Source organism: Rhodococcus sp. NCIMB 12038 (assembly GCF_002165735.1).
GTDB lineage: Bacteria > Actinomycetota > Actinomycetes > Mycobacteriales > Mycobacteriaceae > Rhodococcus_F.
Map to the genome: position 1 here is coordinate 1 of NZ_NHML01000008.1, position 230,686 is coordinate 230,686.

General features: G+C 67.3%; 172 protein-coding genes and 15 pseudogenes (1 of these 187 cut by a window edge). 99 read left to right on the forward strand and 88 right to left on the reverse strand.

From position 1 onward, the window contains the following. Positions 1 to 233: 233 nt before the first annotated feature. Both CA951_RS13375 and CA951_RS13380 read right to left on the reverse strand, forming a co-directional pair. Complete coding sequence (locus CA951_RS13375) at positions 234 to 809, reverse strand: DUF932 domain-containing protein (RefSeq protein ID WP_087557308.1); 576 nt, start codon at positions 807 to 809, stop codon at positions 234 to 236. Next, a complete protein-coding gene (locus CA951_RS13380) occupies positions 757 to 1,152 on the reverse strand; it encodes a DUF932 domain-containing protein (RefSeq protein WP_179220189.1) in 396 nt (131 codons plus the stop codon). Before CA951_RS13380 ends, CA951_RS13375 begins: the two co-directional genes overlap by 53 nt. Positions 1,153 to 1,515: 363 nt before the next feature. On the opposite strand from CA951_RS13380, the gene CA951_RS13385 reads away from it, so the two are divergent. The 5 genes from CA951_RS13385 (at position 1,516) to CA951_RS13405 (ending at position 7,552) form a co-directional block, all read left to right on the forward strand. Further along, positions 1,516 to 2,895, forward strand: coding sequence for an NAD(P)/FAD-dependent oxidoreductase (locus CA951_RS13385; protein WP_256973548.1), 1,380 nt, complete (start codon positions 1,516 to 1,518; stop codon positions 2,893 to 2,895). Positions 2,896 to 3,110: 215 nt separating this feature from the next. Continuing rightward, the gene (locus tag CA951_RS42760; RefSeq protein ID WP_143543044.1) at positions 3,111 to 3,443 is read left to right on the forward strand and encodes a hypothetical protein; all 333 of its coding nucleotides are present in this window, start codon (positions 3,111 to 3,113) and stop codon (positions 3,441 to 3,443) included. Positions 3,444 to 3,449: 6 nt separating this feature from the next. Further along, complete coding sequence (locus CA951_RS13395; protein ID WP_087557312.1) at positions 3,450 to 6,137, forward strand: LuxR C-terminal-related transcriptional regulator; 2,688 nt, start codon at positions 3,450 to 3,452, stop codon at positions 6,135 to 6,137. 45 nt (positions 6,138 to 6,182) lie between these two features. Then, positions 6,183 to 6,407, forward strand: a complete 225-nt coding sequence (locus CA951_RS13400; protein WP_087557313.1) for a hypothetical protein — start codon at positions 6,183 to 6,185, stop codon at positions 6,405 to 6,407. Continuing rightward, entirely contained in the window at positions 6,404 to 7,552 is a 1,149-nt protein-coding gene (locus CA951_RS13405; RefSeq protein ID WP_087557314.1) for an LLM class flavin-dependent oxidoreductase, read from the forward strand. The genes CA951_RS13400 and CA951_RS13405 overlap by 4 nt, the downstream gene beginning before the upstream one ends. An 817-nt stretch (positions 7,553 to 8,369) precedes the next feature. On the opposite strand, the gene CA951_RS44905 is transcribed toward CA951_RS13405, so the two are convergent. The 4 genes from CA951_RS44905 to CA951_RS13425 all read right to left on the reverse strand — a co-directional run bounded on the left by CA951_RS44905 (position 8,370) and on the right by CA951_RS13425 (position 13,103). Beyond that, positions 8,370 to 8,762, reverse strand: coding sequence for an N-acetyltransferase (locus CA951_RS44905; RefSeq protein ID WP_087557315.1), 393 nt, complete (start codon positions 8,760 to 8,762; stop codon positions 8,370 to 8,372). A gap of 641 nt (positions 8,763 to 9,403) precedes the next feature. Then, positions 9,404 to 9,640: a hypothetical protein gene (locus tag CA951_RS13415; protein ID WP_087557316.1), complete on the reverse strand. Its 237-nt coding sequence runs from the start codon at positions 9,638 to 9,640 to the stop codon at positions 9,404 to 9,406. A 938-nt stretch (positions 9,641 to 10,578) separates the two neighbouring features. Beyond that, positions 10,579 to 10,725, reverse strand: a complete 147-nt coding sequence (locus CA951_RS13420) for a hypothetical protein (RefSeq protein ID WP_306300846.1) — start codon at positions 10,723 to 10,725, stop codon at positions 10,579 to 10,581. A gap of 902 nt (positions 10,726 to 11,627) precedes the next feature. Beyond that, positions 11,628 to 13,103 (reverse strand): APC family permease, encoded by a 1,476-nt coding sequence (locus CA951_RS13425; RefSeq protein WP_087557317.1) that lies wholly within the window; start codon positions 13,101 to 13,103, stop codon positions 11,628 to 11,630. Positions 13,104 to 14,006: 903 nt separating this feature from the next. Between CA951_RS13425 and CA951_RS13430 the strand changes: the two genes are divergently transcribed. From CA951_RS13430 to CA951_RS13440, 3 genes are all read left to right on the forward strand, one after another. Beyond that, positions 14,007 to 14,513, forward strand: a complete 507-nt coding sequence (locus tag CA951_RS13430; RefSeq protein WP_087557318.1) for a hypothetical protein — start codon at positions 14,007 to 14,009, stop codon at positions 14,511 to 14,513. A gap of 80 nt (positions 14,514 to 14,593) precedes the next feature. Continuing rightward, complete coding sequence (locus CA951_RS13435) at positions 14,594 to 15,424, forward strand: SDR family NAD(P)-dependent oxidoreductase (protein ID WP_087557319.1); 831 nt, start codon at positions 14,594 to 14,596, stop codon at positions 15,422 to 15,424. Positions 15,425 to 15,502: 78 nt separating this feature from the next. Then, entirely contained in the window at positions 15,503 to 16,723 is a 1,221-nt protein-coding gene (locus CA951_RS13440; RefSeq protein ID WP_179220190.1) for a cytochrome P450, read from the forward strand. 1,074 nt (positions 16,724 to 17,797) lie between these two features. On the opposite strand, the gene CA951_RS13445 is transcribed toward CA951_RS13440, so the two are convergent. The 3 genes and pseudogenes from CA951_RS13445 to CA951_RS13455 form a co-directional block, all read right to left on the reverse strand. Next, a complete protein-coding gene (locus tag CA951_RS13445) occupies positions 17,798 to 18,145 on the reverse strand; it encodes a cupin domain-containing protein (protein WP_087557321.1) in 348 nt (115 codons plus the stop codon). A gap of 57 nt (positions 18,146 to 18,202) precedes the next feature. Continuing rightward, positions 18,203 to 18,528, reverse strand: a pseudogene (locus CA951_RS13450) (NAD(P)(+) transhydrogenase (Re/Si-specific) subunit beta); the annotation flags it as partial. A gap of 92 nt (positions 18,529 to 18,620) precedes the next feature. Continuing rightward, positions 18,621 to 19,367: a TetR/AcrR family transcriptional regulator gene (locus tag CA951_RS13455; protein WP_179220191.1), complete on the reverse strand. Its 747-nt coding sequence runs from the start codon at positions 19,365 to 19,367 to the stop codon at positions 18,621 to 18,623. Positions 19,368 to 19,662: 295 nt separating this feature from the next. On the opposite strand from CA951_RS13455, the gene CA951_RS13460 reads away from it, so the two are divergent. Beyond that, positions 19,663 to 20,358 carry a TetR/AcrR family transcriptional regulator gene (locus CA951_RS13460; RefSeq protein WP_179220192.1) on the forward strand — a complete coding sequence of 232 codons (696 nt, stop codon included), beginning with the start codon at positions 19,663 to 19,665 and terminating at the stop codon, positions 20,356 to 20,358. A 62-nt stretch (positions 20,359 to 20,420) separates the two neighbouring features. Here CA951_RS13460 and CA951_RS13465 read toward each other — a convergent pair whose 3' ends face one another. The 7 genes from CA951_RS13465 to CA951_RS13495 all read right to left on the reverse strand — a co-directional run bounded on the left by CA951_RS13465 (position 20,421) and on the right by CA951_RS13495 (position 30,426). After that, a complete protein-coding gene (locus tag CA951_RS13465; protein WP_179220193.1) occupies positions 20,421 to 21,959 on the reverse strand; it encodes a class I adenylate-forming enzyme family protein in 1,539 nt (512 codons plus the stop codon). Positions 21,960 to 22,057: 98 nt separating this feature from the next. Further along, entirely contained in the window at positions 22,058 to 22,846 is a 789-nt protein-coding gene (locus CA951_RS13470) for an enoyl-CoA hydratase-related protein (protein ID WP_087557325.1), read from the reverse strand. A gap of 291 nt (positions 22,847 to 23,137) precedes the next feature. Further along, positions 23,138 to 24,076: an NADPH:quinone oxidoreductase family protein gene (locus CA951_RS13475; protein WP_087557326.1), complete on the reverse strand. Its 939-nt coding sequence runs from the start codon at positions 24,074 to 24,076 to the stop codon at positions 23,138 to 23,140. Positions 24,077 to 24,190: 114 nt separating this feature from the next. Further along, on the reverse strand, positions 24,191 to 25,234 hold the full coding sequence (locus CA951_RS13480; RefSeq protein WP_087557327.1) for a 3-keto-5-aminohexanoate cleavage protein: 1,044 nt from the start codon (positions 25,232 to 25,234) through the stop codon (positions 24,191 to 24,193). A 64-nt stretch (positions 25,235 to 25,298) separates the two neighbouring features. Next, complete coding sequence (locus CA951_RS13485) at positions 25,299 to 26,447, reverse strand: saccharopine dehydrogenase family protein (RefSeq protein WP_087557328.1); 1,149 nt, start codon at positions 26,445 to 26,447, stop codon at positions 25,299 to 25,301. 140 nt (positions 26,448 to 26,587) lie between these two features. After that, positions 26,588 to 28,345, reverse strand: a complete 1,758-nt coding sequence (locus CA951_RS13490; protein WP_087557329.1) for a hydantoinase B/oxoprolinase family protein — start codon at positions 28,343 to 28,345, stop codon at positions 26,588 to 26,590. 2 nt (positions 28,346 to 28,347) lie between these two features. Beyond that, entirely contained in the window at positions 28,348 to 30,426 is a 2,079-nt protein-coding gene (locus CA951_RS13495; protein ID WP_087557330.1) for a hydantoinase/oxoprolinase family protein, read from the reverse strand. A gap of 551 nt (positions 30,427 to 30,977) precedes the next feature. On the opposite strand from CA951_RS13495, the gene CA951_RS13500 reads away from it, so the two are divergent. From CA951_RS13500 to CA951_RS43425, 9 genes are all read left to right on the forward strand, one after another. Next, positions 30,978 to 32,261: an FAD-dependent oxidoreductase gene (locus CA951_RS13500; RefSeq protein ID WP_179220194.1), complete on the forward strand. Its 1,284-nt coding sequence runs from the start codon at positions 30,978 to 30,980 to the stop codon at positions 32,259 to 32,261. A 55-nt stretch (positions 32,262 to 32,316) separates the two neighbouring features. Beyond that, positions 32,317 to 32,763, forward strand: a complete 447-nt coding sequence (locus CA951_RS13505) for a flavodoxin domain-containing protein (RefSeq protein ID WP_087557332.1) — start codon at positions 32,317 to 32,319, stop codon at positions 32,761 to 32,763. Positions 32,764 to 32,819: 56 nt separating this feature from the next. Further along, positions 32,820 to 34,031: a cytochrome P450 gene (locus CA951_RS13510; RefSeq protein ID WP_179220195.1), complete on the forward strand. Its 1,212-nt coding sequence runs from the start codon at positions 32,820 to 32,822 to the stop codon at positions 34,029 to 34,031. Positions 34,032 to 34,092: 61 nt separating this feature from the next. Further along, positions 34,093 to 35,559 carry an APC family permease gene (locus CA951_RS13515; protein ID WP_087557334.1) on the forward strand — a complete coding sequence of 489 codons (1,467 nt, stop codon included), beginning with the start codon at positions 34,093 to 34,095 and terminating at the stop codon, positions 35,557 to 35,559. A 152-nt stretch (positions 35,560 to 35,711) separates the two neighbouring features. Further along, positions 35,712 to 36,119, forward strand: coding sequence for a nuclear transport factor 2 family protein (locus CA951_RS13520; protein WP_087557335.1), 408 nt, complete (start codon positions 35,712 to 35,714; stop codon positions 36,117 to 36,119). Positions 36,120 to 36,139: 20 nt separating this feature from the next. Beyond that, positions 36,140 to 37,786, forward strand: coding sequence for a cytosine permease (locus CA951_RS13525; protein WP_179220196.1), 1,647 nt, complete (start codon positions 36,140 to 36,142; stop codon positions 37,784 to 37,786). 34 nt (positions 37,787 to 37,820) lie between these two features. Beyond that, on the forward strand, positions 37,821 to 38,618 hold the full coding sequence (locus CA951_RS13530) for an SDR family NAD(P)-dependent oxidoreductase (RefSeq protein ID WP_256973552.1): 798 nt from the start codon (positions 37,821 to 37,823) through the stop codon (positions 38,616 to 38,618). A gap of 122 nt (positions 38,619 to 38,740) precedes the next feature. Next, positions 38,741 to 39,481: a glucose 1-dehydrogenase gene (locus tag CA951_RS13535; protein ID WP_087557337.1), complete on the forward strand. Its 741-nt coding sequence runs from the start codon at positions 38,741 to 38,743 to the stop codon at positions 39,479 to 39,481. 572 nt (positions 39,482 to 40,053) lie between these two features. Further along, positions 40,054 to 40,296: a hypothetical protein gene (locus tag CA951_RS43425; protein ID WP_179220197.1), complete on the forward strand. Its 243-nt coding sequence runs from the start codon at positions 40,054 to 40,056 to the stop codon at positions 40,294 to 40,296. Between the two features lie 226 nt (positions 40,297 to 40,522). Here CA951_RS43425 and CA951_RS13545 read toward each other — a convergent pair whose 3' ends face one another. The 3 genes from CA951_RS13545 to CA951_RS13555 all read right to left on the reverse strand — a co-directional run bounded on the left by CA951_RS13545 (position 40,523) and on the right by CA951_RS13555 (position 42,326). Continuing rightward, the gene (locus CA951_RS13545; RefSeq protein ID WP_087557338.1) at positions 40,523 to 40,768 is read right to left on the reverse strand and encodes an AlpA family transcriptional regulator; all 246 of its coding nucleotides are present in this window, start codon (positions 40,766 to 40,768) and stop codon (positions 40,523 to 40,525) included. Positions 40,769 to 41,335: 567 nt separating this feature from the next. Then, on the reverse strand, positions 41,336 to 41,887 hold the full coding sequence (locus CA951_RS13550; RefSeq protein WP_087557339.1) for a PIN domain-containing protein: 552 nt from the start codon (positions 41,885 to 41,887) through the stop codon (positions 41,336 to 41,338). A gap of 1 nt (position 41,888) precedes the next feature. Further along, complete coding sequence (locus CA951_RS13555; protein WP_087557340.1) at positions 41,889 to 42,326, reverse strand: helix-turn-helix domain-containing protein; 438 nt, start codon at positions 42,324 to 42,326, stop codon at positions 41,889 to 41,891. A gap of 252 nt (positions 42,327 to 42,578) precedes the next feature. Here CA951_RS13555 and CA951_RS13560 point away from each other — a divergent pair, with 252 nt between their 5' ends. Together CA951_RS13560 and CA951_RS13565 are read left to right on the forward strand one after the other, a co-directional pair. Beyond that, a complete protein-coding gene (locus CA951_RS13560; protein ID WP_143543046.1) occupies positions 42,579 to 43,046 on the forward strand; it encodes a DUF6292 family protein in 468 nt (155 codons plus the stop codon). Positions 43,047 to 43,378: 332 nt separating this feature from the next. Next, positions 43,379 to 43,615: pseudogene (locus tag CA951_RS13565) on the forward strand (DUF808 family protein); the annotation flags it as partial. A gap of 58 nt (positions 43,616 to 43,673) precedes the next feature. On the opposite strand, the gene CA951_RS43430 reads toward CA951_RS13565, so the two are convergent. Next, the gene (locus CA951_RS43430) at positions 43,674 to 43,913 is read right to left on the reverse strand and encodes a hypothetical protein (protein ID WP_179220187.1); all 240 of its coding nucleotides are present in this window, start codon (positions 43,911 to 43,913) and stop codon (positions 43,674 to 43,676) included. A 593-nt stretch (positions 43,914 to 44,506) separates the two neighbouring features. After that, positions 44,507 to 46,018, reverse strand: a pseudogene (locus tag CA951_RS13570) (MFS transporter); the annotation flags it as partial. An 89-nt stretch (positions 46,019 to 46,107) separates the two neighbouring features. Between CA951_RS13570 and CA951_RS13575 the strand changes: the two are divergent. Next, complete coding sequence (locus CA951_RS13575; RefSeq protein ID WP_218780488.1) at positions 46,108 to 46,578, forward strand: MarR family winged helix-turn-helix transcriptional regulator; 471 nt, start codon at positions 46,108 to 46,110, stop codon at positions 46,576 to 46,578. 679 nt (positions 46,579 to 47,257) lie between these two features. On the opposite strand, the gene CA951_RS44155 is transcribed toward CA951_RS13575, so the two are convergent. From CA951_RS44155 to CA951_RS13595, 4 genes are all read right to left on the reverse strand, one after another. Further along, the gene (locus CA951_RS44155; RefSeq protein ID WP_256973708.1) at positions 47,258 to 47,764 is read right to left on the reverse strand and encodes a hypothetical protein; all 507 of its coding nucleotides are present in this window, start codon (positions 47,762 to 47,764) and stop codon (positions 47,258 to 47,260) included. Continuing rightward, positions 47,650 to 48,210, reverse strand: coding sequence for a barstar family protein (locus CA951_RS44910; protein WP_306300847.1), 561 nt, complete (start codon positions 48,208 to 48,210; stop codon positions 47,650 to 47,652). The genes CA951_RS44155 and CA951_RS44910 overlap by 115 nt, the downstream gene beginning before the upstream one ends. 264 nt (positions 48,211 to 48,474) lie before the next feature. Further along, positions 48,475 to 48,783, reverse strand: coding sequence for a hypothetical protein (locus CA951_RS13590; protein ID WP_087557343.1), 309 nt, complete (start codon positions 48,781 to 48,783; stop codon positions 48,475 to 48,477). A gap of 939 nt (positions 48,784 to 49,722) precedes the next feature. Continuing rightward, positions 49,723 to 50,355 (reverse strand): hypothetical protein, encoded by a 633-nt coding sequence (locus CA951_RS13595; RefSeq protein WP_256973555.1) that lies wholly within the window; start codon positions 50,353 to 50,355, stop codon positions 49,723 to 49,725. A gap of 1,065 nt (positions 50,356 to 51,420) precedes the next feature. Between CA951_RS13595 and CA951_RS13605 the strand changes: the two are divergent. Then, positions 51,421 to 52,478: pseudogene (locus tag CA951_RS13605) on the forward strand (hypothetical protein). A gap of 125 nt (positions 52,479 to 52,603) precedes the next feature. Beyond that, positions 52,604 to 53,329, forward strand: a complete 726-nt coding sequence (locus tag CA951_RS13610; protein ID WP_256973557.1) for a hypothetical protein — start codon at positions 52,604 to 52,606, stop codon at positions 53,327 to 53,329. Between the two features lie 102 nt (positions 53,330 to 53,431). On the opposite strand, the gene CA951_RS13615 is transcribed toward CA951_RS13610, so the two are convergent. Both CA951_RS13615 and CA951_RS13620 read right to left on the reverse strand, forming a co-directional pair. Further along, complete coding sequence (locus CA951_RS13615; protein ID WP_143543048.1) at positions 53,432 to 53,839, reverse strand: hypothetical protein; 408 nt, start codon at positions 53,837 to 53,839, stop codon at positions 53,432 to 53,434. A gap of 477 nt (positions 53,840 to 54,316) precedes the next feature. Further along, positions 54,317 to 54,808 carry a hypothetical protein gene (locus tag CA951_RS13620; protein ID WP_087557346.1) on the reverse strand — a complete coding sequence of 164 codons (492 nt, stop codon included), beginning with the start codon at positions 54,806 to 54,808 and terminating at the stop codon, positions 54,317 to 54,319. A gap of 299 nt (positions 54,809 to 55,107) precedes the next feature. Between CA951_RS13620 and CA951_RS13625 the strand changes: the two genes are divergently transcribed. From CA951_RS13625 to CA951_RS13640, 4 genes are all read left to right on the forward strand, one after another. After that, positions 55,108 to 55,422, forward strand: a complete 315-nt coding sequence (locus tag CA951_RS13625; RefSeq protein ID WP_087557347.1) for a hypothetical protein — start codon at positions 55,108 to 55,110, stop codon at positions 55,420 to 55,422. A gap of 117 nt (positions 55,423 to 55,539) precedes the next feature. Then, complete coding sequence (locus CA951_RS13630; RefSeq protein ID WP_087557348.1) at positions 55,540 to 55,749, forward strand: glyoxalase; 210 nt, start codon at positions 55,540 to 55,542, stop codon at positions 55,747 to 55,749. Between the two features lie 61 nt (positions 55,750 to 55,810). Next, positions 55,811 to 56,278, forward strand: a complete 468-nt coding sequence (locus CA951_RS13635; protein ID WP_087557349.1) for a hypothetical protein — start codon at positions 55,811 to 55,813, stop codon at positions 56,276 to 56,278. 205 nt (positions 56,279 to 56,483) lie between these two features. Next, positions 56,484 to 57,500, forward strand: a complete 1,017-nt coding sequence (locus CA951_RS13640) for a zinc-dependent alcohol dehydrogenase family protein (RefSeq protein WP_087557350.1) — start codon at positions 56,484 to 56,486, stop codon at positions 57,498 to 57,500. Positions 57,501 to 57,544: 44 nt separating this feature from the next. Here the strand turns inward: CA951_RS13640 and CA951_RS13645 are convergent, their stop codons facing one another. Then, on the reverse strand, positions 57,545 to 58,081 hold the full coding sequence (locus CA951_RS13645; RefSeq protein WP_179220198.1) for a YceI family protein: 537 nt from the start codon (positions 58,079 to 58,081) through the stop codon (positions 57,545 to 57,547). Positions 58,082 to 58,946: 865 nt separating this feature from the next. On the opposite strand from CA951_RS13645, the pseudogene CA951_RS13650 reads away from it, so the two are divergent. The 5 genes and pseudogenes from CA951_RS13650 to CA951_RS13670 form a co-directional block, all read left to right on the forward strand. Then, positions 58,947 to 59,066: pseudogene (locus CA951_RS13650) on the forward strand (transcription antitermination regulator); the annotation flags it as partial. Positions 59,067 to 59,235: 169 nt separating this feature from the next. After that, the gene (locus CA951_RS13655) at positions 59,236 to 59,760 is read left to right on the forward strand and encodes an ester cyclase (protein ID WP_087557352.1); all 525 of its coding nucleotides are present in this window, start codon (positions 59,236 to 59,238) and stop codon (positions 59,758 to 59,760) included. Positions 59,761 to 59,900: 140 nt separating this feature from the next. Further along, positions 59,901 to 60,215 carry a hypothetical protein gene (locus CA951_RS13660; RefSeq protein ID WP_087557353.1) on the forward strand — a complete coding sequence of 105 codons (315 nt, stop codon included), beginning with the start codon at positions 59,901 to 59,903 and terminating at the stop codon, positions 60,213 to 60,215. A gap of 117 nt (positions 60,216 to 60,332) precedes the next feature. Continuing rightward, positions 60,333 to 60,707: a ParD-like family protein gene (locus tag CA951_RS13665; RefSeq protein ID WP_256973558.1), complete on the forward strand. Its 375-nt coding sequence runs from the start codon at positions 60,333 to 60,335 to the stop codon at positions 60,705 to 60,707. Beyond that, positions 60,704 to 61,285, forward strand: a complete 582-nt coding sequence (locus tag CA951_RS13670) for an AAA family ATPase (protein WP_087557354.1) — start codon at positions 60,704 to 60,706, stop codon at positions 61,283 to 61,285. Before CA951_RS13665 ends, CA951_RS13670 begins: the two co-directional genes overlap by 4 nt. A gap of 478 nt (positions 61,286 to 61,763) precedes the next feature. On the opposite strand, the gene CA951_RS13675 is transcribed toward CA951_RS13670, so the two are convergent. The 4 genes from CA951_RS13675 to CA951_RS44165 form a co-directional block, all read right to left on the reverse strand. Further along, a complete protein-coding gene (locus CA951_RS13675; RefSeq protein WP_143543049.1) occupies positions 61,764 to 62,207 on the reverse strand; it encodes a hypothetical protein in 444 nt (147 codons plus the stop codon). Positions 62,208 to 62,272: 65 nt separating this feature from the next. Next, positions 62,273 to 62,539, reverse strand: coding sequence for a hypothetical protein (locus CA951_RS13680; RefSeq protein WP_143543050.1), 267 nt, complete (start codon positions 62,537 to 62,539; stop codon positions 62,273 to 62,275). Positions 62,540 to 62,559: 20 nt separating this feature from the next. After that, a complete protein-coding gene (locus CA951_RS13685; RefSeq protein WP_087557357.1) occupies positions 62,560 to 62,796 on the reverse strand; it encodes a hypothetical protein in 237 nt (78 codons plus the stop codon). 38 nt (positions 62,797 to 62,834) lie between these two features. Beyond that, positions 62,835 to 63,308: a hypothetical protein gene (locus CA951_RS44165; RefSeq protein ID WP_256973709.1), complete on the reverse strand. Its 474-nt coding sequence runs from the start codon at positions 63,306 to 63,308 to the stop codon at positions 62,835 to 62,837. On the opposite strand from CA951_RS44165, the pseudogene CA951_RS44170 reads away from it, so the two are divergent. The 3 genes and pseudogenes from CA951_RS44170 to CA951_RS13710 all read left to right on the forward strand — a co-directional run bounded on the left by CA951_RS44170 (position 63,258) and on the right by CA951_RS13710 (position 66,516). Then, positions 63,258 to 63,499 (forward strand): annotated as a pseudogene (locus CA951_RS44170) (MFS transporter). The gene CA951_RS44165 and the pseudogene CA951_RS44170 overlap by 51 nt on opposite strands. A 666-nt stretch (positions 63,500 to 64,165) precedes the next feature. After that, positions 64,166 to 65,569, forward strand: a complete 1,404-nt coding sequence (locus tag CA951_RS13705) for a sugar porter family MFS transporter (RefSeq protein WP_087557359.1) — start codon at positions 64,166 to 64,168, stop codon at positions 65,567 to 65,569. After that, positions 65,569 to 66,516 (forward strand): carbohydrate kinase, encoded by a 948-nt coding sequence (locus CA951_RS13710; RefSeq protein ID WP_087557360.1) that lies wholly within the window; start codon positions 65,569 to 65,571, stop codon positions 66,514 to 66,516. Before CA951_RS13705 ends, CA951_RS13710 begins: the two co-directional genes overlap by 1 nt. 1,000 nt (positions 66,517 to 67,516) lie before the next feature. Here CA951_RS13710 and CA951_RS13715 read toward each other — a convergent pair. Further along, a complete protein-coding gene (locus CA951_RS13715; RefSeq protein WP_256973559.1) occupies positions 67,517 to 68,518 on the reverse strand; it encodes a triacylglycerol lipase in 1,002 nt (333 codons plus the stop codon). Positions 68,519 to 68,894: 376 nt separating this feature from the next. On the opposite strand from CA951_RS13715, the gene CA951_RS13720 reads away from it, so the two are divergent. Both CA951_RS13720 and CA951_RS13725 read left to right on the forward strand, forming a co-directional pair. Beyond that, a complete protein-coding gene (locus CA951_RS13720) occupies positions 68,895 to 69,254 on the forward strand; it encodes a hypothetical protein (RefSeq protein ID WP_087557362.1) in 360 nt (119 codons plus the stop codon). 96 nt (positions 69,255 to 69,350) lie between these two features. Further along, on the forward strand, positions 69,351 to 69,572 hold the full coding sequence (locus tag CA951_RS13725; RefSeq protein WP_256973560.1) for a hypothetical protein: 222 nt from the start codon (positions 69,351 to 69,353) through the stop codon (positions 69,570 to 69,572). A gap of 1,046 nt (positions 69,573 to 70,618) precedes the next feature. Here the strand turns inward: CA951_RS13725 and CA951_RS45090 are convergent. Beyond that, positions 70,619 to 70,798 carry a histone-like nucleoid-structuring protein Lsr2 gene (locus tag CA951_RS45090; RefSeq protein ID WP_373413805.1) on the reverse strand — a complete coding sequence of 60 codons (180 nt, stop codon included), beginning with the start codon at positions 70,796 to 70,798 and terminating at the stop codon, positions 70,619 to 70,621. Here CA951_RS45090 and CA951_RS44915 point away from each other — a divergent pair. Then, positions 70,764 to 71,111: a hypothetical protein gene (locus CA951_RS44915; RefSeq protein ID WP_306300848.1), complete on the forward strand. Its 348-nt coding sequence runs from the start codon at positions 70,764 to 70,766 to the stop codon at positions 71,109 to 71,111. The two genes, CA951_RS45090 and CA951_RS44915, sit on opposite strands and share 35 nt — an antisense overlap. Before the next feature lie 74 nt (positions 71,112 to 71,185). On the opposite strand, the pseudogene CA951_RS44920 reads toward CA951_RS44915, so the two are convergent. Beyond that, positions 71,186 to 71,671: pseudogene (locus tag CA951_RS44920) on the reverse strand (histone-like nucleoid-structuring protein Lsr2); the annotation flags it as partial. 80 nt (positions 71,672 to 71,751) lie between these two features. Continuing rightward, a pseudogene (locus CA951_RS13740) lies at positions 71,752 to 71,889 on the reverse strand (TetR/AcrR family transcriptional regulator); the annotation flags it as partial. Positions 71,890 to 72,153: 264 nt separating this feature from the next. On the opposite strand from CA951_RS13740, the gene CA951_RS13745 reads away from it, so the two are divergent. The 5 genes from CA951_RS13745 to CA951_RS13765 all read left to right on the forward strand — a co-directional run bounded on the left by CA951_RS13745 (position 72,154) and on the right by CA951_RS13765 (position 75,760). Then, positions 72,154 to 72,480, forward strand: a complete 327-nt coding sequence (locus tag CA951_RS13745) for a hypothetical protein (RefSeq protein WP_087557558.1) — start codon at positions 72,154 to 72,156, stop codon at positions 72,478 to 72,480. Between the two features lie 708 nt (positions 72,481 to 73,188). Then, positions 73,189 to 73,950, forward strand: coding sequence for a hypothetical protein (locus CA951_RS13750; protein ID WP_087557366.1), 762 nt, complete (start codon positions 73,189 to 73,191; stop codon positions 73,948 to 73,950). A 51-nt stretch (positions 73,951 to 74,001) separates the two neighbouring features. Continuing rightward, positions 74,002 to 74,559, forward strand: coding sequence for a CsbD family protein (locus CA951_RS13755; protein ID WP_087557367.1), 558 nt, complete (start codon positions 74,002 to 74,004; stop codon positions 74,557 to 74,559). 30 nt (positions 74,560 to 74,589) lie between these two features. After that, the gene (locus tag CA951_RS13760; RefSeq protein WP_087557368.1) at positions 74,590 to 75,273 is read left to right on the forward strand and encodes an IF2 family translation initiation factor; all 684 of its coding nucleotides are present in this window, start codon (positions 74,590 to 74,592) and stop codon (positions 75,271 to 75,273) included. A gap of 217 nt (positions 75,274 to 75,490) precedes the next feature. Further along, positions 75,491 to 75,760 (forward strand): WGxxGxxG family protein, encoded by a 270-nt coding sequence (locus CA951_RS13765; protein WP_087557369.1) that lies wholly within the window; start codon positions 75,491 to 75,493, stop codon positions 75,758 to 75,760. Between the two features lie 390 nt (positions 75,761 to 76,150). On the opposite strand, the pseudogene CA951_RS13770 reads toward CA951_RS13765, so the two are convergent. Continuing rightward, positions 76,151 to 77,043, reverse strand: a pseudogene (locus tag CA951_RS13770) (manganese catalase family protein). Positions 77,044 to 77,989: 946 nt separating this feature from the next. Here CA951_RS13770 and CA951_RS42785 point away from each other — a divergent pair. The 3 genes and pseudogenes from CA951_RS42785 (at position 77,990) to CA951_RS44180 (ending at position 79,870) form a co-directional block, all read left to right on the forward strand. Continuing rightward, positions 77,990 to 78,412, forward strand: a complete 423-nt coding sequence (locus CA951_RS42785) for a DUF6292 family protein (protein ID WP_143543051.1) — start codon at positions 77,990 to 77,992, stop codon at positions 78,410 to 78,412. Positions 78,413 to 78,462: 50 nt separating this feature from the next. Then, positions 78,463 to 78,730: pseudogene (locus CA951_RS44175) on the forward strand (hypothetical protein); the annotation flags it as partial. Positions 78,731 to 79,702: 972 nt separating this feature from the next. Then, positions 79,703 to 79,870, forward strand: a complete 168-nt coding sequence (locus tag CA951_RS44180; RefSeq protein ID WP_256973561.1) for a hypothetical protein — start codon at positions 79,703 to 79,705, stop codon at positions 79,868 to 79,870. Between the two features lie 404 nt (positions 79,871 to 80,274). On the opposite strand, the gene CA951_RS13790 is transcribed toward CA951_RS44180, so the two are convergent. The 3 genes and pseudogenes from CA951_RS13790 to CA951_RS13800 form a co-directional block, all read right to left on the reverse strand. Beyond that, positions 80,275 to 81,081: an MBL fold metallo-hydrolase gene (locus tag CA951_RS13790; protein WP_087557371.1), complete on the reverse strand. Its 807-nt coding sequence runs from the start codon at positions 81,079 to 81,081 to the stop codon at positions 80,275 to 80,277. A 556-nt stretch (positions 81,082 to 81,637) separates the two neighbouring features. Continuing rightward, positions 81,638 to 82,290 (reverse strand): annotated as a pseudogene (locus CA951_RS13795) (HemK2/MTQ2 family protein methyltransferase). 48 nt (positions 82,291 to 82,338) lie between these two features. Beyond that, a pseudogene (locus CA951_RS13800) lies at positions 82,339 to 82,804 on the reverse strand (CinA family protein). A 681-nt stretch (positions 82,805 to 83,485) separates the two neighbouring features. Between CA951_RS13800 and CA951_RS13805 the strand changes: the two are divergent. After that, complete coding sequence (locus tag CA951_RS13805; RefSeq protein ID WP_087557372.1) at positions 83,486 to 85,045, forward strand: FAD-dependent oxidoreductase; 1,560 nt, start codon at positions 83,486 to 83,488, stop codon at positions 85,043 to 85,045. A 115-nt stretch (positions 85,046 to 85,160) separates the two neighbouring features. Beyond that, positions 85,161 to 86,480 carry a UDP-glucose/GDP-mannose dehydrogenase family protein gene (locus tag CA951_RS13810; protein WP_087557373.1) on the forward strand — a complete coding sequence of 440 codons (1,320 nt, stop codon included), beginning with the start codon at positions 85,161 to 85,163 and terminating at the stop codon, positions 86,478 to 86,480. Positions 86,481 to 86,745: 265 nt separating this feature from the next. Here CA951_RS13810 and CA951_RS13815 read toward each other — a convergent pair whose 3' ends face one another. Continuing rightward, positions 86,746 to 87,036, reverse strand: a complete 291-nt coding sequence (locus CA951_RS13815) for a MerR family transcriptional regulator (protein WP_143543052.1) — start codon at positions 87,034 to 87,036, stop codon at positions 86,746 to 86,748. A 1,047-nt stretch (positions 87,037 to 88,083) separates the two neighbouring features. Between CA951_RS13815 and CA951_RS13820 the strand changes: the two genes are divergently transcribed. Next, the gene (locus tag CA951_RS13820) at positions 88,084 to 88,548 is read left to right on the forward strand and encodes an MOSC domain-containing protein (protein ID WP_256973562.1); all 465 of its coding nucleotides are present in this window, start codon (positions 88,084 to 88,086) and stop codon (positions 88,546 to 88,548) included. Here CA951_RS13820 and CA951_RS13825 read toward each other — a convergent pair. Together CA951_RS13825 and CA951_RS13830 are read right to left on the reverse strand one after the other, a co-directional pair. After that, entirely contained in the window at positions 88,510 to 89,127 is a 618-nt protein-coding gene (locus tag CA951_RS13825) for a hypothetical protein (RefSeq protein WP_087557375.1), read from the reverse strand. The two genes, CA951_RS13820 and CA951_RS13825, sit on opposite strands and share 39 nt — an antisense overlap. A 20-nt stretch (positions 89,128 to 89,147) precedes the next feature. Continuing rightward, positions 89,148 to 90,296, reverse strand: coding sequence for a zinc-dependent alcohol dehydrogenase (locus tag CA951_RS13830; RefSeq protein WP_087557376.1), 1,149 nt, complete (start codon positions 90,294 to 90,296; stop codon positions 89,148 to 89,150). A 422-nt stretch (positions 90,297 to 90,718) separates the two neighbouring features. Between CA951_RS13830 and CA951_RS13835 the strand changes: the two genes are divergently transcribed. Together CA951_RS13835 and CA951_RS13840 are read left to right on the forward strand one after the other, a co-directional pair. Continuing rightward, positions 90,719 to 90,931, forward strand: a complete 213-nt coding sequence (locus tag CA951_RS13835; RefSeq protein ID WP_218780489.1) for a hypothetical protein — start codon at positions 90,719 to 90,721, stop codon at positions 90,929 to 90,931. A gap of 66 nt (positions 90,932 to 90,997) precedes the next feature. Then, the gene (locus CA951_RS13840) at positions 90,998 to 91,579 is read left to right on the forward strand and encodes a dihydrofolate reductase family protein (RefSeq protein WP_087557377.1); all 582 of its coding nucleotides are present in this window, start codon (positions 90,998 to 91,000) and stop codon (positions 91,577 to 91,579) included. A 487-nt stretch (positions 91,580 to 92,066) separates the two neighbouring features. Here the strand turns inward: CA951_RS13840 and CA951_RS13845 are convergent, their stop codons facing one another. Next, positions 92,067 to 92,780: an HNH endonuclease family protein gene (locus CA951_RS13845; RefSeq protein WP_087557378.1), complete on the reverse strand. Its 714-nt coding sequence runs from the start codon at positions 92,778 to 92,780 to the stop codon at positions 92,067 to 92,069. 434 nt (positions 92,781 to 93,214) lie between these two features. Here CA951_RS13845 and CA951_RS13850 point away from each other — a divergent pair, with 434 nt between their 5' ends. Next, the gene (locus CA951_RS13850) at positions 93,215 to 94,441 is read left to right on the forward strand and encodes an Ig-like domain-containing protein (protein WP_087557560.1); all 1,227 of its coding nucleotides are present in this window, start codon (positions 93,215 to 93,217) and stop codon (positions 94,439 to 94,441) included. 605 nt (positions 94,442 to 95,046) lie between these two features. Continuing rightward, entirely contained in the window at positions 95,047 to 96,036 is a 990-nt protein-coding gene (locus CA951_RS13860) for a hypothetical protein (RefSeq protein WP_087557379.1), read from the forward strand. A gap of 22 nt (positions 96,037 to 96,058) precedes the next feature. Here the strand turns inward: CA951_RS13860 and CA951_RS13865 are convergent, their stop codons facing one another. Further along, the gene (locus CA951_RS13865) at positions 96,059 to 96,340 is read right to left on the reverse strand and encodes a DUF1876 domain-containing protein (protein ID WP_087557380.1); all 282 of its coding nucleotides are present in this window, start codon (positions 96,338 to 96,340) and stop codon (positions 96,059 to 96,061) included. A 274-nt stretch (positions 96,341 to 96,614) separates the two neighbouring features. Between CA951_RS13865 and rox the strand changes: the two genes are divergently transcribed. From rox to CA951_RS13885, 4 genes are all read left to right on the forward strand, one after another. Further along, a complete protein-coding gene (rox, locus tag CA951_RS13870; protein ID WP_087557381.1) occupies positions 96,615 to 98,048 on the forward strand; it encodes a rifampin monooxygenase in 1,434 nt (477 codons plus the stop codon). A gap of 104 nt (positions 98,049 to 98,152) precedes the next feature. Continuing rightward, complete coding sequence (locus CA951_RS13875; RefSeq protein WP_043823996.1) at positions 98,153 to 98,437, forward strand: hypothetical protein; 285 nt, start codon at positions 98,153 to 98,155, stop codon at positions 98,435 to 98,437. Positions 98,438 to 98,511: 74 nt separating this feature from the next. Further along, the gene (locus tag CA951_RS13880) at positions 98,512 to 99,159 is read left to right on the forward strand and encodes a response regulator transcription factor (RefSeq protein ID WP_087557383.1); all 648 of its coding nucleotides are present in this window, start codon (positions 98,512 to 98,514) and stop codon (positions 99,157 to 99,159) included. A gap of 48 nt (positions 99,160 to 99,207) precedes the next feature. After that, a complete protein-coding gene (locus tag CA951_RS13885) occupies positions 99,208 to 100,938 on the forward strand; it encodes a GAF domain-containing sensor histidine kinase (protein ID WP_087557384.1) in 1,731 nt (576 codons plus the stop codon). 13 nt (positions 100,939 to 100,951) lie between these two features. Here the strand turns inward: CA951_RS13885 and CA951_RS13890 are convergent, their stop codons facing one another. Next, positions 100,952 to 101,491, reverse strand: a complete 540-nt coding sequence (locus CA951_RS13890) for a TetR/AcrR family transcriptional regulator (protein ID WP_087557385.1) — start codon at positions 101,489 to 101,491, stop codon at positions 100,952 to 100,954. A 53-nt stretch (positions 101,492 to 101,544) separates the two neighbouring features. Here CA951_RS13890 and CA951_RS13895 point away from each other — a divergent pair, with 53 nt between their 5' ends. Then, positions 101,545 to 102,480 carry an alpha/beta fold hydrolase gene (locus CA951_RS13895; RefSeq protein WP_087557386.1) on the forward strand — a complete coding sequence of 312 codons (936 nt, stop codon included), beginning with the start codon at positions 101,545 to 101,547 and terminating at the stop codon, positions 102,478 to 102,480. A gap of 591 nt (positions 102,481 to 103,071) precedes the next feature. Here CA951_RS13895 and CA951_RS13910 read toward each other — a convergent pair. After that, entirely contained in the window at positions 103,072 to 103,818 is a 747-nt protein-coding gene (locus tag CA951_RS13910) for a response regulator transcription factor (protein WP_087557387.1), read from the reverse strand. Between the two features lie 157 nt (positions 103,819 to 103,975). On the opposite strand from CA951_RS13910, the gene CA951_RS13915 reads away from it, so the two are divergent. Together CA951_RS13915 and CA951_RS13920 are read left to right on the forward strand one after the other, a co-directional pair. Beyond that, the gene (locus CA951_RS13915; protein ID WP_087557388.1) at positions 103,976 to 104,824 is read left to right on the forward strand and encodes an alpha/beta fold hydrolase; all 849 of its coding nucleotides are present in this window, start codon (positions 103,976 to 103,978) and stop codon (positions 104,822 to 104,824) included. 31 nt (positions 104,825 to 104,855) lie between these two features. Further along, positions 104,856 to 105,182 (forward strand): antibiotic biosynthesis monooxygenase, encoded by a 327-nt coding sequence (locus tag CA951_RS13920; protein ID WP_087557389.1) that lies wholly within the window; start codon positions 104,856 to 104,858, stop codon positions 105,180 to 105,182. Here CA951_RS13920 and CA951_RS13925 read toward each other — a convergent pair. Beyond that, positions 105,173 to 105,856, reverse strand: coding sequence for a hypothetical protein (locus CA951_RS13925; protein ID WP_087557390.1), 684 nt, complete (start codon positions 105,854 to 105,856; stop codon positions 105,173 to 105,175). The genes CA951_RS13920 and CA951_RS13925 overlap by 10 nt on opposite strands. 331 nt (positions 105,857 to 106,187) lie before the next feature. Here CA951_RS13925 and CA951_RS13930 point away from each other — a divergent pair, with 331 nt between their 5' ends. Together CA951_RS13930 and CA951_RS13935 are read left to right on the forward strand one after the other, a co-directional pair. Then, on the forward strand, positions 106,188 to 107,696 hold the full coding sequence (locus tag CA951_RS13930) for an MFS transporter (RefSeq protein WP_373413787.1): 1,509 nt from the start codon (positions 106,188 to 106,190) through the stop codon (positions 107,694 to 107,696). 154 nt (positions 107,697 to 107,850) lie between these two features. Further along, a complete protein-coding gene (locus CA951_RS13935) occupies positions 107,851 to 108,276 on the forward strand; it encodes a DoxX family membrane protein (protein WP_087557391.1) in 426 nt (141 codons plus the stop codon). Positions 108,277 to 108,304: 28 nt separating this feature from the next. Here the strand turns inward: CA951_RS13935 and CA951_RS13940 are convergent, their stop codons facing one another. Beyond that, complete coding sequence (locus CA951_RS13940; RefSeq protein ID WP_087557392.1) at positions 108,305 to 108,841, reverse strand: carboxymuconolactone decarboxylase family protein; 537 nt, start codon at positions 108,839 to 108,841, stop codon at positions 108,305 to 108,307. Between the two features lie 128 nt (positions 108,842 to 108,969). Here CA951_RS13940 and CA951_RS13945 point away from each other — a divergent pair, with 128 nt between their 5' ends. Together CA951_RS13945 and CA951_RS13950 are read left to right on the forward strand one after the other, a co-directional pair. Then, a complete protein-coding gene (locus CA951_RS13945) occupies positions 108,970 to 110,130 on the forward strand; it encodes a zinc-binding dehydrogenase (RefSeq protein WP_087557393.1) in 1,161 nt (386 codons plus the stop codon). Positions 110,131 to 110,140: 10 nt separating this feature from the next. Then, a complete protein-coding gene (locus CA951_RS13950) occupies positions 110,141 to 111,046 on the forward strand; it encodes a DUF4436 family protein (protein ID WP_087557394.1) in 906 nt (301 codons plus the stop codon). 291 nt (positions 111,047 to 111,337) lie between these two features. On the opposite strand, the gene CA951_RS13960 is transcribed toward CA951_RS13950, so the two are convergent. Further along, positions 111,338 to 111,754: a cupredoxin domain-containing protein gene (locus CA951_RS13960; RefSeq protein WP_087557395.1), complete on the reverse strand. Its 417-nt coding sequence runs from the start codon at positions 111,752 to 111,754 to the stop codon at positions 111,338 to 111,340. Between the two features lie 107 nt (positions 111,755 to 111,861). Further along, positions 111,862 to 112,572 (reverse strand): enoyl-CoA hydratase/isomerase family protein, encoded by a 711-nt coding sequence (locus tag CA951_RS13965; RefSeq protein ID WP_087557396.1) that lies wholly within the window; start codon positions 112,570 to 112,572, stop codon positions 111,862 to 111,864. Positions 112,573 to 112,687: 115 nt separating this feature from the next. On the opposite strand from CA951_RS13965, the gene CA951_RS13970 reads away from it, so the two are divergent. From CA951_RS13970 to CA951_RS13980, 3 genes and pseudogenes are all read left to right on the forward strand, one after another. Further along, positions 112,688 to 113,137, forward strand: a complete 450-nt coding sequence (locus CA951_RS13970; RefSeq protein WP_087557397.1) for a DUF6292 family protein — start codon at positions 112,688 to 112,690, stop codon at positions 113,135 to 113,137. Next, positions 113,134 to 114,296: pseudogene (locus tag CA951_RS13975) on the forward strand (AI-2E family transporter). The gene CA951_RS13970 and the pseudogene CA951_RS13975 overlap by 4 nt, the downstream one beginning before the upstream one ends. A 119-nt stretch (positions 114,297 to 114,415) precedes the next feature. Then, entirely contained in the window at positions 114,416 to 115,801 is a 1,386-nt protein-coding gene (locus CA951_RS13980; protein WP_087557398.1) for a wax ester/triacylglycerol synthase family O-acyltransferase, read from the forward strand. A 3-nt stretch (positions 115,802 to 115,804) separates the two neighbouring features. Here the strand turns inward: CA951_RS13980 and CA951_RS13985 are convergent, their stop codons facing one another. Then, on the reverse strand, positions 115,805 to 116,875 hold the full coding sequence (locus CA951_RS13985; RefSeq protein WP_143543054.1) for an iron-containing redox enzyme family protein: 1,071 nt from the start codon (positions 116,873 to 116,875) through the stop codon (positions 115,805 to 115,807). On the opposite strand from CA951_RS13985, the gene CA951_RS13990 reads away from it, so the two are divergent. The 3 genes from CA951_RS13990 (at position 116,876) to CA951_RS14000 (ending at position 119,207) form a co-directional block, all read left to right on the forward strand. Continuing rightward, positions 116,876 to 117,094 carry a CDGSH iron-sulfur domain-containing protein gene (locus tag CA951_RS13990; RefSeq protein ID WP_087557399.1) on the forward strand — a complete coding sequence of 73 codons (219 nt, stop codon included), beginning with the start codon at positions 116,876 to 116,878 and terminating at the stop codon, positions 117,092 to 117,094. 218 nt (positions 117,095 to 117,312) lie between these two features. Continuing rightward, positions 117,313 to 117,768 (forward strand): STAS domain-containing protein, encoded by a 456-nt coding sequence (locus CA951_RS13995; protein ID WP_087557400.1) that lies wholly within the window; start codon positions 117,313 to 117,315, stop codon positions 117,766 to 117,768. Next, positions 117,765 to 119,207: a trehalose-6-phosphate synthase gene (locus tag CA951_RS14000; protein WP_087557401.1), complete on the forward strand. Its 1,443-nt coding sequence runs from the start codon at positions 117,765 to 117,767 to the stop codon at positions 119,205 to 119,207. Before CA951_RS13995 ends, CA951_RS14000 begins: the two co-directional genes overlap by 4 nt. Positions 119,208 to 119,226: 19 nt before the next feature. Here CA951_RS14000 and CA951_RS14005 read toward each other — a convergent pair whose 3' ends face one another. The 4 genes from CA951_RS14005 to CA951_RS14020 form a co-directional block, all read right to left on the reverse strand. Beyond that, positions 119,227 to 119,997, reverse strand: coding sequence for a GAF and ANTAR domain-containing protein (locus CA951_RS14005; protein WP_087557402.1), 771 nt, complete (start codon positions 119,995 to 119,997; stop codon positions 119,227 to 119,229). 178 nt (positions 119,998 to 120,175) lie between these two features. Next, a complete protein-coding gene (locus tag CA951_RS14010) occupies positions 120,176 to 120,973 on the reverse strand; it encodes a SigB/SigF/SigG family RNA polymerase sigma factor (RefSeq protein WP_087557403.1) in 798 nt (265 codons plus the stop codon). Further along, the gene (locus CA951_RS14015; protein ID WP_087557404.1) at positions 120,973 to 121,404 is read right to left on the reverse strand and encodes an ATP-binding protein; all 432 of its coding nucleotides are present in this window, start codon (positions 121,402 to 121,404) and stop codon (positions 120,973 to 120,975) included. Before CA951_RS14015 ends, CA951_RS14010 begins: the two co-directional genes overlap by 1 nt. A gap of 147 nt (positions 121,405 to 121,551) precedes the next feature. Beyond that, positions 121,552 to 121,797 (reverse strand): cold shock domain-containing protein, encoded by a 246-nt coding sequence (locus CA951_RS14020; protein ID WP_087557405.1) that lies wholly within the window; start codon positions 121,795 to 121,797, stop codon positions 121,552 to 121,554. Between the two features lie 493 nt (positions 121,798 to 122,290). Here CA951_RS14020 and CA951_RS14025 point away from each other — a divergent pair, with 493 nt between their 5' ends. From CA951_RS14025 to CA951_RS14035, 3 genes are all read left to right on the forward strand, one after another. After that, on the forward strand, positions 122,291 to 122,830 hold the full coding sequence (locus CA951_RS14025; RefSeq protein ID WP_087557406.1) for a Dps family protein: 540 nt from the start codon (positions 122,291 to 122,293) through the stop codon (positions 122,828 to 122,830). Between the two features lie 41 nt (positions 122,831 to 122,871). Next, entirely contained in the window at positions 122,872 to 123,108 is a 237-nt protein-coding gene (locus CA951_RS14030) for a hypothetical protein (RefSeq protein WP_005570747.1), read from the forward strand. 94 nt (positions 123,109 to 123,202) lie between these two features. Continuing rightward, a complete protein-coding gene (locus tag CA951_RS14035) occupies positions 123,203 to 123,475 on the forward strand; it encodes a GlsB/YeaQ/YmgE family stress response membrane protein (RefSeq protein WP_087557407.1) in 273 nt (90 codons plus the stop codon). Between the two features lie 64 nt (positions 123,476 to 123,539). Here CA951_RS14035 and CA951_RS14040 read toward each other — a convergent pair whose 3' ends face one another. Further along, complete coding sequence (locus CA951_RS14040) at positions 123,540 to 124,547, reverse strand: DNA topoisomerase IB (protein ID WP_087557408.1); 1,008 nt, start codon at positions 124,545 to 124,547, stop codon at positions 123,540 to 123,542. Between the two features lie 135 nt (positions 124,548 to 124,682). Here CA951_RS14040 and CA951_RS14045 point away from each other — a divergent pair, with 135 nt between their 5' ends. The 4 genes from CA951_RS14045 to CA951_RS14055 all read left to right on the forward strand — a co-directional run bounded on the left by CA951_RS14045 (position 124,683) and on the right by CA951_RS14055 (position 126,331). Further along, positions 124,683 to 125,183: a DUF6328 family protein gene (locus CA951_RS14045; protein ID WP_087557409.1), complete on the forward strand. Its 501-nt coding sequence runs from the start codon at positions 124,683 to 124,685 to the stop codon at positions 125,181 to 125,183. Between the two features lie 65 nt (positions 125,184 to 125,248). Further along, positions 125,249 to 125,392: a hypothetical protein gene (locus CA951_RS43435; protein ID WP_179220188.1), complete on the forward strand. Its 144-nt coding sequence runs from the start codon at positions 125,249 to 125,251 to the stop codon at positions 125,390 to 125,392. 37 nt (positions 125,393 to 125,429) lie between these two features. Further along, positions 125,430 to 125,753 carry a hypothetical protein gene (locus CA951_RS14050; RefSeq protein ID WP_087557410.1) on the forward strand — a complete coding sequence of 108 codons (324 nt, stop codon included), beginning with the start codon at positions 125,430 to 125,432 and terminating at the stop codon, positions 125,751 to 125,753. Beyond that, positions 125,750 to 126,331 (forward strand): DinB family protein, encoded by a 582-nt coding sequence (locus CA951_RS14055; protein WP_087557411.1) that lies wholly within the window; start codon positions 125,750 to 125,752, stop codon positions 126,329 to 126,331. The genes CA951_RS14050 and CA951_RS14055 overlap by 4 nt, the downstream gene beginning before the upstream one ends. 6 nt (positions 126,332 to 126,337) lie before the next feature. Here CA951_RS14055 and CA951_RS14060 read toward each other — a convergent pair whose 3' ends face one another. Together CA951_RS14060 and CA951_RS44185 are read right to left on the reverse strand one after the other, a co-directional pair. Further along, positions 126,338 to 128,074, reverse strand: a complete 1,737-nt coding sequence (locus CA951_RS14060; RefSeq protein WP_087557412.1) for a cutinase family protein — start codon at positions 128,072 to 128,074, stop codon at positions 126,338 to 126,340. Between the two features lie 114 nt (positions 128,075 to 128,188). Further along, positions 128,189 to 128,391, reverse strand: a pseudogene (locus tag CA951_RS44185) (HNH endonuclease); the annotation flags it as partial. A 188-nt stretch (positions 128,392 to 128,579) separates the two neighbouring features. On the opposite strand from CA951_RS44185, the gene CA951_RS14070 reads away from it, so the two are divergent. The 3 genes from CA951_RS14070 (at position 128,580) to CA951_RS14080 (ending at position 130,662) form a co-directional block, all read left to right on the forward strand. Continuing rightward, positions 128,580 to 129,305: a GAF and ANTAR domain-containing protein gene (locus CA951_RS14070; protein ID WP_087557413.1), complete on the forward strand. Its 726-nt coding sequence runs from the start codon at positions 128,580 to 128,582 to the stop codon at positions 129,303 to 129,305. 314 nt (positions 129,306 to 129,619) lie between these two features. Then, a complete protein-coding gene (locus tag CA951_RS14075) occupies positions 129,620 to 129,970 on the forward strand; it encodes an STAS domain-containing protein (RefSeq protein WP_087557563.1) in 351 nt (116 codons plus the stop codon). An 11-nt stretch (positions 129,971 to 129,981) separates the two neighbouring features. Continuing rightward, the gene (locus CA951_RS14080) at positions 129,982 to 130,662 is read left to right on the forward strand and encodes an endonuclease (RefSeq protein WP_087557414.1); all 681 of its coding nucleotides are present in this window, start codon (positions 129,982 to 129,984) and stop codon (positions 130,660 to 130,662) included. A 75-nt stretch (positions 130,663 to 130,737) separates the two neighbouring features. Here the strand turns inward: CA951_RS14080 and CA951_RS43440 are convergent, their stop codons facing one another. From CA951_RS43440 to CA951_RS14095, 4 genes are all read right to left on the reverse strand, one after another. Next, positions 130,738 to 130,884 carry a hypothetical protein gene (locus CA951_RS43440; protein ID WP_179220199.1) on the reverse strand — a complete coding sequence of 49 codons (147 nt, stop codon included), beginning with the start codon at positions 130,882 to 130,884 and terminating at the stop codon, positions 130,738 to 130,740. Between the two features lie 76 nt (positions 130,885 to 130,960). Continuing rightward, a complete protein-coding gene (locus CA951_RS14085; RefSeq protein WP_087557415.1) occupies positions 130,961 to 131,185 on the reverse strand; it encodes a hypothetical protein in 225 nt (74 codons plus the stop codon). Between the two features lie 275 nt (positions 131,186 to 131,460). Beyond that, on the reverse strand, positions 131,461 to 132,912 hold the full coding sequence (locus tag CA951_RS14090; protein ID WP_087557416.1) for a carboxylesterase/lipase family protein: 1,452 nt from the start codon (positions 132,910 to 132,912) through the stop codon (positions 131,461 to 131,463). A 165-nt stretch (positions 132,913 to 133,077) separates the two neighbouring features. Continuing rightward, complete coding sequence (locus CA951_RS14095) at positions 133,078 to 134,061, reverse strand: magnesium transporter CorA family protein (protein ID WP_087557417.1); 984 nt, start codon at positions 134,059 to 134,061, stop codon at positions 133,078 to 133,080. A 76-nt stretch (positions 134,062 to 134,137) separates the two neighbouring features. On the opposite strand from CA951_RS14095, the gene CA951_RS14100 reads away from it, so the two are divergent. Continuing rightward, positions 134,138 to 134,554, forward strand: a complete 417-nt coding sequence (locus tag CA951_RS14100; RefSeq protein ID WP_087557564.1) for an NYN domain-containing protein — start codon at positions 134,138 to 134,140, stop codon at positions 134,552 to 134,554. Positions 134,555 to 134,557: 3 nt separating this feature from the next. Here the strand turns inward: CA951_RS14100 and CA951_RS14105 are convergent, their stop codons facing one another. Both CA951_RS14105 and CA951_RS14110 read right to left on the reverse strand, forming a co-directional pair. After that, positions 134,558 to 136,180: an NAD(P)/FAD-dependent oxidoreductase gene (locus tag CA951_RS14105; RefSeq protein ID WP_087557418.1), complete on the reverse strand. Its 1,623-nt coding sequence runs from the start codon at positions 136,178 to 136,180 to the stop codon at positions 134,558 to 134,560. A 4-nt stretch (positions 136,181 to 136,184) separates the two neighbouring features. Further along, positions 136,185 to 136,628 (reverse strand): SRPBCC family protein, encoded by a 444-nt coding sequence (locus CA951_RS14110; protein ID WP_087557419.1) that lies wholly within the window; start codon positions 136,626 to 136,628, stop codon positions 136,185 to 136,187. Between the two features lie 111 nt (positions 136,629 to 136,739). Here CA951_RS14110 and CA951_RS14115 point away from each other — a divergent pair, with 111 nt between their 5' ends. After that, positions 136,740 to 137,429 (forward strand): HAD family hydrolase, encoded by a 690-nt coding sequence (locus CA951_RS14115; RefSeq protein ID WP_087557420.1) that lies wholly within the window; start codon positions 136,740 to 136,742, stop codon positions 137,427 to 137,429. Here CA951_RS14115 and CA951_RS14120 read toward each other — a convergent pair. Both CA951_RS14120 and CA951_RS14125 read right to left on the reverse strand, forming a co-directional pair. After that, positions 137,426 to 137,644, reverse strand: coding sequence for a hypothetical protein (locus CA951_RS14120; RefSeq protein ID WP_087557565.1), 219 nt, complete (start codon positions 137,642 to 137,644; stop codon positions 137,426 to 137,428). The genes CA951_RS14115 and CA951_RS14120 overlap by 4 nt on opposite strands. A gap of 21 nt (positions 137,645 to 137,665) precedes the next feature. Then, entirely contained in the window at positions 137,666 to 138,988 is a 1,323-nt protein-coding gene (locus CA951_RS14125) for an NAD(P)/FAD-dependent oxidoreductase (protein WP_087557566.1), read from the reverse strand. A gap of 133 nt (positions 138,989 to 139,121) precedes the next feature. On the opposite strand from CA951_RS14125, the gene CA951_RS14130 reads away from it, so the two are divergent. Both CA951_RS14130 and phoU read left to right on the forward strand, forming a co-directional pair. Beyond that, the gene (locus tag CA951_RS14130) at positions 139,122 to 139,391 is read left to right on the forward strand and encodes a DUF4235 domain-containing protein (RefSeq protein ID WP_087557421.1); all 270 of its coding nucleotides are present in this window, start codon (positions 139,122 to 139,124) and stop codon (positions 139,389 to 139,391) included. A gap of 39 nt (positions 139,392 to 139,430) precedes the next feature. Continuing rightward, the gene (phoU, locus tag CA951_RS14135; RefSeq protein WP_087557422.1) at positions 139,431 to 140,078 is read left to right on the forward strand and encodes a phosphate signaling complex protein PhoU; all 648 of its coding nucleotides are present in this window, start codon (positions 139,431 to 139,433) and stop codon (positions 140,076 to 140,078) included. 13 nt (positions 140,079 to 140,091) lie between these two features. Here the strand turns inward: phoU and CA951_RS14140 are convergent, their stop codons facing one another. Genes CA951_RS14140 through CA951_RS14155 form a run of 4 tightly spaced genes read right to left on the reverse strand, consistent with a single transcriptional unit; the run spans position 140,092 to position 143,106 of the window. After that, entirely contained in the window at positions 140,092 to 140,709 is a 618-nt protein-coding gene (locus tag CA951_RS14140; RefSeq protein ID WP_087557423.1) for a class I SAM-dependent methyltransferase, read from the reverse strand. Next, positions 140,703 to 141,476, reverse strand: coding sequence for a PIG-L deacetylase family protein (locus tag CA951_RS14145; RefSeq protein WP_087557424.1), 774 nt, complete (start codon positions 141,474 to 141,476; stop codon positions 140,703 to 140,705). The genes CA951_RS14140 and CA951_RS14145 overlap by 7 nt, the downstream gene beginning before the upstream one ends. A 2-nt stretch (positions 141,477 to 141,478) precedes the next feature. Beyond that, entirely contained in the window at positions 141,479 to 142,444 is a 966-nt protein-coding gene (locus CA951_RS14150; protein ID WP_087557425.1) for an acyl-CoA dehydrogenase family protein, read from the reverse strand. Further along, a complete protein-coding gene (locus CA951_RS14155; RefSeq protein WP_087557426.1) occupies positions 142,441 to 143,106 on the reverse strand; it encodes a glycosyltransferase family 2 protein in 666 nt (221 codons plus the stop codon). The genes CA951_RS14150 and CA951_RS14155 overlap by 4 nt, the downstream gene beginning before the upstream one ends. A gap of 112 nt (positions 143,107 to 143,218) precedes the next feature. Between CA951_RS14155 and CA951_RS14160 the strand changes: the two genes are divergently transcribed. The 3 genes from CA951_RS14160 to CA951_RS14170 are packed head-to-tail and all read left to right on the forward strand — an operon-like array spanning position 143,219 to position 146,828. Beyond that, on the forward strand, positions 143,219 to 143,746 hold the full coding sequence (locus CA951_RS14160; protein WP_087557427.1) for a 2Fe-2S iron-sulfur cluster-binding protein: 528 nt from the start codon (positions 143,219 to 143,221) through the stop codon (positions 143,744 to 143,746). Next, a complete protein-coding gene (locus CA951_RS14165) occupies positions 143,743 to 144,735 on the forward strand; it encodes a xanthine dehydrogenase family protein subunit M (RefSeq protein WP_087557428.1) in 993 nt (330 codons plus the stop codon). The genes CA951_RS14160 and CA951_RS14165 overlap by 4 nt, the downstream gene beginning before the upstream one ends. Continuing rightward, positions 144,732 to 146,828, forward strand: a complete 2,097-nt coding sequence (locus tag CA951_RS14170; RefSeq protein WP_087557429.1) for a xanthine dehydrogenase family protein molybdopterin-binding subunit — start codon at positions 144,732 to 144,734, stop codon at positions 146,826 to 146,828. The genes CA951_RS14165 and CA951_RS14170 overlap by 4 nt, the downstream gene beginning before the upstream one ends. A gap of 9 nt (positions 146,829 to 146,837) precedes the next feature. Here the strand turns inward: CA951_RS14170 and CA951_RS14175 are convergent, their stop codons facing one another. The 7 genes from CA951_RS14175 to CA951_RS14205 form a co-directional block, all read right to left on the reverse strand. Then, the gene (locus CA951_RS14175; protein ID WP_087557430.1) at positions 146,838 to 147,167 is read right to left on the reverse strand and encodes a hypothetical protein; all 330 of its coding nucleotides are present in this window, start codon (positions 147,165 to 147,167) and stop codon (positions 146,838 to 146,840) included. After that, positions 147,164 to 147,553, reverse strand: a complete 390-nt coding sequence (locus CA951_RS14180; RefSeq protein WP_087557431.1) for a Zn-ribbon domain-containing OB-fold protein — start codon at positions 147,551 to 147,553, stop codon at positions 147,164 to 147,166. The genes CA951_RS14175 and CA951_RS14180 overlap by 4 nt, the downstream gene beginning before the upstream one ends. A 277-nt stretch (positions 147,554 to 147,830) precedes the next feature. After that, positions 147,831 to 150,188 carry a LuxR C-terminal-related transcriptional regulator gene (locus CA951_RS14185; RefSeq protein ID WP_087557432.1) on the reverse strand — a complete coding sequence of 786 codons (2,358 nt, stop codon included), beginning with the start codon at positions 150,186 to 150,188 and terminating at the stop codon, positions 147,831 to 147,833. A 70-nt stretch (positions 150,189 to 150,258) separates the two neighbouring features. Then, positions 150,259 to 150,945, reverse strand: coding sequence for an SDR family NAD(P)-dependent oxidoreductase (locus CA951_RS14190; RefSeq protein WP_087557433.1), 687 nt, complete (start codon positions 150,943 to 150,945; stop codon positions 150,259 to 150,261). 121 nt (positions 150,946 to 151,066) lie between these two features. Beyond that, positions 151,067 to 152,287, reverse strand: coding sequence for a lipase family protein (locus CA951_RS14195; RefSeq protein WP_087557434.1), 1,221 nt, complete (start codon positions 152,285 to 152,287; stop codon positions 151,067 to 151,069). Positions 152,288 to 152,405: 118 nt separating this feature from the next. Continuing rightward, complete coding sequence (locus tag CA951_RS14200; RefSeq protein WP_087557435.1) at positions 152,406 to 179,195, reverse strand: non-ribosomal peptide synthase/polyketide synthase; 26,790 nt, start codon at positions 179,193 to 179,195, stop codon at positions 152,406 to 152,408. A 215-nt stretch (positions 179,196 to 179,410) separates the two neighbouring features. Continuing rightward, the gene (locus tag CA951_RS14205) at positions 179,411 to 179,743 is read right to left on the reverse strand and encodes a hypothetical protein (protein ID WP_087557436.1); all 333 of its coding nucleotides are present in this window, start codon (positions 179,741 to 179,743) and stop codon (positions 179,411 to 179,413) included. A gap of 172 nt (positions 179,744 to 179,915) precedes the next feature. Between CA951_RS14205 and CA951_RS14210 the strand changes: the two genes are divergently transcribed. Further along, positions 179,916 to 180,254, forward strand: coding sequence for an RNA polymerase-binding protein RbpA (locus CA951_RS14210; RefSeq protein ID WP_005255751.1), 339 nt, complete (start codon positions 179,916 to 179,918; stop codon positions 180,252 to 180,254). A gap of 536 nt (positions 180,255 to 180,790) precedes the next feature. Here CA951_RS14210 and CA951_RS14215 read toward each other — a convergent pair. From CA951_RS14215 to CA951_RS14235, 5 genes are all read right to left on the reverse strand, one after another. Beyond that, complete coding sequence (locus CA951_RS14215) at positions 180,791 to 211,861, reverse strand: non-ribosomal peptide synthetase (protein ID WP_087557437.1); 31,071 nt, start codon at positions 211,859 to 211,861, stop codon at positions 180,791 to 180,793. 269 nt (positions 211,862 to 212,130) lie between these two features. Then, the gene (locus CA951_RS14220; protein ID WP_087557438.1) at positions 212,131 to 212,913 is read right to left on the reverse strand and encodes a polyprenol monophosphomannose synthase; all 783 of its coding nucleotides are present in this window, start codon (positions 212,911 to 212,913) and stop codon (positions 212,131 to 212,133) included. Then, entirely contained in the window at positions 212,840 to 214,549 is a 1,710-nt protein-coding gene (gene lnt / locus CA951_RS14225; protein WP_087557439.1) for an apolipoprotein N-acyltransferase, read from the reverse strand. Before lnt ends, CA951_RS14220 begins: the two co-directional genes overlap by 74 nt. Further along, positions 214,539 to 216,143, reverse strand: coding sequence for an amidohydrolase (locus CA951_RS14230; RefSeq protein WP_087557440.1), 1,605 nt, complete (start codon positions 216,141 to 216,143; stop codon positions 214,539 to 214,541). Before CA951_RS14230 ends, lnt begins: the two co-directional genes overlap by 11 nt. A 12-nt stretch (positions 216,144 to 216,155) precedes the next feature. Then, positions 216,156 to 216,662 (reverse strand): FxsA family protein, encoded by a 507-nt coding sequence (locus CA951_RS14235; protein WP_087557441.1) that lies wholly within the window; start codon positions 216,660 to 216,662, stop codon positions 216,156 to 216,158. 202 nt (positions 216,663 to 216,864) lie between these two features. Here CA951_RS14235 and CA951_RS14240 point away from each other — a divergent pair, with 202 nt between their 5' ends. Further along, positions 216,865 to 217,482, forward strand: coding sequence for a hypothetical protein (locus CA951_RS14240; RefSeq protein ID WP_087557442.1), 618 nt, complete (start codon positions 216,865 to 216,867; stop codon positions 217,480 to 217,482). Positions 217,483 to 217,509: 27 nt separating this feature from the next. Here the strand turns inward: CA951_RS14240 and CA951_RS14245 are convergent, their stop codons facing one another. After that, entirely contained in the window at positions 217,510 to 218,169 is a 660-nt protein-coding gene (locus CA951_RS14245) for a response regulator transcription factor (protein WP_087557443.1), read from the reverse strand. Between the two features lie 166 nt (positions 218,170 to 218,335). On the opposite strand from CA951_RS14245, the gene CA951_RS14250 reads away from it, so the two are divergent. The 3 genes from CA951_RS14250 to CA951_RS14260 all read left to right on the forward strand — a co-directional run bounded on the left by CA951_RS14250 (position 218,336) and on the right by CA951_RS14260 (position 220,830). Then, positions 218,336 to 218,764 (forward strand): CBS domain-containing protein, encoded by a 429-nt coding sequence (locus tag CA951_RS14250; RefSeq protein WP_087557444.1) that lies wholly within the window; start codon positions 218,336 to 218,338, stop codon positions 218,762 to 218,764. A gap of 11 nt (positions 218,765 to 218,775) precedes the next feature. Continuing rightward, positions 218,776 to 219,060: a YciI family protein gene (locus CA951_RS14255; RefSeq protein WP_087557445.1), complete on the forward strand. Its 285-nt coding sequence runs from the start codon at positions 218,776 to 218,778 to the stop codon at positions 219,058 to 219,060. 210 nt (positions 219,061 to 219,270) lie between these two features. Then, complete coding sequence (locus CA951_RS14260) at positions 219,271 to 220,830, forward strand: hypothetical protein (protein WP_087557446.1); 1,560 nt, start codon at positions 219,271 to 219,273, stop codon at positions 220,828 to 220,830. On the opposite strand, the gene CA951_RS14265 is transcribed toward CA951_RS14260, so the two are convergent. After that, positions 220,817 to 222,304, reverse strand: coding sequence for an FAD-binding protein (locus tag CA951_RS14265; RefSeq protein WP_256973620.1), 1,488 nt, complete (start codon positions 222,302 to 222,304; stop codon positions 220,817 to 220,819). The genes CA951_RS14260 and CA951_RS14265 overlap by 14 nt on opposite strands. 52 nt (positions 222,305 to 222,356) lie before the next feature. Next, positions 222,357 to 223,085 carry a TetR/AcrR family transcriptional regulator gene (locus tag CA951_RS14270; protein WP_087557448.1) on the reverse strand — a complete coding sequence of 243 codons (729 nt, stop codon included), beginning with the start codon at positions 223,083 to 223,085 and terminating at the stop codon, positions 222,357 to 222,359. A 171-nt stretch (positions 223,086 to 223,256) separates the two neighbouring features. Here CA951_RS14270 and CA951_RS14275 point away from each other — a divergent pair, with 171 nt between their 5' ends. The 3 genes from CA951_RS14275 to CA951_RS14285 all read left to right on the forward strand — a co-directional run bounded on the left by CA951_RS14275 (position 223,257) and on the right by CA951_RS14285 (position 227,023). Next, on the forward strand, positions 223,257 to 224,792 hold the full coding sequence (locus tag CA951_RS14275; RefSeq protein ID WP_087557449.1) for an APC family permease: 1,536 nt from the start codon (positions 223,257 to 223,259) through the stop codon (positions 224,790 to 224,792). A 61-nt stretch (positions 224,793 to 224,853) separates the two neighbouring features. After that, complete coding sequence (locus tag CA951_RS14280) at positions 224,854 to 226,509, forward strand: amidohydrolase (protein ID WP_087557450.1); 1,656 nt, start codon at positions 224,854 to 224,856, stop codon at positions 226,507 to 226,509. A 109-nt stretch (positions 226,510 to 226,618) separates the two neighbouring features. Next, complete coding sequence (locus tag CA951_RS14285) at positions 226,619 to 227,023, forward strand: hypothetical protein (RefSeq protein ID WP_087557451.1); 405 nt, start codon at positions 226,619 to 226,621, stop codon at positions 227,021 to 227,023. 207 nt (positions 227,024 to 227,230) lie between these two features. Here the strand turns inward: CA951_RS14285 and CA951_RS14290 are convergent, their stop codons facing one another. Both CA951_RS14290 and CA951_RS44190 read right to left on the reverse strand, forming a co-directional pair. Next, the gene (locus CA951_RS14290; protein ID WP_087557452.1) at positions 227,231 to 228,091 is read right to left on the reverse strand and encodes a GNAT family N-acetyltransferase; all 861 of its coding nucleotides are present in this window, start codon (positions 228,089 to 228,091) and stop codon (positions 227,231 to 227,233) included. Between the two features lie 279 nt (positions 228,092 to 228,370). Next, complete coding sequence (locus CA951_RS44190) at positions 228,371 to 228,562, reverse strand: hypothetical protein (protein ID WP_256973711.1); 192 nt, start codon at positions 228,560 to 228,562, stop codon at positions 228,371 to 228,373. Here CA951_RS44190 and CA951_RS44195 point away from each other — a divergent pair. From CA951_RS44195 to CA951_RS14305, 4 genes and pseudogenes are all read left to right on the forward strand, one after another. Then, the gene (locus tag CA951_RS44195) at positions 228,476 to 228,775 is read left to right on the forward strand and encodes a DUF1016 N-terminal domain-containing protein (RefSeq protein ID WP_256973698.1); all 300 of its coding nucleotides are present in this window, start codon (positions 228,476 to 228,478) and stop codon (positions 228,773 to 228,775) included. The genes CA951_RS44190 and CA951_RS44195 overlap by 87 nt on opposite strands. Then, a pseudogene (locus CA951_RS44200) lies at positions 228,718 to 229,151 on the forward strand (PDDEXK nuclease domain-containing protein). The gene CA951_RS44195 and the pseudogene CA951_RS44200 overlap by 58 nt, the downstream one beginning before the upstream one ends. A gap of 65 nt (positions 229,152 to 229,216) precedes the next feature. Continuing rightward, complete coding sequence (locus CA951_RS14300; RefSeq protein ID WP_087557453.1) at positions 229,217 to 229,840, forward strand: GntR family transcriptional regulator; 624 nt, start codon at positions 229,217 to 229,219, stop codon at positions 229,838 to 229,840. 195 nt (positions 229,841 to 230,035) lie between these two features. Continuing rightward, positions 230,036 to 230,686, forward strand: partial view of an MFS transporter gene (locus CA951_RS14305; protein WP_218780490.1) — the start only. It continues 825 nt past the right edge of the window; only the first 651 of its 1,476 coding nucleotides appear in the window; its start codon is at positions 230,036 to 230,038; its stop codon lies off the right edge, out of view.

Here is a 230,686-nt window from a genome sequence, read left to right on the forward strand (position 1 = left end):
CGCCAGCTCTCTGCACCACACTCTCGCCGTCATACCCCACATCATACCATCCACCCCGCAACTCCCCTCACAACTATCTCTTAACTAGAAAGACTCTAAATCTGTTGCTTTGCAATAATTTACAGAAATCAATCTGATCTAGATGTGCATTAACTTTGAAAAAAGTATCACTGCAACTGATTACCGAAACATGTTGTCACTCAACACTATTCAAAACATGATTGGAAACGGGCTCACGCAGCCCCGTGAACCTCGCGCCGGCCCCACCCGCACAGGTCGTCGGCACCCACTGCCGGCGGATCACAGCCCCACAACATGACAGAACACCACGTCACAGCCCCATCACAGCCGAACGGCCCGCACCCCGGGGATCGGGTGCGGGCCGTGATCTGGCGGGTGGGATCAGGCCGTGAGGACCTTCCGAGGGTGCTCACCACGGCGGCGTCGAGCTTGTCAAAACGCCCCGAGATCGCCCCCCCCTCCTGATTCCGCTCAGCGCGCGGGGCACCCTTCACCGACTGCATGTGATGCGCCCACGTATTCACCGCCTGCACCACCCCGAACACCGTCCCCCGCCACAGGCCGGCGCGGGCATCGCTGCGGTACATCTCCACCAGCTCCTCCCGCACCCTGGTAGCGATGGTCCGCGCCCGCCCAGCCTGCTCGGGCATCGGGTGCCAGGCGTCCAGGAACTCACACCACTGCCGATCCCTCACCATCACCGAAAACAGGTGCCGCAGCGTCTCCGTGAACTCGTCAGCGGTCTCCTCCACCAAGCTCAGCGCCTGCCGCGCCTGCTCGATCCGCAAACCCGAATACCTGCTGTACCGACTTCACCTGTTGCCCCCGCGCCTGCCCCAGTGCGATCGCCATCGTGTTATCGCACACCGTCGCCGTCACCGTCCGCCCATACGTGGTCGCCAAACTCCCGTCCAACGACGTCGCCGCCAATAAATTCGGGCGATAGCAGAACCCCGTACGCCCGTCGTGCAGGGTCTCCGGAACCGACACCTCCACCCACGCCTGCCCACCCTGCCGCAACAACCCGGCCGAGGCGATCACCAGAGTGTCACCGAGAAGGTTCGACACCGCACCCAACAACCACTCCCGGTACTGATGCGGCTCATACCCCTCGGAAAACACCTTGAACACCCGCCGGGTGTCTCTACACGACACCGGACCCCCCGCGCCACCCGAAACGAATTGGAATACAACAAGATCGAGCTACTTCCTTCCAGCGAACGGGCAGCCGTTCGCTGTGATGTCTGCAATCAAATACCGGTCGCAGCCATGCCTCCATCTCTAGCTCCGCTGTACCGCGCTCTGGTCGACTCGAGTGGAGTGTGCAAAGTTGCCGACAACTGGGGTAGTCAACTACTCCTTCCCAGTCGCCCGCACAGCCCGATGCTTGTCCTGTTCACCCTTCCACCCAACGATCGTCGCCATGGCGGGCGGGCGCGACGCAGGGCCACACAGGGCGACACCAGCACTTCAATTCGAAAGCAGATGGTTGATATGAACACAACACCGAACTCCCACGCGGTGGTGATCGGCGCCGGCATCGGCGGACTCCTCGCCGCGCGGGTGCTCAGCGAAGGCTTCGGCCGGGTGACCGTTGTGGAACGCGACGGGTTGCCCGAGATCCCCGTCACGAGGCGCTGTGCGCCGCAGGCCCGTCACGCCCACGCGTTGACCGCACGAGGCCGAGTGGCCATGGAGGAGCTGTTCCCCGGATTCACCGCCAGCCTCCTAGAACTCGGGGCCCCGACTGGCGACGGCCAATCAGAGTTCCGGTGGGTCTTCGACGGACACCGCTGGGCCAAAAGCAAATCGGGAGTCCACCTGCTGCTCGCCAGCCGACCCCTGATCGAATGGCACCTCCGCAACCTCGTGCGCGCGCTACCCAACGTGAAATTCATCGACCACTGCGCCGCCACCGGCATCATCACCGACCCCCGACGTCATGCCGTCACCGGACTCGCCCTGAACGGCAAATCACACCAAACCGAAGACGCCACGATCGACGCCGATCTGATCGTCGACGCATCGGGTCGAAGCTCCAGCGGTCAGGGCTGGCTCGAACCCCTCGGTTATCCCCGGCCGGAGGAAGAGAAACTATCCATCCACCTCGCCTACGCCACCCGCCACTACCGGCGCGAACCAACCCACATCGACGGCGACCTCGGCATCGGTATCGGCGCCACCCCCACCCTCCCTCGCGGAGGACTCGCACTCGCGCAGGAAAACGGCACCTGGATCATCACCCTCGCCGGATACGGTGACGACGAACCGCCCTTGGATGCAGCGGGATTCGCCGCTTTTGCCGCATCCCTTCACACGCCCGACCTCGGTGACCTGATCTCGACAGCTGAACCGATTGACGACGGTGTCCGCTACCGCGTGCCCAGCACGGTACGCCGACATTTCAACCCCACCCAACTACCCACCGGATACATCCCCTTCGGCGACACCATCTGCAGCTTCAACCCCATCTACGGACAAGGAATGAGCGTCGCAGCCCTCGAAGCACTCACCCTGCGGCAATGCCTGCTTCCAGACCGCAACCGCGTGACCGACCGGTTCCTACGCGCCACCAGACCAACCCTCGACCACGCCTGGGACATGACCTGTAACAGCGACCTCCGCATGCCCTTCATCGAAGGCAAACGCACCGCACGAGCCAGGGCCGCCAATGCCTATGTCGCCCGCATCCACCGTGCCGCTATGACCGACCCCCGAGTCGGAACCGCATTCCTGCGTGTCATCAGCCTTCTCGACACCCCAACCTCGCTCATGACCCCGGCAATACTCAGCCGGGTGCTGTGGGCCAACCGGAAGTCCGACACCGGGCCGAACAAACCCATGCCTCGACCTACCGACGTCCGTCTGGACTGATGCCGAACCGGGAACCTATCACTGAGCGCTCCGATCGACGGAACGTTGCGCTGACCGCGTCGACGGGATTGGTCGCGGTCAGCGATCGGCGAATATCGCAGAGGGGCCGGCTGACCACACACGCGCCCAGCCGGCACGTCGCCGACGGGAACCTCGGTGATCATTATCAGACCAAGTGGTCGATTTTCCCGCCGGTTGGTGCATACGATGAGGTCATGGCGAGAGTCTGGCCATTGGTCAGGTGCGAGGAGGTACTGCGCCTGATCAATACCGCCGTGACCGGAGCCGGCGGTGACGGCGGAGTCGTGATCGCCGGACCTCCAGGGGTGGGCAAGAGCCGACTCGCCGACGACGCAATTGCCAACATCCGTCCCGGACGGTGGGTGCCACGATGGGCACGCGCCACCGCATCCGCACGAGCGCTCCCACAGATCGCCGAGAAACTGACCGTATCGGTCCGCGCCGTCGAGGGGCACCTCTACCGAGCCTCCCGCAAAACCGGTCTCACCGGTCGCGACGACCTCGGCGGCACCCTCACCGGAGACTGAACCGGCATGGGCGCGGGACATCCATCAACACCGGCTGACCGGTCCGTCACAGGGATCTGGCCACTGATTGGACGTACAGAGGAATTACGCCTGATCAACGCCGCTGTGACCGGAGCCAACGGTTACGGCGGAATCGTGATCGCGGGGAGTGCGGGCGTGGGTAAGAGTCGGCTCGCCCAAGAATCGATCCACCTGATCCGCTCGGGGCGATGGGTGTCGCGATGGGTAAGAGCGACGGCATCCGCACGGGCTCTGCCCCTTGGGGCCTTCGCCGAATGGACCGGCGACATCGCCGGCGCCCCGATGCTCGTCGTCCGCAACGTCATCAGTCACCTCACTGCGGCTGCACCTGGAACGAAGGTCGTGATTGGGGTCGACGACGCACATCTACTCGACGACCTGTCCGCATTTGTGGTCCTCCAGTTGGTCCAGCGACGGCTCGCCAAGGTCGTGGTGACAATCCGTACCGGCGAGCCTTGCCCGGATGCGGTCAATGCCCTGTGGAAAGAGAGGTACCTGCAGCGTCTGGAATTACAGCCGCTGTCACTGGTCGAAACCGAGACGCTACTACGCGAAGTCCTCGGCGGGTCTGTCGAATCCGAACTGGCAGCGCGTATGTGGAAGCTGACACGAGGCAATGTCTTGTACTTACGGCACGTGCTAGAACGGGAACTGACGGACGGGCGGATACGCGAGCGTTCCGGGCTGTGGAGATGGGCCGGTCACCCAGTGGTATCGGAAACCCTGGCCGAACTGATCGAACAACAGATCGGCCGCCTCCCGGCTCCCATCGGCGATGTGGTCGACGTCGTCTCACTCTCCGAGCCTCTTGAAACAACCACGCTGTGCCGGGTCACCGATCGAGAGGCAGCAGAGGAGGCTGAAAAGCGGGGGCTCATTGTCATTAGCGACAGCGAGGGAACCCTGAGCGCTCGCCTCGCCCACCCGTTATACGGAGAGGTTCGCCGTGCCCGGTGGGGACCGCTCCGATTGCAGCGACTGAGCGGCGAGATCGCGGTCGCGTTGACCGCTACCCCGGAAGTTGATTCCAGGGACACCGTCCGACGAGCGGCTCTCTGGCTGAATTCCGATCTAGTCGCGAATCCTGATCTGTACAGCCGGGCGGCGGCCGCCGCGATGACACTGTCCGACTTTCCGCTGGCCGAACGATTGGCGAACGAGAGCATCGCCGCCGGTGCTGGCATTGAACTGATCATGATCCGAGCGCATGCGTTGGCCGTGCTCAACCGCGCAGAGGAAGCAGAAGAAGTTCTGGCAGCCGCACCATCCACGCCGGCACTACCGAACGCAGACCTATCCCGCTTGGTGACGCTTCGGGCGATCATTCTGCTCTTTCCGCTGGGACGCCCCCAGGAATCGGCCAACGTTGTTACGACAGCACTGCACGACCTCGAGCCGTCAAAGCTGCAAAACCTTGCCCCGATCCGGTGTCTTCACCTTGCCATGTCGGCACAGCCAGGGCCCGCGATCACCACGATGGCGTCTGTCGACCGCACGATCCTGCCCGGTCTCCCCGCCATGATGGCCACGTGGGGTTTGATCATCGCGCTCGGAGACTGCGGCAGGGTGGCGGAGGCGGTACGTATTGCTGAAGCCGGATACAAACTCGCCGCACACGCTCCGGAAGTCACCTACCAGACAATCGCTCTCGCCGAATTTCACGTCGTCACGCTTCTCTTGGCCGGATACGTACATGAAGCGATGGGCGCGGCCGAGCGGACATTTCGAGAATGCAGCGACCTGCATGGTCGAATGCATTCGATGAGTACCGCGATCATGGGGATGGCGGTTTTGGGGACGGGTCGCGCAGCGCGCGCCACCAAATACCTCCGTGAAGGACTAGCTGATGAATACGAGGAGAGCGATTCGACCGGCTACTGGTACCGCTATTCGCTCGTCCTCATCCACGCACTCGCGCTGAGCGGCAACGGTCCGGCAGCCACGGAAGTACTCCAGGCCGCGACCTCCCGACGCCATCCGTCCTTCACGTTTGTCGAGTCCGAGCGCCTCCTCGCGGCGGCGTGGGTAGCTGCCGCCGAGGGCGCAATATCAACTGCAATCGATACGGCACGACAAGCCGCTGACTTTGCCGCACAACATGATCAGTTTCAGCGGGAGGTGGTCTGCCTGGATACCGCCACCCGCTTCGGAGACCCGACAACGGCCGAGCGGCTCCAAGTCCTCGCCGACTGGGTCGAAGGGCCACGAGCCACAGCCGCAGCCCGGCACGCCTCAGCGTTGGCCACTCGCGACCCGGTCGGTCTCAGTGACGCCTCTGACCGATTTGAGGAAATGGGCGACCTGCTGGCCGCCATGGACGCCGCCGCGCACGCCGCCACCGTTTACCGCCGCAGAGGCTGCAACGGATCCGCCCTGACCGCCACAGCCCGCGCCCAACGTCTCGCCGAAGCTTGCGGCGGCGCCGATACACCTGCCCTCCGCGAGGCCCAACAGCCATCGCCGCTGACCGGCCGGCAACGTGAGGTCATCACCCTCGCCGCCCAGGGACTGTCGAACAAGCAGATCGCCGAGAAAATGACCCTCTCCGTCCGCACCGTGGAAGGACACCTCCACCGTGCCGCCCAGAGAACCGGTGTCTCCGGCCGCGGAGACCTCGGCGCGATCATCACCGGCGATCAGCCCCCTCCCGATCGTGGTCACGAACTGGAGTAGCCAACTACGCCACCCCACCCTGCCCGGCGAACACATCCTGAATCCATGACTCCTCCACTCACGCCCCGCGAGCAGGCGCTACGGCGCCTGCCCCAGCCCTACTCCCTCGCGCTACGGCTACGCGACGCGGGCGTCGACGACGACCAGATGTGCACCTACCTCGACATCGACACCCACGCGCTCCCACCGCTCCTCGAGCTCGCCGACGCCAAACTCACCGCCGCACTCCGCACCACCCACCCCGTAACCGAACCGGAGGCACAACCATGAACAGCATCAAGACCGGACTGATGGAACCCGGCGTCCACCCCCGCTTCACCCCGGACCTGTTGTTGCGCAACACCCGCGCACACGCGATCGCCGGCGGCGCCGATTCGATGTGGATACCCGACCACCTCAACAGCCTCATACCCGCCTCGATCTGGAAACCCACATACACCGGCGTAGCCAAAATCATCCCGAGAGCAGACGCGTTCTACGAGCCCTGGACCACTCTCGGCTACCTCGCCGCCCACAACCGCCTCGCCCGCCTCCGGCTCGGTATCGGCGTCACCGACGCCGGCCGGCGCAACCCCGCCGTCACCGCCCAAGCCGCCGCCACCCTCCACCTACTCAGCCGCGGCCGCGCCATCCTCGGATTCGGGCCCGGCGAGCGCGAAGGCAACGAGCCCTACGGCGTCGACTGGTCCCAGCCGGTCGGACGGTTCGCCGAAGCCCTCGCCACCATCCGCGCCCTGTGGAACTCCGGCGGCACACCCGTCACCCGGGACTCGGAATTCTTCCCGCTCCGCGACGCCGTCTTCGACATCCCACCCCACAAAGGGACCCGGCCCCCGATCTGGGTCGCCGCACACGGACCGCGGATGCTCCGCATCACCGGCCGCCACGCCGACGCCTGGCTCCCCAGCTACGCCCAAACACCGAAGGAGTACGCCGAGAAACTCGACACCATCCGGGCCGCCGCGGACAACGCCGACCGCGACCCGAATGCCGTCCTCCCGGCCGCGTTCTTCTTCATCCTCACCGCCCGCACCAACGCCCAGGTCGACGAGATGATCAACTCCGTCCCCGCCCGGGTCTTCGCCCTGTGCGCTCCCGCCCACGTCTGGGCCCGCCACGGCGTCGAACACCCCCTCGGTCCCGACTTCACCGGCGCCCAGGACCTGCTCCCCCACACCATCGACGAGAGAACCGCCCTCGACTACGCACGGCGCGTCCCGCCGTCCCTCGTCAGCGAAGCCCTCCTCACCGGCACCCCCACCGACATCCTCGACAAACTCGCCCAATGGCGGGACAACGGCGCCCGCTACATCGTCCTCGGCAACATCAGCGTCTTCCACCCCCGCCTCAGCGTCGGCCTGACAGGATCATCGCTACCACTCGTCCAAATACTCCGCGGTACGAAACGGCTCTGACGGATCCGCGATGCCAGACGTACCACCGGACGAGCACCCTGGATGCGGTATTGGCGGGAAGACTACGAACCCATGGTGGCTCGAGCGTGCGACGGAGGTCAGCGCCGCCACCGCCGTCGATCCGCTGATTCAGGAGTACTGCGCCTGAGCCGGTCAGCAATTGACCGGGATGCTCGGTCGCCCCATCAGAGCTCATTCCGCGGATCTGATGTACCGGACACGCGAAAAACGAATTCCCCTCGGAACGACAACCCCCGACATCATCACCGTCGCCGAAACACTCGACGTCAACCTTGCGCAGATCACCGCAGCCGTTCGTCAATGGAGCTGACCGTTCCCGCGAAGGGTGCCAAGCCGATCTTCTTGTAGCGCACGCAATACTGCCGGATTCGCCCAGGGTCAGTTTCATCTTCCGGAGGGCCTCCGCCAGCTCAGGCGCCACCACGCCGTTATTATATTGGATGCCGTCTAATGCCGAATGGCTCAGTGCCGGTTAAGTGCACGGGCTCGGCTAGCTTCGGATTGAATGTGTGCAAGACCGGGAGAATCCCGAATCTCCGCGACGCGCAGATCTTGCGACTCAAGGTCGACAACCTCGCACTCAGCAGCGACTCACCCAGATCACCGGCACGATCGACGAACTCACCGACAACCGCGCACAAGCCATCGCCTGACTGACCGCCCAGCATAAGGAAATCACGCACCTACGTCAGTCGGCTGACGACGACACCAGAACGTCGGCCGCACACCCCCGCGGTGCGGGTCCTTTCACCGCCGCGAGACAAGGGAGTCGGAACCGAAACCATTTCTACGACCGTCAGATCCACACCACACAGTAGCCCGAAGAACTCGACCGGTGTCGCCGCCGCACGACAGCGCCGGGAATCGCGGACCCGCGTGGCGTTCCCTGGAAGACGGTCGACAACTCACGCACAACGAAGCCGAGCTCGGCGTACAGGGAGAAAGACCGGTAGTTGTACGCCGTCTGCACCAACCGAATGCCAGCGACGTCACGCCCCTCCGATCGCTGAAGCAGTGCATTCATCAATGCACGACCCGCCCCCACGTCCGGCACCGCCGGATCAACGGCGACGGGACCTATGCCGACGATCTTGTCACTATCGCGAAGCCACCATGAGCAGAACGGTTTCCCGCTCGACTGTTCCTCTTCGCCGCCGTGACCAGGTGCTCCGTTTCCAGCTCCTGCCACCCGTCAATCCGTGCATGCGGCTTTTCCCGCACACGGCGTACCGACGTCGTTCACCGCCGGCATGCGGCCTCTCTCCCGCCAAGCCTTGAAAGGCCTGGGAACGAAGACAGTTCACGTACCCTGCGACATCCGAAGCAGGCCCACAACCTGGCCCGAGCCACGGCCCCACCTCTGGATGCGGACAGACCTCCCATCCTTGTGGTCGGTGGCCTGCTCGACACCCGCTGGCGGCTCGAGCCCCTCTCGGACTGGTTCGACCTACTCCACTCTCGCCCCACCGTTGCAGTCGTTGATACCGATTCACCGTCGATGACTTGCGCACGGGGTACGACCTCGAGAGGGACGGCCCTCGACGAGAATCCCAAGCTCGCCCCACGGAACGCCTCGAACACACGGAACCCTCTGTCGCCCGCCGAAACAAGTTTCGCAGGAGACGAACCAACGGTCTAACCCATCAGCGCCTTCATCACTGAAAAGCGCTCGTACGCAACAATATGCGGTTTCCATGAGCACAACACCCACCCCTACGAGCAACGACCGGGCCACCCTTGCATATCCGTGTGTTCGTATATGCGGATACACGAATCTACGGATCGCAACACGCGGCCCTGCTCACGCGCGGCTTCGCAGATGGGGGGCCGCTACCACCACGTGCCGTCACTGCCACAGATGTAGCCGCTGTCGACGTCACCCGGAGCCGTGTATTCCTCGCCGATGACGTAGCCGTCCTCGTCGACGTATGTGGTGGTGCATGCCGAGGCGGCCTGGTCGGTGTGGGCGACGGGAGCAGCCTGGGCGCCCTGAGCAGCGCCGAACGCACCCAGAATCGGCACCGTGAGGACGGCGACACACATGAGGGACTTGCGAATGGCGATCATGAGGGCGGACTCTCCAGAGCGGGAAGCGGGAAGTTGCGATGACACGTACTACCCTGCCCACCTGCACCCCGGCTTTGAAGCAACCCCAGGGGTGACATTCGATCACCCCGTCCGCCGCCCTGTATGGCGTGGGGCAGCATAGCCAGTATTCGGGGGCATCCGCGCAGTTCGGCTCCTCGATCACTGGACCGGGTCGGAAGATCCGCGGCTACCCGGCTGGAGTAGAGCTGCGTTGCCGATCACCGATCCGCCGGTCACCGTGGAGATTCGTGCTTACTCCACGGCGCCTCTGCCCGGTGGAGACCATCGAGCAGATCCGCTCGTGGGCGACATCGCAGGCACATCGCACCTCCGGCGACAGCACAATGACGGGCGAACCCCACCAAGACGTCTGAGGCCTAGCTCGCCAGCCGATTTGGCTGTCAACGCTCCAGCTCACTCAACGGGCATCACTGCCCGGCGAAGAAAAGGTGTCGATACAGCGCGGCTCGGTCGACCCCAGCGGAATAAAGGCAAGAACGTGGGCACCTCAGACCCCCACTCGGATAGATCTGCACCACAACAGAATCACTCCGAATCACGTCACAAGAAGCAGCCCGAAGTCACGAGTTGAGCACAACGCCGCCGACCGATCCTGCGCCGAGGCACGGGATGGATCGGTCACTCGTGTCGTTACTCCTGTCTGGGTGAGGAACCGGAAATTCGTGCGCGAACAGCCGAAGGTCATGGGCAGCATGACCAGCCGTCTCCGACGGAGCGGGCAGCTCAAGCTGGGACAGCAACCGCCCCCGGGGCGGACATGAAGATGTCAGGGATATCGACCTCCCCGGCGGTGCCGTCGGCGAACTCCACAGGATGAGCCGGAGGCGTTCATCCCTTCTCGGGGTTGGTGCCTTCGGTTTTCTGTTTCGCGTGCCGCTCGTCGGTCATTCGCTTCTTCAGCTCCGGCGGGCGCGTTGCTTCGGTGCCTCTTCGACTTCACTCACGGATTGCTCATCAGCGGGGCGGTAATGGGCTCCTTGCACCAGAATCGCGGGATTCGCGACCAGCTCCGGCCGGCCCTTGCCGTCGGTGAAAAGCCCCATTACGCCCTCATTCCTTGGTGACATCTCGCCGCTGCACGATCATCCGCCGGGCGATGCTTCCGTCCGGGCGACGGTAGCGCCCCTCATCGGCCGAGACCACCTCAAAGCGCATCCCTCGCGGTAGCAGGTGGGGGTGTTCTGACGCAGGTAGGCACACGACGTGTCGACGATCGTCTCGCATTCGGCACTGGGATTCGATGCCGAATTGTCGGCGTCTGTGCGCCGACGATGGTGACGGGGCCAGTCGTCGGCCAGTCCGACGAAGGAAGAGACACCGGCAACCCGAATCGCGAAGTGCGTCTTGTCTGCGAGTGCCTTGCTGCGGTGCCGAATCTGTTCCAGAGTTCCTTCTCTGTATCCTCGAGACGAGCTTTTTCTCGGTCGTTGACTCTGGGCGATGGCCAATCGGGCAGCTCCAGCGGAGGCGATCGCGGCCGCGACGACAACTCCCAGCGGAGCCATGACACCGCTGAAACGTTGCGCTACCCACTCCTTGGCCATGCCGGTGCCCACAAGCACGAACAGCGCAATGCCCGCGGCAACTACCGCAACGAAGCGTGTCGCGACCTCAAGGCCGACAAGCCTGCGAGGGTTGTCCACAGGGGTGGGAGACTGCTCCGCGTGCATGCATTCATCGTCGAATCCAAACGCGGCGAGTACGCCCTATGCGCCGTGACCGTCGCCCCCGCGACCTCACGAGCCGCCGCAAGGAGATGAACGCACCCCGGCCGCCCGGGCATACGCGGATCCACATGTCGTCAGACGTCTCCGGAAGCTTGGGTGAGTCCTTGTCGGACTTTGAACCAATGAAGAACCTGTGATCGAATCATGCCGAATCCCGCGCCCTTCTCAGTTGGAAGATGCGCGGGATTCGACCTGTTCAGGACAACGGCGTGGAACAACTACCCTACTTTTTGTCTTCCTATCCGGGCATACGTCTCCGGACGACGCACTCGGTACACCGCGGCCAGAACTATTCCGGCCGCAAGAGTTGCCCACAGCGCGAACTGCAGCGCGATCGCTTCGGATATCGAACCGCCTGTCATCGACGTGAAGTGCGTGATCGCGAGATACAACACTATTCCCATGCTGATGGCGCTCAGACATGGTGCGATGAACATGCGGAACACGTGGCGTTCGGCAATGTCGGATCGGCCGAAGAATACGAAGGCACTGACGCCGGTGAGAAACATCAGTACGAGCACGGCGAAGCCGCCTGTGCCAGCAAGGCTTCCGTACACGTGTCCAGGCGGGGATCCTGCGAGCGCGAAACTGCCGAGTACCAGTAACAGAACCACCGTGACCGTGACCGAGCTGATGTACGGGGAGCCGTGCTTCGGGTGAATACTCCCGAGCCGAGAGGGCAAGACGTGGTCGACCCCCAACGAGTACGTGTAGCGCGAAAGGATGTTCTGCACCGACAGCAAGCAGGCGAAGATCGAGGTGCACAGCAGTACGCGGACAACATCTGTCGCTGTGTCACCCAAGTACGAGGTCACTGCGTTGGGGAACATCCCCGCGTAGTCCGCGATGGCGACGTCTCGAGCCTTGCTGGGTCCGTATGCCACGATCAGCAACCAGATACTGGCGAGGTAGAAGACACCGATGAACAACACGGCCCCGTAGGTCGCGCGGGGTACCGTTTTGTCGGGATTCTTGGTTTCTTCGCGGAAGATCGCGGTTGCTTCGAACCCGAGGAAGCACGTGGCTGCGAACAGGACTGCGATACCGATGTCGCCTGCAGCGAACCCGCTCAGCGAGAATGGCTCCAGTGAGATACCCTCCGGACCGCCATCTTTCAGCACTGCAGCATTGAAGACGAGAACAATCAGGATCTCCAGACCCATAACCACCGACAGAACCTTGGCGGACAGATCGATCCGAAAGTATCCGAGCACTCCGACCACCGCGACACACAGCAGCGAGTAGACATACCACGGAACCGTTGGACCGTGGAAGGTGTCGCCGACAAGGCTGGAGGCGACGGTGCCGAAGAACGCGACGGTACCCACCCCCATCGCGACGTACCCGAACATTGCCAGGAAGCTGGACCCGAGTCCGAGGTGTCGACCCAAGCCCGCGGTGATGTAGGCGTAGAAGGCACCGGGATTGGGCAGGTACTTTGTCATCGTTGTGTAGCCGACCGCAAAAAGCATCAACAAAACGACTGCGACCGCGAATGCGATCGGTGCGCTGCTGTTGTAGCTCAGTACGAACACCGCGAACGCAGCGACCACAGTGAGCGGCGCCGAGAATGCAAGCACCGTGAGCATCAACTCTACGACGCCAATCCGGCCTTGCAGCGTACGCGGAGGGTCGGTCGGTGCCGGTGCGGCGGCGGGCGGAATCAAGGGCGGAATGCTCGCCTGATCGGTCATTCGAGGTCCTTCATCTCGGCGCGACGGTAGCGCGCGAATGGGACAGAGGGAAGTTGCTTCGACTCTGACTGACAGCCCGCCGGCGTTTCAGCCGCCGAAGAGGCTTCTGATTAACTCCTGCTTAATCCAGCTGTCGGATGGATAGCTCGCATCCAAGCAGGCAAGAGGTCGAATCTCGCTAAGAAGACTTCTCACCTGCAGTAAACGACGCATAAGTGATGCGAGTCACCCAGTTCTGTACTGTAGATCACAATTAATCAACCTTCAATAGCCAACCGGGTTAATTTACGACAAGTTAATTTGCCTACTCTTTACGTTGTCGGTTCATCCAGGAACGCCCCTAGCGAGCCCGGGTCGGGCCCATCCGCCGATGAACACCCTCGCTCACAGCCCCCTCGTTGCGATCTCCAGTCGACGGGCTGCCGCCGGCACGGCGAGGGGTGAGTATTGCCCGCCGGAGCCGGCTGCTCCTACTTAACGTGTGTGAAATAAGTGAGTGTCAGGTTGGACATGCACGATTCGACGTTGCTCGACGTCGCCACCTAACGCCACCTGGGTCCTGTTTCCGGATAGCTGTTGCCTTGCCGTGTGAGCTGGGTTAAATTAATGATCATTAGAGACGAGGCCCGTGTGGCATCGGGAGGCCAACCAGATCGGCACTGCTATCGGAGATACATGCGGGCGACCGCCGGGTTGCCAACACGTCCGGTTCCCCCGTTTGGAGTCGACGCGGCACTGACTGCGCACCCCGGTCCCCCGCTTCGCGATGCCTCGATGGCAGCCGCCCCTGATACGGGTCGTCATGTCGTCAGCTCGCAGTCGGAACGAGGTTTTCAGATGTCGGTTACACAACGTGATCAGCAGCAGGACGCCAGCCTTTACCGCGATTCGGAAGGAATGAGGATGACCGAACTGGATCGGGCAGGCGAGACCACGCCCGCCGAAAAGCACGAGCGTGACGCGATGATTCGCAAAGCACTCGAGGGTGAGATCGTCGGGTGCGCCATGTATCGCGAGATGATCGTCCACACCCAGGGGGTGAACAAGGCCCCGCTCGAGCTGCTCTTCGAACTCGAGCGGGTCACCGCCGCGGCCCTCGAGCCGGTAGCGGCCCGATACGGGGTCGCTGTCGATCGTGATGCCGCCACCGCCGAAGGACTTCAACTCGCGTCGGAGCTCCTCGAGCAACCGTGGGAGACGATGTGGTCCAACATAACCGGACTCGCAGAGGACTATCTCGGCTATTTTCAGCGCCTGGCCACAGCGCTCGAAGGAACCGACAGCGCCGCGGCGGGGCGCCAAGCAGTCGAGCACGAGGAAGCGTTGATCGAGTTCGCCCGACGTGAGGTCGGCAAGGCGTCGGATCCGCACGGGCCGCTGCTCGATTACCTCTCGCGATACGCCGGCTAGTTTGCACCCACCGAGACAGACCGTTCCTAATCGGTTCGCGGGGAACTCGCAGCAGCACTACGACAAGGAAGAAGCAGTCAATGTCGGACAATAACTCACTGAACAGGCTTTCCGGCAAGACCGCGATCGTCACGGGAGCCGGACGTGGTATCGGCGCAGCGATCGCTCAGCGCCTCGCCAACGATGGCGCTCAGGTTCTCCTGACGGGACGTCAACGCGGACCACTGGAGGAGATCGAGAAGAAGATCAGCCACGCCGGCGGGAAAGCGAGAGTTGTCACCGGGGACATCTCCGTTCCGGCGGACGTCGACGCCATCGTCAGCGACGCGGTGCGGGCATGGGGGCGCGTCGATATTCTCGTCAACAACGCTGCGGTCTTCGATGAACCTCCCTTCATGGAGGTGTCGCCGGAGGCATTCCGGACGACATTCGACATCAACGTCCTTGGCACATTCCTGATGTCACAACGCGTCGCGAAGGAGATGATCGGCGCTCACAGCGGGTCGATCGTGCACATATCGTCGATCGACATCTTCGGCGCCGACGGGCCGGTAACGGCGTACACAGCAACGAAGGCGGCGGTCTCGAGCATGGCACGCACCATGACGATGGAACTTGCCCCACTCGGGATCCGGGTCAACACGGTAGCTCCCGGGTTCATCAACGCCGACATGCTCGTCAAGACTTCTACGCCCGCGGTGCTCGATCACATGATGAATGACTTCCAACGCGTCCCGCTCCGACGCCTGGTAGAACCCGAGGAGGTTGCCGCAGCCGTTGCGTTTCTGGCATCCGGTGATGCCTCGGCCATCACCGGTATCGATCTGGTCGTCGATGGCGGACTCACGGCCAATCTCTACGCGGTCGAGACACTACCGGAGCCGATGATTCCTCTCGGCGCGGGGGAATAGTTGCCCGAAACGATGCAGGCCAGACCGGAGACCGGGCCTGACCTGCAACTTGGACATCTTGAAAGGTCCCAGACGACGATGAACACCATCCACACCGTTGTCCCAGAGTCGATTTCCCCAACCGACTCGTCCGGGCGGCATTATTTTCCGTGGGACGAACCCGGCTTCGCACTCGACCCCTATCCCTGGTACGCGCGTGCACTCGCCCACGCCCCATTGATCTATGACGACTTGGGCTTCTACGTACTGTCTCGTTACCACGACGTCATGGCGTACGGGAAACACCCGGCGATGTCAGTCGAACCGGGCTGGGAACAAGCAGGGCCCTGGTCGGTCGCCAGAGACACCGTCATCGGGCGCGATCTGCCCGATCACACCCGGCTGCGCCGCCAGACCAACAAGTGGTTCGGACCCAAGATCGTCGATCGATGGACCGAGACGACCGCAACGGTGGTCTCCAGCATTCTCGACTCCTCCCCCGATGGGATCCTCGACGGCTGGCACGACTTGTCGGTCATCCCCACCCACCGAACCATGTGCCGTGTGCTGGGGGTACCCGACGACGATCACGCCGACGTCCAGGAGGCTATGTCCGAAACAATGCCCATGATGGCGGCAAAGCCGGCGACTGGAGCAGTCGACCGCGCTGCTGCCGGTTTCGACGAACTGGGCATTCGGGTCAACGCGCTCATCGCTGACAAGCAGGCGAATCCAGGAGACGGGCTTCTGGATTCATTGCTCACTGCGGTCGACCGCGACGAAATCACGATCGACGAGGCACGGGCTACGGCATTGATGCTCTACGGTCTCGGGCACATGGACGTGGGCTATCTGATCGCAGCAGGATTGAACATCTTCGCGGCCAGGCCCGACGTCTACGATCGTTACCGAGAATCCGTCGATCTGCGGGACTCGATCATCAACGAGATCGTTCGGTTCGATCCACCCGAACTGTGCTTCTATCGGGTTACTACATCACCTGTCACCATTCGATCCGTCGATATACCTACCGGCTCGAAGGTCAGGTTCATGATCGCTGCCGCGAATCGCGATCCCGAAGTGTTCGACAATCCCGATACCTTCGAAGTGAGTCGCCCTCCACGAGAAAGCCGTAACCTCTCGTTCGGTATGGGCCCCCACACGTGCGCCGGCCAGTACATCTCACGGGCTCAAGCGCGCGCGGTCTTCGATCAGCTGGCGCACCGATTCCGGCGCATCGAACACGTCGACGAACCGCAGATGGACAACACCGACTTCTCGCGGCACTTCACGTCTTTGACGCTACGCCTCGTCGAGTAGGCCCCGCGGTTCTCTCCGAGACAACCGACGTCGTCGATAGCGGTGTCACACAACGCGACGAAGCCGGTTGTGCACCGGCATCCGGTCGAGGCCGAGACAGCCTTGGACCGGATGCCGTCGACCCGAGGATCATCGACGTTCCTTCGCCCTGCCGGCGTGGTCGAGCGGGATAGCGGGGCCAACGATCTCCATCACCTGCCAGGCGTGTGATGTGGCACTTGACCGTGTTGAAAGCATCAGGTGGAGCACCCCGATCCATCGGTGGCGTGCATCGCCACCTTCGTGTAGATCAGGAACGTCAATGCTCCGAGCGACCGTGCCTTCTCTGCGCAACCGCCCCCTGCCGCGGATATCCCCGGCCAATGACGTGCGCTGGGGGGGACCTCGATCAAACGCAGAGATGGCCGGCAGCCCGGATGGATTGTTCGTTCGAAGAGATGAGGCCTCGCCGAAGTCGGGCCCACTGGAACCCCGCACACCTCGGAACCGGTGCCCGTACTTCCTGCTATCGATCGAGACGACCCCGACAACGTTCCGACGCCGGCTCTCCACGCCGCTCCCCGGAAGTCCACATTCGAGAGCGTCTTCCTCGTGGTGGTTGTTCCACTCCGATCCCGTCCACAAGGTGTCGGGGTCTGTCGGACCGCCTGGGCCGTCGGTTCAGCGGTGGCGCGGGTATGCGCTCGCCAAGATACGAATCTCGTCTGGGACACAGTTCGATTCGGGGATGACCTGACCCAATCGCTCGATGAACCGGCGCGTTGTCGTTCCGAAGTGCACAAGCATGTCCTCCTCGGTCGCACCCCCAGATGGCACCCACCTGACGCATCGGGACTGCGGAAAACGCAGAAATTCGAGAGACGTCGCCGCAGCGAGAGCAATACCCTGTGCGATCACACATTCAAGAGATCCGGGTCGAGGGCCACCACGACCGAGGCCCAGGGGCCGATCTCGTAGGAGCGACAAGGATCCCGGTCTGTCCAGGTCTACTCCACGAATGCGTGTGCGGTGCCGCGCCCAGTCCTGGGAAGCTGGGCGCGGCACCGCTTTTGCTCAGAATTCCTCGTGATGTTTTCAGAACACGGCGAATACTTTACGAACGGTCTCGTGAAGCTCCCAGGTTCCGGACCATCCGCGTGGGAAGAGTGCCACATCGCCGGTCTTCAGGGTGAATTGCGTTCCGTCGTCTGGAGTGATGGTCAAGTGCCCGGCAATGATGTGGACGAGCTCATGTGTATCGAGCTTCCAATAGGACGGCCCTGCCGCACATTCCCAGATCCCCACCGAGGCATCACCCTCTTCCCACAGCGTGCTGCCGGCAGTAGCCATGACCGGTCCCGTTGCCTCCGGCAGCGGCCCCCACTCCTCCAACTCGGCATCGAGTGCGGAGGAAAGGTACGGGGCGAGAGTGGGAACTGACATGTGGTACTTCCTTTCTGTTGTGTGTCCAGCGTTTTCCGCGTGGCACCTTTTACGCGGTCACACTCGGGCGACGTGGGCCGGCGCGCCGACGATGTCGTCGATTCGAGCCTTGGCGTCGCCGACAAGCATCTGAGTGTTGTCGCGGAAGAAGAGGGGGTTCTGTACAGCGGCGTAGCCCGATGCCATGGACCGTTTGAAGACGACGACGCCGGCGGCTTCCCCTACCTTCAGAACCGGCATACCCGAGATGGGCTACCGGGGTCCTCGGCGGCCAGCACGACCGTGGTGGCGGCGAAGTCATCGTTGATCTCGTCCATCTCGAGGACGATGTCGTATGGGACCTTCGCCTCGGCGACCAGCACGGTCATATGGCCGGGGAGGCGACGGTGTCGACGTTCATCTCCTTGCACATGATGTAGGACAGGTAACGTCTCGCGTCATGCCGGCGACGGCAACGATTGTCCTCGATTGTTGCTCACGCGGGGTCGAGGTCGACGCCGAGCAGGGCTCGGCTGATGGCGGTGGCCTGGTCGACGCAGTGGTTCAACCCCCGCGCGGTGCCATCCCATCGGCACCATTCGGATGCGGTGTCGAGTACCTTCACCACGACCTTGACGAACTTCGCTACGTCGTCGAATTTGTAGCCCAGCTCGATCGCGGCTGCCTCATACATGCGCTCGTAGAGCCCCAACCACTGGTAGTACTCGGCTCGCGTCTCGGACGGCAGGAATCCGGCTATCCGGTCGCTTGCCATGAGGATGTCCCACAAGTTGTTTTCCGGGCTCTCCAACTGGCGCCGCAAGTGGACCCGGATCATGGCGTTCCAGAAGTCGTCCACATTATCGGTCGCATCGACTTCGTCGAGGACGGCGGAGGCGAATCGATAGAAGTGCCAACGAAAGGCCTCCGTGACGATTTCGTCGCGGCCGTGCTCGAAATGCCGATAGATACTCGGCGCTTTCACGCCGACCTTCTCCCCGATGTTTCTCATCGAAACCGAGGCGTAACCGTACGCGCACGCCAGCTCGACGAACGCCTCGAGAATTTGCCGGCGCCGATAGCCCATGTCGGTCCAGTCGGCCTTCGCGAGGTACTCGCGCAATTCGTCGGCAGATTGCAAACGCGGCGAGGAGTGTGCCGGGTCCGCACCGGCCGTGGCCGGTACGGCGTCTGCCGCGTCAATTCTCAGCATCGTCGACTCCCTCGCGCAATCTGTGGCCACAGGGCTCCTCTGGTGGAGCCTACGCGGAGCTTCGCGTCGGTGAAGGCCCCCGGCGAGGAACCGATCACCCCTCCAGCTCCGGGACAGCCTGGGTCTTTCCATCGATAAATTCGGACACCGTCCATACTGTCACTCCTTCGGGGATCGGAATCAAAACCGCTGGTAGCCATGGTGTGGTATGAATCTTACGAACATTAATTACAAGCTCTGGTGCAGATGCTCATCTCGCGGCCCTCGGGCGCTGCTGTGAGTGATGGACTGCCTGGGCGGGGAAACCACTGAGGCGAGGACCGGTATGACGTCGACGAACAGTACGGATGACCGTGGCACCCAGCGGGCCCGGCGAGGTTCCCGCGGGCACCGTGCCGACGTCGGCCGGGACCGGGTCATGGATGTTGCCCTGCAACTGTTCCTCACCCATGGATATGCAGGAACCAGCCTGAAGGCTGTCGCCGATGAGCTCGGCATTTCGCCGCCGGCCCTGTACTGGTATTTCCCGTCGAAGGAAGATCTGTATCTGTCGGTACTGCAACGGTCGATGGAGGATTTCACCACGTATGTGGGGGGTTCCGTCGTTGTCAACGACGACCCCGTCTTCAAGCTGAGCCAGTTGGTTCGTGCGCACGTCACCTGGCAGCTGAATCAGGCGAACGTTGCTCAGGCGTTCGATCTGACCATGACGTTGAAGGGTCAGTCGATCGACATCCCGGAAGAGAAGCTGGCGCCGGTGGTCAAGATGCAGATGGACTACGTGGCGCTGGTGCGTTCGATCCTTCGTGAGGGTGTGGACGACGGGGTGTTCGTGGTGGACGACATCAAGACCACCGCCTTCGGCATCATCACCCTGTGCGAGTACGTCACCACCTGGTACAAGCCGGGGGGTGAACTGTCGGTCCCGGCGGTGGCCAACCGGTACGAGGGAATGGTCAGGCGCATGGTCGGGGTCGCCTCCCGCCGCACGCCTCAACCGGATCCGGTGGCCGGCGACTGAGTCCGTCGTCGCCACGAGCCGGGGGGGCGTATGCGCCGCCGGCTTCGTGACGACGACCGGTGTCAGCGCCGAGCGGTGAGCACACCGTTGTCGATCAGCTTGGTGAAGTGTGCTGCGACGGCGCGGCGGTCCACCTTGCCGCTCGCCGTCCTCGGCAGCGGGTTGAGAACCGTAATACGCTCGGGGACCGCATAATCGGGAAGCTTCTCCAGCAACACGCGCCGAGCATGCTCCTCGTCGAGGAGCTGGCCGGGCCGTTCCTCGACAGCAGCCCAGATCCGGTTCTGCAGGACCGGATCGGCCATTCCGAACACACAGCTCACACCGACGGAACCGAGCTCCGACAGCAGCCCCTCCACATGCGCTGGGAGGACCTTCTCGCCGCCACGGTTGATCACGTCGTCCACGCGACCCTCGATGTAGTAGAACTCGTCCTCGAGCCTGGCGAGGTCGCCGGTACGCAGCCATCCGTCGCTGATCTTGGCGGCGGTGAGCGCGGGCTGGCGCCAGTATCCCTGCATCAGGGTGGGACCCTGCACCCACATCTCGCCGACCGTGCCGGGTTCGACGTCCTGGCCGTTGTCTCCGACGATCCGGATCCGTGTTTCCGGAACCGCGAAACCAACGGATTCACCGCGGCTCTCCGCGTGCTCGGGAGGAAGAAAGGACACCGCAGAGCCGTACTCGGTCATCCCGTAGCCGTGGAACAACTGCATCCGGGGCCATTTCGCCAGAAGCTCGTCGATCCAGGCGACCGGCATGGGCGAGCCGCCGTAGAGCAGCACTCGCACCGACTCCAGCGCCCGGTCGGCGCCGTCGGCCAACATGATGAGGCGATGGAGGCTCGGGACCGCCGCCAGGTACGTCACCGGCCGGGCCGTGAGGGCGGCGACGGCGTCCTGGGTGCGGAACCTGTGCAGCAGATCCGTGCGTCCACCCAGCATCAGCATGTGCCCGAACTGATCGACGAATCCGGTGTTGTGGAACATCGGTACGACCACGAGGGTCGAATCGTGCTGTCCGGTCCGTAGCACCCGGGCGAACGCCCAGGAGGCCTCGGCGAGCGCCCGCTGGGCCAGCATCGCGCCCTTCGGCTTTCCGGTCGTCCCCGAGGTGAAGCTGATCAGGGCGAGTGCGTTCGGATCCACCGGCGGCACTGGCGCGGGAGTCGCGGTCAGGTAGTCCTCTGCCAGGAGTCGGACCTTGCCGGCGGGAACGTCACCGATGATCTCGGTGTGGGCATCGTCGGCCAGGACGAGGGCGGCATCGAGCAGGGCGACCTGGTCGGCGAACTGGCTCGGGTTCAGTCGGTTGTTGGCCGGAGCGATCACCGCACCGAGGGAGAGAACGGCCATGTAGTGCACGACCCACGACGCGGTGTTGTGACCGACGACGACCACTCGGTCGCCGGGCGTGATTCCCTGGTCCGCGAGCCAGCGGCCACACCGTGCCACGTGCTCGGCGAACGCCGCGTACGTCAACTCGACGGTGGACGTCGTCAACGCGAGTGCATCGGGGGTGGCCGCGGCCCAGTGGGTGAGCGCAGAAGACAGGGTGGGGAAAGGGATGGGGCGATCGTCAAAGTACGGGTGCTTCGTCACCGTGGACTCCTCGAATTTTCGCGCACTGCGCATGGTGCGCGGGCGCCGGATCGTGCCGGCGTCGGTTGATGTGGGTAGCGGGTGTGGTGTGGGTATCATCAGCATCCCTGCCACTGGGGGGCACGCTTTTCGATGAAGGCGCGTGCGCCCTCCCGCGCATCCTCCGATGCCGAGACTTGGGCGACGGTGGGAAGCGCGTATCGCATCACCTCGAACGCGTCCTGATCACGCAGCCCCTGGGTGGCCTCGATGATCTCGAGAGTTGCCGCCACCGACAGCGGTGCCGCTTCGCACACCTGCCGGGCGAGCTCTTTCGCCGTCTCCAGTACCCGGTCCGCCGGGACCACCCGATTGACCAGCCCCCACCGGTGCGCCTCGGCTGCGGTGAAGGTGCGGCCGGTCAGGAGCAACTCCGTCGCGAGCGGCCGGGGCAACAGCGACGACAGCCGAACCACGCCACCGGCATCCGGGAGGACCCCGATGCGGGCCTCGGGGAGTGAGAATTTCGCAGCGTCCGATGCCACAACCAGGTCCGCGGCGAGCATCATCTCGACGCCGCCGCCGTACGCCGATCCGTTCACGGCCGCGATGATCGGTTTGGTGAGTCCGAACAGCTCGGTGATGCCGGCGAATCCGCCGGGGCCGTGGTCGGCGTCGGGGGGCTCTCCGGCGTGCGCGGCCGTCAGGTCCCAGCCGGCGCTGAAGAATCGGTCTCCGGCAGCGGTCAGTACCGCCGCTCGCAGCGAATCGTCCGTACGCAGCAGTTCGAATGCGTTGTAGAGCGCCCTGCTGGTCCGCGAGTCGATGGCGTTCGCTTTCGGACGATCAAGAGTAACGATCAGGACAGGTCCGTCGATCTCGGTGCGGACCTCGTCTGGTGCAGGCATGTTTCGCCCTCCGGGTGTGGTGGCCGGTCGGTGAGGTGGTCGGGCAGCCTGACAGATGGCTGCCTCGACGGTCCTGTGTCCTGAACAGTGTTCGTGTACAACGCTCTTCGTCACCTTCTGCGAGTTGCCCAGGGCAGCGACCTGTCTTGACATGCAGGGGCGGAGAGGTCGTCGGCTCGATCGGGACCGGGCCGCCCACCGGTTGAATGCTGCGGCGACGGCCCGGCGGTGCACGTCGCCGGGCCAGGCCGCGGATTCAACCCGCCGCACAATCGTGCTCATCGATGCCTGCTACACCGTCAGGACCACTCGTCCGACGACGCTGTGCGCGGCCAGGTCTGCGAGTGCGCTGCCGTAGTCGTCGAGGTCGCCGCCGACCTTGACGACCGGTTTGAGGTAGCCGTCACCGCTGAGGGTCATCAGGTCGTCCCAGGCGGCGCGACTGATCCCCGCCTCCCACAGGTAGGCCGACTCCACTCCGCGCACGTCGGTGTTGGTGAGCAGCAGCCTGTTCACCTTCACGGTCGGGATCTCGCCCGAGGCGAATCCCACGGCCATGACCCGGCCACCGGGAGCGAGAGACCCGAGTGCGTTGCGGATGTCGCCGCCGACCACGTCGACCACCAGGTCGACGCCGCGCCCCCCGGTGATCTCGCGGGCCTTGTCGGGAACTTCGTCGCGCAGCACCACATGGTGTGCACCTGCTTCCAGTGCGGCCTTGGCGCGTTCGTCGTCGGACACGACGGCGATGACCTGTGCGCCGAATCCGGCGGCGACCTGAATGCTGGCCAGCCCGACGCCACCGGAGGCGCCGAGCACCATCACCGAGTCCCCCTTGCTCAGGTTCCCGCGAGTCACCAGCGCGAAGTGCGAGGTCAGATAGTTCATCGGAATCGCCGCGGCATCGACGAAGCTCATCTCGCCGGGGATCGGGTAGAGACGATCCTCGGTGACCGACAGCTGTTCAGCGGCGGCGCCGTAGCTCAGGCACCCTGCCACTCGGGTGCCGGGTACGAACTCCGACCCTGCCGGGCCTTCCAGGACAACTCCGGCGAAATCCGAGCCGGGGGTGAACGGAAGCTGTGGCTTGACTTGGTACTTCCCCTGCGACATCAACAGATCGGGGAAGGCGGGAGCGACCGCCCTGACCTCGACGAGGACCTCGTCGGCGGCGCGCATCGGAGTGCCCCGGTCCAGGACCTCGAGGGCGGACGGGCCCTCCAACTTCACTACACACACTGCTCGCAACTCGGTTCTCCGATCTTGTCCGTAGGGGCCGGGTGGGGATCACGCCGGTTGGCGGCGTGATCCCCACCCGCGGATGACCTACACGGCGGTGTACGCCTAGGTGGTCTGCCCGGCCGGGATCTTGCCGGCGTGGGCGTTCTGGGCGGGAAGTCCGAGCATCGCCCGGTATTCCTCCGGGGTCGCCACGGGGCGGCCGACGGCCTGCGAGATCGTCTGGCCGATCTGCAGGGCCTGCAGGTTGCTTTCGACCTTGTCCGGGCGGTGCGGCCAGAGCCAGTAGGTGTCTTCCATACCGACCCGGATGTGCAGACCCATCAGAGCGGCAAGGTTGGCAACATGGGAGGAGGCGCGGCCGGCGGCGCAGACCATGATGAAGGCATCGGGGTCGATGTCCTTGATCGATGCCACTGTGCGGGTGAGGCTTTCGATCATCTGACGGGGGTTTTCCATCGGGCTGCAGCCGGGCAGCGCGGGCAGGATCAGCCAGACGGCAGGGGTGTCGATGAGACCCGATTTGATGAGGAATCGGTCGGCGTTGGAGACGTCGGCGTCGGTGTAGACGGCGATCTCGGGTTTCGAACCGGCCTCGTTGATCAGGCGAACCTTCTCGATCATGATCGGGGCGGGCTTGACGAACAGCGAGTCACCGATGTAGGTGGCGGTGGTGTTGATCGGGGCTGCGTCCAGTACGCCCTCGTTGAGGACCTGCTTCATCAACTCCCACTCACCGTCGAGTGCCGGCACCAGGCACCCGTCGACGACAAGTGACGGGAATTCTTCCCGCAGGGGGCTGATGACCTGACGGAACCGATCCGGCGACAGGACGTTGTAGCCGGCGTCGTCGCGGACGTGGATGTGCACCGTGCTCGCACCGGCCTTGGTGACCTCACGGGCCGACTCGTGGATCTCGCCGGGAGTAATCGGCTGGTTCGGGTTCTGGTCCTTCTTGAAGAACGCGCCGGTGATCGCGACGGACACCACGAGCTTCTCCGGGACGTCCCACGGTGCGGAGATCGGGGCGTCGTGGAAGGCCGAGTTCTCGAGATCGAGGACCGTGGGGATCCCGTAGGGGCGCCAGATCATCTTCTCCTGATCGCGGGCAACACCACGAGAGACTCGGTCCCAGTCAATTTTCGCCATTGTTCTTCCTTTCTGATCGACGCCGTACGCCAAGGCGGCGTCAGCGTCTGAGATTGTTGTCAGGTCAGCGTGCTACTGCGTCGAGGGTGAGCAGGTCGCGGATTCGTACGTGTTCGACGATCTCGCCGTCGCGGGTGCGGTAGGCGGTCATGCCGCCGCCGCCGGCGGAGACTTCGCGCAGGGCGGTGAAGAAGTCCGCCGGTTCGAGCACCTCCGGCGAGACCACGCCGGGGCCGGGGACCTTTCCTTGCAGTGCCACGAGTGAGCCGGCCGCGGCGGGAGTGCCGGTGGCGTCGTCCTGGCTCATCTGGCCCCCCGACAGGAATGAGATGCCGTCGCTGCCGACCCGGACATCGACGATCAGACCCGATCCGACGGGCTCCCGTTCGCTGTGCCCGGCGAGGGCGGCCTCGAAGATGGTGTGCATGGCCGCAGTTCGGTTGGGGCCGTGGGGAAGGCGGGACACCGACCAGCCCAGGTGGGTGAAGTCCTCCGGGATGAGTCCGCCCTTGTTGTGGGCCGTGGTCACCCGGGTGAAGCGCGGAAGTGTGAGGACCTCGGGATGACTCAGCGTCACGACCAGCTGTTCACCGACCGGCTCGGGGAAGCTCACCCGCTCGGGAGCCAGTAGTTCCCAGCCGGGGGTGCCTCCGAATTCGGGGACGGCGGTGCTGAACGAGTGCGCGAAGTGCGGGACGACCGCCCCGACCATGTCCTTGGCATCGACGCACCAGGTGATCGATGCGCTGGCGTCGCCGGCGGGCAGCGCATCGAGTGCGAGCCGGACGAGGACATTCGTGGTGCCCGGTGCCGAGCCCATTCCGATGAGTGCGGTCACCCCGGCTGCTTTGGCGGCCTGGTCACGCTGGAGCAGCAGTTCGGTGGCATCGGCGTCGTCGCAGATGTCGAGGTAGTTGGTTCCCGCCTCGATGGCCGCATCCAAGATGATCGGGCCGAGAGTGTAGTAGGGACCGGTGAGGTTGACCACCAAGTCTGCGCCGGTGAGGATTTCACGCAGCTTGTCCGGCTCGGAGAGGAGGTCGAACAGTACTCGGTGTACCTGCTGGGTGCCCACCTCGAGCGGGGCGTCGTCGCGCCACGCACGGTCGCACAGCACCAGTTCGAGGTCTGTCTCGGTTCGGCCGAATCCGCGGAGCAGGCCCGATGCCTGCGCACCGGCCGCGCCGAGGACGACCACTGTCGGCTTAGTCATCTACTTGTTCTTCTTTCGTTGAGGCTTCGCTGCCTATCGACAGTCCGTTCGTGCCGGGGGTCCTGAACACCACCTGAGCCCACGCCGGTACCCGACCGGGCCGGCTTGTACTGGGAGAGCTGAAAAATTCTTCCGGTTACTCATGCACGGCGGCGCGCCGTGCCCTGTTCGTCGACGGTCAGACCGCCGGTGGTCTCGGTGAATTCGACACCGTAGGTTGCGGTGGCGTGTTCGGGTGTTTCCCAGCCTTCGAGGACGTCCTCGAGGACGAGCCGGGGATCGCGTTCGAACGGTGCACCGTATCCGCCACCGGAGGCGTCGAATCCGTGGATCGTCTCGCCTGGGTGAAGCACGATGTCGACAGCGTTCGGAAGTGTGCGACGACTGCCGTCTGCTGCTTCGAGCCATGCCGACGCGGTTCTCCCGTCCTCGCCGCCGCTCACGCCCTTCGAGGGGGTGATCTGCCCGTCACACGGGTAGATGAGGGAGATCGGCGCATCCTTGGGCGTGTAGGCATACTCGAACGATGGTCCGCCCCGGTATTTTCCGGCTCCGCCGGTGTCGGGGACCATCCGCAGGTGCTTGTACATGATCGGCATCTTGATCTCGTCGATTTCCACCGAGTCGCGATACATCAGGCCGCTGGTGCACGGGACACCGTAGGTGACCCAGCCGTCCGCGTGGGCGCTACCGGGGCCGCCGTTGGCGGTGATGCACAGCTGGTTGACGAACTCGTCGTTCGAGCGCTGGTCGTGCCCGGACAGGACCGCATAGCCGGCGCCGACGCCGACGGCGCCCTCGGCCACACCGTAGGGCTCCCCCAGCTGGGCGAAGGCGGAGCCGACACAGTTGATGAGCCGGTCGGTGACGTTGGTCGTGGCCACCGAGCAGCTGTGCGGGAACCGCGGCTTTCCGACCGCGGATCCCTCGTTCATGTCGATCTGGACGCGCCGGAACGCGCCGCTGTTCTTGGGGACCGACGCCGGGATGGCGTTGAAGATGCCGGCGAAGACCGCGGCCCGGGTGGTGGCCTCGGTCAGGTTCAGGCCGCAGTCGACGTTGGGGCCGTTTTCGGTCAGGTCGACGAGGATCAGACCGTCCTGCGGTTTGATGTCGATGCCGACCTGGAAGTCCAGTCCTTCAGGCAGGTACGGATCGAAGGCGTCGTGGCGGCCCGAGTTGTGCAGGGTCGCGGCCGGGAGGTCCTCGATGGCCTTGGCCATGACCTTCTCGCTGTAGTCGAGCCAGTCGCGGGTGAACTGGCCGATCGTGTCGAGGCCGTACTTGTCGACCAGTTCCTTCAGTCGTCGTTCGGCGACCCTGGCTGCGCCGATCGAGGCGAGGAAGTCGCCGTACCACTGGGACGGCACCCGGATTCGGCTCCGGCACATGCGGATGATGTCGTCGATGTTCTCGTAGTCGGACTGGACCTTCACCGTCGGGAAGATCACGGCGCCCTCTTCGTAGACGTCCTTGGCGGCTGCATGGTAGGTCGTCGGGATCGAGTTTCCGACGTCGGCCTGGTGTGCTTTGGTGACCGCGGTGAACATGTGCACGCCGTCGACGAAGACGGGGACGAGGATCGTGTGATCGGCTGCGTGGGAGTTGCCCACATAGGGGTTGTTGTCGAGGAAGGCGTCGCCCTCACGCATGTTCGGATGGGCGATCCGCAGTTCCCGGGCCTGGAGCTGGGCGCCGAACACGTGCACCGGGATCGCCTCGGCCGCGGCGAGCAGTTCGTCGTCGGCGGTGAGGATGGCGCAGGAGAAGTCCCGGGCGCTGTTGATGACGGCGGACCGCGCGGTCCGCAGCAGGGTGTTCGTCATTTCGCGGACGATGCCGTCGACCTTGTTCGCGATGATTGCGGTGCGGACACCGTCGAACCGTGTCTCGCTCATTTTCACTCCTCGTTGCCGATCGAAAGCAGGTAGTTGCCGGAATCGGCGACCGTCGCCGACATCCCGGGGAAGACGACCAGGGTCGTGGTGGGTTCTTCGATGATCGCCGGGCCTCTCACGAGGGTTCCGGGAGTCAGGTCGGCCGGTTTGTACACCGGCGTGTCCACCGTGCCGGCGTCGCCGAAGTAGCAGTCGCGCGAGCTGCTCGCCTGTCCGAGGTGTGCCTGCGCGGCCGGATGGTCGTGCTCGACGCGGGGAAGGTTGATCGTCACCCGGGCCCGCCAGTTGAGGAACTCGATCGCCGACCCTGGGTCGCGCACCGCGAAGATGCGTTCGTGCAGGTCGTGGAACATCTCGAAGAGGGTGGCCTGATCGCCGTCCCCGCGGACGCGGTGTGAGGGAAGGGGCAGATCGATCGTCCACACCTGCGACTTGTACCGGGCTTCGACACCGAATTCGACGGTGTAGTCCGGGCTCTCGCCACCGAAACGTCGGGCGAAGTCGTCGAGCCGGAGTTCGAGGGCGTCGAGGACACGGTCGACCCCGTCGGCGGCGAACGCGTCCGAGGAGGTGATCAGGGCCGTCGACTCCTCCTTGACGATGTCGGCGAAGTGCATGCCCGACGCCGAGAGGGCGGAGGCCACCTTCGGCAGGACCATGCGCTGGGTGCCCAGTTCTGCCGCGATCTTCATGATGTTGATTCCCGCGGCGCCGCCGCCGGCGACGAGCGTGCTGTCCTGCGGGTTCAGGCCCTGCGCGATGGTGATTTCGTGGACGGCTTTGACCATCGCCTCGCTCGCCAGGGACAGGATGCCCCAGGCGGTTTCGTGGACGCTGATTCCGAACTTGTCGGCGAGCGTGCTGATCGCCGTGGTTGCGGCGGCGGCGTCGAGCGTCATCCGGCCACCGAGGAAGTACTCGGGGTCGAAGTAGCCGAGCACACAGGCGGCATCGGAGAGGGTGGGCTCGGTTCCGCCGTTGCCGTAGCACGCCGGACCGGGCTCGGAACCGGCGGATTGCGGTCCGACACGCAGCAGCCCCCCCTCGTCGATCCACGCGATGGAGCCGCCGCCGGCGCCGATCGAGCGGATGTCGACGGAGGAGATGCCCAGCAGGTCGCCTTCCCACTCCGGGCCGAGCCAGGTGTCGCGGGAGTGTACGACCGCGCCGTCGCGGGACAGGCCCACGTCGAAGGTGGTTCCGCCGGTGTCGGCGACGATCATGTCTGCGCCGAGGCCTTCGAGCTGCGAGTAGTTCAGGCCGGCCAGCGGGGCCATCGACGGGCCACTGCGCGCGGTGTGGATCGGCGACTCGATCACTTCGTCGATGTTCATCACCCCGCCCATGCTCGTCGAGACGAGGATGGTGCCCTGGTAACCGAACTCGCGAATATCCTGCTCGAGCTGCCGGAAGTGGTGCTGCATCAACGGCTTCAGGGACGCGTCGATCGCGGCGGCCGACGTTCTGCGGTACTCGCGAACAATGGGCGCGATTTGATGCGACAGCGTCACCGGCAGGTCCGGACACAGCTCGGCGATCTTCTTCTCCACGCGCAACTCGTGATCGGGATTGACGACGGACCAGAGCAGCGACACCGCGACCGCCTCGAAACCACCCTCACGAATCGCTGCGATGGTCGCGGTCAGGTGATCCTCGTCGAGCTCGACGACGACCTGGCCCTCGGAGTTGATCCGTTCCCGCACACCGAAGGTGTGGCTGCGGGGAATGTACGGCGTGGGGTACTGCTTGGTGAAGTCGTACCCGTCCTGCTTGCCGCCTTCCTTCAACAGCAGGACGTCCTCGAACCCCTCGGTCGAGAGCAGCGCGGTCTTGGCGATGTTGCGCGTGATGATGGCGTTCGTCGCGCGGGTGGTGCCGTAGATGAACAGGTCGGTGTCCGCGAGAACCTGCCGAGCGGTCAGCCCGATCTCCTGCGCCGCCGCCTCGAGCGCGGCCGACAGACCACGGAAGACCCTGTCATGCGTGGTGAGGGACTTGCCGATCACCTGTTCCGATGCGGCGTCCTGAACAACGACATCGATGAACGTTCCACCGGTGTCGGCGGAGACTTTGAAACCCATCGAGCTCTCCCTGCAGATTCATGTCTGGTTCGTAACCCCGGCTGTGACGGGAGGGGCCGGCGCTCGGACCCCACGAGTCGCGCCCGACTTCCTACCGAGGCGCGGTAGAGGAGATCTGGATCACCTCTCGTGTCGCTGAAACTATTTAATGACCCTTAATCAACAATGTCAAGAGCGGCCACTCCTCGAGGCCACCGCTTCGGCTACCCCCAGGGCGCCGAAGGTCCGGCGGAACCCGCCCGGCATACCGTGCGACGTGTCGATGAGGTGACATCGCCGCTGATAGACCTGCGTCCTCTCGATTCGGCCGGCGACCCGGTCCGCTCGATCGAGCGATCGCCGTGGGTGCGCACCGCCGCACCTCGACGCCCAGCATTTTCGATCCGGCAGTGGCGCATCCCGCAAACTCAAGCTAACATTCATTCGCAAGTATGGCGCGGGTCACTTTTTGTTACGGGCAGGTTTCCGGCTTCCGCATCGGGTGACGCGCCCCTTGCCTGCAGCACCGCTTCACGAGGCCGATGCGCCCCAGGATCGCGAGGAGAAAATCCGTGCCCGCCAGCCAGTCAGTCGAGCAACTCGGCCCGACCGTTGCCGTCATCGGCAGCGGCCCGTCCGGCTGCTACACCGCACAGTTCCTGCGCAAGGAGCGTGCGGATGCAGAGATCACCGTCTTCGAAGCGCTCCCGGTTCCGTACGGGCTGGTTCGCTACGGCGTCGCGGCCGACCATCAGGGCACGAAGGCGGTCGCACGGCAGTTCGATCGGATGTTCGAACGCAACGCGGTCACCTTCGTCGGGAACACCCGGATCGGGGTGGACATCAGCTTCGAGGAACTGACCAGCGCCTTCGATGTCGTGGTCATCGCGACCGGACTACCGAGCGACCGTCAACTCGAAATTCCTCGCGACGAGGATGCCCACGTGGTGGGCGCCGGCCGGGTACTTCGGACCCTCAATGCGTTCCCGGAGGAAGCTGCGCTGGCGAATGAACCCCTCGACGGCGAACTCGGCGACGACCTCATCGTGGTCGGCCAGGGCAACGTCGCAGTCGACGTCGTGCGTCTCCTCACCAAGGCGTCGCACCACCTGACCGGCTCGGACATCGACGATCGGGCCCTCGACCTGCTCAGGCCCACCCCACCGAAAACCGTGCGGGTGATCGGACGGTCACCGGCCTCGAACGCCAAATTCGACCTCGCCATGCTGCGCGAACTGTGCGGAATCGACACGCTCGCCGTGCAGGTGGAGGGATTGGGCGACTCCGAGGACGGCCCGGTGGTGGATCTTCTGCGCGCAGCGGTACAGAAGACGACCAGCGTGGACACGGCCGATCGCACCGTGCTGACGTTGCACTTCGACACCATTCCCACCAGGATCCGGCACCAGGACACGCGCACCGTTCTCGAGGTCACAGGCCCCTCCGGGGAGACCGACTCGTACGCAGCCGACACCGTCATCACCGCCATCGGTTTCTGCCAAACCGACGACACCCGAGACGACGTCCCCGTGGCGGCGTGGTCCGGCGCCCACGTCTACCGTGTCGGGTGGCTCGACCGCAACGGCCGCGGCAACATCGCCGAGAACCGCAAACACGCGCAGACGGTGGCACGGTCGATCGTCGCCGACCTGGCCGACGGACGAATCCCCCCCAAAGGTGCCGGCGGCTTGGCAACCGTTCTGCCGCAACTACATTCCTCCACCGTCGGTTTCGACGGCTGGCTGGCGATCGACGAAGCCGAACGCAGCGCAGCAGACACACACCGCTGCCGCCGCAAGATCACCAACCTCGACGAGATGGTCGCGATCGCGCACTCCGCGGGCCGCAGCTCCTAGGTCCGCACCCGCATCCCGCATCCCGCATTCATACGACAAGAAGGACCGCTACCCCATGACCGCAATCAAGATTTTGTTCGGCACCGAATCGGGCAACGCCGAACTGGTGGCCGACGACATCACCGACACGTTCACCGGCGCAGGCGTGAAGGCCGAAACCGTCGCGATGGAGGACTTCGACATCGCCGACCTCCCCCGCGCAGGAACCATCGTCGTGATCACCTCGACGTACGGCGAGGGTGAACTCCCGGCCACCACCGAACCGTTCCAGCGGGCAATCCTCGACACCCGCCCCGATCTGTCCGATCTCCGGTTCGCCGCGTTCGGGCTCGGCGACAGCACCTACGAGACCTACAACCACGCGATCGACGTCCTCACCGCCGACCTCGCCGCACTCGGGGCACGCCAGATCGGTGAGACCGGACGCCACGACGCGGTCAGCGGCGAATCCTTCACCGACGGCGCGGTGACCTGGGCCAAGTCCGTCGTGGACGCCCTGTGATGCGTGTTCTCACCAGCCCCCCATCCTCATCGCCACCGGACGGAAGTGATCAGCTCATGAGCCAGAATGCCACTCTCACCGAGCGCCCCTCGGAAGCCGATTACCTGCCCTGGGAGGATCCGGAGTTCGTCCGGGCCCCGTGGCCCTGGTTCGACCGCCTTCTCACCGAGAAGCCGGTCCTGGTCCTCGACGACGGCAGTGTCGTGGTCAGCAAATACGCGGACGTCGTCAGGTTCGCCAAGCACCCCTCCCTGCTGTCGGTTCCACCGGACGGGATCGGCGACAGCCCGTGGGCGGCGAACCTGCACTCGGTGCTGCTCACCGAAGGTGACGATCATCGGCGCATCCGTCGCTCGTTCGCCAGTTGGCTGACCCCCAAGGCCGTCCAGAAGTGGGGACACACTGCCGCCGACAGCGCCCGGGCCGCTCTCGACCGGGTCGGAGCCGACGGTCTCATCGAGGCGCACAGCGCCCTCGGAGTCCAACCGGCCCAGGACGCCATGGCCCACGCACTCGGCATCCCCACCGAGGACGGCTTCCCCTACATCCACGCCACGAACCTGACCATGATGTCCATGGGATGGAACCCGACCTCCGATGAGATCACCCGCGCCCATGAGGGCTTCGGATACATGATGTTCCAGGCCGAGCGGCTCATCGAAGCCAAACGCCGCCACCGCGGCGACGGGATGCTGCTCGACGAGATGATCACCGCCGTCGACGAGGGCCGGCTCAGCGAACGCGAACTCAAGGAATCGATCCAGATCCTGTGGGGATCGGCAGCACACAACCCCGGGCACGTGATGGCCTCCGCCCTGGTCGACCTCGCCGACAATCCGCACGTGTTCACGGTGTACAAGCAGGACCCGGACAGCCGGGACGCGATCATCAACGAGATCTTCCGGCGTTCCCTGCCCGAGGTCGCTCTCGACCGGTTCACCACCGAACCCCTCGAGATCGGCGGAGTCACGGTGCCCGGCGACGGCACCCGGATCCGGTTCGTCCTCGGTGCGGCCCTGCGCGACCGGGACGTCTTCCCGAACCCGGACGAATTCGACTACCAGCGGCCCAAGGAAGCCAGCATGGCCATCGCCTTCGGGGTCGGCACCCACAACTGCGCAGGCCAGGCAATGGCCCGCGCCGAACTACGAGCAGTCCTCGACGTCATCGCCGAGCGGTACGCCGCGGTCGAGATCGTCGGTGAGCCCGTGTGGACGAACTCGGACCGCCACCGCAACTGCGAAGGACTCACCGTCCGCCTGTCCTGACAGCAGTGTCATCGCTCGCACGAGGTCGTACCATCGGCCCACACGAAAGACAACGATCGCCATGGAAGCCACTGCCACGCACACTCGACCACCCACTCCCCCGGACAGCTCGCCCGACAGCTCGCCCGGCCGCCTGTCCGGCCAGATGGGCACCACTCAGCTGGTCCTCTCCGTCCTGGCGTTCTCGTCCCCGCTCACCTGCCTTGCCGGCTACTTCTCCCTGACGATCATGTCGTCCGGGGCCACCGCCCCCGTGGCGTTCCTCATCGTGACCGCGGTCCTGCTGGTCTTCTCGGTGGGGTACATGGCGATGACCAAGCACATGCCCCGCCCCGGAGCCTTCTACGCCTACATCTCCGAGGGCCTCGGTCGCCATGTCGGCCTCGCCTCCGCATTCCTTGCCACACTCTCGTACTCGGTCATCGGCATGGGGGTGTACTGCTTCGCGGGCATTACCGTCACAGATCTCATCACCAAGTACGGAGGCCCGCAGATACCCTGGTGGACAGGCGCTTTCGTCATCTGGGTGGTCATCGGCACACTCGGCTACTTCAACGTGGACGTCTCCGCCAAGGTCCTGATGTGGGTCATGTTCGTCGAGGTCACCATCGTCATGATCTTCAACGTCGCGGTCGTCGGCCAAGGCGGCGAGTCCGGACCGACTCTCGCGCCCTTCAACGTCTCCGAGTTCGCCGGCGGGCAGGTCTGGGTCGGGTTGCTGTTCGCCATGCTCGTGTTCATCGGCTTCGAGGCGACCGCCCTCTACCGCGACGAGGTCAAAGACCCCCACCGGACCATCCCCCGCGCCACCTACATCGCCGTCCTGTTCATCGGAATTCTGTACACCGTCACCGTCTGGGTGATGGTCATCGCGTTCGGCGGCGCGGCAGAAAATGTCGCGAAAACCGACACCGCAGGGATGTTCGCCCTCGCCTCCGACCGATACGTCGGAGTATGGTTCAGCAACCTCGCCACCACCCTCGTCGTCACAGCCGTGCTGGCAGCGATCCTGTCCATCCACAACGCGTCGACCCGCTACCTGTTCAACCTCAGCGCCGACGGTGCCCTCCCCCGCGGCCTGAGCGCCGTACACGGCCGCCACCGCTCCCCCTACCGCGCCTCGACGGCGATCTCCGCGCTGGCCCTGATCGGCGTCGGCCTCTTCGCCCTCGCCGGCAGTGACCCGTCCGTGGTGTACGCACAACTCGCCGGCCTCGGCAACGCCGGCGTCTTCGTCCTGATGGCCCTGGTCAGCATCGCCGTCGCGGTCTGGTTCCGACGCAAGGGCACACACACCGGCGAAAACGTCTGGTCGACCCTCATCGCCCCCCTGACCTCGGCGATCGTGATGTCAGCCCTGGTCGGATTCGCACTCGCGAACTTCGACCTGGTCGCCGGCGAATCGGACACCAACACCGTGCTGCTCCTCGTACTCGCCGGATCGTTCCTCGCCGGACTGATCACCGCCGCAGTCATGAAAGCGAAACGACCCGCCGACTTCCAGCGGCTCGGCGGAACCGACCGCTAACCGGACCGACCGGGGCTCACCGGCGGCGCACTCGTCCCGGCGAGCAGATACTCCCCTGCCCGAGACAACCGCTCGCCGAGCCACTCGACGCAGCACCCTCGCCCCACCAGGCGGCGACAACCCTCTTCGTAACCACACCCCCAGGAGTGTCCATGACCATCGAGAACACCGAACGCGTGATGCACGACTACCACGCTGCCTGGCAGCGCGGCGACCACGAGGCCGGAATGAGCTTCTACGCCGACGATCTCATCGTTCACATGGGCGGCGACGGCCCACTGTCCGGCACCTTCACCAGCCGCGAGGAGTTCGTCCGGAACTGGGTCTCGCGGGTAGCCGACTACACCGACCAATGGGAGGTGCTCGGCGACGACACCCTGCTCATGGGCGCCGACGGAGTCCTGCTACTCGTACACGAGAAATGGAGCCGGGGCGACCGCTCGGTCACGACCGCGCGACTGGGTCACTACCGCATCGACGGCGACAAGATCGTCGAAGCCCGGTTCGCCGACATGAACCAGCCCGAAGTCGAAGCCTTCTTCGGCGACCTCACCAACTGACACGGGATACCGAAACCCCTATGCCCAAGCACAACGACGTGGCAATGTCGGCGTCCGCCTCCGACCGCGGCACTGCACTACCCGGCTGGCAGATCCAGCACACCGACGACCCGCGCGTCGTCCTCGAGCAGGAACACGAGGACTACACCGATCACGTGGTCCCCCTGACGGCGCGGCAACCGCGCGGCACGGTCCTCGGCAGCTGGTGGTCGATCGCCAGCGCGATGGCGTTCCTGTACTACGGTGCACTCGCCGCCAATCTCGCCGGCACCGAGCAGGCTCTGATCGGCCTGGCCGCGGTCGTCGTCGTCTACTCCGCCCTCTGCGCGGTCGCCACCCACGTCTCGATCCGTCGCGGCGTCAACTCGATGCTCCTCACCCGCGAGATGTTCGGAGTCAGGGGCGCAGCGTTGACGCCGCTGATCTGCGGGCTCGGCGGCCTCTACTACGCGGTCTTCGAGTCCAGCGTGATGGCGGCCGCACTGCAGGCGTACTTCCAGGTCTTCGACATCCGGGTCTGGTACGCCCTCGTCATCATCGGCATGCTGCCCCTGATGCTCGGCGGCATGCAGACCTGGCTGAACACACTCAACACCTGGTCACTGCCGATCTACATCGGCGGCGTCACCGCCGCCGTCGTGGCAGCCGGAGTTCGATTCGGGTGGAGCGGAGACTGGTTCACCACCACTCCCGAGATCGCCGCACACACCACCGTCCCCGGATGGCTGACGACCTTCGTCCTGTTCATGGGCAACTGGCTGCTCATCGCCGACACCCCCGAGTTCGCCCGCTTCGGCCGCCCCCAGGATCGGCGCTTCCACGCCCACATCACCTTCGGCTGGGCCTTCTACCTACTGACCTTCGCCTTCAACGGCCTCGCCGGGATCCTGATCGTCGCACTCGCCGCACCCGGGCTCACCGTCGCCGAGTCGGCCGTCACCACCGGGATCGTGGCCTCACTGGGGCTGATCGGCCTGATCGTCGTCCTCGTCAGCCAGGTGCGCATCAACTCGGCGAACTTCTACGTCGCCAGCATGTGCCTCGAACGGGTGGTCAACCACTTCTCCACCCGCAATCTGCCGCGCCGAGCATGGGTGGTGCTGCTGTCCATCGTGACATTCTTGCTGATGCTGACGAACGTCTTCAGCTACATCGCCACCGCCCTGGCCTGGCAGGGCATCGTCACCGTGTCCTGGGTCGGAATCTTCCTCGTTCACCTTCTCCTCGTCTCCGGTGAACCAGAGATCCGCGCCGGCCGGGTGCCGATGGTGGCCCGCGGATTCGCCGTCTGGGTTGCATCCGCCGCGATCGGCCTGCTCGCACTCGAACTCGGATCCGGCGCCATCGCACAGCTGGCACCCCTGATCTCCCTCGCCGTCAGCGTGATCCTGTATCTGACCCAAGCCCGCACTTTGAAACGCCGAGCAGCACAAGCGGATTCGTCCGGGCACCCCGACGTTCGCAACTCAGTCGACGACCTGTGGGGAACGCGCACCACCTGCACAAGCTGCCAGCTCGCCTACACCACCTACGAAATGGACACTGCTGCAAATCAACCCAACTACCCCCTCTGCCTCGAGTGCCAGGTGCACCCGATTCCTGCCACCGCGAACAGCGGTCCCGGCGACCTCGCTGACGGTGTCAACGACGTCCCCGCCCCCAAGTAACCCCCCACACCCAGAACTGAAAGGTCACAAGAACGTGACACAATCTCACAAGAACGTGACACAGTCACTGGACGACAAGGTCGTCATCGTCACCGGAGCCGGCTCCGGCATGGGCAAGTCCATGGTCGAGGAGTTCGTCGCCGCCGGCGCGCGCGTCGTCGCACTCGACATCAACGAAACAAAGGCGAAGGAAGTCGTCGCCGCACTCGACCCGAAAGATCGCGCCCTCGCCGTCGGTGCCGACATCTCCTCCGAGGAGTCGGTGAATGCCGCTGTCGCGCAGGCACTGGACTGGGCAGGACGAATCGACGTGCTGTGCAACAACGCCGGCATCATCGACAGCTTCCGTCCCGCCCACGAGATCTCCACCGACGAATGGCACCGCAACATCGCGGTGAACCTGACCGGCCCGTTCCTGATGTCCCGCGCCGTGATCCCCGACATGCTCAGCCGATCACACGGAATCATCATCAACACCGCCTCGATCTCCTCGTTCAGCGCCGCCGGCGGCGGCACCGCCTACACCGCCGCCAAACACGGCGTGCTCGGACTGACCCGGCAACTCACCTTCGACTACGGCAGACTCGGAATCCGCGTCAACGCAATCTGCCCCGGCGCCACCCTCACCGGACTCACCATGCCCGAGGACGGCTCCGACACCCTCCCCGACTCCGACCCGGAAATCATGCGCACCCCCGCACAACGCTGGTGCCAACCCTCGGAAATCGCCCGACTCGCCCTGTTCCTCGCCGGCCCCGACGCCGACTTCATCCACGGCACCGCGATGATCATCGACGGCGGCTGGCTCACCGCGGCACGCAACCCCATCTGACCACCCCCCACCTCCTGCCCGCGCCCGAATCGCGGGTCCGGAAAAGCAACTCGATCGAAACGACACCGACAAGACACATGCAACCCGGTCCCCCAGGCAGGCCGCATGGAGAAAGGCCAAAGATGACAGAAAATCCCGCACAGCGGGTCGACGGCAAGATCGCCGTGATCACCGGTGGGGCCCAAGGCATGGGCGCCGCACACGTTCGGCTACTCGCCGAACACGGCGCACGAGTAGTGATCGCCGACCTCGACGACGGTGCCGGGCAGGTTCTGGCGAAAGAACTCGGCGCCGATGCCCTGTTCCTGCACCTCGACGTCACCGACCCGGACCAATGGACGTCCCTGGTGCAGGAAACCGAAACACATTTCGGCACCATCGACGTGCTGATCAACAACGCCGGAATCCTGCTGCCCCACGACACCCTCGAAACCGACACCCTGGCCCAGTACCGCAAGGTCATCGACATCAATCAGGTCGGCACCTTCCTCGGGATGCAGGCCACAGTTCCCGGGATGAAACAGAACGGCGGAGGCTCCATCGTCAACATCTCCTCGACCGCAGGGCTGGTCGCATTCACCGACAACTTCGCCTACACCGCCTCGAAGTGGGCGGTGCGAGGAATGACGAAGGCCGCCGCACTCGAACTCGCACCCCACAAGATCCGGGTCAACGCCATCCTTCCCGGCGAGGTGAACACCCCAATGATCGCGGACCTGGACCTCGACGTCACCACCACACCACTCGGACGATTCGGTGAACCACACGAAATTGCCTACCTGGCATTATATTTAGCCTCCAATGAGGCGTCGTACACCACCGGCGCCGATCACGTGATCGACGGAGGATACACCGTGCCGTGAGCTACCGATCCAACGCGAGACCCCTCCCCCGCCGACACAGTCCGGCCCCGGCAGCCGGGAACAACACCCGGCTGATGCCGGTCGACGCTGCAATGCACAAGGCGGGACCACGCGTTCCCACCCCCCGCACACAAAAACGGGACACACCCACCCAGCAGCACGGAAATCCCGGCTGACCCTCCACTCGAGCGGAGTCGCCAGAGGTGGCCCCGACCCCCCGTTACGGGTCGGCGCCCGGTCCCGGAACTACCCCAGAAATCCGCACCCGGCGCAGTGAAATTCACCAGCCGCGAAATTCACCGGCCGCGAAATTCACCGGCCGTGAAATTCACCAGCCGTGAAATTCACCAGCCGTGAAATTCACCAGCCGTGTCAGGAACACCCCCGCGACCCCGTCACCATTGCGCCGCCCCGGCGGGCACTCACACCGACGAGAGTCAACCGACACCGCCACACCGGAACAGGCGCCGACCCGTGCCCGAACGCCTCCCCCTTCTGTGCCCAGGTTCCGGGGATGGAAGTGGAACGCGAAGGGGACTGCCACGGAATCGAACACGCCCACGGCGGGGTCCATGGGGGCGAGGATGCTTCCGGTGTGCACGTCCGGGGTGGTGATGTTCCGGTCGGCGAGCCTGCCGGTGGTCATCGCCATCGTGTTGGTGCCCGAGATCCCTCAGCGTGATCTCGGGCGCCGCGGTCGGGTAGGTGGCCTGGTGGACATACCAGCCGGTGCCGGGACCGATATCGAGGTGCCGGCCGCTCAGGTGCGTGTCGTAGTGGCTCAGCAGCCGCTCGCGGGGCACCGCCAGGCGTAGGTGTTGCTCCACTTCAGGACGAGTGGTGTCGTACGCCGCCAGGACGGCGCGGCTGCACTTCTCGGCCCCGCCCTCCGTTGGGAACGGTCGCTGCCGCGGGCGCAGTGCAGCACCCGGCTCTCGATTCACGCGTCCCTCACGTACATGTTTCGCCGGGGACACCTGAGGGGCAATCCGTTTCTCCTGTTCACGACACCCCTACGTGTCGCGGGGAACGAAGACGTGGTTACTCGGCGCGGCGCCGTCGTGGTTTGGGGAGGTCGGTGCGCGCTCCCTGCCCGGGTCGGTTGTTCGCCCACTCGACGATCTCCGAGCGCTTCCACAGCGGCGTGCGGCCGATCTTCTCCACCGGTGCCGGAGCTTGTCCACGGGAGACGTACCCACGGAACGTCGAGACGGAAAGCTCGGTACCGGTTTCCTCCTTGATCAGGTCGATGACCTGATCGGTGGTCAGTCGGTGCGGGTTAGCCATCTAGAAAGAGCCCTTTCGTTCAATGCAAGTGGCAGTACAGTCGCCGTCCGACGGCCGACCCGGCAGGCACCGACTTCGCCACGACAGTCCGATATCTTCCAGAAAGACTCTACAACGGCGTGCTGTAATGCCCGCGAGCCCTCCATCAGGCACGGCAAGGGTCCATACGCACCAACAATACAGCGATACATTGCTAGGTATGTGTCCCTGGAGAGCGCAATGCAGAAGGATTGCCAGGCTCGGACACCGCAGGTGGCGGTAATTCAGACTCCCGTGTCCCCTCGGCGAAGAAAAGCCCCCCAACGGGTAAGACATGAGAGCTGAACTGCCACGTTGAACTTCGTAGTCCGGCGTATCCTGATTCGAATACATTGTCCTGCTCGGTTTTCCATTGCGCACACGACGACGGCGGCCGATCGAGCCGATGCGCCTCACGCAAATGCCAAGGCAACGTCAGGCCCGAGATCTGTGCGGCGGGAGAATTTGCCCGACAGTCGTTGTGTCGCAGGAGAATGACGGCCTGGCGGATTCACCGAGGCTCGAGCCAAGCCTGGTCGTTCGCCCGGATCAGCGGCGGAGCGCGGCCGCGGAAATAGGAAGCCCCGCCGCAGCAAGGCGGTCACACACATCAGCCGGGGTCCCGGGTGGGTTACGCCAAGCCGCGGCAGTCGCACTGACCGCCCGATGCACCCGCACCCCGTCGAGGTGGAACAGATCCATCACGAACTCGTCCGGATGCTTGGCCTCGATGCCGAACTGCGCCAGCTCCGAGTCGGGGAAGTCCCGCAGATTTGCCGTGACGATGACCTGGGCGCCGGCGCGGATCGCCGCGGCCAGCACATGCCGGTCGTCCTCATCCGGCAGCGTGAGGGCGGGGATGAGTTTCTCGTATCCGGTGACCAGGCAATCCGGTACCGCCCGGTTCATCAGCTCCCGCAGCTTCGTCAACGTCGCTGTCGGGATGTCCGGGCGATCTTCCGCCAAGTTCACGAACGTCTCGTTCAGGATGCGATCCGTCCACCGGGCATGCACCAGGCCGGTCTGCGCGAGCCGAATCAGCACGTCTCGTAACACATTCGGGTACAGCACATTCGCGTCATACAGCACAGTGAAGGTCACGTCAGTACAGCCCGAGGTCTTCCGTCAGGGCCGCCAGCTCGTCCGCGGCGGCACGCGTGGTCCCCAGTTGTGTCCGCTGGTAGGTAAGCAGAGACGAGGCCAGGATCCGGCGATGCCGGCCGACCAACCGGTACTCGATGTGCCCCTCGTCGAGGAGCTTGATCACATGGGGGCGAGAGACATTGAGCATCTGTGCGGCCTGCTGGGTCGTCAGCTCCGCGTGCGCCGGGACGACGGTGACGCCCTGCCCCGCGGCCATATTCGCCAACACCTCGCGGATCAGATCGAGCGCCGCGCGAGGAAGATGCACCGACTCCTCGGTGCCGGCCACGGTCACATCGAGGGTCTCCCCCGCCGGATCGACATCACGAAGCAACTGCAGTGCCTGACGGGCCTGCTCCTGCTCGACCACGGTCGGCCGATCATGCGCTGCGGACATCACACCACCTCCTAAACGAAATATACGCAACAAGCGAAACAAACGCAACGCGGCGTACTCAACCCGCTCGATGCCTCGCACTGCCTCCCACACCGAGGACGATGACCGCGCACCTGATGACGCTGCCGCTGATTCCGGGTTCTGCCGCCAGTCACCACCGCTCGCCTGCCGAACGAACGAGCCAGTGCTGTTTCCCAGTCCCCACGATCCGGGCACTCGTGCTCCCCGGGGGCAGACTAGGAGGACGTGACGATGATCAGCCATCTTCGCCGCCCGGGCTCGCCCGTGGTCACCGACTACATCGGGGAGGTCGCGGCCGCGGTCGATGCGCATTCGATCCAGTGGTGGGACGGCGACCACGGCGTCGACGCCATGCTGGTGCTGCCCTGCCACATCGAACACTTCCGGCCACGGTGGGCCGTGCTGGCCTGGAACCACCGATTCGGATGGGGTGGGCGCGCACGGCAGACCCGCGGAACGGTGGTGCTGCTCGAGAGGCTAGGAGTGGGACCTGCGCCGACCCCGGATCGGTGCGCCGCCGCCGCGACCACGACTATCCTCGCGCTCTACGACTGGACCCCACCGCCCCCAGTCACCGCGCCATGGCAACAACCGTGCACCGCACTCGGCAACACTCCCCCCTTCTACCGCCTCGATCCCGCTCCACGGAAAGTACACGGACACTTCACCCCTGGACCGCCGAGCCAGCTATCCCGCTAACCGACCGAGATATGGGGTGGGCGAGAGCCAGACGACATCGAGGCCATGACCGAACCTCCTCGGCCCGGCTACCGGGAGCGGACCGAAGTCGCCCGAGGTGCCCCACAGCGACGAGGCGGCGCCCAACGAAGACTCTGCAATGAAGGTACCGCTCGTCGTGGACCCCGGTGTTGCCACCAGAAGTTGCGGACCAGATTCAAGGCCGGACACGGTTGGCCGGCTCGATTCGGAGATGCGATGGTCGTGCGAATCAAGCCGCGGCGCTCACCGCCACCGATCGCGCAGGACCACCGATTCGGTACCGTTCGGGGGCGACCCGCGACCGCGAGGTCATTTCGGTCAGCTCTGCACAACCGAACTGTGGGAGGTCTTTCGGGGCTGGTGTACTCTTCGCCCTGCTCGACGACGTCGCGGCACTCGCGAAAGCGACCGCGGCATCCGTCGACGACATCGGAGCCGGAGGCGGCAAGGCCAGCGTCAAGGCAGCCGGAGTGGTCGTCGACGACACCGCCGTCATCCCCCGCTACGTGCACAGGTTCTCCACCAATCGCGAACTGCCCATCATCCGGTACCGCGATGCTCTGGGTCGGCGGCCACATCCCTCCGGTGAGCTGTGCGGCGAGCACCTTAGAACCGCCCGCTGTGCCACCCTGCCGACTCTCCGATGCGGCGCCCCGCGGTGGCCGTAACCCCTAGCCGGTGCACCCCACGACCGGTCAGCCTCTCGGCTGTCCCTGCGGTCGGCGCGGCGCGCAGCTCCCGCACCCGGAGCCCGGAGCCCGGAGCCCGGAGCCCGGACGACATCGCAAGCGTGTACGTCCGCATGCCACCGGACCGGAACACCTCCACGACGCTCCGATTCGTCATCGACCAACCTCGACGATCACCGACCGACCGCCCGACAATGACGACCTTCACGTCGGTTGCCGCACGGACATCACCACGAGACCCGCACGGAAGCACCCGTTCCGCCGCAAACCCATTCTCGCCCAACCACGACGAGTCGCCTCGGGGTGCGACACGGTTTCACCACAACGAACCCAGCCCAGCCACCGACTCCTCCACATCACGACCGAACTCGGTGACGACCCCCTGCTCGACATGGTCGAAGACGTTGCCCTCTCAGCCGGCGCTGCTCCGCGTCGCCGGGTCAGGAGGTGCGCGAATATGCGCTGGCAAGGCGTTCTCGTCGCCGGCGCGCAAGGATCAGCGGGGGCGACGGCGGGGGTTCCACGTGCGAGGGCTGACGGTCAGCGGGGCAACAAGGCGATACAACCGATGGCGCAAGCCACTGCAGGTCGATTACCTACGCCCGCATCAGTGCGTGACCACCTTGCCGTAAGAGGGCCTTCCGGGACGGAAAACACTGTCGTGCAGGCCTACGATCTCCACCCCAACCGGCGGCGGCCTGCTGATTGCCGCCCAGCCCGCCTCGTCTATCGCCGAATGGCTACTGCTTCCTAGGCGTCGACCTCGTCGATCTCGTGCTCGATACGCTCCTCGGCCTCGCGGGCGGCTCGGGTCGGGATGAGGAGGGCGAGGAATGCGGCGAATGCGGCGACCGCGGCTCCGATGAGCAGGCCGACCTGGAACCCTGACTCGCTCGGGAGGGGGACACCGCCGAAGTCGGTGGTGGTCATATGGGCGAGGACCACCCCGACGACGGCGGCCGAGGCAGAGGTGCCGATGGAGCGCATCAGGGTGTTGAAACTGGTGGCCGACCCGGTCTCGGAGATCGGGACCGAGCCCATGATGAGGGCGGGCATGGCACCGTAGGCGAAGCCGACACCACCGTTGGTGATGCAGACCGCGATAAGGAGCCCCCAGGTCGAGCCCATAAGGCCGACCGCGGCCAGGTAGCCCACGGCCACGACGGCCGCGCCGAGAGCGAGGGTGGTCTTGGGACCGCGAGCATGCGAGATGCGTGCCCCGACCGGGGATATCAGCATCATCATGAAACCGCCCGGCGCCATCCACAGACCCATCTCGAGCATGTCCTGGCCGAGGCCGTAGCCGGTCTCGGTCGGCAGCTGGAGAAGCTGGGGCACGATCAGCGACTGGGCGTACATCGCGAAACCGATGACCACCGAGGACAGGTTCGTCAGCAGCACGACCGGCCGAGCGGTGACGCGCAGGTCGACCAGCGGGTCGCGGGTGCGCAGCTCGAACCAGCCCCAGGCGAGGAGGACGACGACGGCGCCGACGAGCAGGCCGAGGGTGGTGCCGCTGGTCCAGCCCCAATCGGCACCCTTCGAGACGCCGAGCAGCAGGCAGATCAGGCCGATGCCCAACCCGATCGCCCCCACGGGGTCGAACGTGCCGTGTGCGGTCACGGGGGTGGCGGGGATGAGGAAGTAGATGAGCGCCGCGATGGCGACGGCGAGGACGGTGGATCCCCAGAACAGCGTCCGCCAGTTCGAGTACTCGGCGACCGCCGCGGCGATCGGCAGGCCGAGCGCACCGCCGATGCCCATGGACGCACTCATCAGGGCGATCGAGGTGCCGAGCTTCTCGGGAGGCAGCAGGTCACGCATCGCGCTGATCCCCAGCGGGATCAGGCCCATGGCCGCGCCCTGGAGTGCGCGGCCGGTGATCATCGGGACCACTGACGTCGACAGGGCACAGACCAGCGAGCCCGCGACGAGCAGTGCCGAGCAGGCCAGCATGATGCGGCGTTTGCCGTACAGGTCGCCGAGGCGTCCGCTGATCGGGGTGGCGACGGCGGCGGCCAGCAGGGTTGCGGTGACGACCCAGGTCGCGTTCGAACGCGTCGTATCGAGCAGCTCGGGCAGCTCGCCGATCAGCGGCACGACGAGCGTCTGCATGACCGCGGCAACCACGCCGGCGAAGGCGAGCACGGCGACCACGGCATTGGTCCGAACCGCAGGCCCCTGGTTGTGGGCAATCGGAATCGGACGCGGGGAGCCATCCGGCCGCGCGGAAGGGGAGGGAGAATCAGTCACAAATGTGCACGATACACACCATGTGCACCATGCACAACAGTTGTAATATGCATAGCGCCGACGTGGAACGCGGCCGCGACGGACGGAGCAGTGTGAAGATGACCGACATGACAACGCGCACACGACACGACGCACTCGAGCTCGAGACGATGCTGCTGACGCGCTACCTGCATCCGAACCGCCGATTCGCCAGCGAGCGCACCCGATATCTCGAACGCAGCGCCTACACGTTGCTCAGTCGCGTGGCGGCCCAGGGCCCGATGTCGATCGGTGAGTTGAGCGACGCGCTCGGCCTGGACGTCTCCACCTTGAACCGGCAGACCGCCGCGATGACCAAGGCCGGCGACCTCGCGCGCATCCCTGACCCCGAGGGCGGGATGGCCCGCAAGTTCCAGGCAACGGCCACCGGCAAGCAACACCTCGAGGCCGACCGACATGCCAACGCCGAAGGTCTCAGCAGGGTCGTCGCCGACTGGTCACCAGAAGACGTCGACACCTTCGTCGCGCTTCTGCGACGGTTCAACAACGACCTCGAGAACCTCGACGGCCGTCCCTGGCCCCGAAAATGATCCGCCCCCCTCCCTCCGCCTCTCACGCGCGGATACCCGTGCTCGTCGGGAGCGTGAGGCCCACACCCCACAGGGCCCGCAACGCCGGCGCCAACCCCCTCCCCACCGCCCTCGCCCGCACGCTGATGCACCGAAACCGGTTGCGGCGCTGGGCACACGAATGGACAGCTCGACACCCTACCCCGATAATGCACCGCATCCGTGTCGGGACACCCCGTGCTGCGACAGCGGGCGTGCGGACCAACCCCGGCCCCGCACGTCGACATCGCGTCCAGGCAAAGCCGAAGAGGGCATCGGTAACCCCGCCCAGGTGTCGATCAGCTCCGCGCTGCTGGCCACGGAACTGTTGGACACCCTCACCGGTTGATCCGAGCCCGATCCGGCGTCGACCATGACGCCACGCGGGGAGTTTCCGACATAGTCTTGCGGCACGGGTTACTCTCGTCCGCAGTCTGTTTGGATCCGCTGTTCAGGTCGGGTGTCGAGAACGGTCGATTCTCGACAGGTTTTCGAGCACCACAGCGGCTACCCGATCGGCCCAGTGATCCACTCGCGAGTCGCAGACGACCCGTTCAGCGCCCCCGCCGGTGGGAATGTCACCGGGCGGGGCTATCGGGTTCGCGTAGCTCAGCGAGTTCCGGTCACCGGGCGACTTCCGGGGGAGCCGGTGCAGGTTCGGCTATCGGTCCGGCGAGTCGCGCAACTCGGGGTATCGACCCAGAGCTTCCTCTCGTCCTTCGCTCCCCGCTGGATAGAACAGAGAGATCATCTGGTCAAAGCGCAGACCTTCGTCGTGGAGAACGTGGACGAGTGCGTCGCCGAGGGCTGTGTGGTCGCCTTCTCCCCGGATCCCGACAGCGATCTCCACCAGGCGCGTTCCGGCGGGTGGTGGCTCGGGCCGATGTTCGGCATGGAATTCCGCGGTGGCGTCTGGGGCAGGGGTGGGTCCGCGTATCTGCCACCGCCCGATATCCGCGAGCGCTTCGACCAAGACACCGCGGAGTGCTGCACCGTATTCGGCGGCATCGGAGTCTGTTGTGTAGATCTGCAGCACATGCTCGACGATGTCGGTTACGTGGAAGGGCCACGGCGGATCCGGTTCACTGTCCCACGCGCTGCCCGGGGACACGTTGATGCCGCCGACCGGTCCGAAGTCGGTCGCAGCCGATTCGACCAGGCACAGCATCGGATGGCCGTACAAGGCGCGAGCCGTGCTTGCTTGGCGAAGATGTCAAGGACTACTTTCGCGGTCCGCCGATCGAGCTGGACGAGCTGGTCATAACTCGCAATGGCCAGGACGGTTCCTGTTGAATCGGAGTCACTGCCGTAGTCGAAGGTCGCGACGTCACCGAGGACGTCGTCGAACGCGTCGAGGTTCCTGCCGTAATAGGCAGGGAACGACATCTCCGCGGCGAAGGCGGCGTGCATGTCCCCGATCGAAGCCCAGTCGTGAGCCTCGATCCGATGCACAAGGTAACCCAGGTCAGTGAGCCTTTCGCAGGCACTGTCGAGCTGAAATCGGGTGTCGTAGCGGTACACGAACCCGTTCTGCAACAGACTCCAGTCGAAGCGTTGTCGCTGCTCGTTGAACACGTCTCGATCAGATGGATCGAACACCGCTCTACGCGCCATCCTCAGAGCCTATGGGCCTGGCAGATCGGGCAGTTGCGATTGTGGTCGCCTATCCGAATGCGGATGGTTTTCCGTCACAGGTTCAGATCGGCTGCGATCTTCAGCTTCAGTTCGTCGACGACACCGACAAGAGAATCAGAGTTGTTCACGATGGCGCTGGGCAGGTCGCTTCCAGACTCGGCCGATCACATAAGTATTGGCCACAGTGATCGCGACGTACGGGACGAGGACAATCAAGGCTGCGGAGGGAGAGAGCACCGGCGCCTAACTGTTCGGATCCCTCCACTCATCCGGTGACACCGTTTCGGCGACAATGCCGTAGGCAAGGGCGGCGAAGACGATCACCGCCGCTACGCTGCCGAGTGAAACCAGCCAGCGCCCAAAGCGGAACTGTTGCTTCAGAGCGGCCGCGCCGAACAGAGCCACCATTGTCACCGGGACGGTCACCACCAGGCCAAAAATGCCGAACAGGTTCCAGGTGACGAGCACATCGCCGATCATCGTTCCGCGATTGTCCTCGATGAGTGCAGCCGGGACCGAGACGACGAGGAGCAGGATCGGCAGCAGCGCCACCCCTGTCACCAAGACAGTATCGTGCGGCCGCCACCCGTGCTTCTTCTCGGCCTCGACGGACCATCGCGATGTACCAGTCCCTCCCCGCCCGGCCATTCTGTCAGATTGCCACAGCATTGTGAGGCTGCCAACCACACCCTGTTGGCGACCACCAGAATGTGCACTTGCCGCCGGGTCCAAGGCAGTTGACGGCCCGGCAGGCGTACTTGCAGATCGGCGCCTCGGCAGCGATCTCGCCTCCGACGGCGAGCAGTTGGCTGGTGAGCACACCTACGCGATCACCTTCGACTCGGGCGATGCCTCCGGTCGGCGGGTTCTGGTGCGGTGGGTCATCGATCGCCGTGCCAGAGACGAACTGGGCACTCCGAGTGCAAGGATCCGGACATGCGCCGAATAATCACGGTCAGTGCTTGTATCGGCCTTCTCTGCGGGCTCTTCGCCGCTGGATAATTTCTGTGGTGGCTCTCGCTTCCCGTGACGTTGTACACCGCTGGCTACACCCCTCCAACTGAGGGCACCGTCGGCACCATGGACACCTCTGAAACAGCCCCGGTCATCATCGGCACGATGATCGGTGATGCCGTGCTCGGCGGGCTTGTCGGCGTGGTCGGTGCCGCGTTCGGATGGCGACTCGGACGTCACCGGTGACTCCGCATTCTTGGTCAGACGGAACCGAAAACTCCATGCCGACGTCGCGTCCGGTCGCTCGCCACCTGGTCAGCGTCGCCGTTTCGACGCCCAGCTGTGCAACGCGGAGGAGTTCCTGTGACCCAATGGGCCGAAATGCTGGTGCCCATGGCCGCGTGGCAGGTGCTGGTCGGACTCGCATCCAGCGGTGAACGCACCGCCGCCACAAGGTGGGCTCGTCGTCGACGCGAGCAACATCGTTGTTCAGCCGGGTGCATGGGCCGGGCAAATACCTGCCCTTCTCCCGTCCGCTCAGCCCAGGGACTGAGACCAACTCACTGATGCGAACCGATCCAACATGGTCTTCTCGAGGTCTTTCCGACTCTGCGGATCGGAACACCATTCCGAATACAAATTCGGTGCTGATAGACGGGTTTTCAACTCCGCCGAGATGTACCCGTCCTCCCTGGACAATGACCCCACTCGCATCTGGCCTGCGCACAATGCCGGGTGCAGCAGTCCATCCGCCGCGCGGGAGGCCAGGGCCCGGACCCAAACATTGAGCCCGGCCTCTTTGCGGTCCATCGCCGGCGCCCCGAGCGGTTCGAGAATCGCCCATCGCCGTGCCGCACGGTTCTCGCGGGTAAGTCCCGTCGTCGCCTCGATGATGATTCGGCCGACTCGGGTGTCCAGGCCGTTCGCGAACTCGGTCGGCTCCGGAGCAATAGCCTTGCCGAAGTACTCGAGCTGGTCCAGGCCAGAGCGAGGACCGCCTTCCCCGAGAGGATAACCCGAAAGGACCATCAGGAGGTTGTCGACCGCGTCCCGCAGAAACGGATCTGGGGAAGACGGCGTCCGGAGCCGACGGGCTTCGGTGAGCGTGACCACCTGCTGGAGAAGTAGATCCTCCACCATCCGCTGATCCTCGCGCATCAACCAGCTCATGCCGCTCCTCCCCACGGTTCCAGTCCCGTGGATGACCCGCACCTACCCCTCCAATGATGGCCGTTCAATCGGTGTCTCACCGCTCCCTGCGTCAAAAAGGCGGGCAGGCTCTACGCGGCATCCTCATCGCGTGTTCGAGGTGTTCCCAACCCTCCGGTGCGAATCCGGTCCAGGCCGTTCGGCTTTCATGATTGCAAATGTGTTTCCCGCCCTGCGCTCGAGCCGTCCGGGCAGGATGAGGTGGTGACGACGTTACGGATCACCGTTCCCGGGGAGTTGATCATGGATGGGATCGTCGGCATCCCGCAGGTAGGTGACCGCGTCGACTACACGATTCAGTTCTACGAGGCTCGACCGTGGATCCACCCGGAGACCTCGAATGATGTCGTGGCACGGGTCGAATCGCTCAGCGAAGGCGAGTTGTCGGCGGGGTGGACCGATCCCCACGGACGGGTTCACCCGGGGACGTACTCGATGTTGTTGCACGGTGACGGGTGGTCTGCGTATTTCCTGTCGACCCACTTCTATGAGGGCACAGCGGAGCTTGCCGGGTCGTTCGAGGCCGACTGGCCGGGGGGTAGTTCCCGCGCAGGATCAGGTAGCCGGAACGGTAGTCGGATGTCGATTGATCACGCGCACCTCCTCGTCGGACGCAGACGGCAGACACATTCAAGGTTGGACCGACACGTTCGGTCCCGTGCCTGAAGGTCAGACCGGCTTCCGGGACGGCTTGGTGCCGGTGGTGCCCATCCCTCCTGACCCGCGAGGGTGGCACAGTCCGATGACTCCGCCGCCGGACGGTCCGTGGGACCGGGAGGCTGGAGTTCTCGTGGACCTGGAAGTAGCGCCGTCCCGGTGACGACGTCACCGGCAGTGGGCAGTCGGCGATCCGCTCTCGGAACAGACACCGACTGCTGCCCACCGAGCGCTGGACGCCAACTCGTCTCGGTGAGGGTTCCGCTTCCGGACGGCGATGATTGCCGGATTCTGTCCGGCTGGGGACTCTACAGTGGTCAGCACATGACTACAGCAGAAGCGTTGTTGGCCGGCCCACGCGGGCGTCGGATGCTACTCGCCTATGCAAGGGACGCCGAACGAACTCTGCAACCCGAGTTCTGCAGTGACTCGTTCGATTACGCGGTCTCCCTGGGGTCATATCACCTCGAGTCCGGTCGAGAAGGCGCCCGCGTGTTGTTCGGGCCCGGCGCCGAGGACGCTCGGCGGCCCGTCCTCACTGCAGACGATGTGGCGCACCGCCTCTCCCAGGTGCCGCTTCCCGAGGTGACTGCGGTTGCACTCCGTTCGGCCCTCGCCGACGCGGTGGACGCGGCGCGCTACTGGCAGGACCCGGACGGTGAAGACATCCTCGTCGCCGCCGAGCCGGTGCGCCGTGAGCTTCGACGGGTCGCCGAGCACATCGCACGATCGGCGCATGCGCAGTGGTGGACGACGCCCATTGCGACCGATCAGCGGTTGGTGGGCTGGAGCGAGGACGATGCGGATTCCGGTGACTCAACTACCGCGGAACTGTTGCGTCACTACCGCGATCGGACTGCCGCGGAAGAAGTGCGAGCAGAACGCGATCGTCCGGCGGATCCGTCGGCGAACTTCTCCGGCTGGTGGTGGTCGACTCCACCGACACAGTGTTCGTCCCGGCTGCTGTTCGACGGGACCCCGGCCGGCTTGTGGTTCGTCGAGGACAGCATGGGATGGGAACGCGCCACCGGACGTCGAGTGAACATCCCCGCCAGCGCCCCCGTTTACGAGGTGGACGGTGCGCAGGCGTGGGCCGAACTGTGCAGACAGTTTCCCGTCGAGGTCACCGCGCAGAAACGACACGATTGGTACCGCACCACCGGACGATCGGGACGATGGGTCATTCCCGACTGGCCGCGGCTCGCCGAGCGGTACGAGGGCGTGCACCTCACCGTGGCGGCATACCTCGCCGCGGCGGGCACCGCGATCGCCGTCGACGCCGACACCGCGAGTGTCATCGCGGGATGGGCACCCGACGACACTATTGGCTCACCGACACCGTCAACCTCGGCAGCGATGATTCCCGGACCTGGGTGTGCGACACCAGTGGGAGGCATCCTTCGTGGGTCGAAGAAGCGCCGCACTGAGAAACGGTCGGTATGAGGATCCCTCGCCGGTAGGTCGACGGTGTCAGTCGGCGCCGCCCACCGCAAAGGACGAAGCGAAACGAATTCGGACGTGATCTGCGCGCCAAGTGCGCGAGAATTCGATGATGACGAGGTCGGATTCCGACGAGGACCGGTCAGACCCGGATGTGGTTCGGCTCGGCTCCCTCGAAGTCGACCCGGCGGAGCTCGAAGCGCCGGGTTCGTCGCTGTGGGACCTGATCGGTGGCCGGAAGCTCACCCTGCGCTCTCCCGACGATCTGCTCGATCTCCCCAGTCAGGGATGGCGACCGATCTTCCCCAGCTGGGAGTTCATCGACAACCCACGAGAGATCTTCGCAGCGCCGCACCCACACCAGCGAAACGCGTGGGTACTGGTGTTCCTGCACTGGATCGGGGAAGCCTGGACCGTCAGCACCGATCCCGGACCGGTCCCGATGCGGCGGTCCAACGCAGCCCGGCGGGCGGGCCTGGAACTGCGGTGGCCGGCCGAGCAGACCGCCACGGCCGGCACACTGCCCGAATTGTCGGTCGATCTACTCAATACCGCCGACCACCTCTGGACGAACGACGTCGGCGATCACATGACCGTCCGCGGATGGGCGCTCGGCCCGGACGACCAACCACTAGGAACCGGGGTGCAGGTCTTCGCCAACGCACCACGACTGCCGGACCTCGCGCCGGGCGACCGCATGTCCCTCCGGGTCAACCCGGGATCGGACATCGAGGACCTTGCACCTGGACGCTACCGGCTCGTCGCCGAGCTGCTCGACCTGGAGTTGCGGTCCCCTCCGGGGACGCTCGTCCTGACGGAGCCCGACATCCCCAGATGATTCCTCGCCACTCCTGCAGCCGACCAAGGCTGTGCCGGTGTGCTTTGTCCCGGGTGCGGCTCAGTAACGTCCAACTGTGGTCCCCGGGGAAGGTGTGCCCGTCTAGTTCGGCATGGGGATGATGTGGCGACGCAGGTTGTCCGGGTCAGGGAGCGTGAGTTCGACGGTGGTGGCGGACAGCCCAACCTGCGGCCATGCGACGAGATACCGAACGAGGGTTGAGCGCGGAAGTTCACTCGTCGTGTACAAGAACTCGCGCCGGAACACGCCGGACGTCGAACGTGCGACGGTGTTGCGGCGGGGAAATGGTTGCTCGGTCGAGTCGTCGGCGGCACTGAACCGGAAGGCCACCCCCAGGACCGGTTGAGGGTTCGGGCGCCCGGTGACCGGGTCGATCTCGGCCGGCGCCCTGTACTGACGTTCGGCGACGTCCGCATGCGCGCCGGTGGCGACGACCACCACGGCGATCTCCAGTCCACCCTTGTAGGCGATGATTGTTCGGAGCCCCACCTGCAGACCGGGGCTGCGTGCCAAAATGGCGGGCCCGTGCGCGATAGCACCGAGGTCGGATGTTTCCGGCGGAACCATCCCTAGGTGCCACGACATAGTTCCCCCGGTGTCGGCGCGTATCGGCGGTACATACCCGACCACCATCTCAGGTGCGCGGCGAGAACCGAAACAGGCACGCTGAGAACGTTAGTCTTTTCGATGACGACACCGCCGAGAATTGCGCTGTCACCCCTTCCGGTCTTAGCGGCACCTTTCACTCGGCGCGGTTCGATGCCGCATCTGCTCCGAGCCGAGACGTGTCCGGGAGCCGATCCGCTTTCGGGATGCGGCCGCCCACTGCCCACCATGCGCTGGGCGCCGGCCTCGCGCCGGTGAAGGTTCCGCTTCCGGGCGGAGATGATCGCTGCCCCGTGGTGCTCGGCGCCAGGCCTCGCCCGATTGCCGAACCGGTAACGGCACGCGGCGAAGGACGAGTGGTCACACCTGGATAGCCCGCACGGTGAGCAGGCACCCGGACTCCACACCTTCGTCGTAGCTGATTCTTAGCTGGTGGCCATTAGGTGCGGTTGCTATGTACACCTGCTCGCTGCGTTCGAGGTTCGGTCTACGCATCTCTTCGCGAAACGGGCCGCCGTCCAGACTTACTCTCCGTCGGTCAATCTCCTCCCTCACACCGGACCGTTCCAGCAAAGCCTCTCGCGTGGTGTGTGATGCAGTACGCACCATGACAGTTCCGGAGGAGTCCGGGAAGCTCGAGTGCCATTCGCAGGAGACGACATCGTCGTCGTCGGAAAGATGTAGTCCCAGCTCGGACGCTAACGGGAGAGCGGAGTCGCACGGGTCGTTGTGAAACACCCGCGAAACGGTGAACATACCCGTGACGAGGAGAGCAACCACTATTACCCCACATCCGAGCCATAACCACCCGTTGCGAACCTGCGGGCCCTGAGTCTTCAACCGATCGCGCATCCACCACATCGTACGGACAGGCAAGATTCGGAAAGGACAATGAATCACCGACGCGTCTCCTGACGCACCGTGGTCCCGATTGGGGTAACCCGGCGCATCTGTCGGCGCCGATGTCGCCCCGGGGATCGCGAGCGGATGGCAGGCAGCCGCACCGGCAGGGCGACGAGCAGCCCGTTTCGAACGTGATCCACATCACAGTCGATCCGGGGTTGGTCGCTGTAACGCTTCCCGCCCTGCCCGACACCGTTCGAGTAGCCGCAGACGCTGGGCCCGCGGCACTCGGATTAGGAACACCCACCATGAGCACCACACAGCTCCACCCGATCGCCCGCTCCGCCACCAGCACCTTCTCGTGGAAGCGGCTGGCTGCCGTCGCCGCCGCGACCGCCGCACTCGGTCTCGTCCCGGTCGGCGCCGCCACCGCGACCCCCGCGCCGGTCCCCGCGCAGCCCGTCGCCACCGTCACCCACGACAGCCCGCTCGACCGCGACAACGACATGCAGCAGCAGCAACACCAGCACGACCGCCAGCGTGACCAGCGGCAGGACCGGCGCGCCGAAACCATCGTGCTCGATCAGGTCCTGACCGGCTGGACCAGCGGCACCCAGATGTAGAGCCGCCTCGCCGCCCTACCCCCAGAGGAAATCAGAACAGCGCACAGCGCTCCCGCCCTGGGCTGACGGCTCGCATCCGACATCACCCCACTTTTTGAGACCCCCGAGAAGGCAACCATGAGCACGACCGAAACCCGCGCCAACGAGGCGGTCATCACCACGGCAACAACATTCGGTAGCGCCGCCGACCTGACCGGTGCGCTGATTCGCGCCGCGATCGCTCACGGCGAACACGAGAAGCGCACCGGCGCAGAGGATCCGAACTGGCCCCACTGGTACGCCGCCTACATGGTCGCCGAGCAGGCCGGGACGGAGCTGCCCGTCTAGCCACCCGCTTCACCGTCCACCGGTCAACCCCTCGCCGTTCACACCCACCCAGGAGGACATCATGTCCACGATCCATCTCCACCAGACCACCACCGCAACCCCGGAACAATTCCTCGACGCACTCACCGACTTCGGGCCCGGCCGCGAGGCGCTCTTCGGCAACAGCGCCGACGCCTACCTTCAGGTGCACGAACTCGGCACCGATCATGCCGACGTCACCGAAGGCTCGGGCGGGGCCTGGGAACGCCTGCACTACGACTGGACCGATCCCCACCGTGTCGTCATGACGACCACCGACTCCAACCTGTGGGGCGGCAACTCGGGCCACACTTACACCCTCTCCGCGCGACCCGACGGGACCACCGACATCGACGCCGTCGTGGTCCGTGACGGCAAGAATCTGAAAGGACGAGCGCTCGGGGCCGTGCTCGGCGTCTTCGGCACACCCGTCCTGGGAAAAGCGTTCGACAAGACCGTCGCGGCCGTCGAAGCCCGCAACCACACCGCCCGAACAGCGGACAACACCTAACGGCCGCCTTCGGCATCGTCGGGCACCGCAGCGGAGGTGTCCGACGTTGCCTGGTGCCCAAACTCCGCCGCGGTGGCAGCATGAGAGCTTGGAGGGCTGGAATTGGGCCACGCGTATCCGAATCGTGACTTTCAAAAGGGCGAGGCCGCCGCGGTGCACCCGCAACCCGCGTGAGATCTGGATCCGACTGAAGGAGCGCCGAGAGATGATAACCATGCGGTCGGTCGTTGCCGACACGCTGGGTGAACCGTCCGAGGTTCTGCACCTGCACGCCCGGCCGATTCCGGAGCCTGGACCCGGGCAGGTCCGGATCCGGGTGGCAGCGGTACCCGTCCATGCCAGCGATCTCCACACCATCCGCGGCCGATACGGATTCACCCCGGAGTTCCCCACCGTACCCGGAATCGAATCCGTCGGTGTGATCGACGAACTCGGTAGCGGAACAGACGGTCTGACGGCCGGGCAACGCGTCATCACGATCGGAGTCACGGGCACGTGGCAGGAGTATGTCGTTGCCGAAGCCGAGCGGGTCTTGCCTGTTCCCGTCGGCATGAGCAATTCCACTGCCGCCCAGCTTCTCGCCAACCCACTGACCGCCGTGATCTTGACCGGTGACGAACTCGATGTTCGACCGGGTGAATGGCTCCTGCAGACGGCGGCCGGTTCCACCGTGGGCCAGTCGGTCATCCAACTCGGAGCGCACGCCGGCTTCAAGACCCTCAACGTGGTCCGCCGTCGATCCGCAGTCGAGGACATCCTCGCGCTGGGCGGCACCGCGGTGATCTGCACGGAGGACGAGGACGTGCGCGAACGGATCGCCGACATAGCGGGCCGCGACGGCGTGTCCAAGGCGATCGACTGCGTCGGCGGTCAGCTGGGTGCGGACATCTCGCGTGCGCTGGCACCGCACGGTGAGCTGATCGTCTACGGTGCGCTGTCCACGCACCGCCAAACCGATCCCGACAAACTCACCATCCCCGTCTTCGCGCGCTCACTGATCTACGAAACCAAGACCGTTCGGGGGTTCTGGCTGTTCCGCTGGTTGACCGAGACCCCGAAGGATCGGATGGCCGCAACGATCGACCGGACACTTCAGCTCGCCGACAGCGGCGTGCTGCGCGTGCCGGAGGGTCAGCCGATCCCCGTCGAAAAGTTCGGCGAAGCCGTCTCTTTGGCCGAAGCACCCGCCCACGGGGGCAAACCGCTCCTGGTATTCGACTGAGAGGAACCTACGACCGCACATAAGGGTCGAAGCGCAGCGCCCGGTCAGTCGAGGTTGGCCACGACGCTCATGTCGACATCGAGGTAGCGGGCGGCCATCCCCCGAGCTGCAGTGATGCCATGGGCGTAGCGGTCGATGCGGGATGTCGCCGTCACATGAACACCACCGCCACGAACATCCACGCCCGTGACCGTCACCGTGAACGGGGCAGCCTGCGGCCCCACGTCGAGCAACCCCCGGCCAATGATGGACTCACCGTCGACGTCGACCTGCCGAACGTCGGCGGTGATCACCGGCCGGGCAGCAGCATCGAGGAACTTCGCACCTCGAACGTCGTCGTCGCGACGGGCGTTACCGGTCTGGAAGCTCTCCGTCGCGATCTCCAGATGGGCACGTGACTCGTCCACCGGCATTGCGACAGCAAGATACCCCCCGGTCACGCTGAATTCACCCGACACCGACGCCAACCCGAACAGGTGCCGGGTGCGGAACCGGACGCTGCTGCCGGCCGGGTCGATCAGATATCGACCCGGCGGAACCAAGCGGGCCGACGACCGCGATCCCGAACCCGAACCCGTCATCATGACCTCCCTGCCCCGGTAGAGCCGTCGTCGTGAGCTTTCCCCGCCTGCGCCGACCTGCACTTCCCTCGAACGACTACACCTTCGTACTCGACACCCATGTCACCGAGCCTATTCGGGTCAGGCCTGACCCGACCCCCAAACGGGCCCAGCCCCCCGATCCGGGAAACCGTCCTGCGCCACGAAACCGGCCATGACCCACGCCACAGGGTCCACGCCCACAGACACCTCCCCTACTCGGCCACCGTCACCGACTTCCCCACAAAGCACCCGCCGGCGGCCCTACGGTGGACGGATGGGAATGAGTCAACTGGCACTCGACCTGCCCACCTCGCGGCCGGAGCCCGAAGCGGTGGCCACCGCCGCCGCCGAACTCTACGAACGCGGCATCGACGACTTCACCCACCTCGAACTACGGACCACGCACGCCACCGGCACCGCCCTGATCCGCCGTTTCACCTTCACCTACTGGACACCCACCACCAAGGCCCTCCCCCACACCATCAGCTACGTCGAACTCTGGGCCCGCCTCGGCCACCCCCACCAAACCGCACTCCTCACACTCGGACACACCGCCGCCATCACCGAACCCGTCCGGGAAGGGTTGATCCACGCCGCGGGCGAAGACTTCCTCCTCCGCGACATCTGGGGAAACCACCACCTCCCCGGGAAGCTTCCGGGTCTTCCTCAACACCATCGCCCTCGAACGCCAATAGCCCGACACCCGACATATATACCGTATATCGTTACTCCACAACGGGTTACGACCCTAGTCGGGGCGGACTTCCATTCCCGCTGTGATCACCGCCGACCCTCGCGGCGTCGTCAACCGGCAACGAGACCGGACCACCACCCTGCTGCGCAAATCAGTGGTGAGTTCCTCGGCTCGAATGAACCCCCACAGGCCGGAAGTTTCCGGCGCTACCTCGACGGCGAACGCTGGCAGTGGTCCGACCCCGTCGCCCGGATGCACGGCCACCAACCTTAAAACCGGACGAAACAGACAACCCGCACGCCCGCCGAACCCCCACGCCGGCCCTCCCCGAACAGGTCGCCGGCACCCCACATCACAAACCGGGGGACATGGCATCACACTAGGTCACAGCACCATCACACCCGGAAAAACCGACCCGTAACCCCCTAGCCTGGAAGGCATGGGAGAACCGACATCGGCGCAGAAATTCGACTCCGCGTGGGTGGACGAGTTCGTCGAGCGTTGGGGCAACGCCTGGAACGCCCACGACCGGGCACAGGTCCTCGAGTTGCTCACCGACGAAATCGTCTACGACGACTCCGCCTGGCCCACGACCATGCGCGGCAAAGCCGACGTCCGCGAATTCCTCGACCACACCTGGCGCGCGTTCCCCGACCTGACCTTCGAGCTGATCGCCGGCCCCCACATCGCCGGTGACGGCGCCCGCGCCGCCTACTGGTGGAAAGCGACCGCCACTCACCAGGGCCCGCTCGACCCACCCGGCTTCCCCGCCACCGGCAAACACATCGAATTCGACGGCGTCGACATCCACGAATACCGCGACGGCAAAATCGCCACACTGCGGATCATCTGCAACATGAACGACATCGCCACGCAGCTGGGCCTGCTCCCCGCACCCGGAAGCACCACCGAAAAAGTCCTGGTCGGCATGCACAAACTCAGATCCCGCCTCACCCGCTCCTGAGCCACCGCACGCCCCGCAACCCCGGGGCGCGTCATCCTCCCAGCACAGAACGTGTCATCACGAGCGCGGTCCCTTACCGAGGTATCGAGCGGGCCGCCGCGCGAGACGGCCGAGTCCTTCACAACAGACGGAGTGATCGCATGACCGACCACGACCAACCAACAGCCGGCGTACCCCAGCAACCCGGCACCCTCGCCGACCTCGACGAGCAGGTAACCCAGATCCGGGATGCGCTGCACGCCCTACGCCGAACCCTCCTCGACCTCGAGCGCACCTACGCAGACCTCGACGCGCACACACTCGACGTGAACGAGCTCGGCGACCCGACCACCGCACCGGAGACGCTCGAGAGCGCCGTCGACGCCCTCCGCGCCGCCCAGGACACCCTCGGAATCGCCGACACCGATCTCGACGTGGCGAAACGGCACACCGCACGGTTGACAGAGCACCCATAACCGCCGCCGGTGCCGACCGCAGGCCCGCCCGGAAACGCTTCGGACGTGACCTCAGGCACAACACCCACCTAGGGTGTTGCAGACTGCTACAGTGGTAACAAGAGGAAGGTGCACGACATGGCAGCTACATCCCCGACTCGAATCGACAACGAAATCTACGCATCGGCGAAACTGGTCGGTGGACGGATGAGCCGCAGCGCCGCGCAACAGATCGCGCACTGGGCGCGGATCGGCCGCGAACTGGAGGCCTCCCACAGCGTTTCCTACCGCGACGTCGCCGACGTGCTGGACGGCCGACGCGACTACGACGAGCTCACCGACCGGCAACAGGCGATCGTCCGCGCCGAATGGACCGAGCGCATCACCGAGCGCCGAGAAGGACTGAACCTGACAGAACAGTTCGCCCACTCCGGCCGTTCCTACGTCGAGCTGGACCAACACGGGAACATCATTCGGCACCCCGCACAAGACGGCGGGCCGGCCGACGCTTGAGCCCCGATCCCGTCCTGCACGCCATCGCCGGACCAAACGGTGCCGGCAAGACCACGTTCTACGAACACGTACTCGGTCCCGTCACACACCTGGACTTCGTCAACGCAGACGTCATCGCCGCCGCACGCTGGCCGAACGAGGCAGCAACCCACGCCTACGAAGCGGCCGCCCTCGCGGCCGAACAACGAGCACAGCGGATCGCCCAACGCCGATCGTTCGTCACCGAGACCGTATTCTCCCACGAATCGAAACTCGACCTGCTCCGCGACGCCCAACAGGCAGGATTTCACGTGACCCTGCACGTGGTCCTGATCCCGGAGGAATTGGCCGTCGCGCGCGTGGTCGACCGCGTGGCGAACGGAGGCCACCACGTACCCGAGGAGAAGATCCGGGCCCGGTTTAAGCGGTTGTGGCCCCTACTGCGGGCCGCGATCGCCGACGCCGACCAAGCCTACGTATACGACAACACCACCACAGCCCGCCCGTTTCGCCTAGTCGCAAGCTTCACCAACGGCAATCCGATTGACGACCCGACCTGGCCGTCCTGGACCCCGACGGCCCTGCGCGCGGACAGCTAGCCTCTGCCAGTGCCGCATCAGGCAACCTGTGCCTCGGTGACGATCTGGCGGGGCGTCTCGTCGGCGGCGTGCTTGTGCCGCCCAGATGATGTCGCGGCGAATCATGCTGTCCTACTCCTTGTCACTGATGCGGTCGATGCCGTCGAGTGCGAAGTACCGCAGCGCGGTGAACCGGGCTCGAACCGGCCCCACCACGAGCTGTTCGCCGGTGTGTAGTCGATCTCGACGCCCCACGCCAACCCGAAGAACTCGCAACCGTCGGAGAACACCGGCCGGGTGTCACTACGCACCACAGCGACCACTCCATCCGCTACGCCTCCACCGGGCGCCCCTGATCGTCGAGACCGGTCATCGCCTCGATATCCGCAGGAAACTGCGCGAGCCCGGGAACCTTGATCGCGTCCCAGAGAAGAACAACCGCTCCGCCACGTGTTGAGCAACGTAAGAGTTTCAGCCGACATACCGGCACCGATTCTTTTCATTCTTCGGGCCCACGGGAGGTCGCGGTCCGACGAGTCTGCCCGTAGTCCCGCCAGGTGCACGCCGACAGGGAGGCATCCTGGCCGAGCCGGATCAGGTTCCGCTGCCCGTCCAGGACTGCGATGTCGACGTCGTCGTCCAGCACGAGTTGCGTCAAGGACTTGCCGGCCAAGAGCCGCTTTCGGATGATCAAGTCCGGTGGAATGTCCTGGCCACGCAAGATGCCTTCGGCGACCACCGCACCCACGGACAGCCCGAGATACAGGTAACCGCCCAGCGCGGCCCCGCCCGGGCACACGGCCGGGTCGTGGACCGGCTCGAACCGCCCCTGCGCCGGCATAGCAGTCGCGCGGACGTCGAGGGTACGGGCATCGACCCGGGCGCGATGTTGCTGCGGCCCAAACGCGTTCGGAGGATACGCCGATGCGTCCAGTGCACCCACCACACCGGTGTTCCCGCCGCGAGGGTGGCGATGTTCGCCGGATTGCCGTTGGAGGCCCCCACCCCCTACATTCCCCGCTCGGCCGCGCTGATCATGTTGTCGACGGCGATCTCGGTCAGATCGCCGTCCTCGAGGTCCTGCAGCGGGGTTCGGCCGTCGAGGACGTCGGAGGGGGTGCGCCACCAGGACGTGACCCCCCACGGATCCTCGGCAGCCCCCAACCTGCTGTTCGCGTACGCCACGATCGGCCACACCCGGTGGTGCACCGTATCGAACTGGAACGCCGGGTAGTGATAATCGGGGCGCCGTCCCAGCGGCAAACCGAGCAACATACCCTCGTCCCGCAACTTCTTCACAAGGGTCCGCGATTCCCCGCCCGCGGTGCCAGCACCCGACCGGCCTCCCCGGCCTTGAGGGTAGCCACCTGCTCGCGCAACGACTGCCGCCGTTCGGCCGCCGCCCCCGCCCGGTCCTCGGCACGAGTTCTCACTGGGTCGGCGAACGCCTCATCGAGAATCAGCTTCGCGATCAGCGCCCACTCGCCTCGCGGCGCATTCCGGGTCACGTACTCCACGAACTCGCCAGCCACCCCCGCGCCACGACTTGCACCTGCGGGGTGGGCGGCGCTCAGCCGGTGACCACGACCGGCCACCACGCGCGGTCCCCCCGCTTTTCGGAGCCGACGCCTTGATCACCTTCCGCCGTGTCCGATTCTCCGGCATCCCACACCTCCCGATACGTAAAGTACATATCAATAGTCGTACTCCACGTACATCCTGTCGGACCGGCCATCCAGTTCGAGGTCTTCACGTCACACGCGCCCCAGCTGCCTCGGTGGGATCCGTCGCTGAGAATGTGCACCATATGACCGCCGATGCGCGGCAACAGGATCGAGGCAGCGCCCCTCAGGCAGTGGCAGATCGTGGTGAACGAGTGACCGATGAGGGAGGTCTTGCGCCGGTCCAGCCGGTCCATGTTACGAAGCGCGATGATCCCGCCGATTACGGCGACCACGTGTGGGTGTGGCTGGCGGAGATCTTCCCGCTGCACATGCGCGGCCTCGGGATCGGGATCTCGGTCTTGTTCGGCTGGACCACCCACGGAATCCTGGCGCTGTTCTTCCCGCCGCTCGTCAAGGGATCGGCATCGCCGGGTCGTTCTTCATGTTCGCCGTCATCGGCGTGGCGGCGCTTGTGTTCGTGTGGACGAAGGTGCCCGAAACGCGGGGCCGTTCCCTCGAGGCGCTCGAAGAGGACGTCACGACCGGCGAGATCTACATCGGGCTGCGCTGAGAGCACTTTCGCCCAACACCAACCAGTTGTGCGGGCTGAGGCTGTGGGGTGGTGGCCGCCCCGCCGGCCGCATCCTGTTCCGGGCCAACAGTTTCACGCGCACGCCTGAGGATTTTGGGCAGACAGTCGCACCAGCGCAGAGTCCGCCCCTCCAGGCAGCGCGCGCCCGGAACTCCGGCTCTCACCGGCGCGGAGGTGATCGCACTGCAGGCCGCCGACCACTTCGGCGTGTTGTTTTGATCTGCTCATTGGTGCCCGAATGTATGCGTTTAGGCCCGTATATGTTGACATGAGAGCCACGTCACAGCTATAACTGTCCGCAGGCTCATCGATACAGCGACGCAGGAACCAGGCAGGGCCGCCTCGATCGGTCGTCGCCCCGGCTGCGACAGTGAACCGCTATGAAAGGCGCGTGACATGAAGTTCGTAGCCGCAACCTCGTGCCCTACGGGCATCGCACACTTGGCGGCGGAATCGCTGGAGCAGGGTGTCACCGCAGCGGTCACGAGATCCAGGTCGAGACGCAGGGCGCTTCTGGTTCCGAGCCACTCGACCTCGCGGTGATCGCCTCCGACGGGTGATGGCGTGGGTGCCCAACCCGTCGCGCTGTGCGCGGAAATCCATCTTTTCCATGATATTTCAACCGCAAGAGGAAGTAGGCATCTCGTGAAACCCATAGTTGTTCGCAGCGCCATAGTCGCCGCGACCGGCGGGCTGCTCTTCGGATTCGACACCGCCGTCATCTCCGGTGCGGAGGAACAGATCCAGCAGGTGTTCGCGCTCAGCGATGCCAAGCTGGGCTTCACCGTCACCACCGCACTCATCGGGACGATCCTCGGCGCTCTGGTCGCCGGCCGGCCGGCAGACCGATACGGCCGCAAGAAGGCGCTCTACGTGATCGGCGTCCTCTTCGTTCTTGGCGCCGTAGGGGCTGCCCTGGCCCCGAACGTCGAAATTCTGATGCTGTTCCGGTTCATCGGTGGCATCGGCGTGGGTGGTGCCAGCGTCTGTGCACCGATCTACACCGCCGAGATCGCCCCCGCGGCCAACCGAGGACGCCTGGTCGGGTTGGTGCAATTCAACATCGTGCTCGGCATCCTCATCGCCTATGCATCCAACGCCGTCATCCGCGCGGCGGTCCCCGGCGACAATGCTTGGCGCTGGATGCTCGGCGTCATGATCGTTCCGGCACTGGTGTTCGTCCTCATGCTGCCGACCGTTCCCGAAACGCCGCGCTGGCTGGCCGCCAATGGTCGATGGGACGACGCAACCGCAACGAGCAAGCGCCTGTGCGCCACCCAAGCCGACGTCGACTTCCAGATGAGTGAGATCCGGGAGTCCCTGGCGGCCACCGCGAACATGACGAAGGTGCCGTTCTTCACGCGCGGGCACCGCAAGGTGATCCTGCTCGCCGTCGCGATCGCCGTCTTCAACCAGTTGTCGGGCATCAACGCGGTCCTGTATTACGCGCCACGGGTCATGCAGGAGGCCGGCGCCAGCACGAACGCCGCGTTCCTGATGAGCGTCGGGGTGGGCGCGATGAACTTGGTCGCCACCATGGTCGGGCTGAGCCTGATCGACCGGCTCGGCCGGCGCAAGCTGATGATCGTCGGCTCGATCGGCTACCTGATGTCCCTGGGATTCCTTGCCGCCGTGATGTTCTACTACGAAAATGCGCGCGGTGGGGAGTTCACCTCTACGTCGTCGATACTGGTGCTGATCGGGCTGATGGGATTCATCGCCGCCCACGCCGTCGGCCAGGGCTCGGTGATCTGGGTATTCCTCTCGGAGATCTTCCCGAATCGGATCCGTGGTCAGGGGCAGTCGCTGGGCAGCCTGACCCACTGGGTGTTCGCCGCGATCACCTCGTTCGCCTTCCCGCCGATCATCGGTGCCCTCGGTGCCGGCGCCGCGTTCAGCATCTTCTTCCTCGCCATGGTCGGTCAGCTGATCTGGGTGCTGAAGGTGATGCCCGAGACCAAGGGTGTGCCGCTCGAGGAGATGGAGGCCAAGCTCGGCGTCGCACTCGACCACGGCCCGGACCAGCCGACCTCGGTACAGGCTCACTGATGACCAGCCGCGTACTCAGCCTCGGCGAAGCACTGATCGACGTCGTCACCAGGCCCGGGTCCACTCAGGAACACGTCGGCGGCAGCCTCCTCAACGTCGCAGTCGGACTCGGCGCACTCGGCCACCCGGCCAGCATCTGCTCCCACTGGGGCAAAGACCCCCGGGGAAATCTGCTCAGACAGTGGGCGGAGTCCGCCGGCGTGCAGATCACGCCCGGAACCGACTCCGCACACAAGACGTCGGTCGCGTTCGCCCAGGTCGACGCGGACGGACGCGCAAACTACGAGTTCGACCTGAACTGGGCGGTCCCGCAACTCCCGGACCTGGAACCGTTCGGGCATCTGCACACCGGCAGCATCGCCGCCACCCTCGAACCAGGCGGCTCGACGGTGGTCGTTGCCGCCGAACGGATGCGGCTCCTCGGTACCGTGTCATACGACCCGAACATCCGTCCCGCACTGATGCATTCGCCCGAAACCGTCGTCGACCGCGTCGAGCACCTGGTCTCACTGTCCGACGTGGTGAAGACCAGCGACGAGGACCTCGACTGGCTCTACCCGGGCGTGCCGGTCGAGAACATCATGCGGCGGTGGGTGAAGACAGGACCAGCGATGGTGGTCGTCACCCGCGGATCCTGGGGCGCCTACGCGCGACTGGCTCACAACCGGGACATGCTCCACATCGACCAGACACCGGTCACCGTGGGCGACACCGTCGGTGCCGGAGACTCCTTCATGGCCGGACTACTCTCCGGACTACTCGACGCGGGCCTGCTCGGCTCACCCCAAGCACGGGATCGACTCGCGGCTGTGGACTGGCCCGATGTCCAACCCGCACTGCTCCGCGCGATACACACGAGTGCGTTGACGGTCAGCCGATCCGGCGCGTACACGCCCTCCCGGGCGGAAGTGCACGCGCTTCATGCGCTCGACCCGGCCCTCACCTGAACGATCGTCGCGGTCACCGAGGACGCCATGCTTGGGTACCGGCGTTGATGCACAACCCCATTCACGAGAGGAATCACCTGATGTGCAGCTGCTGTTCATCCGGCACGGCCACACCCCCGCCAACGTCCGCGGCGAACTCGGCACCCGCGTTCCCGGCCTGTGGCCGCAGTCAAGGCGAAGCTCGGCTTTGAACCCGAGCTGACCGCGCATCCGCTGTCGCCGACGTGGTCGCGGGCGACCGCACACAACAGGGTCGCGGAGCTCACCCAGGCACTGGGACCAGCGATGTCCCCCAGCCGATGCGGGACGGCGAGCTCAGGTCAGGGTTGTGCGAGCACGCCACGCTGCAGGGCGAGCCCAACGAGGTGGAGGCCGGCCGCGACGTTCGATTGCAGATGCCGCTTTCGCTCTTACCGCCGCTGCTTCCGCAGGCTGGCACACCAGTATCACCTTCCACCGAGGGTAACGCAGGGGTGCGAGGGGTGACGCCTCGCGGCGGCCAGCAATGCCCTGGCACACGCGAACATCGGTTGGCCGAGCGGGTGTTTGATCTCCACGAACAGTCGAGGCATCGCCGGGTCCGGGCGAGGAGCAGGCCATGACACTGTTGGCATGCAAGCCCCCGTATCCCCGGGATCTGCGGCAGGTGGTCCATCACCGGCGACTAACGAATACTCGACATTCCCTTACAGCGCGGACGATCCCCGCATCGCCGCGGGTATTACTCACCCCCGTTGCACGCCGGCGCGGCTGCTCCCAGTGGCAGCCAGACCCCCGACGCCTCCCCCTTCGACGAGGCCGCCCGCCTCTCCGCGGCCGAGGGCTGACCCTCCACGACCGTGAGCGGCACCTCCGCAGTCCCCTGTGAAGAGAAGGGCCTATTCCCAGCGGTATTCGTCTCACGGAGATTCTCTGGGACAGTTCGTTTCGCGGATCGTCATGTCATCGCAACCTCACCGCCAGTGTCGCGACACGTCGTGCGATTCCGTTGCCGCCGTTGTCAGAAGTTCTCGGTGAGGATCATCTCCAGTACCCCCGTGCCCGCCGGGACCGCGGTGCGGGGCGGTGTCACCGCCTGCGCGGGATCGAGGACACCCATCACCAGTTGCAGGGTGTACTCGTCATAGGGCATCCGGAAATGGCCGGACTGGTTGAGCGGGCAGAGGTCCCCGATCATCAGATTCGTCGCCGACCGGTCGCGCAGCGCGATATTGGTCGCCGGTTGGATGACCTCGTCGAGCCATGAGCCGATCGTCGTGTATCGGGTTCCCGCGGCGGTGTCTCCCCCACCGTTGAGGTCCTCGAGGAACGATGAGCCCTGGGCCTGCTGCTCCAGCGCGGGCGAGACCAAATCCGGGGACAGCACCCTTTTCGCCCACTGCATGCCGCCGGGAGTCTGGTCGAGGACCGGTACGAGACCGAACAGGGTGCCCCCGTAGGTGGGCGAGGCGAGACCGACCCACTGCTCGACCGCCGCCGCACCACCGAGCCGGTTGACGTAATAGCGAGCCACCGTCGCTCCCTGCGAGTAGCCGACGATGTCGACTTCGTTCGCCCCGGTCGCGCCGCGGACCTCGGCCACGAACTGCGCCAGCTGGCCGGCGCTGACCGCCATGTCCTCGGTTCCGTAGTTGTCGCCTCCGGGCTCGCCGCCGTAGTTCAGCGCGAATACGCAGTAGCCCGATGCCGCCAGTCGCGGACCGAGCGCCGCCCAATCCGAGTACGCGTTCGAGTCCGTGCCGTGCACCAGCACCACCGGCCTCGGATGCTCCCCGGTCGGGGCACAGATGAAATCGTTGACACCGGACGGAACCGACCCCGGGTGCTGCCGCGCATACCGGGCGGCATCCGGATGCGCGCTCTGGGCGGGACCGACCCGGTCCGGTATCTGCCACACCGAGCTCGCCCCAGGCAGGTCCGGAACCTCCTCCGCCGCCGCGACCGGCGCCACAAGAATGCTCGCGGCCAACCCCGCACCCACTGCCACGGCAATGCACCTCATCTGTGCCCGCATCCTGCCGATCCTCGTCCTATCCGCGGCTCGAAGATCCGCGCCGACGCCACTACCCGAGCATCCGAACCCACTGCAGTTCCGGTGACAGTGTGGAATACATTGAACGCAAACGCCATTAGGTCAATCGTCCAGTTGCGCTGGGACGCATGCCATCCGGCCTCCACTCGAACAGCACGAACCGTCGGCGCATCCGACGAGGCCATCCTGGGAGTTCAATCACTACCGCCCAGTAATGTGACGCAAGACACAGACCGTATCTCAGAGATGCCTTACCCTGCTGAGAAGCACGCCACCCGAGGCTTCCCCAAGAATCGACACACAGAGTGAGTCGGAACTCGCGCCCACTCGAGGAGGTGCGGTCGCCATGACCACAGAACAGCAGGTCCGCAACCCCGTCGTCGCGGGCGGGGGCGCCGCCGACATCGCGTGCCGGCCACCTCATGACGTCGTCGCAGCCATGTTCTCGTTCGATCTCGGGGACGGGGATATCGACCTCGACGCGGTCGAGCGGATCCGAGAGGGCGACTTCGACGACTGGGTTGTCGCCGCTGCTCGCTCCGGCCTTTTCTCTCCGTGTGAGCTCGAGGCCCTGGCCCGGTCGTGGCACGCCGACCCCCGGTCGCTGTTCGAAGCGCTCCTCACCGACTCCGACGACATGACCCGCAGGCGCTACGAGATCGTCTGGGACTCGCTCGGCGAGGCCGACTCGCGCGCGTACGCCTGAGGGTGCCCATCGACACCGAAACGCCTGACAGCCGGCACATCGCTCCGCCACAATGAGCCACAAAAAGCGGACGTGAGCAGCAAGGGAGGACTCCCGATGACAAACTCGACCGTGCAGAATCAATTGCCGCACAACGTGCAGGACCGCACCACCGAGATGCGGCGATGGTTGGACACGGACAACAACAGCGAAACGCTGATGGCCCACCTCCGCGACGAGCCGGTCGACGGGGCGTGGCTGCGCACCTATCAGCGCCTCAATCGCAACCTCATGTCGGCCGTCGGAAACGCGCAGGAGCAGCTGCCGAAACGGCGATGAACGCCGGCCAGCACGGTGCGCTCGAATGCGTACGGGAGGCGTGTGCGGTCCTTCAAACCCTCACGGGCGCCGAGAACACGGGTTCCCGCGTTGATGTGGAATGACACCTACCGGCAGCTCACCGGCGAACCGATCGATGCCGTGCTCGGGGCCCGAACGGCAGGGATTCCCGAGCACACCATCTACGACAGCATGTGACACAGACCCCCGACCGGCGGCAAGACCGCTCGGGCAGGGTCGTTTCACTTCGTCGCCAGAACTCCACACGTCTGAGGGTATCCGGGGGCGGAGTGCCTGCGACACCGCCAGTTATAGTGCGCCGGCCATCCACACAGCTCCGTGCGCGCCGCAGCCTTCGACGGCCAGCTCCGCCCATAACGCCGTTCCCGCGAGTCCATAGAAGCACAACTCGGCAAGGGCATCGTCGGCGCGAGCCCGCCCTTCCCCTACTCGGTCCCATGAGCCGCGGCGGACATCAGCGAACGCCGCTGCGGTGTAGTGAGATCCGCGGACACCGACCCGGGCGTCACACCCGCGAGTGCAGGTCTGCGGCCAGTTGGGTCACGGTTCCCGCGGCGCAGCTGCGGTTGTCGCCGACGCCGCCGGAAGCGCCTCGTTTCGCCCACCCGACGACATACAGTCCGTCGAGAGGTTCGCCCAAACGACACCATCACATGCCCTTTGCTCGCTACGGCCAGCTCCCCCATCACACCTGGTTCCCTTCAACACGCGACGAAAGTGTTCGAGTCCTTCCTCACAGCCGGGCACCCGCCCCGCGGTCCCGGGGCGGTGCTGTGGATCGGCGGGTCAGGCTGTGCGACGGTTAACGGGGTCGGCGCGTAAGGGATGTGCCCCCACCGACCGATCGGCATCAGGCGCGGGCGATTGTCGTGTCGCGCGGAGCCCGCAAAACCGGAGAGGTCGGTCTTCGCGTGGGGGTGCCGAGCGAGGAGCCCTGTGCTCAATGTTAATACGCATCACCCGAGACGGGATACCGCGGCAACAGGAGTCGGCCGGTCACGCTCAATAGCGGACCCCCGCCCCTTTTACCCGAGCGGGAGCGGCAACTTTGCCGCAGCGCCATGGAATGCGCGCACAATTGCGGCGGAAATCCGACCGCGGAAGGACACTTTACGACCCTCCCCGATTGCCCACTCGCGAATCTCCTTGGTCGTCGCCTTCGCTGGAGCGGTGCCCGCCGCTCCCGTTGCCGGAGCCTTCTTCACGGCCGTTGCTTCCGCATCCGACTCCGCAGCCGCCGATTTCGCGACCGACGTCTTCGCGACCGACGTCTTCGCCGGAGCCTTCCTCGCGACCTTCTTCTTCACGGCCGTCGTCTCCGCGGCCGGCGCATCTGCAGCCGACTCCACAGCCGCTGTCTTCGGCCTTGCCGTCTTCGCGACCGACTTCTTCGCGACCGACTTCTTCGCGACCGACTTCTTCGCGACCGACTTCTTGGCGACTGCCTTCTCCGCCGGAGCCTTCCCCTCGACTATCTTCTTCACAGGCGTCTTCTTCGCCGGCACCGCTTCTGCCTGAACCTCCTTTGCCTGAGCGTCATGGAAAGCTTGCTCGATCTCGGCCGAAATCCGTCCGCGAGGCGACACTTCACGGCCCTCTCCGATCGCCCACTCGCGAATCTCCTTGGTCGTCGCCTTCGCCGGAGCCTTGCCGACCGCCGCCGCGCTCTTCGCGGCGAATATCTTCTCCGCCGCCGTCGTCTTCGACACTGTTGTCTTCGCCGGAGCCTTCGTCATAGCCACCTTCTTCACCGCCGGCGCCTTCTTCGCGACCGTCTTCTTCGCGGCTGTTTTCTCGGCGACCGTCTTCTTCGCGGCCGTCTTCTTCGCGGCCGTCTTCTTCGCGGCCGTCTTCTTCGCGGCCGTCTTCTTCGCGGCCGTCTTCTTCGCGACCGATGATTTCGCGGCTACCTTCCTCGCTGGCACAGTTCCTGCCTGAGCGTCATGGAAAGCTTGCTCGATCTCGGCCGAAATCCGACCGCGAGGCGACACTTCACGGCCCTCCCCGATCGCCCACTCACGGATCTCCTTGGTCGTCCTCTTCGCCGAACCTTCGGAATTCCTCGGTGATACCGCCATCGTGCTCTCCTTCTACATCGGCAATCGTCGACCGCACACAGTAACGGCAGGTCCGTCTCGGGAATGAGGAAGCTCGCTTACCGGTCGAGAGCATGCCCCAGCCGGCGCATCGACAGGGCGTCGACACCCTCACGGTCGACGATTTCGAGGGCAGAGGCCAGCACCTGCACGGTGGTCAGGCGGGGCAGACGGCTACGCGTCAGGGGGCCACCCGGCATGGTCGACTCCACGGAGTCTGTGCGCGTATCCCTCACTGTCTCCTTGTGTTGGAACGATCACAGGGACCACGTCCTGGCACCGGAACTCTATGCAGCCCTTACCTACACCGTAAACTTGCACTGTAGTTACTATTGGGTATAGTTGCGGGGAATGGGTTCGCTCCAGCAGAGGGTCGCGCTCACCGACGTCCACCTCATTCGAGGAGACGTACGCGGTGACCCGAGTGTTGTGAAATGCCGGGCACCCCATTGAAGGAGTCGTCGATGACCTCCACCAACCCGAACCACCTGGGTTCGAACACCGGGACCGTAGCGTCCGGACAGCGCGTGCATCTCGAGCCGCGTCGCAGCACCGAAACGAAGTCCGCCTTCAAGACCACCGAATTCTTCGTCTACATCGCCGCGGTCATTGGAGTGTTGGTCGCCTCGTATCTGGTGCAGACCACCGACGGGCACGAGGACTATTTCCGGGCCGACCGCGCCTGGTTCTACATCGTCGTCCTGACGATCGCCTACATCGTCAGCCGGGGCATCGCCAAGTCGGGCAGCCGCGAGCACTACACCGACACCGACCGGCACACCGGCGTCTGAGTCCCGTTTCGCGAGGGATCCGGCGGTCCGAGTGCCGGACCCTCGCGTCCCGTCGTCGTCGACCGAATTCGTGACGGCGCCGCCATCCGATAGCCACGCGGCGACCGACCGCCGAGCATCCGCTGATTGTTCCACGCCCCGCAACGGTTGCTCGGTGCCACCGATAGTTGGGCCAAGCTTGTGTCAGACGCATTATTTCCCAGTCTTATTGACCAATCCCTGTCACCGCCGACCGGTGTCGGGACCCGTCCTTGTGTCCCGCCCGGGGTGCATCCGTCCCTGGTCGAACTTCCCGGCGTGCGGCGTGTGCTCGACCTCTGCCTGATCGTCATCTTCGCCGTAGTTCTGACCGAGATGTCATCGCTGCCTGTTGCCGTGGCCGGCCTACTGACCGTGGTGGGTGCGCGGACCGTGGTGCGGCGCAGCCTTACCGTTCGATAAGAACGGACCACCCCGTGTGGCTTCCCGTCAGCCGTCTGCGTCGTCGATGAGAATGATCGTTCTCGCCTTTCCCCTCCCGGCCGCCGTCTTCTCTCGACTCGGCCGCCACCTCGAACGCAGCTCCGGCAAACCCACCGCGACATCTCCTGAGCTGCTCGGACTCTCCCGAGTCGCACACCCCGATGCGATGCGGAACACCCCACGTCGCAACCGGTGACCATGATCTTGCGGCCGGCCGTCACCACCCACACACCCTCAGGAGCACATATGACCGATAACACCGCCGCACTGATCACCCAGTTGCGCGTACTCCTGGACCTGACCCACAACGAGATTCAGATCACCGAGACCCGCGCCGCTCAGGCCCGCACCGAAGCCGTCCGCCGAGAATCGACGCAGAACCCCGACCATGCGCGTCAGCGCGCCGGCGCCGTGGAGGAAGCGATCCGTGACCTCGGCGGACTTCCCGGTATCGCCGGTCCGTGGTTCGGCCGCGCGACGGCAATGGTCAAGGCGATGGCCGAACAAGCACAGCCGTTCGACGAGGCACTGCTCAGCGATCTGGCCCTCGAGCATCAACTGCTGGACCGGGCGCGGTACCTCCGTGCATTGGCGTCCGCGTCGAGGCAGACCGACATCGTCGACCTGACCGGACGGTTGATCACCGCGCACACCGCCACGGTGGAGTGGTTGACCACGGTGCTGGCCCAGGACGCCCTCGGTGGCCCCGCAGCTCTGCGCCGCACCCCCCTGCAGGCCGCGACCGAGACCGCGATCCGGTTGATCAACGTTCCCGCGGCGTGGTCGGCGCGCGGACTCGATCGCGCCATCGACACCGTCCGGGCCACCCCGGGCTACGACGAGCTCAACGTCTCCGGCGCGGTCGTGGCGGTGAAGGACCTGACTGCACCTGCCGATATTCGCACCATCATCGCCCACGAAGAGGCGAACAAGAATCGCCACGGGGTGATCTCTGCCGCGCAGACCCGGCTCGCCGCCATCGCCCAGGAAGTGGTCGGCATCAACTGACGGCGTCCGCTTCAGCCAGCTCGACAGTTTTCGATCCACCAGGAGATTCTCATGAACGAGCAGAACACGTCCGGACAAGCACGTAAGGGTCTCCTCGACTCGGTCAAGGGCAAGGTGAAGGAAGTAGCCGGCGCAGTGACCGGCAACGACTCGCTGGCCACCGAAGGCCAACTCCAACAAGCGCAGGCGCAACAGCGCAAGGAGGCGAACAGTGCCGAGGCCGTCGCCCGGGCAGAAACCGCTCAGGCCGCGGAGGAACTCGAACAGGTCCGTCACGAGAGCGCCGAGGACCGCGCCGTGATCGGTGCCGAGACCGCCGCCGCCGAAAAGGAGGCCGCACTGCAGCAGCATGCCGAGCACCGGGCCGCAGAGCAGCACCAGCACCAGCAGGTCGCCCAGGAGCAGTCCCGCGCAGAGACCGCCGCCCGTGACGCGGCGGCCCGAGCAGAGACCGTCGAACGGTCGAAAACCGCCGCCGCCGCTGAGGAAGCCGTCGATGCCAGCGACGAACACCAACGCGCCGTCCGTGAAGCGAACGCCGCCCGCCACGAGGCCGAACGAGTTCGACGCGCAGCCGAGGGCCTGACCGGCGACGCCGGCCTGTCCTGACCAACCACCCACGAGTCAACGGAGATTCCAATGAATGTCCTCACCGTTCCCGTCGCCGTTATGCGCGTGCAGTACCAGATCGTGCGCATTCCTTTGCAACTCATCGAAGACCAACTGATGTCCCGGCTGGCAACCGAGTCCCCGGCCCGGTTGATGTATGAACGCACCCTCGGGGTGCTCGACGGTGCCGTCGGCAACGTTCTCGGCGACCGCCACATCGAGCGGCGCGGCGACGCGCTCACCGAGCGAAGCGACGCACTAGTGCGGGCAAAAGAGCTCGAGGAAGAGGCAGCCGCCGCCCAGGCGGAGGCCGACGCCGAACTGGAAACCAAGCGCACACAGGCCCGCGACAAGCAGGCGGCAGCCCACATGGCGAAACAGCAAGAGGTCGAACAGGCCCGCCGACGGGAGGACGAGCGCAAACAAGCCGCCGCACGGGACGCCGAGCAGCGCACACAGGTCGCGAAGACGAACGCCGATCAATTCGCCGCCCAACGCACCCAGGCCGCGGAGGCCGAGCACCGCGCCGAACAGACCAAGATCCGGGAGGCGGAGAAGAAGGCGGCAGCACCGGCCAAGGCGCAACTGAAGGACGCCGCGGACAAGCAGAACGAGGCCGCCGGCAAACGCGCTCGCGCCGACCGAGTTGAGAAGCTGGCCGAGGCAGAAAAAGACAAGCGCCGCAACGGAACAACCACCAACGGGCAACGCTGACCACCCCGCCCCGAACACACCCCTTCGTCGGCGGCACGCGCCGGCCGACGAGCGCCGGAGCTATCTGATGGTCTCCGAAAGAAATTCGGTACACACGAAGAGAATCGGTGTGTTTCGTGAACTCCTCGCGGGGGTAAATGGTCTCCTGACCGAAACGGGTGTGCCGGTGCCTGACCGCCGGGTGCCCCGTGACCAGCACAGATCAGGAGACATTTCTATGCGTAAGACAGTCATCGCCACTCTCGCCGCAACAACGCTGGCCTTCACCGGCGCCGGCCTCGCCCACGCCGGCACGCCGACCCCCACCGGTACGGCTGTGGTGGCCCAAGCCGACAACGACAGCAACGACGACGGCGACAACACCGGTCTGTGGGGGCTACTCGGCCTCGTCGGCCTGCTCGGTTTGGCCGGACTCAAGCGACGTAACACTACCGCCGCGGCGGCTACCGGCACTGCCTACGGAACCGACCCCAACCACCGCCCCTAAACACGAGCGCCACTGGTCCTGCGGCGCCCCGACCAGCAGGACCAGTGGCGACCGCCGCACGACACACCGCGCGACGTGGCCGCCGGAGCGACCCGGTAGCTCACTTCGGAAAGGACTAACCGCTACCGCCTTGGACGAGTTGCTCGCCGTCTCAGCGCCTCCACCGAGTAGGGCCGAGCAGGGCAAGGTTCGAGCCGGGCGGAGAGAACTTTGGATACGGGACCCGGTGAGCGATCACATGGGTACGGCCGAGACCCTTGCGGCTGATGGGGCGGTCGACTTCCAAACCACAGCGATCGTGACAGTGTCGAGCACTCTCGCCCGATATCCGGCTGTGCATCGTCCATGTGACCGGGACGGGTCGGGGCATGGCGGGGGCGAGTTGGGGGTTCAGGGTTTGTCGGGGTCGAGTGCGTCCTTCGCTTTTCCGATGACGCCCTTTTCTGTGCCGAGAGCACTCGACGCCGGCTCGCCGAGGCTGCCGTCATAAGTGGCATAGAGCAACGGGTCCGGTGCCGGTGCGCCGCCCTTGCCACCGAGAGCTTGCGAGTCGGCGAGGAACCGGTTCTCGTGAACACCGTCCGGTGCCGGTACTGGTCGGACATCGTGCCGTCGGACAGGTGCCACAGCGTTTCCGCGTGCTCGGCGTATTCCTCGTCGAGCAACGCGTTCGGGGCGATGGTGCCTCCGAGTCCGTCGGCTTTGAGGTTCCTCGATCGCGGACAGCCACATGCTCTGGCGATAGGTGTCACGGGCCAAGTTGAACTCGAGCATGTTCTTCACACCCGGGTGATCGGTCATATTCCACAGGCGGGCGGTCTGCAGGCGGCCCTGCGCCTCGGCTGTCACGTTGGCGTAGAAGTCGGCGAGCAGATTGCCGCTGGCGACGATGTAACGTCCGTTCCACGGCACGCCATTGCTGTCGGCGAGCACCGGGCCGCCGCCGGAGATGATGGCCTGCTGCGGGTCCATGCCGAGGACGGCGGCCACAACTGGGTCGGCACCGGCCGCCTTGGACGTCTCAGTGGCGGGTGCGCCCTCGAGCAGGCGGGCGACCTGGTGGCGATCATTTCGACTTGCCCCATCTCCTCGGTCGCGATGTCCATGATCAAATCCTTGTATTTGCCGGGCATTCGGCAATTTCACCCCTGGAACAGGTACTGCATGGTCACCGTCATCTCCCCGTACGCACCACCGAGCAACTCCTGGAGTTTGCGGGCATAAACCGGATCTGGCTTCTCCGGCGCGACGTCGAGCTGGAGGTAGTCGGTGTGATGGAACATGGGGCAGCCTCTTTTCTTCGATTGGGACACGGTGCTATGCCCCCTCGGGTACCCGAGGTCGCCCGATCGAACCGACGAACAACCCAGGTCGTCAAAGGTCAGCGCACACTTCTCTCACCGGGACCTCCAAGCGGCAGCGGCATCCGCACGATAATGGAGAACTCCCGTACCGGGGCGGTGGGTAGCACGCAGTGCTACCGGCAGACGATCGGACGGCAGCACACCCAACGAACCTCGTGCCCTGCCCGGTGACGACCAGCTCACGATTGGCACCGATCGAACAACGGATCCGGTCACTCGACTTTGCACACTTTCAGGAGCTGCCCGAGCACGAGCGTGCCACCACGCACCGGCCGCAAACCGTCGTAATGCTGACCGCACGTGTCGACCAGCTGAAAGCCCGAGCACCGCGCCCCAGGGCGAGCCCGGCAACGCACCACCCGTCGCAGACGCCGCCGGCGACTCCGCCGCAAGCCCGTCGTACTTCCCCGACGACCACCCGCGCCTGCATGGGGCGTCGAACAAACACCCGCACGCGGCAAACAGGAGATGACGACGCCACCCAATTCGATGGGTGTAGCGGATCCGGGCGATCACGTGGGATCACCGCGGTCACGCAACAATATCGTCCGATCGCGGGACGAACTCAATGGTCGTGGCCTCATCTGTCGCCGTCTGACAGCCGAACCCGAAACCGCGGGTGCGACAAGCTCGAATACGCCTCCGGGGCCGTGGCACCACGATGTGGTCACTGCGGGTGCCGGATCCCCCGGTACGGGGGTTGATCAGATCCACCGGCACCACCTCCCACCAACTCCCATGTCGTTCGGATACCAAGGACGAGGACGTATCAGAACTTTTCGGTGCAGAAGCGTGTGATGGTTTCCCGGCGCACCGATAGGGGCAATCGGAGCGCTACCGAATAACGGCCGACGAGGAACACACCATGACCAGCGAAGTGCCACGTTTAGTCCAGCACGACACCGAGTACATCGAGGCTGTTGCCACAGCACTCGAGGCACAGGCAGTTCAGTGGTGGGACGGACACGGCGGAGTTGATGTCGTGCTGGTACTGCCGCATGTCATCGAGTACTTCCGGCCTCGGCGGGTTGTGCTTGCCTGGAACCGGCACTTCGGGTGGTCGATGGGCGTCGAATCGCTCACCAGTGATGCCATCGACATCATCACCAACCTGGCTGCGGGACCTCATCCGGCATCGGGAGTATGCGTGGACCGCGCGATCGACACCTTCGCCGATCTACGTGACTGGGCACCACCACCGGACACATCGTCGTTGCCGTTCTGCCCGGAGATCGCGACGGAGATGCCACGGACGGTGCGGGGACGTTTCACCCTTCACCCGAGCTGAACGGTGGACCGGGAATTCGATGAGCAGGCACTCGAAACGAGGAGAAGTAATTGGCGCCGTCATCGATCAAAGACGAAGAGGTGTACCGGGAAGTACGGAAAGGCGGTGCGTCGAAGGAGAAGGCGGCGAAGATCGCGAACTCGGCCGCAAAACGGGGCCGGTCCGACACCGGCCGCAAGGGCGGCACATGGGACTGCCCCCATCGTCGTCATACTAGGACTGAACCGTCGACGTGTTGAAGAAGAAGGCGAAAGAAATTGGCCTATCAGGCTATTCATCCAACCGGAAGAAGGAATGATCGAAGCGCTGCGCAACCACTGGTGTGCCACAACCCGTAAAGCACACCCGGCGTTATCCGAACTGCGAAGACCTCGTATCCACACCCCTGCGCGGGCGATGGCACCCACACTGTGCCCGACGGTCGGATACGATGAGAGAACCACGATGCGCTCGCATGATGTCGGCCTGCTCTGCCGGGTGAATGAATGATCCGGAAGTTCACTCCTATTGCAGGAGAGGATTTTTTATCTTGCCTTCTCGACAGACGGGGGTGCAACACGTTGTCGCAGCGCACCGTCCTCATAGTTCCGGAAACATCAAGAGGGGTGGTGTGGAAGTTGTCCGGGTCGGGTGGTCGATACTGCTGTCGCTTATGCGCAAAAGTCTCTGTCCGAGGCGGTCTCTGCGGCAGATCCCGGGAAGAGAAACGGCCTCTGCGATGGCCGTGGCCGAACGAGATGTTCGACCTCATCGTTCTCAGTGAGGTGTGATGCCGTGCCACACTGGGCGGCTCGGGCGCCGAGAAGGTTTGACCGGTCCGCCCCACCGCGGTATCACCAGCGGCTACGACGCCCTCGATCTCGAGGCCATCATGACTGCGCCCACCTGCTGGGGTTGTACAACAACGATCGCCCTTTGAGCGCTCGGCAGGGCTGTGTGGTGGTGTCCGAGACCGGGCACTCTCGGGTATGGGATCGAGCGCAGGAAGTCCTACCAGTTCCTCGGCCGCAGCGCTGGGTGGTCGGCTCGTGCACTTGGTCGGTAACCGTGACACCGCCCGGTTCTCCTGCGAGATCTCCCGTCTGTGCGCCGACCCGCATCCCGCCGCAGGTAGGGCGGAATACGGTGACGTGCTCGCCTGGGTGGTCGATGCCATCGTGGGCGTGGTCGTCGCACGCCTGGGCCCCGCGGGTCCGGGCGAGCGGTTCATCCTCGACCTGCGCTTCACGGGCGGTGGATACGTCGACATCTTCGCCTTGCCTTGCGGCGGACCGCTGGGTGTGGGGGACGGTGTCGGCGTTTCTCTCCGAGGACAGGGCGAAGGGGCAGCGATCGCTTTCTGCTGCCGAACAATTTACAAAGACGGCGTGGGCGGAGACCCTGGCCGATGCCCTCGTCTGGTTGGACCTCGTTCTCGACGTCGACCTGCCCGACCCGCCCGATTTCGTCACCATATAGGACTGATCGGGACGCCGGTTCGGGTCGATGGTGGAGTTCCGCGCTGAGGGTGTTCGGTCACCCCTGTCCCCTCAGGGGGTGTCGGGGTTGTGGTCGAGGAAATGGTGGCCCGTGTCGGGTTCATATTCCTCGCGGCCGACGATGCGTGCAGCGTGAGTAGTGGAGGCCGTGTGTGGGTCTCCTGCCAACGCCAGGTAGTAGATCGGGCGCGGCGGGGCATTTCGTGGCGGTCAACACTACGCAATTGCCGGTTGAGCGGCTACGGAATCCGTCGACGTACCGTTCGGTCGCCCTCGGTGCGTCGAATAGGTGACCACTTGTTCTTCTCCGGGCCCGAGAAACGGGCGGTCCACCGACCACACCATCCGGACGGACATCACCGACCAGCAACAGCTTTTCCGCTGTCACAGGGTGATGGTGGCGCCGCGGTCGACATGGATCATCCGCTCCCCCAAGCCGCGACGATCGAGTTCGCGAGCGAAATCGGACAGTGGTGAGGCGAACACGGTGTAGTCGTCGTAGTGGACGGGAATGACCCGGGGCAGATCCAGGAGTTCCACGGCGTCGGCACCGCGGCGGCCATCCATCGTCACGGTGAGACCAAAAGGCAGCCGGGGGCCGGCAGGCAGGCGGGTGCCGCCCAGGTGCAGCACACCGGTATCGATGTCCGGAAAGCGTTGTGGGATGGCAGTGAGGTCGTCGACGACGAGGGTGTCACCGGACAGGTAGAGGCGGCATTCCACCGATCCCTGTTCGGGACCGAACTCGAGCATCGACCCCATCACCGGCGGAAGCAGCCGCCGGGTCCAGCCGGGTGCATGTCGGCCGGGGAGGGACGTGATCGTCAGACGGGTACCACCTTTGACGACTTCGTGGAACGACCAGGTGTAGAGCCCGCGGGCACGGCTGAATCCCCGCTTGGTGAGCCGTTTCGCGGCATGGGGGGTGGTTGCCACGGGGATCTGGTGGTCGAGGTTCTTCTGCGCGGTGCGGTCCCAGTGGTCACCGTGCATGTGGGACAGGATGATCACGTCGATCGGCGGTAGTTCGTCGATGCGCATCGCCGGTTCGCGCAGGCGGCGGGACAACAATCCGTACCCGAGGTAGGCACGCTGCCCCTGGTGGAGGAAGTTCGGATCCGTCAAGACGGTGATCTCGCCGTGCCGGATGAGCGTGGTGGCGTTACCGATGAAGGTGAAGGTTGTATCCATCGAGCCTCCCGGGTCAGGCGGTGGTCGGTGTCGTGGACCGAGTACCCCGCCGCCGAGGGACGATACGGACTGCACTCGAGGTCCTGGCGCCGGCGTCGTCTCTGGCACCACAACACCGATGTCTGCGGCGGGCAAGAAGCGTTGCATACCGGACCCGCACCCTCCGACCCGAGACCACTGCGCCGGACGTCGCCACCCGGGCCGTCTCCGATCTTGCCGCCGCGGAAGGCAACGCACCCAGCGACCGGCACACAAGGGCGCCTGGCGTCGTCTGCAACGACCACGGTTTCGCTCCACGGCGTAGTTCCTGGGTGTTGTTGAAGTGACGAACATCGGTCGCCCACAGCACCCGGTTCCTATGCCGAGGAGACAACTGCCCGTTATTTGGTCTCATGGTGGCGGCCTTGCGACGCTTGCCGAAAGCGGGCGTCGGCGTGCGACCTGTTCCAAGCCGAGGCTGCCGTCGACCAGGCTAGGGGGAGCCCCCATGCGACCGCGATCGCGAGGCTACGGTGAGCTCGTCGACAGATCGCCGTGGAAGCGCCGACCGAGAGCGTTAGCTGTGCCGGCGGCCGCGGATCACGACGATCTCTTCGTCGTGCTGGTCGGCGGTGATCACGCCGCGGGACTCCAATATTCGACGCCGTCCGGTCAGGACCGGCCCGAACGGGATCTCCCGGCGCGCCACGATGTCCACCTGCAGGCCTTGCTCCTCGAGCATAACGTGTGTCTTGTCCACTCCGCTCAGTTCCGACTGGGCGAGAAGAAGTGTTCCCCCGGGCGCGAGGACATCGGGCGCCTCGGTGCAGATTCGGTCGAGGAGCGCCCGCCCGTCGGTTCCGGCATCCCAGGCTCGCGCGATGCCGGCCTCAGGAATCCGGTTGTTTTCGGCGGGTACGTACGGCGGGTTGGAGACCACCAGATCAAAGATTCCCCCCGGATGGGTTCGGTGAGGTTGCCCTGCAACACCCGGATCGTGTGCCGGTGCACGCGCGCGTTGCACCGGGCGGTGAGGACGGCGCGGCGGGAGACGTCGATCGCAGCGACATCACCGGCTCCAAGTTGGGCTGCCCGTACGGCGAGCGCTCCGGTCCCGGTGCAGAGATCGAGGACTCGCGTGTGCGCATCCGGCGCGTGCGCGGCCAGAGCGTCGGCAAGCAACCACGTATCTTCCTGTGGGGGATAGACACCCGGGATTCGCAGCAACATCTACAACTCCTCACGCAGACCGGACCGACAATACCTGGGCACCTGCGCCTATCGGCGGAGCGCGTCTTCGAGCAGAAACAGGGCGTGCGCGGTGGTCGCTTCCACGACGGTGCCGGGATCACCGTCGAAGTGCCGTAGTTCGGTCCGAGCGGCACCGTCGACGAAGACCCCGAACCACACCGTGCCCGGTGGTTGTCCCGTCCTGGGCTTCCGGTCCGCCGGCACCGGTGACGGCCACCGCCAGATCCGCGTCGAGCAGTTCGGCCACCGTGGTCGCCATTGCGCACGCACTGGGTTCGCTGACGACCGGGCCATCGGGGACCCGGAGCAGCCCGTGGTTCACCGAGCTGGCGTAGGCGACGATACTGCCCCGGTACCATTGCGACGACGACGGTGCCGCGCCGAGCACGGCAGAGATTCGTCCGCCGGTCAGCGATTCCGCGGTGGCGATGGTCTGCTTCCGGTCCCGTGCGGCCGCGGAGATCCGTTCGGCACACTCATCACAGCTACCCATGCGTAACACTCCGGTTCCGCGGTGGAGCGTTCCGGCGACCTCTACTGTGCAGCGCGTAGGCGCATGTCATGCCCGCCGCGAGTACTATCAGCAACAATGCCACATTGAACATCTGCTCTCACTTCTTCCCGCACAACATCTTTCGCGCGATCACAGGCGGCAGTTGCCGATAGCGCGTTGGACGACCGGTCGCACACGCCGAGACGCCACGTGCGGTGTCGTCTCGGCTGCCCCATCGACTACTGGCTGAACCGGGGGAGCCTGGTCGGCGTCGCTACCCGGGCACGACGACGACGTGCGTATCGCAATACCCAGCTACGACCGGACACAATCTCTTGGGCCGTCTGGCCGCAGCTCGCCTGACGGCCTGCGCAATTACGTCGCCACAACATCTACTCATCAGTAGGTTGCGCTTCTGGCAATCACTGCCGTCGCGGAGAACTTCAGCGCATGCAGGCTCGGACGTGGCACCCTGGATCTCGACGGTGCCGCCCTGCTCGATGACGCTCGCGCACTCGACAAGCATCGGACAGCCGGCACAATGCGTTGGCCCGAGTCTCTCCTGCGGGCACCGCCTCGCCCCGTTTGCCGTCTGGATGGATGGGTGGAGACGGGCAAGCCGATGCAAGCGGACCGAATTGGGCTCGTTTCGACTTCCCCGGTGACGGGCAAACGCGGTGCATGACTTCGTTGTGGCGAGACCGTGCGCTCGCAGCTTCCTCCCTTCCCCAAGCGGCGCCCGCGACGGCATCGTCCGGGGGCGAGTACGACACCGTAGTGGTGGGCGCGGGTTTGACAGGTCTCACGACCGGGTTGCTCCTTGCTCGGTCCGGACAGCGGGTCGCCGTCGTCGAAGCCCGTACCGCCGGAGCTGTCACCACCGGCAATACGACCGGCAAGGTCAGCATGCTGCAGGGCACCAGACTGAGCCAGATCGCGCGCAAGCACTCGTCGGGCATTCTGCAGTCCTACGTAGAGGGAAACCTCGAGGGTCAGCAATGGTTACTCCGGTACTGCACCGAACGGGGCGTGCCGTTCGACACCGAACCGGCGATCACCTACGCCCAGCACGAATCCGCCACCGTCCGCGTGCGCGCCGAGTACGACGCCTGCCGGGCAGCCGGGCTCGCCGTCCGATTCGTGCCCGACATCGACCTTCCGGTGCCCTGCTCGGGTGCCGTCGTTCTCGACGGACAGGCACAGCTCGACCCGATGCCCGTGCTGGCCGCCCTGGCACGCGACCTCGCGTCCCACGGTGGGGTCCTGGTCGAGCATCGCCGCGTCACGCAGGTGCGCCGCGCCGGTCGGGCACGCTACCGGGTCGTGACAGAGCACGACGATTTCACCGCCGCCCGGGTCGTGCTCGCCACCGGAATCCCGATCCTGGATCGGGGTGGATTCTTCGCGCGGTTGGTGCCCGAGCGTTCCTATGCTCTCGCCTTCGCGATGCCGGACGGGGCACCGGGCGGCATGTACCTGTCGGCAGACTCCCCGACCCGGTCCCTGCGACCGGCCCACGGCAGAAGGCTCCTCCTCGTCGGGGGCAACGGTCACGTCGTTGGCCGTTCGTCGTCGCCGCAGCAGGCAATCGACGACCTCGTCGACTGGACCCGCCGACATTTTCCCGGCGCCGAACCGACCCATCGCTGGTCGGCCCAGGACTACTCGTCACTCGATTCGCTTCCCTATGTCGGGCCGCTCGTCCCGGGCCGGGACGGGATCCTCGTCGCCACCGGATTCGGGAAGTGGGGCATGACAAATGGCGTCGCCGCCGCGCTCGCCCTCACTGATCGAATTCTCCACGGACACATGCGGTGGACCGACGCATTCAGCAGCTGGTCCCCCACCCAATTGTTCGACCTTCCCTCGATGGTCAAGACCAACGGAGAGGTCGCGTACCACCTGGTCACAGGATGGACGAAGGCAGCACTGCACGGCAGTGAAGACGAACAATCCGGCGCCACCGTATCCCAGCAGGGAACCGTCGTGCGCGACGGTGGACGCCCGGTCGGGATCTGCACGGTCGACGGACGAGCGAACCGGGTCGGCGCGGTGTGCCCACACCTGGGTGGAGTGTTGCGGTGGAACGACGCGGAGCAGTCCTGGGACTGCCCACTGCACGGATCCCGCTTCGACGCGGACGGCACTCTCCTCGAAGGTCCGGCGACCCACGACCTGCCGCGGATCGACACCACGCCACGCCCGGCCGCATCTGCCCTCGACGGCGAACGAAGACAGTGACCGTGGTCGCGGCGTCGCGCGATCGCGCGGACTCCGATCTCGTCCGGGCCGGCCGTGACGAAGTGCGTCCGGACCCGCTCGACTTGAAGCCGCATGTCCGGAATGGTGGGTAACGATGAGAATCGCAGTGTTCGGTGCCGGATATCTCGGTGCTACTCATGCGGCGTGTATGGCCGAGCTCGGGCACGACGTGATGGGGGTCGACGTCGATGCAGCGAAACTGGCGAAACTCAGCGCCGGCGAGGTCCCGTTCTACGAGCCTGGACTCGAGGACGTGCTCCGCCGCAACGTCGCCGCCGGGCGGCTGCGCTTCACCTCTTCGTATGAGCACGCCGCAGCGTTCGCCGCTGTGTATTTCGTCGGTGTCGGCACCCCGCAGAAGAAGGGCGAGTTCGCCGCCGACCTCCTGTACGTCGACAGAGTCATCGATACTCTCGCGCCCCTGGTCACCGGTCCCGCGGTGATCTTCGGTAAGTCAACCGTGCCGGTGGGGACCGCCGAGCGGCTCGGTGTCCGCGCACGAGAGCTGTCACCGGCCGGGTCCGGGCTGGAGGTGGCGTGGAACCCGGAGTTCCTCCGCGAGGGATTCGCCGTCCAGGACACGCTGCATCCCGACCGGCTGGTGCTCGGGATCGACCGTCACCGACTCGGTCGCGCAGAAGAGGTGGCGCGCGAGGTGTACGCGCAACTGCTGGCCGAGGACGTTCCCCTCCTCGTCACCGATCTGGCCACCGCCGAGTTGGTGAAGACAGCGGCCAACGCCTTTCTCGCCACGAAGGTCTCGTTCATCAACGCGATTTCCGAGGTGTGCGAGGCTGCCGGCGCCGACGTCACCGTGCTCGCGGACGCGCTCGGGTACGACGCCCGTATCGGCCGCCGCTTTCTCAATGCCGGGATCGGGTTCGGCGGTGGTTGCCTCCCGAAGGACATCAGAGCGCTCATGGCCCGGGCGGGCGAACTCGGTGCCGACCAGGCATTCACATTCCTCCGCGAGGTCGACAGCATCAATATGCGGCGCCGTACCCGCATGGTCGAACTCGTCCGGCACACGTGCGGATCCCTCCTCGGTGTGCGGGTTGCGGTCCTGGGTGCAGCGTTCAAGCCGGACTCCGACGACGTCCGCGATTCGCCCGCGCTGAACGTTGCCGGACAGATTCAGCTGCAAGGCGCGTCCGTGAACGTCTACGACCCTAAGGCTATGCACAACTCGCGCGCGCTGTTCCCAACGCTCGGCTATTCCCCGACCGCATCGGACGCGTGCCAGGGCGCCGATGTGGTCCTGGTGCTCACCGAGTGGTCGGAGTTCCGCAAACTGCAACCGGGTGACCTGGATGCGGTCGTGCGCAACAAGGTGCTGATCGACGGCCGCAATTGCCTCGATCCCCAACAGTGGCGCGGTGCGGGATGGACCTATCACGGACTCGGCCGACCGTGACCCGATCGGTGACCCGGAACTTCTGGGCGCACACGAAGGACCGGAGGGCGGCGCGTCACCGCATGTTGGAGTCCCGCGGTACGGGGCGGCGGCCCCGTGTAGGTCTCGACTGCTCGGCGTCGAGTAAGCCCATGGACAAGGGTCGGACTCGTTGAGTCCCCGCGGATCAAGACCCTCGATGGGTCGGCGCCGTGCCGGCGATCAGTGTGCTCGGCGTCCTGATCGAGGACTGGAAGAACGGGTGTTCCGAAGGGGCGGCGGTGTTTCAACCGGATGCGGGGCCGGGCTGATCCGACTTGGGGCTGTGGGTGTGCTGGAGTTCAGCGTTGATGCGTCGGGCCTCGGCGAGTTGGTCTTCGAGGATGATGATGCGGCACGCGGAATCGAGCGCGGTGCCCTGGTCGATCAGTTCGCGGGCCCGGGCGGCGAGACGCAGCTGGTAACGGGAGTAGCGGCGATGACCGCCCTCTGACCGTCCGGGGGTGAGCAGCTTCGCGGCGTCGAGGCTGCGCAGGAATGCCTGTGTCACGCCGAGGATCTCAGCGGCGTGACCCATGCTGTATGCCGGGTAGTCCTCGTCGTCGAGCTTCCCGGCCGCGCGTCGGTCGGGCGAATCTTCCGGAATGGGGTGACACCTTTCAGACGGACAGGGCCCCCGGCGCCGTGAGGCACCGGGGGCCGGAGCGGGTTTCACTTCCTTGTTACTGCACTTCTTCGGCTGTCGGGCCTTCGCGCTGCCCGGCGCCGCCGGATGTGCCGGGCAGCTACACACTCACATCAACCCTTGCCCGGCACATCCTGGTCTTGCGTTACTCCTCTGCGGGCAGTTCATTCTCTCCCGCACCTCGTGAACTCTTTCCTTGCGACGAGAGGAACTCTACAACGGCGAACCCTGAATGTCTACAGTCATCACTAGAGAAATTCTGGAGCGGTTGACCAGGTATTTCACACCCGACAGCCGACCGTTCTGTCCGCGTCGGCGACCGCTCTCGCTCGACGGACCGGCTCTCGTTGATCGATGCCGGACGGCGACGTCGGCAGTCGCAGTAAAGGTCGAGATGTCCGCTTCCTCGGATCAGGTGCGGTCGTCCCGATCGGTCGTCGGGGGTGGCAGGATCACTGGCATCGAGATCGGGAATTCGATGTGAGATTCGATAGCCGGATGAGGATCCATGACCGGCCACACGCGAACAACCAATCCGAAACAGATCAGGCCGTGCTCAATTCCTGGCCGCCCATCGCCCATCGCCCATCGCGCAGATCGGTGATGTGTGCGAACGGTGCCGCATCGCCTTCGATTGGGTGCTGCAGAGGCCGAATCGCAATCTCGAGCCGGAGCCCTTCCCTCAGCACCCGAGTGAACCCGGTCCGGGCGCCGATGATAGGGACACACTGAACGGCCCCAAGCGATCCGGCCAGTGCTGCCCGATCTGGGAACGCAGGCGGACCTGCAGACGAATCAGGGGCCGATGGGAATGCTGGAGCTGCGCCGAGATCGACGGCTACGTCGGCATCTTCGCGTGGGGCGGGCTGTGGCTGCGCGACCCTGGTGTCCGCACGATCATGCCGATACGGCCCTGAGGGGTTGGTAGGGTCGGAGTGCGTGGGAACGATAGGTGTGGACGGTGACGCTCACCAAGGCGTCACCGTCCGACACCGTTACCGGGTGCGGCGTGATCCCACGCAGCCGAATCTGCGGCAGGTGCACCTCATGCACGCCGAGTTTCACGACGAGTTGAACTCCCTGGGCTTCGAGGTTCAGGCCGGTCAGCTCGGTGAGAACATCACCACCCGTGGTATCGACCTGCTCGCATTGCCAACAGGAACTCGTCTTCACCTGGGCGCGCGGGCGGTGGTCGAAGTGACGGGTCTGAGAAATCCGTGCAAGCAGATCGAGGCGTTCCGCGCAGGTCTCCTGTCGCACACGGTGGATCGGGACCTGAACGGCACGATTGTCCGCAAGGCGGGCATCATGTCGATCGTCCTCGAAGGCGGCGACGTCCGGCCCGGTGACGCCATTTCCCTCGAGCTACCGTCCAAGCCGCACCGGCCACTCGTGCCCGTGTGACCTCGAGCGTTGCCGGAATTTCTGCAGGACGCCCGTCACTGCGTAGGCGGCGCCGGCTAAGGACAATACCCAGGGCGCCGCGACGATGAACGGGTCCATCCACTGGTGGTTCAGGTCGACGCGTTTCTTCCCGAGTCGGGACGACACACCGTGATGGGAAAACTCGCTTCGAATACCCGTCTGGGTGACGGGGTTGTCGGGGTGCAGGGTCGCACACGAGGCCAGGTGGCTCTCCAACGCATCGACCCGGTCGGCGGCCAGAAGGATGAGCCAGTGCGCAGCCCGGCCCTCGCTGTATTTGTACGCGAGTTTCCGCATGGCGCCGGAGAGGCCCTTGGGAGGACAGGAGGTGCCGAATACGGGTGTCAGGAATTGATGTTCGATCGACCGCTCACGCGGCCACTTCTCCTCCTGGCGCTCCGGGAAATCCCAGTGGGCGCCCGTCGCGCCGGGATCGAAACGCTCCTTCGGTACCGCGGGACGGTTCTTGGGGTCGAGGTCCACACCCCATCCCGGAATACGCGCGCGTAGTTCGTCGCTCGCCAGTGGACGCTTCGGCGTGTCGGCTGTGTAGGCCATAATCGGGTCCTCCTCGTCGATCAGCCGGCGTGCGGCACGATGACCGGCTTGATGCAGTTGTCGAGCTTGGCCGAGAAGATGTGGTAGGCGTCGGCGATATGCTCGAGCGGAATACGATGCGTGACAATATCGTTGGGCTTGAGGTAACCGTTGCGGATGTGCTCGAACAGGCGGGGCCACTGACGTTTCACGGGGCATTGATTCATGCGAAGCGTCAGCCCCTTGTTCATCGCATCACCGAACTTGACAGCACTGAACATTGGACCGTAGGCGCCCATCACAGAAACCGTCCCGCCCTTCCTGACGGAATCGATCGCCCAGTTGAGGGCAATCGGGGACCCACCCTGCAGCTTGAACTTGGCGGCCGTGACGTGTTGAAGGAAGTTGCCGTCGGCCTCGGCGCCGACGGCGTCGATGGCCACATCGGCCCCGAGATGGTCGGTGATCTTCTTCATGTGGACCACGATGTCGGCGTAGTCGCCGAAGTTGTAGGTCTCGGCGTGCGCGCACGTGCGAGCCTTCTCCAGTCGGTACTCGAGGTGATCGATCACGATGACGCGCCCGGCACCCATGAGCCAGGACGACTTGGCTGCGTACAGGCCGACCGGCCCGGCCCCGAACACCACCACGGTGTCGCCCTCGACGATGTCGCCGAGTTGTGCACCGAAGTAGCCGGTGGCGAGGGCGTCGGTGAGGAGTAGCGCGTCCTCGTCGTCCATCCATTCGGGGATTCTGGCGGGGCCGACGTCGGCGAACGGTACGCGCACGAACTCCGCCTGCCCACCGTCGTATCCACCGCACGTGTGGGAGTACCCGTAGATGCCGCCCACAGCGGTGGCGTTCGGGTTCACGTTGTGGCAGTTCGAGTAGAGGCCGCGTGCGCAGAAGTAACACGAGCCGCAGTACACGTTGAACGGGACCATCACCCGGTCGCCGTGCTGCAGGTTCTGTACCGACGGGCCGACCTCCTCGACCACGCCGATGAACTCGTGGCCGAAGGTCATGCCGACCCGGGTGTCGGGCATCATGCCGTGGTACAGATGCAGGTCCGATCCGCAGATCGCCGCCAAGGTCACCCGCACGATCGCGTCGTTGGGGTGCTCGATGCGTGGGACTGCCTTTTCTTCGATGCGGACCTTGTACGGCCCCCGGTACACCATCGCTCGCATCACGCCTCCTCGTCCACGGCCGATAACCTTGTTGAGACCCCGACAGGGGGAGCAAGTACCCGCGTCGGTCCGAACAAAACACGGACGTGGCGGGGCGGCCCAACGTTCACGGTGGGTGAATGGATGTCAACACTGTTTCCGACAGCCAGCTCCCACCATTGGTCCGGTCGACCATGTCCGGACCAATGGTGAGGTCGACCCGGACTTCGACGAGACATGCCTGGGAAGGTCCGAGGAATCTGTACGAAAGCCCGGCGCGAACGTGACCAGCGCGGAGCTTCCTTCACTGGCGACGCTGCAATCGGTGACTTGGTCGATGTCAACGAATTGGGGAACGGCTTCTCGTCGCCGGCCTGGTCCTCACCGGTGCCATCACCGCAGCGCAACGGCGGCACGATCAGGACAGCCTGACCCTCCCGACGGTGTGTCCCGGACCCGCAGCGATCAACCCCGCCGGACCGGTCGACTGGAGCGACCTCGCCGGTGGCGCAGGCCATTTCGGCCAAGCCCACCTCGGCCACGAGTTCCGGGCGTTCACCGGGCTCACGCCGACCCGGCACGTCAAAGTCCGGCGACGGTTCCTGTGCGAACATCCCAGCCACACGCTGGACGGCTGGCCGCTGCCGGCCGATTGATTTCGTACACGAGCGACAGCTCATGACACGCTAATTTGGGGGCACCCCAAAACAGAGGAGAACCCCGTGGGCAAGGTTGTCATGTACGGCTCGGTGTCGGTGGACGGCTTCGTCGCGGATGAGAATGACCAGCCCGGACCGCTGTTCGACTGGTTGTCCAACGGTGACGTCCCGTTGGTCGAAAGCGGCGAGATTAAGGTGTCGCAGACGTCCTACGACTACACCCGGCCGTACTGGGACCAGATCGGGGCGACACTCGTCGGCCGCCACGTCTTCGACATGACGGACGGCTGGGACGGGAAGCCTCCAGGCGGGATCGACCACGTGGTCGTCGTGACGCACCGGCCGGAGCCCGAGGGCTGGAACCCCGAAGCGCCGTTTCACTTCGTCGACGGCGTCGAGGCAGCCGTGGCAAAGGCGCAGGAGCTTGCGGGTGACCGCATCGTCGAGGTCGCCGCTGGCGACGTCGGTGGCCAGGTGCTTGCCGCGGGCCTGGTCGACGAGGTGCGCATGGACGTCGTACCCGTCGTGTTCGGGTCCGGCAAACGCTACTTCGGGTCGGTCCACGCGCAGCACCTGTTGGAGGACCCTGACGTGGTGATTCAGGGCAACCGGGTGCTTCACCTGCGCTATCGGGTACGCCGTTGACCGATCTGAGCGGTACGCGAAGAAGTCCACTGCGAACGGTGACACAGGATCGGACCTCCGGCTGCGTTCGCGCATCGCTGTCCCTAATCGGACAGCGGCGCCGATACGCCCCAGCACCTCACCTGCGGCAAGTTCAACTCGAGTTCACTGGTAACCGGATTCCGTCGCATCTTGGCCGACCCCCAACCGTGGTGTGGGCTGTGCGCTGGGAACGTTCCAGCGCGGGAGGAAGCACCTGGAGGCAGTGATGAGCGTTGACGACTCCAAGCAGGAGCACACCATTCGGACGGGCGAACAGGGGGCGCGGTGAGCGGTACCAGGGTGTTGGTGGCGGGGGCGAGCATCGACGGGCCCGCGCGAGCCCACTGGCTGCGTCGGCGCGGGCCGAAGTAACCGTGGTGGAGCGCGCCCCCGAGCTGCGTCCCGGTGAGCAGGCGGCTAGAGAGCTGTCGGCCTGCGCTTCAGCGAACCATTGTGGCCCAACGACTTAGCAGGAGTGCAACACCTGGCTCATCGCGTCCTTCTCCGCCTGGGTCACCCACAGACTGTAGAGAGCTTTGACGTCGATCTGCCGGGAGACGTAGGTGCACCGGTAGCCCTTGTTCGGCGGCAGCCAGGACGCGGCGTCGGAGTCGGACTTCTGACCGTTGGTGGGCCCGTCGACGGCCCGCACATTGCGAAGGTCGTTGGCCAGGTCGCGGCGCTGCTCCGGGCTGAGCTGCTGCGCACCCTTCTGCCACGCATCCGATAGAGCGACGATACGGTCGATCTGCACGGCGGTCGAGGTGTCCTGACCACGAACGAACGCAATGGTGGCGGCGGTGTAGGTGTCGTGCAGGGTGCCGGTCGCCACCACACAGTCCCGCGTGCTCGCCTTGTAGGTCAGATCGACCAGGTCGCGCCGGAGGATGTCGTTGCGGGTGTCGCAGCCGTTGTGGCCGCCCTCGACTCCGTTGTCGTCGGACCACGAGGTGCCGAACTGCTCACGGGCGTATCCGGTCTTCGGTGCGCGCCCTTTGACCGGCAGGGTGTCTAGCTTTGCCAATGCCGGTGCTGGATCGAAGCCCGTTGCGGGGGCAGCCGGTGCGCCCCCGAGTGAGCCGGTTCCCGGGTCGGCATCGGCGATCGCCGAGCACCGCGTCAGGCCGAGCACGGTGACCGCGCTCAATGCGACGAGGGCGGTACGGGGGGCGCTGCGCATGCGTCTGTTCTCCTGTTGTCTGTGGGCCGGATGTGAAAACGGTATTGCGTGCGCCCCCGACAACATTGGTAGCGGCTCACATCACCTTGGGGATCGGGTCCGGCTGGGTACCCTCTGGGCGAAGGAGACAGACAACCGGAGGGGCCAGGCCGCCGTGTGGTGTTGTCGCCCGAGGTCACACGACCGCACGCCCACCGGATACCCCGACCCGACCGGACCGGTTCACTTCAGATACCGGTCCGGCGCTTCACGGGTGCCATACCCCTCCTGGGCTTGCCTCGGCGCACACCGGTTCGGAGAAAGATCGACGCGGGCACGCCACGGTGCAGGTCGAGCCCGTCGAGAACCTGGGCCACGCCGCGAACTGCCCTGGTGATCGCCGTCGCACAGCGACTGCCCACGCGCTGGACCGCCGGCACGGGAGAATCGGTGTCATGCCCGCCCGCCGCCGTCCCGGTCACCTCGTCCACGTCTTCGCAGTCCTGCTGCTCGCCCTGGTGACCGCGGCCTGCGCACCGTCCACCGACCAACCCGCTGGGTCGGCCGCACCGCCATCCTCCGGTCCTCCGATAGTGGTGACGCCCGCCGACGGCGCCACCGCGATCAACCCGCTCGACCCGGTGTCGGTGAACACCACCGGCGGCACCCTCGAGACAGTCACCCTGACCAACGACGAGGGCCGGGTCATCGAGGGGATCTTCACCCCCGACCGGCTGTCCTGGAAACCGGGAGTTCCTCTCGGCTACGGCCGCACCTACACGCTCGCGGTCACCGCTGTCGGCGACCAAGGAGTCCGCAGCGAGAAGACCAGCACGTTCTCCACCGTCACCCCCGGCAATCAGACCAAGCCCACCTTCGTCACCACCGGCGGGAACCTGCTCGCCGATGGCGGCACCTACGGCGTCGGCATCGTCATCGTCACCCACTTCGACGAACCGATCACCGACCGGGCCGCCGCGGAGAAGGCTTTGCACGTTCAGACCACACCCCCGGTCGCCGGCTCGTGGTATTGGGCCGACGATCAGAGCGTGCACTGGCGACCGGAGAACTACTGGACACCCGGCACCCAGGTCACCGTCCGCGCCGACGTTTACGGCATCCCCCTCGGCGAAGGCCTTTTCGGGCAGGAGGACGCGCAAACGTCATTCACCATCGGCGACGCCCACATCTCCGTCGCCGACGACACCACCAAACAGGTCACCGTCACCGACAACGGGCAGGTGGTCCGCACGATGCCGACGTCGATGGGCCGGGGTGGCACCGAACTCGTGGATGGTCAGACCCTCTCGTTCTGGACTCAGCCGGGTATCTACACCGTCATCGACAAGGCCAACCCGGTCATTATGGACTCCTCCACCTACGGGCTGCCGGTGAACTCCCGCCTCGGATACAAGGAATCGATCAACTACGCCACCCGCATCAGCAACGACGGCATCTACCTCCACGAACTCGCCGACACCATCTGGGCGCAGGGCAACACCAACGTCTCGCACGGCTGCCTGAACCTCAGCCCCGACAACGCTCGCTGGTTCTACGACTTCTCCGTCCCCGGCGACATCGTCGAGGTACGCAACACCGGCGGCGCTCCCCTCGAGCTGTGGCAGAACGGCGACTGGTCCCTCCGCTGGGACCAATGGCAGGCCGGCAGCGCCCTGAACTGACGAGACCCGCACGGCCCGGGCCGTCGCAGGAGAGCTCGTGTCCCCGACGGGCCGAGGATACGACGGTCGCCGTGAAGTCGCTCTGCGCCCATCCTTGATATCAAGCTCCCAGCTGCTGTTGATCTGGTCCGTGAGCACGGGAATCGTCGCTGCGTCACGTCCCCTCGGCGCGGATGCGGTTTTGCCGAACACCGGTCCGGGGTACGTGGTGACTGGGGTTTGTCGAGGTGGTGATTTCGGTGCCCGATTCCTATGCCGACGTCGTCGAGCGGTTGTGCGGGGAGTTCGATGGTCGGGTGCCACCGGTGGTCCCGCAGATCGTGCGGCAGTGATGCCGCGACGCGAGTGGCGCCGACTCGCCTGCCGATCCGAATCCGCCCGGACTCGAAGGCCTCGCGCGGCAACGACTGCTGGTCGCGGCGACCCGTGGCGGGACGACCGGCAGCGGAGACGGGACAGCCCCTTTATCGCCACAGACCAGAAGATTGGGGCCTGGCGGTGACAATCGGCCCTAATCTCAGGCCGACGGACGGCGAACACTGGGATACAGGCCACCGGCGTTTCGCGCCGGTCGGGGCGGAACGCGATTCACCGAGGAGGCGATCGTGAACAACACCATTCCCGACGAGAACGTTGTTCGCATTGCCGTGGACCTTGCCTGCCGGGCGCCGTCGGTACACAACAGCCAGCCGTGGCAGTGGACGTACGCCGACGGTCAACTCGACCTCTACACCGAACGCGGCCGCGTCCTGGCGTCCACCGACCCGTCGGGCCGGCAGTTGGTGGTCAGTTGCGGTGCGGCGCTGAATCATCTTCAGACGGCACTGATCGCTCTCAAGTGGGCCGCGGACGTCCAGCGTGTCCCGGAGGGTCCTCGCTCGGGTCACCTGGCGACGATCCGGTTCCGGCACGACGCCCGGCCGCAGTCGCACGACTTCGATCTGCTCGCGGCGATCCGGCACCGGCACTCCGACCGCAGGCCCTTCGGACCGGTCAGTGCCAAGACTCCGCTGCCTGCCGCGTTGGACGACGTGGTGCGCCGCCGGGACGTCCACCTGACCGTGCTGAGGCAGGAGGCGCGTCCAGCGCTGGCGAGAGCAACCGAAACAACTGCGGCCGCAAGGAAATACGACTCCGCTTATCAGGCCGAGCTGCATTGGTGGGCCGGTCATTCGACCGCACAGGGCGGAATACCGCCGGACGCGCTCGCCACCGCGGACAACCGGGATCGCGTCGACATCGGGCGCCACTTCCCCGCCGGCCGGGACGCCGGCGCGACCACGGAGACGGACCACTCGACCGTACTGGTGCTGAGCACCGCCAACGACGGTCGCGGTGAGTGGCTCCGCGCCGGTGAGGCGCTGTCCGCGGTGCTGCTGGAGGCCACCGTCGGCGGTTTGTCGACGTGTCCGCTGACCCACATGACCGAACTCCGTCAGGGCCGGGAGATCATCCGCGAACTGCTCCCCGACCGCGGGTTCCCGCAGGCGCTGATCCGGGTGGGCACCACTGAGAAGAAGTCGGCGCCGCGGCAGACGCCGAGACGGCCGGTCGAATCGGTCTTGTCGGTCGGCCGGCGTCGTGTCCCCCGCTGACGGGGCGCGGCGGTGAGAGCAGTTATCCCGTGAGGTGCACGCGGCTGTGCGTGGCCGTTTCCACGTCGGCTGCGGTGGCCTCGATCAGTTGGTGCGCGAGGTCGGACAACGCGCGGGCGGTAGCTAATTCCTCTCCGATCTCAGGGATTTCGGTGTCGTCCGGGTTTCGGCGGGCGAGTCCGGACCCGACGAACGTGCGAGTGTCGCGGGTGCGGAGCCGCGCCTGCGCGCGGGTTCTGGAGCCGCCTTCCTCCGAGTCGTGTTCGTCGATGACGATCTCCACCAACCATGTCGTCTCGTTCATGTCCGGTGGCCTCCGTTCGGTGTGAGTGCGGGACCGAGGTGGTCCTGTCACCCAGTGTTCTACGGTGCCGGACATCTAGGAACCGTGAGAATCACGACCCGGCATAGGAAAAGGCAGGGAGTCGTCCACTCCGTGCCCCTTTCAACGTATAGCGCACCGGGGGCCTTGCGGCAAGACCCGGGTCGTGCCGCAGAATCTCCCGCCGGAGCCAGAGCCTGCGGAAAACGCGGAGCGAACTGGCCGAAATGCACGCATGTCGAAATGGGGGTTTTCAATGATCGACGTGATCGTTGCCGGCGGCGGACCGACCGGCTTGATGCTGGCCGCCGAGTTGCGGCTGCACGGTGTGGACGTGCTCGTGCTGGACAAGGAACCGGAGCCGACGAAAGTGGTCCGCTCGCTCGGCCTGCACGTGCGCAGCATCGAACTGATGGATCAGCGCGGCCTGCTGGACCGCTTCCTCGCGGAGGGCACACGGTACGAGGTCGGTGGCTTCTTCGCCGGCATCGACAAACCGTGGCCCGATCGGATGGACACCGCACACGGGTACGTCCTCGGCATCCCGCAGACCGTCACCGAGCGCCTGCTGGCCGAGCACGCCACCGAACTCGGTGTCGAGATCCGGCGCGGCTGCGAACTGGTCGGGCTGAGTCAGGACGAGGACGGGGTGACCGTCGAACTGGCCGCATCCGGAGACACCCGGCTGCGCGCCCGGTATCTCGTCGGCTGCGACGGCGGCCGCAGCACGGTCCGAAAGCTGCTCGGCGTCGGTTTCCCCGGCGAGCCGTCGAGGGTCGAGACGCTGCTCGCGGAGGTGGAGCTGACGGCGCCGCCGGAGGAACTGGCCGCGGTGGTGGCCGAGGTCCGCAAGACGCAGAAGCGGTTCGGCGCCATGCCCCTCGGGGACGGGGTGTACCGCCTCGTCGCACCCGCGGACGGGGTCGCCGAGGACCGGATGGTCCCGCCGACCCTGGACGAGCTGAAGCGGCAGGTGCGGGCTCTCGCCGGCACCGACTTCGGCGCGCACTCGGCGCGCTGGCTGTCCCGCTTCGGCGACGCCACCCGGCTGGCGGACCGCTACCGGACCGGCCGTGTACTGCTGGCCGGCGACGCGGCGCACATCCACCCGCCGACCGGCGGGCAGGGCCTCAACCTCGGCCTCCAGGACGCGTTCAACCTCGGCTGGAAGCTGGCCGCAGAGATCGGCGGCTGGGCCCCGGACGGGCTGCTGGACAGCTATGAGACCGAGCGGCGCCCGGTGGCCGCCGACGTGCTGGACAACACCCGCGCGCAGATGGAGTTGATGTCCACCGAGCCGGGTCCCCAGGCGGTGCGCAGGCTGCTGTCGGAACTGATGGACTTCGAGGAGGTGAACCGGTATCTGATCGAGAAGATTACCGCGGTGGGCGTCCGCTACGACTTCGGCGCAGGCCACGAACTGCTCGGCAGGCGTCTGCGGGACGTCGCGCTGAAGCGCGGTCGCCTGTACGGGCTGATGCACGGCGGTCGCGGACTGCTGCTCGACCAGAGGGGCCGGCTGTCCGCGGCGGGCTGGGCGGATCGGATCGACCAGGTCGACGACGTCAGCGAGGAACTGGACGTACCCGCGGTGTTGCTCCGGCCGGACGGTCACGTGGCGTGGGTCGGTGACGATCAACGGGATCTGCTCGCGGTGCTGCCCACGTGGTTCGGCCCCGCCGACGGCTGAGGACGGACGTGTGACCTTCGGCCCTGTCATTGTGCTCGCCGTTATCGCACCGTTGTACGAGGGCCGGCGCACGACATCGGAGCCGGCGAAGGAACGAGGACACCATGTTCGAACACTCCACCGCATCGCCGCGCGAGGATCGTCATCGGTGGGAGGACGAGCCCGGCGAGTTCCTGTACGTGCATCCCGCGGGGTTCGCGCTCGCGGTGGTGTCGGGAGCGGTGACCGCGGGCCTGGTGGTCCTGCTGGGTGCGTGGCTCGCGACTCCCCTCGTCGGAGTCGGCGCCGCGGCGACGCTCGTCGCCACCGTGGGGTTGGCGGCGGCGATGTTGATGCCGCACCGGCCGCGGCGCCGCGGATCCGGACCGTTTCGTCCGGCCGCGCGCTGAAGGCCATGTTTCCGATGCTCGCCGGCGTAATCTGAATTCTCCGAGCGTGACGCGGCCAGGTCTGGAGGGTGCCCATGATCAGGGTTTTCCTGGTGGACGACCACGAGGTCGTCCGGCGTGGGATCGCGGATCTCCTCACCTCCGATCCCGCGCTGACGGTGGTCGGTGAGGCCGCCTCCTATGCTCAGGCGATGGCGCGGGTGCCTGCCCTGAAACCGGATGTCGCCGTCCTGGACGTGCGTCTGCCCGACGGCAACGGAATCGAGCTGTGCCGGGAGTTGCACTCGCTGATGCCGGAGTTGCATTGCCTCATCCTGACGTCGTTCACGGACGAGCAGGCGATGCTCGATGCGATTCTCGCCGGGGCCAGCGGATACGTCGTGAAGGACATCCGGGGTATGGAGCTGGCTCAGGCGGTCCACGATGTGGGGGCGGGCAAATCTCTGCTCGACAGTCGCGCCGCCGGCGTATTGATGGACAAGGTCCGCGCCGACGCCGATGGGAAGGACGGCATCTTCGCGCACCTGACCAATCAGGAGCGGACCTTGCTCGCCCTGCTCGGTGAGGGGCTGACCAACCGGCAGATCGCCGCACGCATGTTCCTCGCTGAGAAGACCGTGAAGAACTACGTGTCCCGGCTGCTGACGAAACTGGGTGTGGAGCGCAGGACGCAGGCGGCGGTGCTGGCCACGAAGATGCCGTCGAAACCGTCCGGCACCTGACGGCAGCGGTGGTCGTTCCGGCTCCTCGTGAGGTCGCCGGGTGGGACAATGCGTCGTGTGACCCGTCAACCGGACGAACACGACCGAGGGCCCCTGCTCGGTAGCCTGTCCGAATTGAGGCTGCGCGAACTCCTGACCGAGGTGCAGGAACGCATCGCGCAGATCGTCGACGTGCGCGATCACGTCGACGGCCTACTCGAGGCGATGCTGGTCGTCACGTCGGGACTCGACCTCGACAACACGCTCCGCACCATCGTGCACGCGGCGATCGATCTGGTCGACGCGCGTTACGGTGCGCTGGGGGTGCTCGCCCCGACCGAGGGGCTGAGCGAGTTCGTCTATGAGGGCATCGACGAGGAGACGCGGGAGCGGATCGGCGACCTGCCCCGTGGTCGCGGCGTCCTCGGTTTCCTCATCACGGATCCGAAGCCGGTCCGGCTGGTGGACCTGTCCCGGCACCCCGTGTCGGTGGGATTCCCGCCCGACCATCCACCGATGAAAACCTTTCTGGGAGTTCCCATTCAGGTGCGGGACGAGGTGTTCGGGAATCTGTATCTCACGGAGAAGGCCAACGGTGCGCAGTTCACCGAGGACGACGAGGTGCTTCTCCGCGCCCTTGCGGCCGCCGCCGGTATCGCGATCGAGAACGCCCGCCTGTACGAGGAGTCCCGGACGCGGCAGGCATGGCTGGAGGCGACACGGGAGATCGCGACCGAGTTGCTCGCCGGCAGCGAGACCGCGGAGGTGCTGCAGGTGATCGCCGACGACGCGCTTGCCCTGACCACCGCCGACAGCGCCTTCCTCGCGGTGCCGGACGATCCCGACATGCCGTCGGACGAGGTCACCGAGCTCGTGGTCACGGCGTCGGCGGGGACGGTGTCGGATCGGATCATCGGCCAGGCGATCCCGGTCGAGAGGTCGACGTCCGGTGAGGCATTCCGGGAGAGGACCCCGCTCCGGGTCTCCGCGCTCGCGTTCGATCCCGGGTTCGAGACCGGAGCCCGGTTCGGTCCGGCGCTGGCGCTCCCCCTGCGTGCCGCGCAGTCGGTGTCCGGGGTGCTGGTGACCCTCCGTCATGTCGATGCGGCGCCGTTCACGGACGATCAACTGGCGTTGATGTCGGGTTTCGCGGATCAGGCGGCGGTCGCACTCCAATTGGCGAACAGTCAACGCCGGATGCGTGAACTCGACGTCCTGTCCGATCGCGACCGGATCGCGCGTGATCTCCACGACCACGTCATCCAACGGCTCTTCGCGGTCGGCCTGTCGCTGCAGAGCACCCTGCAGCGGGCGAAGGCTCCCGTCGTCAAGGACCGGCTCGAACAGTCGATCGACGACCTGCACGACATCGTGCGCGACATCCGCACCGCAATCTTCGACCTGCACGGCGGTTCGGGCGGCATGACCCAGTTCCGGCGGCGCCTGCACGAGATCGTCGCCGAGACCACCGCGGATTCCGGGTTGCGCACGACCGTGCACATGTCCGGTCCGCTGTCCGTCATCGACTCCTCGCTCGCCGAGCATGCCGAGGCGGTCCTGCGTGAGGCGTTGAGCAACGCGGTCCGGCACGCCGGAGCCGACACGGTCACGGTCAGTATCTCCGTGTACGACGATCTAGCGATCGAGGTCGCGGACGACGGCAAGGGGTTCGAAGAGACCGTCGTCACCAGCGGGTTGGACAACCTGGCCGCCAGGGCGCGAGAAGTGAACGGGCACTGCGTCATCGACTCGACACTCGGCGGCGGAACCACTCTCCGGTGGTCCGCTCCCCTTCCCTGAGTCCGGGTGCGCTTCAGCTCAGTGCCGCCCGCACCAGCAGTTCGAATGCCGGCCGCGGATCGGTGGTGTCTCCGCGGGCGATGCGATGCAGGATCAATCCCTCCGCGCAGGCCATCAGAGCGGTGGCGGCGGTCTGCGGATCCCGCGCACCCAGGTGGGCGAACGCCGAGACGACCGATGCCTCCATGGCGGTCCGTCCGCGTGCCAGCGCCTCCCGGAGAACGGGGTCGTGGCCGGCCTCGAGGAACAGGATCAGGCGCGCCGCGGTGACGGTGCGGTTGGCGACGGTCGTGTAGTCGATCAGACCGCAGACCGCGTCGACGAGGTCTTGCGCGGATGCCGGTGCCAGCATGCCGACCTCGGACAGTTCGCGTTCCACGATCGCGTCGACGGTCCCGGTGAGCAGTGCGGCCCGGGTGCGGAAGTAGTTGGACGTCGACCCTTTCGGGATGCCGGCGCGGTCGTCGACCCGGGCGTGGGTGAGCGATCGCAGACCCTCGGTTCCGAGCAGGTCGATCGCGGCGTCGAGCGCCTTCGTTCTCGTGGACGTCACCTCGCTACTATAAACATAGTGACTTGGCACTATGATCGTAGTAGCGTGAAGTCATGAGACACGAGACCCCCGACGATGCCGAAGTGTCCGACCCGAACAGAGTGCCGGACAACACCTTTCCCGAACTGGACGGGGTCCGGCACCGCTACGTCCGGCTCCCCGGCCTGCGGATGCACGTGGCCGAGGCCGGTCACGGCGACCCGGTGGTGTTACTCCACGGCTTCCCCCAGCACTGGTGGGAGTGGCGCGGGGTCGTCCCGGGGCTCGCCGAGCACTACCGGGTGATCTGCCCGGATCTGCGCGGCGCCGGCTGGACGGACGCCCCGCCCACCGGATACACCCGCGCGCAGTTGCTCGCCGACGTCGAGGCGCTACTGGACGCGCTCGACCTCGACCGGGTCTGCCTGATCGCGCACGACTGGGGCGCACTGCTCGGATACGAACTGTGCCTGAGCGCGCCCCACCGGGTCCGGAAGCATCTGAGCCTCGGTGTCCCCCACCCGTTCGTCCGGTTCGACCCACGGTTGCTGACGGCGATCGCACGGCACGGCTGGTTCGAACCCGTCATCGCCGCACCGTTCCTCGGCCCGTCCCTGCTCGGCCGTGGACGTCAACGGCTGACGTACCACCTGCTGCGGGGTTTCACGACGGGCCGGAACACGTGGTCGGAGCGCGACGTCGAACTGTTCGCCGGACGGTTGCGCGAACCGGCCCGCGCCCATGCGGCGTCGGCTCTCTACCGCTGCTTCATCATGCGTCAGGCGGCGCGGATCATGATGGGCGCGTACCGGCACACCCGGCTCGCCACTTCCACCCGGGTGCTCGTCGGCGCCGAGGATCCCATCGTGCGCCCGGAATTCCTCGGCGGCTTCGAGGGGCACACCGACGATTTCGGTGTGGAGTTCGTCGACGGCGCCTCGCATTTCCTCGTCGACGAGCGACCCGATGTGGTGCTCGAACGCTCGCTTGCATTCTTCGCCTCGGCCTGAGGGGCCGGGGATCGTGAGGTTTTCGGTCAGGCAGTGCCCAGCGGGTGCGCGCCGACGACGGAGAGTAGTTGCAGCTTCTCGTGACTGTCGCTGCCCGAGGTGGCGGTGTAGACAAGCAGGTGGTGCTTGACTTCGTGGGGGCGGATACCGACCTCGTGGTCGTTCCACCCGTCTCGGAATTCCGCGCTCTGGGCAAGGAGCAGGTCCGCCTAGTGCGCGGCGCGAGAACTGCGGCCCCGCAGGGTGACGATCTCGCGCAGGCCGGAGGCGAACATCCGGGACCAACCTCCTCGCCGCTCGTCCCGAGGTCGGGCGCGACGAGGAGACCGCGGGACGCAGACTCATCCGCGCCCTGTCCGAACGGGGGATTCTCCTCGGGACCGTCGAGACTGCGACACTCCCGGCCCTGTACGCCGCCACCTCACCCGACGCCGAAGGTGGCGGGTTCTACGGGCCCCGCGGACTCGGGCACCTGGGCGGCCCGCCGGCGGAGCAGACGCTCTACAGCCGCCTGCGCGGCGAGGACGAAGCCCGACGGATGTGGCGGACCTCCGAGGAACTGACACGCGTGACCATTCCCGCGGGCCGGTGTCACGACGCGGCGACGGACACCTGACGGGCGGGGTCGATGCTCTCCGGACGTACGCCCTCACCGAGGGCGAAGCCCACGCCGCGCACGGTGTGGACGACATACGGCGATTCGACGGCCACCAGCTTCCGTCGGAGGGAGCAGATGTAGGCGTTGAGGACGTTCGTCTTCGATTCGACGGTCACACCCCACACCATCAGCATGAGGTCGCGACGAGTGACGACCCTGCCGATATTCTGCGCGAGCACGGTGAAGAGGATGAATTCCGTCCGGGTCAGCGTCGTACGCAACCCGTCGTAGTCGGTGTCGTGCCGTTCCTCGCACAGGCAGAGATCCTGGCTGCCGGCGGGCGCCGGCGCGGGCACCTCGGGTTTCACACGCCGGAGGATCGCGCGGAGCCGGGCGACGAGTTCGTCCGCACCGACCGGGATCTCCAGCACGTCGTCGGCGCCGGCCTCGAGGAGGTCGCTGCGACGGTTCCCGGAGCGGAAAGTGCCGATCACCACGATGGCGAGCGCGAATCGCATCGCCTTCAACCCTCGCACCGTGGTGTCGGCATCGAGGTGCGGTGATCGCGCGTCGACGATCACCACGTCGGGGGGTTCGATCCGTGAACGCACCGGTTCCGCGTAGGTCCGCGTGACGAAGAATCCGCCATCGCGGAGGCGTTCGACGAGGGAGCTCTCCACGTCGGCGTCGATGAGCAGGACACGCGGCCGGGCAACTGCCGGGCTCGACACAGAGTTCATGCGGATTCCTCCTGTTTTCGAGCCTCGCGTCGGTGTGCCGATAGATCAACCCCGCGCCGAAGATCAAGTTCCCACGCCGCAGTTGATGACGATATCGAGCGGAACTCCCCTATCGTTACCGTGAGACCGCTGCATCACCCGATCGGGAGGTCGCTGTATGTCGGGACTGCGACACATCGCACTGCATGGGGACGACGTCGCCTACCGGCTGAGCGGTGCGGGCGAGACGCTTCTGCTCGTACACGGGATGGCCGGAAGTTCGGCGACCTGGCGTGCGGTTCTCCCGCAGTTGGCGCAGCGCTACCGAGTGCTGGCCCCGGATCTGCCCGGTCACGGTGATTCCGCCAAACCGCGCGGCGACTACTCGCTGGGCGCGTTCGCCGCGTGGCTGCGCGACCTGTTGCACGAGTTGGAGATCGAACGGGTCACCGTCGTCGGGCAGTCGCTCGGCGGCGGGGTGGCGATGCAGTTCAGCTATCAGCATCCCGAACTGTGTGAGCGCCTGGTCCTCATCGGCAGCGGCGGACTGGGGCCGGACGTGAACTGGACGCTGCGGTTGCTGGCGGCGCCCGGGTCCGAGTTCCTGCTCCCCCTGATGGCGCCGGCCGCGATACGCGACGCCGGCAACAAGGTTCGCAGCTGGCTGGCGGCGATCGGGGTTCAGTCGGTTCGCGGCGACGAGATGTGGCACGCCTATTCGTCGCTGTCCGATCCGGAGACCCGGCAGGCGTTCCTGCGGACGCTCCGCGCGGTCGTCGACCATCGGGGGCAGGCGGTGAGCGCGCTGAGCCGGCTGTACCTGAACGCAGGTCTCCCCACCCAGCTGATCTGGGGTGATTCGGACGGCATCATCCCGGTCGCGCACGGTTACGCGGCGCACGAGGCGATGCCCGGGAGCCGGCTCGCCGTCCTCGACGGTATCGGCCACTACCCGCACCTCGAGGATCCGGCCGCGGTGGTCGGCATCATCGACGACTTCGTCTCCACCACACCCGCACGCATGTGAACCCTGTCCGCCCACAGGAAGGTCGAGATCCATGGCTCCCATCTCGATCGACGCCACCGACGACGTCGTGACTCTGGTCAACGTGTTCACGGTGACACCGGAGACTCAGCAGCGGCTGGTGGAACTGCTCGGCCGGGCCACCGAGGAGGTCATGCGGCATCGTCCCGGTTTCGTGTCGGCCAACATTCACGCCGGTCTGGACGGCACCCGGGTCGCGAACTACGCGCAGTGGCGCAGCGTCGAGGACTTCCGGGCGGCACTGGAGGATCCGGTGGTACGCGAGCACATCGACGAGATCACGACGTTCGCGACGGCCGACCCTCAGCTGTACCGGGTGGTGTCGACGCATCACTCCTGACGCAGGGGTGACTCGGATCGAGCGGCGCCCAGGCGTCGTCCGGTGACGAGGATGTAGATGCTGACCAGCAGCACCCAGGCCGGGAACGCCAGCGTCGTCCACAGGCTGACGCTGACGACCAGCAGCAGGGCCAGGGCGAGCAGATACGTGGTCACGACCAGGAATCGCGGCATCAATCCGGTCCGGAGCCAGATCGTTCCCAGCGAGATCATGAACACCGCCGCCATCCGCAGCGCGTAGACGTGGTTGATCTGCAGCATGATCTCGCGGCCGAAGTAGACGATCTCGTCCGCGGAACTACCCGAGTGCCGGGCGATCGCGAGGACGCCGCCCGCCACGCCCATCGAGACGAAGCCCATCGCGAGGAACAACAGCCCACTGCCCAGGAACACCGTCGCGAAGAAGCGGTCCTCGAGGTCGCCGAGGCGGTCGCGGATGACGCCGATGAACCAGAGGAACGCGATGCCCGCGAACGGGGCAAGCACGAGTGCCGTCTTGATCCGCGTCTCGCCGCTTCCCACCCAGGGGGTTTCGTCGAACGGGTCGGCAGGCAGTGCGGTGTGCAGGAGGACGAGGCTGGCGGAGAAGAACGCGGCGAACACGATTCCCGCGACGGCCGCCGAGCGTGGCGTCCTCAGCCGGCGGAACTGTTTCTCGCGCTGCATTTCGGCCATGGGTCAATCCTGGCTCGAGCGGTGACCGGGAATCATCGATTCGCGTCAACCGGCCCCGTGCCCGTCAAAGAAACCGACCGCAGCGTCTGCTACGCCCGATTCGGGCGCGCGAACTGGCCTTTCCCCGGCGCGGGTGCAGACCGGGCGTGTCGGCCTCCCGCTGGGCGGAACGCCGCATGGCGTGCCGCATCCCCGAGAACTGTGATGTCAATTACACATTCGCGAGACTTCGACCACCGAATGTGACCACCCACCCCTACCGCCCGGCTCGGGCGCGCCGCACGGCCGCGGCGCCGCCACGAATTCCCGTGCAGGTATTCGAAAGGACCCGATGATGGTCACCCATGCGCCAGACGGCGGATCGGCCCGGACGCGACAGCAGGACGTCGCCGACGAGCGATGGACGCCCCGACTGATCTTCTCACTCGCCTCGATCGTGTTACTGCTGGAGATGCTTGCAGTCAGCTACATGATGATCTCGATCGCGTTGCCGCAGATCGTCACCCACTACCGGACGACGCAGGGTGCGTGGTTGCTCACGTCGTTCCTGCTGGTGGGGGCGGTCACCTGTCCGCTGATCGGCAAGCTCGCCGACACCCACGGCAAACGCAGGCTGCTGCTGACGGCCGTCGCCCTGTCCGCGCTGGGGTCGCTGATCTCGGCGATCGCACCGACGTACGCGGTGCTGATCGCGGGCCGCTCCCTGACCGGGCTGCTCGTGCCGTGCCTGTTCCTGAGCTATTCGCTGATCCGCGACGTCTTCCCCGCCCGGACGGTGGCGCTGGCGGTCAGCATCGCCACGAGCGGAATGGGGCTCATCGCGATCCCCGCGCCGTTCTTCACCGGCTGGCTGATCGACAATTTCGGGTTCCGGAGCATTTTCTGGTTCTTCCTGGCCGGTCTCGTGGTCCTCAGCGTCCTGATCCGGGCGACGACCGACGAATCGACCGTCCGTCTGCGTTCGCGCATCGACCTGATCGGCGCCGCGCTCCTCGGCGCGGGACTCGCCGGCATCCTCGTCGGCGTGAGCTTCGGGCCGTCGTGGGGCTGGATGTCGGGGTCGACCCTCGGGTTCATCGCCGGCGGTGTCGCCCTGCTGGTGGCGTGGATCGTGTCCGCACTACTGCTGCCGGACCCGCTGATCGACATCCGCTTCTTCGGTAAGCGGCCCGTGTTCCTGACGGCACTCGGCGCCGGATTCTGCTACGGCACGTCCTCTGTGTTCACGATCATGCTCCCGATGATGTGCATGACCCCGGCGATCCTGGGGCTCGGCTACGGATTCGGTATCAGCGCAGAGGGATTCGCGATCTTCCAGGCGCCGCTGGGTGGTGCGGTGGTGATCGGCGGACTGATCGTCGGAACCCTGGTACCCCGGAACGTGCGGCCGCGCATCCTGATGGTCGTGGGCATGCTCGTGATGGCGGCGGCCTGCCTGCTCACGGCGACGATCCACGATGACAAGGCGCTGCTGATCGGCTTCGCCGCCCTGCTTGGGGTGGGAATGGGCATGGGGTACGCCTCCATCCCGAACCTGCTCATCGCCGCGGTACCGCCGCAATTGCAGGCGACGACGGCGAGCATGGTGGCGGTGTTCCAGAGCATTCTGCCCGCCATCCTTCCGGTGATCGCCTTCACCGTGTTGAACTCGCACATCGCGACCGTCATGCAGGGCGCCGTCTTCTACACGGACACCGGCATCACCATCGCGTTCGTAATCGGCGCGATCTCGGCGCTGCTGGGCGCCGTGGTGGCCGTCGCACTGCCCCGCAGGATTTCGCAGCTGAGCGCACCCGGTGCCGAGTCCACGTCGGCGACCGACGTGGTTCTCGCCCACTGAGCGGCTGGTCATGACGTCGTCGCCGCGTCCCCGAGCGGGCGCGGCGACGACTACGGAGCGGGCCGCTCCGTCGAAACCGCTCCCTGCCGTCGGCCGAGTGGGAGGCTGAGGGGGAAACAGTTCTCTGGTTCGACTCGGACGACAGGAGACCACCATGCGACTGACCACACTCGGCGACCTTCCCGGACGCATCGCGACCGGGGGCTTCATCCTCCATACGGGATTGCAGAAATGGTCGGCGGACGAGCAGACCGCCCAGGGCGTTCACGGTATGGCGGCGGGGGCGTTCCCGTTTCTGAACGCGATTCCGCCGGAACGATTCATCAAGTTGCTGTCGATCGCCGAGATAGGCACGGGCGTAGCGTTACTCGTACCGTTCGTGCCCACCGCCGTCGCGGGGGCTGCGCTCACCGGGTTCTCCGGGGGTCTCGTGGCGATGTACGCGAGGACCCCCGCACTGCGCAACCCCGGCAGCATCTGGCCGAACGAGAACGGCACCGCGATTGCGAAGGACACGTGGATGCTCGGGATGGGGCTCGGTTACGTGCTCGACGGGTGGACGCGGCTGCGCAACCGCTGACCGTCCGGAAGTGAGGTCGACGCTCACGTCACTGTTCGGGGACGGCGCAGAAGTCGCTGTCGGAGAACCCCGACGGCCGCACGCCGAGCGCCTGGTTGAGGCGTCCTCGGTGGTTCTCCCAGGCGATGGCCGCGGCGAGTTCGGTCAGCTGGGCCTCGGAGAAGGCGGCGAGGAGCGAACGCCGCAGGTCGTCGCTGATGTGGGCGGGGGTGCGTGTCATCGCCTCGGCGAACTCGAGGACCAGTTTCTCGGTGTCGTCGAACGCGGAACTCTCGCGGAATGTCGGCAGGGCGCGCAACTGGACGTCGCTCACTCCGAGGGCACGGCTGAACGCCGACCCGATGTCGAGGCAGTACTCGCAGTTGGTCAGCGCCGCCGCCTTGATCTCGGCGAGCGCCTTCAACCGAGGGTCGACCCGGGCGCTCGCCGCCAGCGCGATCTCGTGGAATCCGACGGCCGCGAGCAGTTGCGGTCGGCGTCGCATCCAGCGGAACAGATCTGCCCGGTTGCGGCGGGCGGTGGGAAAGACGCGGCGAAACGAGTCCATCTGACCGAGGACGCTCATGCTGTCGGTCTACACCCGCGGCCGGACCTAGACAACCCCTGGACCATTCGGCAATCGTCGTGTCCCGGCGGCGGGAGTGTTCTACGTTCGGAACTGAGGCCGACCCCGCCGCACCCCGAGGAGTCACCATGAAGGCAGTCGTCTGCACCGGGACTCGCCTGGAGTTGGGTGACGTCCCGGCTCCCGTCCCGGCCAGGGGTCAGGTGTTGATCGACGTGTCCCGGTGCGGGATCTGCGGCTCGGACCTGCACGCCCGCATGCACGCTGACGAGATGGCGGAACTGGCGGCCGAGACCGGCTACCGCGACTTCATGCGTTCCCACCAGCGGGTGGTGCTGGGTCACGAGTTCAGCGGCACCGTCGCCGGCTACGGGCCCGGCTGCCGGAAGCGGTGGCCGATGGGTACCGCGGTGGTGGCGTTGCCGATCGTCCGCACCGGAGCGGAAATTCACCTGACCGGCCTGTCGGCGTCGGCGCCCGGCGGCTACGCCGAACAGGTGGTGGTGCAGGAATCGATGACCCTGCCGGTCCCGAACGGTCTGACGGCGGAGAAGGCGGCCCTGACCGAGCCGATGGCGGTGGCGTGGCACGCGGTGCGCAAGGGGGACGTCGGTAAGCGCCGGAACGCGATCGTCATCGGGTGCGGCCCGATCGGTCTCGCGGTGATCACCATGCTGAAGGCGACCGGTGTCCGGACCGTAGTGGCCGCCGACTTCTCCACCCGCCGCCGCGAACTCGCCCGGCAGTGCGGTGCCGATGTCGTCGTCGACCCGGCCGCGGCGTCGCCCTGGACGTCGTACCCGCGACGTCGGGAGACGACGTCGATCACGGATGTGCTCGGCCTCGGACTGGACACCATGGAGAAACTGCGCCGAATCCCGAGGCTGCCGTGGTGGCACGCCTTCACCCTCGCCGACGCGGTGGGCGCGACCCCGTCCGGGCCGGTCGTCTTCGAATGCGTCGGCATGCCCGGGGTCATCGACGGCATCTTGGCCGGGGCGCCGCTGCGGTCCCGCGTCGTCGTGGTCGGGGTGTGCATGGAGACGGACACGTTCCGGCCGGCGCTCGCGGTCGACAAGGAGATCGAACTGCGCTTCGCCGTCGCCTACGACCCCCGCGAATTCCGCGACACCCTGTATATGCTTGCCAACGGAAAGGTCGATCCGACACCGCTGATCACCGGCACGGTCGGCCTGCCCGGGGTCGAATCCGCGTTCGCCGCGCTGGGTCACCCCGAGGTGCACGCGAAGATCCTGATCGACCCCCAGGTCAGCACCGCTTCCCTGTGATCCGCCGCCGATGAACTCCCACCATCCCCGCCTCCGATGGGTCGCCCCGGCGCTGCTCCTCGCGCTGATCTACGCGGCGTCGCTCACCGTGTACGGGTTGAGCAGCCGCACCGGCGAGGACGAGGGACCATTCGAGGGCAGCAGTGACGAGGTCGTGGTCCTGGTGACGGCGAAGTCGCTTCAGCCGACGACCGACCGGGTGCAGGCCGAGGTGACGATCGCCGTCGGCGAGGAGTACCTGCACGCCAACGGCGACACGCTGAATCGGGACATCACGCTGCTGCTCCTCCCGAGCACCAGTCACGAGGAGATCGTGTTCCGTGCGGGCGCCGCACCGACGACGTTCGACACCGAGTTCATCGCCACCGGCAACGCGGCGTACTGGCCGTTCGACCGGTTCGAGGTCAACCCGATGGTGGTGGAGGCCTACGAAGGCGCAGGCGCCGACCGTGCACTGCTGCCCACTGGTCTCCTCGTGGACGGCCGAGTCGACGGGTGGAAGGCGCGGGCCGAAGCGGTGACCGTCGACACGGACCTCTCGCGGAACGGCACGGGCGCCGCACTGTTGTTCGCACGCACGGGCGGCAACCTGATCTACGCCGGCATCCTCCTGCTGATGATGACGATCCTCGCGGGGCTCGCCGCGTTCGTCGCGCTGCAGACGTTCCGGCGCAAACGCGCCGTCAACACCGACATGCTCGGCTGGATGGCGGCGATGCTGTTCGCGGTCGTGCCGTTGCGCGGAATCCTGCCGGGAAGCCCGCCGATCGGGTCGTGGGTGGACATCGCCCTCACGGTGTGGGTGGTGTCCACCCTCGTCGCGTCACTGGCGTTGTTCGTCTTCTGCTGGTGGCGGGACAGCGATCAGCCCGCTCGGCCCGACGCGGTTGCCACGAGCGCGACGGATTCGGAATAGTCGATGCCGTGGTGCGCCGAACGGGGAGAGTGTTGCCGCCGTGGTATCTCGGCCCCGTCAGCATGGTGATCATCTGCCTGCATCGGCGGGCGTCGCCGCGAGCGGGTACGGCTGGTCCCGCTGCCGGTGTCGGAGCGGGCCCGGATCCTGCCCGAGTTCCCGATCCGGGTGCCGCACGGGGTCACCATGTTTCTCGAGGCCGGGACGGTCGCGAACTCCCTCCCGAGGCAATCGCGGCCGCGGCCTACCGGTGCGAGGTGTTCCGCATCGAGCCGCTGGACTGACGGGGGGTCACCGAACTTCGAGCGTGCCCACCATGTTCGGGTGGTAGGTGCAGTGGAAGGCGAACGTGCCCGGCTGGCCGGGCACCGTGAACGTCGCGGTCGCGCCCGGTTCGACCTCCACGTCGAACAGGTCACCGGTGTCCGCGGTCACGGTGTGTTCGGCGGTGTCGTCGTTGCGGACGGTGACCTGCTCTCCCGGCGCAAATGTGCCGGGCAGCGTGTACTTGAAGTCGCTGATCACGATCTCCCGTGCACCCGCAGGCATGGACATCGGCATCGACATCGACGGCATGTCGGTCATCATGTGGTCCCCGGTGTGCTCCGATTCGGAGGAAGCGGACGAGTCGTCGCTGTCGTTACCGCACGCAACCAGCGCAAAGGCGGCCAGCAGGATCGGCAGGACAAGTGTCAGTACGCGTTTCATGATGGTTGCCTCCGGGGCGCCGTGGGAACGGATGCCCGACGCCCCGCTCCTCGCGGGAGTAGTACCCGTTTTCCCGGAAGACACCCCTCGGTGTGCATGGTGACGCGTCAGCCGCCGTTCAATGCCTCCTGCGTCTCGAGGTTCGCGACCGGGGTGCGGAGGGAGGCGACAGCGTCGGCGTAGAGGGAGGACTTGATCTCGCCGAGCGTGCGGCCACGCGTCGCGACGAGTCCCTGCGCGTGTGCGACGGCGTCGGCGAGCACTTGCTGCTCGGGGGCGACCTCGTCGACGAATCCGAGTTCCTTCGCCGCGGTGCCGCCGTACCGCCGGCCGGTCACCAGAGCGGTGTGCACCGCCCGCGCGGGCAGGCGGGCCGCGAGCAGCGCGATGCTGCCCGGCGCGTAGCTCGCGCCGATGGTGATCCCCGGCAGGCAGAAGTAGCCGCGGTCCTCCCGCATCACCCGGTGGTCGTGGGCGGCCGCGAGGATGGCGCCGCCGCCGAAGGTGTGCCCGGTCAGCGCGGCCACGGTGGGCAGCGGGAAGGTGAGAATCCGGGCGAACAGGGCCTGCACGCGGTCGATGTAGGAGTTCAGCTTGTCGGTGTTGGCGAGGACCCAGGCGGTGTCGAGACCGGTGGAGTAGAACTTCCCGACCGCGGTCGTCACCAGCGCGGCGGGGCCGTCGTGCTGCTCGACGCGATCGAGGAGACCATCGACACTCGCGATCCAGTCCGGGTGGAAGGCGTTCTCGCTGTCCCGTTCGCCCTCCTCCCCGAAGAACAGGACGAACACATCACCCGAGCGTTCCAAGTACGGCATGCGGCGAGGCTACCCGCAGACCGGCGCGCTGCGCCCCTCGAGCACACCCGGTGGGTGAAGTTTCAACTGTCGCGGGGCCGGGTATGTCGATCGTCAAACAGCTGAGGGGTGGACCATGAAGAGCGGAACAGGCATTGCCGACACCCGTACCGTTCGGGACTACATCCACACGGTGGCCAGGAGCGTTCACGCCGATTCCATCGACTGGTGGGACTGCGACGGATTCGACGCCGTCCTCGTGCTGCCGTTCCGGTTGCACTACTTGCCCGGTCGCAACGCCGTGCTGGCCTGGAACCGGACCTTCGGCTGGTCGCTCGGCGTCGAAGGACTGGGCCGCCGCAGCGTCATCGTGATCGACGGCCTCGGCCTCGGCCGAACACCGCCGCCCGCCGTGTGCGCGGAGCGTGCGGTGGAGTTGATCGACGACTACTGCCGGTCCACACCGGCAATGCCTGCCGCGCACGGTCCCGGCCCCGCCGCACCGGCCGCCGCGGATCGCTGTCCCCGCATCGGCAACGCCGCCGCCGGTGGCGGACGGCGGGACAGAGTCGTCAAACGACCGTGACCGGTGGCGCCGGAGGCCACGACGACAATGTGGCCCAACCGCATTCCTCCGCGCAGGAGCAGCCGATCGTCGCCGCGGAGCAGGGCGCGGCGCGCATCAGCACGGCGGAACATCCACTCGGCAAACCGGGCCCGCGGTTCGACCGCCGGTCCCCGTTCTTCATCGGCATGGCCGGGGCGGCGTTGCCGTCACGTACGCGCTGATCGAGGTCGTTCTCGCGGCCCGCGGGGTGCTGGTCCTCATCGCCGTCGCCGCCTTCCTCGCGATCGGTCTGGAACCGGCCGTGTCCTGGCTGGTGCGGCACGGGTTTCCCCGATGGGCAGCCGTCGCAACGGTTTTCGTCGTCGCGTTCGCGATACTCGCCGGGTTTCTCGCCGCCGCGATCCCGCCGATGGTGACGCAGGGCGGCGCTCTCGTCCACAACGCCCCCGACTACCTGGGCCACCTCGAGCAGCGCTACCCGGTGCTGCAGGAACTGAGCACCCGCTTCCATCTGCAGGACGAACTGCGCCGGGCGCTCGATGCGGGCAATGTGCCGGTCGTGCTCGGCGGGCTCGTCGGCGCGGGCAAGTTCGTGTTCAGCGCCATCAGCGGCACGGTGATCGTGGTCGTGCTCACCGCGTACTTCCTCGCCGACTTCGGGCACATCCGGTCCTCCCTGTACCGCCTGGCCCCGAACTCGCGGCGACCGCGCACGATCCTGATCGGCGACGAAATCTTCGCGAAGGTCGGCGGCTACGTGCTCGGGAACCTCCTGATCTCGCTGATCACCGCCGTCCTCACGTTCGTGTGGCTCGTCGCCTTCGATGTCCCCTACCCGCTGCTGCTGGCCGTCCTCGTCGCCGTGCTGGATCTGATTCCGGTGGTCGGTTCCACCCTCGCCGGTGTCGTGGTGGCGTTGGTCGCCCTGACCGTGTCGCTGCCGGTATCGCTGGCGACCATCGTCTTCTTCGTCGCCCTCCGCCTGTTCGAGGACTATCTCCTCGTTCCCCGGATCATCGGCAGAACCGTCAAGGTGCCCCCGATGGTCACCGTCGTCGCCGTCCTCATCGGCGGGGCCCTGCTGGGGATCGTCGGCGCGCTGCTCGCGATCCCGGTGGCCGCCGCCGTCCTGCTCCTCGCCCGCGAGACGGTGTTTCCGCAGCTCGACCGGCGTTGAGCAGGCGCGGCGCGAAAACGGCCCTGTGGAAGAAGTTTCCATGTTCTGCTTACCCTGGAGACGTGGGATGCGCCGGGGCATGCTCGGGGTCGTGTCCCGAGCATGAGAAGAGGCGCTGCATGTCGGTGATGAGTCCCACCGAGGCGATGTTCGTGCTGTTCGAAACACCCTCGCATCCCATGCACATGGGTGCACTCGAACTGTTCGAACCGCCGCGCGACTCGGGACCCGATCACGCCCGGGTCATGTACGAGGCACTGATCTCGCAGGAAGGTGCGTCCGACACGTTCCGCCGGCGCGCCGTCCGCCCGCTGCGCGGCGCCAGTTACCCGTGGTGGTCGTTCGACGACCGCATCGACCTCGGCTACCACGTGCGGCACACGGCGGTGCCGGGGCGGGGCCGCATGGAGGACCTGCTGTCGCTGGTGTCCCAGATGCACGGCATGCCGCTCGATCCGCAACACCCGATGTGGGAGATCCACGTCATCGAGGGGCTCGCCGACGGGCGGACGGCCGTGTTCTCGAAGATCCACCTGTCGCTGATGGACGGACCGGCGGGGCTGCGGCTCCTCCACCACGCCCTGTCGACCGACCCCGACGCCCGCGACTGCCCCGCACCGTGGATGCCCGGGATGGCCGGCACGTCGCGGCGCGAATCCGCGTTGCCCGTCGCCGCGGTCCGGGCCGGGGTGCGGGCGGCCACCAGCATCGTCGGGGTGCTGCCCGCGCTCGCGAAAGTCGCGTACGACGGCGTCCGCGACCAGCATCTGACGCTTCCCCTGCAGTCACCGCCGACGATGCTCAACGTTCCCGTCGGCCGGGCCCGGAAACTGGCGGCGCGGTCGTGGCCGATCCGGCGACTGGTGTCGGTGGCCGCCGCCGCCCGCACCACCATCAACGCGGTGGTGCTCGCCATGTGTTCGGGGGCGCTGCGCCACTATCTCCTCGAGCAGTACGCGCTGCCGGAGGCGCCGTTGACGGCGATGCTGCCGGTCCCGCTCGACCTCGGGGGCACCATGATCGGACCGCGCGGCCGCGACCACGGGGTCGGCGCGATGGTCGTCGGGCTGGCCACCGACGAATCGGATCCGGCCGCCCGCCTCGCCCGCATCAGCGAATCGGTCGAGCACACCAACCGGGTGTTCGGGGCGCTGAGCCACACCCAGTTCCAGGTGATGAGCGCGCTGGCGATCAGCCCGATCCTGCTCGAGCCGGTCCGCCGGTTCGTCGACGACACTCCCCCACCGTTCAACGTCATGATCTCGTACATGCCGGGCCCGTCGCGGCCGCGGTACTGGAACGGCGCCCGCCTGGACGCGGTGTACCCGGCGCCGACGGTCCTCGGCGGTCAGGCGCTGAGCATCACCCTCACCAGCCGGTCCGGTCAGCTCGACGTCGGGGTCGTCGGCGACCGGAACGCCGTTCCGCACCTCCAGCGGATCATCACGCATCTGGAGACGTCGCTGACCGATCTGGAGAACGCGGTCGCCGCGTCCGGCACCTGACCGCTATCCGGTCGGCTGCCGCAGAGACGTGCGATTGCGGTCCCAGCACGCGGTGACGTGGTCGCCGACCAGATCGTCGAACGCCAGGCATGCCGCGGCGCCCAGCAGGACGTCGTCGCCGACCGCCGGCCGTGCGGCGACGAGCCCGCCGGCGAGGTCCCGGCACACGATCTGTTCGTGCACGGAGTCGGCTTCCACGTGCTCGTCGAAGAACAGGGTGGCCGCCTTCCCGAACCCGAGCCGACGTAGACCGGCAGCGTACTTCTTACTCGGCAACGCGGACGTGGTCTCCACCGCGCACAGGTGCCCCACCAGGGCGCCGAGACGACTGCGGTGGAGTCCGAACAGGGACAGTGCGTTCAGAGACGCCAGCGTCACGGCGGGCACCGCGTCGACGTAGTGCGCGTACGCGTCGGACAGTCCGAGTTCGCGCATCGTCGTCGCGAACAACGCCGAGTGCATGCGCTCGGGCCTGCCGCCACCGTATTCGTCGGACTGCACCTCCACCAGCGCCGCCTTCGGTGCGCCCGCGAGCCGCGGAATGCCGAGCGTGTGCACGTCCGCCTCTCGCAACTGGTTGAGGGAACGGTGGATCAGCAGTTCCCGGAACTGGGTGAGATCCGCGTCGTGGGCCATGTGCCCGGACAGTCCCGGCGCCGTGCTGGGGGCGGTCATCTCCCACAGCGCCGCCACGACGTCGTCGACGCCCGTCGGAGGATCTGCGAGCGCGCGGATCGCGGCATCGAACGGCACCTCCAGCGCCGACCGGGCGGCGATGAGGTCGCTGTTCCACTCCCACCGGTCGTCGACCCCGGCGATTCCCTGCAGATGCAGTTCGTACAGGGCGGTCAGGCAGATCTGCGCGTCCTCGTCGAACAGGAAGGCCCGCGGGTCGTCGCGCTCCGCCGCGGCGAGGGCGCGCGCCGCCACCACGAACGGCTCGGCATCGGCGGCGTCTCCGCGCAGAATGGGGAACAGGAAACCGCTGACGGGACCGCGCGGCGCCGGACAGGGCATGGACGTTCCCGATCGCGGCACCGTGCCCGACGCCGACTGAGAGTGCAAAGTGGTCATATGAACTCCATTCCCATATCCGGGGCCGACGAATCCGACGTGACCATCACCGTCTGCCCGGACGGCCCGCTCCTGGTGCGTGGTGCGGCGCGGATCCTCGACACCGAAGGTAACCCGATCGGCGGCGATCGGGCCACCGTGGCACTGTGCCGGTGCGGGCGGACGAGCATCGCCCCGTTCTGCGACAGTTCGCACAAAAAGCGGCGCCGTCGACCGTAGAGCCGCGGCGGCCTGGCGAGAAGTGCAGTGGCGCAGCCGAAAATAATAAGGACCGGCCGCGGCGGAGACCCGAAGTCGGAAAGCCTCCTGCCACCCTCGGCAGAATGAGGTAACGTCGGAGACCTGCACGGTTGAGCCCCCAGCCGCAATGGACGGGCACGGTTCCCGCGCCTTCTCTCGTGCCTGTCTCCTTCGTTGCTCGACCGTGAGGAAACGACATGAAATCCGTTCTCAGTGCGCTGCCGACACCCACCGACCCCGCCACCGATACGACGCTGTTCAGCTGGGCGGCGGAGCCGGAACACGGGCGGCTCGCCGTCGACAGTGCGCCGGGTGCCGGCGGGATCCTGGTCGTCCGGATCTCCGGCGACATCGACGTCACCACACTTCCATCGTTCGGAAGTCATCTCGAGGAAGCAATCGACGAGCGGTTACCGTTCGTGCTCGACCTCTCCGACGTCCAATTCCTGTGTGCGTCGGCGCTGCCGATCCTGGAGATCATGTCCGCCCGCGCGCACCGGCTCACCGTGCCGTGGGCAGTAACCGGGAACAACGCTCTCCGCAGGCCGTTGACCGCGATGAACATGGCCGCGTCCATCCCCTTCTGCACAAACCTGGAGGACGCGTTCCGGCTGGTCGCCGGCGGAATACAGCGGGGTGGGCGCTCCGCGTGACTGATTCCGCCCCGCACGGCACGTCCGACTTCGTGGTGGTCGCCAACCGGCTGCCCGTGGACATGGAGACCCTCGACGACGGAACGACACGCTGGAAGCGCAGTCCCGGAGGCCTCGTCACAGCCCTCGAGCCGATCCTCCTCGACCGGGACCGCGGTTCCTGGGTGGGCTGGCCCGGGGTGCCCGACACGAAGGTCGAACCGATCGTCTCCGGCGGGATCGACCTGTACCCGGTGGAATTGAGTTCGGACGAGGTGTCGCGGTACTACGAGGGATTCTCGAACGCGACGCTGTGGCCGCTGTACCACGACGTGCTGGTGGCCCCGGTCTTCGACCGGGACTGGTGGCACACCTACTTGGAAGTGAATCGCCACTTCGCCGAGGAGACGGCTCGCACCGCGGCCGAGGGCGCCACCGTGTGGGTGCAGGACTACCAGCTCCAGCTGGTGCCGCGCCTGCTCCGGGAGATGCGCCCCGACCTGACCATCGGATTCTTCCTTCACATCCCGTTCCCGCCGGTCGAACTGTTCATGCAGCTGCCGTGGCGGAAGGAGATCGTGGAGGGGCTTCTCGGGGCCGATCTCATCGGTTTCCATCTGCCGGGGGGCGCCCACAACTTCCTGTTCCTGGCCCGCAGGCTGCTGGAACTCGACGCCACCACGGCAGGCGTCGGGGTGCGCGGCGCACTCGGCCGGGTGACGCTCGACGACCGTGTCGTGCAGGTCGGTGCGTTCCCCATCTCCGTCGACGCCCGGCAACTGGTCGAGCAGGCCACCGACCCCGCCATCGTCGAACGAGCCCAAGAGATCCGCCGGGAGCTCGGGAACCCCCGGAAGATACTCCTCGGCGTCGACCGGCTCGACTACACGAAAGGCATCGACCTGCGGCTGTCGGCGCTCGGCGAACTCCTCGACGAGGGGCGCCTCGACCCGTCCGACACCGTGATGGTGCAGCTCGCCACCCCGAGCCGCGAACGCGTCGAGCACTACATCAAGATGCGCAGTTCCATCGAGGAGCAGGTCAGCCACATCAACGGTGATCACGGTCAGATCGGCAGGCCGGTGGTGCACTACCTCTACCAGCCCGTCGATCGCAGCGAGCTGATCGCGCTGTTCCTCGCCGCCGACGTCATGCTCGTCACTCCGATGCGCGACGGAATGAATCTCGTGGCGAAGGAATACGTCGCCTGCCGGGCCGACCTGGGCGGTGCGCTGGTGCTCAGCGAATTCGCGGGGGCCGCCGCCGAACTCCGGGGCGCCTACCTGGTGAACCCGCACGACCTCGACGGCGTGAAGAACACGATCGTCGCCGCACTCGACCAGGAGCGGGAGCAGGGGCGGCGGCGCATGTCGCGGCTGCACCGGCAGGTGCTCGACCACGACGTGCACCGATGGGCGCGGTCCTTCCTCGGCGCGCTGGCCCCGGTCATCACCGACTGATTACCGCCCCCGCCACGCCTCACTCCGGATTCGTCGTCACCGATTCGACGATGCGGCGCGCCACCTCCGCCAACTTGACGTGCTCCTGTTGCGACTGCGCGACGAGGATGTCGAACGCCTGGTCCGCGGACACACCCCGCAGTGCCATCACGATCCCCTTGGCCTGCTCGATGACGGCGCGGCTCTTCATGGCCCGCGTGAGGCCCGTCACCTCGTTCCTGGCCAACTCCACGCTGCGCGCGCTCCTGAGCAGCCCCTCGATCGCCGTGGTGTAGACGAGGAGCACCACGGCGTCGAGTTCGCTGAAACCGTGATCGCCCTGCCCGTAGATGTTGAGCGTGCCGGCGAGGGCCTCGTCGACAGCCAGCGGTGCGGACAGGAAACTGCGCATGCCGGCCTGGTCGAGGTTGTCGGCGAGGGACGGCCACCGGGTCGCGGCCTCCCCGAGTCTCGCCTTGACGACCTTCCGTGTGCCCGCGACACCGAAGTAGTCGCCGTCGATGGCCTGGAAGTTCTCGATGTCGATCTGCCGGACCGCCTCGTCGGTGAAGGCGACGGTCTCGACGCGGCCGTCGCGCAGCAACGAAACTCCGGCCATGTCGGCGCCGGCGAGCGCGTCCACCACCTGCTCGCAGACCCGTTGCAGCAGCAGGCCCATCTCCACCTGTGAACCGGAGTTCCGATTGAACTCGTCCAACGCGGTTGCCAAGGAGCCCAATTGGGCAGCGATCGTCGCCCCGTCCAGATCGGGGGACATCGACTCAGGGTGCTCACCCGCAGTCTCGGCCATTCTCGGATACACCTCGGATTCCGGGTGTAACCGACAGGACACCCACTGAACGAACGCAGCAGTTGTCTCTACCGTCGAGGAGACTTTACTCGACCCGGGAACCGACTTCGTCCACCGATCCCGTCGCCGGGCGCGGCCGGTTCACCGGAAGCGGTTCGAACGAGCCGATCCGGTCCGCTCAGCCGCCGCCCAACTGCTCCCGCAACCCGGACAGGGTGCGTGCCAGGATCCGCGAGACCTGCATCTGTGAGACGCCCACGCGCTGCGCGATTTCCGTCTGGGTCATCGAACCGAAGAAGCGCAACATCAGCACTCGGCGTTCGAGCGGCGGAAGTTTCTCCAGCGCCGGCCGCACCGAGGCGTGACTCTCCACGTTCGCGAGCTCCGGGTCCTCCTCGCCGAGTGTCTCGGCGAGGGGAAGGTCGTCGGGGTCATCTCCCATGGCCGCATCCATCGACAAGGTTTGGTAGGCATTCTTCGCGAGCAGGCCCTCGGACACTTCCCGGACGTCGAGTTCGAGTTCGGCCGCGATCTCACTCGCCGACGGCGACCGCCCCAGTTCCTGCGACAGCTCGTCGACGGCCTTGGCGATCAACGCGTGGAGTTCCTGCATGCGCCGGGGCACCCGCATCGACCACCCGGTGTCGCGGAAGTACCGGCGAACCTCACCCATGATCGTGGGCACCGCGTAGGACACGAAGTCGAAGCCGCGGTCCGGATCGAAGCGGTCGACCGCCTTCACCAGCCCGAGGCGGGCGACCTGCAGCAGGTCCTCGTGCGCCTCGCCGCGACCGCCGAACCGGCGGGCGATGTGATCGGCCAGCGGAAGGCAACGGGTGATGATCTCGTCGCGCAACGTGGACGCCTCCCGCGACGACGCCTCCAGGGTTCGCAGGTGCGCCACCGAGGGCGCCACGTCCTTGTAGTCGTCTCTGCCGGGACGGTGCCGTTCGCTGCGTTCCGAAACCGGTGACACTAGTTGGTGCCCCGGTATTTGACCAGTTCCACCGCCACGGTCCGCTCGACGGACCCGTTGCCGACAGGTCCCTCCGACACCGACACCGCATTCATCAACGTCTCGAGCACGTGCCACCCGAAACTCTCCCGGTTCGGCACCCCACGCCGGCTGAGGGGTGCACTGATCGTCACGTGCAACCCGGTTTCCGTCACCGCGAAGGAGCACGTCAGTTCAGCACTTCCCGGCGTAGCCGCGATCAGTTCCGAACACACCTCGTCCACGGCGAGTTTGATATCGGCGACGTCGTCGAGCGTGAAGTCTCCCAGAACGGCGAGAGTTTCCGCCACGGCGCGCACCACAGGCAATTGTTCGAACTCCGCCGCCACACGAAGTTCCACGGGCACACCGGATCTCGTTTTCATTCGTCTAACCTCGTCGACCTCGGCCATCTGCACTCCACGTCTGTGTCGTCGGTTTCTGCGACTCTCGGCAGCGTACCCAGCTGCCGCGGCCCTCAACCCGCCGGCGAACGAAAGCGCGGACGTGTCCCGAATGTGTTCCTGACGTGTGGTTCGACGAACCCGATTCGGTGGGTCTCAGGCGATCCGGACGTCGCGTGCCTGGTTGCCGGTGTCGGTGCGGCAGACGGTGAAACTGACGCGCTGCCCGTCGACGAGGATGCGGTGACCGTCTCCGGCGATTTCGGAGATGTGGACGAAGACGTCGTCGGATCCGTCGGCCGGCGCGAGGAAGCCGAAACCCTGGTCAACGTTGAACCATCGCACCGTGCCGGTCTGCAGGGCCGTCGACGGACGGGCAGGCAGTGTGTCGCCGGTGCTCATCGTGCCGCCCTCCGATCGGCCAGGCCGCGGAGCGCGGCGCCGCCCCCCAAGCTCGCAACGAGTAGAACCACGAGCAGAGTCACGTTGAGCATTGCTCCTCCTCGGCGTGCACACTGTCGACCCCCTGGTCGAATCAACCCGATCAACCCGAAAATAGTGGGTCTCTTTCGAGTACGGGGCGGTTCGCGCCGAGCGTTTGCACAATCGAGATCTGGCGGACACAACGCATCCGCTTTGGCGACCACAGAAGATCTGATTTGCCAGGCATAGATTTTGTAGTACGGTCGAGGCGTCGGAACTTCAGCGATCGAGTCGACAACGTTCGCCGATACGAACAGAAGTCGCCGGCGAGGTAGGGGCCCGTGATTCGAGACCTTCCGTCACGGGTACGCGGTGAGTTCACCAGGCGCCGCCCCCACACGCAGGCGACCGAACGGGGCATCCACGCCCCGGGGTTCCGCAGGCAGTCAGCAAGCGAAAGAGAGGACCGAGAATGTCGAAATTCACCGTGCCGGGTCTTTCCGACGAGCAGGGAGCGCGAGTCGCCGACATCCTGCAGAAGCGGCTCAGCGCCTACAACGATCTGCATCTGACGCTCAAGCACGTTCACTGGAATGTGGTAGGTCCGAACTTCATCGGCGTGCACGAGATGATCGACCCGCAGGTCGAGTTGGTGCGCGGCTACGCAGACGCGGTCGCCGAACGCATCGCCGCCCTGGGAAAGTCGCCCGACGGCACACCGGCCGCCATCACCCGCGACCGCACGTGGGACGACTACTCCGTGAACCGCGACACGGCGCAGGCGCACCTCGGTGCCCTCGACCTCGTGTACAGCGGCGTCGTCGAGGACAACCGCAAGGCGATCGCCGAAACGGGCGACCTCGACCCGATCACCGAGGACCTTCTCATCGGCCAGACCGGCGAACTCGAGAAGTTCCAGTGGTTCGTGCGCGCCCACCTCGAGAACTCCGGCGGCAGCCTCTCCACCAACGGTGCGCAGTCCGAGAAGCAGGCCGCCTCGCAAGCGCGTTAAGTACGGACAACCCTCTTACCCACTACCGAAAGGTGACGAACATGGCTGAGAACAACAGCGGACCGGCAGAAGCCGTCAAGGGCGTCGTCGAAGACGTCAAGGGCAAAGCGAAGGAAGCCGCGGGCGCGGTGTCCGGCCAGGACGACCTCACTCGCGAGGGCAAGGCGCAGCAGGACAAAGCCGCCGCCCAGCGCGAGGCCGCCGCGAAGGAAGCCGAAGCGGAGAAGGCCCGCGGCAAGGCCGAGGCGCAAGAAGCACGCCAGCGCGCCGAACAGTGACACGCTGCGGGCCGGAACCCGGCACGCACCGAACGTCTCCGCTCCGATTGACACCGGCGACCGCCGGTGGCACTCACCCTGAAAGGACTGATACGTGCTAGGACTGGGAATTCTGGGCTGGATCATCATCGGCGGCCTCGCCGGATGGATCGGCAGCAAGATCATGAAGACCGACGCCCAGATGGGGATCATCCTCAACATCGTCGTCGGAATCGTCGGCGGACTCCTCGGCGGCTTCATCCTCAGCCTCTTCGGCACCGACGTCGAAGGCGGCGGTCTCTGGTTCAGCTTCTTCACCTGCCTCCTCGGCGCGGTGATACTCCTGTTCCTGGTCAAGCTCGTCACCGGGCGACGTGTGACGCGTTGATTTCCGGAATCGGGCCTGCCTGTCACACGATGGGCAGGCCCGATTTCTGCGTGCCCCGGCCCGGTCATCGCCCCAGCAGGCGGATCACCGCCCTCTCCACCACTTCCCGCTCTGCGTCCTCGGACGACGCCCGCCGGGCTCGCCGCAACGACGACGCGATGGTGTGCCCCGAGTCGAACGCGGTGATCACCCGCGGATCGACGTACGACGTCCGCGCGACCTGCGGGGTGTTACCCAGTACGCTCGCGACCTCGCGCATCACCTCGGTTTCCGCGGAACTGCGGGCCCGCTTCGACGAGGCGGCACCGATGTCCGCGAACGCCACCGCGGCGATCACGGTCGCGTGCCAGGTCCGAAGATCCTTGACGGTGTACTCGTCCCCCGCCACGTCCTTGAACCGGGCATTGACGTCGTCGGCATGTACCTCGAAACACTTGCCGCCCCTGCGATAGACGAGAAGCCGATCGCTCGGCGGCGCGTCCGCACGCAACAGCGAACGCAGGGCGGTCGCGAGGGCGGCGTCTTCGAACGCCAGGGTCCGCTGAACCCCGCTCTTGGCCGGGAAGTCGAGTTGCACTTCGTCGGCCCGCACGGTGACGTGTTCGCGCAGCAGTGTCGCGACACCCCGTGAACCGTGCTCCTCGGCGTACTCCTCGCCACCGATCCGCAGGACACCGCGATCGAGCATCCGCAGCGCGACCGCCTCGACGCGGTACCTCCCCCGGCCTCGGCGGCGCAGCGCTTCCCCCACGTGCTCCCGCCATTCCGGCAGGCGCGCGGCGAGCGACAGCACCCGGTCGTATTTCTCCGCGTCGCGTTCCTGCCGCCACCGTTCGTGGTACAGGTACTGGCGGCGTCCCGCGGCATCCACACCGACCGCCTGAATATGACCGTTCGCGTGCGGACAGATCCACACCTTCCGCCACGCGGGCGGGATGACCAGAGCGTCGATGCGCGCCCTGTCGTCGTCCGACACGGCGGACGACCCGTCGGGAGCCTCGTAGGAGAAGCCTCGGCCCCGCCGTCGCCGGCGAATACCCGCCGAGGACGGATCACTGTTCCGCAACCGCATCTGTGCCCCTCCTGTCCGTGCCGGAACCGTGCAGGTCTCCGGATCTCGTGATACCCACGAAGCCACACCGTCACGCGATCCGCCGATTTCGTGTGAACCAGTGGTCTCGCGTCCACAATGGGGTATTCGTTAGGAATGGACAGTCGAGGGCCGGAGCGCGACGACGCCGACTGGAACTACCGCGCCCGCCACGAGACCGAAACTCAGCGGCTCGACCGCAACTGGAGCGGTCTTCTCCAAGAACTGCGCGTCGTGCAGACCGGTGTGCAACTGCTCACCGGCTTCCTGCTGACGTTGCCGTTCCAGCAACGGTTCGAGGACCTCACGGACAGCGAGGTCGGCATCTATCTGGCGACGGTCGCCCTGTCGGTGACGTCGACGATGCTGCTCGTCGCGCCCGTCGGTCTGCACCGCATGCTGTTCCGCAGGCACGCACTCCCCGAACTTGTCGCGGCCTCGCATCGGCTCGCGATCTGTGGCATCGCCACCCTCGGCCTGGCACTGATCGGTGTGGTGGCGTTGATCTTCAGTTTCGTCATCTCACCCCTCGCAGGAGCCGTCGCCGCCGCTGTCGCATTGGCGATGTTCTGCGGACTCTGGGGCTTCGCCGCAGTCCTGCAGTCGCGGCACCGGTGAGCCCGCGTTTTGGTCCGACGGCTTCCGGGTAGGCGAAACGGGGGCAGCGGAAGGAGAGGGTGATCGTGTCCGAGAGCACGCACGGCGAGAAGGACGAACCAAAAGGTGGCCGCCCGGGCCCAGCCGATCACGGCAAGGACGGCGGCATGGCCACTAGAGAAAACGCGCCCGAGTTGACGGAGGACTCCGCCGACGCCGAAAACGACTGACAAACCCGAACCGCCGCTCGAGCACAGGAGGAATGTTGTGACGTATCAGCCGGACAACGGGCCCAGCCATGAGTTGAATTCCGAATTCCGTCCACAGGACGACGCCCATACCATGCGCAACCACGTCGGTGAAGCGATCACCGACGGCCGGAATTGGCCCGGGTACATCCTCATCGCCGCCGGAATCGCCGTGCTCGGGTTGACCCTGGTCGCGGCGGGCTACGGATTCGAGGGCTGGGCGCTGATCGGCGGAATCGCCTGCGTCCTGTGCCTCGTGCTCGGCACCGTCCTGGTTCTCCTCGAACGGCGGCGCGTCAAAGCACTCGAAGGCGAAACGTTGACCGATCAGGAAGGTCATTGACCGATCCGAAGGCGGACCTCCACGACTACCTTCAGGCCGCACGAGATGCCCTGCTGTGGAAGTTGGACGGGTTGTCCGAGTACGACATCCGCCGACCGATGACCGCGACCGGCACGAACCTGCTGGGGATGGTCAAACACCTGACCGGCGTCGAGATCGGCTACTTCGGGGAGCCGTTCTGCCGATCCGTCGAATTCCCACCGTGGGTGACCGACGACGCCGAAGACAACGCGGACATGTGGGCAACCGCCGACGAGTCCCGCGAATACGTCGTCGGCCTGTACCGCCGGGCGTGGGAGCACACGGACGCCACCATCCGGGCGCTGCCGCTCGACGCGCCCGGCCGGATACGGCACTGGCCGGAAGACCGCCGCGACGTCACGCTGCATCGGATTCTCCTGCACGTGATCGCCGAAACGCACCGGCACGCGGGGCACGCCGACATCGTCCGGGAACTCGTCGACGGAACCGTCGGACTGAGAGCGGACAACGGCAACGTGCCTACCGCAGAGCGCACGTGGTGGGAGAACTACCGGGCCCGCCTCGAACGGGCGGCGCGGGAGGCCGGCCGCGGCTGACCGCGTTCACCCGGCCGCCGGTTGCACAGTCGTCGTGGTGACAACCGGCGTGGTCGCCGCAACCGACTCCGCTGCCGGCGTCGTCGTGGGTTCCGCCGTGGTGGTCGTCACCGGGGAGGGTTCCGAGACGGCCTGCGGCGCAGACGGCGACGTCGTTGCTGCTGCGGCGGCCATCTCCGCGGCTGTCGTGGGTTCCGGCGACGTCGTGGATGCGAGCGTCGTGGGTGCCGGTGCACTGGGGGTCGTCGTGGTTGCACTGACCGAGTTGCCGGCCGGGTTGCTCGCCAACTCGGGCTTCTTCGCGTCGGTGGTGGTGGTGGGTGCGACCTGCGCCGCTTCCGCGTCCTTCGTCGAGGCGGCGGCGAGTTTCGCGGTGGGCTGCTCCGCAGCAGCCGTGCGCGCCTCGCCCTTCTCCGCTTCCTGCGCGAGGTGTGTCAGCCAGGCCGCTGCGTACTGTGCAGAGGTCAACGGTTTCCCGTTTCCTGCGTTCGCATCACGCCAGTAGTCGAAGTGGTGGCCCGTCCCCTCACCCAGCGTCTGCTGGTACGGATCGCTCATCGCCACCTGGATCGTATTCTGATTGTCCGCGATGAACCCGATGATTTCGTTCCGCACCTTGGCGGGCAGGTAGACCAAGTCGACCGCCTGATTGGACGAGATCGGACCGGCCTGCGTGTTCGATTGCGTCGCAGCGGAATCGGCGGGCTTGTATGCCGGATCCGACACCTTGACCAACACATCGAGGAACGTCTCGTCGGACTGCATCCAATTGTCCTGCGACTGGATGTCCGCGAACGCGGCGAGGGCGATCTGCCCGAGTACCACCGCGAGATCCTGTCCCGTCGCCGGGGTCAGGCCCTCCTTCTGCAGCGCGTCGATGTTCAACTGCCGTCCCGCGTTGATGGCGAGTTGCAGCAGCGCGATGTTCTCGGGTGCGGAGCAGGTCAGATCGGCTTCCGAGCAGAACGATGCCACCTTCCCGTCCAAGGCGCCGAAACTGCCGGACGTCCCGGGCAGCGCACCGCGTCCGGCGGTGCCGGTCTGACCCGACTGGTAGGCGAGATCGAAACCGTCAGGATTGCGGAATTCGTTCTCGGCGCCCGGAAATGCTCCTTCGCCGAGGGTGCGGCCGGCGTCCGCCAGGATGACGACACCGACAACGGAAGCGGGATCGAGGATGTCGTACGAACCGTCCTGGCCGTCCTGATTCCCGACTTCCATCGCAACCCGTCTCGCGACGTCGGCGCCTTCGCTGTAGCCGACGATCGAGAACTTGGTGTCCGGGCACGACGCATGAATGGAACGCATGACAGTTTCGGCGTTGTCGACGCCGGCGTTCACGGCGTCCTCGTAAGAGTTCATGTTCGCCGGGTACTCGACGTACACCGCGGCGTAGGACCCTCCGCCGACGGACTGCTGCGGCGCGTTCACCACCTCATCGATCCAGGGGCTGGCGTAGTTGCTGGAGTACGACGCGGGAAGCGGCGTGCCGTCGGGTGCCACGAGCATCTGGTGGGTGCCCGGCCTAGGGCTGTCACCACGGCCGGCCACGGCGATGCTGACCATGTCGTAGCACGCGTCCGAGGCCGCTGCGGTCAAGGCTGTCGCCGTCGTGGCAGGTGAGCCCGGGTTCGACCACGGTGTCGCGAGCAGCGCCGCCAGTCCCAGTGCGCCAGGGGCGACCAGACTGCCTGCGATCCTCCGTCGATGCGCGACCTTGCGTGCTGAAACACGACGTTTCATGGTCTACCCCATCCGTTCGTGGCGCGTGCCGAACACCCGAGTAGGTGTCAACGCGTTAACAGACAAGTCGCGCAACGCCGCAGCGGTGTTACACGGTGCCTGGCAGACGTCGTTTCAGGACGCTCGGAGATGCGCGACGAGGATCGTCTCGATTTCCGACCTCCGCGCCGCGGACGGGAGTCGTGGGGCCGCCGACCGGTAGTGATGTCCGGTCGCCTTCCTTCGCGTAATTGCACGCCGCGCACAAACCCGCCCCGTTACGTGCCGTGGTGGCGCCCTTGTTTCGGCGAAAGGATGTGGTCGTGATGGCGGATCGGGGGTCGAAAATACGTTCGATAGTACGCAGCGGTCGCAGCCGCGGCAGTAGTCGGACCGGGGTCGGTCCCCGGTCGTGCCGTCGGCTCGATCCACCGGTGGTTGTCGCCGTTCTGGCAGAATTGGGCGGACGTCGCTCGAACTGCGGCGCCCGGTTCACGCCGCGTTGTCGCACCTCGGGAGGCTAGTCATGCCGAATGAACTCTCGGCGACGGGACGTATGGGGGGCGACAGTCCCAGTGCTGTCTTCGCGAAGCTGGCCGAGATGGTGTACAACGGCGACGACTTCGATCACGTCTACCAGGCCATCTGCGATGCCGCGGCGACTCTGGTTCCCGGGTGTGCGCATGCCAGCCTCATGCTGAAGCAGAATGATCGTCACATCACCGTGGCGGCGAGCGACGAGGTCGCAGCGCACGTCGATGCACTCGAGCGAGCCGAGCAGGAAGGCCCCTGCCTCGACGCGATCGAAAACGACGCACCGCAGGTAGAGACCGAACTCGCTCGGTCGACGCAGTGGCCGCGGCTCGCCCGGCGCACAATTGCCGAGACGCCCGTCCGAGGCGCCGCAGGGTTCCGGCTCGTGATCCGCGGACGCAAGGTAGGCGCACTTAATTTGTTCGCGGACAACCCCGGAGAGTTCACCGACAAGTCGATCGATCAGGCGATTCTGATCACGGCGTTCGCGGCGGTGACCCTGACAGCGCTGCACGAACACGAGGAAGCGCAGACGCTACGTGATGGCCTCGCCAGCAACCGCGAGATCGGGAAAGCCATCGGACTGATGATGGCCTTCCACGACATCTCCGAGGACAGGGCGTTCGACCTGTTGCGTAAGACGTCGCAGGATATGAACATCAAGCTGACAGGCGTCGCACGGGAAGTCATCGCGCATCACAACTCGAAGTTCGACTGAGTTCGGGCGGTGTAGACAATCGGTTGATGCCCACCTGGTGGCGACGTAGTGTTGATCGCGCGTGGTTGAGAACACAGCCGCAGTTTGTTTGGAGGCCGCAGCAGTGCGCGGTGGACGGATTTCCGCGCACTCCCATGCCACTGTGATCCTCCTGCCGGTGCGCTCTTTCCGCCGATAGCGCACTGAGACCGACAAGGTTGCACGCGATCGGAGGGGTCATGAAACTGTCACGCATGTCGTTCCACCGCACTCCCCCGACTGCGTCACCCGCCGCCCACTCCACACGGGATGCGCTTCACGACCGCAGTCTGCGCATGACCGTCGAATTCGCACCGTTCGCCGACGCCACCGTGGGGCGGATCTCGGGCGACATCGATGTGCTCGCTGCACCATCCTTCGCGCTTGCCCTCGCTCATCTGACCGACGGGGGCGCCTTCTCACGCGTCATCGTCGACATGACGGCAGTCGACTTCGTCGGAACGTCGGGATTGTCGATCCTCTCCGAGTTCGCGGAATCGGCCAGGCGGCAGCACATTACGTGGGCGCTCGCGGGAAATCGTGCGGTATTGCGCCCCATCGAGGCCATCGGATTGAGCGCGACGATTCCGACCTTCAGCACGGTCCACGACGCGTTCGACAGGGTGGAGAAGATCGCGCACACTTGATCGGAGCGGCGATGCCTGGGAATCAACCCACCCGTGCGGGTGCGAAGTCCGCCGCTGCGGAAATCGTGAGCCGGCTTCTCGACAAGGCCGGCCCCACATACGCGTCCGCGTCGCACATCACCCTGAAAGACACTCCCACACCGCTCTTCCAACTACTGACGCTGTCGCTGCTTCTGAGCACGCGAATCTCCTCGGAGATCGCCGTCTCGGCGGCCAGGGAACTCTTTCGTGCGGGACTGCGCAGCCCGCGCGCAATGCGTGAGGGGGACCGCCGCACCATGATCTCTGCGCTCGGCCGAGGAAATTACGTTCGCTACGACGAAAGCACGGCTACCCGTCTGCACGCCGCCGCGGTGCGAGTCGACGAGGAGTACGGCGGCGACCTACGGCGGCTGGCTCGCGCCTGCGATCACGCGACCTCCGGCGCGGTCCGGTTACTGACCGAATTCGACGGGATCGGCCCGGTGGGCGCCGACATCTTTCTCCGGGAAGTGCAGGACGTGTGGCCGTGGGTGCGCCCCTACTTCGACATGCGGGCGCGCGAGTCTGCGCGCGATCTGGGGCTACCGGACGATCCCGACGCACTGTCCGACCTCGTCCCGCACGGCCGGGTCGCGGAACTGGCGGCCGCCCTCGTGCGGGTCTCCCTCGACTCGCACCTTCGCGACGAGGTGCGTGGCGAGAGTTCGTGAGAGCCGACGCCCTACTCCGGCCGAATCGCACCTTCGCGACGAGGTGCGTGGCGAGAGTTCGTGAGAGCCGACGCCCTACTCCGGCCGAATCGCAATCGACTCGCGGTCGTCGTCCTCGCGGAACATCGCTTCGATGCGGTTCTTGATCTCCACCGTGCTCATCGAGCCGCGGGAAGGGGCGAAGCCACGATTGCGAGCGGAGACGGGAGTGAAGGTGTTCATTGCCAGTGCTTTCTGTCTTCCGCGTCGGCGAGAGCCGCGGGGTGGTCGAGGGGTGCGTCCGCGATACGGACGACGGTCAGATCAGGAGCGCGGCGAGTGCAACGGCAGCGAGCACTGACACGGAAGTGGCCACCGCGACGAGAACGGACCCCGTGACGACGATGGCGGGCGCGGTCGCGGTCGCGGCCGAGACGGAAGCGATGTACACGGTCGGACGCAGCGTGTGCCGGCGTGCCGGCTCCTCGGCGCAGGACGGCGACGTCGTGCGCTGATCGTGCTGTTCCACCGTGGTGTGGGTCATGTGCTGGCGTACCCCGTAATAGCGACTGAGTGACCTGAGTCACAAACTTACGAGTACGTTGTACATCACAACATGCCCTTCGCGCCAGTGGCCGCCGTCCCCAATCGCCCCAAGGACGCCTCCCCGGTCGCCGGCGCCCCCTTCCGGCCACGCAACCGATCCGCGCGTCGGGACGTCGATTCAGGCGCGGTTGCCACGGACAGCCACCTGAGAGATGTGTGCTCCCGCCCGTGGCTAGTTGCCAGATGTGGACCTCGTGCAACGGCCGTACCCTGTCAAGCGCCGATGCCGTCGGGAGCGGTGTCCTCGCAGAGATGGGGGTCGGCATCGAATCTCATCGCTTTCCCAGCGTTGTCGTAGGTGGGCCAGCCGGGATCTCCATGGGTCGCGAAGTCGAGCCAGGTTCGATGCATCGCGTGGGTGAGCGCGTCGGGTGCGTCGTCGCCGATGAGGCCGCGGCATGCATCTGTGGTGTCGAAGACGAAGGGGACATCGAGGCCGTGTGCGGCGCCGTGCAGTGGTGATCGCCATGCGAATTCGTAGACGTAGGCGGGGCCCGGGTGACGGCGCGCGGTGCGGCGGCTCGGTGATCGGAACATCAGGTCCGTGTAGGCAGCTGTGAGTGCTTGTGCGGGCGTGACTGCCGGGTCGTGCAGACGGTGTCGTTCGAGAAGCGCTTCGGCATCGGGGTAGGTGGCGGCCAGCTCGGCTACGGCGTCGTGCGCGTCGAAGGCGGCGAACTCGTCGGCACCGAAACCGAGGTTGGCTTCCTCCAGCGTTGTGCCGATCAACAGGTCGACGCCGCGCGAGTGTGTGCTCGGAACTCCGACCGGGTCGGGGAGGACGTCGTCACCGGTGGCGGGGAGGAACAGCGCGCGACCGTGGCCCGGGTCGAAACCCTTGTCGTCGCGCAAATCTGGGCGGGATGCGTTTCTGAGCACGGCACCCTGCGCGCGCAGCAGATCGACGGCGGAGCATGCTCGGAACGCTCCGATTGTCGGGGAGGTGCCGAGCCGGGCGGCGAGTGCTTTCGTGAGTTCTTCGGCGAGCTCGAGCGGGCGGGCCATCTCGTCGTGGCCACTCTGGACGATCGCTCGCCGGAACAGTCCGGCGGCCGGCGGGGAATGCAGCAGGAACGCGACCGAGGTGCCGCCGGCCGATTCGCCGAAGACGGTGACGTCGTCCGGGTTCCCACCGAATCCGGCGATGTTGTCGCGTACCCAGCGCAATGCTGCGATCTGGTCGCGCAATCCGATGTTCGTGACCTCCCCGGGCAGCGCGAGGAAGCCCTCCGCCCCGAGTCGGTAGTTGACGGTGACCAGGACGACGCCGTCGCGCGCGAACGACGTGCCGTCGAACGCCGGGGCGGTACCCGAGCCGATCATGAACCCGCCGCCGTGGAGGTAGACCATTACCGGAAGCCCAGTCGTGCCGGGGTCCGGTGTCCAGACGTTGAGATTGAGGTAGTTGCCGTCTCCGGTTACCCATCCGGGCCCGACCAGCGGTGCCAGAGACGCCTGAGCGGGGTGCAATGGCGGCTGGGGTGCGGTCGCGCCGTAAACAGTAGCGTCCCTGGTGCCTGTCCATCGTTCGGGCGGGCCCGGGGGTGCGAATCGGAGTTCGCCCGCCGGCGCTGCCGCGTAGGGGATTCCCAGGTAGCGGGCGACCCCGTCGGTGTGGTCACCGGAGAGTCGCCCTGCCTCGGTGTTCACGGTTCGGACGGTCATCAGCGGCGTCCCCTTTCGTATGTGCGCGTCACGCCGGATGGCCGGGCCGAGGGTGGTCGTTCGAATCGGTATTCCCCCAGCCCAAGCCTCCCACGGCGCTTCGGTGACGACATGACCGCGGCATCCGATCGCTCGACACTCGAGGAAAGCGGATCACACTTCGCGTCAGAACCAGCCTTTGCGCTTCGCCCAGACGAGCAGTGCCCCGGACATTGCGAGCATGACGAGCACGATCACGGCGACGGAGGGCCACTGCGTCCGTTCGTTCACGATGACGTTCATCCCGATGATCGAGGACAGGGCGGTGATCGGCAGCGTGACGGCCGCGATGACGGCGAGTCGCTCGGCGGCGACGGTCATCTTGGTGTTGGTGCGCGCCTGGTAGAACTCGATCGTGCCCTGCAGGTAATCCTTCTGTCCTCTGGCCATCACGGTCAGATGCTGGAACTGATCGACCGCATCGAGCAGGAGGTCCCGGCCCTTACCGGTACCGAATGCCTCGATGGTGACCATCCTGCCGTACACCTCCCCGCTCAACGCGGCCATGGTGCCGACCGTGAGCAGACCGTGCCGGACCCGGAACATCTCGTCGAGAAAGGTCTCCGGATCACCGAGGTGCCCGCCGGTGACCTGCTGCTCGAGCTTCCACACGTCCTTGGTCAGTTCGGCGGTGTAAGCACGCATCCGTGCCGTCAACGCGGCGAGGAGCGCGAACGACAACTCGAATGCCGTGCCGGGCCGCAATTTGCCCGACTCCAGCCTGCCCAGCACCACATTCACCTCGACCATCGCCGTCGAGGGATCGATCGCCGGATTCACGGGGCCGTGCACTGTCACCAGGTAGCGGGCACCGATGAACTGGTCCAGTTCGACGTAGTGCACGTGCCCGTGTGCGCCCGACTGCGGCGCGTGCAGAACCACGAAGAAATGGTCCACATACCGGTGCACCTTCGGCACCTGATTGCGGTTCATCGAATCCCCGACGGCGAGAGGATGAAAATCGAAGACGGTCGTCAACGTCTCGTGTGCCTGATCGTCCCAGGTCGGGATGTCCACCCAGACCAATCCGTCGGGCCGGTCGAGCAACTCTGTCAGTTCGGTCGCCGCACAAGAACGCACACCGTCGTCGGAGATGAAGCGGACGTCCATTTCGGCCTCCTCGCCATGACGCGCCGTCACCACTGTCATAGCATCCACAGCTGCCCGGAAAGGGCAAACTGTGGAGGTGACCGACGACGGGACTGCGCTGATCGTGGTGGATGCGGCGAACGTCGTCGGTTCGCGTCCTGACGGCTGGTGGCGTGATCGCGCCGGTGCGGCCCGCCGATTGCTCGTTCAACTGGGCGCCCTGGAACAGCATCTGGACCGGCCGGCCGAGGTGGTGGTCGTGATCGAGGGTGCGGCGAAGGCCGCGGTCACCGGGGAGCCGGATCGGGAATTCGACGGTCTGCGGGTGGTGGCGGCACCCGGTTCGGGCGACGACGCGATCGTCGACGTGGTGGCCGCGGCCGCCGAAGACAGCGACCGGCCGATCACCGTCGTTACCGCGGACCGTGGGCTCCGGGCCCGAGTCGAGGCGCTGGGGGCTCGGACGGTCGGTCCGCGGTGGCTCTTTGCCCGCATCGATGCCGAGCGTTCCTGACCGTCAGCGGTGCCGCGGCGATCGCTGCCCGTCGGGGGTGACCACGAGGTCGAGGATGCGGCCGCGGACCTTCTTCCGCGCCCATCCCCACCGTCCCTGGTCGGCCAGGGCGGCGTGGGCTGCGTTGTACCCGCACATCCCGTGGACACCACCGCCCGGGTGGGTGGCGGAACTGGCCAGGTACAACCGGTCGATCGAGGTGTAGGGCCCGGACGAACCAGGCGTCGGACGGAAGACCAGCTGCTGATACAACTGGGCGGTGCCGCCGTTGACGGCACCGCCGTGCAGGTTCGCGTTACTCGCCTCGAGGTCGCCGGGACGCTGTACGTTCCGGCCGACCACGCGCTCGGCGAACCCCGGCGCGTGCGATTCGAGCATCGCATCCACGCGGTGCGCCAGCAGCTCCGCAGATTCGTCGTCGGTGATCCCCCGCGGCAGATGTGTGTAGGCCCAGGCGCTTTCGGTTCCTTCCGGGGAGCGGCTGGGGTCCGACGTCGTCATCTGGCCGAACAGCAGGAACGGGCGTTCCGGGATGATCCCCGTCGTCAGGTCGGCCATCCAGCGGACCAGCCCGTCGTCGTCGGCACCGAGGTGCACCGTTCCGGCGGATTCGAGGTTCCGGGACCGCCACGGAATCTTGCGGTCGAGTGCGTAATTCACCTTCACGACGGGGGTGTCCCATTCGAACTTCTCGAGGTCGGCGCGCACACCTGCGGGGACCACCGAGGAATCCAGCAGCCGTCCGTACAGTGCCGGCGCCGACACGTCGGCGAGCACGGCGCGGCGGGCCAGGTAGCGGTCACCGCCCGCCGTCCGAACGTGGGTGGCCGCTCCCCCGCCGACCTCGATCGAGGTCACCTCCTCGCCGCAGCGGACCTGTGCGCCGTCTCGTCTCGCCCGCTCCGCCATCGCGGCCGAGAGTGCGCCTGCGCCACCGACCGGGACGACGTACCCGTCGTCCTGCGCGAGCATGGTCAGGAGATATCCCATGACCCCGCTTCCCGGCGCGTCGACGGGGGTGTCGGCGTGCATTGCGTTACCCAGCAACAACACTCGGGCAGCTTCGCCGTCGAACAATTCGTGCGTCATCCGGCGTGCAGGCAGCATGAGGAAACGCACGAACCGCAGGGCTTCCGCGGTGCCGAGCTGGGACAGCAGCCGGCGTGGTCCCCGGACGGGCGGGAACGGACGGAACAGCGTGTCGAGGAACGGCTCCTTGACGTCCTTCCACTGCTCGAAGAGCCGGAGCCACGCCTGCCCGTCCCCCGGTTGCCTGCGCTCGAGGTCGGCCGCGGTGTCGGCCGGATCCCGGCGGATCATCGGGGCATCGTCGTCGTCCGGGTGCCGGGGGTGCCCGACTGCGGCGGGGGCCTGAGTCCATCGCAGTCCCACTCCCCCGAGGTCGAGGTGCCGGATCGCCGGAGACACCGCCGCGAGCGGATAGAACGCGCTGAACAGGTCGGTGCGGAAACCCGGGAAGAGTTCCGCCGACCGCACTGCGCCGCCCGGCTCGGGTTGCTGTTCGAGGAGCACGACGTCCCAGCCGGCCGCGGCCAGGGTGGCCGTCGCGGCCAGCCCGTTCGGCCCGGCCCCGATGACGACGGCGTCGACTGTCTGCACGGTCACGATGTCAGGGTTTCGTGTTTCGCTCGGCGAGGAACGAAAGTCGGCGCAGGCACTCGAGATTGCGCGGGAGCACCGCCAGGTCCTGTGCCATCCTCGGAACCCAGGTCAACGGGGCGGAGGCCGCGACCTCGGACATCTGGAGGTGGCAACCGGATTCACGCGGCTCCAGGCGAAGACGCACAATCGCTTTGGTGGGGGTCACCTGCGCCAGCAGCCGGAGTTCACGGTTCTCCTCGGAGAGGAGCACCTCGGTGGAGTCGTCGATCAGTGCGGGCCAGGCGCCGACGGAATGGTGCAGACGGCTTCCCACCGCGGGCCAGTCGGCGGACACGGCACGCATCCGTGACGCCCCGACCACCCACGACGGGTACAGCCACCCGTTGGCGAGGACGGACCATACATCCGAAGCCGAAGCCGACGTGTCGCGATGTGCTTCGATGACGACCACTCCCTCGAATCGGTACCTGACGACTCTCCGCGCTTACCCTCCCCGGCCGCATCGAAAACGTGATCCGCGTCGCGGTGGCCACCGACCCCGGCCTGTGGTTGGCTCGAGCGCATGACTGCGGAATCCCTGTCTCCCACCCGAGCGGCGCTGTTCGACGTCGACGGCACGCTGGTCGATTCCAACTACCTGCACGTGCGGGCGTGGCAACGGGCGTTCCGGGAGGTCGGGCACGACGTGGACGCGTGGCGGGTGCATCGTGGGATCGGGCTGGATTCGTCGCTGCTCCTGGAATCGCTGCTCGGAGACGACGCGCAGACGCTCGGGGATCGTGCGAAGGACCTCCACAGTACGTATTACCTCGGCGCACGGGACAGCATGCGGCCGCTGGCCGGAGCCCGGGAACTGATTCGTGAACTGCACGGGCGCGGCGTGCAGGTCGTCCTCGCCACCTCCGCCCCCGAGGAGGAATTGGATGTGTTGCGGGAGATCCTGTCGGTCGACTCGTGCATCGCACACGCCACCTCGTCCGCGGACGTCGATAACGCGAAACCGGATCCCGGAGTGGTGCGGGCGGCTCTGGACCGTGCGTCCGTGTCCGCGGACTCCGCGGTGATGGTGGGTGACGCGGTATGGGACGCCGAGGCTGCGTCCCGGGCCGGTGTCACGTTCGTCGGTGTCCTCAGTGGCGGCATCTCCCGCGCCGAATTGACGGCAGCCGGCGCGGTGGCCGTGTTCGAGGACGCACAGGACCTACTGGACCACCTCGAGTCCAGTCCGCTGTCGGAGCTCTGGGGGAACTAGGCGCCGCGCGACGACCACGCCTGCGCGATGTCGGGATACGCCTCGGCGATCTCGTCGACCCGGTCGTCGCTCGCGTTGTCGATCTCGGCCCGATGGCGCTGGGCTGTCACCAGCGGCCCCTCCGAACCCGAACCGCCGGCCGGCGCGTTTGCCTCCCATTCGTGGATCACCTCGTCGAGGCGGAGGGCCACGAACTCCTTCTTGGTGTCACTCATCATCTGTTCCTTTCCGACAATTCAGGCCTGCGCTCCGATTTCCTCCCCGGACGCGAACCGTGATTCCGAATCGGTGACCAGCCCGATCGACACGAGTGGGCGCGGGAAGATCAGATCGGTGAGGTAGGCGAGTGCGACCGCCCAGCGGTTGGCGGCGTTCGGCATGGCGTAGAGGTGATAAGCCCGGGTGACCACCTTCGCGAGGAACCCCGACAGCCGGATGCCGAAGGGATTGGCGACCGCGAACCCCGGGCCGAGATCCACGACGAGACCCATGTCGCGATGGGTGTACGGTTCCGCGTCACCCACGCCGAGGCTCGCCGCGACGTTGCGGGCGAGGGCCCGCCCCTGCCGGACGGCGTGCTGCGCGGTGGGCGGGGTGATCGATCCGCTGTTCTTCGGATCCGGAACGGCCGCGGCGTCGCCGCCCGCGAAGACGTCGGGATGCCCGTCGACCGACAGATCGGGGCGCACCGTCAATCTGCCCTTCTCGGTGGGCAATCCGAGCGTGTCGACGAGGGGGCTGGCGGTCACCCCCGTCACCCAGGCGACCGTCCGGGTGGGAATCACGGTTCCGTCGTCGAGGGTGACGTGCTCGGGTCCGAGTTCCGTCAGGGTGGTGTCGAGTCGCACGTCGATACCACGGGAGCGCAGCACCTCCAGCACCTTGTCTCCCAGCTTCTCGCCCACCTCGGGCATCACCTTGTCGGCGGCGTCGAGCAGCAGGAACCGGATCTTCGCGGGGTCGAGGTTGCGGCGGGACGCTGCTTCGTCGGCCAGGGCGCGGAGTTGGGCCGTGAGTTCGGTGCCCGCGTAGGAGGCACCGACCACGACGACCGTCCGGCGGGCGTCGGCGACCCGGGGGTCGGTGTCCCGCTCGGCGAGTTCGATCTGGGTGAGCAGCTGGTCGCGAAAGTACAGCGCCTCGGCCGGCGTCTTCAGTCCCCTGGCATGCTCGGCGAGGCCGGGAATGTCGAACAGTCGGGTCACCGATCCGGGGGTGAGCACCACCCGGTCCCATGCCACCTGCTCCACACCCTGCTCGCAGTCGGTGACGTGCACGGTGCGGGCCTCGAAGTCGACGGCGTCGACCCGGCCCGTCACCAGTTCGACGTCCGGCAGCGCCTCGGACAGCGGCACGGTGACGAACCTCGCGTCCAGGATTCCGCCCGCCACCTCGGGCAGGAGCGGTGTGTAGAGCATGTAGTCGTGGGGCGAGATCATGATGACGCGGGCGTCGGTCCCCCGGAGGCGCTGCGCCAGAGCGCGGGCGCATTCGAATCCGGCGAAGCCGCTGCCCACGACGACGATGCGAGTCGGCTCTCCAGCTGATTCCTGGGTCATACGGAACGCTTTCCCCAACGACGCGTCGAACGAAACAATCCCCCGGTCACGACCGCGGCGGTGTGAGGACGGCGAATTCGGGTACTCGACCGGCGGAGAACGATCGACGGGATCGAATGCGAAGGGCGGGAACATGAGTGCGGCATCGAAAGTGATGTACAAACCGTTGGCGCTGGCTGCGAGTGTCGCCGGCGGACTGGCGGCGAGCGCCGTGTTCGGTCAGGTGTGGAAGCGTGTCGCAGGCGAATCCGAGGCTCCCGACCCCAAGGATCTGTCCCGCAGCACCCGCGAAGTGCTGATCGCGGCCGCCGTGCAGGGCATCGTGTTCGGCCTGGTCAAGGCGGCGGTCGACCGGGCGGGTGCCCAGGGGTACCGGAAGCTGGCCCACGCCGACCCCCGGTAGAGCGAGGCACTTGTCCCAGCACACCCCTAGGCTGAGCCGATGCGTACCCGTTTCGCGGAAAATCTCGATAGCCTGTCCGGCGATCTCGCTGCGATGTGCCGGCTGTCCGTCACCGCGATGTCGGAGGCGAGCGACGCACTGCTGCAGGCCGACCTCGAGCTCGCCGAGCACGTCATCGATGTGAGCGCGGAGCTCGACGATGCCGCGGCGCACTGGGAGAAACGTGCGTTCGCGCTCCTGGCGCTGCAGGCGCCGGTGGCTCACGATCTCCGATTCATGGTCGGCGGGCTCCACATCTCCGCGGATCTGCACAGGATGGGCGGTCTCGCCGTGCATATCGCGAAGATCGCCCGCCGGCGGCATCCCGACTACGTCGTCCCCGACGAGGTACGGGACGTGTTCACCGAGATGGGCACCGTTGCTGTCGCGCAGGCGAGGGAGACCGAACAGGTGCTGCAGCACCGCGACCCCGAGCGCGCCCGCGGATTGCTGACGGCGGACGAGGCGATGGACGACCTGCACCGCAGCCTGTTCACGATCACCCAGGCGGAGGACTGGCCGCACGGTGTCCAGTCGGCCGTCGACATCACCCTGCTCGGCCGCTTCTACGAGCGGTTCTGCGACCACACGGTGGAGATCGGCAGGCGTGTCATCTTCCTGGAGACCGGCAGTCTGCCCGAACAGTGAGAGCGCCGACCGGTCAGCTCAGCCCTTCCGCCGCCGCGACTGACGGCGTCGCACCCCGGGTGTAGACGTCGAGATGGAAGTCCGCGTCGCGGTACGACCCGACGCGGCGGAGGCCGTCGCGCGCCGCGACGGCGTCGTGCACCGCGTGGCCGGTCTGCGGGTATTCGGGCACCGGATGCTGCCAATGCACCGCCACGAGGGTGCCGCCCTCCTCCAGGGCGTCGACGGCCCGCCCCAGCACGATGCCCAGGTCTGCGGGCGTCAGGTAGTACAGCACCTCGCTGAGCACGACGAGGTCGAAGGTGCCTGCCGGCCACGGATCCAGGAGCGACGCCCGGTCCAGGTCCACCCGGTCGGCCACTCCCTCACGGCGCACCCGGTCCCGCGCGCTCGCCAACGCGCGAGGCACCACGTCCGTCGCGACGACCCGGTCGCAGCGTCTCGCCAACTGCGCCGTCAGTACCCCGATCGAGCATCCCGGTTCGAACGCCCGCCGATAGTGCGGACGGGGCAGCGCGGCGAGGGTGAGCGCATACTTGCGGCGCTCGTACCACCGGTCGTCGAACCCCCACGGGTCCGCCGAGTCCGCGTACATCGACTCGAAGTAGCCGGGATCCATCGCGCTCACCACAGCACCCGTTCCGTCGTTCGCATCAGTCGCGCCAGCACCCACGGCGGGAGGATCGCGGCGTCCCGGGGGTCCTCGGACAGTGGCTGGATCTGGGTGCGGAATTCGTCGACGGCCCGGCGTTTGCGCGCCAGTATGTCGGGCGTCGGTGCCAGTGCGCGCATCCGGTTCCACGGCACCGATGCATCGGCCGGCCGGGCCCAGTGCCACATCCAGACCGGGTACTCCACCAGACGGTGGCCGGTAATCGAACATGCCTGCGCCGCAGCCCTTCCGGTGGCTTCGTGATCGGGGTGACCGTCACCCCGCCAGGTCGCGAGGACCCACACTGCCTCCCTGGCCCGGGCTGTCGCGGTGAGCACGTCGACGAGGCGCGTGGTGAGTTCGCGTTCGCGCGCGCACACCCCCCCGTCCGGCAATCCGAGGCGGAGTGGTTCGCCGACGCTCAACAGCGCTGTCGCGCGGTTCGATTCGGCGATCCGCGCGGCCGCCAGCGCGGCGGGTGACAGGGTCGGCGACTGCGGATGCGACGCCCCGCCGTCGGTGACGGCCACGACCTGGACGGGAACACCGGCGGTTGCGGCGGTGGCCATCAGGGCGCCCACGCCGAGTACCTCGTCGTCGGGATGCGGCGCGACGACGACCAAGCGGTCGCATTCCGTGAGCGGTATCGGCGGACACCGGACGGAGGCCAGCCACGGCTGCCACACGTGCTCCGGGGTGCCCCGGCCGGCTACGGGTGTCTCCCGGAATCTGGTGGCGTTGTCCACGGTCAGTCCTCCCCCGCGACGAGTTCGCCGAGTGTCGCGAGATCGCGCTCGGCGTGGGATTGCCGGATGTAGACGAGCAGGTCCGCGACGTTGCGGGCATGGTCTGCGTCGGCCGCGAGCGGAGCGGCGCCCAGCGCGCGGCCGACGCGGTCGATCACCTCGCTCGCGGTGCGCTCGACGAGCCCCCGCACCCGGAACGCACACACCTGGGCGGACCTTCGATCGAGCGGACCCGAGTCCACCTCCGCGGCCGCCGATTCGAGTGCCCATCGTGTCGCGCTGACGGCGACGTCGATCGCGCCGAGGTGCGCGAGTTGGTGACTGTCCGCCCGGCCGCCGCGCGCGCGAACCCGCAGCGGTTCCGCGACGGCGAGGGCGCCACCGAACCAGCACGCCGCCACCCCGATGCCGCCGTGCCAGAACCCTGCCCGGTCGAGGTACCGGTCCGCGGCGCCGACGGCTCGCGCGGGAACGCCGTCGAACGTCACCGTCTCGGTGTCCGTCGCCGCCATCCCGGGATTGCGCCAGCCCCCGTGACCCGGCGTGACCCCGGGTTCGCGAAGATCGACGGCGAACAGCCGGGGTTGCCCGTCGACGCGCGCCGTGACCAGGGCGTGCGTGCACATCGACGCTCCGGAGCACCACGCCTTCGTTCCCCGCAGTCGCCATCCGCTCGCGTCGTGGGTGGCGTCCAGGACCGGGTGTGGTGGTTCGCTGGCCCAGACTCCCCACCACTCGTCCCGGCCTGCGCGGGTGCCGTCGATCTCGGCGAGGATCGCGTCCGCGTCGGCGTGTGCCTCGAGCAGCCGGCCGACCGAGAGGTCGCGGCGGCACCACTCCGTGAGCTGCGCCCACCGGGCCGCGGTGAACCCGCCGCCGGGCAGCGGCAGTTCCGCAGCACCCGAGCGGATGATCGCCCGCACGGCGGCGTGGGTCGGGCTGCTGTCGTGGGTGACGTCGGTGCTCATCGGTCCTGCAGTCCCTCCAGGTAGGTGGCGAAGCCCTGTGGGGCGCGGGCGTCGGCTCGTGCCGACGTCTCCACCGGCGCGTCGATACTCCACACCACGTGCGCTCCGCGTTCGACCATCCGCTGCACCAGGTCCACGTCCTCGTGCGCGGGCAGGGCGGCGAACCCGCCCACCGCCCGGTACAGGTCCGCGGAGAATCCCAGGGACGCGCCGTGCACGTGTCCGTGGGCGGTTCCGGAGCGGTAGGCGCTGCCGTACCGCGACCGGACGTGGTCGGGCCACGCCGACCAGTCGGTGACCGTCACCGTGCCCGCCACCAGCTGCGCCCCGCGACTCGCGTGCTGCAGCTGGGAGGACAGCCAGTGCGCGGGGACGATCGAATCCGCGTCCGTGGTCGCGAACCATTCGTGTGGGCGCGCGGCGACCGAGTCGAAACCCGCGCGCCGGGCGGCGCCGACGTTCCGTGCACCCAGCACCACGACCTCGACGTCCGCCGCGCGGGCGACGGCCTCGCTGCCGTCGGTGCAGCCGTCGAGCACCACCACCGTCGTGACCGGCACCGGCACCTGCCGGGCGGCGGTCTGCACCCCGTCGAGGCAGCACGACAGCAGTGCTTCCTCGTCGTGGGCGGGCACGACCACCGTGATGTGTTCGACGCGCATGACGTCCCTTCCGCTCAGCCACTGTTCCGGGTTCAGCAAGTACCCAGTCCGTCGGCGGCGGAACCACCGCGGGCCCCGATTCGGGATCGCCCTGCGCGGGTAACCTCCCGCCATGAATGCCGCGGACAGCCCCCGCTACCGGAAGATCGTGCTCACCGTGGACGGCGAGGAACGGACCCTCGACGTGGACACCCGCACCACCCTGCTCGACGCGCTCCGCGACCACCTCGGGGTCACCGCGCCGAAGAAGGGCTGCGACCACGGTCAGTGCGGATCGTGCACCGTCCTCCTCGACGGCAGGCGTGCCACGTCCTGCCTGACGTTCGCCGTCGCCCACGACGGTGCCCGCGTCGTCACCGCGCACGGTCTGGCCGACGGCGACGTGCTGCATTCCGTTCAGCAGGCGTTCGTCGAGCAGGACGGACTGCAGTGCGGCTACTGCACGCCCGGTCAGATCTGTTCGGCAATCGGCATGTTGGACGAGTTCCTGGCCCTGCAGCCGAGTGCCGTCACCGAGAACCTGACCGCTCCGCCCGAACTCACCGACGACGAGATCCGGGAACGGATGAGCGGGAACCTCTGCCGGTGTGGCGCCTACCCGAACATCCTCGCGGCGATCCGGCAGGCGGCGGAGGCGTGATTCCCTTCGATTACGAGCGGGCCACCGACGTCGACAGCGCCGTCGCCACCGTCACGGCCGACCCACGGGCGGCGTTCCTCGCCGGGGGCACCAACCTGGTGGACCACATGAAACTCGGAGTGGCGGGGCCGCATCTCCTCGTCGATGTGAGCCGACTCCCCCTCGACGGCGTCGAGGCACTTCCCGACGGCGGGCTTCGCATCGGCGCCGCGGTCCGCAACAGCGACCTCGCCGCGCACGACGTGGTGCGGGCCCGGTACCCGATGCTGTCGCGCGCGCTCCTGTCCGGTGCGTCGGGACAGCTGCGCAACCTCGCGACGACCGCGGGAAACCTGCTCCAGCGGACGCGCTGCGTGTATTTCCAGGACGTCACGACGCCGTGCAACAAACGCGAACCCGGCACCGGCTGTTCCGCACTCGGTGGTTACGTCCGCCATCACGCCATTCTCGGTGCCTCGGAGCACTGTGTCGCCGTGCATCCGTCCGACATGGCCGTCGCGATGACGGCCCTCGACGCGGTCGTGGTGGTGCGTGACACCGGCGGGGAACGGCGGATCCCGCTGCGCGAGTTCTACCGGCTCCCCGGGGACCGGCCCGACCGCGACACCGTCCTGCGGCACGGCGACCTCGTGACCGCCGTGGAGTTGCCCCCGCCGCCCGCCGGGAACCGGTCCGCGTACCGGAAAGTGCGGGACCGGGCGTCCTTCGCGTTCGCCGTTGTGTCGGTGGCCGCCGAACTGACCGTCGACGACGCGTCGATCACGTCGGCGCGGGTCGCGCTCGGTGGGGTCGCACACCGGCCGTGGCGCGCCACACGCGCCGAGGAGGTCCTGCTCGGGTCGCCACCCACGGAGGACACATTCACCGCGGCGGCCGAATCGGAACTCGCCGCTGCACAGCCGCTTCCGGGCAACGAGTTCAAGGTCGTGCTGACCCGCCGGGTACTCGTGTCGGTACTCCGGTCACTCGCCGAGGAGGCGCACCGATGACGCTCGTCGAGCCGAAAGTGATCGGAACCCCCGCCGAACGCCTCGACGCCCACGACAAGGTGACCGGGACGGCGTCGTACGCGTACGAGCACACCGTGGCCGACCCGACATATCTGTACCCGATCCTGTCGACGATCGGCCGCGGCCGGGTCACTGCCATGCACACGGCCGACGCGGAGGCCCTGGACGGGGTGCTCGCGGTCCTGACGGTGTTCGACGCGCCCCGTCTCGCGGACACCTCGGACGGGGAACTGACGATCCTGCAGGACCCCGAGGTCCACTTCCGCGGCCAGTTCGTCGGCGCGGTGGTCGCCGAATCACCGGAAGTCGCCCGGCACGGTGCGGGCCTCATCCGTGTCGACTACGACGAGGCACCCCACGACACCGACTTCCGTTCCGACCGAGGCGATCTGTACGCCCCCGACGACGTCAACGCCGGGTTCCCGACCGACACCGACGACGGCGATGTCGAGGCCGCACTCGCCGCCGCAGCGGTCACGGTCGATCAGGTGTACTCCACCGCGATGGAACACAACAATCCGATGGAACCGCACACCACCATCGCCCGGTGGACCCCGGGCGGCAGCGGACCGGTTCTGACACTGCATGATTCGACGCAGGGCGTCCATTCCGTGCGGCAGACCCTGGCACCGCTGTTCGGACTCGAAGTCGAACAGGTGCGGGTGATCGCCCCGTACGTCGGCGGCGGGTTCGGGTCGAAGGGACTGCCGCACGCGCACAACGTGCTGGCGGTGCTGGCGGCCCAGCGGACGGCCGGACGGCCGGTGAAGTTCGCGCTGACCCGGCAGCAGATGTTCGCCCTCTCCGCGTATCGCACCGCCACGGTGCAGCCCATCCGGCTCGGCGCGGACGCCGACGGACGGCTGACCGCGCTCTCCCACGAGGCGATCGAGCAGTCCGCGAAGATCAAGGAGTTCGCCGAACAGTCGGCGGTCCCGTCGCGGATGATGTATTCCACGCCGAACCGGCACACCGCCCACCGTCTAGCGGCCCTCGACGTGCCCGCCCCCTCGTGGATGCGTGCGCCCGGCGAGACGCCGGGCATGTTCGCGGCCGAGGTGGCGATGGACGAACTGGCCGTGGCCTGTGAACTGGATCCGGTCGAACTGCGGATCCGCAACGAGCCCGACGTCGACCCGAGTTCGGGCCGCCCGTGGTCGGGTCGACGCCTCACCGACTGCCTGAGGGAGGGCGCCCGGCGTTTCGGGTGGGCCGACCGCGACGCGACGGCGCGGTCACGGTCGAACCCGGAGTGGCAGGTGGGGTTGGGCGTGGCCTCCGCGACGTACCCCGCGAACACCACGCCGGGATCGGTGGCCCGGATCGTGTACGAATCCGACGGCACCTACACCGTGCAGATCGGTTCGGTCGACATCGGCACCGGGGCGTGGACGGCGCTCACCCAGATCGCCGCCGATGCGCTGGGGTGCCCGCTGGACTCGATCGTCCTGCAGATCGGTGACACGAACCTTCCGCCGGCGACGGTCGCCGGGGGCTCCACGGGAACCACGTCCTGGGGCAGTGCGATCGTTGCGGCGGCCCGCGCGTTCCGGGACCAGTACGGCACCACCCCGGTCCCGGGTGCGGAGGCGAGTGCGGGGACCCTCGACAATCCCGACGCCGAGAGGTTCGCGCTCCATTCGTTCGGCGCCCATTTCGTGGAGGCGCACGTCCGCCGCGACTCCTGCGAGATCCGCGTCGAACGCATGCTGGGCGTGTTCGCGATCGGCCGGGTCGTCAATGCCCGGACGGTGCGGTCGCAGCTCATCGGCGGCATGACGATGGGGGTGTCGATGGCTCTGCACGAGAGCAGCGTGAACGACCCCCGGTTCGGCCACGTCGTGACCCAGGACCTGGCCTCCTATCACGTCAGCACACACGCCGACATCAGGTATCTGGACGCGGTGTGCCTCGACGACGTCGACGAGCACGCCGGTCCGATGGGGTCGAAGGGCGCCGGAGAGATCGGCATCGTCGGGGCCGCGGCCGCGGTGGCGAACGCGGTGCATCACGCCACCGGGGTCCGGGTGCGGAAGGTGCCGATCCATCTGGACGATCTGCTGCCGGGGTGACCGGCCGGGCTACTGCACGCCCCACGCCTGTGCGAGGGAGGTACGCAACTGACCTTTCATCGCGCGGATCTTCTGGATGTCGGTGGCCTTCGGTGCGAGTCCGTCGAGCACGAGTTCCATGAAACGACGGCGGTTGACGCCGAATCGTTCCAGCAGTTCCGCCGCGCTCGCACCGCCGAACGGCGCCCATTGAATCGCGAAACTGATCATCCAGCGCGCATCCGAGCTCACCGAGTGCATCTGCGCGAGCAACTCGCACCGGCGCAGCGCCAGGCGCAGCCATTCGGTGCCGAACGCTTCTTCCGGTTCGCCCACGGTCTCGGTCGCCACGGCGGTCATCGCGGATCACCGGAGCGGACGGCGAACACCGGCAGTTGTTCCGCCGTCGACGCCGGACGGAACTCGACCCGGACCGGGCAGTCGGACGGTGCCGGGATGTCGCCGTCGATCCAGGTGTACACCCACGGACCTTCGTCGAGTTCGACGATCGCGATCGTGCAGGGGGCGCGGCCACGGTCGATGCCGCTGTGCCCTCGGTCGACCACCTTCGAGGACACGATCGACCCGACTCCGCAGGACGGGACCCGCTCGAGGTTCGAACCCTGGCAGGCGGAGCACGTGGCCATCAACGGCGCGAGCAGGGTCGTGCAGTTGAGGCACCGCTGGATCATCAGTTCGCACTTCTGTGCGATTCCCTGCCAGCGGGTCATGTTTTCGGTGGTCACGCCGTCACCCCCACGAGATCCTGCCCCACCGCGTCGCATGCCACATGTTTCCCCCCGGTCCACTCGAGACACCGGTCGGCGGTGTGCACCCGACGGAGCGTCGGGGGCAGTGGAAGTTGGGGGTCGGGCTTTCGGTGCATTCGGGGATCAGTGGACATCGGGGGCCTCGGTCTGGAGCCGGAGTGGGGGACGTGTATGAGCATCCCGTCCGCAGCGCGGAAGTACAGCGGCTGAACTACCCGGAGACATACCTATTTCGCCCCGCGCGGGTGCCTGGTCAGGGGTGCGGGTCCTGCGCGTGTTCGACGATCCACGCCGCGATCTGGGTGCGCGACGTGAAACCCAGTTTCGCGAGAATGTGCTCGACGTGCCCCTGCGCCGTGCGCTGGGAGATGACCAGCCGCGCCGCGATCGCCTTGTTGGTCAGCCCGTCGGCGACCAGTTCGGCCACCTGCGATTCGCGCCGGGTCAGGTGCGTCGTACCGTTCGACGACGCCGCGGCGTCGGGTCGCCGCTCGTCCAGCGCGAGCCCGACCGCGTCGTCGAAGGACGTGTGGATGCCGTGGTCGAACGCCGCGTCGAACGCGCGGTCCCCGATCACGGCCCGTGCCTGCTGCTCACATTCCGCGTGGTGGACGAGCAGGTTCGGGTAGACGGTGCTCGGGTTGCCGACGGTCCGTGCGACGGCCGCCGCGGCACCCATCAGTTCGGCGGCGTTCCGGGCCCGGCCGGAGCCGACGGCCACCCACGCGAGCACCTCGAGGGCCCCGCAGGCGCTGATCCGGTCGTCCACCAGATGCGACAGCCGCAGTCCCTGCTTGACGTAGTCGTCGGCGAGGGCGAGGTGCCCGCGCTGCCATGCCGCCATTCCCGCCGCCCACAGCGACCAGCCGCGATACACCGATTCGCCGTGGGCCTCGGTGAGCGCGAAGATCTCGGATCCGCACATCTTCGCGACCGCACCGTCGCCCTGCATGCCGCTGACCAGCGCCACCCCGAGCAGTCCCCACGTCAGTTGGAGCAGGCTGCCCCGGTCGCGGAACACGGGCAGGGCCTCCTCGAAGCATGCCCGCGCCCGCGGCAGGTCGCCGGCGAACATGGCGCAGCACCCGGCGGCATGCATCACGAGGGCGCCCAGGACCGTGTCGCCGTTCCGTTCGGCGAGGACGGCCCCCTCGTCGACCAGTGCCTTCGCGGCCTCCCGGTCGCCGTGCATGCCCGCGAGCACGCTGTCGACGTACAGCGCCTCGATCCGTTCCCGGCTCGCGCCGCCCGGGTGTCGTCCCAGCAGTTGCCCGAGCCAGCGGCGCCCCTCGCGGAGCTGTCCCCGGGCACGCCAGTACGGATACAGTGCGGCGGCGGTCCGCAGTCCCGGTTCGGACTCCCCCGGCTCGGTCAGGCAGAAATGCAGCGCGGCCCGCACGTTCAGCTTCTCCGCGTCGAGCCGGCCGATCCACATCACCTGCCGGGGTCCGATCCATTCGGCCTCGCACCGCACCACCAACTGCTCGTACCAGTCGCGGTGCCGCCTCCGCAGCGACACGAGCTCGCCGGTCTCCTGCAGTTTCTCCCGGCCGTAGTCGCGCACCGTCTCGAGCAGGTGGTACCGCACCGCCGGCCCGACCTCTTCCCGGATCAGGATCGACTTGTCGATCAACGACGCCACCACGTCGAGGACGTTCTCGACGGGCAGGTCGCCGGCGCAGATTCCCTCCACCGCGTCCAGTTCGAAGCCGCCCGCGAACACCGACAGCCGCGCCCACAGCTCGCGCTCCTCCTCGGTGCACAGTTCGTGACTCCAGTCGACGCACAGCCGCAGAGTCTGCTGGCGGCTCGGCGCACCCCGCGACCCCACCGTCAGCAACCGGTAGCGGTCGGTCAGTCGCTGCAGGATCTGTTCCGCCGACATCACCCGCAGCCGCACCGCCGCCAGCTCGATCGCGAGCGGCAACCCGTCGAGTTGGCGGCAGATCCGGGCCACGGCCACATGGTTCTCTTCGGTGAGTTCGAACTCCGGCACCGCGGTGGCCGCCCGCTCGACGAACAGCGTCACCGCCTCGTACTGCGGCAGGGCCTGCAGGGAGGTGCGTTCGGGTTCCGGCACCGTCAGCGGCGGCACCCGGAGCACCGCCTCCCCGCCGATCGCCAGCGGTTCCCGGGTCGTCGCGAGGATCCGTAATTCCGGGCAGCTCCGCAGCAACGTCTCCGACAGCGCGGCGGCCGCGGCGACCACGTGCTCGCAGTTGTCGAGTACCAGTAGCAGTTGCCGGTCGGCGAGGTACTCGGTCAGCAGCACTTCCGGGTTCCCCGTGCGCTGCTCCCGCAGTCGCAGCGCTGACGACACCGCGTCGACGAGTGTGGTGTCGTCGTCCAGTTCCCCCAACTCGACCAGCCACACACCGTCCTCGAAGGCGCGGCTCGCATCGGCGGCTACCCGTAACGCAAGCCGGGTCTTCCCGACACCCCCGATCCCGGCGAGAGTCACCAGACGGGACACGGACAGCAGGCGTCGCGCCTCGGTCACCTCACGGCGACGGCCGACGAAACTCGTCAGTTCGTGGGGCAGGTTTCCCACTGTGCCCTTCACTGCCGCCGGCATCACACCGTCACTCTCGACTCGCAGCCCCCTGCGCACACGGTACTCCCGGTGCGCGGGGGCAACGCCGCTTTCGGCTGCGCGTCCGCGAGTCTCGACGGACCCGCGATCACCGCGTCCAGCGGGTGGGCGCCCAGCGGCCGGTGTAGGACCGGATGCGGCCGGCGCGCCGGGGCTGACGCAGCGCGCCGGCCTCGGTCAGGCTGTGCGGGATCATCGCGATGCGCGTGCCGTCGACCACGTATGCGGCGCCGGTGACGAACATTCCGGCCGGCGCACACAGATACGACGCCACCGCCGCGACTTCCCGGTCGTCGGGGCCGGGCGCCGCGAAGTCCGGTTCGACCGCGGGCACCACGACCGAATTGACGGTGATCGAATAGCGCGCCAGCTCGGCGGCGAGCAGACCGGTCAGCCCGCCGAGACCCGACGAGGAGGTGGTGACGTTGACGATTCGTCCGCCCCCGCCGCCGGCGATCATGTACCGCACGGCGCGCTGGATGCACTCGACGGCCGTGCTGCCGGGGCAGCTGACGAGGACGCCGATTCCGCCCAGGTCCCGGGCGAACTCGTCGACGGCGGCGGCGGAGCCGGGCAGGTCGGCCAGATCCATGCGCTGCACGGCCGCGCGCACCGATCTGGTTTCGACGTCGGCGGCCGTGGCTTCGGCGCTGTCCCGGTCCGCGGCGTACGCGAGGCCCACGTCGAATCCGTCGTCCGCGAGCGCCAGTGCGACGGCTCGGCCCATCGGCGAATCAGATCCCGTCACGACTGCGGTGCGTGTGCTGGGGTGCATGGCTTCGGAATACCCCCTGGTAGATCCGCTCAAACTCTCAACATTTTCGGACTGCGCACGGGCAGAACACAATCCGGCGACGAGCCACAGGTGGCCCGCCGCCGATCGAGACCCCGCCGGGTCAGCAGTTGGACGGTGCCGGGTCGCCGCGGAAGCGGGCGTCGAGGTAATCGAGGGCGGTCGGCAGGCCCAGGACGGCCGTGGTCAGGTGATCGGGACTCGGGAAGAGGTCCGACTGCACCTTGGCGCCCGCGGCGCAGTACCGGGCGATGGTCGCTTCGATCGAATCGACCGGGATGAGCACATCGGTCGGGCTGTGCCATTCGAAGATCGGTGCGGTAGGAACGCCCGGGTACAACTCGACGCTGTTCTCGTTCAGCACCTCCCAGGCCTGCGGACTGCTCATCAGGTCGGTGGTCTTGGCGACCTCCGTGGCGCTGCGGCCGGCGCCGGCCGCGAGAATGCCGTTGGTGCACGCGTTGACCATCTCGTCGCGCATCGCCAGTCCGCGGTCGTTGAGCTGCTCGCTGATCGGGAGCTTGTCCGGGTACTCCCGCTCGAGTCCGAGCGCCGCCGCCATCGCGAGACCGAACGCCGGATGCGGTTGCATGCCGAGACCGTTGGCCATCTTGCCGATGTTCATGGGCACACCGCCCTCGGCGACGCCGACGATGTTCAGTTCCGGGGCGTACGTCGGTGCGAGTGCCGCGGCCCACGCCGAGGCCATGCCGCCGCCGGAGTACCCGGCCAGCGCGACCGGGCTCTCCGCCACTGCCAGTTCCGGCACCCGCTGGACCGCGCGGATGCCGTCGAGCGTGATGGTTCCGCCGAGCCGGGCGGCGCCGTAGGCACTGTTCGGGCCGAGGTGGTCGGGCAGCGCGACGGTCCAGCCGCGCTGCAGTGCCAGGTTCAGTGCCGGTGCCTCCTTGATCTGGAGGTCCGGGTCGTTCGAGTACAGCGTCCGCGACGGCGCGCATCGCGGCCCGAGCGCGTTGATGATGTGCTGATACGACAGCAGCGGCCCGTTCACCGGCCGGTTGCGCGGCACCAGCACGGTGGTCACCGACGCGATCGGGTGGTCCTCCGAGTTGGTGGTGCGGTACTTCACCTGCCAGACGTCGGTGTCGGGGAAGGCCAGCAGCGGCGGCATGGGACGGACCGCGAGCGGCTCCCCGACCGCGGCCTCCGCCAGACCCTGTGGCTGCCCGTAGAACGGATCGGGGTCGGAGGCGGGATAGATCGGCAGGGCGGCGGCGACTCCGGCGTTCGCGATCGCGGTGCAGGCGACGAAAGCGGCACACAGAGCGCTCGCGGTGAGGCTCGTGATACGTGAGCGCTTCATGTCGCCTCCTGTTGTGGGTAGAGATCGATTGTTACCGAGTTCGCAGGAGATATCGCGATTCGGGCCCGCCCGTTACTGCACTGCAATCGACGGCGGGCCCGCCCGCAACGAAAACGGGTCAATGCGTGCCCAGATAGTCCTCGAGGACGGGCCCGACCACGGCCAGGACCTCGGGTTCGATCATCTGGTTGTGCTCGCACTCGATCTTGACTTCCCGGATGCCGCCGGTGACCGAATTGCGCCATTCCTCCGGTGAATGCTCGCCCGTCGACGCCGACCCGGCGGCGGTGAAGAACAGCATGTCCCCGTCGAACACCTGCGGCCGGAAGGTGTTCATGATCCGCGAGGAGTTCGTGAACCCGGCGCTGATTCGCTCGAGGTGCCGAGGGGTCAGTCCGGTCTTCTGCCCGAACGCGTCGTCCAGCAACTCCACCGCCCGCTCGTACGTGAGTTCCTCCCCGGACACAGACTCGAGGTCCAGCCCGAGACCGTGCAGCAACTCGGGCACGGTGAGGCTCTCCGGGCCCTGATCGGTCCCGTTCACCACGTAACTGTCCATCAGGGCGAGGGTGTCGACCGCCTCCCCCTCCCGCCGCAGTTCGACGGCCATGGCGTGGGCGATGACGCCGCCGAGCGACCAGCCCAGCAGGTGATACGGCCCGTGCGCCTGGACCTTGCGCATCTCCAGCACGTACTGGTGTGCCAACTGCTCGATCGAGTCGACGGCCGGGCCGCCGCTGATGATCGGCAACTGCAGCCCGAACGCCGGACGGTCCTGCGAGAGGTGCTGCAGCAGTCCCGCATACCCCCAGGACAACCCGATCCCGGGATGGATGCAGAACAGCGGCGCCTTTTCCCCCGTCGGGCGCAGCGGAATGACGACGCCGAGCGCCTCGTCGACCGGCGACCCGGCCGCGTTCTCGGTGTCGACCCGGAGCGCCAGCCCCGCGGGCGTGGGGTCCAGGAACATGGACTGCAGCGGGATCCGCCGTCCGAGACGGTCCTGGAGCACCGTGATCACCCGGGTGGCGACGATCGAGTTACCGCCGAGGTCGAAGAAGCTGTCGGCGGTGCCGACCCGGTCCACACCCAGCACCTCGGCGAAGGCCTCCACGATGATCCGCTCGGTCGCCGTCGTCGGGGCCCGGAAGGCCGCGCCGGTGGTGCCGAACTCGGGCGCGGGCAGCGCCTTGCGGTCGAGCTTGCCGACCGGGGTCATCGGGATCTGGTCCAGCACCACCACGGCCGACGGGACCATGTGCGCGGGCAGACGGTCGGACGCGTGGGTGCGCAGTTCCGCCGGCTCGAGATCGTGTCCCTCCGCCGCCCGGACGTACGACGCGAGGAGCGTGTCGCCGGACGGTCCGGTGTGACCGATGGTGGCGGCGAACGCGACCGCGGGGTGGCGGGCGAGGACGGCGTCGATCTCACCGAGTTCGATGCGGAAACCACGGACCTTCACCTGGAAGTCGGTGCGGCCGATGTACTCGATGGTGTGGTCGCCGCGCCAGCGCACGACGTCGCCGGTGCGGTACATCCGGCGGCCGGGCTCCCCGTACGGGCAGGCGACGAACCGTTCCGAGGTGAGCGCCGACCGGTTGTGGTACCCGCGTGCCAGTCCGGGTCCGGTGATGTACAGCTCGCCGGGCACACCGGCCGGGACGGGCTGCAGCCGTTCGTCGAGGACCAGCGAACCGAAGCCCAGTGCGGGGGCGCCGATGTTCACGACCCCGCCCGGGCGCATCGGGGCGCTGACGCTGGCCTGGATGGTCGTCTCGGTGGGCCCGTACCCGTTGTGCATGTTGCGGTGCTTGCCCCAGATCTCCACCAGTTCCGGCGGGCAGGCCTCGCCGGCCACCGCGAGAACCCGCAGCGACTCGAGCCCCACGTCCTCGATGGACGACAGCGCGGTCGGCGTGATGAACGCGTGCGTGACCTCGTTGCGGCGGAACAGATCGGCCAACTCGGCGCCACCGAAGATGGTGGGCGGCACGATCACGACCCGGGCCGAGGCACCGAACGCCATCATCAGCTCGAAGATCGACGCGTCGAAGCTCGGGGACGCCAGATGCGAGACCCGGGAGTCGTGCGTGACCTGGAACCGTTCGTGTTCCTCCGCGGTGAGGTTGGCCATGCCGCGGTGAGTGACGATGACCCCCTTCGGTTTTCCGGTCGACCCCGACGTGTAGATCAGGTACGCCGGGTGCGCCAGATTCAGCGGCATCGTGCGGTCGGCGTCGGTGACCGGCGCCGAGGACACGGCCGCGACCTGCTCGTCGAACGTCTCGTCGTCGAGCACCAGCCACGGCACCGTGTCCGGCAGGTTGTCGCGCCTGCCGGCGACGGTCAGGCCGACCGAGGCCCGGCAGTCGGTGAGCATGTAGTCGATGCGGTCCCGCGGGTACGTCGGATCGACGGGCACGAACGCGGCACCCGACTTGGCCACCGACCAGATCGACACCACTTCCTCGATGGACCGCGGCATCCCGATGGCGACGAAAGTCTCCGGTCCGACGCCCTGGGCGCACAGCACTCGCGCCAGCCGGTTGGACCATTCGTCGAGTTCGCGGTACGTGACCTGCCGGTCCTCGAACGACAGCGCCACCGAGTCGGGGTCGAGGGCCGCGGCCGCCGTCAGCAGGTCCGGCCACACCTCGGGCCGCACGTCGGGCTTGCCGCGGGCCGGGACCATCTCGTCGATCTCCGCGTCGTCGAGCAGCGGGACGGTGCCGATCGGCCGGTCCGGGTCGGCGACGACGGCCGCGAGGACCCGCACGAACCGGTCCGCGATCGAACGGGCCGTGTCGGGGTCGAACAGGGAGACGGCGAAGTCGAGGCCGCCGGCGACACCCGCGGGCACGCCGTCCTGGTCGAACCGCTCGGCCAGGATCACCTCGAGGTCTTCCTTCACCACCCGGGTCTCCAGGTCCACGTTCTCGACCCGCAGGTCCGGCAGTTCCAGCGTGGGGTTCTCGTTGTTCTGGAACTCGAGGGCCACCTGGAACAGCGGTGAGTACGACGTGGACCGGGTCGGGTTGAGTTCCTCGACGAGCCGCTCGAACGGCAGGTCCGCGTGCTGGAACGCGGCCAGGTCGGATTCCCGGATCTGCCGCACCAGGTCGGTGAACGTCGCGGATGAATCGATCCGGTTCCGCAGGACCAGCGTGTTGACGAACATGCCGACCATCTCGTCGAGCGCCTCTTCACCACGCCCGGCGACCGGGGTGCCGATCACCACGTCGTCGGTGCTTCCGAGCCGCGACAGCAGTACGGCCAGCGCGGCGTGGACGGCCATGAACATGGTGGCGTTGTTGGCGCGGGCGAGTGCCGTCAGCCGCTGATGGAGGTCGGCGTCGATCGCGAACTCGACCCGATCACCCTCGAACGTCTGCTGGATCGGGCGCGGCCGGTCCGTCGGCAACTGGATGACGTCCGGCAACCCGGCCAGGGTCTCCGACCAGAACCGCAACTGCCGGTTGATCATCGACTCGGGATCGTTCTCCGACCCGAGCCCGGCGTGCTGCCACAGGGTGTAGTCGGCGTACTGCACGTGCAGCGGAGACCACTGCGGACCTGCGCCCTCGAGCCGCGACGTGTAGGCCACCATGACGTCGCGGGCGAGCGGCGCCAGGGAGAAGCCGTCCGCGCAGATGTGGTGCACCACGATCGTCAGCACGTGATGGTCGGGCGCAGTCCGGAACAGAGCCGCCCGCACCGGGACGTCGGTGCTGACGTCGAATCCGCGGGACACCAGGTCCATGATGTGCCGCGGCAGGTCCGCCGCGTCCACCGGGACCGTGGCGACGTCCGGCTGGGCGTCGGCGGCGGCCAGGATCCGCTGGGTCGGTTCGTTGCCGACCGTCGGGAAGACGGTGCGCAGCGTCTCGTGCCGTTCGAGGACGTCGGCCATCGCCAGGCGCAGGGCGTCCTCGTCCAGGGTTCCGGTCAGCCGCACCGCCAGCGGGATGTTGTAGGCGGGTGAGGACGTGTCGAACTGGTTGAGGAACCACATCCGCTTCTGCGCCAGCGACAGCGGGATCCGGTCCGGGCGTTCGACCGGGGCGAGCGCGGGGCGGGCCCCACCACTCACGCTGTCGGCGACGCGTTCGGCCAGCGACCGGGCGTCGGGGGCCTCGAACAGCGCCCGCACCCCGATGTCGGTGTCCAGGGCGTCCCGCAGTCGCGCGGTGACGCGCGTCGCGACCAGCGAGTTGCCGCCGAGATCGAAGAAGTTGTCGTCGATGCCGATCCGTTCGAGACCGAGGACGTCGGTGAAGATGTCCACGATCTTGCGTTCGAGGTCGTTGGTCGGCGGCTGGAACTCCGTGGTGGTGACGTGGAACTCCGGCGCGGGCAGCGCCGACCGGTCCAGTTTGCCCACCGGGGTCAACGGGATCTCGTCGAGGAACATGATGCTCGTCGGCACCATGTGCGCGGGCAGCCGCGTCGACAGGTGCGCGGTCAGCTCGGCGGGGTCGACGCCCCCTTCCGTGACGGGCAGCAGGTAGGTCACCAGCACCGTGTCACCGGACGGGCCGGGGGCACCGAGGGTCGCGGCGAAGCTGACCCCGGGGAACGTGGCGATCTCGTTGTCGATCTCGCCGAGTTCGATGCGGAACCCGCGGATCTTCACCTGGAAGTCGCTGCGGCCCACGTACTCGACGGTGTGATCGGCGCGCCACCGGACGATGTCGCCGGTGCGGTACATCCGCTCCCCCGCCTCCCCGAACGGGTTGGCGACGAACCGCTGGCTGCTCAGTTCCGGGCGCCGGTGGTAGCCGCGGGCCAGACCCGCGCCGGTGATGTACAGCTCGCCGGGAACACCGACGGGCACCGGCTGGAGCCGCGAATCGAGCACGAGTTCGCCGACGCCGCGGATCGGGCCGCCGAGCGTGATGGGTTCACCCACCGTCATCGGGTCGCTGATGTTGGCCATCACCGTGGTCTCGGTGGGGCCGTACGCGTTGGACAACTGCCTGCCGGGCGCCCAGCGGGTCACCAGTTCGGGCGGGCACGCCTCGCCGCCGAACACCACGTGCTGGAACTCGTCGAGCCCCGCCGGGTCCACCGTGGACAGTGCCGCGGTGGTGACGAAGGCGTGGGTGACGTGTTCCGACCGGATCAGTTCGGCCAGTTCCGCTCCGCCGTACACCGTCGGCGGCGCGATGACCATGGTGGCACCGACGCCGAACGCCTGCAGGTACTCGAACACCGATCCGTCGAAGCTCGGTGTCGAGAAGTGCAGTGTGCGGGACGTCTGCGCGGCCGCAAAACGCTGTCGCTGGTCCTCGGCGAAGTTGTCGAGGCCCTCGTGGGTGACGACGACGCCCTTCGGCTTGCCCGTCGACCCGGAGGTGTAGACGATGTAGGCCGCATTGTCGAGGCTTATCGGCGACCGGCGATCCGAATCAGCCACCGGCAGAGCCGGTTTCGACTGGCACGCCTTCTCGAACTTGGGCGAGTCGAGCTGCAGCCACGGCACCGAGTCGGGCAGCGACTTCTCGTACGCGGCCATGGTCAGTCCGATGGTGGCGCCCGAATCGGTGAGCATGTGCTCGATGCGGTCCATCGGGTAGTTCGGGTCGACCGGGACGAACGCGGCACCCGTCTTCGCCACCGCCCACACCGCGAGAACCGACTCGATCGACCGGGGAATGCCGAGCGCCACGAACGTCTCCGGGCCCGCGCCGCGGGAGATGAGAACCCGGGCGAGCTGGTTGGAACGCTCGTTGAGTTCGCGGTAGGAGACGTTGCGGCCCTCGAACGTCAGCGCCGTGCGGTTCGGATCCAGCGCGGCCGCGTCCTCGAAGATCTGCGGCAGCGTCCGGACGGAGAACCCGGGGCGCCCGCGCACCGGCGCGAACTCGGCGAGTTCGGCCTCGGTGAGCAGTTGCATGTGGGCCAGCGGGATCTCGGGCCGGTCGGCGAGGGCGTCGAGCACCCGCCGCAGCCGATCCGCGATCTCGTCGACCGTGCTTTCCTCGAGGACCTCGGGGAGGTACTCGAACTTGAAGTTCAACCGGGCGTCACCGGAGGCGACGACGGCGAGCGGGTAGTGCGCGGAGTCCTTGCCGTCGATGCCGAGGACGAACATCCCGGCGATGTCGGTCTGCTCCGTCAGTCCGGCCTCGTCCACCGGGTACGACTCGAACACGGTCAGCGTGTCGAACGCGCCGCCGCCGCCGACCGCCGACTGGATGTCGGTCAGTCCGACGTAGTGGTGGTCGAGCAGCGTAGCCTGTTCGCGCTGCACGCGTTCGAGCAACTCACCCAGCGACTCCCACGGGTCGAGGGTGACCCGCACCGGGAGGGTGTTGATGAACAGACCCACCATGGACTCGATGCCCGCGATCTGCGGCGGCCTGCCGGACACCGTCCCGCCGAACACCACGTCGGAGCGGCCGACCAGGCCGCCCAGCACGATTCCCCATGCCGTCTGGACGACGGTGTTGAGAGTGAGCCCGCGTTCGCGGCTGAGGTCCCGCAACCGGGTGGTGTGCTCCTCGGACAGCGTGAACGCGGTTTCCTCCGCGACGGCGGAGTGTGCCTCGCCCCGCTCCAGCGGGGCCAGCAGCGTCGGCTCCTCGACACCGTCGAGCGCGATGCGCCAGGCGTCGATCGAATCCGAGGTGTCGTGGCGCTTCATCCACGACAGGTAGTCGCGGTAGGAGTGGACCCGCGGCAGCAGGCTGCCGTCGGCGTCCAGGGCATACAGCGTCAGCAGGTCGCGGATGACCAGCGGGGTCGACCAGCCGTCGAGCAGGATGTGGTGGTTGGTCAGGATCAGCCGGTACTCGTCCTCGGTGAGCCGGACAAGGGCGAGGCGCAGCAACGGCGCGTCCGCCATGTCGAACTTCACCGACCGGTCCTGTGCCACGATCCGCTCGTATTCGCGGGTGGTCTCCTCGGGGCCCAGCGCCGAGAGGTCGAACTCCGACCACGGCAGTTCCACGTGCTGCTGGATGATCTGCGCGGAGGCGCCGGCACTGTCGTGGACGAACGCGGCCCGCAGGTTGGGGTGCCGGTCCAGCAGTGCCTGCCCCGCCCGGCGGAACCGGTCCGCGTTCACGTCGCCGCGCAGCTTGAGCGCCAACTGCACCAGGTACGGGTCGACCGAGGCGTCCGAGAACTGGGCATGGAACAGCAGTCCCGACTGCAGCGGTGACAGCGACCAGATGTCCGACAGCGCCGGGAACCGGGACTCCAGCCGGTCGATGGTGTCCTGGTCGAGCGTCACCAGGTCCAGATCGGACGGGGTGACACCACCGGCGTCGGGCCGCGCGACGTGCTCCGTCAGCGCGGTCAGCGCCTGCACCCACAGGTCGGCGAGCGCACGGACCTCGGACGGGGTGAGGACTCCGGTCGGGAACGCCCACGTGGCCCGCAGCCGGTTGCCGTCGGCCCCGGTGCCGGTGACGGCGTTGATGTCGAGCGCCGACGCCACCGGGATGTCGGAGGCGGGGATGTCGTCGAGCTTGGTGTCCGTCACCGGAACCCAGGCGTGCCCGTGGATGTCGGTGGACGTCGCGCCGCCCAGCCGGCCGAGGTAGTTGAACGTGACCTGCGGCTTCGCGAGCGCCCGCAACTGGTCGGCGCTGTCCGGGTCCAGGTAGCGGAGCATGCCGTACCCGATGCCGTGGTCCGGGATGGCCAGCAGCTGTTCCTTGATCGCCTTGATCGCCGACCCGGCGGCCTTGCCACCGGCGAACGCGTCGTCCAGGTCGATGCCCGACAGGTCCAGGCGCACCGGGAACATGGCCGTGAACCAGCCGACGGTCCGGCCGAGATCGGCGCCCGGCAGCACCTGGTCCTCGCGGCCGTGACCCTCGAGGCTGACCAGCGATTCACGTGTGAAGTCGCCGTGGGTGCGCCGCCACTGTGCCAGGGCCAGCGCCAGCGCGGTCAGCAGACCGTCGTTGACGCCGCCGTGGAACGCCTCGGGTACCCGGGTCAGCAGCGCGTCGGTGACGTCGGCGGGCACCTCCACGGTGATCTTCTCGACGGTCCCCGCGACGTCGATCGCGGTGTCGAGGGGACGCGATCCGATCAGCGGGTCGTCGGCCTCGAGCACCCGGCGCCACAGTTCGATCTCGGTGCCGCGTTCGCGGGTCGCGTCGACGAGTCCGTGCGACCAGCGCCGCATCGACGTGCCGAGCGGTTCGAGTGCCGGTTCCTGACCGGCGGAGACCTGCGCCCACGCCGTCGCCAGGTCGGGCACCAGGATCCGCCACGACACGCCGTCGACCACCAGGTGGTGGGCCACGACCAGCAGCCGCCCACCCTCGTCGCCGGCGTCGAACCACACCATCTGCAGCATGATCCCGGCCTCGGGGTCCAATCGTCCTGCGGCGGCGTCGAGTTCGTGGGTGGCGATCTCCGCGAACGCGGACCCGACGACCGACGGGACCTCGACCCGGTGCAGCACGTCGTTTACGTCGACGGCGCCTATGGCCTGCACCTCGATCCGCCACTGCGATGCGGCGCCGAGCAGACGCGCCCGCAGCATGTCGTGGTGATCGACGACGGCCGCGATCGTGCGCTTCAGCAGCGTCTCGTCGGCGGCGGCGGGCAGGGACAGCAGCGCGGTCTGGGTGTAGCGGCGGAAGTCGCCGCCGCGTTCGAGCAGCCACGCGGTGATCGGGGTGACCGGCATCTCGCCGATCCCGCCGCCCGGTAGTTCGTCGAGGACCACCACGTCGGCGGCGCCCGCCCAGGACGCGGCCTCGGCGAGGGCGGCGACGGTCTTGGCCTCGAACACGTCCCGGGGGGTGAGGACCACCCCGGCGGCCTTCGCGCGGGCCACCAACTGGATCGACATGATGCTGTCGCCGCCGAGGGCGAAGAACGAATCGTCCACACCCACCGATTCCAGGCCGAGCACCTCGGCGAACAGACCGGCGAGGACGGTCTCCATCTCCGTCGCCGGGGCGCGGCCCGCCGACACCCGTGCCCCGAAGTCGGGTTCCGGCAGCGCGCGGCGGTCGAGTTTGCCGTTGCTCGTCAGCGGCAGCGTGTCGAGGACCACGAGGGTGGCGGGCACCATGTACGAGGTGAGCTGGGTGCCGACGAACTCGAGGGCCGAGGACACCTCGACGGTGGCGCCTGATTCGGGAACCACGTAGCCGATCAGCCGGTGGCCGCCGTGCCCGTCGTCGCGGGTGAGGACGACGGCCTGCGCGATGCCGCGGTACCGGAGCAACGCGGATTCGATCTCGCCGAGTTCGATGCGGAACCCGCGGATCTTCACCTGGAAGTCGCTGCGGCCCAGGTATTCGAGCTGGCCGTCGGTGTTCCAGCGCGCCAGGTCGCCGGTGCGGTACATCCGTGCCCCGGGACGGAGCGGGTCGGCCACGAACCGGGTGGAACTGAGCCCGGCCCGGCCGAGGTAGCCGCGGGTGACCTGGTCACCCGAGACGTACATCTCGCCGATGGTGCCCGGGGGCACCGGGTGCAGGCGCCGGTCCAGGACGTGCACGTGCAGCCCGGCGATGCCGCGGCCGATCACGCTGGCCGACGCGGACTCCGCAAACGCACGGTCGAGCGCGAGGTAGCTGACGTGGACCGTCGTCTCGGTGATGCCGTACATGTTCACCAGGGTCGGGGCGGAATCGTCGTGCCGTGAGTACCAGCGGCCGAGCTGACCGAGGTCGAGAGCCTCACCGCCGAAGATCACGTACCGCAACGCCAGTGCCGCCGCGTTCACGTCGATCTCCGAGACGATGCGGTCGGTCTCGGCGAGCTGATAGAACGCCGTCGGGGTCTGGTTGAGGACGGTGACCTGCTCGTTGCGCAGCAGTTCGTGGAACATCTCCGGAGACCGTGCCGTGTAATAGTCGACGACGACGAGCCGGCCGCCGTACAGCAGCGGACCCCACAGCTCCCACACCGAGAAGTCGAATGCGTACGAGTGGAACATCGTCCACACGTCGTGCTCGTCGAACCCGTACAGCGGCTGGGTGTTCGCGAACAGCGTCAGCACGTTTCGGTGCGAGACGACGACGCCCTTCGGGCGGCCCGTGGACCCGGAGGTGTAGATGACGTACGCCACCGAGGCGGCGTCGAGCGGGGTCACCCGGTCGGCGTCGGTGATCGCCGTCGGCGACTGCTGCGCGAGGTCCGCGGTGGTCTCCGGGTCGTCGAGCAGGATCGCCGGGGTCTCCGAGTCGGGCAGGGCCGAAACGTCACCGGTCGTGGTGATCACGCAGTTCGGTGCGGCGTCCTCGAACACGAACGCGAGCCGGTCCGCCGGGTAGGTGATGTCGACGGGCAGGTAGCCGCCGCCGGACTTGATCACGGCCAGCAGGGCGATGATCAGATCGCAGGTACGTGGCAGTGCCACGGCCACCAGCGTTTCCGGGCCCACCCCCTGGGCGATGAGCAGCCGCGCCAGCCGGTTCGACCGGGCGTCGAGTTCCGCGTACGTCAGCGCCACGTCCTCCGACGTCACGGCGGTGGCGTCGGGGAACCGGGCCACGCTCTGCGCGAACCGGCCCGCGAGGGTGTCGCTGCCCGCCTCGACTCCGGCGGTGTTCCACACGGTCGCCATTGCCGTCCGCTCGGCGGCGTCGGTGATCACGATGTCACCGACCGGGGCCTGCGGGTCGGCGGTCACGGCGGTGAGGATCCGCAGGAACCGGTCGGCGAACGTGCGGACGGTGCCGGCGTCGAACAGATCGGTGGCGTAGATGAACGACGCGGTGATCCCCGACGCCACCCCGTCCGCGTCGAAGCCTTCCTCGACGCTGAGCTGCAGGTCGAACTTGGCGACCTCGAGGTCGAAATCGACGGCGGCCGCGGTGAGTTCGGGAAGTTCGAGGCGCGGTGTCTCGTTGTTCCGGAACTCGAGCAGGGCCTGGAACAGCGGCGAGTGCGCAGTGGAACGCTCCGGCGCGAGGACGTCGACGAGCCGCTCGAACGGCAGGTCCGAGTGGTGGAACGCGGCGAGGTCGGTGGCCCGCACCTGATCGATCAGGGCACCGAAACCCGCCGCCGGGTCGACGGCGCTCCGCAGTACCAGGGTGTTGACGAACATGCCGACCATGTCGTCGAGTGCGGCGTCACCGCGACCCGCGATGGGGGTGCCGACCGCGATGTCCTCGGTGGACGACAGCGCGGACAGCAGCACCGACAGGGCCGCGTGCACAGCCATGAACATGGTGGAGTTGTGTTTGCGCGCCAGCGCGGACAAAGCCCGGTGCACGTCCGCCGGAATCGTGAAGTCGACCTGCGCGCCCCGGAACGACTGCTGGACCGGGCGCGCCCGGTCGGTCGGCAGCTGCAGGAGTTCGGGCAGGTCGGCCAGCTGATCCGTCCAGTACCGGAGCTGCTGGGAGATCAGCGACTCGGAGTCGCTCTCGTCGCCCAGCAATTGCAGCTGCCACAGCGTGTAGTCGGCGTACTGCACCGACAGCGGGTTCCACTGCGGTGCGCTTCCCGCGATGCGGGCGGCGTACGCGGTCATGACGTCCCGGGCGAGCGGGGTGAGCGAGAACCCGTCGGCGCAGATGTGGTGCACCACGATGACGAGCACGTGATCGTCGGGGGCGAGCGCGAACAGCGCCGACCGCATCGGCACGTCGGCCGTGACGTCGAAGCCGGCGGTCGCGAGACCGGCGATGTGCTCCCGGAGTTCGGCCTCGGACACCTCGGTGATCTCGAGGTTCGGCGTCCACTGACCGGGCGAGAGCACCACCTGGGTCGGTTCACCGTCGTGGGACGGGAAGACGGTCCGCAGCGACTCGTGCCGGACGAACACGTCCGTCACCGCCGCGCGCAGCGACTCGACGTCCAGGTGACCGGTCAGCCGCACGGCCAGGGGGATGTTGTATGCCGCCGACGAGGTATCGAACTGGTTGAGGAACCACATCCGCTTCTGCGCCAGCGACACCGGCACGTGCGCGGGCTGCGCCATCGGTCCGAGCGGCAGCCGCACGTGGTCGCCGTCGTGCGCCGGGGCGAAGGCCGTCGACTCGATCAGGCGGGCCAGCTGATGGATCGTCGGCGCCTCGAACAGGGTGCGGACCCCGATGTCGGTGTCGAGTTCCGCGGTCAGGCGTGCCGCGACCCGGGTCGCGATCAGCGAGTTGCCGCCGATGTCGAAGAAGTTGTCGTCGATGCCGACCCGTTCGATGCCCAGGACGGTGGTGATGACGTCGGCGATCGTGTGTTCGAGAACCGTCGACGGCGGCCGGAACGCGTCGGAGGTGGGCAGGAACTGCGGTTCCGGCAGCCCCGCCCGATCGAGCTTGCCGACCGGGGTCAGCGGGATCTCGTCGAGGATCATGATGCTCGACGGGACCATGTGCGCGGGCAGCAGATTCGCCGTCCACTCCTTCAGCTCCGGCGGTTCGAGCACCGACTCGGCCTCCGGCAGCACGTAGGACACGAGCACGGTGTCGCCGGCGGGACCGGGACGACCGAGGGTGACGGCGAACGCGACGGACGGGTGCCCGGCGAGCGCGCTGTCGATGTCGCCGAGTTCGATGCGGAAGCCGCGGATCTTGACCTGGAAGTCGGTGCGGCCCAGGTATTCGACCGTGTGATCGGGCCGCCACCGCGCGAGGTCACCGGTGCGGTACATCCGGTCGCCCGCGTCGCCGTAGGGGTTGGCGACGAACCGCTCGCTGGTCAGCCCGGCGCGGGCGTGGTAGCCGCGGGCCAGGCCCTCACCGGAGATGTAGAGTTCGCCGGCGACGCCGACGGAGACCGGTTGCAGCCGCGAGTCGAGGATCACCTCGGACACGCCGCGGACGGGGGCGCCGATGGTGACGGTCTCCCCCACCTGCAGGTGATCGCTGAGGTTGCTCATGATCGTGGTCTCGGTGGGGCCGTAGCCGTTGTACAGGGTGCGGCCCGGCGCCCAGCGGGTCACCAGTTCCGGTGGCACGGCCTCGCCGCCGGCGACCACGTTCTGGAACACCTCGAGACCCTCGGGGTCCACGGAGGCCAGCGCCGCCGGGGTGACGAACCCGTGGGTGACGCCCTCGGCGCGGATCAGCTCCGCGAGTTCCTCACCGCCGTACACGGATGGCGGCACGATCACCATGGTCGCGCCGACGGCGAACGACAGCAGGTATTCGAGGACCGAGGCGTCGAAGCTCGGCGAGGAGAAGTGCAGTGCCCGCGACGCCGAATCCGTCGCGTAACGGGTTCGCTGCTCCTCGGCGAAGTTGTCGAGACCGCGGTGGCTGACCACCACACCCTTCGGCTTGCCGGTGGACCCGGACGTGTAGATGACGTACGCCGGGTGCGCGAAGCGCAGCGGCACGACGCGTTCGTCGTCGGTCACGGTGTCGGTGGACATCGCCCCGATGGCGGCGTCGGTCTCGGCATCGTCGAGGGTCAGCCAGGTGACCCCGGCGGGCAGCCGGTCGCGATCGGCCGCCACCCGCACGCCGAACGTGCACCCCGAGTCGGTGACCATGTGCTCGACCCGTTCCCGCGGGTAGGTCGGATCGACCGGGACGAACGCGGCACCGGTCTTGGTGATGGACCACACGGCGAGCACCGATTCGATGGACCGTGAGATGCCCAGTGCCACGATGTCTTCCGGGCCGACGCCGCGGCCGATGAGCAGTCGCGCGAGCTGGTTGGACCGTTCGTCGAGTTTCCGGTAGGACATCCGGCGGTCCCCGAACACGAGCGCGGTCGCGTCGCCCGACGCGGCGGCCGTCTCGGCGAACATCTGCGGCAGTGTGCGCACGGACCGGCCGGGCCTGCCGCGGGCCGGAACCAGTTCCGCTTCCTCGACGTCGGTGAGCAGGCGCAGCTGCGCGAGCTTCATCCCGGGGTGCTCGGCGAGCGCGATCAGCGCGCGGACGACCCGGTCGCCGATCCGCTCGACCGCGGCCCGGTCGAACAGATCCTCGACGAATTCGAGCTTCAGCTGCAGGTTCTCGTGCGCCGAGGCGATCAGGGCGAGCGGGTAGTGCGCGGCGTTCGCGCTGTCGTGCACGTCGAGGACGTGCATGCCGGCGATGTCGGTCTGCTCGGTCAGCCCCTCTCGGTCGACGGGGTAGGACTCGAACACGGTCAGCGTGTCGAATCCGGCGCCCGGACCGGCCACCGACTGGATGTCGGTCAGCCCCACGTAGTGGTGGTCGAGCAGTGCGGCCTGCTCGCCCTGGATGCGTTCGAGCAACTCCCCCAGCGTTTCCCGCGGGTCGAGGGTCACCCGCACCGGGAGGGTGTTGATGAACAGGCCGATCATCGACTCGATGCCCGCGATCTGCGGGGGCCGACCCGACACCGTCCCGCCGAAGACGACGTCGGAGCGGCCGACCAGGCCGCCCAGCACGATTCCCCACGCGGTGCGGATCAGGGTGCTCAGGGTCAGGCCGTGTTCGCGTGCGAGCACACTCAATTGATCGGTGCGGTCGACGTCGAGTTCGACGATCAGTTCACTCGACTGCGTGTCGCTCTGCGCCGACGCGTCGGCCGGCGCGAGCAGCGTCGGGTCGTCCACCCCGGCGAGGGCGCGCTGCCACACCCCGAGGGAGTCTTCGGTGCTGCGGTGCGACATCCACGCGAGGTAGTCGCGGTACGGGTGCACCCGCGGCAGCACGGTGGTGTCCCCCTCCGTGGCGTACAGGGTCAGGAGGTCGCGGATCAGCAGCGGCATCGACCAGCCGTCGAGCAGGATGTGGTGATTGGTGATGATCAGGCGCTGCTCGTCCGCACCGACCTGGATCAGCATGAACCGCAGCAGCGGCGGAGTGGCCATGTCGAACCCGCGGCGCCGGTCGGCGTCGAGGAGTTCTTCGATCTCGGCTTCGCGGCTCTCCTCGTCGAGCGCGGACAGATCGATCTCCGTCCACGGCAGTTCCGCGTACCCGTGGACCGCCTGGACGGGGGTACCGCCCTCGTCGTAGACGAACGACGCCCGCAGGTTCGCGTGCCGGTCGAGCAGGGCCTGCCCTGCCACCCGCAGGCGGGACGCCACGGCGCCGCTCAGTTCGAGCGTCACCTGCACCGTGTAGGAGTCGATCGACTCGTCGGCCAGCAACGCGTGGAACAACAGTCCGGACTGCAGCGGCGACAGCGACCAGATGTCGGACAGCGCCGGGAAGCGCGACTCGATGCGGTCGATGGCGTCCTGGTCGAGGCTGACCAGTTCGAGGTCGGACGGGGTCACGCCGCCGGCGTCGGGGCGGGCCGCGTATGTCGTGAGCGCGGTCAGAGCCCGGACCCACAGTTCGGCGAGTTCACGCACCTCGACAACGGTGAGGACGCCGGCCGCGTACGCCCAGGTGGCGCGCAGCTGGGGCCGGTCGTCCACCTCGGTGGTGACGGCGTTGACGTCGATGGCCGAGGTGACCGGGGTGTCGAGGTCCTGCGCCCGGTCCATGTCGACTTCACCGGTCGGCGTCCAGCCGGCGCGGGTGGCCGCCTCGGACAGGTCGGCGGCGAAGCGTCCGAGATAGTTGAAGCTGATCTGCGGCAGCGACCGGGCCGCGAGCAGCGGTGCGGTGTCGGCGTTGAGGTACCGCAGCATGCCGTAACCCATGCCGTGGTCCGGGATGGCCAGCAGCTGTTCCTTGATCGCCTTGATCGCCGACCCGGCGGCCCGGCCGCCGTCGAACGCGTCGTCGAGGTCGATGCCCGACAGGTCGAGGCGCACCGGGAACATGGCCGTGAACCAGCCGACGGTGCGGCCCAGGTCGGCGCCCGGGACGACCTGGTCCTCGCGGCCGTGACCCTCGAGGCTCACCAGGGTCCCGTCGACGGACCTGCCGTGCAGGGTGTGGCCGCGGGTGCGCCGCCACTGGGTGACCGCCATCGCCAGCGCGGTGAGCAGTCCGTCGTTGACGCTGCCGTGGATCGCTTCCGGAAGGGCCGTGAGGACGGCCTCGCTGACCTCGGCGGGCAGCTGCACCGTGACCCGGCCGACGGTCGCGTTGACGTCGACGTCGGGGTCGAGCGGGCGGCTGCCGACGAGCGGGTCCTCGCAGTCGAGGATGCGCTGCCACAGATCCAGTTCGCCGGCCCGGTTCGTCGCCTCGTCGACCAGTCCGTGCGCCCACCGGCGCATGGACGTGCCGACCTGGTCGAGGGCCGGTTCCTGGCCTGCCGAGATCTGCGCCCACGCGGTCGCGAGGTCGGGGACGAGGATGCGCCACGACACACCGTCGACGACGAGGTGGTGCGCGACCACGAGCAGGCGGCCGCCGGATTCCCCGGCGTCGAACCACACCACCTGCATCATGACGCCGGCCGCCGGATCGAGCCGGTCCAGCGCGGCGTCGAGGTCCGCGATGACGGTGGCCGCGAACGCCGGTGTTCCCGGGGCCGCGGACACCGCGACGCGGCGGATCAGGTCCTGCGCGTCCACGGCACCGATCGGGCGGACCGCGAGATGGGATTCGTCGGCGGAGACCATCAGCTGCGCGCGCAGCATGTCGTGCCGGTCGAGGACGGCCTGGAACGTGGCGATCAGCGGTTCGAGTTCGCGCAGGTTCGGCGGCGCGGTGAGCAGCGCGGACTGCGACATCCGGTTGAACTCGCCGCCCCGTTCGAGCAGCCACTTCGTGATCGGGGTGGTCGGCATGTCGCCGACACCGCCGCCGGGCAGTTCGTCGAGGACGACGACGTCGGCGGCGCCCACCCACGACGCCACCGCGGCGAGACCGGCGACGGTCTTGGCCTCGAACACGTCCCGCGGGGTGAGCACCACGCCCGCGGCCTTCGCGCGGGCCACCAGCTGGATCGACATGATGCTGTCGCCGCCGAGCGCGAAGAACGAGTCCTCGACACCGGCGGATTCCAGACCGAGCACCTCGGCGAACAGTCCGGAGAGCACCTGTTCCATCTCCGACACCGGCGCCCGGCCGGTGGACACCCGGGCCCCGAAGTCGGGTTCGGGCAGCGCGCGGCGATCCAGCTTGCCCGCCGGGGTGAGCGGCAACTCGTCGAGAACGATCAGCGCGGACGGCACCATGTACGGGGCGAGGAATCCGCCGACGAAGTCGAGGACAGCCTCCGGGTCGAGTTCCGCGCCCGCCGTGGGGACGAGGTAGCCGACGAGCCGGTTGGCGCCGGTGCTGCCCTTGTGCGCGGACACCACCGAGCGGGCGACGCCCGGGTAGCGGGTGAGGGCGTTCTCGATCTCGCCGAGTTCGATGCGGAACCCGCGGATCTTCACCTGGAAGTCGCTGCGGCCCAGGTACTCGAGCTGGCCGTCGGTGTTCCAGCGGGCGAGGTCACCGGTCCGGTACATGCGGGCACCGAGGCCCCCGTACGGGTTGGCGACGAACCGCTCCGCCGTCGTGCCCGCCCGGTCCTTGTAGCCGCGGGCCAGACCGGAACCGGTGACGTACAGTTCGCCGGTCACCCCGTTGGGCACGGGGTGCAGGCGGGAATCGAGCACCATTTCGCCGGTACCCATCGGCGGACGGCCGATGGTGACGCCCTCACCGGGCAGCATCGGTCCGGTCACGCTGGACACGACCGTCGCCTCGGTGGGTCCGTAGGCGTTGAACATCCGCCTGCTGCCGGTCACCCACTGCGCCACCAGCTCCGGCGGGCACACGTCACCGCCGGTGGCGACGCACTCGAGCTGGTCGAGACCCGCGGGGTCCACGGACGCCATGGCCGCCGGGGTGATGAACGCGTGCGTGACCCGGCCCTCGCGGAGCACGTCGGCGAGTTCGGTGCCGCCGATCACGGAGGCCGGGGCGATCACCATGGTCGCGCCGGACCCGACCGCCAGCAGCAGTTCCAGGATCGAGGCGTCGAAGCTCGGCGACGAGAAGTGCAGAGTCCGCGACCGCGGGGTGACCCCGAACCGGACGCGTTCGTCGGTGGCGAAGTTCGCCAGGCCGCGATGGGTGACGACGACACCCTTCGGGGTGCCGGTGGACCCGGACGTGTAGATCAGGTAGGCCGGGTTCTCCAGCGCGAGCGAATGTGTCCGGTCGGCGTCGGTCACGACGGCGGCGGAGTGCGCGCTCACCTGGTCGTCGAAGCCGGGTGCGTCGACCACCACGTACGGGGTGCAGTCGGGCAGGGTGGGACGGAACTCGGCGACGGTGAGGGCGAGCGCCGCACCGGAGTCGCTGAGCATGTGGACGATCCGGTCGGTCGGGTAGTTCGGGTCGACCGGCACGAACGCGGCACCGGTCTTCGCGACCGCCCACAGCGACAGCACCGATTCGGGCGACCGCGCCATCGCCAGCGCGACCACCGATTCCGGGCCGATGCCCCGCCCGATCAGCAGGCGGGCGAGACGGTTCGACCGCTCGTCGAGCTCCCGGTACGTCACCTCGCTGCCCTCGTAGGACAGCGCGGCCGCCTTCGGGTCCACGGACGCCGCGGACGCGAGCAGTTCGGGCAGGGTCCGCGGCTCGGCGTCGGGTCCGTCCATGACCGGGGTGAGCGCCGCACGTTCGGACGCCACCATCAGCTCGACGTCGCCGACGGCCATGCCGGGCTCGGATGTCACCGCGTCGAAGATCCGCTGCAGGTAGTCGGCGAAACCGGCGATCGTGGACGCGTCGAACAGGCTCGCCGCGTACGTGAACGCCGCGGAGATCCCGGCGGGCTCCCCCGACACCCCGAACTCCTCCGTGAGCGTGAGCTGCAGGTCGAAGTTGGAGATGTCGGTCGCCAGGTCGAGGCCGGTGACGGTCAACCCGGGCAGCTCCAGCCGCGGCCGCTCGTTGTTGCGGAACTCGAGTACCACCTGGAACAGCGGCGAATGCGACGTCGCGCGTTCCGGCGAGATCGCGTCGACCAGTCGCTCGAACGGCAGATCCGCGTGGTGGAACGCGTTCAGGTCGGTGTCGCGGACCGTGGACAGCAGTTCGGTGAACGTTCCGGACGGTTCGACCGGGGTGCGCAGCACCAGGGTGTTGACGAACATGCCGACCATGTCGTCCAGGGCGGCGTCGCCGCGGCCGGCGATCGGGGTGCCCACCGCCACGTCGTCCGTGTCGCCCAACCGGGCCAGCAGCACGGCCAGCGCGGCGTGGACAGCCATGAACACACTCGAATTGTGTTCGCGGGCGGTCGTGATCAACCGGCTGTGGATCTGCGGGTCGATGCTGAACGAGTGGATGCCGCCGCGCATCGACTGCTGCGTCGGGCGCGGATGATCCGTCGGCAGCGCGAGCAGTTCCGGAAGCCCGGCGAGCGTGTGCGTCCAGTAGTCGAGTTGGGCGGCGAGCAGGCTGTCCGGGTCGTCGGCGTTGCCGAGCACCCGGTGCTGCCACAGCGCGAAGTCGGCGTACTGCACCGGCAGCGGCGTCCAGTCCGGTGCCTGTCCCCCGGTGCGGGCCGCGTAGGCGGTCATGACGTCCCGGGCGAGCGGGGCCATGGAGAAGCCGTCGGCGCTGATGTGGTGGACGACGATGACGAGTACGTGCTCGCCGGGATCCGTGCGGAACAGGGCGGCGCGCACCGGCACCGACACCGTGACGTCGAAGCCGGCGCCCGCCAGACGCGAAATATGTTCGGGCAGCTGCTCTTCCGTCGAGTCGATCGGCGACAGATCCGGCACCACGTCCTCGGTCGGCAGGATCACCTGGAGGGGTTCGCCCTCCACCATCGGGAACCGGGTGCGCAGCGACTCGTGCCGGTCCATCACGTCGGCGACGGCGTCCTGCATCGCGTCCTCGTCGAGGTCGCCGGTCAGCCGCACCGCGAGCGCGATGTTGTAGGCCGGGGAATCGAGGTCGAACTGGTTGATGAACCACATGCGCTTCTGCGCCAGCGAGACCGGCAGATGGTCGGGGCGAACCCCGGCCACCAGCGGCGGACGTTCGGCGCCCTGCCCGGCCTCGGATTCGATCCGGGTGGCCAGCGTCGCGACGGTCGGGGCGTCGAAGATCTCCCGGACCCCGATACGGCTGCCGAGCGCGGCGTTGACCCGCGCCACCAGCCGGGTGGCCACCAAAGAGTTGCCGCCGAGGTCGAAGAAGCTGTCGTACACGCCGATACGGGGTGAATCGAGCAAGTCCGCGAAGATCGACGCGAGGATTTCCTCGATCGGGTTGCGCGGCGTGACGAATTCGGCGGACGGGCTGAGGAATTCCGGTTCGGGCAGCGCGCCGCGATCCAGTTTTCCGGTGGCGCCGAGCGGGAACCGGTCGAGCACGATGATCCGGGTCGGCACCATGTAGGCGGGCAACGCCTCCGCCGCCGCGTCGCGCACGACCGCGGTGTCGATGTCGGCGCCCGCCACGGGGATCACGTAGCCGACGAGGCTTTCACCGGTGGCCTCGCTGCGGTGCACCGTCACGACGGCCTGCGCCACCGACGGGTGCGCCAGCACGGCCGCCTCCACCTCGCCGAGTTCGATGCGCTGCCCGCGGAGCTTGACCTGGAAGTCGCGGCGGCCGATGTATTCGATGTTGCCGTCGGCGCGCCAGCGGACGACGTCACCGGTGCGGTACATCCGCTGTCCCGGTGCGCCGAACGGGTTCGCCACGAACCGGTCCGACGTCAGGTCGCTGCGACCGACGTAGCCGCGGGCCAGCTGGACGCCGGCCAGGTACAGCTCGCCGTGCACCCCGACCGGCACCGGGTGCAGCCGGGAGTCGAGGACGTACAGCTGCGTGTTCCACACGGGTGCACCGATCGGGACCGACGCGCGGTCGCCTTCCGTGCACTCCCAGAAGGTGACGTCGACGGCGGCCTCCGTAGGGCCGTACAGGTTGTGCAGCGCCGCGGATCCGAATTCGCGGAACGCGTCGGCGGTAGCCGGCGGCAGCGCCTCACCACTGCAGAACACCTGGCGCAGCGAACCGCACAGTTCGGGTTCGGCGCCCGCCGTGAACACGGCGAGCATCGACGGCACGAAGTGCATGGTGGTGACCTGGTGGTCGGCGATGATGTGGGACAGGTACGTCGGGTCCCGATGACCATCGGGCGCAGCCAGGACGAGTCGCGCACCGACCTCGAGGGGCCAGAACAATTCCCACACGGACACGTCGAACGTGACCGGTGTCTTCTGCAGCACCACGTCCGTGTGATCCATCCGGTACGTGTCCTGCATCCACAGCAGCCGGTTCGCGATCGCCCGGTGACTGACGGCGACCCCCTTGGGCCTGCCCGTCGAACCAGACGTATAGATCACGTAGGCGGTCGAATCGGGGTGGATCGGACCACCGCGCTCGGCGTCGGTGATCGGGGTGCTGGGCCGCCGGGACAGATTCAGGGTGTCGATCTCGATCACGGCGGCGTCCGCGCTGTCGACGCCCTCGCACCGGTCACGGGAGGCAGTGAGAACGCAGACGGGTTCGGCACTCTCGATCACGTACGCGATCCGCGACGCCGGATGGTCGGGGTCGAGCGGCACGTACGCGGCCCCGGTCTTCTCCACCGCATAGATCGCGATCATCAGTTCCAGGGACCGGCGCAGCGCGACGGCCACCCGGGATTCGGGGCCGACGCCGCGGGCGAGGAGTTCACGGGCCAGCCGGTTGGCGCGGGCATCGAACTCCGCGTAGAGCAGTTCCTCTTCGGCGAACACCACGGCCACGGCGTCCGGGGTGCGGGCCACCTGCGACTCGAACAGGCTGACCAGGGTCACCGAGTCCGGGACGGGAACGTCGGTGTCGATCCACTGCTCGAGCATCCGCTGCGTCTCGTCCGCGCCGATCAGGTCGAGGTCGCCGACCTTCGCGTCCGATCCGGCGGTGACGGTCTCGAGCAACGTCACGAACCGTGCGGCCAGCGCCGTCATCGTCGGCGGGTCGAACAGTTCCGACGCGTAGGAGAACTGGACGTCGATCGCGCCCGGGGCGCCGGAGTCCTCGATGTGCTCGGTGAGGATGACCTGGAGATCGAACTTGGCGGCACCGGTCTCGAGTGCCTCGACCTCCACGTCGAGTCCGGGCAGCTCCAGCCTCGTGTTCGCGAATCCCTGCAGCACCAGCATCACCTGGAACAGCGGCGAATGCGCTTCGGAGCGAGTCGGTTTCAGTTCGTCGACGAGCCGCTCGTAGGGCAGATCGGTGTTGCTGAACGCCTCCAGATCCACGGAACGGGTGTGCGAGAGGATCTCGGGGAAGCTGCGATCGGGGTCGACGGTGGTGCGCAGGACCACCGTGTTGACGAACATGCCGACGACGTCGTCGAGTTGCCGTTCGCCCCGGCCGGAGACCGGAGATCCGATCGACACGTCGGCCGACCCGCTCGACCGGGACAGCAGGACCGCGAGGGCCGCGTGTACCACCATGAACAGGCTGGCGTCGTTCGCATTTGCGATGTCGAGCAGCGCGGTATGGATGCGTGCCGGAATCGTGAAGTCGGCGGTGGCGCCGATCATCGACTGCCGGGCCGGGCGGGGACGGTCGGTCGGCAGGTCCATGACCTCGGGGGCACCGTCGAGGGTGCGCGCCCAGAACGCCAATTGCCGGGACAGCAGACTCGTCGGATCGTCGGAGGATCCGAGCAGTTCGCGCTGCCACACCGCGAAATCGGCGTACTGCACCTCGAGCGGCGCCCACTGCGGGGCGTCGCCGGCGGCGCGCGCGTGGTAGGCCACCATCACGTCCCGGGTCAGCGGCGTCATCGACAGGCCGTCGGCGGCGATGTGGTGCACGACGAACACCAGCACGTGGTCGTCGGTCGCGGTCCGGTACAGCTCCGCCCGGATCGGTGGTTCCACGGTGACGTCGAATCCGGTTGCGGCGTCGGCGATCAGGCGGGATTCGAGTTCGCTCTCGGCGACCTCGACCGCGTCGAGTTGCGGGCTCACCTCCGCGACCGGCAGCACCACCTGGATCGGGCCGTTGGGGGTGTTCGGGAACACGGTCCGCAGCGACTCGTGGCGGGTGAGGACGTCGCTCACCGCGGTCCGCAACGCGTCCACGTCGAGCGTGCCGCGCAGCCGGATGCCGACGGGAATGTTGTAGGCGGGCGAAGCGGTGTCAAGTTGGTTGATGAACCACATCCGTTGCTGCGCCAGCGACACCTGCACCGGGCCGGAGCCGGCCCGCGGGGCGAGAACGGGTCGGGCGGAGGTGCGGGGCCCGGCCGCGTCGACGCGGGCGCTGAGCAATGCGACGCTGGGCGCCTCGAACAGATCGAGCACCCCGATCTCCGTGCCGAGGGCCGTGTTGACCCGGGACACCACGCGGGTCGCGACGAGGGAGTCGCCGCCGAGGTCGAAGAAGCTGTCGTCGACGCCGACGCGCTCGACTCCGAGCAGCGTCGCGAACACCTCCGCGATCTGCATCTCGGTCGGGGTCACCGGCGCCCGGTAGACGGTGGACGTCGCCTCGAACTGCGGTTCCGGCAACGCTTTCCGGTCGAGCTTGCCCGCAGGCGTCAGCGGGACCTCGAGGAGCTCCATCACCCTGGCGGGCACCATGTGCGCGGGCAGCGCGGCGGCGGCGTGTTCGAGAATGTCGCCGACGACGATCTGCGCCCCGCTCTCGGGCAGCACGTACGTCACCAGCGCCGTGTCGCCGGACGGTGCGGTGCGGCCGACGGTGGTCGCGAACGCCACGCTCGGGTGCGAGCGGACGACGGCGTCGATCTCGCCGAGTTCGATGCGGAAGCCGCGGATCTTCACCTGGAAGTCGGTGCGGCCCAAGTATTCCAGCTGACCGGCCGCGTTCCACCGGGCCAGGTCGCCGGTGCGGTACATCCGCTCACCGGGTGTCCCGTGCGGGTCGGCGACGAACCGTTCGGCCGTCGGGACCGACCGATTGTGGTACCCACGTGCCACACCGTCGCCGGTGATGTACAGCTCGCCGGGCACCCCGGCGGGGACGGGATGCAACCGCGAATCGAGCACCAGCAGACCGCAACCGCGGGACGGGCGGCCGATGGTGACCGGTTCGCCGACCGTCAACGGTCCCGCGACGCTCGCGACGACGGTGGCCTCGGTGGGACCGTAGGCGTTGAACATGACGCGTCCCGGCGCCCACTGCTGCACCAGCGCAGGAGGACAGCTCTCACCACCGGTGACGACGCACCGGATGTGGTCGAGCCCGGTGGGATCGACGGATGCCAGCGCGGCCGGTGTCACGAACGCGTGCGTCACCCGTTCGCGGCGCAGCAGGTCCGCGAGTTCGGTGCCGCCGTACACCGTCGACGGTGCCACGACCATCGTGGCGCCTGCGCCCACCGCGAGAAGCAGTTCCAGGATCGACGCGTCGAAACTCGGTGAGGAGAAGTGCAGGGTCCGCGACCCGGCGGTGACGTCGAACCGCTGCCGCTCGTCCTCGGCGAAATTCGCCAGACCGACATGGGTGACGACCACACCCTTGGGTGTGCCGGTGGAACCGGACGTGTAGATCAGGTAGGCCGGATCCGCCGTCCGCAGCGGCCGGAGACGGTCGGCGTCGGTGACTGCGCCTGCGGTGTGCTGTTCCAGATCCCGCCCGAACGAGGCGTCGTCCATCACCAGCCACGGCGTGATCGCCGGCAGCGACGAGCGGTGCGCCATGGCCGTGAGACCGACGACCGCACCGGAATCGGTGAGCATGTGCTCGATACGGTCGGCCGGGTAGTTCGGGTCGACCGGGACGAATGCGGCCCCGGACTTCGCGACCGCCCAGGTGGCCAGGACCGACTCGATCGAACGCGCGATCGCCAGCGCCACGACCGAACCCGGCCCCACGCCGTGACCGATCAGCATGCGGGCGAGCCGATTCGACTGCTCGTCGAGTTCGGAGTAGGTGAGGGTGCGTCCCTCGTAGACGAGAGCGTCCCCGTCGCCGCCCGCCGCGACGGCACCGGCGAGCAGTGCGGGAAGCGTGCGGGGCTCCACAGCGGGCTCGTCGCGGACCGGCGCGAGTTCCGCGTACTCGGCGGGTTCGAGGAGGTCGACGTCCCCGATCGGCGCGGCCGGATCCGCCGTCACCGCCTGCAGGATGCGGACGAAGCGGGCGGCGAGCGCCTCCGCGCTGTCGCGGTCCCACACGTCCGTGGCGAACCGCAGCCGGCCGTTGATTCCGCCGGTCTCCGATTCGGTGAGGGAGAACACGAGATCCAGCCCCAGGGCGCGGTGTTCACGCTGGATCGGGCTGACCGTCACGTTCCCCGAGGAGTCGTGCGGATGGCCACCGTCGGTGAACTCGAGCATCACCTGGAACAGCGGCGTGTGCGACGGGTCGGGTTCCGCGACGACGGCGGCGACGAGATCGTCGAACGGCAGCGCCGCATGCGAGAACGCGGCCCGGTCGGCGTCCCGGACCCGGCTCAGGTGCTCGGCGAACGACGACGCCCCCTCCACCTGCGACCGCAGGACGGCCTTGTTGAAGAACGCCCCGGCTTCCGGGTCATCCGAGTCCGTCGTGTCACGCCCGACGATCGGTGTTCCGATCACGACGTCGTCGGTGTCACCCAACCGGCCCAGCAGCACGGCCAGCGCGGCGTGCAGTGCGGTGAAGATCCCGGTGCCCGCCTCCTCGGCCAGCAGTGCCGCGCGGCGCTGCACGTCGGCGTCGACGGCGAACCCGACGACCTCGCCCGCCCCGGCCCGCTCGCTCGGGCGCGGCCGGTCCAGCGGCAGCGCCGTCACCTCGGGCAGTCCGGCCAGCTCCCGCTTCCAGAACTCGAGCTGGGACTCCCGCTCGAGGAAGCGCGCACCGAGGCGTGCGCTCTCGGCGTGGATGCCGGCGGTCCGCGCCTGCGGCTCCGCGGTGACGAATTCCTCGATCAGTTCCACGAACCGCCGGTGGTGGGCGCGCAACTCCTCCGCGCCGTACCGGTTGGGGTTGCCGCGGAAATCCAGGAGTGTCTCGCCGTCACCGCCCTGATAGATGTTGACCAGCAGGTCGTCCACCGGGCCCGACGTCACGATGTGGTACTCACCGCTGACGGAGCCCAGCGTGAACGCCTGGTGGAACAGCATGACGTTCACCATCGGACCGGCGAGACCCTCCGCCGTCCCCGCGAGGCCTGCGTCGCGGCGGATGTCCTCGAGGCTGCACCGCTGATGACGCAGCGCACCCATCAGTTCGAGCTGCGTCCGCTGCACGAGTTCGGCCACCGTGTCCTCGGGGCGGACGGTGATCCGCAGCGGGGCGACGTTGACGAGCATGCCGCCGGACCGCTGCAGCGGCGCCGTGGTGCGCGCCGACACCGGCAGGTTGATGAGCACGTCCCGCTTGCCCGTCATCCGGGACAGGTAGCAGGCGAACCCGGCGAGCAGGACGGCCGCCGACGTGGCACCGACCCGCTGATCCGACTCGCCGAGGAAACTCAGCGCGGATTCGGAGATCTTCGCGCTCTCGAGCCTGCTCTTCGCGGCCGCGGGCGCGTCGTGGGTGGCGAGCGTCGACCCGTGCTCGATGCCGACTATCCGTTCGGCCCAGTACAACCGGTCGTTCTCGAACCGGGTCGACTTCCGGTACTTCTGGTCCAGTGCGTACAGATCGCGCAGATCCAGCGCACGGTTCGGTTCCGGTTCGGTGCCCTCGATCGCCGCGGTGTACAGCGCCGCGATCCGGTTCACCATGGTGTTGCCGCTGTACCCGTCGAGGGCGACGTGGTGAATCCTGGTGTACCACAGGTAGTGCTGCTCACCGACCTGCAGGACGGTCATCTCGACCAGCCGGTCCCGGGTCAACCGCAGAGGTGTCGCGTAGTCCTCGTCGATCCACGCGTGCGCGGCCGACATCGGGTCGTCCTCGCCGCGGAAGTCGAGGAACCCGATCGACGGGTCGATCGTGAAATCGACCGCCTGGTAGGGCTCCCCGTCGACGTCGAGCAGACGCAGGAACGGCGACTGGAACTCCTGGCCGGCCCGCACAGCCGCATCGCTCAGCAGGTCCAGGTCGATCTCGCCCCGCAACTCGATGTACTGGGCGATGAACTTGGGGACCGTGGGGCTCAGTTGTTGGGCAAACCACATGCTCCGTTGCACCGAGGAGAGCGGGAAGGCCCCCTCGGGAACGTTCACGTTCACATCTTCGGCGCCGTTATTCGGCTGCGGCGAATTCACAGTCGTCATCTCGTTCCCCCAGCGGGTAGAAGACCTTGGATGCGCAAGTCCTGCGCGTGAGACGGACCAACCGACGCCGGTCTCCCACGCTGTACTGATCGTGCTGTACGTGTGGGCCCGGTGTGCGTCGATTCGTGATGTTCGTTTCGGAATCGCCATCGATCGGCGACGGTCGGACCGGTCGAGCAGAGTGCGTCCCACGCTCCCCTGCCTCTGTGCGAGGCTCAGCGGAAGCGTTCGGCCTCACGTGCGAGTTGCACGAGATCGGCGCACAGGGACTCCACCTCATGGGCCGCCGCACCTTCGGCAACGGCTGTCGCCACGTCCTCGGCGGCACATCGAACCTGGAAAACCCGGTCGACCATGGCGGAGGCTTCCTCCGACGTGAGCACCACCGCATCGGCGGGGATGCTGGTGCCCTTGACCTGGTTGCGCTGCTCGTACGCGCGTTGCCGGCACGATTGGCGGCAGTACCGGCGACGCCGGCCCATCCCCGTCTCGGCCACTTCGCGTCCGCACCACACACAGGCATCCGGTCTGCGGGAGGCGCTGGTCATGGTCGACCACCTTACTGCGCGGCGCCCCGGAGCCCGCCCGGTAAGATGTCGAGGTTGCATCTGCGCGGCGTGCGGGAACCAATCGGGAGGCCGTGGCGTTGTAGATGAGTGTGAACGCTTGGTGCTGGTCCAGGCGTGCTCGCGCGGAGACGAACGAGGAGAGGACACAACCATGGCAGATCGCGTACTTCGAGGGAGTCGACTCGGAGCGGTGAGCTACGAGACCGACCGTGACCACGACCTCGCGCCCCGTCGGATGGCCAAGTACCGGTGCGACAACGGTGAGGTCTTCGACATTCCCTTCGCCGACGATGCCGAGATCCCCGGCACGTGGCTGTGCCGCAACGGCCTCGAGGGAACCCTGGTCGAGGGCACTGCGCCCGAGGCCAAGAAGGTCAAGCCGCCGCGTACCCACTGGGACATGCTGCTCGAACGCCGTTCCAAGGAGGAACTGGAAGAGCTGCTGAAGGAGCGCCTCGACCTGCTGAAGGCGAAGCGCCGCGGAGCCTGACACAGGCCACCGAACCGTACGAACGCCGTCTCGGCTCTGCCGGGGCGGCGTTCGCCGCGTCCGGGGGGTCTGCGCCCCCGGCGTTGGCGGGGACGGGATGTTCGACACGGACAAGCTTCTGTAGGTCACTGGGCTGGTCACCGTCTCGACAGGACTCATCCAAGCACTCCGATCTGCTGAACGCGGGAGCGTTACATTCCGAGCACACCAAGCACCGAGCGTCACGCCCCGAACACGCAGTCGAAGAAACCACGTATGACCGACCTCCCGGGCTTCCATACCGTTTGAGAGGTAGGTCACATGACCGCTCTCAATCTACTATTCGGTACGGCGGAGTCAAGGGTTTGGTCTTCTCTTCGGGCAGATCTCACACCTGGGGTATGAAACCGGCACCCTGAAGCCACAGCGCGTCCGGCGTCCACGACATTCCGGGTGGTCGACCGCTCATTTCCACTACAACCGCTCACATTTCGTGGTATTCCCCCATCATCGCCCAAACCAAACCTCACGGTCGGTTGAGCGGCGGCGAGCTGCGGTCAGCGCACCGAGTGCGGCCGGTTCTCGCTGTCGTCGGGGTCGGCGTCCCTGCCGGTGTCGGGCGCGGCGTGCCGCGGCCGGCGACGTGAACGCTCGAGGTGCGGCGCGACCGCGGCGAGAGCGTCCGGTGTCGTCATCGTCCAGTGCGTCGCGTCCACCGGGTGCTCGTCGATCCTGCCGCGCACGAACGGGCCCCAGCAGGTCACCGGGTCCACGTGGAAGCCGTCGTCCAAGGCAGCGGTGAAGAACACCAGTTCGCCGTCGAAGACCCTCGGACGGTGTCCGTCGATCAGGTCGGGGGCCCGCAGCGCGTTGCCGTAGATCCGGTCGAGTTCCGAGGCGTTCAGCGACGCCAGCGGCCCGCCGACGACCCGGAGCAGCGCGGCCGCCCGCTCGGCGTCGAACTGCCCGCCGGGCGCGAGTTCGTCGAGAACACCGTCGTCGGGCAGGTCCAGGCCGGCACCGCCGAGGAGGTCTGCGACGGTCGCGGTGTTCTCCACGCTGCGGTCGAGCCCGACGTAGCTGTCGAGGAGCCCGAGCAGACGCACCTCTTCGCCCGCCTCCTGCAACTGCACCGCCATCTCGTGAGCGATGACCCCGCCCAGCGACCAGCCCACCAGGTGGTACGGGCCGTGCGGCTGGATCGAACGGATCTCGCGGACGTAGCGACCCGCGAAGTCGGTGATCGTCTCCGGGTGCGGCTCGTCCTCGGTCAGCGCCGGCGATTGCAGCCCGTAGATCGGCCTGTCCTCGGTCAGTTCCCGGCTCAGCCCGGCGTAGCTCCACGCGAGCCCGATGAACGGGTGAACGCAGAACAGCGGCTCCGCCGTACCTCGGGTGCGGATCGGGAGCAGCACGTCGAGCGAGGCGCCGTCGCCGTGCGCTCCGTCGGTCGCCGCGTTCTGGATGCGCTGCCCCAGCGACCGCGGTGTGGGGTCGCTGAACATCCACTGCAGCGGGAAGTCGATGCCCAGTTCGGACCCGAGCGCGGACGCGACCCGGGTGGCGATCAGGGAGTTGCCGCCGAGGTCGAAGAAGCTGTCCGTGGCTCCGACCCGGTCGATGCCGAGGACCTCGCCGAACACGGTGGCGACGGCCCGTTCGGCCGCGGTCCGTGGGGGCTGATACTCGGCGGCGGCCGAGCGGACCTCCGGTGCGGGCAGGGCCTTGCGGTCGAGTTTGCCGTTCACCGACAGCGGCAGCGCGTCCAGGTGCACGACGTGCGCCGGGATCATGTACGACGGGAGTCGGGTCGACAGGTGTGCGCGCACCCCGGACCACTCGGTCGCGCGTCGTCCCACCAGGTAGGCGACGACGCCTTCCTCGCCGCGTTCGTCGCGGTGCACCACCACGACCGCCTGCGTGACGTCCGGATGCGCTTCGAGGGCCGACTCGATCTCCCCCAACTCGATCCGCTGCCCCCGCAACTTCACCTGGAAGTCCGTACGCCCCAGATATTCCAGAGCCCCGTCGCCGCGGCGTCGCACCAGATCGCCCGTCCGGTACATCCGCCCACCCGCGACGTACGGGTTCGCCACGAACCGATCCGAGGTGAGATCGACGCGGCCGACATACCCCCGTGCCAACTGGTCGCCCGCGATGTACAGCTCCCCCGCCACCCCGTTCGGCACCGGATGCAACCGGGCGTCGAGCACGCACAGCTGGGTGTTCCACACCGGACGGCCGATCGGCACCGACAGCGTGTCCGACGCACTGGTCTCCCAGTACGTCACGTCGACCGCGGCCTCCGTCGGCCCGTACAGATTGTGCAGATCCGCACCGCTGACCGCCCGGAACCGTGACACCTGTTCCGGCGTCAGCGCCTCCCCCGAACAGAACACCAACCGCAACGAATCACACTGCGCCGCAGCGGGTTCGGCAGTGAACACCGACAGCATGGACGGCACGAAGTGCATGGTCGTCACGTGACGTTCCTGTACCAGCCCTGTCAGATACCGCGGATCGCGATGTCCGTCGGGTGCGGCGATCACCAGGGACGCCCCGACCTGCAGCGGCCAGAACAGCTCCCACACCGACACGTCGAACGTCATCGGCGTCTTCTGCAGAACGACATCTGCACAGGTCAGAGCGTATTCGTGCTGCATCCACAGCAGCCGGTTCACGATCGCACCGTTGGTGACCACGACCCCCTTCGGCCGGCCCGTCGAGCCGGACGTGAAGATCACGTACGCCGTGTTCGCCGCGGACAGCGGACGGAGCCGGTCCCGATCGCTGACCGGCGTGCTGCCGTACCGGGAGAGGTCCTCGGAGGCGATGTCGATGACGGGGACCGAGCCGCTGTCGGCGAGTCCGGTGCCGCTGACCAGCACACATGCCGGCCGTGCGGTGTCGAGAACGTACGCGGTGCGCTCGGCCGGATGGTCGGGATCGATCGGCAGGTAGGCGCCACCCGCCTTGACGACGGCATAGATCCCCACGAGCAGGTCGATCGAACGGCGCATCGCCACCGCCACCACCGACTCGGGGCCGACGCCCTGCTCGATCAGTCGGCGCGCCAGCCTGTTCACGCGGGCGTCGAAGTTCGCGTACGTCAGTTCGTCGCGGTCGAAGACCACCGCGATCCGGTCGGGGTCCGTCGCCACCGCCGTGTCGAACAGCGACGCGAGGGTGCCGGCGGGCACGGGGTGCACGGTGTCGTGGGTGCCGGCGATCTGCTTCCGTTCACCGCTGCCGAGGACGTCGAGGTCGCCGACCGCGGTGTCCGGACCGTCGACCGCTGCCCGCAGCACTTGCAGGAACCGCTGCCCGAACACGTGCGCGGACGGCTCGTCGAACAGGTCGGCGGCGTACGTGAGGCGGGCGACGATCCCGTCGGGGCCTCCCTCGGAGTCGAACTGCTCCATCAGGGTGAGCTGCAGGTCGAACTTGGCGATGTCCACGTCGAAATCGACACCGCTCACCGACAGGTCGCCGAGTTCCAGGGTCGCCTGGTCGAGGTTCTGGAACGCGAGCATCACCTGGAACAGGGGGTGCCGCCCGGTGGAGCGCGACGGATTGACGACCTCGACGAGACGCTCGAACGGGACGTCGGCGTGGGAGAACGCGGCGAGATCGGCCTCGCGCACGTCGGCGAGGAGTTCGGCGAACGTGCGCCCGCCGTCGACGTGCTGTCGCAGGACCAGCGTGTTGACGAACATGCCGATCAGGTCGTCGAGTTCGCGTTCGCCGCGGCCCGCGACGGGGGTTCCGATGGCGATGTCCGCTGAACCGGCGAGCCGGCTCAACAGCACCACGAGCGCCGAGTGCACCACCATGAACACGGAGGCGTTCGCGTCCCGCGCCGCACCCAGCAGGGTGCTGTGCAGGTCGGACGGCACGGTGAAGTCGACGGTGCCGCCCCGATACGACGCGACCGCGGGACGCGGCCGGTCGGTGGGCAGATCCAGCTGATCCGGGGCGCCCGCGAGGGTCTGCGTCCAGAACGCGAGTTGCCGCGCCGCCACCGAGTCGGGGTCGGTCTCGTCGCCGAGGAGAGTTCGCTGCCACAGGGCGTAGTCGGCGTACTGCACCGGCAGCGGCACCCAGTCCGGGCTCGTGCCCGCCGACCGCGCCGCGTACGCCGCCATCACGTCCCGCACCATCGGTGCCATCGACCAGCCGTCGCCGGAGATGTGGTGGACCACGACGGCGAGGACGTGCTCCGTCGCGGAGATCCGGAAGATCCGTACCCGAACCGGAACCTCCGCGGTGACGTCGAACCCGGTGGTCACCAGGTCGGCGATCAGAGCGGACAGCGCGGTCTCGTCGGTCGCGACGACGGACGCCTCGACCCCGACCCGGTCTGTCGGCAGGATCACCTGGTGCGGGCCGTCGGCGGAGTCCGGGTAGATCGTCCGCAGCGATTCGTGCCGGTGGAGGACGTCGGTGACCGCGTGCTGCAGTGCGTCGACGTCCAGGACGCCCGACAGCCGGACCGCCACGGGAATGTTGTGCACGGCGGAGTTCGGGTCGAACCGGTTGAGGAACCACATCCGTTGCTGCGCCGAGGACAGCGGGAGCCGTTCGGGGCGCACTGCCGGGGTCAGCGCCGGGCGGGTGGGTGCGGTCGCGTCCGTCGCATCCAGCAGCGCCGCAAGGGCGCCGACGGCAGGCGCCTCGAACAGGGACCGAATCTCGACGCGGCGACCGAGTGTCTCGGACAGCCGGGCTACCACCCGGGTGGCGACGAGGGAGTTGCCGCCGAGGTCGAAGAAGTTCGCGGCGGTCCCGACCTCCTCGACGCCGAGCACGTCGGCGTAGACGGCGGCGACGATCTCCTCGGTGGGTGTGGCGGGTGCGCGGTATTCGACTGCCGTCGAGGCGAAGTCGGGTGCGGGGAGCGCCTTGCGGTCGAGTTTTCCGTTCGCGGTCAGCGGCAGGTCCGCGAGCACGACGAGGGCGGCGGGCACCATGTAGCTCGGTACTGCGGCGCCGACGTCGGCCAGCACCGTGGTGGGGTCGACGGTCGCGCCGTCTTCGGGGACCACGTAGGCGACGAGGGCGGTCCCGGTGTGCGGGTTCCGGTGGGCGACCACGACGGCCTGCCCCACCCCGGCGGCCCGGACCAGTGCCGATTCGATCTCGCCGAGTTCGATGCGGAATCCGCGGACCTTCACCTGGAAGTCGGAGCGCTCCAGGTACTCGAGGACCCCCGTCGTGTCCCGGATGCGCCAGCGGACCACGTCACCAGTGCGGTAGAGCCGTGAACCGGGTGCGCCGAACGGGTTGGCGACGAAGCGCTCGGCCGTCAGATCGGTGCGGGCGACGTAACCGCGGGCCAGCTGGTCACCGGCCAGGTACAGCTCCCCCGCCACCCCGATGGGGACCGGGTTCAGCCGGGCGTCCAGCACGAAGGCCTGCGTGTTCCATTCCGGTCCGCCGATGGGGACGGTGTCGGCGTCGGCGTCGGTGTGGGCCCAGGCGGTCACGGACACGGCCGCCTCGGTGGGCCCGTACAGGTTGTACAGGGCGACGGGGCCGAACCGGCGGCGGAAACGGGCGGCGGTGTCGACGGGCAGCGCCTCACCGATGCACAGCACCCGGCGCAGGGCCGGCTGCTCCCCCGCACCCGGGATGAATGCCTCCAGCAGGGACGGCACGAAATGTGCTGTCGTGACGCGCTGCTGACGCATCAGGTCCGCCAGGTACGCCGGGTCGCGGTGACCGTCCGGGCGGGCGATGATAAGCCGGGCCCCCGACGTCAGCGGCCAGAACAGTTCCCACACCGACAGGTCGAACGTGACGGGGGTCTTCTGCACGACGGCGTCGGTGGTTTCGAGCGGGTATTCGTGCTGCTTCCAGCGGAGTTGGTTCGCGATGGCGGCGTGTGACACCGCGACACCCTTGGGCCGGCCGGTGGACCCGGACGTGAAGATGACGTACGCCGTGTTCTCCGGCCGCAGCGGGGCGCGCCGCTGCGCGTCGGTCACCGGTCCACGCGGGTCGAGGTCGAGGGTGTCGACCTCGAGCACGGGGACGTTCTCAGCGGTGAACCCGTCCCAGGACGTGGTGAGGATGCACACCGGGCGCGCCGTCTCCAGCACGTACGCCAGCCGGTCGGCGGGATGTCCGAGATCGATCGGCAGGTAGGCGCCACCGGCCCGCAGCACCGCGTACATCCCGGTCAGCAGTTCGATCGACCGGTTCATCGCGAGCCCCACCACCGTTTCCGGCCCCACGCCGGAATCGATCAGCCGGTGGGCGAGCGCGTCGACGCGGCGGTCGAACTCGGCGTACGTCAGTTCGGTGCCCTCGAAGAACACCGCGGGGTCGTCGGGTGTCCGCGCCACCTGGGCGGAGAACAGGTCGGCGAGGGTCGTCGGCGGCAGATCCACCGCGGTGTCGTTGAATTCGGCGATCACCGACTGCCGTTCGGCGTCGTCGAGGAGATCGATGGCACCGACGGCGAGGTCCGGGTTCTGCACGACCGACCCGAGGATGCGTAGGAAGCGTTCCGCGAACGTCCGGACGGTCGTGTCGTCGAAGAGGTCGGTGGCGTAGGTGAACTGGGCCTCGATCACGTCCGGGGCGCCGTCGGCGTCGTGCTTCTCCGACAGCGTCAGGTGCAGGTCGAAGTTGGAGATCATGTTCGGCACGTCGAGTCCCTCGACGTGCAACCCGGGAAGTTCGAGTGTGGCGGTGGCGAGGTTCTGGAACGAGAACGCCACCTGGAACAGCGGGTGGTGCGAACGGGAGCGGGCCGGGTTCAGCACGTCGACGAGGCGCTCGAACGGGATGTCCGAGTGCGCGAACGCGCCCAGGTCGGTGGACCGTGCGACGTTCAGACTGTCCGCGAACGAACTCGACAGGTCGACGTGGGTGCGCAGGACCAGGGTGTTGACGAACATGCCGACGAGTTCGTCGAGGGATTCCTCGCCGCGGCCGGCGATGGGCGCGCCGACGGCGATATCGGATTCGTTGCTCAGTCGCGCGAGGAGCACCGCGAGCGCGGTGTGCATCACCATGAACAGCGAGGTGTTCCGGCCGCGCGCGAGGGTCAGCAGCGCGCGGTGGGTCCCGGCGTCGATGGTGAACGGCACGTGCGCGCCGCGGTGCGACGCGACCGCGGGCAGGGGGCGGTCGGTCGGCAGCGACAGCCGGTCCGGCAGACCGTCCAGGGTACGCGTCCAGTACGCGATCTGTTCGGCGGCAACCGATTCGGGGTCGGCCTCGTCGCCGAGGAGTTCCCGCTGCCACAGGCTGTAGTCGGCGTACTGCACCGGCAGTGGCGTCCAGAGGGGGACGTGCCCCTCGGTGCGGGCAGTGTAGGCGAGCATGACGTCGCGGGCCAGCGGGGCGAGCGACCAGCCGTCCCCCGAGATGTGGTGGGCGACCATGACGAGCACGTAGTCGTCGGTGCCGACCCGGTACATCCGCGCTCGCAGCGGCACGTCCGAGGTCACGTCGAAGCCCGTCGTCACGAGTGCGAGCACCCGTCCGAGGACGTCGTCGGGGTGCGCCGGCACCGGGGCCAGGTCGGGCACCGCGTCGGCTGCGGGCACGATCACCTGGTGCGGGCCGTCGGCGGAGTCGGGGTAGACGGTGCGCAGCGCCTCGTGCCGTCCGACGAGATCGGCGATCGCGATCTGCATGGCGCGCAGGTCCACCTCGCCCGACAGCCGGAGTGCGACCGGCAGGTTGTAGGCCGGTGACGTCGTGTCGAACTGGTTGATGAACCACATCCGCTGCTGGGCGAGCGACAGCGGAATGTGTTCGGGGCGCACCCTCGCCGTCAGCGCGGGCCGTCGCGCACCGTGGGTGGTGATCTCGGTGATCCGGGCCGCGAGTGCGGCGACGGTGGGCGATTCGAACACCTCGCGGACGCCGACGTGGACGTCGAGGGCGGCGTTGATCCGCGACACCACCTGGGTGGCGAGCAGCGAGTTGCCGCCGAGGTCGAAGAAGCTGTCGTGGATGCCGATCTCGGGCAGGGCGAGGATGTCCGCGAAGATGCCGGCGACGATCACCTCCATCGGGTTCCGCGGCGCCTCGAACGTGGTGGCCGCGGCGGCGAAGATCGGTTCGGGCAGCGCGGCCCGGTCGAGTTTGCCCGCCGGGGTGAGCGGCAGGGCGTCGAGCAGGGTGACGGACGCGGGAACCATGTACGCGGGCAGGGTGCGGCCGACGAAATTCGCGACCTCGACGCGGTCGACGTCCTCGCCGGTGAAGGGCAGCACGTACGCGACGAGGGAGGTCTCCCCGTTCGGGTGCTCGTAGCCGATCGTGGTGGCGTACTCGATCTGCGGGTGTGCGGTGAGGGCGGCATCGATCTCACCGAGTTCGATCCGGAATCCACGGATCTTCACCTGGTGGTCGGTGCGGCCGACGAAATCGAGGATGCGGTTCTCCCGCCACCGGACGAGGTCGCCGGTGCGGTACATGAGGTCGCCGGGCTCGCCGTACGGGTCGGCGACGAATCGTTCGGCGGTCAGTCCCGGCCGTCCGAGGTAGCCGCGGGCGAGGTTCGGTCCCCCGACGTACAGTTCGCCCGGCACTCCCACCGGCACCGGACGCAGCCGCCCGTCGAGCACGAGTGCCCGCACCCCGCGGCTCGGGCCGCCGATGGTGACCGGTTCGCCGGCGCGGAGCGGTTCGGTGATGGACGACATGATCGTCGCCTCGCTGGGGCCGTACGCGTTGACCATGCGGCGTCCGGGCGCCCAGCGGGCGACCAGTTCCGGCGGGCACACGTCACCGGCGACGACGACCACGGCGAGGTCGTCGAGCCCGTGGTGGTCCACCGACGCCAGCGCCGCCGGGGTGGAGAACGCATGGGTGATGCGTTCCGCCGCGAGCAGGTCCGCGAGTTCCGATCCGCCGTAGATCGTGGGCGGCGCGATGACCATCGTGGCTCCCGCACCGAGTGCCATCAGCATCTCGAACACGGAGGCGTCGAAGCTCGGTGACGCGAAATGCAGTGTCCGCGAACGGGACGTCACGCCGAGCAGCTCACGTTCGTCTGTCACCAGGTTCATCAGACCGCGGTGCGTCACCGCGACACCCTTGGGCCTGCCGGTCGATCCCGACGTGTAGATGACGTACGCCACCTGGTCGGACAGGACCGGCCGCATGCGGTCGCGGTTGGTGAGCGGCAACCGGGACTCGTGGGTGCAGCGCACCTCGAGTGCCGGGTCGTCGAGGAGCATCCACCGGATCGAGTCCGGAAGCAGTTCCCGCTTCCCGGACACGGTGATCCCGACCATCGCCCCGGAGTCCTGCACCATGTGCAGGATGCGGTCCGCGGGGTAGCCGGGGTCGACGGGCACGAAGGCGGCACCGGTCTTGGCCACCGCCCAGACGGCCACCACGGATTCGAAGGACCGGGGCAGCGCCAGCGCCACCCTGGATTCGGGTCCCACTCCCCTGTCCACCAGCAACCGGGCCAGCTGGTTCGACCGTTCGTCGAGGTCCCGGTACGTCAGGCCGGCACCGTCGAAGACGACGGCGAGGCCGTCGGGTGCCGCGGCGACGGCGTCGGCGAAGATCTCGGGCAGCATCTGCACCGGTCGCGGATCGGCGCCGCGGACCGGGGTGAGGGCCGCGTATTCGTCTTCGCCGAGAACGGGGATATCGCCGATCGGCCGCTGCGGGTCGGCGACGACGGCCTCGACGATCCGGCGCAGCCGGGTCGCGTACCCGGCTGCGGTGCCCTCGTCGAAAATGTCCGTGGCGTAGACGAGTTCGGCGTCGATGCCCGCGGGCTCGGCGGTGTCGTCGAGTCGCTCGGTGAGCGTGAAGTGCAGATCGAACTTGGCGATGCTCGCATCGAGGGTGAGCGGTTCCACCGACAGTCCGTCCAGCTCCAGTCCGCCGGCGGACACCGTCTGCACACCGAGCGCCACCTGGAACAGCGGGTGGTGCGAGGTGGAGCGGACCGGGCTCAGGACCTCCACCAGCCGCTCGAAGGGCAGGTCGGCGTGGGCGAACGCCTCGAGGTCGACGTCCCGCGTCTGCTCGAGCAGCGACACGAACGACGCTCCCTGGTCCAGCGCCGTTCGCAGGACGAGGGTGTTGACGAACATGCCGATGATGTCGTCGAGTTCGACCCGGCCGCGACCGGCGACGGCGGTGCCGACGGCGATGTCGGCGGTGGTGCTGAGGCGTCCCAGGAGGACGCTGAGCGCGGCGTGGGCGACCATGAAGATGCTGGCGCCGTGTGCCCGTGCCAGTTCGGCCAGGGCCCGGTGCGTGCCGGCGTCCAGGGTGAAACGGGTCGCCGCACCCCGATGCGACGGCACCGGGGGCCTGCCCCGGTCGCCCGGCAGGTACAGCTGGTCCGGGACACCGGCGAGCGTGCGGGTCCAGTAGTCCAGTTGGGCGGCGGCGAGGCTGCCCGGCTCGGACTCGGCGCCGACGACCTCCCGCTGCCACAGCGCGTAATCGGCGTACTGCACCGGCAGCGGCGCCCAGGCGGGCGGGTGGCCTGCGGCGCGGCTCGCGTAGGCGATCATCACGTCGCGGATCAGCGGTTCCATGGACACGCCGTCGGCGGAGATGTGGTGGACGACGAAGGCGAGCACGTGTTCGGCGTCGCCGAGCGAATACACCTTGACCCGCAGCGGCACGGCCTGGGACACGTCGAAGCCGGCCAGGAGGAATTCCTGGAGGTCTGCGCGCAACCCGGCCTCGCTCACGCGGAACGGTGTGATGTCGGGGGTGAAGTCTCCGGGCTCGAGGATCACCTGGTGCGGCCCACCCCGGGAATCGGGGAAGACGGTCCGCAGCGATTCGTGCCGGGCGATGAGGTCACCGATCGCCGCGGCCAGCGCCGCCGTGTCCAGCGGGCCGGTCAGCCGGACCGCGGCGGGCATGTTGTAGGCGGGCGAGGACGTTTCGAACTGGTTGAGGAACCACATCCGCTGCTGCGCCAGCGACAGCGGGATCCGGTCGGGGCGCGGCGGCGGCACCAGGGCTGGTCCGGCGGAAGCGCCGCCGCCCGCCCCGGACATGCGCGGTGCCAGCGACTCTGCCAGCGCGAGGACGGTGGGGGCTTCGAAGATGTCGCGCACCGTGACCCGGATGTCGAGCGCGGCGCCGACCCGGGCGGTCACCCGGGTCGCGGAGAGCGAGTTGCCGCCTGCGTCGAAGAAGTCCGTGTCGAGGCCGATGTCCGTGCCGCCCAGCACGTCGGCGAACGCATCCGCGATCGACTGCTCCAGGGGGTTCCGCGGCGCCCGGTACGCGATCTCCTTGGCTGCCGCGCCGAAGTCGGGCGCGGGCAGGGCGGCCCGGTCGAGTTTGCCGTTCGGGGTCAGCGGGATCGTGTCCAGGAACACGAGTGCCGACGGAACCATGTACCCCGGCAATGCCTGACGCAGGAACGCGAGCAGAGCCGCCGGATCACGGTCGGCGCCCGCACCGACCAGCACGTGCGATGCCAGTCGTGTTTCCGAGGGCGACTCGTAGCCCAGGGTGGCAGCGAATTCGACATCGGGATGTGCGCCCAGGGCGGCATCGATCTCGCCGAGTTCGATACGAAGTCCACGAACCTTGACCTGGTGGTCGGAGCGGCCGAGGTATTCGATCGCATGCCCGGGAAGAGTGCCGTCGGTCATGCTGCCGGTCACACCGGAATGCACTGCGCGCCAGCGCACTATGTCACCGGTGCGGTACATCCGGGCACCGGCGGCCTCGAACGGACAGGCCACGAAGCGGTCTGCCGTGAGCGCGGCACGCTCGTGATATCCGCGTGCCAGCGCCGGTCCCAGCAGGTACAGCTCTCCCACGACACCGACCGGCACGGGCCGCAACCTCGAATCGAGAACCACGGCGGCGACCCCGGGCAGCGGCCCGCCGATGGTGATGTCCCGGTCCTGGCCGAGCACCGAGGTGAACGTGGCGCCCACCGTCACTTCGGTGGGACCGTACCCGTTGACGAGGTCGAGTCGGTCGGCCCATCGCGCCACCGTCTCCGGTGGGCAGGCGTCGCCGCCGACGACGATCGAGCGTAGATCGTCCAGTCCCTCCGGATCGACCGACGCCAGAGCGGCATTCGTGATGGTCATGTGCGTGACGCGTTCGGACTGCAGCACCTCGTGTAGCTCGACGCCGCCGTACACACCGGGCGGGCAGACCACCAGCGCGGCCCCGGACGTGTGGGCCAGAAGCAGTTCGAGGACGGACAGGTCGAACGTCGGGGCCGCGAGTTGCGCGACCCGGGACTTCTCGGTGGCCCGCACTGCGGTGGTATACGCGCCGGCGAGATTCGCGAGACCGCGGTGGGACACCACCACGCCCTTGGGCAGTCCCGTCGAACCCGACGTGTAGATGAGATATGCGGGATGATCGACATGCAGAGCGCAGGTGCGATCCGCATCCCCGACCGGCGCCGTACTCGCCGAGGACAATTCGCGGAGCACTTCCGGGTCGTCGAGTACCAGCCAGTCGGTCACACCCGGGAGGTGTTCGGCGAACTCCGCACAGGTGACACCGACGACGACTCCCGAATCCCGCAGAATGTGCGCGATGCGGTCCACCGGATGCCCGGGGTCGATCGGAACATAGGCCGCACCGGTCTTGGCAACGGCCCACACGCACAGCACCGATTCGACAGAGCGCGGCAGGGCTATCGCGACGTAGGTTTCCGGGCCGACACCCGTCCCGATGAGTGCACGGGCCAGCTGCGTCGATCGCCGGTCCAGCTCACGGTAATCGATCGAAACACCGTCGAAGACGACCGCAGTCGAGTCCGGATACCGTTCCGCCGTCGCGACGAGCAGCTCGGGCAGGGTGGCGTTCGCGAGCAGCGGCCCGCCCCACACCGGTGCGAGGGATTGTTGCTCGGCCGCACCCAGGATGGCGATATCGCCGACGGCGATGTCGTCGCCGGTAGCGACCGACTCGAGGATCCGCAGGAATCGCTCCGCGAATCCCGCGACAGTGGCCCGTTCGAAGAGTTCCGACGCGAAGGTGAAGGCACCGGAGATCCCGTGGTGTCCCGTGTCGTCCACGATCTCGGCGAGCCCCAGATCCAGATCGAACTTCGCGATGTGGGGATCGAAGTCGACGGCCTCCACCACCAACTGCGGCAGTTCCAGTGTCACCGGTCGCAGGTTCTGGAAGGCGAACATCACCTGAAACAGCGGGTGCCGATCGGACGACCGGGTGGGACGCAGGATCTCGACGAGCCGGTCGAAGGGAACCTCCGTGTCCTGGAATGCCGTGAGATCGACATCGCGCACCTGTTCCAGGAGTGCGTCGACACGCTCGCCGGGGTGAATCCGTGTGCGCAGGGCCAGGGTGTTCACGAACATTCCGACGAGCGGGTCGAGTGCCTCGTCGCCGCGGCCGGCGACGGGTGTGCCGATCACGATGTCGGTACTGCCGCTGAGCCTGTGCAAGAGCGTCGCGAACGCAGCATGAACAACCATGAACAGTGTGGTGCCGCTCTTCTGTGCGCGCTCGACCAGCCCTCGGTGGATGTCGGCATCGATCTCGAAGTCCACGCGTTCGCCGCGGTGCGACGCTACCGCGGGGCGAGGGTGGTCCGTAGGCAGATCGAGCGCCTCGGGCGCACCGTCCAGAGCCGCACGCCAGCGCTCGATCTGCTTGGCGGACAGACTGTCCGGATCGTCCTCGGCACCGAGAAGTTCCCGCTGCCACACACTGTAGTCGGCGTATTGGACAGGCAGCGGCTCCCACGACGGCGCCAGCCCTTCCACTCGGGATGCATAGGCGGCCATCACATCGGCGGCGAGCGGACCGAACGACCATCCGTCTGCAGCGATGTGGTGCGCGACGAGCAGCAGCACGTGTTCCGAACGGTTCTCCCGGAACAGGTGGATTCGGAACGGGATCTCCCGGGTCACATCGAATCCGGCGACGGCATACTCGGCGATCCGGAGCATCAGCTGGTCCGGTGCGGTTCGGATCGGTGTGAGATCGAATTCTGCCTCGGCGGCAGGCCGGATCTCCTGATGCGCACCGTCCGCAGAACCTGGGTACACGGTCCGCAACGACTCGTGACGTTCCAGGACGTCACCGAGCGCTGCACGCAGGGCCGGGACGTCGATCCTGCCCGACATCCGCAGGGCCAGCGGGATGTTGTACGCAGACGACGAAGGGTCGTATTGGTTGAGGAACCAGATCCGCTGCTGCGCCAGCGACAACGGGATCCGTCCTGGATGTTCGCGGCGCGTCAGCGCGGGCCGGCCCGCGGACCCGTCCGGCCCCGACGTGGCCACTGCGGAGACGAGTTGACGCACGGTGGGGTTGTCGAACAGCGTGCGAACGGAGACACGGGTGCCGAACGCCGAACCGACCCGGGACACCACCTGGGTGGCGGACAACGAGTTGCCACCGAGAGCAAAGAAGTTGTCGTCCACACCGATGCGTGATTCGCCCAGAACGTCCGCGAACGCTGCCGCGACTGCGCGCTCGTCTGCCGTGCCGGGTGCGGTGAATCGGGTATGGCTCACGAACACCGGCTCGGGGAGGGCGCGGCGGTCGAGCTTCCCCGCTGGTGTCAGCGGGATCGAGTCGAGAACCATGATCGAACCGGGCACCATGTGCGCCGGCAACGCCCCGCCGACGAACGCGGTCAGGTCGTCGACGTCGACGTCGCTACCCGGTGCAGCGCAGACATAGGTGACCAGTGCCGTGACGCCGGATTCGGTGTCGTGCGCGATGGTCGCGGCGAATCCGACCGCAGAATGCGCTCGGAACACGGAATCGATCTCACCGAGTTCCACACGGAATCCACGAATTTTCACCTGGAAGTCGCTGCGCCCGAAGTATTCGATGACGTATGTCCCGGTGCGGGACTCGACCCACCGGACGAGGTCGCCGGTACGGTACATCCGCCGACCGGGGGCACCGTAAGGGTTCGCGACGAAACGCTCCGCGGTGAGACCGAGTCGCTGGTGGTAGCCACGGGCAAGCGCCGGCCCCGATACGTACAGCTCCCCCGGCACACCGGGGGGCACGGGATGCAGCCGCGCATCGAGAACGAGAGCCTCGACGCCGCGCACGGGAGCGCCGATGGTCATCCGCTCGCCGAGCATCAGCGGTCCGCTCTGCGTCACCATCATCGAGGACTCGGTCGGCCCGTATCCGTTGAACAGTGCCCGCCCCGGTACCCAACGGTCGGCGAGATCGGTACCCCAGGCCTCTCCGCCGACGACGATGACGGCGAGTTCGTCGAGTCCTGTGGGGTCGACGGACGCCAACGCGGCCGGTGTGATGAAGGCGTGTGTGACTCTCTGCTCGCCCAGGAGTTCGGCGAGCTCGGTACCGCCGTACACCGAGTGGGGAACGACAACCATCGTCGCACCCCCGCAGAAGGCCATCAGATACTCGAACACGGAGGCGTCGAAACTGGGTGAGGCGAAGTGCAGGACACGGGCGTCGGCGGTGGGCTCGTATTCGTCGGCCAGCTCGGTCAGAAGGTTCGCGAGCCCCGAGTGGGTGACGGCGACGCCCTTGGGCAGTCCGGTGGATCCGGACGTGTAAATGAGGTAGGCGAGTTGGTCTGCGTGCATCCGCCCGAGGCGATCGGCCGCTGTCACCGCGGCCGAGGACTGGGCCGCCACCAGCGCAGTGTGGTCGGGATCGTCCATCGCCAGCCACTGTGCCGAGTCGGGTAGTCCAGCTCGGAACTCGACCGTCGTCAGGCCGAGCGCGGCACCCGAATCGCCGAGCATGTGTGCGATCCGTTCGGCCGGGTAGTTCGGATCCACCGGCACGAACGCAGCACCGGTCTTGGCAACGGCCCAGACGGCGAGCACCGATTCGATCGACCGGGCGAGTGCGACGGCCACGAACGTCTCGGGGCCGGCTCCGGCCTCGATCAGTTCGCGCGCCCAGAGGTTGGATCGCCGGTCCAGTTCTCCGTAGGTCATCGAACGGTCGCCGAAGACGAGCGCAGTCGCGGACGGGTCGGCCGCCGACGCGGCGAGAACGTCGGGCAGCAGTCGAGTGGGTCGACTCGCAGGCCCGCGAACCGGTGCCAGGCGGGCCCTCTCGGCGTCGTCGAGGAGATTCACGTCGCCGACCACCGTGGTCGGGTCTGCAATCACCGTCTCGAGGATTCGCACGAGCTGCACCGCGTACCGGCGCACCGTAGCGTCATCGAACAAGTCTGCGGCGTAGGTGAACTCGGCGCGAACACCCGACGGAACGCCCGCGGGATCGATGTTCTCGCCCAGTGTCAGCTGCAGGTCGAATTTCGCGACTCGCGCGTCGATGTCCTCGACACGCACCCGGAGTCCGGGGAGCTCGATGTCGCCGATTGCCGTCGGCTGCATCGACAGCGCAGTCTGGATGACCGGGTGATGCGCGGACGTCCGCACGGGGTCGAGAACGTCGACGAGACGCTCGAAGGGGAGGTCCGCGTGGCCGAATGCCCCGATGTCGCCGTCGCGTACCCGCGTCAGCAACTCCGCGAACGTCTCGGCGCTCTCGATGCGCGTGCGGAGCACGAGCGTATTGACGAACATTCCGACCAGGTTGTCGAGAGCGCGTTCGCCACGTCCTGCGATCGGAGCGCCGACGGCGATATCGTCCGACGCGGACAGGCGGGCCAACAGGAGCGCGAAGGCGGCGTGCGCCACCATGAAGACCGTGGCGCCGTGTTCACGCGCCAACCGCTCGATGCCGCTGTGGATCTCGGGGGTGACGGTGAAGCCCACGGATCCGCCGGCGTAGGACTGCTCGGTCCGGCGTGGGCGGTCGAAGGGGAGTTTCAGCTCGTCCGGGAGACCGTCGAGCGTCCGCGTCCAGTACTCGAGTTGGCGTCGGGCGAGGGACTCCGGTTCGTCCTCGCTGCCGAGAACCGCCCTGTGCCAGACACTGTAGTCGGCATACTGGACGGCGAGCGGAATCCACTCCGGACTGCGGGACTCTGCTCGGGCCGCGTACGCGGTCACGACATCCTGGCCGAGAGGTCCGAACGACCAACCGTCGGCGGCGATGTGATGCAGCGTGATCGCCAGAACGTGTTCGCCGGGACCGGTACGGAACAGCGTTGCCCGTACCGGCAATTCCTCGGACACGTCGAACCCGCGCGAGGAGAACGCGATCATCCGGGAATCGAGCTCGCCCTCCGGCACGTCCACGACCTCGAGGGGCATCGAGAGATCTGCCGCGGGCACGACGACCTGAGCGGGTCCGTCCTCCGTGTCGGGGAAAACGGTACGAAGCGACTCGTGGCGTCCGACTACGTCGTCGAGTGCCTGAGACAGCGCTGTCACGTCGAGAGCACCGGACATGCGGATCGCGAGCGGCAGGTTGTATGCGGGCGAGGCCGGGTCGAACTGGTTGATGAACCACATCCGCTGCTGCGCCGGTGACAGCGGTATCCGGTCCGGTCTCTGCGTCCCGGACAGCACCGGGCGCGCGCCTGCTGCGGCCGTGGGCTCGGCGAGACGAAGAGCCAACTCCGCGACCGTGGGCGCGGTGAACACATCGCGCACCGAGACTGCGGTGCCCGACAACTCACCGAGCCGCGCCGCCACTCGGGTGACGGAGAGCGAGTTGCCGCCGAGATCGAAGAAGTTGTCGTGCGCGCCGATCCGGCCCGGAGCACCGAGCACGTCGGCGAAGACTGCCGCGACCGTGCGCTCGGCCTCGTTTCGAGGTGCGATGTACTCGGTTGCACTCCCGTGGAATTCGGGAGCGGGCAACTCCCTGCGATCGAGTTTTCCGCTGGTGTTCAGCGGGAACTCGTCGAGCACGGTGATGGCGGACGGCACCATGTACGACGGTAGGGATTCCGACGCCTGCCGGCGAAGCTCCGCAACGTCCACGTCGCCGGGTGTGCCGACGACATACGCGACCAGATGATCGCCGACGGTGGTGTCGGAGTACACCGACACGACGGCGCCGGTGACCGCCGGGTGCGACCGGAGCACTGTCTCGATCTCGCCGAGTTCGATGCGCTGGCCACGGAACTTTACCTGGAAGTCGGTACGTCCGATGTAGACGAGCGCTCCCGCCGACGTCCATCGCACGAGGTCGCCGGTGCGGTACATGCGCTCACCCGTGCGTCCGAACGGGTTCGCGACGAATCGGTCGGACGTGAGATCGACGCGGCCGAGGTATCCGCGTGCGAGTTGGGCACCGCCCAGGTAGAGCTCTCCCGGAACGCCGACGGGAACCGGGTGCAGCCGGGCATCGAGCACGTAGGCCTGTGTGTTCCATTCCGGCACACCGATCGGCACGTTCGTGGTGTCGGCCGCACCGGTCTTCCAGTACGTCACCGACACTGCGGCCTCGGTGGGCCCGTACAGGTTGTGCAGTCCGGCCGCGGAGAGTTCCCGGAAACGCAGGACAGTCGCGGGCGGCAGCGCTTCGCCGATGACGAACACGTGCCGCAGCGAACGGCACGACCCTTCCGGGGCGGCCGCGACGAACACGTCGAGCATGGACGGCACGAAATCGGTGACCGTCACCGCGTGCTCGTCGATGACCCGGGTCAGATAGGCAGGCTCTCGATGCCCGTCCGGAGTGGCCAGCACCATGGTGGCACCCACCTGCAGGGGCCAGAAGTAGCCCCACACCGACACGTCGAACGTGGTTGCGGTCTTCTGCAACCACACGTCCCGATCGGTGAGTGCGTACTCCGACTGCATCCAGTGCAGTTGATTCACGATGGCCGCGTGCGGTACCGCGACCCCCTTGGGTTTGCCGGTGGAGCCGGAGGTGTAGATGACGTACGCGGGGTGTGCAGGGCGCAACGGTTCGATGCGCTCGGCGTCGGTCAACGGCACCGCAGCGACATCGGAGAGGTCGAGAGTGTCGAGGGCCGACACGGGGATCCGGTTCGGCAGGTCCGGCCGGTCGGCCGAGGTGGTCAGCACGCACACGGGCTGCGCCGACGCGAGCACGTAACTCGTTCGCTCCGCGGGGTGATCGGGATCGACCGGCACGTACGCGCCACCGGCCTTGAGTACGGCGTAGATTCCGACGACCAGTTCCAGCGACCGCCGCATCACCACGGCCACGCGGGTTTCGGGGCCCACACCCTGAGCGATCAGATGCCGGGCCAGCTGGTTCGCGCGCGCATCGAGGGCTGCGTACGTCAGCACGTCACCGTCGAACTCGACAGCGACGGCATCGGGTGTGCGGGCCGCCTGCGCCTCGAACAACGTCAGTAGCGTCGACTCCGGCACGTGGTGGTCGGTGGCGTTCCAGTCGCGGATCACCCGCGCATACTCGCCCTGGACGAATCCGGTGACCTGGGCTACCGCGGCGGAGGGCTCTGCGATCAACACACGGATCACCGAATCGAGCCGCGCCGCAATCAACTTCGCTTCGTCGCGATCGAAGGTGTCCGGCAGGTAGGCCACCCCGAGCCGCAGGGTGTCGTCGACCTGGGCCATCAGGCTCAACGGGTAGTGGGTGACACTGTGCACCTGGACCGAATCCACGCGCATACCTGCGATGTCGGTCTGCGCCTGCAGCGCCGCCTGATCCATGGGGTACGACTCGAAGACGGTGAGCGTGTCGAACAGCGCCCCGGCCCCCACCTCGGCCTGGATTTCCGTCAGGCCGAGATAGTGGTGATCGAGCAAATCGGCCTGCTGCCCCTGCACCCGCACCAGCAACCCGGCCACCGACTCGTCGGCGTCGATTCGTACCCGGACGGGGACGGTGTTGATGAAGAGCCCGACCATCGATTCGATCCCGGGGATGTGCGGGGGGCGCCCCGAGACAGTGGCGCCGAATACGACGTCGTCCCGTCCGGTGAGTCGCCTGAGCAGCAGAGCCCAGGCAGTCTGGATCACCGTGTTCGGCGTGACGCCGTGCTGTCGGGCGAACGCCAGCAGCTCGGCGGTGTCCGCCGCGGAAAAGTGGATCGGAACTTCCTCCGGGTCCGCCGTCGCGCCGCCGCCGGTGCGGGCAGGCGCGAGCAGAGTCGGCTCGTCGAAACCGTCCAACGCGTGCGCCCACGCTGCCCGTGAGGCGGAGGGGTCTCGGCGGGCCAGCCAGTCGAGGTAGTCCCGGTACGGCCGCACCGCAGGCAGCGCGGACTGATCGCCCGCGGTCGCGTAGAGCACCAGCAGGTCCTGGACGATCAGCGGGATGGACCATCCGTCGAGGAGGATGTGGTGGTTGGTCATCGCCAACTCGTGCCGGTCGGCGCCCGTGCGCACGAGCAGCAAACGCAGCAGCGGCGCCTCGGCCAAGTCGAACGGTGCGGTCCGGTTCTCTGCGACCAGCGCCTCGAGTTCCCTTTCCCCGGAATCGCTCTCACGGCCCGAGAGGTCGACCACGGTCAGTGGGACCTCCACCCCGCGGAGGGAGATCTGCACCGTGACGTCGCCGTCCTGCACGAACACCACCCGCAGGTTCGAATAGCGGTCCAGGAGCGCAGCGGCAGCGGCCCGCATCCGATCCGCCGACACGTCACCGAGCAGCGTCATCCGCAGCTGAGAATGGTAGACGTCGACACTGTGCTCGGCGGCCAACAGCGAATGAAAGTGGAAACCGGCCTGCAGCGGCGACAGCGCCCACACATCCTCGAGGGCCGGGTACGTCCGTTCCCAGACCTCGATCTGGGACTGGGTGAGCGCCACCGTGCCGATGTCCGACGGGGTCAGTCCCCCACCGGATCCGGCGACGACGTGCTCGATCTGTGAGACGAGCGCCTGCTGCCACAGATCGACGAGTTCGCGAACGTCGTCGGCTGCGAGCAGTTCACCGGCGAACCGCACCGAAGCTCCGAGTCGCGGTCCGGCATCGGTATCCGTCACTCCGACATTGATCTCGATCGCGGCGGAAGCGCTCATGTCCTGATCGGTTTCACCCGAGAAGACGCGCGACGACGCGAGATCCGGCACCCAGCCGATCTCGCGCATCTCCGGGGACAGATCGCCCATCCCGGTCTTTCCGAGGTAGTTGAAGACGACCTGGGGCGGGTCGAAGCCCGCGAGAACGGTGGCCGACGCCGGATTGAGATATCGCAGCAGTCCGTACCCGACGCCCCGATCGGGGACCGCCAGGAGTTGCTCTTTCACCGCCTTGATCGCGGCGCCGGCCGACGCGCCGCCGACGAGTGCCTCCTGTGTGTCCACCCCCTCCAGGGCGAGCCGCACCGGATAAACGCTGGTGAACCAGCCCACGGTACGAGACAGATCGGCGCCCGGCACGATCGACTCCTCGCGGCCGTGACCCTCGAGGGTGACGTACGCGGAAGCGGAGGACACTCCGCGCGCACGGCGCCACTCGGTGAGGGCCACCGCGAAGCCGGCAAGCAGGGAATCACCGATGGAGCACCCGAATGCCTCCGGAACGCGGGCCAGCAGCGTGCCCGTGATCTCGGTGGGCAGCTCGAACTGCAGCTCCTGCGTGGTCGAGGTCCGGTCCCGCACCGGATCGAGAGCCCGGTCACCGAGGAGCGGGTCCGGACCATCGACGACACGTCGCCAGTAGTCGAACTGCGCGAGGGTGGACGGCTGACCGGCAGCCTCCGACAACCCGTGCGACCAACGCCGCAACGAGGTACCGACCTCCGGCAGGTTCGGAGTGTGGCCGGCTGCGACGGCACCTCCCGCCGCGACGAGGTCCGGCACGATGATTCGCCAGGACACACCGTCGACGACCAGGTGATGAGCAACCACGAGGAGCCGTCCGGGCCTGGTCGCACCACGGTCCAACCAGACGAACTGCGTGAGCACCGGGGTCTCGAAGTCGAGCCGGTCGGCCGCGGCGGAGAGTTCGCGGTCGATCAGCGCATCGAAGGCGGCGTCCTCGAGGTCGGGATTCACCGGCACCGTCGTGACCAGTCGATCGGCGTCGACTGCACCGGCAGGCAACACCGAGTGACGCACGTCCGCACCGTCGCGAACCAGCCGGGACCGCAGCGCGTCGTGCCTGTCGAGCACCGCCTGCACCGTCGCCACGATGTCCGATCGCTCGATCCCGGTCGGCAGCGTGAGTAACACGGACTGTGAATACCGGCCCACCGAACCCGGCCGGTCGAGCAGTGATCGGACAACCGGGGTCAACTCGACGGTCCCCACGCCGCCACCCGCCAGTTCGGCGAGCGCGAGTCTTTCCACCGACGCGGCGGTAGCCACTTCGGCGAGCGCGGCAATGCTCTTGCGCTCGAACACGTCCCGTGGGGTGAATACGATCCCCGCGGCCTTCGCTCGCGACACCAGCTGGATCGACACGATGCTGTCGCCGCCGAGAGCGAAGAACGAGTCGTTCACCCCCAGGTCGTCGACGCCGAGTGCCTCCCGGAACAAGGCCGCGAGTGCGTCCTCCATCGGAGTACGTGGCTCCACTCGATCGACCGCGACATCACCGACCGGCGGGGCAGGCAATGCCGCTCGATCCAGTTTGCCGCTCGCGTTGATCGGGAGGGCGTCGAGCGTGACGAACCCGTCCGGAACCATGTATTCGGGCAGCCGACTCTCGGCAAACGCCGTCAGTGCCTCGATGTCGACCGTCGTGCCCGTGCGTGCGACGAGATAGGCCACCAATTGTTCGCTCGCCGCTCCGGAATACACGGTCACGACCGCCTGGGCAACCGAGTCCGCCGACTCGAGTACCGCCTCGATCTCACCGAGTTCGATCCGCAGTCCGCGCAGCTTCACCTGGAAATCGTTGCGGCCGAGGTATTCCAATTCCCCCCGGCCGGTCCAGCGAAGACGGTCACCGGTCCGGTACATCCGGGTACCCGGCGCGTCGAAGGGGTTGGCCACGAACCGTTCGGCTGTCAGGTCGGGGCGTCCCGCGTATCCGCGAGACACCTGTGTGCCGGCCAGGTACAACTCACCGGTCACTCCGGCAGGAGTGGGGTGGAGCCGCTGGTCCAACACGTAGGCGCGGGTGTTCCACACCGGTTTACCCACGGTGACGATGCCCGAGTTCGAGGTGTCCACCCAGGAGGTGGTGGAAGTGGGCGCGACCTCCGCGGGACCGTACGCGTTGAGGACGGCAGCGTCGGAGACGGCCGCGAACCGCCGCGCCACATTGACGGACAGTGCCTCGCCGCCGACGAACACGGTACGCAGCGACGAGAACCGGGACGGCACGATCACGTCGGTGAAGACGGCGAGCATCGACGGGACGAAATGTATCGCCGTGATCTGCTCGGTGTCGATCAGTTCCGCGAGGTAGTCGGGATCCTTGTGTCCGTCCGGTTCCGCGATCACCACCCGTGCTCCCACAGTCAGGGGCCACAACAGTTCCCAGAGGGATGCGTCGAACGACTGTGGTGTCTTGACGGCAACCCGATCGGTCTCGTCCAGCGCACCGAGGGACACCAGGAACTCGAAGTGGCTTCCGAGACCGGCGTGCGAGACGGCCACTCCCTTGGGCCGGCCGGTCGAACCCGAGGTGAAGATGACATAGGCGAGGTTGTCGGCCAGAAGGGGCCGCAGCCGGTCGCGGTCCGTCACCGGGGCATCGTCGAACCGGTCGAGTTCGAGACCGTCCATCGGGAGAACCCGGACTCCGGAGTCCGACTCGAATTCGCCCCGGACCGCGGTCAGAACGAGAACCGGGTGGGCTGCCTCGATGACGTGGGCCACTCGCTCCGCCGGAAGGTCGACGTCGAGCGGCACGTACGCCGCACCACTGCGCAGCACGGCGTGCAGGGCGATCAGAAATTCGATCGAGCGGCGGGCCGCGACCGCGACGGTGGTTTCGGTTCCGGCGCCTTCGGCGATGAGTTTGCGGGCCAACCGGTTGACCCGCGCGTTGAATTCCCGGTACGTCACGGACACGTCGCGGTACACCACCGCCACCGCGTCAGGCGTCCGTGCCGCCTGCTCGTCGTAGCGGGCGAGGTAGGGCCGCTCGCTCACCTCCACGTCCGTGGCGTTCCATTCGCGCAGTACGCGAACCAGTTCCCGGTGATCCAGCACCGGGAGATCCCCCACCGCCGTGCCCGGATCGGCCAGCGCCGCCGCCACGATCCGCGCGAAACGGTCCACGAACGACTCCACCGTGTCACGGTCGAACAGATCGACCGCATACGTGAACGCACCGGTGAGACCGGACACGGTGCCGCGCTCGTCTCGGATCTCGGTGAGCGTCACGTTCAGATCGAATTTCGCGATCTCCGGATTCATGTCGACGGCGCTCACCGTCAGACCCGGTAGTTCCAGCACTCCCGGTTCGAAGTTCTCGTATGACAGACCCACCTGGAAAAGTGGGTGACGGGCTGTGGACCGGGCGGGTTCGAGTACTTCCACGAGACGCTCGAACGGCAGATCGGCGTGCGCGAACGCGGCGAGGTCGAACTCGCGGACCTGCGCGAGCAGGTCGGCGAATGACAGGTCTCCGGATACTCGCGCGCGCAGGGTGAGAGTGTTGACGAACATGCCGACGAGGTCCTGCAGAGAGGGTTCGCCGCGGCCGGCGACGGGCGTGCCCACGGTGATGTCCACCGCGTTCGACAACCGTGAGAGCAGAACCGACAGCGCGGCGTGCCACACCATGAACGGCGTGGCAGCGGAGCGGGCCGCGAGGTCGGCGACGGCTGTCGCCGTGGCAGCGTCGACCGAGAACGGGACCGTCGCACCAGAATTCGTCGGCACGGCCGGGCGGGGCCGATCGGCAGGCAACTCCAGCAGGTCGGGGATGCCGTCGAGCGCCGCGGACCAGAATTCGATCTGCTCGGCGGCCTGCGACCGACCGTCGGTCTCGTCGCCGAGAAACTCCGCCTGCCAATAGCTGTAGTCCGCGTACTGCACGGCCAACGGCGCCCACGACGGTGCCCGGCCGGCCGTACGCGCCGTATAGGCGAGCAGGATGTCACGTGCGAGCGGGGCCATCGACGATCCGTCGGCGGAGATGTGGTGCACCACCACGGCCAGCACGTACTCGTCGTCGTCGACGGACGGTCGCAGCAATGCCGTGCGCAGCGGCACCGCTGCCGTGACGTCGAAGCCCTCGGTGGCGAGCTCCACGAGCCGCGCCCGCAGCTCGGCCTCGGTGATCGGCTGCACGGCGAGATCGAGGGACACCTCGTCGGCGCCGACGATCACCTGGTGGGGGCCGTCGTTCGAGTCCGGATACAGGGTGCGCAGGGACTCGTGCCGCTCGAGGACATCGCGAATCGCCGAACGCAGGCCGTCGCCGTCGAGAATGCCGGACAACCGCAACGCGAAGGGCATGTTGTAGGCCGCGGATGCGGTATCGAACTGGTTGAGGAACCACATGCGACGTTGGGCCGGGGACAGCGGAATCCGTCCGGCACGCGCGGCGGCGACCAGTGGGGCACGTGGTGCCGTCGGCACTGTTCCCTCGATACGCTCCGCGAGCGCCCCGACAGTGGGGGCATCGAACAGGTCACGCAGGGCGAGCGGCGCACCCAACTCGGCCCGAATACGCGAGGTGACCCGCGTGGCGACGAGCGAATTACCGCCGACGTCGAAGAAGTTGTCCCGAAGGCCGATACGGTCGAGACCGAGCCCCTCGGCGAAGATCACCGCGAGGGTGGCCTCGACGGACGTGCGCGGGGCCACGTACTCCGTGGCGGAACCACCGAATTCGGGTGCGGGCAGCGCCTGACGATCGAGCTTTCCACTCGTATTGAGCGGGAATTCGTCGACGACCATCAGCGCCGCCGGAATCATGTACGCCGGCATGGACGCGGCGATGCACTCCCGAAGTCGCGTGGTATCGAGGTCGTGTCCCGGCTCGGGCACGACGTACGCGACCAGATGATCGCCGGTGACGGGATCGGAATGGACCAGCACGGCGGCGCTGGTGACCGACGGTTGCGCCCGCAGCACGAATTCGATCTCACCGAGCTCGATGCGCTGGCCTCGGAACTTGACCTGGAAGTCGGTGCGCCCGATGTATTCGAGTGCACCCGCCGACGTCCATCGCACGAGGTCGCCGGTGCGGTACATACGCTGGCCGGCAGTAAACGGATTGGCCACGAACCGGTCCGTGGTGAGATCGACGCGGCCCAGGTAACCCCGGGCGAGCTGCTCGCCCGCCAGGTAGAGCTCACCGGCAACGCCGGGGGGAACCGGGTGCAGGCGCGAATCGAGAACGTAGACCTGGGTGTTCCACTCGGGCATGCCGATCGGCACCGTGCCGGTGACCGTGGTCGCGGTGTCCCAGTACGTGACCGAGACTGCCGCCTCGGTGGGCCCGTACAGGTTGTGCAGTCCGGCACCGGACAGCGCCCGGAACCGGGTGACGGTCTCCGGGGGCAGCGCCTCGCCGATCACGAAGACGTGCCGCAGAGTGGCGCACGAGGTTGCGGGCACGGACGCGACGAAGGCGTCGAGCATCGAGGGCACGAAGTCCGTGACCGTGACACCGTGCTCGTCGATGACCCGAGCGAGGTACTCGGGGTCGCGGTGACCGTCCGGGGTGGCCAGCACCATCGTGGCGCCCGTGTGCAGCGGCCAGAAGTAACCCCACAGCGATACGTCGAAGGTGGTTGCGGTCTTCTGCAGTAGCACGTCCCGTTCGGTGAGCGCGTATTCCGACTGCATCCACAGGAGCTGATTGACGATCCCGCGGTGCGGCACCGACACCCCCTTGGGCCGACCGGTGGAGCCCGAGGTGTAGATGACGTATGCGGGGTTGTCGGGGCGGAGCGGTGCGAGTCGGTCGGAGTCGGTGACAGGTTCGCCGGAACAGGAATCCAGCGCGATCCGATCGATCTCGACGAACGACGAACCCGCGGGAAGTGCGCCGCGGTCGGCCGAGGTGGTGAGCACACAGACGGGCTGTGCGGAGTCGAGCACATACCCGATCCGGTCCGTCGGGTGGTCGGGATCGACCGGCACGTAGGCACCGCCGGCCTTGACGATCGCGTACATGCCCACCAGCAGGTCCGGTGAGCGCCGCATTGCCAGCCCGACACGGGATTCGGGTCCCACCCCGCGGTCGATCAGATGGCGCGCCAGACTGTTCGCGCGGCGATCGAGTTGGGAATACGACAGCGTGACGTCGCCGAACACCACCGCCACCGCATCCGGGGTGCGGGCAACCTGCGCGTCGAACAGTTCGGGCAGACACATCGCGGGCACGTGGTGCCCGGTGTCGTTCCACGTGCCGAGAAGGCGGTCGCGTTCGGCGGCGTGGAGCAGGGGCAGATCACCGACCGCCGTCGCAGAGGATGCCGCGACCGAGCGCAACAGGTTCGCGAATCGCTCGGCCATCGACGCGACGGTCGACTCGTCGAACAGATCGGTGGCGTAATCGAAACCCGCGGCGAGACCACCCGGCGCGCCTCCCTCGACAAACCGTTCGGTGACGGTCAACTGGAGGTCGAATTTCGCGACGTGGACGTCGATTTCTGTCGCCGCGACCTCGAGGCCCGGCAGTTCGACGGCGGCCGGCGCGGTGTTCTGGAACGAGAGCATGACCTGGAACAGCGGATGGTGCGCGGACGACCGGGTAGGGCTGAGCACCTCCACGAGGCGCTCGAAGGGGACGTCGCCGTGCTGGAATGCGGCGAGGTCGGCGTCGCGGACCCGGTCGAGAACCTCCTCGAACGTGTCGCTGGGCTCGGCGGTCGCGCGAAGCACCAGGGTGTTGACGAACATGCCCACCAGGTTGTCGAGCGCCTCCTCGCCGCGTCCGGCGACCGGGGTACCGATGACGATGTCCGTCCCGGCGCCGAGGCGGTGGAACAGCACCACGAGGGCTGCGTGGGTGACCATGAACAACGTCGTGCCGGTGCTCTGCGCCAGATCCGCAAGACGCCGATGGACGTCGGCGGGGATCGTGAACTCGACGCGACCACCGCGATACGACATCTCGGCGGGCCGGGTCCGGTCGGTGGGCAGTTCGATCACCTGGGGCACTCCGGCGAGCACCGACCGCCAATGGTCGATCTGCCTGGCGGACAGGCTGTTCGGGTCGTCTTCCGACCCCAGGAGTTCACGCTGCCAGAGGCTGTAGTCGGCGTACTGCACCGGGAGTGGCGCCCAGGCGGGCGCGTGACCGGCCGCGCGTGCCGCGTACGCGACCATCACGTCGGCGGCCAGCGGCGTCATGGACCAGCCGTCGGCGGCGATGTGATGAACCACGAGGACGAGAACGTGCCGGTCGGGCGCCTCCCGGAACAACCCGGCGCGCAGCGGTGTGTCGGTGGTGAGGTCGAATCCGGCACCGCCGAGGGCCGTCACCGCGACGGTGAGCGACTCCGCGTCGACGTCGATCGGATCCGTCTCGGCGAGCACGCTCACGACGGGCACGACCAACTGGTGGGGACCGTCCGCGGTGTCAGGGAAGACGGTGCGCAGCGCCTCGTGCCGTTCCTGGACGTCACCTAGCGCCGCTCGCAGGGCGTCCCGGTCGAGTGCGCCGGTGAGCCGCAGGGCGATCGGCAGGTTGTACGCAGGCGACGCCGTGTCGAACTGGTTGAGGAACCACATGCGTTGCTGTGCAACGGAGAGGGGCACGCGGGCGGGTCGTTCCCGCGCCTCCAGCACCGGACGCAAGTCGGCCCGCGGGCCGGTGTTCGCCGCCGCGACCGCCAGTTGCGACACCGACGGCGACTGGAAGAGGTCCCGGACCCCGATCCGCACACCGAGGGCGGTGTTCACCCGGGACACGACCTGGGTGGCCGTCAGCGAGTTGCCGCCGAGGTCGAAGAAGCTGGTGTCGACGCTCAGTTCGGGCAGGTCGAGGACGTCGCGGAAGATCCCGACAAGGATCTCCTCGGTGACCGTCCTCGGGCGCACGACGTCCGCCGAACGTGCGGCGAAGACCGGTGCAGGCAGGGCGCCCCGGTCGAGTTTGCCCGCCGGGGTCAGCGGCAGCGAATCCAGCACCATGATCGACGACGGCACCATGTACCCGGGAAGACGCTCTCCGACGAACTCCGACAACACCCGGATGTCGACGTCGGTTGCCGGCGCCGGCAGCACGTACGAGACCAGGCGACTGTTCCCGCTCTCGTCGTCACAGCCGACCGTGTGAGCGAACTCCACTACCGGATGCGCAGCCAACGCGGCATCGATCTCACCCAATTCGATCCGGAACCCCCGGATTTTGACCTGAAAATCACTGCGGCCCAGAAACTCCAGGACCGGAGGCCCGTCCGGGGCGGTCACCCAGCGGACCACGTCACCCGTGCGGTACATCCGCGCGCCGGTGCCGAACGGGCTCGCCACGAAACGCTCCGCCGTCAACCCGGCCCGACGCACATAGCCGCGAGCCAGACTGGAGCCGAGGACGTAGAGTTCACCGCGCACGCCGGCCGGGACCGGACGCAACCGGTGGTCGAGGACGACGAGATCGACACCCACGGTCGGTGACCCGATACTCACCAACTGCCCAGGCGCCATCGGTCCGGTTGCGGACGACATGATCGTGGTCTCACTCGGACCGTACGCATTGACCATGATCCGGCCCGGCGCCCACCGCGCCACCAACTCCGGCGGGCACACATCCCCCGCCACCACCACCGTTTTCAGATGGTGCAGCCCGCGGTGATCGAGCGACGCCAATGCCGCCGGCGTGCAGAACGCGTGTGTCACCCATTGCTCGGCAAGGAACTCCGCCAACTCGGTGCCACCGTAGATCGTGGTCGGCGCCACCACCAGGGTCGCCCCCGCACACACCGCCATCACCAACTCGAACACCGAGGCATCGAAACTCGGCGACGCGAAATGCAGCACCCGCGAATCCGCCGACACCACCAGACGGTCCCGCTCGTCCGCCGCGAGATTCACCACACCCCGATGCGAAACCGCCACACCCTTCGGCCGGCCCGTCGACCCCGACGTGTAGATCACATACGCCGGATGATCGACCGACAACGCCCGCGTCCGGTCGGCGTCCGTGACCGCATCCGCGGGATACGCCGCCGCGGTCGCCCGAAACTCGTCGTCGTCCAATACGATCCAGTGCGTGCACTCCGGCAGACCGTCCCGCCACGCGGCAGTGGTGATACCGATCGGCGCACCACAATCCTCCAACATGAACGCGATGCGGTCAGCCGGATAGCTCGGATCGACCGGAACGAACGCGGCTCCCGTCTTCGCCACCGCCCACACACTCGACACCGACTCCCGCGACCGCGGCAACGCCAGCGCCACCATGACCTCCGGGCCGACCTGGAGGTCGATCAGGAGGCGGGCCAGCCGGTTCGACGCCTCGTCCAGGGCGCGGTAACTCAGGGTGTCGGCGGCGAGTCCGTGCCCGGGCGCGACGAGGGCGTCGCCGTCCGGGTTGCTGCGGACGGCGCCGACGAGCAGGTCCGGCAGCGTGACCGGTGCGAATCCGGCGCGCCCGGCGGCCGGCACCAGGCTGCGGCGTTCGTCCTCGTCGAGGATCTGGAGGTCGCCGATCGGGCGCGGCGGCCCGTTGCTCGCCCATCCGTGCAGCGTGCCGGTGTCGGAGGTGAGGAAGGCGCCGAGGAATCGAGTGAAGCGGGCGTGGTGGGCGTCGAGGACGTCTTCGGAGTACAGGTCGGGGTTGGCCTCGAGGTCGAGGTTGAGGCTGGTGCCGGCGACGCCGTGATAGATGTTGACCGCGAGGTCCGTGACCGGACCGGTGGACAGCAGTTCGAGTCGGCCGACGATGCTGCCGAGGGTGATCTCGTCGTGGAACAGCATGACGTTGATCAGGGGGCCGTAGAAACCCTGGTGCTCGGCGGCCGCGTCGCGCCGGATGTCGATGTGCGGGTAGCGCTGGTGGCGGAGTGCCGCGGTGACTTCCAGCCGGACCGCTGCCACCAGATCGGTGTTCGTCATGTCGGGGCGCACATGCAGGCGAAGCGGGACGACGTTGGACACCATGCCGCCGGAGCGGCGGAGCAGCGCGGTGGTGCGCGCGGTGACCGGCAGACTGACGGCGACCTCCTCGCGTCCGGTCATCCGGGCGAGGTAGGCGGCGAAGGCGGCGATGACTTCGAACGCGGCCGACGAGTCGTGGCGGTCCGTCGCGGCGTCGAGGTGGTCGACGAGGGGGCCGGGGATCCGGCCGCCCGTCGTGCGGCTGCGTGCCCGCGCGGGCGACGTCCGGTCGACGAGGCTGTGCGGTTCGCCGATGGTCGATACCTTCTCGGACCAGTAGTCCCGGTCTGCGGCGTAGCGCGACGACGTCCGGTAGTCGTCGTCCACGCGGGCGACGTCGGTGAGTGCGGCAGCCTTGGACGGCGCGACGGCGCGCCCCTCGACGGCCGCCGTGTACAGCTGTGTGGTCCGGTCGATGAGCGTCATCGATCCCATGCCGTCGAGCGCGACGTGGTGGACACGGCTGTACCAGAAGTGACGATCCGGCCCGGTGCACAGGACCGCCGAGGTGACGAGCCGATCGCGGCACACGTCGAGCGGGGTGGTGTACTCCTGCCGCATCCACTCCTTGGCCGCCGCCCTCGGATCGGGCTCGTGCCGCAGGTCGACGAACCTGACGGACGCGTCCAGGGTCGGATCGACCAGCTGATAGGGAACTCCGTCGACCTCGACGAGGCGGAGGAAGGCGGAGCCGAGTTCGCGGCCTGCGGCGATCAGCGACTCCGACAGCAGCGTGACGTCGAGGGCACCCACCAATTCGACGCACTGCGCAATGTTGACGGGCACGTCGGGATCGAGCTGCTGGGCGAACCACATCCCCCGCTGAGCGGCGGAGAGTGGGAATGCACCGTCCGGAATACGATCCACGGCGGTCACGTCACCACCCGGCACAGCTTCGACCACCTTGTACGTCCTCTTCCCACTCCGGCGGTGGGATGAACCCACCGGCCACCCAAGAAACTCATAGTGACCTGCGAACCTGGGAATTAACCGAACCTTACCCGGGAGTACGCTTCAGGTTCCTATCGGACGTGCGGTGCAAACCGTTTCAGGGCGTCTCAGAATGTGGGCGAACGACGCTTTACCCCTGGGTATCACGTTTTGGAGCACCTAACCCAGCACTGCCCCACTCCTTCTGTCGAAGGAATGGGGCAGCGGTTGGTACCGGGGCGCTATCTGGCAGCCACGCCCCTGATCCTGGCGATCCGGTTCCGCAGCCCCCACTGGGTGACCTTGAGGAGGGCTTCGCGGACGATCCCGCCGCTCATCTTGGATTCGCCGATCTCGCGCTCCGTGAACGTGATCGGAACCTCACGGACCGTGAAGCCCTCCTGAATGGCCCGCCAAGCCAGGTCCACCTGGAAGCAGTACCCGTGCGACTCCACCGCGGCGAGGTCGAGTTTCTCGAGCACCTCGCGGCGGTATGCGCGGAATCCGCCGGTGATGTCCTTGATCTTCACGCCCAGCGCCAGCCGTGAGTAGATGTTCCCGCCGCGTGACAGCCACTCACGGTGCTTCGGCCAGTTGACCACCGTGCCGCCCGGCACGTAGCGCGACCCGAGGACGAGGTCGGCGCCGGCATCGACCCGGTCGAGCAGGCGATGCAACTGTTCCGGGGCGTGGCTTCCGTCGGCGTCCATTTCGACGAGGACGGTGTAGTCCCGGTCCAGGCCCCACCGGAAGCCGGCGATGTAGGCGGCGCCGAGACCGTTCTTCTCCGTCCGGTGCATCACGTGGATGCGACCGGCGTCGTCGTTCGATGCGAGGGCGTCCGCGACGTCGCCGGTGCCGTCGGGGCTGCCGTCGTCGACGACGAGAACATGCGTTCGCGGCAGCGCCGCGTGCAGGCGCCGCACGATCAGGCCGAGATTCTCCCGCTCGTCATACGTCGGAATGATCACCAGAGTCCGTGCGCTCGGTGCCCCGCTCTGCCCGGAATCGGTCTCCGATGCCATGAGGATCCTCCCTGCCGGCAACTGCCGGCGCCTTCTCGGTACTGCTGTGAATCGGTGTGCGAACGGTGCGTCGTCGTTGCACCACGGCGAACGCGACGGCAGCGACGGCGCCGAGACACAGAAGAATCTCCGGAATCGGGCCGAGCCGACTTGCCAGCGTAGTACCGGTGCTCAGCGGCACCTGCGACACCAGGGCCGCGGGGACGAAGAGTGGGGTCTGCTGCACTGTGGACCCGTCGGGCCCGATGATCGCGCTCACACCGCTGGTGGCCGCCACGACGACGGCGCGCCCGTGCTCCACGGCCCGCACCTTCGACATCGCCAGTTGCTGGTAGGTCATCTCGGTGTCGCCGAACGTGGCGTTGTTGGTGGGGACGGCGAGGAGTTCGGCGCCGCTACGTACCGACTGCTCGAACGCCCGGTCGAAGGCCACCTCGTAGCAGGTCGCGACGCCGACGGCGATCCCGTTCGCGTGCACGACGCCGTCGCCGTCACCGGGAACGAAGTTCCCCGCCCGGTCGGCGTAGGACGAGAAGTGCCGGAAGAATCCGCGGTACGGCAGGTACTCACCGAACGGCTGGATGATCTTCTTGTCGTGCCGCTCCTGCGGTCCGGCGTCGCCGTCCCACACGATCACCGAGTTGGTGGTGGTGCGGTCGGAGTTCACGAGCACCGCTCCCACCAGAATGGGTGCGCCGATCGCCTCCGATGCGCGGGAGATGTCGGCCGCGGCGTCGGCGTTGCGCAGCGGGTCGATGTCGGATGCGTTCTCCGGCCAGATGACGAGGTCGGGTTGTGGTGCCGCGCCGGACGCGACGTCGTCGGCGAGCTCGAGGGTGCGGTTCACATGATTGTCGAGGACGCGTTTGCGTTGGTCGTTGAAGTCGAGGCCGAGTTTGGGGACGCTGCCCTGGATCGCGGCGACGGTGATAGTGATCGTCCGGTCCCCCGAGTCCATTCCCGGCAGCGTCGGCCACAACGCGAGCGAGACGACCGTCGCGGCGAGGGCGGCGACCAGACCGCCCGCGAGCGGCCGCACCCAGTTCGCGGCGCCCCTTGCCCGGGCCCCCACCGTCACCGCGACGGACGCCAGTCCGGCACCGGTCAGCGCGACGGCGAAGCTGAGCAGCGGGGAACCCCCGATGCTCGCTAGCGGCAGGAACCAGCCCTCCGACTGACCGAACGCCAACCGCCCCCAGGGGAAGCCGCCGAACGGCACACTTGCCCGCAGCCATTCCGTCAGCGACCAGCACGCCGCGATCCACATCGGCGCCCAGCGCAGCCGCGACACCAGCACCGCGAGCAGCCCGAACAGTCCGATGAACAGCGACTCGACCGCTGCGAGCGCAAGCCACGGGAGGGCGCCGACGAACACCCCGATCCACGGGAGCAGCGGCACGAGGAAACCGAGTCCCGCGAGGTAGCCGTAGCCGAACCCCGCGCGCAGCCGCGGCGCCGCACCGCCGGCACCGGTGAGGACCAGCGTCAGCAGGGCGATGCCGAGGGGCGCGAGAAACCACAGGGGGCGGGGCGGAAATCCGGCGAAGACGAGGAATCCCGCGGCGACCGACAGGACGGAGCGCACGAGCACGCCTCGCTTTCCGGTGGTCCAGCGTGCCGTCGTGCTACCGCTCATGGACGACGCTCCCCCGGTGAACCGAACGCAGCAGGACCGGCGTGGGCGCGTCGTCCTCGAGACGTGGAAGGGCGGGCACCCGGGACCTGGGATCGGTCGACCACCGCTGCACGGAGTCTTTGGGGGCACTGACCACCAGTTCGCCCGCATCCCACACGGCGTACGACGCCGGTGCGCCCGGAGAGAGTGTCCCGGCGAGACCGTCGCGGACCCCACCGGCACGCCACGCACCGCGGGTGGCCGCCGAGAACGCCGCGCGCGGGGAGATCCCGCTGCCGGGCGTGCGGTGGTGGACTGCGGCGCGCAGCATCGCCCAGGGTTCCACCGGGGTGACCGGTGCGTCGGAGCTCAGCGCGAGCGACACCCCGGCGGAAGCGGCGGCAGCGAACGGGTTGAGAGTGAGGGCGCGATCGGTTCCGAGGCGCTGCGCGTACAGGCCGTCGGTTCCGCCCCACAGGGCGTCGAATGCGGGCTGGACGCTGGCGATCACACCCCACTGCGCCAGGCGCGCCGCGTCGTCTCCGGTCATCATCTCGGCGTGCTCGAGTCGGTGCCCGGCCGCCGCGATCGCGGGACCGCCCAGTTCGTCGGCGACGACGGCGAACGCGTCGACCGCGGCCCGGACGGCGGCGTCGCCGATGACGTGGAACCCGGCCTGGATTCCGGCGATCGTGCAGGCGCGCACGTGGGCGGCGATCTCGTCGACTCCCAGGTAGCTCTTGCCGATGCCGCCGTCCAGGTCCGCATACGGTTCGCTCAGCCACGCCGTGTGCGAGCCGAGGGATCCGTCGATGAACAGGTCGCCGCCCAGCGCGTGCGCGCCGGTGGCGTCGAGCAGCTTCCCGGCCTCGTCGGCGTCGGTGACCGCCTCACCCCAGTAGCCGCGGACCTCGACGCCGTGCGGGGTAGCGAGGAGTTCACGGAAATCGTCGAGTCCGGCGATGTCGGGTCCGCCACACTCGTGGACCGCGACGATGCCGCGCGAGGCGATGGCGTCGAGCGCGGCGATGCGGGCGGCGGACCGCTGCTCGGCCGTCAGCAGTGAGCGGGCGACGGTGCGGGCGGCGTGGTGCGCCTCGAAGGTCAGCGGTCCCTCGGACGAGAACCCGGAGGTCTCGCTCAGGCCCGGAACCGACCGGCGCAGGGCCGTCGAGCACACGGCCGAGTGGACGTCGATCCGGGACAGGTACACGGTGCGTCCGGGGGCGGCCTCGTCGAGTTGCGCCGTGGTGGGGCCGGTACCTTCCGGCCACGCCGATTCGTCCCAGCCGTGTCCCCAGATGACCGCGTCGGAATGGGTGCGGGCGAAGGACGCGAGCCGGTCGAGGCACTCGCGGAGCGATCCGACCCCCACCAGGTCGAGTCCGACGATGTTCAGGCCGAGCGCCGTGACGTGCACGTGAGTGTCGACGAACGCCGGGGTGACGAACGCGCCGCCGAGGTCGACCACCTCGGCGCCGGGGTGCAGCGCGCGGGCCGCGCGGTCGTCGCCCACCCACGACACGACTCCGTCGGTCACTGCCATCGACGTGGCGTCTGGTGCAAAGGAACTGTAGATTCGGCCGCCGACCAGCAGTTGTGTAGTCACAGGCAACCAGTCTGCCTGTTAGGGCAGAACGTGGGGATCACGGGTCGGGGTTCGGGGCTCCTCGTCGATCACTTCGCCCTCGAAGACCTCGTCGACCACCTCTCCCTCGATCACCTCACCGCGACCGCGCCGGGGTGCCCGCGCAAACGCCTCGGCTCCGGCCGCGACGGTCGCGGCGCGTCGTCCCGCCAGCAGGACGACGACGGGCCGGAGAGCCCACCGCGTGGGCGGAATGAGGAAGAGCAGTCCGAGCACCGAGGTGACCAGGCCGGGAACGAACATCAGGGCGGAGCCCAGCGCGACGAGTGCGCCGTCCGCGACCGCGGCCCCCGGGGAGCCTTCGCCGCCCGCCGCCCGGCGCAGTCCGTCCATCACACGACGCCACTGCGACCGCATCAGCAGCAGTCCGATCAGCGTTCCCCCGAGCAGGAGGAGCACCGTCCACAGCACGCCGATCGCGTGACCGACCAGGACGAGCGCGGCGATCTCCACCACTACGTACAACAGGAACAGTGCGGCGTACATGACGCCCCCTTTCGGACGGCCGGTTCATCGAGGGTCTGGGTCAACCGTCTGATCGTTCAACGTTCGAGGTCGCCGTTTTTCTCCCGGCCGCAGATATCGAAGCGGGCACGATGCTAACCCTCAAGTTGACATTGAGACTCTGCGCATGATGCAGTTCACTGCGATGGGGGTCTTCCGATCCCGCGCACAACGAGGAGCCGAAATGACTCGTTCCACCGTCTTCCGCCGAGCCGCAATCGTTCTCGCGTCCGCTGCCGCCTTCGGCATGCTGTCCTCGGGACCGGCGGCGGCAGCACCGGTCGCCGACTTCGCGAAGGGCGCCGCCGAACTGCAGGCGCTGGCCACCGAGGTCTCCCCCGCCGCGAGCGCCGCCGTCGACGCGCTTCTCGGCGCCAGCGTGTTCATCCCGAAGGACGTGCTCGAAGTCGGACTCACCACGCCGCAGGACTTCATGTACCCGTCCCCCACCCTCGGGTGCGGCGTCGCCGACAAGCCCGCGACGGTCACGCTGGCCAGCGCCCAGGGCGGACCGAACCTGTTCCCACAGATCAGCGCGAACCAACTCCGCTTCCAGGCGATCCCCGCCTACGTCGCGATCCCGCAGTCGTCCGAACTCAGCGTCGCGTGGATCAACCTCACCACGTTCCAGGGCGGCATCGTCAAACTCGACGACAAACTGCCGATCTTGGGCACACCGCTGCTGTCGAAGATCGTCGACACCGGCAAGGGCACGGTTCTCGCGACGATGTTCGGCACGGTCGGCTACGCCGACGCGGTCACGTGCACGGTGGTCCCGACCGTCGGCACCTTCACCGTCTGACCGCAGTACGCTTCCCCACCCGCCGGCCTACGAGCCGGGTCGCACCAGGCCCGTCTCGTAGGCCAGCACCACGGCCTGCACCCGGTCCCGGACGTTCAACTTGGTGAGAATCCGGCCCACGTGCGATTTGATGGTCGACTCCGACAGGAACAGCTGAGCGGCGATCTCCGTGTTCGACAGCCCGGTGGCGACCAACTGCAGAACCTCCCGCTCACGCTCGGTCAGCACGTCGAGGACCTCCGGGTCGCGCAGCGGCGCCGGACCGTCCTCGAGGAATCTCGCCAGCAGCCGGCGGGTCACCTTCGGCGACACCACGGCATCCCCCGCGGCCACGCTGCGAATGGCCGACACGAGGTCTTCCGACGGGGTGTCCTTGAGCAGGAACCCGCTGGCCCCCGCCCGCAACGCACCCATGGCGTGCTCGTCGAGGTCGAACGTGGTCATCACCAGCACGCGGCTCGCGACCCCGGACTCCAGGATCTGGGCGGTCGCGCTCACCCCGTCCACCACCGGCATCCGGACGTCCATCAGCACCACGTCGGGTTCGAGTTTGCGCACCGCGGCGACGGCCGCCGCCCCGTCGCTCGCCTCACCGACCACGGTGATGTCGTCCTGGGCGTCGAGCACCATGTTGAGGCCCATCCGCATCAGTTCCTGGTCGTCGACGAGTAGCACGGTGATCGGCACAGCGCCAACCTAACACCGCGCTCCGAGTGCGCGCGCGGCCCACGGGAAGGGGCGGTCACGAGTGGATAACCAAACCAAGACAGCCATTAGCCCTGGCATACGCTCGAAGTCTGCCTATGATCGAGACGGCGGACAGGTCGGAGAGCCCACGGATCGGGGTGTCCAGATGCGAATCGCGGATGTGTTGCGGAACAAAGGTCCCGCCGTGGCGACGGTGGATCCGGAAATGCCGGTCAGCACCCTGATCGGCGAACTCGCCCGGCACAACGTCGGAGCCCTGGTGGTCACGGAGAACGACGCCGTCGTCGGGATCGTCACCGAACGCGACGTCGTGCGCCGCATCCACGAACGCGGCCCCGACATCCTGAATGCGCGGGTCGTGGACATCATGACGACGTCGGTCTTCGCCTGCCTGCCGAGCGACACCGTGGACAGTCTCGCCGAGACGATGACCGAACGCCGGATCCGGCACCTGCCGGTGATCGTGGACGGCCAGTTGGTCGGCATCGTCAGCATCGGCGACGTGGTCAAGAGCCGGATCGGCGAGTTGCAGACCGAACGCGACCAACTCGAGTCCTACATCGACCACGGCTGAGCGAGGACCCCATGCCCCTGTTCGTCGTCGAGTACACGTACAGCCCCGAGACGTCGGCCCTTCGCGACGATCACCGAACACAGCACCGTGCGTGGCTCTCCGAACTTCTCCGTCGCAAGATCTTGCGATCGAGCGGACCTCTCGCGAGCGGTCACGGTGCGCTGTTCATCGTCGACGCCGAGGACGAGGGCGCGGTCGCACGGCTGTTCGCGCACGATCCGTTCGCCGAGGAGAACCTCGTGGCGAAGGTGCAGATCCGCGAATGGGCGCCCGCGATGGGCGAATTCAGCGAGTAGCACGCCGGAACCCATCGGCGGCGGGCGGTCCCGCGGCCTGGGGACTCAACCCGCGGAACCTGGACCGGGTGTGCCACCGGTTGCGCCTCCGACCCTGCGCCGTCGATTTCCCGCCAACCCGCGCCGCTAAACACTCACCGCGCGTACGACCTCGTCACGTTCGGGTTCGGTGGCTGCGCGGCGCCCGCGCCTGCCCTCTACGATGTCGCGGTGTCCACAGGATTGCTGAACCCACCGCTCGATCGGTCCACCCCGTCGCCGGTCGCGAACCCGCACCGGGCGCCGGCGATCCTCGCCGCGTCCGGCGCGGTGGTGGCGGCCGTGTTGTTCTGGGTCGTGTCCGGCAGCCTCACCGACGATGCCTACATCAGCCTGTCGGCCGCCCGGAACCTGGCCGTCCACGGCGAGTGGGCGATCGTGCACGGACTGACCGCGAACACGTCGACGTCCCCGCTGAACGTGCTGGTGCTCGGGGCACTGACGTTCCTGACCCGGTTGTGGGGCCCGGGCGATCCGCTGCTCGCGCTCGGGATGCTCAACGTCGCCGTCACCGCGCTGCTGGGGTGGGTGCTGGCCCTGATCCGGCGGCGACTCGGCCTCGGAACGTTCTGGGCGGCGCTCGCCGGTGCGCTGGTGGTGTTCAACCCGTTCGTGTTGTCGGCGGTCGGGCTCGAGGTGCTCCTGATCCCTGCCGCGGTCGCGGTGATGGTGTGGTTCGCGCTCGACGGGCGGGCCGTGTTGTTCGGTACGGCCGCGGGTACGGCAGCGCTGGTGCGACTGGACCTGCTCGTGTTCGTTCTCGTCATCGCGACCCTGTCGCCGGCGATTCGCGGCCAGGTGAGTCGGGCCCTCGCCGGCTTCGCCGCGATCGCCGGGCCGTGGTACCTGTTCAGCTGGCTCGTCCTCGGCTCGGCCCTGCCCGATACCTTCCTGATCAAGCAGGGCCAGGCCTCCGACGTGGGCGGGTTCAACTACCTCACCGGCCCGATCATGTACTTCGAGTCCAACCCGTGGCGGACCGTCGCCGCTTTCGGGCCCGCGGCACTCGGATTCGTCCTGCTTCTCCTCGCGCTCTTCTCGTACGCCCGCTACCGGAAGCGACCTGCGCCCTTGCCCGGGGCGATCCTCGCGCTCGGGCTGTCCGGCGCCCTGTACTACATCGCCTACGTCGTCCTCGACACCGTGCCGTACCACTGGTACTACGTGGCGCCCGCAACGACGCTGGCGATGTTCGCCGTCCTCGCCGCCGGCACTTACTGGACGGCCGCTCGCGACACCACGGACCGCGCCGCCGTCGGTGCACTCGCCGGTCTGCTCGCCGTGCTGGGCGGCGGCGCAGTGTATTTCGACGTCGAGGGCGGCCTCCCGTGGGAGGCACCACCCATTTTCGGCAACTGGGCGAGTGCGCAGGACTACGAGCGGGTCGGCCGTGCGGTCGGGGCACTCGTCGGGGACGCACCGGTCCGGTCTCCCGGTGAGATCGGCACGCTCGCGTACTTCTGCGAGTGCGTCATCGTCGACGAGTTCTCCGACCGCGGGTTGGTGGTCGAGGACCGGTTGGTGCCGCGGCTCGCCGAGGCCTCCGAGCCGGCGCGAACGCTGCTGCGCGCCAACTACGCGTTCTTCGACTACCGGCTGGCGCCGGTGAACCCCGCCTTCGACCTCCGGTACGGGGAGGGCCGCGGTCCCGGCGGTCCGATGTCGTGGGAGGTGTTCTCCGCGGCCCGCGGAGTCGGCCACTTCACCCTGGTGCCGCTCACCGCCGGCTGAGGCGGCGGCGTGGAACGCCTTCGACGATTCGGCGCGGACCGTCCTCGAAGATCTCGTAGCCGGGGGTGAGGACGTGATCGGGATCGAAGGTGCGCTTGGCCTCACGGAGGCGGTCGAACGCAGGCCCGAAATGCCGGCGCCAGTCTTCGGGTGACATGGGGAACGCGCTGACCGGGTAGAGCGTGCCGCCGTTGCGTCGGACTCGTTCGTACACGGCCCGGTTGGATTCCACGAGCCGGTCGGCGTTGCCGCGGTCGGCGGTCGTCGGCACCCGGACGAGGTTGAACGCGAAGCACAACTCCTCCGCGGGTGTGCGCAGCAGCGGACTGGTGATCGCCCCGGTGCGGATCGGCGACAGGACGATCTGGCCGAGTGCGCCGAGGTCGTGTGCGGGGTCGATCCTGCCCAGCTCGTCGTCGACCACGTACTCGACCCGGGAGTCACCGATGAACGTGGTGATCCAGGGATGCGGGTGGAACCACTGACCGTTGGCGCGCAACGCCGATTCCAGCCCGGCCAACCGGTCCAGGTAGTCGGGATACGGAATCGTGCTCGGCTTCCGCCCGGCCGGATCGTCGGACAGGCCGGCGAGCAGGACGCCGTCGTCCGGTGGGCTCCCGGTGAAGAACTTCGCGACGTCCACCTGGAACGCCACTCCACCGGACGGTGCTGCCGGAATCGCCCCCTGCACGGCATCGAAGCGGCCGTCGCGAACCAGGAGACGCTCGTCCCGCAGCATCGTCGCCAGGTCCGGGTAGGACAGCACGAACCTGCGGACCTGCTGCGGCGCCTCGACGAGCGCGAGCGTCGCCTCGGTGATCACGGCCACCTGGCCGAGGCCGGCCCGCACCGCGTCGAACAGGTCCGGGTGGTGCTCCGCCGAACAAGTGATCGTCCGCCCCGCACCGGTCACCACGACCATCGAGAGGACGTTGTCGCTCTGGACGCCGTGCCGCCAGGTCGTGCCTCCGACGCCCCCGACGGCGAGTGTCCCGCCGACCGACAGCCCGAGGTAGTCGGTGAGCACGGTCGGGGTCTTTCCCTGCGGCAGCGTGGCGGCGAGCACCTCACTCCACGTCGCGCCCGCACCGACGACGATCCGGTCGCCCCGGGCCCTGCCGACGAGCCGCTGAGTCGACATGTCGGCCACGACACCGTTCGGGGCGGACGATCGTCCCCACACCGAGTGCCGCTGTCCCTGCGCGGCGAACGTGCGGCCCCGCTTCGCGGCCCAGCAGATCGTCGCGGCGACGTCGGCGGTGGAACCCGGCAGCAGAACGACGTCCGGCGACGTACCCACCAGGTGCCCGAAATCGTCGGCGGTGGCGGCGCGCGTCCCCTGGTCGAAGCACAACTCGCCGTCCAATGCCGGTGGCGGCACGTCCCTTTTCCGTGCGGCGGACACGCCGGTGGCTACCGCCGCAGCGCCGGCAACGGCGGCAGCGATCAACACGGTTCGACGAATGGAACGCATCAGGTTCTCCCCCGATAAATTCTACGACCGGGCAGCCGGTGTCTGCCGACCGTCACGTGCTCGCCGGGTCCCTCGTCGTTTCGAGTCGCTGAAGCAGGGCGCGTGCTCCGTCGAGGAACAGTTCGAGTGCGTCGGGATATGCACTGCGGTCGGAGAGTCCGACGAGAAGTCCCGCGGTCGCAGCGATATGCGGGTGCGTCTCGGCCGGCAGTTGCGTGTAGGACGATCGCCACAGTTCCCGGTCGGACTCGCGGACGTCGTCGGGTAGCGCGAGTTCGGCGCCATCGAGTGCGGCGAACGCCAGCATCTGATCGACGAACGCCCGGTAGAGGCGGACGGCTGCACCGTCGGGAAAACCCGCCGCACGCAGTATTCCGAGAATCGTGTCGACGGCGGCTTGCTCGGACGCGCGGCCGCTGACCCTGCTGGCCGACAGGACTGCCGCCTGCGGGTGGTCCAGATATGCCGCATGTGAACGTATTCCGAGTGCGTACAGGTCCCGCCACCAGTCCCCGGTGGGTTCCCAGCCGTCGAACGACCGGCCGATCAGCTCGTCGGCGATCGCCAGAGTCAGGTCGTCGATGCCGTGGAAGTACCGGTACAGGGTGCTCGGGTCGGCACCCAGCGCAGCCCCGAGACGACGGGCGGACAACCCTGCGCTGCCGTGATGCCGGAGCAATCGCAGCGCCGTCTCGATGATCGTCTGTTCCGAGAGAACGACGCCCTGCTTCGTCGGCCGGTGTCTCCTCCTGGGCGAGTCCGAGACCATCTGCTTCGCCAATTCCGGGCTCCTTCCCTCGCACCCTGCCTTATGCCAACACCGTTGACCATGTCGACATCGACAGTGTTGCATGTCACACGCAGGGAGCGAAAGCCCAGGCACCGGGCACGACACATCTGGATCGGCGCGTGACATCGCACCCTCCCCACCCTTCGAGCGAAAGCGACGCAGATGGCAACAGTGAACGACGGCGCGGCCGGCGCACCCAGGGCGACGGCCTCCCGCAAATCCCTCGGTGTCATGGACGGCATTGCGATCGCCGCCTCGAGTACCGCGGCGACGACCAGCATCGGTGTCGGACTGGGAGTCGTCGCCACCGTGGTCGGGCTCCAGATGCCGGTGGTGCTGTTGCTGGCCTTCGTCCCCATCCTGGGAATTGCCAGCGGATATGCCCGGCTCAACCGGGTCGAACCCAATTGCGGCAACAGCTACGTATGGGTGGGCCGCAGCCTCAGTCCGTGGCTGGGCTTCCTCACCGGCTGGATGGCCATCGTCGCCGTCGTCGTGTTCATGGCCTACACCACCGCGATCGCCGGGTCGGCGATCCTGCAGCTCGGCGGCATGGCCGGCGTGCACAGTGTCGCCGGACTCCCGCTCGATCCCGATTCCACACTGCAGTCGACGCTGCTGGGCCTCACCGTTCTGGGAGCGGTGACGTTCACCGCCGTCCGCGGCGTCGCGGTCGCGGCACGGCTGCAGAAGTACCTCCTCGTCTTCGAGTACGTCGTGCTGATCGGTTTCTGCACGTACGGGCTGTTCGCCGGGAGCCAGCCGTTCTCGCTCTCCTGGTTCAACCCCTTCGAAATTCCGTCGTTCGCCGTGCTGGCGCAGGGCATGGTGATCGCCGTCTTCTTCTACTGGGGTTTCGAAGCGGCGTTCAGCGTGAGCGAGGAGGTGCGCGATCCGCGCGACGCGTCCCGCGCCGGTGTGATCACCGTCTTTCTGGTTCTCGGCTTGTTCCTGCTCGGAGCCGTGGCATTCCAGCGCGTCCTCACCCCCGCGGAACTCGCGGACAACGGGACCGTCGGACTCGCGTATCTCGGCGAGGCGCTCGCCGATCAGCCGCTGGCCGCGCTCCCCGTGGTGGCGCTGATGTTCTCCGTCGTCGCTTCACTCCAGGCCACTGTGATACCCAGTGCGCGTGGACTGTTCGCGATGGCCAGGGACCGCACCCTCGGCCCGGTGTGGACCCGGATCCACTCCCGTTACGGAACCCCCGCAGCCGGTACCGTGCTGCTCGGCGGCATCTCCGCCGTGGTCGCGCTGCTGGCCACGGTCATCCCCAAGCTGAGCGATCTTCTCGGGGCAGGCATCAGTTCGATCGGACTGGTGGTCGCACTCTGGTACGGCCTGACGGCACTCGCGGCCGCTGTGCGGTTCCGCGGACTCCTGCGGGAACATCCGTGGGAGGGACTGCGCGCGGTCGTGTTTCCCGCGCTCAGTGCCCTGGTGTTACTGGCGCTCGGCGGATATCTGGGCTGGATCTTCTACACCTCCGCCGATCACCTCGAAATCAGCGCGACCAACGGATGGTTTCAGCTGCTGTTCCCGGTCGTCGTCGTGATCTCGGGACTGATCGTGGCCGCGCACGCGAAATGGGTCAGCCGATCACCCTATTTCGTCACCGGCCGCGGAACCGACGCCGACGACGCGACCCTGCTCGCCGGAGATGCGCCCACAGAAGCCACCGTCACCACCCGCTCCTGATCAGCCCACCGCCGCGTGCTCCGAATACCGACGAAAAGCACTTCCCGACAGGAGATTCTCGATGTCAGCACTACCCGCAGATCTGGTCTTCACCGGCGGATCGATTGCCACCCTCGATCCGGCCCGCCGCCGAACCACGACGGTCGCCGTCACCGGGGGCCGGATATCGGCCGTCGGCCACGACGAGGTCCGAGAACTGATCGGCGCCCGCACCGAGGTCGTCGACCTCACCGGCAGGCTCCTGCTGCCCGGCTTTCAGGACGCGCACATCCATCCTGTGGTGGCGGGCCTCGAGCATGCCCGCTGCAACCTCACCGGCACGAGCGATGCCGATTCCACCCTCGCTGCCGTCCGCAGCTATGCCGACGCTAACCCGGAGTTGCCGTGGATCGTGGGCGGCGGGTGGTCGATGGAGGCGTTCGACGGGGGCACACCCACCGCGCAACTCCTCGACACCGTGGTGCGGGACCGGCCGGTCTTCCTGCCCAATCGCGACCACCACGGCGCGTGGGTGAACACAAGGGCCCTGGAAATCGCCGCAATCACACGTGAGACTCCCGATCCCGTCGGCGGACGCATCGAACGCGACGCCGACGGCGAGCCGACCGGCATGCTCCAGGAGTCCGCGATGGACCTGGTCGGCCGCCACACCCCGCAGCACACCCCCGACGACCGGCTCGAGGCACTGCTCCACGCCCAGCAGTACCTGCATTCGCTCGGCATCACCGCCTGGCAGGACGCGCTGCTCGGTGACACCTCCGGAATCTCCGACGTCTCGGACGCCTACCTGACCGCGTCCGGCGACGGGGACCTCACCGCTCGCGTGGCGGGCGCACTGTGGTGGGATCGCGACAAGGGCGCCGAGCAGATCCCCGACCTGCTCCGGAGGCGTTCCCGTCTCCGCGTCGGGAGGATGCGGGCCGACACCGTGAAAATCATGCTCGACGGTGTCGCCGAATCCCGCACCGCGGCGATGATCTCCCCGTATCTGGATGGATGTGGCTGCGCGACCACACATTCCGGCACCAGCTTCGTGGACCCGGACGAACTGCAGGGCTACGTCACCGAGCTCGACGCCCTCGGATTTCAGGTGCATTTCCATGCGCTCGGCGACCGGGCCGTACGGGACGCGCTGGACGCGGTCGAGGCCGCCCGGACTGCGAACGGATTCCGCGACACCCGCCCTCACCTCGCCCACCTGCAGGTCGTGGACCCCGAGGACATCCCCCGGTTCCGCGCGCTCGGTGTCACCGCCAACATGCAACCGCTGTGGGCCGCCCACGAACCGCAGATGGACGAGCTCACGATCCCGTTCCTCGGCGACGAACGCACCCGACGGCAGTACCCCTTCGGTTCCCTGCTGCGCTCGGGTGCAACGCTGGCGGCCGGCAGCGACTGGCCGGTCAGCAGTGCCGACCCCATCCATGGAATCCATGTCGCGGTCAATCGTGTACTACCGGGTCGAGACGGTCAGGGGCGTCCGGTGTTCCTACCGGAGCAGCGGATCGACCTCACGTCCGCACTCACCGCCTACACCGCCGGGTCCGCGTATGTGAATCACTTCGACGACACGGGGAGCATCGAGGTGGGCAAGCTCGCCGACCTGGTGATCCTCGACCGGGATCCGTTCACCGGACCCGCCGAGCTGATTGCGGAGACCCGGGCAGTCCTCACCTACGTGGGTGGCGACCGCGTCTACGCGGCACCGTGCGCCTGACGTCCCTTGCAGGCGGCACCCCCTGCGGATGCCGATCGGCCGACCCTCGTGGCGCCGATCGGCATTCGCGACCACACTGGAGGTGTCCCGCCGAAGTCAGGAGACAGTGATGGGCGACAACAGGCCGTTCGGGTTCGACCCCGACGATCTCGACCGCGTGATCCGTGAGGCCGGCGAGGAGTTGCAGGGCGTCAAGGACCGGATCGTCAGGTTCCTGGACCAGGCGGATTCACAAATCCCGTGGACGGGTGTGTTCGCGGACTTCGCCCGGTCTCCGCGCGCCGCGCCGAAGCCGGAGACGACCGGGGAAACGGGCGACGGTGTGTGGGCGATCTACTCCGTCGACGGCGAGGGCGTCGCCCGCGTCGAGCAGGTGTATGCCACCGAACTCGATGCCCTGCGCGCGCACAAGCACAACACCGATCCCCACCGTTCGGTGCGGTTCCTCCCTTACGGCGTCACCGTCAGCGTCCTTGACCAGCAGGAGGACTCGACGCCCCGGGAAACGGAATGAGTTCTCGGTAGCCAGACCTCCCACGCGGCGACAAAACGCGCCGACTCCCCGCGTCCACGAGCCTCTCGAGGGTGTCCCGATCAGCGCCCCGGAATGACGATCGTCACCGGACTACTGGCATGGACCGGGCAACTGCGCGCCGGTCGGGTGCGGCTCAGCCTCGGTGTGTACCACGGGGCTGCGCGGTGCGTCGTTGCGCCAGGACGACTAGTAGCCGACCGACGGCAGCCACGCGCCCTGGGGCTCGTTGTAGAGCCCGATCGTCATCAGCGTCGATTGCTGGACGATCTTCAGTCCAGCATCGAAGCACCATGCCATGAGGCGCTTATTGCGTGACGGCACGAGGAACCCGAGGCCGGTGAACTCCTCGGCACCGGCGAGCAGCGCGATGACGTCGTCGTCGGCCTTGCCGACCGCATGGCAGGTGTAGCCGAAGCCCGTCGCATAGCCAGTGATCCGGCCACCACGCTCGACCACCCGGGCGGTGCCGACATTGACCCAGAACTGCAGCTCGCCGTGGCGGTCGTGGCCGTGCACCTGCCGGCAGATCTTGTCGCAGGCAGCGATATCGTCCGGTGTCGCCGGCCGCACGACTGCGCCGGGAATCGCGGACCCGCGTGGCGTTCCCTGGAAGACGGTCAACAGCTCACGCACAGCGAAGCCGAGCTTGGCGTACAGGGAGAAAGACCGGTAGTTGTACGCCGTCTGNACCAACCGAATGCCAGCGACGTCACGCNCCTCCGATCGCTGAAGCAGTGCATTCATCAATGCACGACCCGCCCCCACGTCCGGCACCGCCGGATCAACGGCGACGGGACCTATGCCGACGACCTTGCCGCGCTCGTCCTGTAACGCGCTGCCGACGATGTGGCCGTCGCGCTCGGCAACCAGACCGTATATGCCATCGGTGGCCAGCATTGCCTTGATCTGGAAGTCTGCGAATTCGGGCGTGCCCGCTTCGATCGGAAAGTGATGGCGCGTGGCGAGCGCCTCGAAAGCGTCGAACATGATGCGCCCACATATCCGGGCATCGTCCGGCGTCACCTCGCGGATCTGCAGCTTGGTCATTCTCCTATTGTCGCGCTTGCGCAGCCGACGGTTGTCCCAAAGCGGATGGCGTTACGATTTGTCGGGCCTCAGGGCACGGTCTGGAGAGTCGATGAGCATCCGAATACCGTCTATTACACAGGAGGATGAACCGGGGAACACGTTGTTGCCGGTTCGCGACAGAATCGACGAAGACCTATGCACCCACCCAGCGGGCGCCGTACTGACGCACGTTCAGATCCCGGCCGACACGACCCAGCGCGTTGACCCACGCAACTTAGGTGGTCGTCAAACACTTGCTCACCGCGAGGGTTTCCAATCGGACCGCCAGTGGGCCAGATTCCATTGCCGCTCGCCGAGGCGTGGCCAGACCACGATGCAATCGGTCACCGACCCGTTGGCCAATTGCCCTGGGGCCAAGTGATCGAGTTGCTCGAGAAGCTCGATGATGCCGAGTTGCGCGATTGGTACAGCGCCAAGGACGTCGCCCATGGTTGGAGTCGTCCCGTATTGGCTCACCAGATCAAGACCCAGCTGCACCTCCGAGAGGGCGCGGCCCGTCCAACTTCCCGCACGCTCTGGAACGCACCGATTCCGAACTCGCTCAGCAGATCACCAAGGATCCGTTCACGCTCGAGTTCCTCGCCATCGACGGGGACGCCGCCGAGCGACAGCTCGAGGATCGGCTGGTCGAGCGCATCATAGACACCCTTCGCGAGCTCGGCCCCGGGTTCGCGTTCGTTGGCCGTCAGGTCCACTGTTCTTTCACGTCGACCAACTCAGGTACGTGGTCATCGAACTCAAGACCACGAAATTCGATCCGCGAGACGCCGGCCAGCTCGGTTTCTATGTCGCCCTCGTCGAGGACTGGCTGCGCAGGCCGCAGCACCAGCCCACGGTCGGAATGCTCCTGGTCGCGGACAAGAACGAGTCCGTCGTCCGGTACGCGCTAGCGGGCACCACACAGCCGATCGCCGTCTCCCGCTACGATCTCTCGCCCGCCGAACAGGCCGCGCTTCCCGCCGAGGACGCCCTCACGCGTGCGGTCGCCCTCGAGCTCGGCGACCACACCCCGGAGTAGGACAAGCCGAAGTTACCGACCTGAGCACCAGCAGTTGGATTCGGCTCGGCATTAGGCTTCTCGTCATGACTGAGCCTCCATCACATCCCGGGTCGACCGGCGATTCGGTCACGCATGCACTCAGAGAGGACATCCTCGCTGGACGGTTGTCCGCCGGGGAGCGCCTGATCGAGGATGCGCTCGCCAAGCAATACGGAGTGTCACGAATCCCGGTTCGCGAGGCATTGACACGCCTACAGTCCGAGGGATTCGTCAACATCGTCAGAAACAAGGGTGCAACCGTATCCGACGCCATGCTCAAGGGCGGCCGAGAATTGTTGGAGATTCGACGAGGCCTGGAGACCTTGTCCGCGCAGCTCGCCGCCCAGAACCATGGGGGTTCCGTGATGCGTGAATTGACCGCGATTGCCGACGGCGAAGCCATCGAAGACGACCACACACCGTTCCACGAACTGGTGGCCGAAGCGTCCGGAAATCAGCAACTGGTCGAGATGCTCAAGTCGATAAACCTTCGAGTGCAGTGGGGATTGGGACACAATCCCGAAGCCTCGTCCGGAGACCACCGCATCCTCGCAATGGCCATCGTGAAGGGGTCTGCCACCCAGGCCGGATACCTCATGGACGAGCACCTTCGCCGCGACGAACGCTACTTCGCAGAGAAGTTCGATCACGATCAAACGGGAGTTTGACGCCGCCAACAGTCCTAATTGTATACCGATTCGGGTGTGTTTTCAGGAAGGTAACGAAAACGCCCAGCTGAGAAACGGTGGCGTAACAGATTTCGTATACAAATTGGTGCAGCGCGGTTGGAGTCAGGGACGACTTGCGATCGGCTCGCCGACAGAATTGCTGCCGGTGCCATAACTCAGCACCCGGAGCCCACCATGTCCCAGAACCAGAACGACACACTCTCCTCTGAACCAGACAAGACAGCTGTTACCCCTGCAGCCCCGGATCCCAGCTCTACACCCGGACTCACAGCAGCATTGGACCGCATCGGCTTCGGTCGCGTGCAGGCCGCATTGATCCTCCTTTTGATGGCCGGCCTGTTCTTCGATTCCCTGGAGCAGAACTCGACGGGCGCCATGGGCACGCTTCTCAAAGAGTCCTTCGGCATCGGCAACACCGAGCTGACCATGATCAACACCGCCACCGTGATAGGCGGGTTGGTCGGCCGCATCGTCGGCGGCTATATCGCGGACCGCTGGGGGCGCCGAGCCGCACTCAGCCTGAACTTACTGGTCTACACCCTCGGCGGCCTCATCAGCGCGATGTCGGTGAGCTACGAAATGCTCCTGGCCAGCCGCTTCATCGTCGGCATCGGCTTGGGCGGCGAATTCACCGTCGGCCTGGCCATCTTGGCGGAGATCGTTGCCACCCGACATCGCGGATCATTGCTGGCCACGCTGAACATCTCTTCCGGGGGAATCGGCAACATCGCATCGTTCGGCTTCTTCTGGCTCGTCCTCGGCCCGCTCAACGGAACACTCGGAGGCAATGACAGCGCATGGCGCTGGACTTACGTCCTCCTCGCC

Coding starts and splice junctions, on each gene's coding strand:
- CA951_RS13385 (WP_256973548.1), top strand. CDS start 1,516: ATGAACACAACACCGAACTCCCACGCGGTGGTGATCGGCGCCGGCATC.
- CA951_RS42760 (WP_143543044.1), top strand. CDS start 3,111: ATGGCGAGAGTCTGGCCATTGGTCAGGTGCGAGGAGGTACTGCGCCTG.
- CA951_RS13395 (WP_087557312.1), top strand. CDS start 3,450: ATGGGCGCGGGACATCCATCAACACCGGCTGACCGGTCCGTCACAGGG.
- CA951_RS13400 (WP_087557313.1), top strand. CDS start 6,183: ATGACTCCTCCACTCACGCCCCGCGAGCAGGCGCTACGGCGCCTGCCC.
- CA951_RS13405 (WP_087557314.1), top strand. CDS start 6,404: ATGAACAGCATCAAGACCGGACTGATGGAACCCGGCGTCCACCCCCGC.
- CA951_RS13415 (WP_087557316.1), bottom strand. CDS start 9,640: ATGATCGCCATTCGCAAGTCCCTCATGTGTGTCGCCGTCCTCACGGTG.
- CA951_RS13420 (WP_306300846.1), bottom strand. CDS start 10,725: ATGGGGCTTTTCACCGACGGCAAGGGCCGGCCGGAGCTGGTCGCGAAT.
- CA951_RS13425 (WP_087557317.1), bottom strand. CDS start 13,103: ATGACCGATCAGGCGAGCATTCCGCCCTTGATTCCGCCCGCCGCCGCA.
- CA951_RS13430 (WP_087557318.1), top strand. CDS start 14,007: ATGACCGAACTGGATCGGGCAGGCGAGACCACGCCCGCCGAAAAGCAC.
- CA951_RS13435 (WP_087557319.1), top strand. CDS start 14,594: ATGTCGGACAATAACTCACTGAACAGGCTTTCCGGCAAGACCGCGATC.
- CA951_RS13440 (WP_179220190.1), top strand. CDS start 15,503: ATGAACACCATCCACACCGTTGTCCCAGAGTCGATTTCCCCAACCGAC.
- CA951_RS13445 (WP_087557321.1), bottom strand. CDS start 18,145: ATGTCAGTTCCCACTCTCGCCCCGTACCTTTCCTCCGCACTCGATGCC.
- CA951_RS13460 (WP_179220192.1), top strand. CDS start 19,663: ATGACGTCGACGAACAGTACGGATGACCGTGGCACCCAGCGGGCCCGG.
- CA951_RS13470 (WP_087557325.1), bottom strand. CDS start 22,846: ATGCCTGCACCAGACGAGGTCCGCACCGAGATCGACGGACCTGTCCTG.
- CA951_RS13480 (WP_087557327.1), bottom strand. CDS start 25,234: ATGGCGAAAATTGACTGGGACCGAGTCTCTCGTGGTGTTGCCCGCGAT.
- CA951_RS13485 (WP_087557328.1), bottom strand. CDS start 26,447: ATGACTAAGCCGACAGTGGTCGTCCTCGGCGCGGCCGGTGCGCAGGCA.
- CA951_RS13490 (WP_087557329.1), bottom strand. CDS start 28,345: ATGAGCGAGACACGGTTCGACGGTGTCCGCACCGCAATCATCGCGAAC.
- CA951_RS13495 (WP_087557330.1), bottom strand. CDS start 30,426: ATGGGTTTCAAAGTCTCCGCCGACACCGGTGGAACGTTCATCGATGTC.
- CA951_RS13505 (WP_087557332.1), top strand. CDS start 32,317: ATGACCGCAATCAAGATTTTGTTCGGCACCGAATCGGGCAACGCCGAA.
- CA951_RS13510 (WP_179220195.1), top strand. CDS start 32,820: ATGAGCCAGAATGCCACTCTCACCGAGCGCCCCTCGGAAGCCGATTAC.
- CA951_RS13515 (WP_087557334.1), top strand. CDS start 34,093: ATGGAAGCCACTGCCACGCACACTCGACCACCCACTCCCCCGGACAGC.
- CA951_RS13520 (WP_087557335.1), top strand. CDS start 35,712: ATGACCATCGAGAACACCGAACGCGTGATGCACGACTACCACGCTGCC.
- CA951_RS13525 (WP_179220196.1), top strand. CDS start 36,140: ATGCCCAAGCACAACGACGTGGCAATGTCGGCGTCCGCCTCCGACCGC.
- CA951_RS13535 (WP_087557337.1), top strand. CDS start 38,741: ATGACAGAAAATCCCGCACAGCGGGTCGACGGCAAGATCGCCGTGATC.
- CA951_RS43425 (WP_179220197.1), top strand. CDS start 40,054: ATGGGGGCGAGGATGCTTCCGGTGTGCACGTCCGGGGTGGTGATGTTC.
- CA951_RS13545 (WP_087557338.1), bottom strand. CDS start 40,768: ATGGCTAACCCGCACCGACTGACCACCGATCAGGTCATCGACCTGATC.
- CA951_RS13555 (WP_087557340.1), bottom strand. CDS start 42,326: ATGTCCGCAGCGCATGATCGGCCGACCGTGGTCGAGCAGGAGCAGGCC.
- CA951_RS13560 (WP_143543046.1), top strand. CDS start 42,579: ATGATCAGCCATCTTCGCCGCCCGGGCTCGCCCGTGGTCACCGACTAC.
- CA951_RS43430 (WP_179220187.1), bottom strand. CDS start 43,913: ATGACGAATCGGAGCGTCGTGGAGGTGTTCCGGTCCGGTGGCATGCGG.
- CA951_RS13575 (WP_218780488.1), top strand. CDS start 46,108: ATGACCGACATGACAACGCGCACACGACACGACGCACTCGAGCTCGAG.
- CA951_RS44155 (WP_256973708.1), bottom strand. CDS start 47,764: ATGCTGTGCCTGGTCGAATCGGCTGCGACCGACTTCGGACCGGTCGGC.
- CA951_RS44910 (WP_306300847.1), bottom strand. CDS start 48,210: ATGGCGCGTAGAGCGGTGTTCGATCCATCTGATCGAGACGTGTTCAAC.
- CA951_RS13595 (WP_256973555.1), bottom strand. CDS start 50,355: ATGAGCTGGTTGATGCGCGAGGATCAGCGGATGGTGGAGGATCTACTT.
- CA951_RS13610 (WP_256973557.1), top strand. CDS start 52,604: ATGACGAGGTCGGATTCCGACGAGGACCGGTCAGACCCGGATGTGGTT.
- CA951_RS13620 (WP_087557346.1), bottom strand. CDS start 54,808: ATGCGCGATCGGTTGAAGACTCAGGGCCCGCAGGTTCGCAACGGGTGG.
- CA951_RS13625 (WP_087557347.1), top strand. CDS start 55,108: ATGAGCACCACACAGCTCCACCCGATCGCCCGCTCCGCCACCAGCACC.
- CA951_RS13630 (WP_087557348.1), top strand. CDS start 55,540: ATGAGCACGACCGAAACCCGCGCCAACGAGGCGGTCATCACCACGGCA.
- CA951_RS13635 (WP_087557349.1), top strand. CDS start 55,811: ATGTCCACGATCCATCTCCACCAGACCACCACCGCAACCCCGGAACAA.
- CA951_RS13640 (WP_087557350.1), top strand. CDS start 56,484: ATGATAACCATGCGGTCGGTCGTTGCCGACACGCTGGGTGAACCGTCC.
- CA951_RS13645 (WP_179220198.1), bottom strand. CDS start 58,081: ATGACGGGTTCGGGTTCGGGATCGCGGTCGTCGGCCCGCTTGGTTCCG.
- CA951_RS13655 (WP_087557352.1), top strand. CDS start 59,236: ATGGGAGAACCGACATCGGCGCAGAAATTCGACTCCGCGTGGGTGGAC.
- CA951_RS13660 (WP_087557353.1), top strand. CDS start 59,901: ATGACCGACCACGACCAACCAACAGCCGGCGTACCCCAGCAACCCGGC.
- CA951_RS13665 (WP_256973558.1), top strand. CDS start 60,333: ATGGCAGCTACATCCCCGACTCGAATCGACAACGAAATCTACGCATCG.
- CA951_RS13680 (WP_143543050.1), bottom strand. CDS start 62,539: ATGTTGCTCGGTTTGCCGCTGGGACGGCGCCCCGATTATCACTACCCG.
- CA951_RS13710 (WP_087557360.1), top strand. CDS start 65,569: ATGACCAGCCGCGTACTCAGCCTCGGCGAAGCACTGATCGACGTCGTC.
- CA951_RS13715 (WP_256973559.1), bottom strand. CDS start 68,518: ATGAGGTGCATTGCCGTGGCAGTGGGTGCGGGGTTGGCCGCGAGCATT.
- CA951_RS13720 (WP_087557362.1), top strand. CDS start 68,895: ATGACCACAGAACAGCAGGTCCGCAACCCCGTCGTCGCGGGCGGGGGC.
- CA951_RS13725 (WP_256973560.1), top strand. CDS start 69,351: ATGACAAACTCGACCGTGCAGAATCAATTGCCGCACAACGTGCAGGAC.
- CA951_RS13745 (WP_087557558.1), top strand. CDS start 72,154: ATGACCTCCACCAACCCGAACCACCTGGGTTCGAACACCGGGACCGTA.
- CA951_RS13750 (WP_087557366.1), top strand. CDS start 73,189: ATGACCGATAACACCGCCGCACTGATCACCCAGTTGCGCGTACTCCTG.
- CA951_RS13755 (WP_087557367.1), top strand. CDS start 74,002: ATGAACGAGCAGAACACGTCCGGACAAGCACGTAAGGGTCTCCTCGAC.
- CA951_RS13760 (WP_087557368.1), top strand. CDS start 74,590: ATGAATGTCCTCACCGTTCCCGTCGCCGTTATGCGCGTGCAGTACCAG.
- CA951_RS13765 (WP_087557369.1), top strand. CDS start 75,491: ATGCGTAAGACAGTCATCGCCACTCTCGCCGCAACAACGCTGGCCTTC.
- CA951_RS42785 (WP_143543051.1), top strand. CDS start 77,990: ATGACCAGCGAAGTGCCACGTTTAGTCCAGCACGACACCGAGTACATC.
- CA951_RS13790 (WP_087557371.1), bottom strand. CDS start 81,081: ATGGATACAACCTTCACCTTCATCGGTAACGCCACCACGCTCATCCGG.
- CA951_RS13805 (WP_087557372.1), top strand. CDS start 83,486: ATGACTTCGTTGTGGCGAGACCGTGCGCTCGCAGCTTCCTCCCTTCCC.
- CA951_RS13810 (WP_087557373.1), top strand. CDS start 85,161: ATGAGAATCGCAGTGTTCGGTGCCGGATATCTCGGTGCTACTCATGCG.
- CA951_RS13815 (WP_143543052.1), bottom strand. CDS start 87,036: ATGGGTCACGCCGCTGAGATCCTCGGCGTGACACAGGCATTCCTGCGC.
- CA951_RS13825 (WP_087557375.1), bottom strand. CDS start 89,127: ATGGCCTACACAGCCGACACGCCGAAGCGTCCACTGGCGAGCGACGAA.
- CA951_RS13830 (WP_087557376.1), bottom strand. CDS start 90,296: ATGCGAGCGATGGTGTACCGGGGGCCGTACAAGGTCCGCATCGAAGAA.
- CA951_RS13845 (WP_087557378.1), bottom strand. CDS start 92,780: ATGCGCAGCGCCCCCCGTACCGCCCTCGTCGCATTGAGCGCGGTCACC.
- CA951_RS13850 (WP_087557560.1), top strand. CDS start 93,215: ATGCCCGCCCGCCGCCGTCCCGGTCACCTCGTCCACGTCTTCGCAGTC.
- CA951_RS13865 (WP_087557380.1), bottom strand. CDS start 96,340: ATGAACGAGACGACATGGTTGGTGGAGATCGTCATCGACGAACACGAC.
- rox (WP_087557381.1), top strand. CDS start 96,615: ATGATCGACGTGATCGTTGCCGGCGGCGGACCGACCGGCTTGATGCTG.
- CA951_RS13875 (WP_043823996.1), top strand. CDS start 98,153: ATGTTCGAACACTCCACCGCATCGCCGCGCGAGGATCGTCATCGGTGG.
- CA951_RS13880 (WP_087557383.1), top strand. CDS start 98,512: ATGATCAGGGTTTTCCTGGTGGACGACCACGAGGTCGTCCGGCGTGGG.
- CA951_RS13885 (WP_087557384.1), top strand. CDS start 99,208: ATGCGTCGTGTGACCCGTCAACCGGACGAACACGACCGAGGGCCCCTG.
- CA951_RS13895 (WP_087557386.1), top strand. CDS start 101,545: ATGAGACACGAGACCCCCGACGATGCCGAAGTGTCCGACCCGAACAGA.
- CA951_RS13910 (WP_087557387.1), bottom strand. CDS start 103,818: ATGAACTCTGTGTCGAGCCCGGCAGTTGCCCGGCCGCGTGTCCTGCTC.
- CA951_RS13915 (WP_087557388.1), top strand. CDS start 103,976: ATGTCGGGACTGCGACACATCGCACTGCATGGGGACGACGTCGCCTAC.
- CA951_RS13920 (WP_087557389.1), top strand. CDS start 104,856: ATGGCTCCCATCTCGATCGACGCCACCGACGACGTCGTGACTCTGGTC.
- CA951_RS13925 (WP_087557390.1), bottom strand. CDS start 105,856: ATGGCCGAAATGCAGCGCGAGAAACAGTTCCGCCGGCTGAGGACGCCA.
- CA951_RS13930 (WP_373413787.1), top strand. CDS start 106,188: ATGATGGTCACCCATGCGCCAGACGGCGGATCGGCCCGGACGCGACAG.
- CA951_RS13935 (WP_087557391.1), top strand. CDS start 107,851: ATGCGACTGACCACACTCGGCGACCTTCCCGGACGCATCGCGACCGGG.
- CA951_RS13940 (WP_087557392.1), bottom strand. CDS start 108,841: ATGAGCGTCCTCGGTCAGATGGACTCGTTTCGCCGCGTCTTTCCCACC.
- CA951_RS13945 (WP_087557393.1), top strand. CDS start 108,970: ATGAAGGCAGTCGTCTGCACCGGGACTCGCCTGGAGTTGGGTGACGTC.
- CA951_RS13950 (WP_087557394.1), top strand. CDS start 110,141: ATGAACTCCCACCATCCCCGCCTCCGATGGGTCGCCCCGGCGCTGCTC.
- CA951_RS13960 (WP_087557395.1), bottom strand. CDS start 111,754: ATGAAACGCGTACTGACACTTGTCCTGCCGATCCTGCTGGCCGCCTTT.
- CA951_RS13965 (WP_087557396.1), bottom strand. CDS start 112,572: ATGCCGTACTTGGAACGCTCGGGTGATGTGTTCGTCCTGTTCTTCGGG.
- CA951_RS13970 (WP_087557397.1), top strand. CDS start 112,688: ATGAAGAGCGGAACAGGCATTGCCGACACCCGTACCGTTCGGGACTAC.
- CA951_RS13980 (WP_087557398.1), top strand. CDS start 114,416: ATGTCGGTGATGAGTCCCACCGAGGCGATGTTCGTGCTGTTCGAAACA.
- CA951_RS13985 (WP_143543054.1), bottom strand. CDS start 116,875: ATGACCACTTTGCACTCTCAGTCGGCGTCGGGCACGGTGCCGCGATCG.
- CA951_RS13990 (WP_087557399.1), top strand. CDS start 116,876: ATGAACTCCATTCCCATATCCGGGGCCGACGAATCCGACGTGACCATC.
- CA951_RS13995 (WP_087557400.1), top strand. CDS start 117,313: ATGAAATCCGTTCTCAGTGCGCTGCCGACACCCACCGACCCCGCCACC.
- CA951_RS14005 (WP_087557402.1), bottom strand. CDS start 119,997: ATGGCCGAGACTGCGGGTGAGCACCCTGAGTCGATGTCCCCCGATCTG.
- CA951_RS14015 (WP_087557404.1), bottom strand. CDS start 121,404: ATGGCCGAGGTCGACGAGGTTAGACGAATGAAAACGAGATCCGGTGTG.
- CA951_RS14020 (WP_087557405.1), bottom strand. CDS start 121,797: ATGAGCACCGGCGACACACTGCCTGCCCGTCCGTCGACGGCCCTGCAG.
- CA951_RS14025 (WP_087557406.1), top strand. CDS start 122,291: ATGTCGAAATTCACCGTGCCGGGTCTTTCCGACGAGCAGGGAGCGCGA.
- CA951_RS14030 (WP_005570747.1), top strand. CDS start 122,872: ATGGCTGAGAACAACAGCGGACCGGCAGAAGCCGTCAAGGGCGTCGTC.
- CA951_RS14040 (WP_087557408.1), bottom strand. CDS start 124,547: ATGCGGTTGCGGAACAGTGATCCGTCCTCGGCGGGTATTCGCCGGCGA.
- CA951_RS14045 (WP_087557409.1), top strand. CDS start 124,683: ATGGACAGTCGAGGGCCGGAGCGCGACGACGCCGACTGGAACTACCGC.
- CA951_RS14060 (WP_087557412.1), bottom strand. CDS start 128,074: ATGAAACGTCGTGTTTCAGCACGCAAGGTCGCGCATCGACGGAGGATC.
- CA951_RS14070 (WP_087557413.1), top strand. CDS start 128,580: ATGCCGAATGAACTCTCGGCGACGGGACGTATGGGGGGCGACAGTCCC.
- CA951_RS14075 (WP_087557563.1), top strand. CDS start 129,620: ATGACCGTCGAATTCGCACCGTTCGCCGACGCCACCGTGGGGCGGATC.
- CA951_RS14080 (WP_087557414.1), top strand. CDS start 129,982: ATGCCTGGGAATCAACCCACCCGTGCGGGTGCGAAGTCCGCCGCTGCG.
- CA951_RS43440 (WP_179220199.1), bottom strand. CDS start 130,884: ATGAACACCTTCACTCCCGTCTCCGCTCGCAATCGTGGCTTCGCCCCT.
- CA951_RS14085 (WP_087557415.1), bottom strand. CDS start 131,185: ATGACCCACACCACGGTGGAACAGCACGATCAGCGCACGACGTCGCCG.
- CA951_RS14090 (WP_087557416.1), bottom strand. CDS start 132,912: ATGACCGTCCGAACCGTGAACACCGAGGCAGGGCGACTCTCCGGTGAC.
- CA951_RS14095 (WP_087557417.1), bottom strand. CDS start 134,061: ATGGACGTCCGCTTCATCTCCGACGACGGTGTGCGTTCTTGTGCGGCG.
- CA951_RS14115 (WP_087557420.1), top strand. CDS start 136,740: ATGACTGCGGAATCCCTGTCTCCCACCCGAGCGGCGCTGTTCGACGTC.
- CA951_RS14120 (WP_087557565.1), bottom strand. CDS start 137,644: ATGAGTGACACCAAGAAGGAGTTCGTGGCCCTCCGCCTCGACGAGGTG.
- CA951_RS14125 (WP_087557566.1), bottom strand. CDS start 138,988: ATGACCCAGGAATCAGCTGGAGAGCCGACTCGCATCGTCGTCGTGGGC.
- CA951_RS14130 (WP_087557421.1), top strand. CDS start 139,122: ATGAGTGCGGCATCGAAAGTGATGTACAAACCGTTGGCGCTGGCTGCG.
- phoU (WP_087557422.1), top strand. CDS start 139,431: ATGCGTACCCGTTTCGCGGAAAATCTCGATAGCCTGTCCGGCGATCTC.
- CA951_RS14150 (WP_087557425.1), bottom strand. CDS start 142,444: ATGAGCACCGACGTCACCCACGACAGCAGCCCGACCCACGCCGCCGTG.
- CA951_RS14155 (WP_087557426.1), bottom strand. CDS start 143,106: ATGCGCGTCGAACACATCACGGTGGTCGTGCCCGCCCACGACGAGGAA.
- CA951_RS14160 (WP_087557427.1), top strand. CDS start 143,219: ATGAATGCCGCGGACAGCCCCCGCTACCGGAAGATCGTGCTCACCGTG.
- CA951_RS14170 (WP_087557429.1), top strand. CDS start 144,732: ATGACGCTCGTCGAGCCGAAAGTGATCGGAACCCCCGCCGAACGCCTC.
- CA951_RS14175 (WP_087557430.1), bottom strand. CDS start 147,167: ATGACCGCCGTGGCGACCGAGACCGTGGGCGAACCGGAAGAAGCGTTC.
- CA951_RS14190 (WP_087557433.1), bottom strand. CDS start 150,945: ATGCACCCCAGCACACGCACCGCAGTCGTGACGGGATCTGATTCGCCG.
- CA951_RS14195 (WP_087557434.1), bottom strand. CDS start 152,287: ATGAAGCGCTCACGTATCACGAGCCTCACCGCGAGCGCTCTGTGTGCC.
- CA951_RS14200 (WP_087557435.1), bottom strand. CDS start 179,195: ATGACGACTGTGAATTCGCCGCAGCCGAATAACGGCGCCGAAGATGTG.
- CA951_RS14205 (WP_087557436.1), bottom strand. CDS start 179,743: ATGACCAGCGCCTCCCGCAGACCGGATGCCTGTGTGTGGTGCGGACGC.
- CA951_RS14210 (WP_005255751.1), top strand. CDS start 179,916: ATGGCAGATCGCGTACTTCGAGGGAGTCGACTCGGAGCGGTGAGCTAC.
- CA951_RS14220 (WP_087557438.1), bottom strand. CDS start 212,913: ATGGCATCGGAGACCGATTCCGGGCAGAGCGGGGCACCGAGCGCACGG.
- lnt (WP_087557439.1), bottom strand. CDS start 214,549: ATGAGCGGTAGCACGACGGCACGCTGGACCACCGGAAAGCGAGGCGTG.
- CA951_RS14235 (WP_087557441.1), bottom strand. CDS start 216,662: ATGTACGCCGCACTGTTCCTGTTGTACGTAGTGGTGGAGATCGCCGCG.
- CA951_RS14240 (WP_087557442.1), top strand. CDS start 216,865: ATGACTCGTTCCACCGTCTTCCGCCGAGCCGCAATCGTTCTCGCGTCC.
- CA951_RS14250 (WP_087557444.1), top strand. CDS start 218,336: ATGCGAATCGCGGATGTGTTGCGGAACAAAGGTCCCGCCGTGGCGACG.
- CA951_RS14255 (WP_087557445.1), top strand. CDS start 218,776: ATGCCCCTGTTCGTCGTCGAGTACACGTACAGCCCCGAGACGTCGGCC.
- CA951_RS14265 (WP_256973620.1), bottom strand. CDS start 222,304: ATGCGTTCCATTCGTCGAACCGTGTTGATCGCTGCCGCCGTTGCCGGC.
- CA951_RS14275 (WP_087557449.1), top strand. CDS start 223,257: ATGGCAACAGTGAACGACGGCGCGGCCGGCGCACCCAGGGCGACGGCC.
- CA951_RS14280 (WP_087557450.1), top strand. CDS start 224,854: ATGTCAGCACTACCCGCAGATCTGGTCTTCACCGGCGGATCGATTGCC.
- CA951_RS14285 (WP_087557451.1), top strand. CDS start 226,619: ATGGGCGACAACAGGCCGTTCGGGTTCGACCCCGACGATCTCGACCGC.
- CA951_RS44190 (WP_256973711.1), bottom strand. CDS start 228,562: ATGGGCGACGTCCTTGGCGCTGTACCAATCGCGCAACTCGGCATCATC.
- CA951_RS14300 (WP_087557453.1), top strand. CDS start 229,217: ATGACTGAGCCTCCATCACATCCCGGGTCGACCGGCGATTCGGTCACG.